Consider the following 230,686-nt stretch of genomic DNA (forward strand, 5'->3'; position numbering starts at 1 on the left):
TAATGGTGCACTACCTAATGGTGTGGAGAATCCGTACATCAAGTCAAGTGACTGGGGCTGGGCGATTGACCCAACTGGGCTGCGCTATACATTAAACCGTTTCTATGATCGCTATCAAATTCCGTTATTTATCGTTGAAAACGGATTTGGCGCAGTGGATACGGTTGAAGAAGACGGTTCTATTCATGACCCAGAAAGAATTCAATATTTAAAATCACATATTGAAGCAGTAGAACAAGCTGTAAATTACGATGGTGTTGATTTAATGGGCTATACGCCATGGGGAATCATTGATATTGTGTCGTTCACAACAGGCGAAATGAAAAAACGCTATGGCATGATCTATGTTGACCGTGATAATGAAGGAAATGGATCAATGAAGCGCTATAAGAAGGATTCTTTTAACTGGTATAAAAACGTAATTGAAACAAATGGTGAAGAATTATAATATAACCCCAAAACATAAGCGGCGAACTCCACATTGGTGATTTATCGCGACTAAAAACAACCTCATTGGGTCCTAAATCAGACCTAATGAGGTTGTTTTTTATTATTCTCTTAAAGCTTTTTCATAGAAATGGCTTTTCTGATTTTTTGTAAAGCAACTTGAGTTTCTTCTTTCCGTGCCTTCATAAAGTTTACAAACAGGGCATCGATAATCGTTAGCTGAGCTAAGCGCGAAGCAAGTGCTTCCGAACGATATTCTGTCTCCTCGGAAACTGTATAAAGCGGAATGTCAACCTGTTGTGATAATGGTGTTTTAGCGAAGCTAGTAATACCGATTGTTTTCGCGCCATTTTCCTTTGCAATTTCAAGAATATCGAGTATATCTTTATTTACTCCAGAATGAGAGATCAAGACAGCTACGTCTCCCTTTTTTAATTGGGAAGCAGCCATTATTTGAAAATGAGTATCTAAATATGCATTTGTTGTAACACCAGTGCGAACAAATTTATGGTACGCGTCTAGGGCAATCGTCCCAGATCCACCACTCCCATAAAAATCAATTCTCTTGGCCTCTTTCATAGCATTTACTGCATTTATCAGCTTGTCCTTGTCTAGAATCCTTAAAGTATCTTCTAAGGTTTTTATATTAAAACGAAAAACTTTCTGAACGACCTCGGCCTCATCATCAGATTCCTCAATCGCATCATAAAAATCATGTATGGTAGGATTTACTATTTCAGATGCAAGCGCAATTTTCATTGCCTGATATCCTTTGAAGCCTAATCTCTTACAAAAGCGAAAGACAGTTGCTTCAGCCACACTTAATTCCTCAGCGATTTGATAAATTGTCCCATGAACAACTTTGTTAGGATCATTGAGAATATAATCTGCAATTAATTTATCTTTCTCACTTAGGTCGTTATAAATAAATTTTATCGTAGATAAACAACTGTTTTGCTCTACCATTTTTAATTCCCCACTTTCTTCCCTTTATTATATAAGAATTGATATTACAAATTGTGTACAAATTGTGTAAACCGTTTCATTGAAAAATGTGAATAAATTGTGTATTGTATTTAAAAAGAAATATTTTTTGATATACTCCGTTTATGAAGAAATATTTTTTCATTGCGAAACTCTATGAAAAATTTTACCTTATAAAGGAGTGTTTCTGTACATTCAAATTTAAAAATCAATGGTCTTAAAAAGTGATCGTCAAGCTTTTCAGTAGCAAGTTTAAAGTATCTTATTATGATGGCAATTTTCAAGTTTACTTATGTAGTGCTCATATGCTGGTTTTACTAAATGACTTAGTTTATGAGTATGGGATGGGAAGTCCAAGCTATTTTTTATGATTTGGAGGAATGACGATGCCGTTAATCATTGTGGCAATTGGAATAATTGCACTTTTACTATTAATCATGGGTCTAAAACTCAATACGTTTATTTCACTCATTATCGTTTCGTTTGGCGTTGCTTTAGCACTGGGGATGCCATTAGAGGAAGTTGTTAAGACCATTGAAGCAGGACTAGGCGGAACGCTCGGACACTTAGCCTTAATCTTTGGACTTGGTGCGATGCTAGGAAAACTAATCGCTGATTCTGGCGGTGCACAACGAATTGCGATGACGCTAGTAAATAAATTCGGCGAGAAAAATATTCAATGGGCGGTTGTGGCTGCTTCATTCATTATTGGAATTGCTCTATTTTTTGAAGTAGGTCTAGTATTGTTGATTCCGATCGTATTTGCGATTTCAAAAGAATTAAAGATTTCAATTTTGTACCTTGGGATTCCGATGACAGCTGCCTTATCTGTCACACACGGCTTCTTACCGCCACACCCAGGACCAACGGTGATCGCTGGGGAGTATGGCGCAAACATTGGCGAAGTTTTACTTTATGGTTTCATTATTGCTGTTCCAACTGTTTTTCTAGCTGGGCCAGTCTTTACGAAGATCGCGAAAAAGCTTGTTCCTGCATCGTTTACCAAGACAGGCAGTATCGCTTCTTTAGGAGATCAAAAAACTTTCAAGCTTGAAGAAACTCCAGGCTTTGGAATCAGTGTTTTTACGGCATTACTTCCTGTTATTTTAATGTCGATTGCCACAATTATTACGTTGCTTCAAAAAACAATTGGGTTTGAAGATAATAGTTTCCTAGCTGTGATTCGATTTATCGGAGATGCGGGTACTTCGATGTTGATCTCCCTAATGGTTGCAGTCTATACCATGGGCTTGGCTAGAAAAATCCCAATCAAAACCGTGATGGAATCTTGTACAACGGCGATTACTCATATTGGGATGATGCTGCTAATCATTGGCGGCGGCGGTGCCTTCAAGCAAGTATTAATTAACGGCGGCGTTGGTGATTATGTCGCTGAATTATTCAAAGGAACGTCTTTATCACCGATCCTACTTGCTTGGATTATTGCAGCAATTCTACGTATTTCATTAGGGTCTGCCACTGTCGCAGCATTAACAACGGCTGGTTTGGTAATCCCAATGCTCGGCCATTCAGATGTTAACCTGGCTTTAGTGGTGCTCGCAACAGGTGCAGGAAGCTTAATTGCTTCACACGTAAATGATGCTGGTTTCTGGATGTTTAAAGAGTACTTTGGTTTATCGATGAAGGAAACCTTTGCGACATGGACCTTGCTTGAGACGATTATTTCTGTAGCTGGATTAGGGTTTATCTTATTACTAAGTTTGTTTGTATAGGTTTTCAGCTTCATCTAGTTAAAAAAAGCGGAATGGGTGGGAATTCTCACCTATTCCAAAACAAATAGGAAAGGGTGTTTGTGAATGTCTGAATCATTATACATGCTAGGAGTTGACATCGGGACAACAAGCACAAAGGCGGTACTATACAAGGAAACTGGAGAAGTTGTTACAACCTATACGGTAGGATATCCTTTGCATAGTCCAATTCCTTCAGTTGCAGAGCAGGACCCTGATCAAATTTTCAAATCAGTGATGACCGTTATTAAGGAAACAGTAAAAGCTGCTGCAATAGATCCAGTAAAGCTATCATTGGTTTCTTTTAGTTCAGCAATGCATAGTGTTATAGCTGTCGATCAAGAAGGAAAGCCCTTAACGAATTCAATCACTTGGGCGGATAGCAGAAGTAAGAAATGGGCTGATTTAATCAATAAGGAAATGAATGGGTTGGAGATCTACCAACGAACGGGTACTCCAATTCATCCAATGTCACCACTACCGAAAGTAATGTGGCTTCGCAACGAACAAAGTGAAATATTTTCGAAAACATATAAGTTTATTGGGATAAAGGAATATGTTTTTTATAAATTTTTCAATCGTTACGTGATTGATTATTCGATTGCATCTGCAACAGGTATGTTTAATTTAAATAATTTAGATTGGGATAAAGAGGCTTTGGAAGTTGCAGGTATTACACCTGATCAACTATCTGAAATCGTACCAACGACTTATTATTTAACGGACCTTAATGAAGCATTTGCAATGGAAATGAATATTCCACCATCAACGCCTTTTGTTGTTGGTGCTAGTGACGGTGTGTTGTCTAATTTAGGAGTAAATGCAATTGATCCTGGTGTTGTAGCCGTCACGATTGGCACCAGTGGAGCGATTCGAACCATTGCTGAAAAACCTGTAACAGATCCAAAGGGGAGGATATTTTGTTACGCCTTAACAGATAAGCATTGGGTGATTGGTGGTCCTGTTAATAATGGAGGAATGACATTTCGTTGGGTACGTGATGAGTTTGCGGCATCTGAGGTTGAGACGGCTGCAAGACTTGGTATCGATCCTTATGAAGTGCTAACGAAGATTGCAGACCGAGTTGCACCTGGCGCAGATGGATTGATTTTCCACCCGTATTTAGCGGGAGAACGCGCACCACTATGGAATTCTGATGCACGCGGTTCTTTCTTCGGTTTAGGTTTACATCATAAAAAAGAGCATATGATTCGGGCTGTTTTAGAAGGTGTCATTTTGAATCTATATACGGTTCAATTAGCACTTCAGGAATTAATCGGTACGCCTAAAAAAATTCAAGCTACTGGAGGATTCGCACGATCCCCATTATGGAGACAAATGATGGCTGATATTGTTGGTCAAGAAGTTGTTGTACCAGAAAGCTTTGAGAGCTCTTGTTTAGGAGCAGCAGTCCTTGGTTTGTATGCTTTAGGTAAGATTGATTCGTTTGATATTATGGAAAACCTTGTAGGCTCAACTCATCGCCACGTACCTATAAAAGAGAATGTTGATATTTATGAGGATTTAATTCCAATCTATATCCGCATTTCACGTGTATTAGAAAACGAATATCAGGCAATTGCAGAATTTCAAAGAAAACAATTAGGCTAACAATAGGGGAGATTATGATGGAAAACAGACTATCTACGATAAAGCCATATACTCGGGCAATTTTAAAGGCGCATCTTTGCTCTTGTGGAGTTCAATATAATCAAATGGGGAAACCAGTAATCGCCATTGCGAATTCTTGGAATGAAATTGTTCCAGGGCATGTTCATTTACGTCAGGTTGCCGATGCTGTGAAGGAAGGCGTCATTGAAGCTGGTGGCTTACCGTTAGAATTTAATACGATTGCTGTTTGTGACGGGATTGCTCAAGGCCATGATGGGATGAAGTACTCTTTACCAAGTCGAGAAACGATTGCCGACAGTGTAGAGGTTATGGTCAAGGCTCACGGAATTTTTGATGGGATGGTTGCTTTAAGCTCTTGCGACAAGATTGTTCCAGGAATGCTTATGGCTACAGCACGGTTAAATCTACCGAGTGTTGTCGTATTAGGTGGTGTGATGCCAAATCACATTAAGCCAAAGGAATCTAAGGAAGCTCGTAAGCAATTTCTAGCTGGAGAATTAGACGAAAAAGGGCTGGTTGAAATTTCAAATAAATATTATCCAAGTGCAGGGGCATGCCCGTTTTTAGGGACGGCTAATACGATGCAGGGCTTAACAGAATCACTAGGTATGGCGATTCCAAAAAGCTCGTGGATGCGTGCTTTATCTGATGAACAGCTTGAGGCTGCCAAAGAAGCGGGGCGCCGGGCAGTAGAGCTTGTTCGAAAAGGGATTACACCAAAAGACATTATGACCATTGATGCCTTTAAAAATGCAATCTCAGTCCTTTTAGCCATGGGTGGCTCGTTAAATGCTTGTCTCCACCTTCCGGCAATTGCCCATGAATTAGGTATCGATCTGCCGATGGATTTATTTGATGAAATTAGTCGTAAAGTTCCATTTCTTGCAGGAGTTACACCTAATAACAACGAGTATACAACGAATGACCTGCAACGTGCGGGTGGAATACCAGCATTAATGAAGGAACTAGCAGGTAATATTAACTTAAATGCATTAACCGTCACTGGTAAAACAGTTGGTGAAAATATAGCCGATGCGGTCGTTCTTGATCGAGAAATTATTTACCATTTAGATCAACCGATCGATCAGGAAGGTGGAATTGCTGTATTAAAAGGGAATCTTGCTACTCAGGGTGCACTAATCAAGCAATCAGCAGTTGCCGAAAGCCTTAAAAAGTTTAGAGGACCAGCTAAAGTATACAACTCTGAAGAGCTTTTTTTAGAGTCCTTTGAAGCTGGTGAAATTGAAGAAGGGGATGCGGTCGTGATTCGCTATGAAGGGCCAAAAGGTGGACCAGGTATGCGCGAACTACACCGTTGTACAGAAGTATTAGGGAAATATAACCGTATTGCTTTAATTACAGACGGACGGTTCTCAGGCGCATCAGCAGGATTATCAATAGGTTATTTAAGTCCTGAAGCAGCAGAAACGGGGAATATCGCTCTAGTTGAAAATGGAGATATGATCGAGATCGATATTTATGAGCGAAGACTTCAGCTAGAAGTACCAAATGTTGAATTAGAATTACGGCGTGAAAAGCTTGAGGCAGTAAAGCGTGAAGCTAGTAAATATTTAAGATTATATTCCATTAGTGCTTCATCTGCCGCAACAGGGGCTGTTCGAGTATTACCAGAATAATCGTTATACTTTTTAATAGAATAGGAGATTACGAGTATGAGCTTTCAAGAAATTAAAAATCGTGGTGTTGTAGCGGTCATTCGTGATGCAAAGGTGGATACAATCGTTCCAATTGCGAAGGCATTGCAGCAGGGTGGAGTAACAGCGTTGGAAATTACAATGGAAACGCCCAAGGCACTATCAATCATCGAAATATTAGCCGACCAAATGGATGATGACGTGTTAGTAGGTGCAGGGACAGTATTAGACCCTGAGACAGCTCGTGCTGCCATTATGTCAGGCGCAAAATTTGTTTTCTCACCAACTGTTAATATAGAAACAATTAAAATGACCAAGCGTTATGGGGTGATTAGTGTACCTGGTGCCTTTACCCCAACAGAAGTATTAACGGCTTATGAGCATGGTGCAGATTTAATTAAAGTATTTCCTGCAAACACTGGTGGACCGGGTCATTTAAAAGCAATCCGTGGACCATTACCACATATCCCACTTATGCCAACAGGAGGGATTGATCTAAACAATGTTGGTTCTTTTATTAAAGCAGGTGCCATTGCTGTAGGTGTAGGAAGCACGTTAGTGGATTGTAAAAAACCTTTTAATGACAAGTATTTACAGGATCTAATAGCTACCGCTAAAGCATTTGTTTCCGAGGTTGAGAAAGCAAGAAGCAAATCTTAATATACATGGTTAAACGTAATCAGGTTGAGGACAATATGTTCTTAACCTTTTTTTATGTCATCATAATACAAGTTTTTTTATGAGTACTAAGAAAATCTTAAGAATTGCATCAAGAGTTTGTTAAGATTTGATTGATATGATTCCCTTAAAAGTAATAATTAAGGGGTGATACATAGATTAAAACACAAAAATAGGAGTGGATGCTCATGAACATACTGGTTTGTGATGATGATAGTGCAATTGTCGATGCAATCGGAATCTATTTAGAAAATGAAGGCTATAAAATATTCAAAGCATTTAATGGAATGGAGGCATTAGAAGTAGTCGCAAATCATGAGATTCAACTTATTCTGATGGATATTATGATGCCCAAAATGGATGGGATACGGGCGACGGCAAAGATTAGAGAAGATTATAAGATTCCGTTAATCATGTTGTCGGCCAAATCGGAGGATACCGACAAAATTTTAGGGCTAAATTTAGGCGCAGATGACTATATCACGAAGCCTTTTAATCCCTTAGAGCTGATAGCAAGGGTGAAGTCTCAGTTGCGAAGATATACAACCTTCGGTGGTCTAGAAACAAAGTCGAATGTATTTAGAACGGGTGAACTGATTATCAACGATGAAACAAAAACGATTACGGTCGATGGAGATGAGGTCCATCTGACACTGGTACAGTATAAAATCTTAAAGCTCTTAACTGCAAATGCAGGAAGAGTATTTTCAATTGAGGAGATATACGAAAAAGTGTGGAATGAACCATCCTTTAATCCGGAAAATACCGTAACGGTTCATATTAGAAAAATCAGAGAAAAAATTGAAATTAATCCGAAGGAACCAAAATATTTAAAGGTGGTGTGGGGAGTTGGATACAAGGTGGAAAAACGATAGTTATAGTCACTCATTGATAATGAAAGTAGTTATTTTTATCATTATCATTCTTTGCTTTACTGGTGCTATTAAACAATTTGTTGAGATTGAAATCTTAAATGATGGTGATTTTGGGATTGTATTTGAAGAAGACTACTTCCATAGCGAGGCATATGTGCGAGAAATTGAAAGGATAACAAACAACCTAACAAGACTACTCAGTGAATATAAGAATGAAGAGCATATTTTAACGGGTGGAACAATTAGTGAAGACGAATTAAGAAGTGAAGAAGAAGAACTTTTTTCAGAGTATCAATATAATTCTAAAAGTTATAATCCACAGTTAAATGAAGGGGAAAACTATGAGAAATTTAAACAAGAATATGCAGATAAAATTGCCCAAGCTAAAGATCGATTAATTAAGGATGATTTAAAGGAATATCACTCCATATTGCAGGACTTAGAAGAATACAAGGACCCATTGTATTATGGAAGTGATGGAGTAAATACTTATGCGAATACTGACAAAATAGAGAAAAAGCAGTTTAAATTCAATCCATCTTATATGCTATTTGAGAATTATCAAAGTGAACTTTATCCTAAAGAAATAAACGAGAACGAAAACTTATTTCGAATTAACGAGGAATTTGATAAATTGGATCCCAAAAGCACAGTCGTGTATATTGCTTTTACGGACAATTTTTTAAATCAAAATATAAAGGAATGGCAGGAAAATAAAACAGAAGCAACAAAAAGTCTCTCTAGATTAGGAGGGTTTTTAGCTGGTTTTATTCTAGCTTTTATAATACTAATCTTTTTGGTTGGACGAAAATCGTTTAAGGATCAAGAAGTCCACTTAAACCCTTTCAATAAATTATATAATGACCTAAATATCGTAATGTGCTTAGGTGTAATAACGCTTTGGGTTGCAATGATAGAAGAATGGTTTGAGCAAATTGATATAGCACTCATTCCAATTACTGTTCCGTTTGCGTCAATTGGCTTTATTCTCATTTTCTCACTTGTAAAGCATTTCAAGAATAAAACACTGCTTAAGCATACGTTGATTTACCGATTAATGTTTATCTTTGTTCGCTTTATTGGTGATGTATATCGAAACGGAAATTTGGCAATCAAGACGGTATTAGTGGTAATCGGTTATCCGCTCTTGATAGCAATTACATTTTTCATGTTTCCAGTAACAATTGGCATTGCTGCTTGGTTTGCTTTTAAAAAAATCAAATCATTTAATGCCATTAAACAAGGGGTAGGGAGAATAAAGGATGGCGATATTCATCATCACATCACGATCGATGGTAAAGGTGAATTTGCAAATCTTGCTGCAGATATCAATAGCATCACCGACGGTTTGAAAAATGCTGTTGATAGTGAATTAAAAAGTGAGCGGCTTAAAACGGAGCTCATCACCAATGTGTCGCATGATATTAGAAACCCTTTGACTTCTATTATCACTTATGTGGATTTATTAAAACAAGAAGAGGACCCTGCAAAGGTCGCAGAGTATATTGATGTTTTAGAGCAAAAATCAAAACGATTGAAAATCTTAACAGATGATTTATTTGAGGCATCAAAGGCTTCGAGCGGAAGTATCCCAGTTCAATTAGAGCGAGTCGATATTGTTTCGTTAATTTCGCAGGGACTAGGAGAAGTGAATGAAAAAATTGAAGCATTAGATTTAGATTTCAAGCTAAATTATCCAAAGGATAAGGTATATGTAAATGCAGATGGAAAATTATTATGGAGATCAGTCGAGAATCTATTATCAAATATCTTCAAATATGCACAAAGACAATCCCGAGTTTATATCGATATTATAGATGAAGGACACGAAGTCTTAATCATCCTTAAAAATATTTCAGCATATGAGTTAAATATCTCATCAGACGAATTAATGGAACGTTTCAAACGAGGTGATGAATCGAGGTCTAGCCAAGGTAGTGGCTTAGGTCTATCAATTGCGAAAAGCTTAATTGAAATCCAAAGTGGGCGTTTTTCGATTCAAATAGATGGTGATTTATTTAAAGCGATGATATATTTACCGAAATATAAAATAGGAGGAAAATGATTCAAACAGTTGTGTATTTCAACTTCTACAAAAACATATTACCAAAAAGGTTGGAAAAGCTAGTAAAAAGGAGAGGCCTCTTTTTCGCTAGCAAATAACTCAATACAGTTAAATTAATGGTATGATACCTAATAGGTATACCAAGAAGGAGTTGAGTGTAAGTGATTAACATAACCATTCCAAAACCAAATGTAATCATAAACAAACAGGACAATCCGGAGCAAAGTAATATTTATGGATTTACTGATTTTCATCTTATCCCAAGAGATAAGGGTGGGATTTTCTTATTTTACAATCAGAATAATAAGTTATTGTTCGTAGGGAAGGCAAGAAAGCTAAGACCAAGAATAAAAAGACATTTTGAGGATAGTGTTTCCCGATAAAAAATCATCGTGATGAAGTCACGAAAATTGAAGTTTATGTAGTTGATGAACCAGTACATAGAGAAATCTACGAAACCTACATCATTAATGAACTAAAATCCATGTACAATATCGACAAGGTGTTTTTTAAGTAAAATACAAACAAGTATAACAGCAGTCAAGTTATCTAAAGGCAATAGGTACTGTCAACTAAGACCATATCTATTGCTTTTTATATTTGATGGATTAAAGGATGAGAACGAATTGGATAGGACAAACCATAAACAACCAATCTTTATCTATACATATGCTAGTTATGAAAATGAACGCTCCTTATGCGAATTAGAAATGCGCTCATTTTTCAGCCAGGATTCGCAAACAGGCATATTGGAAAGCTATCTAAAAATAGACCCAAGTCGAAGTCCGTTCATAAAAGAAAGAATGGCAGTCATTTTTACCGAAAAGAGCCTTGAAAATCTGATTAAAAAGGTAGAAACACTTTCTTTGCGTAACGGGGAAACCTTTAAGGTGAAATATGTTAAAACGAACGAACAAACTGAATTAGAGGGATTTGCTAGCCGTAGAGCAATTGAACGAGAAATCGGTTTACACATAAATGGCCAAGCTGACCTCGAGCAACCAAATCGAAAATTTGGCGTCATGCATTTAAAAGGAAATTGGATATTTGGTGACTATGTTAAAAGTGAGTCCGTTTGGTTTCGTCATCAACAGAAGCCCCATAGCTATTCGACTGCACTGAACACCCGTGTCGCTAGAGCAGTTGCCAATATCGCTATCCCAGACCCAGGTGGAATAAAAGCAATTGATCCTTGTTGTGGGATTGGAACTGTACTTGTTGAAGCCTTATCCATGGGGATTAATATCGTCGGTAGTGATAGAAACCCGCTGATTCTTAAGGGAACGAGAGAGAATATTGACCATTTTGGATATCGTTGTGAAGTCAAATTAGCAGATATTCGTGATATCACCGAGCATTATGATGTGGCGATTATTGATTTACCTTACAATTTATGTTCTGTTATTACAACGGAGGAGCAGCTCGAAATGCTCCAAAGTGCGCGTAAGTTTGCTAACAAAGTGGTTATCGTAACGGTTGAACCAATCGATGAAATCCTTGCTAATGCAGGGTTCGAAATAATCGATCGAGCTGCTGTAAAGAAAGGTTCTTTTACACGCGAAGTGATCGTATGTATATGAATGCTATTGAACTATATTATTTCCAGGGAAAGAATAGGAAAAAGCCCTAAGAGAAGGAGCTTGATCACTCTTCATTAGGGCTTTATTGTGAAATGCTAAAGTAGTGAATTAATCGCTTTCATTTGAAGAGACTTGAAAAATATCTTATACAAACAAACTTAGTAATAAGATAAACCCTAATCCAGCTACAGAAATAATCGTCTCAAGCAAGGTCCATGTCGCAAAGGTTTCCTTCATCGATAAACCAAAGTACTCTTTAAACATCCAGAAACCAGCATCATTTACGTGTGAAGCAATTAAGCTTCCTGCACCTGTTGCGAGCACCACTAAAGCCAGGTTAACATCTGAATGGCCGAGCATTGGGATTACCAAACCAGCCGTTGTTAATGCTGCGACAGTGGCAGACCCTAATGAAATACGTAGAATTGCTGCAATAATCCAAGCAAGTAGGATCGGTGATAAAGACGTTCCTTTGAATAATTCAGCGACATAATCACCAACGCCGCCGTTAATTAATACTTGCTTGAAGGCACCGCCGCCGCCAATGATTAGCAGCATCATCCCAATATGAGTAATCGCGGTTGTACAAGATTCCATTACGGTTTTGATTGGGATTTTTCTAGCCAAGCCCATGGTATAAACTGCAACCATTAGGGAGATTAACATCGAAGTACCCGCATCTCCGATAAATCGAATCATAGCTAGGAAACTATTATCTTCAAACCCGATTGTTTTTTGAAGCAACGTAATAATTGTGGCAATCGACATTAAAATAACAGGAAGTAATGCCGTAAAAACACTGATTCCAAAGCCTGGAGTGTCTTCAAGCTTGAAAGTTTTTTGTTCTCCCAAAGAAGCAATACTGCCTGTTTTAGTAAACGATGCAGGAACAAGCCTTTTCGCGATCTTCGTAAAGACTGGCCCAGCTAGAAAAACAGTTGGAACAGCAATAATGAAACCATAAAGTAAAACTTCGCCAATGTTTGCACCATACTCCCCGGCGATCACCGTTGGTCCTGGGTGTGGCGGTAAGAAGCCGTGTGTGACTGATAAGGCAGCTGTCATCGGAATCCCAAGGTACAAAATTGAAATCTTTAATTCTTTTGAAATCGCAAATACGATCGGAATCAACAAAACTAAACCGACTTCAAAAAATAGAGCAACGCCGATAATAAATGAAGCAGCCACAACCGCCCATTGAATATTCTTCTCGCCGAATTTATTCACAAGCGTCATCGCAATTCGTTGTGCACCGCCAGAATCAGCGATCAGTTTTCCTAACATCGCACCAAGACCAAAGATTAAGGCTAAGTGTCCGAGCGTTCCGCCGAGTCCTGCTTCAATGGTCTTAACAACTTCCTCTAATGGCATCCCCAGTGCTAAAGCAACGCCAAACGAAACGATAATGAGTGAAATAAACGTATTAAGTTTTAGACCCATGATTAATAGAAGTAATGCTAAAATCCCTATTGCTACTATAATTAATGGCATATTAATTCCCCCGTATAGCTTTCTAGTTGTGTTGGATTAAACTTCTTTGATAATTTGCTATCCTTGTATAATCATCTTCTAATAGTCTGGATAAGTTAATAAAAATTGGTAGCAGTTGCCTGTATTCCTTTGCTGCCTCTTCTATAGGTGTATGTTTAAAAGTGCTACCCACCATTTCCGAAACGATTTCAAACGAATCTATTTTTCCAGTTGCATATAAACCTAAAATACAAGCACCGAGGCAAGAACTTTCATAGCTTTCGGGTACAACAACTTCAGATTCAAATATATCCGCCATCATTTGGCGCCATACATTTGAACGTGCGAAGCCTCCAGTTGCTTGAATCCGGGTGACAGGACCATCCATGCATTCGGTTAGCGCCAAAAATACAGTGTATAAATTATAGATAACACCTTCAAGCGCTGCGCGTATCATATGTTCCTTCTTATGGGACATCGTTAGCCCAAAAAAGGAACCACGAACATTTGGATTCCATAAAGGGGCGCGTTCTCCTGCAAGGTATGGATGGAATAACAATCCATCAGACCCTGGTCTTACTCGTTCTGCAATCCTGGTTAAAACATCGTATGGGTCAATCCCTAACCTTTTCGCTGTTTCAACCTCCGACGAGGCAAGTTCATCACGAATCCAGCGTAGGACCATCCCGCCATTGTTTACAGGACCACCAATGACCCAATGCTTTTCTGTAAGTGCATAACAAAAGATTCTTTCTTTTTCGTCTGTCTGCGGCTTATCGATAATCGTTCGAATCGCCCCGCTAGTCCCGATTGTAACAGCAATTTCTCCTTTTCGAATCGCATTGACACCTAGGTTAGATAGGACCCCATCACTGGCACCAATCACGAATGGGGTAGTGGGATCGATTCCAATTTGGTTTGCTAATTCAGGCTGACAATGACTGAAAACCTTCGTAGTGGGGACAAGCTCGGACAATTGCTCTCGGAAGATGCCGGCAATCTTCAATGCCTCTTCATCCCAATCCAAGTTTTTAAGGTCCATCATGCCCATCGCAGAAGCGAGAGAATAATCGACAACATATTGATCAAAGAATTTTTTAAAAATGTATTCCTTAATCCCAATATACTTCTTCGCCTTGCTAGCAATTTCAGGCTGTTCATTGACAAGCCACGTGATTTTGCTTAAAGGTGACATCGGGTGAATCGGAGTGCCGGTTCGTTTATAAATCTCATGTCCATTAAGCTCAGTTTTTATTTTTTCAGACCATGCTTCACTTCGGTTATCGGCCCATGTAATACATGGTGTTAGTGGCTTGTCCTGTTCATCTATTGCAATTACACTGTGCATCGCACTGCTAAACGATATAAACGATAGTTTTTTTTCTGAATTTAGTTTCGTAATTTTTGAAATGGCTTTTAGGACTGCTTGAAATATCTCCTCTGGATTTTGTTCAGCTGTCGATATATCTGGTGTGTATAGTGGGTAACCGATATTTTCTGTTTGGATGACTTCGCCTGCTTCGCTAAATAAAACAGCCTTTGTACTCGTCGTACCAATATCGACCCCTAACATATAGCTATTCATTTTCCTGCTCGACTCCTTTAGACAGCAGCTGCTGTGACCTCCATAGGTCTTCTACTTTCCCTTGAACATCATCAAAGTTTTGATGTAACGACTGAATCATAAGAGTTCTATCTTTTGTTCGAATGGCTTCAATATATAACTCATGATTTTCCACAATTCGTGGAAAGTCATCATACTTTTCTTTAAAGCGAACCCGCATCGATAATAGAATGAAGCCTTCCATTACAGGTTTTAAATTATTCCAGATCATATGGATGTAAGAATGACCAATGGCCCGAATAATCGTTTCATGGAATAAAACATCTTGATAGGAAAATTCATCAGCATCGTGATATTTGATCGCGACTTTCATCATTTCTAATATTTTGCTAAGATCCTTTACTAGTTCTTTCGTATCGATTCCTACGAGACGTTCGAATACAAAGGTTTCAATGAGTAATCGGACATCATAGATTTCTTCGATTTCCTTTTCCGTTAATCCAATCACAACGGCACCCATTCGTTCTAATCGAATGATGTTTTCAGAAGCTAATATTTTTAATGCTTCTCGAATGGGAGAACGACTTACATTAAAATCGGCTGCTAATTTATTTTCAGAAAGGATGGCACCGCTTTCAATCATACCGGAAATAATTCTCATTCTAAGTTCATAGGTCACGCGGTCCCCTGCAGAAGCCTTTGCTAGCCACTTTTCAGGGTAGAGTAAATCCTTGGATTCTGACATACATTCACCCTCTTTCAAATATTCAAGTGTACTTGTATACAAGTATTATATCTGAAATTTGAATGAATGCAAGCGCTTTACATAAAAAAACCGCCTTCACTGAGAAGACGGTTTTTTTAATTCTATTTTAATGTTTTTACTTGTTCATTCACTTCATAAATAGCCTTTGCTACATCTTCTATTTCCTTAGTTTGAATTTCGATGCTGGCATCTAGCTCATTTACTTGATCTTTTATGTTCCATACCTCAGAGGAGATATCTTGACCATATTTTGCCTGTTCATTCGTTGCGATCATAATTTGTTTGACCATCTCTTTAATACTAGTAATATTACGCACGATCTCTACAGAGGTAGATGCTTGTTCCCTAGTTGCATTGGTTACTGAATAAGATTGTTTTGACACGTTTTCAACAGCTTCAACTATTGCGCGTCCCCCTTTGGTTTGTTCGTTTGTGGCAATGGAGATTTGCTGAACCATGTCTTTCGTTTCGATAATTCCCTTAACAATTTCTTCAGCTGTAATCGTTTGTTCTTTTGTTGAATGGGTCATTTGTAGTGATTGACTTGTCACATTTCCGACCGCTTTCGTGATTAGTTTACTATTCAACTGTTGATCTTCAGTTTCTTTCGCAATTTGATTCATTTCCTCAGTTACTTGTGTAATTCCCTCGGAAATTTTCTGAATGGCTTGCTTCGTTTTATCAGCTAATTGATTTCCAACCGTAACTTTGTTGGAACCTACATTAATCGATGTCACAGCAGTGGCTGTTTCCGCCTGAATACCCTTGATTAAAATAGCTATTTCCTTTGTCGCCTGAGCAGAGCGTTCAGCCAGTTTCCGAACCTCATCAGCTACAACAGAAAATCCTTTTCCGTGTTCACCTGCACGAGCAGCTTCAATTGCGGCGTTCAGTGCTAATAGATTAGTTTGGTCCGCAATTTCATCAATAACGGCAATAATACTACCAATTTCCTCTGCATTTTTGTCAAGGTTTTTCATCATAATACTTGCTTGATTAATTACTTGCGAAATATCCTGCATGCCGTTTAATGTTTCATTAAGGGAGAGTGTCCCTTCATATGCATCATTCATAACCGATTTGCTGAGCCCGTTAACTGTTTGAGCCCGTGCTGCAACCTGCTTGATTGAATCAATCATATCTGCAACGGTTTTGGCTGTTTCCTCAGCCGTTTCGGTTAAGCCGATTGCGTTGTTACTAACCCCTTTAATTGAATTGCTCATCTGCTCAATGGCTGCAGAAATCTGTTCTACACCTGAACTTGCATTATCTGCATTTTTAGCAACCTGCTCAATAGAAGCCATCATTTCCTGAATAGCAGAGGATGATTCTCCAGCCGAAGATGCAAGGGTATCTGCGCTGCTTGCAACTAAGGAGACAGAGGCACTCATTTCTTCTACCGCGGCAGAGATTTCATCTACTCCAGATGACGTGATACTAGCACTACCAGCCACTTGTTGGATGGATTCAACTAATTCACTAACAGAATCACTTGCTTTATTCATCGAGACATCTAATTGTTGTGAACTTAGTGCAGTTTTATCAATTGATTTTTTAATTTCATCAACTGATTTATTAGTTACATCGACATTTTGGGCAAACCTTTTAACAGTACGAGAAATAAGGCGTGTTGTAAAGAATGCGATAATAGTACTAAATATGGAGGCTGTAACGGATAGAATGAGAATCTCCCAGTTAAAGAAGTTTGCATCTTTAGTATTTTGCTTATGAGTATTTTGTGCATCAGCCTTTGCAGTCTTAGCAAGATCTTCAAGCGTATTATCCATTTCTTCATTAATTGAAGTTAACTTCTCAAGTTGTACATATAAAGGTGCATAGTCATTGCTGGTGGATACATCAAAGAATTGTGGGAGGAGTTGACCATATAAATTTGTACTCTTACTAAATTCATTGATTGTTTTCTTTGATTCTTGTGAAAATTTCAACTTTTCAAGCATCGTTATTTGGTCATGAACAGATTTCATTTCTGTTTCAATTTGTTTTTCAATTTCTATCTTTCGATCAATGTTTCGTTCAAAAGCATGCATAATTATCTTTTGATCAATATGCGTGATGCTTTCTTTTAGCTTCGCGACTGAATCAATTTTTGGTACATTTACTTCCCCAATATAGGCTGTTTGGTCTCGAAGGTGGTTAACATTATTATAAGAAGTATTGGTAATTACAATGAAGAATAAAATAATGATAATGTAACTGCCCATTTGTTTCACATTCATTGATACTTTACTAAACATATTTGCTGCACCTCTTCTAGATTGCCAAAATTATTTGCTAGGAATAGCAATGCTAAACTAATAATATAGGTAAATATAACCACTAGTTATGATAAAAATCACGCTTCTACAAAGGGGAAATCAATTTCAAGGAAAGTGACAAAGAATCATCATATTTTGTAAGAACAGAAAAATTGTTTTGAAAGATAAATAAAAAACACTTAAGATTCCTGTTTGGTTTGTACTGACTAACCTACAGAATATCTAAAAAGTGTTTATTTTGTGTTTCTATAAAATTTATTATTATCTATAAAATTATAATCAAATTTTACACCATATTCATTGAATTGATGGGGAAGCCTATTCTTACGAATAATTTTCCCGAAAAGTATAAGATTCTTATTATTAAGTACCATTCTAATTTTATAGACAGCAATATAATTTATCGGAAATTCAATTTTATGGACAAATCGCAGTCCACTTGCACTCATATCAAGGACAAACATATCAATTGCTTTTCTATAATTGAACTCTTGATTAAATGCTTCGGTTACCAGTTCAATTGTAGCCGGAATACCTCTATTAAAATATGTTCGATTATATTCGCGCCGCCGATTATAGGATTGGATCATCGTGTTCCTCCTACACTAGATATTTTGAAATATTATAGCATTGTATTTTTTCCTTTGCAGCTATTATCGTTTCTATAATTGATGCTTCTTAAAGAAAAGACGGATATAAAGAATTAAATTGTTACGAATTCGGAAAAATAAAACATAGGAGTGATAAGTCTATATATCCTTATCAAATATTTAGGTATAATAAATTAATTTGATAAATTTAAAAACTATATTATTTGAGGGGAAGGTTTAGGTGATTTTATTTAAAAGGCTAAAACCAAAAATAATGAACCAAGCTGGTCTAACACTAACAGAAATTTTGGTCTCCTTAGTACTCATATCAATTGTCCTGATTACGTTCTTTAGTTTTTTTAGTCAGACTACATTATTTTCCGGAAAAAATGAAGAAAGGCTAGTTGCGTTTCATTTAGCTACGAAAACATTAAATATCGTGGAAAGCAATTATAAAAATACATCCATCTCAAGTGATAATCTCTTATTAAGTTGTGGAAATTACCCCCTTGAATTAAAATCGGCTCTACAAGCCTCTACTTGTTATTATCATAATAACAATAAAAATTATTACCCAGAAATTGTCTTATCAAAACAATTGGATATGCCTACCTTATACGTAATTCAAATTAAAATTTACAATTCTCCCAATAGTACAGAACGAAAACTACTTTCGGAAACTTATGGGTATGTAAGGGTGAAGTAAGATGATCTTCAAAAATAACAAAGGTTTAACATTAGTTGAATTACTGCTAACGCTTGCGATATCCCTTAGTATTATGGTGCTTGTTTCCAGTATGTTATTTCAAAGCTTTCGAAGTAAAGAAATAAGTGATACTCATGTAAATCTCCGCCAAGAGGCTAATCTGATACTATCAATGTTTTCTAGTGCCCAAGTAAGTGGAGCAGGTACAACCTTTGATATTAGTTATCAGCGTATCAATGCGAAAGAATGGGAATTAAAAATAGGAAATCAGGAAATAGTCAATCCAAGCTATGATATTTCATTGGAGATGGTAGTGGGAAGCAATACTGCATCCATTATTATTGATCCAAGAACTATTCAGCAAATTAGTATGACAATCAATAAGAAACAAAAGCTAAACATAAAAAGCTTAACATTAATTGACAAAAAGGACACAAATAATAAGTTTGAGATTAGTAGTGTTATTAGCAGGTTGTAATGGAGGAAAAACTGGATGAAGGTCTCACGAAATGAACGTGGATATGTTTTAGTTATTGTCCTTATGCTAATCATGATCATTACCATTTTTGCCATGGTGCTTATTCCAAAAGCAATTAGTACGATGAAGCAGATTGGGATAAGCGAAGGTACGACCCAGACAAAACAAATGGCTGAAATGGGCGTTGAATACGCAGAAGCTTTTTTACAAAACCAAGTCAATCAAGCTATAGCAGATGTAAAAGAGATTACACAAACAAATAAGACGGTAAACCATGATACACTATACTGTGAAAAACTAACGGAACGTTTGAACGCAACCACGTTATTAAAAGACATCTCAATGAACGGCAATCAAAATTATTCTTTTCAAGTAAAATACGCAGGAGCACGTACAATTACATCTAAAGACAATGTATCCTGTACTGGTTTTACGAGTATGAAAGTTCCGGTTCAAAGCACAGGCAAGGTCGAAGGAAAAGGAACAAAGCAGTTAAATGCCAAATTTATCATTAATAATAAAGGTCAAATTCTATCTACTCAACCCATTTCGACTACGCCTGTCGACCCGAATATATTGGCAATGGATCCGGTATTTTCTATAGTCGACCTGTCAGGAAAAGATGTATCAGAGCTGTATCGGTCAGCCAAGTTTCTAAATAAAATTTTTATAAGAGGAAACGGACGGCTTTTAATTGGTGGAAATGCATGGTTAGCAGGAAATCCTGATTCAATTGAATTTAAAGGTAGTAACGGCATGCTTATTATTTCAGGTAATGCTTACTTTACGAATAAAGTGAAAATCAGCGGAAGTGGGGCAAACTATATATGTATTAAAGGAAATGCCTACCTTTATAACGCTGCAACGAATAAATGGGATCCCTATCCTGCTGTTAAAGAATCGGGTTCATGTCCGAATATCCCGGAAGTTCAAACGCGTGTTGAGTATTTCTATGATTACAATGAGTGGGAGATAGACGATAACCAACTTGATGTTCAATATTAAAATGACACCTCAAGCATGTTGAACAGGCTTGAGGTTTTTTATTTATGCATATGACCAGATAGAGAGCAATAGTTTTGCTTTCATAGCCTTAGTGAATCGAGTATAATACTATCTTAAAAAACATTTAGCCTCTTCCTATATGAGTACAAACATTATATAATTTAGATAAAAATCATCTAATATTGATATGGATAATTAAAGGGGTAAAACGATGGAGCTCAGGCAATTACGCTATTTTATTGAAGTAGCGAAACGCGAGCACGTTTCAGAAGCTGCTCAGCATATACATGTGGCCCAATCTGCAATAAGCCGACAAATAAGCAACTTAGAAGATGAGCTAGGGGTCCAATTATTTGAAAAAGAAGGACGGAATGTTAAACTTACACCAGTTGGGAAATTGTTTTTAGAGCATGCTGAAACTGCGCTAAAAGCAATTGAGTATGCAAAACAGCAAATTGATGACTACTTAAATCCGGAAAAAGGGATCATTAAAATTGGATTTCCTACTAGTTTGGCCAGCCATTTCATGCCGACGGTGATCTCAGCCTTTAAAGAGGAACATACAAATGTTGATTTTCAGCTTAGACAAGGCTCATATAAATTCTTGATTGAAGCGGTTAAAAATCGTGAAATCAATATTGCCTTTCTCGGTCCAGTCCCGCCTGAGGATGAAGATATAGAAAGCCATATTTTATTTTCAGAGAATATATCGGCGCTATTACCTGTGAATCATCCTTTAGCAGAGCGGAATAGTATCAGGTTGAATGATTTAAGGACGGATGAATTTGTGCTTTTTCCTGAAGGAATGATTTTGCATCGGATTGCGATTGATGCCTGCAGACAAGCTGGTTTTTCACCAAATGTCTCGACTGTTGGTGAGGATTTGGATGCGATAAAAGGACTTGTTGCGGCATCGATGGGAGTAACCCTTCTTCCAGAAAGCACATTTGATGAAACACCACCACGCTTTACGGTAAAAGTTCCACTTGAATATCCGCATGTGAGGAGAACGGTTGGCTTGATTATCCCGAAACGACGGGAGCTGGCTCCTTCTGAAAAAGCCTTTTATGGATTTGTCAAAGAGTTCTTTTTACGCTTAGAGCGGTATAAATAATCGTTAGGAAAGACAGTCACTTAAGACTGTCTTTTTTGTAATTATGAATATTTTTCTACTTTTCTCCAAAATCAGATAAAAATTGTAAGCGTTTTAGTATAATGGAATTTGTATGAAATATTAAATAAATTTAAAAATTAAAATAAAAATAGAGATGAGCATAATTCTAAGATTTGCAAAAGGTACGTTCATATCTCTGTCTATGGAGGGAATCAAAATGTATTGTTCCAATTGTGGAGTAGTAATTTCTGAAGCAGCCGAGATTTGTCCTAAATGTGGTGTAAGACCTTTTCGCACTAAGGATTTTTGCTATAGCTGTGGGGAACGGAATTATAATAAGTATCAGGTTGAGTGTATGCATTGCGGAACGGATTTAAACGCCAGGACTGTAAGCGCTTCAACGATGATAAATATGAACCAATCGTGGTTTGCTGCCATTCAATCCACTCTTCCAGATGGATTTAGGCAACTTATTGTTAAATTTAAAAGGGAATAATAACGATATAGAGGAAAAGGCCTAGAGATCAAATCTCTAGGCCTTTTTATTAATCAATGTAATGTCGCAATTTCGTCACAATATTAGCCATAAAGAGTCATATATTGTCATTTTTTGAAGTGCTATATTGAGGATGAGGTGTGGAACATGCTACCAAAAATGAAACTGGCAGGGATTCTGCTTTTGTTTATTACGATGATTGGATCAACCAAGGTGGCAGCGAGCAGTAACCTTCAAGTACTCATTGATCAAGCTAAAGCGGGTGAAACGGTTATCATCCCTAGTGGCACTTATACGGGCTCAATCTCCATTAAGAAACCATTAACGATTATTGGACAAGACAAGGTAAAGATAAAAGCGGATGGAGAAACCCCTGCAATCATCATTAAGAATAAAGGCGTAACGGTTAAGAATATAAACGTCGAGAATCGTACCTCTGACTATGCCATTTATGTAACAGGGTCACATCATTCTCTGCAAAATGTGACGGTTAAGACTGCACGCATTGGGATTCGGTTAAATGAAGCTAGTCATATCGAGATTAACGGAGCTAAAGTCACGGGTTTACCAGGGGCAGAGGAAGTTGGAAATGGAATTGACTTGTACCGTTCTAACCATAATGTAATCACAAACAACAAGGTGAATTACATCCGTGATGGAATCTATCTTGAGTATAGTACTGCAAATAAAATCATCGGAAATCAAATAACACATTCACGCTACGGGCTCCATTTTATGTACACCGAAGACAACATCGTACAGAACAATACATTAAGCGATAATCACACCGGAAGTATGATCATGGTTTCTTACAATGAATTATATGAGAATAACTATTTGCTGAAAAACAGGAAAAATGTAAACTCACAGGGTCTCTATTTATATGATGTACATGACTCAACTTTTAAAGACAATCACATCAATGACAATCGGATTGGGATCATGATTGATAATAGTTTTACAAATAAAATCCAACATAATGAATTCCAAGGGAATGCACTAGGCATTATTTTTAAACAATCAACCGATAATAGCATCCTTAACAATGATTTTAAAATAAATGTCACAACCATTCTCACCTATGGAGATGGCTCTAATCAAAATAAGTTATATGGAAACTATTGGGATAATCAACAAGGGCTAGACGTTAACGGGGATAGCTTTAGTGATTTAAAAGTGATTGCCGATCCATATTTTATCGAGATAACTGATAAGAATTCAGCCTTTCAGCTCCTCTTTCAATCACCAGGAATGATGTTGATGGAGAAGCTCTTTAAGAGTGAGGAGAATCAGTTAGTAAAGGATGTATCACCGGCAATGAAACCAAATAGGCAACAGGAACAAACAAAGACGCTTAATCAGGGTATTATGTATATTTCTATACTATTCATACTATCAAGCATTATTTTTTATTTAATGGGGAGGAAGAAGTTGCAATGAAAAAGAAATTGGGGTATTTCATGATGCTGTTGATTTTGGTGTTCGCGGTCGCTGGCTGCAACACAGAAAAGGCAGACAAGAACACAGAGAAGAAGGAAGATCCAAAGGTTGAGGAAAAAACAGTAGCGGCAAAGGCGATTGATGAGAAGGTCGACAAATGTGAAAACTGTAAAATGGCAGTAGCGGATAATGCGGATGCCACGGAAATTATTTTGAAAGATGGAAAAACACTTGTGTTTGATGACATTGGCTGTATGGTGAATAAATGGATTCGGGCAAATGGCGAAAAAGATATTGAAGCAGCATTTGTTCGCAGCCACCATGATAAAGAGTGGTTAGACTATGAAAAGGCTGTCTACGTTTTTGATCCAAAAATTACAACTGCGATGGGCTATGGTGTCATTGCTTTTAAAGATAAAGAAGGCGCACAAAACTTTATTGATAAAAACGGTATGGGTAAAATTATGACGAAAGCAGAGCTCGACAAGCATGATTGGCCACAGGATAAAAGCAATATGACCATGACAAAGCATAGCGATTCAATGGATGATGGAATGAACATGGAAAAATCATCTGAAGGAATGGATATGAGTAAATAATGAATGAGTAGGAATGAGGTTGATTTCGATCAGCCTCATTCTATTGCCTTGCTATACCTGTAGAAAGGAGGAACTTTTATGGATTCCTACGTGTTTTTTCGCCAAGAATGGAAAACATCGCTTAGGCAAACATCTTTTTATCTGTTTGCTGGATTGTTCCTAATTATCATGCTATTTATTTTCCTTATTCAAATAAATATTGATGGGCTTAGCAGCTTTACAAATATTACGGCAACTGCATTTAATGTCCTATTATATTCATTGCCGTTGATTGTGATGCTTCTAGGGGCTTTTTCTATTACGGAGGAACGAGAATCTGGTCGATTTGCGCTGTTATTAACCTATCCATTTAAAATGAAGTCATTTATTATTGGGAAATATTTAGGTCAGTTCGCCAGTCATATCATCGTTGTTACGTTTAGCTTTGGTATTTTTAGTGGCTTGAGCTTTGCTTTTAACGGTACGAGCTCAGTCAAGGGTATCCTGTTAATCTATCTTTTTGCCATTCTTATCACTGCTTCCTTTTTAGCGATTGGCATGTTGCTTGGAGTCCTTTCCTCAACACGCTGGCAGGCCATGATGATTTCAATAGCTTTATGGTTCATTTTGATTATGATTTGGCCGATGCTTTTGATCGGCAGTTTAAGCTTCCTTCACTATGATTATGTGAAACCAGTTTTATTAGTGGTTACCGTGCTTAATCCGGCGGAGCTATTACGGGTTTTCTTTGTGATTCAATTCAAAGGCGGGGCAATTTTTGGCCAGCAATATTATCAAATGATTGACTTTCTAAATGGGTCAGCAGCACTTATTTATTTAACCATCTATCTCCTTCTCTACGTAGCGGGAATGCTAATTATATCCACCTTTGTGATTGGAAGGAAGGTGCGAAAATGAGCCAGCCTATTTTGGAAATAAAAAATATCACGAAATCCTTTCAACGAAAAGTGGTGCTAGCACCCTTTTCCTTACAGCTTGATGAAGGGCAAATCGGTGTGCTAGTTGGTGGAAATGGCGCTGGAAAAAGCACGATTATAAAAATGATTGGTGGTATTTTTGAACCAACAACTGGTGAAATTACGGTTTCTGGTCTAACCTACAAGGACCGCAAAAACTATCCGAAAAATATAAGCTATATGCCGGATGATTATCATTTTCCTAATGGCCTAACCGTCAAGGAATGGCTTGATTTTTATTGTAGGTTGGCTCGGGCTCCGAAAGGGAAAAGTGAAAAGGCGTTAAAGCTAGTCGGCTTAGATACGAAGCAAAATGAACTGCTTAGTCATCTTTCAAAAGGAATGAGACAGCGTCTCTTATTCGCCCAAGCGTACATAAGGGATAGCAAGTTGCTCCTGCTGGATGAACCGACAAACGGCCTTGACCCTTATTGGGTGTCCACCTTTGCTGATATTTTGCTGCAATTGCGTGCTGAAGGGAAGACGATCCTGCTATCGACTCATCAACTTGATGTCGCCTCGGCAATTGCCGATGTCCTTGTATTTTTGCATCAGGGACAAATTTATCATGAAATAGAAGTGAATGAAATCGACCGGGATCAACTTCATAATAGGCTCTATCAAATCAATAAGGAAATCTATGGTTTTAAATAGGTCGGCGATGAGCGGATAGGAAGCTTCCTACTGCAAAGAAAAAACAGAGACTCGATTGATAAGTCTCTGTTTTTGTTTACGCTTCAATCCAGCCATTATCGATAGCAAAACGCGTAAGCTGAACCCGATTTTTGATATCTAGCTTTTTCGTAATATTTTTCATATGATTCTTCACCGTATATTCCGAGATAAAAATCATATTTGAAATCTCCTTATTCGTATAGCCCTTTGCTACTAATTTCAGTATTTCCATCTCTCTTTGGGACAGCGGATTACTTGCATGACTTGTCTGTTTTTTCGGATGACTGGAAATCGTCTGAATGACTTCATTCACAAACTCACAGGAAACCGGAATATGATCCGAAACGACCGATTTTAAATACGGATACCAATCCCCAGGGTTTACCTTTTTGATTAAAAAACCTTGAGCCCCTTGTTTTAACGCTTCAAATAAATGAGTGCTATCCTCTGACACCGTCAAGATGACAATGATGATCTGGGGTGCTTTTCCTTAATGAGCCTCGTTGTCTTTAAGCCGTCTAATCCAGGCATATTAATATCCATTAGGATGAGATCGGGCCCAAGCTCATCGGCTAAGAATATCGCTTCTTCCCCACTTGTCGCCTCACCAATAATCGTAAAATCCTCATACTCACTCAATTGCTCACGGATTGCCTCTCGAGCATGGGCATGGTCATCCACTACCAAAACCTTCGTAATCTTTGTCTCAATCATCGCCTATCCCCCTTTTACAATCGAAAGGACGGTTCCAGAATGATTGGATTCGATTCCAAGCAGCCAGCCTATCCTGCGGGCTCGTTCATTCATAATTTTTATCCCGTGGTGGCTTTGTCTGCTTTCTTGCGGGACATAGCCTACCCCATCATCCTTAATCGTACAAGTTAATTTGAAGTCCTTTTCCTGTGCAGAAATATAAAGATTGGAACAGTCGGAATGCTTACGGACATTCATTAGCGCCTCTTTCATAATCGACAAAAGCTCCTGTTTCTCTTTATATGTCAGTGCCCTCTCTGGAAAATCCCAATCAAGGTGAACTTGAATATTCGTTTCTGTTTTTATTTCCTTTAACAAGCTCTTTAATGATTGATATAAATAGATTTGCTCAATCTCCTGCGGCGGAGTCCGCAACGTTTGAATCGAGGTACGAATGTCTTCATAAATGTGCTGAACCGTTTGCTTAATTTTATTTACCTGCTCTAACTCATTTCCAGTTACATGCTTCTCTAGTTTATTGACTTTGACCGATAGTAAAAAGAGGGATTGTGAGATTCCGTCGTGCAAATCCTGGGAAATACTCTGACGTTCCTCCATCATCGCCTTGTTGGCACGTTCCTGGTTAAGCTCATCCTGCATTCTTTCCAGTTTTTTGAATAGTGGCGTAGAAAATCCTAATGTAAAAATAAAAACAAACAGCGGTGCGAGCCAGTTCCCTGCATCCATTGAAATATATGGGAGTAAAAATTCATGTCGCACATACTCCCACACTCCAACCATTAGCGCCGGTGAAAGTAATATCGACCATTTAATAAAAGAATAGGACATGTTAAACCCCTCGATAATTGATATTAATTCAGAATAGTTTGTTAGATTTTGTCGCTTTCAGTATATCATTAAAAGCTAAACGTCTCCATATGTATGATTTTTTGAAATATTATTTAAAAGCGGGCTATACTAGATTATAATGTGAACTAAAAAGTGAAAAAGAGGATTGTCTATGAGTCGAGACGTTTTTGATAAAATAAACCAGTATAAAGAAGAGCAAAAAAATCGTGGACGCTTGCTGATTAAATGTCCCGATCAACCAGGAATCGTCGCAGCGGTTTCCAAATTCCTATTTGATCATAACGCCAACATCATTGAATCGAGTCAATACTCGACAAATCCTGAAGGTGGACATTTCTTCTTTCGAATCGAGTTTGAATGCCCAGGCTTAAAGGCAAAAAAAGAGGAACTGACTAGTCAATTTGAGTTGATTGCAGAATCATTCAACATGGATTGGAAGCTTTCAATCGTTTCGGAGATCAAAAAAATTGCGATTTTTGTATCAAAGGAGCTTCACTGCTTACGTGAATTATTATGGGAGTGGCAAAGCGGTGATTTAATGACCGAGATTGCTCTTGTTGTCAGCAATCACGAGGATTCCCGGGAAATAACTGAAGGATTAGGCATCCCCTTCTATTATATTCCTGCTAGCAAAGAGAATCGGGCTGAGGTGGAACAGAAGCAGCTCCAGTTACTCGCCGAGTATGGGGTAGACGCGATTATTCTGGCGCGTTATATGCAAATTTTAACGCCTTCCTTTGTAGCAGCTAATCCATTCCGAATTATTAATATCCACCATTCCTTCTTACCGGCATTTGTGGGCGCACGCCCATATGATCGAGCTTATCAGCGTGGCGTGAAGCTGATAGGAGCAACCAGTCATTACGTCACCAATGATTTAGATGAAGGACCAATCATTGAGCAGGACATTATGCGGGTTGATCATCGTGATCAAATCGAGGATTTGAAAAAAATCGGTCGTTCCATTGAACGCAGCGTGCTAGCGCGTGCCGTGCGCTGGCATTTAGAAGACCGAATCATCGTCGATGGAAATAAAACGATTGTGTTTTAAACGAAATGAGATCAGGCTGACTCTGTTGGGAGTCAGCCTGTTTCCTTTTTGAAAATGGAAGTCCTAAGGCAGGTAACGGTTGTGACATTATCTACTTTGGCCGATAAATATCAAAATAAGGTCGGTAAATTATGAAATAAGGTCGATAAAATAAAAATAGGGCCGATAAATTTCGAAATAAGGCCGATAAACAAACTTCCATTCCTTTTTGATTCAGACGATACCAATTTATAATAGAAATCTAGATATTTTGCACATAACGTTCGTCTGGAACTTTGTTTAGCATCACATAGAGGCTAACAGGCTCAGTTCCGGTGTTCTTGAATGCCAAATCCTCATCCCCTGAGCTATGGACGACGTCATTCCTGGTCACTTCGGTATCTTCTCCGTTAATCGTAAACGTTCCGCTGCCACAAAGAACGAGCAAATAAACTTCTGTTCCCGGATGTTTATGGGTTGGTAAAGCCTGCCCTGGCCTAAAGTTCAGTACAAATGCCGTGCTCTCCCCTTTTTGAAACAAAATACGTTTTGTAAAGCGCTCATTGCTATATTCGATTGCATTTTCTACTGATTTTTTTTCCATAATAAAATCCCTCCAACTAGTGTTGTGTTTCACCTTATAGTTAAATGATAATCATTTTCACAGAAACAAACCTTGATTTACATCAAGTGCCATATTTTTGTTCGCCTCTATGGTGATATAGTGCACTATTTTTTTAACAAAAATCGGTTAAGATAGGAGAAAATGATTTTTTATGAGGTGAGTTGATGAACTGCCTTTGCCATACACCAAGCGGGTCGTGTGTCCGAAATGTCCCTATTTTTAAAGGATTAAATGATGAGGAAATATGCCAAATACACCAAGCTGTGGTCAGTCAAACCTTTCGTAAGGGCGAGTTTATTTTTCAGGAGGGCGAGCCGTCGGAATCGCTTTATATTGTTCATAAAGGGCTCGTTAAGGTATCGAAATTTTCTGATGATGGGAAGGAGCAGATTATTCGGCTTCTGTTCCCAGGTGACTTTTTCGGTCAATACGCCCTTCTGGAAAAGAAACAGCATTATGCTCATGCAGAAGTGTTGGAGGAATCTGCTGTTTGTATGATTCACAAGGAGGATTTCCGCGCCATTCTTGAACGGAGTCCAAATATTGCGATGAAGTATATGATGGTGTTAAGTGAAAGACTGAAGGCGGCGGATGAGTGGATTGGGGCAATCAGCTTGATGGAGGTGGAACGGCGCCTTGCGAAAGCACTGGTTTCTTTTTATGAAAAAGAGCAAGCAACCCAGTTTGAGCTTCCAGTATCCAAAAAGGATTTTGCCTCACTTATTGGCACGACGCCAGAAACACTCAGCCGGAAATTAGTTTCGTTGCAATCAATGAAAGTTTTGAAGCTTAAGGGTCGAAAAGGGATCGAGTTAGTTTCTATAGATAAATTAAGGGAAATTGCAGGTTATTAACCCGCAATTTCCCTTAATTCATTTTTAATGTTAACAGGCGGTAATGTCCTGGTCCAAGCTCGTTTATCACGCAATCGAGCCCTAACTGTTCGAACGCAGCAACGAGCGGCTGTCCTGGGTGTGGCAGGTGAATTTCAAACACGGTTCCTTTTGGTGCCTTCTGAACAGCATTGATAATTTCTTGACGCGGATGCAGCCCTTTTTTCACCATTTCACGAACATCTATGATCATTCGGATTCCTTCTTTTTGTATTTCCAGCATATAAATCAAACTCCTTTTATTAAAGAATGTTGTTGATTTTTAAGTACTCTATTCATTTGAGCACATCTCGCTGCAATCAACAGACCATTTTAACAGAGACTGTTATTTTATTTATATAATCATTCAAAATCTAAATCATTGATATAAATCAATTGCAGGTTTGAAAGATTTTTTGGAAAATCGCACATAAATGCCCTTTTAATGGAAAACAATAAGCTGACCAATTAAAAAGGAGGATGCAAAATGCGCAAATTTATGTGGAGTATGATGGTCACTCTACTCTTATCATCAACTTTATTTTCGGTAGCTTATGGACAAAAGACTGAAATGAATAAGCCAGCTCAGCCTGCACAGCCACAGGTTCAATTAACAGAACAGCAGAAAACAGAATTGGCTCAGCTACATAAAGACATTCTTGAGAAAAAGAAAGAAATGATTCAGAAGTACGTCGAATTCGGCGTAATTGAAGAGGAAAAAGGGCAAATGATGATTGCTCACTTTGAAAAGCATTATGAAATGATGGAGCAAAATGGGTTCATGATGCCACGCCATCCGATGAAAAGCCCTAAAGCGGAAAAGTCTGAATAAGGAAGAGCTCAGTCACGTTGACTGAGCTCTTTTCATATATGTAACAGCACGCACTTTTTCAGTTTGCTACCTGAATGAAATTCGCTATACTGTTAAATTGAAGGAAGGTGCGGAAATATGGCGCAGGCAAAAACAAATGCAATGCGAATCCTTGATTCACACAAGGTTAACTATCAACAATATCACTATGAAAATAAAGATGGAAAAATCGATGGCGTTTCTGTTGCCCAAAAAATAAACAAAGATGTCATGATGGTCTATAAAACGCTCGTCGCCAAAGGGGCTATTAAAAATATTTATGTGTTTGTGATTCCAGTTGAGAAAGAACTAGATTTGAAAAAGGCAGCAAAGGCTGCTGGAGAAAAAAGGTTGAAATGGTGGCAGTGAAAGATATTCAAGCCCTGACTGGATATATTCGTGGCGGGTGCTCTCCGATTGGGATGAAAAAGCAGTACCCAACCTACATCGAATCGAGTGCTCTCGAGCTAGAAACAATGATTGTCAGCGGTGGCAAAATCGGCATGCAAATTGAATTGGACGTTACGAGCCTACAACAGCTCACTTCCGCAGAGATGGTTGATTTAGTGAAATAAATAGTCAAAGATAAATGCTCCTCAATGTTGAGGGGTGTTTTTTGTTAAAGAATGGTGTTGATTTTTAAGAAATCTGTTGATTGGAGCGGCAGGCGAGCACCTGGAGCGAAAATCAACAGACAAATTTAAAAGCGTATTGTAAAAAAATCTGACAGTTTGGGCATTCACCTATGAAAAGTGGCTTGCATAAAGTAAAAAAGTGTAAGTACTTCTAACAATAAGGGAGTGTCGAAGTTGGCGGGTAAGATATTAAATTATTACGCAGGCGGCAATACAGCAAGAGGCTTTTATAGCTTGTACGAGTCAAATCTTCAGAATTTAAATAAGCTGTTCATATTAAAAGGCGGACCCGGAACGGGTAAATCAACATTGATGAAAGATGTCGGCAATGCCTTCACTGAAAAAGGCTATCATATCGAATATTTACATTGTTCTTCGGATAACAGCTCCATCGATGGGGTCATCATCCCAGCCATAAAAGCAGGAATCGTCGACGGCACGGCCCCCCATGTCATAGAACCAAAAGCACCTGGTGCAATTGAAGAGTATGTAAACCTAGGAGTTGCATGGGACACTGCAAAGCTTGCACCTCTTAAAGACCGCATTTTGGAGCTGACAAACAAAAGTAGTACTGCATTTCATACAGCATATAGTCTCTTTGGTGAAGCACTGAGGGTTCATGATGAGTGGGAAAAAATCTATATTGAAAACATGGATTTTGAAAAAGTAAATCAATTTACGATTGAGCTAACGAGCAAGCTTTTTGGAGAGGGAGGAGCGAGTGGTAGTAGTGTTGAGAAGGCGCCAGTCTGGCATCGCTTTTTAGGGGCTGCCACTCCAATCGGTGCGGTCGATTATGTCCAAAACTTAACCGAAGGGCTACCAAAGCGTTATTTTATTAAAGGTCGCCCAGGCTCAGGAAAATCGACCTTGCTGAAAAAGCTAGTTGCTCATGCTGAGCAAAATGGTCTAGAAGTCGAAGTATACCATTGCGGCTTTGATCCAAACAGTTTGGATATGGTGATTGTGCGTAAATTAGGTTTTGCAATTTTCGATAGTACGGCACCACATGAATATTTCCCAAGTCGTGATGGGGATGAAATTATCGATATGTATGATAGGTTTATAACCCCAGGGACTGATGAAAAATTCCACGTGGAAATTACGGAAATCTCCGCGCGCTACAAAGCGAAAATGGAAGAGGCTATTTCCTATTTAGCTCAAGCTAAAGCGTTTCATGATGAGCTAGAGGCCGTGTATCGCCCAGCGATGGACTTCGAAGAGATTTCCAGAATCACAGCCGAAATCAAGGCACAGCTGCTTAATATGATAGACTAATGAAAGGGACCTCATCCTTTTAAGAGTCTAGTGATCACGATCAGTCCAATTCCTACTCAGAATTGGACTTAAAATACATAATGAGATGGATTCATAACCAATTCAAAGATAACAATATTAAGCGCCCTGTTGATTGGTGCGGAAAGCGAGCACCTCTCGCAGCAATCAACAGACAAATTTAACAAAGCTATTAAAAAAGGAGTAAAACAAGATGGATATAGAATTTGTCGTAGATGTGTTTGAGAAACACCGTAATCAAGAATTGGCGAAACCGATGGAACAATATATGAAAAATCATTTTCCGTACCTTGGGATAAAATCTCCTGAACGCAGGGCTCTGACAAAAGAGGTTTTTCAGAAGCTCAACGTTGCAAAGGAACCATTTGATGAAATGTTCGTGTTAGACCTATGGAAATTACCGGAACGAGAATATCAATATATTGCTCTAGATTATCTTGTAAAAAAAGACAAGCAGCTGACGAAAGAACAACTGGTATTGTTAGAGAGGTTGATTTTGACCAAATCATGGTGGGATACGGTTGATGTGTTAGCACCAAAGCCAGTTGGAAGCATTGCGTTACGAGAAAAATCAGTTATTCAGGACTTTATTGGAGGCTGGGCTCACCATGAAAATATGTGGCTGCGTCGAGCGGCCATTCTGTTCCAGCTCAAGTATAAAAGCGCAACCGATGAAGCGCTCCTTTACCGCTTTATTTTAATCAATGCAACCAGCAAAGAATTTTTCATTCAAAAGGCGATTGGCTGGGCATTGCGGGAGTATTCAAAAACGAACCGCGAGTCAGTAAAGCAGTTTATATTGGAAAATCCGCTAATGCCGCTTAGTATGCGTGAAGGCTCAAAATACCTTACATAAGCTTTCTTCAGCAGTTCATGTTAAAATGGCTACGATACTAGACACTTAAAAATATACATCAAGACAAAGGAGCTAACACATATGATTAAATGCATCGCAAGTGATATGGACGGGACACTTTTGACTGGAAATGCAAACATCTCTGAGAAAAATATACAAGCGATCAAGCAAGCTCAAGAAAACGGCGTAGAATTTGTCGTAGCCACAGGACGCTCATTTCAGGAAGCGCAATTTGCCTTAGTGCAAGCCGGGATCAGCTGTCCGGTGATTTGCGTAAACGGAGCTGAAGTTCGGTCCGCAGATGGTGAGATTGTTGCCAGCCAACCTTTGCCACAGGAATTAGCAGTTCAGGCTGCAGAGATACTCGCGTATCATGATGTTTATTTTGAAGTATACACAGACAAAGGAGCATTCACGAATGACATAGACCAGGCTATTTCGGTGATGCTTGATGTGTTTACAAGTGCCAATCATCAGTTTTCTGAGGAAGAGGTCGAAGCATTCGCGAAGGAACGGGTCGATTCGGGCTTTGTTCATTTTTTAGAGGATTACCACGAAATTTTTGCAAGCAATCAAATATATAAATTACTTGCCTTTTCACCTGATTTAGCTGAGCTTTCGAATGCACGTGAAAGACTTAGTCAATTAACGGAACTAGCTGTAAGCTCCTCCAGGTGATGGAAATTTAGAAATCACCTCTCAGTCAGCCCAAAAAGGAATCGCATTAGAGCAATTTGTAAAACAAAAAGGCATTTCACTTAAAGAAACGATGGCAATTGGAGATAACGATAATGACTTATCCATGCTGAGCCGTGTTGGGCGCTCTGTTGCAATGGGAAATGCTGCAGAGCATGTAAAGGCCCAATGTGACTTTGTAACCTCACGAAACGATGAGGACGGAGTTGGAAAAGCGATCATAGAAGCATTAAGTTTGTAGAATTCCAACCAACTTGTTTCATGTGAAACAAGGTAGCGGTCTGCCCTCTAAAATAAACGCAGAAAAAAGGAGTAAAGACATCATCGTCTCTACTCCTTTTGTGCTAACCCATGCATAATAAATTGAATCGTTCGTTCAATCTCCAACTCATCATCCCATTCAAGCTCCAGGAAGAGTAAATAACGACCGATTAAAAAGCCAAAAATCGTTGAAGCAATTAGCCGTACGATTGTATAGGCTGGAACCTCGATGATCTCTCCTCGGGCTTGATAATGCTCAATTAGTATTTTAACTCGGTCATATACTTGTGGCAGAATATGCGTTTTAAATTGCGTCTGCAGCTCAGGCTGAAATGGGAGCTCTTGCAGCATGATTTTAAATAAGGAAAGGTTTTGCTGTAGAAAGTCGCGGCGATTTTCAATCATTGCCCGCAGGAAATCTTCATAGCATCCATAATTCGTATTTAAGACCTTGCTTATATCCTTAATGATAAATGGAGCCAGAAACTTTGCCATTGTTGGGGCAACAATCGCCAGCAGCAATTCCTTTTTCGTTTTATAATGGCGAAAAATCGTGCCTTCAGCAACTCCGGCTTTTTTGGCAATCTCACTGGTCGAAGTAGCCGCATACCCCTTTTCAGAAAAAGAATCGATGGCTGCGAGAAGGATTTGTTTTTGCTTTTCGGTTAAATCATCTGCATCCTCAAACCATTGCTTCAATAATAAATCTTGGTCTTCCATCACGCACTCCTTCAAAACCGGATATTTGTTTTATTTTAAAGATGCTATTGATTTGTGCTTAACCAACAGAGACTGTCTTTAAACCTTACGATACTTCCTTAGTGCTAAAATATTTAAGGTAATAAATAGGAGTGAAAAACCTGCCAATATCAGCAAATCAGGATAGATCATCTCAAAGCCTAGCCCGCGGACCATCACATCACGGAGTGCATTAGCCGCGTAATAAAGCGGTGTAACGACGCCAATCCAGCTTAGCCACTCAGTAATAGTCTCCAAATTAAACAAACCTGAGAAGAAGATTTGTGGGACAACAACCAGTGGAATAAACTGTATCATTTGCAGCTCATTATTAGCAAATGCCGAAAGCAAGGTTCCAAGCGTAAGAGCTGACATTGACAGCAGCAGGATAATCAGCAGCACGTACCAAAACGTCCCGACCATTTGCATGTCTAAAACATAGATCGCATACGCAGCGATGATCGTTGCTTGGAGCATCGTAAAGATTCCAAATCCAAGTACATAGCCAATAACGATTTCCCATTTTCTTAGTGGGCTAGAAAGCAACCGCTCGAGCGTTCCGCTTGTCCGCTCTCTAAGAAAGGAAACTCCGGCGATTAAAAAGACGAAAAAGAAAACAAAGAACCCAAGTAGAACAGGTCCAAAATAATCAAATTGCCCCATATCCTCGCCACCATGAAAATAAGTAACCTCAGGTTCTGCAGTTTGAGCTTGAGCTTGGGCTTGGAGCGGCTTGAAGGCTGCCTGCACCCATTTCATCACAGCACCGTTTACGGAAGGATCACTACCCTCAAGTGTAATGGCTGCAGCCCCCTGTTTCATTTCAATAAAACCATCAATATCGCGATTCTCTATCGCTTGTATTGCTTGTGTGGATGAATCGTATTCTGTAATGTCTGCATCATCGAGATTGAGCTGTTGTTGGATGGGCTCTGGTATATTTACGAGCCCCACTTTCGGAAGATAATCGTTGCCGTTAAAGACTAAGTTCATCATGGTTAAAATTAAGATAGGAGCCATTATCATTAAGGCCATCGTTCGCTTATCCCTGATAATTTGGCGCAGTATCCGAATGACTAACGCTTTTATTCTCATTAGTTTGCACCTCCGTAAGCAAGAAATGCCCCTTCGATTGAGGTTGTACCTGTGTTGCTCTTTAGTTCCTCTGCTGTTCCAACGGCAATTAATTGACCGTCGCGAATCATTCCGAGCCGATGACATTTCTCAGCTTCATCCATTACATGGGTTGTGATAATGATTGTTACGCCTGTTTTATTGAGCTCGTAAAAGCTATCCCAAATACTTTTACGTAACACAGGGTCAATCCCGACGGTTGGCTCATCTAGAATGAGGAGCTCAGGCTCATGGAGCAAAGCTGCGGCAAGGGAGAGTCGGCGTTTCATTCCCCCTGAATAATTGAAAACTAGTTTATTTATATCATCGTGCAAGTTGACGATTTGCATGACCTCTTTTATGCGAGCTTCCTGCTGTTTTCCTTTCATTCCATAAAGGGAGGAAAAAAATTGCAGGTTTTCTTTTGCTGACAGCTCACCATAAAGGGCATCAGATTGTGCCATATAGCCAATTCGTTCCATTAGCGCGAGCGAGGGCATTTTTTGATTAAACACATAATTCTCACCGCTTGTTGGCGTATCGAGCCCAGCCAATTCTTTTACTAGCGTTGTTTTTCCAGCACCCGATGGTCCAAGAAAGCCAAAAATTTCGCCCTTTTTGATGTCTAAGTTTATTTCTTTTAGTACTTGCTGTTTACCAAATGATTTGGACACGTTGGAAATCGAAACAATAGAATCTTGTTTACTCATTCGTTGTCACCTCGATTAGGTTAAGTTAGGTAATGAGTGATTACTCACTGTAATATTATTTGATTATATGTAATTTGTAAAGTGAGTAATCACTCACTTTGTAAATTTTGACAAAGATAGCCAATCAAACCAAAAAGGTCCCTCGCACTGAGCTAGAGACCTCAATAAACTATAAAATCACGATGTCCAAGGAGCTAACCTGGGAGACGAGGAGCTCTTCGTATTCCTTTTGAGATAGGAAGGAAATTTCCTGATCAGATACATTTGGATTTTCCTGTTTAACCTTTTCAGCAATATCCTTTTGGACCTTTTGTGTTAAAACGATGTATTGAGCATGGGTTTTTTGAAGCTGCCAAAAACGCTTCTCACCAAACTCGATTAGCATCGTTTTGGCAATGGCAGAGTTTTTGTACTTAGCGCGAGTTCTTTCCACCTCGCTGGTTATTTCCTCAGATGTTGCCTTATGGCCTTTTTCCTCAGCGAGCAGCGCCATAGAGCGGAGACGAATAACTTCGGTTAACAATTGATTTTCATTTTCGGTCTGCTCCTCCTGGGAATCCCAGTTGGCCATTCTCGACTCAAGCTCTGCACCCGAATAATTTTTCTGGTCGGCTTCACGGTTGATAGCTATTTGTAATTGGTTGTTAAAACGGAAAAAATCTAGCTCGTCAACGGTGATAGGCTTACCATTAATCGTGGCAACGCCTTCCACCTTTTCCACCTCTACTTCCATTATTTTTTCAACTGTATAACCTTCCTTTTTTAACGTAAATGTAACATTGTAACTTCCTGACATGGTGAATTCAGCCTTTGCGGTGTAGAGTCCATCTCCTACTTCTTCAAGGCGAAGATTGATACTGCCATGGTCCATCGATGTCATTTCAAACAAGGCTCGTGCGCTTACACCCGTAACCGGTTACCATCTTCCGTTATTTTGATTTCAATTGGGGTTTCTTGCCCTTTTTTATATTGGAGTGGCTTGGTGAAACCAACCTCCCAATTTCTCCGGTCCCGCCGCAGCCTGCAAGCAGAACGATTAAGCCTAGTAAAATAAAGCCAATCCATTTTTTTAACATCGTTATCCTCCTAACTCTTCAACTGTATAAATTGTTCTACGGTGTACTTTTCTAATTTGTTATTATCAATAAAAGCAACATGCGTACATACTTGCTTGATTTCATCGAGATGATGGGAGGAAAGCAGAATGGTTTTATCCTTCAAAGACTTTAATACTTCTAAAATTTCTTTGCGACCCATTGGATCAATTCCGCTAGTTGGTTCGTCTAAAATCAAGATGTCGCTGTCTTGGTATAAGGTGATGGCTAAGCCTAAACGCTGCAGCATCCCCTTTGAATAGCCTTTGACCGGTGCATGACGATCGTCCCATAGGCGTACGGACGTAAGCAGTTGTTCGATGCGCTTATGATCTATTTTCTTAGCTATCGCCTCTGCAAAAAAGTGCATGTTTTCAAGCCCAGTTAACGATGGATACAACATAAATTTTTCAGGCAGATAGCTTATTTCATTTTGCTTGAGCGATGTACCGCGCCCCTTTATTTTAATTATCCCTTTTTTACCGGGAGCAACCCGAGCAAGCTATTAATAAGCGTGGATTTCCCTGCGCCATTTCGGCCGACTAACGCACAAACCTCATTTTTTCCAATATGGAGATGAACGTCGTCTAATACGATTTTCTTTCCAAACGATTGAGAGAGATGCTGTACTTCGATCATTCTATCTCCTCCTTTCGATGGAAAATGACGGCTAATCCAAACGATATCATCATGAATAACGATGTATTAATCAGTAAAAATAACCCAGGCTTGATCCACATAAACGATTTTAACAGCTTTGACATGTGTTCAAACGAGTATACACCTAATGAGGATTCCAGGAATATTCTTGCTACTTGAATTGGATTTAAAAAGTAAAGACTCGAAAACCATTTCACATTTTCGTATGTAACATCGGAAAGTAAGGATAAAAGAATAAAGTCATGCAGAAAGAAAAAGTAAAACCAAATTGCGATCGTAAATCCAATAATCTGCATTTTGGAACTGCTGATGCTGCCAATAAAAATGCCAATTTGACTGAAGACGAGTAATAAACAAACTAGCGTAATTAAAAATGTCGAAAAGCTGATAAAATTTAGTTCAAAAATAAATTTAATAGGAACTAAGTATACCAAAAACCAAATGAAGATGGGGCCAATTAATACTGTATGAATCGCCAAGCTTTTTTTCAACAAGAAGCTTGGATAGCTATCCCGTTTCGTTAACAGCATGATTAATGTCTTTTGTTCTTTTTCTTGGAAAATAGCAAATGCTCCGAGAAAGAGGCAGAGAATCGGGATAAAATACACGAATGCATCAAATAGGTTAATCAATAGGACAAAGAAGCCATGCTCAAAGGAAAGCGTGGAAGAGGAAACCAACAGACTAATTGAAACGAGCACAATGATTGCTAAAGAGAACCAAAATCCTTTTCCTCTTATGCTTTCCTTCCATTCCTTCCAAATATAATGCATAGTGGAAATCTCCCTTTTAATAAAATAAAGCCTGCGGAAGCTGCGCCACCCAAAATAAACCAGAGCCAATGATTGGTTGGGCGCTCTTGGTCGACCAATGGGGCAGGGTCTTTAAACATCGTTTTGGATTGGTTGAAAAATTGATTGATTTTTTCGTAGACCGCTATTGCCAGGACTTTTTAAAAATAAATAGGTTAGTTCCTGGTTTTCGATCAGCTCATGCAGTGACGAATGATAGGTGACGGCTTCGTCCCCGACTCCATCCTGATTTAGGTCAAGCACAGGAAAAGCATCTCCCCAATTGTTCCCCTTATGGTTTGCACTCCAATGATTGTCACCCTGTCCACCTAGTGCAAACACGGGAATCGTATTGTCCTGAATTTTATTTAAAGTAAAGGTTTGTTTATTGGAGCTAGCCCAAAGCTCAACGCCAATTTGATTGTTTACAATTGTGTTGTTTTTAAATAAATTATTGGTTGATTGGTCTACGTATAAACCACGTTGATTGAGCTGAAAGGTATTACCTTCAATGACCGTTTCATTGGCTGAGAGTAGAAATAAACCGAATGATTTATGACCATAATTAAAAATAAACTGATTATCCATGAGCCGGTTGCCTGATGATTCCATAATCGCGGCACCGCCCGTATTAAAGGTAAAGGTATTTCGTTTAAAATGATTGTCATTAGAATACATAAAATGTAATCCGTAGCGCGTTTCGCTTAGGGTGTTATTAAAAATTTGGTTGTTGTTTGCATATTCAAAGTACATTCCATCTCGAGTGCCATTTACTTGATTATTTTTCAAAAGGTTGTCATTTGAATAATAAATATGAAGTCCGTTTCCTTGCTTTGCAATTTGACCGGAACCAAGTCCGGTGATTGTGCAGTTTTGAATCGTATTGTGATGGGACTGGCTTAAATAGATACCGTGAAAGGAATCGTTGATCGTAATGGAATCAACAATATTGCCATTTTCGTACAGCTTGATGGCTGCGTATTCCTCAGCAGAATTGCGATTCATCGAGCTGTTTGTCACAGTCAGGTTGCGCAGGGTGACGTTTGGAGCTTTCACCGAAATCACATTTCCAGGTGCCATCCCCTTTAATGACAGTATGTTTGGCCCCAACGATTTTAATTGATTTTTCGATGACGAGATTGCCTTCATACGTTTGATCGTCAAGCTGTAAAACCGCTCCCTCTTCAAGTGAGTCAATGATTGTCTGCAAATTTTCGGCTGCAGCTATTTTGTGAGGGATAGCGATAAAAATCAATGACACCATCAAGAATGTGAGCAGGGTTTGTTTCATTTGCGCCGTTCCTTCCATAACGGGATTAAGAGCAACAAAAAGGCGATGATGATCAAATACGAACCCAGTTGCAGTAGGCTATGTGTCGTAAAATTGGCAACGATATTCTTTCCGAGCATTGGTGGGATAAACGGCTCCATCTCGATTGGTGCTTTAGGGTCAAGCTCTGTTCCATAGCTTACGAGCCAGCGCCGCAAGTCCCAAACCCCCAGTGTCCCACCTATTACGAATAGGCCAATGACACTATATAAATAAGCCTTTTTGCGAATGAAAGCTGCACTTAGGACGAGAACAGCCAAGCCGCCAATAAGGTACGTTAAGTATTGAAGCTCGGGGAAGCTGGCTTCACTAAAGCCCTTCATCCCAATGTAGTGGTTCAAGGCATTAATATTATCAATTTGCCCTTCTAGCTTGTCTGGAAATACGACAATTGATAATCCTTCCAGGATATTGTGGTGCATAAAACTCCATCTTCCACCATGGGAAGAAGAGGGAGGAGCCAATTAGCAAAGCTGACACGACAATCATTGCACTGGAAAAAATAGAAATTTTTTTACCCTTCATAGGAAACACGCCTTTCACTCAACAGAACAGGAAAAAGAGACTGAATCAGATGAGAATTCACTCCGCAAAACACGTGCCACCTGTTTGTTAGTGGTGCACCATTTCTTGTTGAATAAACTCTTCATAGTGTTGAGCCAGCCTCTTTGCCTTATTCTTAATTTTTTGGTTTTACGAGAAGATATCCTGACATTTCTTGGTGTAATGCGGAACAGAAGTTTGTACAGTAAAGTGGGTACGTCCCTGCTTTATCCGCTGTAAACACCATCGTGTTCGTTTGTCCAGGCTGGACTTCCATATTTAGGTTATATTGGTTAATCCCGAAACCATGGGTGATATCCTGGTCAAGGTCGATATTCGTTAAGTGAATGTATACTTTATCCCCCTGGTTGACCTCAATCGAATCAGGTCGTTTGGCTTTTGCGTCAAAGACGAATTTAGAACGCATCGCAATTCCGTATACATGTACTTCGTTGCCTTTTCGTTCAATGCGCGTATCATCCTGTTTGTATACGGCAAGCTTGTTGCTTTCATCCTTTGGATAAATCGAAATCGTCTTGATTTTATCCGCCTTAATCATTTGCGCATAGTGTGGTTCTGGGTCAACTGGTGCCGATTGAATCACTTTCATCTTATTGCCTGTCAAATCAATGAGCTGCATCGATTCTGGATGGGATGGTCCGACAGATAAATACGAGTCCTTGGCAATTTTATTGAGCGACACAAGGTATTTCCCGTCTGGTGTAGCCGTATCTCCTTCAGCTGCTGATGAATGCCCAGGTGAATACTGAACCGGTACACGGTCTAATGTTTCGCCTGTAGTTGGATCCCATTTAACGACCTCTGAAGAGATAAACATCGTTGTATACGCCATGCCTTTTTCATCAAACTGGGTATGAAGTGGTCCAAGTGCATTTTCTGGATTCACTTCTCGTTCCATTACAGATTCATAGTTTAAAACTGGAATTCCATTGCGCTCCCCATCAAACTTCCCTTTTTCAATCGCTTTAAAGGCTTTTTCAAAAGAAAAGACGGTCATTGCTGGTGCGAGCTTTCCAGATGCAATAAAACGTTTTCCGTCTGGTGTAACATCGACGCCATGTGGTGATTTCGCAACTGGAATTAAATAGATTCCGCCTTTATGCTTCTCAGGGTAAATCATCTTTTGGCCGGTTACTTCATCGTATTCTCCGTTTTTAACCTTTTGCTCGAGCTCTTTCCAGTTAATCAGGACGATATAGTCACGGTCAGCCTGTGAAGCATTGATTTCTAGATTCGTTGTTGCTTCCTCAGTGTTGTAGGTTGTAATTACGGCCCAATCTCCAGGACATCTTTTTGCCGGCGTCGGATAAATCATAGGACCAAGGTGGAAGAGCAACCTGGTAGGCGATATTTAATTCTTCTTTTTCTCATCAAAGGTAACAGCCGACATGACGCCGCGATATTTTTCACTGTAATCATCTAAACTAGCATACTCACTTCCGATTGGAACGGCGAATCGTGTTGGTAAAAACATATATTCTGTGTTTTCCGTAACAAAAGCCGCACAGTGTGGACCACTTGTATTCGGAACATTGATAATATCCTTGGTTGTGAATGTTTCAAGGTTCACGACCGCTGCCCGGCTGTTGGCAACATCTGTCGCAAATAAATATTTCCCGTCATATTCACCATTCGTCTCAGAGATGGCTGGATGATGGAGGTCGCCCCATGTATAACCGCCAAGCATTTCCTTTGTATGCTCATCATAACCATAGCCAGTGGCAGGATCTGGAGTGAATACGGGAATCGTTCGAATTTTACGCATCGATGGTACGCCGTATACAAACATTTGACCAGAGTGGCCACCTGATGCCATCAAATAATATTCGTCCTTCTCACCGAATGGGACATAAACCTTCTCAGCATTCGACTTGTTGTTGGTTGCAACTGTTGCGTCTGTTTTTGATCCGGGTGAAAAGTCACCAAAAATCACGGTTGCAGCTAGAAGCCCAGCTACTAAACCGGTTGAAATTGGAATCCAATTCTTCATGAATAGAGCACCACCTTTAGTCGTTTAGTTTGTTTCCGCTGCTTTTTGTAGTAATTGTGTAAGCTTATTTATTTCCTCATCTGTTAACGGATTCCCACCAATCACACCTGACATGACGGCTGACGTCGGCTCTTTCAGGAATTCATTAAGTGGCTTTCCATGTTTTCCTTCTACGTTGTTAAATGCTTCCGATAAATCGGGTCCTGTTGCCCCACCGCTCAAATCTAGGGCAGAAATGGAATGACAACCAATACAGCCTTTTTCAGTAAAAATTTCCGTATCAGCTGAAACAGTGGTCGTTTTATCCGTAGCTTGTTCCTCTGTAGCAGTTTTTGTTGTCGATGTTGCATCATCTGTGCTTTTATCGACGCTTACCTTTTCCTCGGTTTGATTGTCCTTCCCCATGATGACATCAAACACTAGATAACCGATTCCAAGCCCAATTAAGGCGCTGATTAGAAAATAAATCCCGGCTTTTTTCAAGTTGCTTTCCCCCTTGTCATAGTTACATGACCATCTTAACTTGCATTGATTTGTGTCATTGTGACGTATTGCACGGTTTAGTGTTTCGTGTGTGACGTTTGTGTGTCTTTTTCCAAAAAAGGAGGAAACTGTCGAAAAATATTCGAGAATGTCGATGTGTAGAAATGTGCCGAACATCACTTAATTGTCACGATTTGTCCGTTAAAATAAGGAAATAGAATATGGGGGAAGGAATGAGATATATGAACGATGATTTAATTGACCCGCATTTATCGATTTATCAAAAAACTGTGGTGGAAGAGTTTTTAGGCAAAATTGAAGTGTTTAAGAATCTCCCAAAGAAATCGTTTCAACTTCTAGACAATCGGATTGTGATGAAGGGGTATCGTAAAGGCGAGCAAATCATTTCGGAATATGAAGAGGCAGAGGGTGTGTTTTTTGTTCATTCTGGAATCGTTAAGCTCACGAAACAGGATGAGCAAGGGAATGAAATCATTGTTTGTATTAAGAAAAGCGGAGAAATTTTTGCAGAAGCCTGTCTGTTTAATCAGGATGGCAGCTTGTATCCTGCAACAGCACGAATGGTTCAGGAAGGAGAGGTTTATTTCCTTAAAACAAGTGACTTAGAGGCCGAGCTAATCAAGTCGCCAGAAATGGCGGTACAAATGATCCGCTATATGAGTGACGCTTTAAGAGATATGACCTCGATTTTAAGAGATATTGCCCTTCTGGATGTTTACACGAAAACGATGAAAACGTTAGAGCGTCTCGCTGAAAAATTCGGTGCGAACCATTGTAACCGTATGCACATTGAAATCCCCCTAACTGTACAGGAATTTGCTTCTTTGCTCGGAACATCACGGGAAAGCGTCAGCCGCGTCTTCTCTAAGCTCAAAAAAGATGGAATTATCGATGTCCAAGGGAAGAAAATCATCATCCTCGACTGGTGCGGCTTTTGTAAGCTTACTCATAATAAGGGGTAAATGATGTGGATTGAACGGCAGGTGTTGGGTGGTAGAGGCGGGCGAACGGATAGACAGACGGACGGGGTCGAATCGTTTACGTAAACGGAGAAAATGGTAATACGTAAATACGTAAAATAAAACAAGCCTGCCACCAATAGTGACAGGCTTATACCCAACCTTATAGCTTACTAAAACTGATACGTCCAAAAGCGCTCATGCAGCATGCGTGCGATAATTTCTGGATCATTCTCGCGTAGCTTATCTGTCATATCGGCAGCCATCAATTGCGTTTGCGAAAGATGAGCCTTGATTGCATTTATTTTGATTTCGGCAACTGAGCTAACATTATTAATGATATCGGGCTCACCAATTTCCTGTTCACAGTTTTTTGAAAATGCAACACAGTGGAGCTTTGGTCTCGTCTCTGCCGGCATTTTCGCGACGGCACGAACAACCGCTGCTCCAGTGGCATCGTGGTCAGGATGAACGGAATAGCCCGGATAAAAAGAAATCACGAGGGATGGATTCACATCAGCAATTAACGAAGCCATCATATTCGTCAGCATCTCATCATCCTCAAACTCGATTGTTTTATCGCGCAAGCCCATCATTCTTAAATCATCAATGCCGAGCACATTGGCGGCATTTTTTAACTCTACTCTTCTTATGTTTGGAAGTGATTCACGAGTCGCAAAAGGAGGATTTCCCAGATTGCGTCCCATTTCACCTAATGTTAAGCAAGCATAAGTAATGGGGGTACCATTTTGACCGTGGAGAGCAATTGTCCCCGAAACGCCAAATGCTTCATCATCAGGGTGCGGAAAAATCACTAATAATTGACGCTCTTTTTCCATTTCGGAAAACTCCTTTCATTAAATAATTCCTATAGTGAACGTGGTAAAACGTTTCTTCGGTTACAAATTTTTGATTTGAACCATTGAGGTCTAAGTGCGTATTAGGATGTTCGTTATTGGTTCCTTTTTTTTGCGGTTTATTGTTCCGTTTTGCTGAAAAAGGTTTATTTTCACCTTAGTTTTACAGATTTTTCGCTCAAAATGAGGATAATTTTATTAAAAAACCTTTTTTCTTTTAAAAAGAACAAATTCCATCAAATTAAATGCACTTCTTTGATGCTTTATGCACGTTTCATTGTGTATATGATATAAGCTCAAAAAAATATGATACAACTTTTGAGAAATATGCACGACTTTTCAAATTTATGATACAACTTTTGGGAATTATGCACGTTTCCGTCTTGATATGCATGACTTTCCCGTGGTATGCACACGAAACCTATGTTATGCACGACTAACGCATGAAGATAAGCACATTACCTACTTGTACGCTCTATATACCAATCCCATTTATAGCAAATGACTCATTATTCAAATGGCGTCGGGCTAATCTCAAGAGCCACTGCGAGCTTGCCGTCATTGTCATGGCCAGCCAATAATAAGCGCCCTTCAGCATCTAGTTCAAAATGGGTTAAGCCTTCTGCGTAAACCCAGCCAATCGCAAGCTTCAATCCGACACGGTATGGACCGCTCCCAACAATTTTCCCGCTTACATAGGTAACCAAGGCATTGCGGATATAAGCACCGGCCGAAAAAAACGATTCATTGTGGTGGGATGCATAGGCACCATTTGTCGTTTCAAGATGAAGGTATACCTCCTGATCAGCTAAACGATCAATCGCTGCTTGAACCTTTTCAGCAACTATTTGCTCCATATTCTTCATCTCCCTTCTTGTTTGCATTAAGTCAAATAGATTACGAAATTCTAGACATAACTACATATTACTAAAAACAACATCGATTTGCGAAAAATCGGCATCATACAATCATAAATGTAGCCTGCCCCACTCTGCAACAAACCAAAAACAGGACCAAAATTTGATCCTGTTTAATGGTATTTTGAAATAAAAATTTAGAAAAACAAAAAAGAGCTTGGCACTGTTCAAAAAGTTTATTTGCTAAGCTGTTCGGACTCCAAGCGACCAGCGCCATAAATACGGTGGGCTTTATGCATTGTAGGACCAACATATTCATTTAGCTTAAAGCCGTGGCGAATGGCTTCAGTAATAAAGTCCTTCGCAACTTTAACCGCATCTTCAACGGAGTTTCCTTTAGCTAACTCTGCTGTAATGGCTGCTGAATAAGTACAGCCTGCACCGTGGATGTAAGTGGTGTCAATCCGCTCAGACTCTAACAACTGAAACTCTTTCCCGTCAAATAGCAGATCGACTGCAGACTTATGCTCGAGCTTACTACCACCCTTAATTAAAACGTACTTGGCTCCAAGCTCATGAATTTTGGTTGCCGCTTTCTTCATATCTTCAATTGTCCGAATCGGTCCAGACAGTTTCGCTAATTGCCAAGCCTCAAATAAGTTTGGTGTAACGACAGTTGCCCGAGGAACAAGTACTTCACGAAGGGCATCTGCTGTTTCCGGATGAAGCACTTCATCTTCGCCTTTACAAACCATCACTGGGTCAATAACGATGCGCGCGAGTTTATGCTCATCCATTTTTTTAGCTGCGAGCTCAATAATTTCAACTGAACCGAGCATTCCAGTTTTCACGGCGTCAATCCCAACGGAAAGAGCTGTTTCCAGTTGAGCTTCTAGTGTTTCAAGAGCAATTGGAAACACGTTGTGATGCCAGTGGTTTTTAGGATCCATTGTGACAATGGTAGTAAGGGCTGTCATTCCGTATACCCCTAGCTCCTGGAACGTCTTTAAATCTGCTTGAATACCTGCCCCCCCGCTAGTATCAGAGCCAGCTATTGTTAATACCTTTTTCATTGTCATTTGAAATTCCTCCTTCAAGCAATTGTTACCATTTTTATTATACCAATATTATGTCATGCATAAAAATCTCATTTACATCCATGCCTAAACAACTTTTTTATTAAAAATGTGAACAAATTGTCAACATTTTCGTCTGAGCGTGAGAAAAGTTACTGTGTTATTTAGGGGCAAAGATTAAGATTAGAGAGCAAGTAAATATCATTAATCTTATTAATTTCTTAGAAATGATTGTTAACATCGTAGTTCACAATATCTACGATAAAAAGTCACGAATTTGAAGTTATTTTGTCACAATGCAAACGTTACCAAATTAATATTGTGATGTACATTTAGTAGAGAGATTAGTTTTTTCTATTACTCTAGTGCTAATGGGAAAAGATAGAAAAAAGTGTGATAATTTTCACATCAACAGTTGTCACTAATCTCTATGATGGTAAAGGGTAAAATTCAACATATCCCATTCGGTTTTATGTGCCTAAAAGGGGTGAGGTTATGAACAGAAAAGGCTGTCCTGAAGAATATCCAATTTCATTGGTTGTAAATGGCTATGAGATCGCTGTATTTCAATTAACGAGCTTTGATTTAGTTGATTGGACATACGGTTATTTATATTCGGAGGGATTAATCGACAGCATTGATGATGTATCGGGAGTTACCGTCAATGAAGATATGGGAAGTATTCATGTTACGCTTCGTGATGGCTTTAATGAAGAGCTCTTTTTTCAAAAAAGAAGCATTATACAGCTGGTTGTGGCAGAGGCGTTACGTTTTTTTCGATGACAGATGTTAAAAGCTTTGACAAGGTAGATTCGCAAGATACCTATCAATTAAGCTATCTATTGAAAAAGCGAAGTCAATTTGCACAAGAGTCACCGATGTATCTTGAAGCAGGTGGCATGCATGGTGCCTGTATCGTTCATGAGGATGGCAGTATCGTTGTCCGAGAAGACATTGGTCGTCATAATGCAGTGGACAAAATCATTGGTTATGCACTTAGAAACCGCTTAAATCCGCAAAAATTAATCCTATTAACGACAGGCAGAGTCTCCTATGAAATGCTATCAAAGGCTGCAAAATATGGCTTTGCTGTTATTGGCTCGCGAACAGCGGCAACGAAACAAGCTGTTCAGCTAGCAAAATATTTAAATATAGAAGTAGTTGGTTATTTAAGAGGGAAAATGGCAATTTCTTATACTTCCTCTGGAAGAGTAATCAATGATCTGGAGCAAGTTAAAGTTGGGGGTTCTTCCTATTAATTTAGGGTTTATAGATATCTACAAAAGTAGTAGAGGGGGCTAGAAAGATGGATTTTACAAGAAGACAATTTTTGAAGTTGTCTGGTGCTACAGCTATTACGATGGCTGTTGTCGAGCTTGGCTTTGATGATAAAAAAGCTAAAGCCAGCACAAAGGATTTTAAGATTGCAGCGTTAAAGCCTACACCGACAATCTGTCCATTCTGTGGAGTGGGGTGTGGAATCCTAGTTTACGCTAACGAAAATGATGTGGTTTATACAGAGGGTGACCCTGATAATCCAATCAACGAAGGTACACTTTGTAGTAAGGGTACAACAGTCCGTCAAATTTATACTACAGAAAAGCGTGTAACAAAACCGATGTACCGCGCACCTAGAAGTGATAAATGGAAAGAAGTAGAGTGGGACTGGGCAATTGGAAAGATTGCTGAAAAGGTAAAAGAAACACGTGATCGTACATTTATCCAACAAGAAAATGGAATAACGGTTAACAAGGTTGAAGCCATTGCTAGTATGGGTGGAGCAGCTCTTGATAACGAGGAAGTATATCTTCTAAGTAAGCTAATGCGTGCCGGTTTAGGTGTAACCTATCTTGAGCACCAGGCTCGAATATGACACAGCTCAACGGTTGCCGGTCTGGCACCTACAGTTGGTCGTGGAGCAATGACAAATCACTGGATTGATTTGAAAAATACAGATTGTGCTTTAATCATGGGTGCAAACCCTGCGGAAAACCATCCAATCAGCTTTAGATGGTTAACGCAAGCAAAAGAAAAAGGCGCAAAAATTATTTCAGTTGACCCTAGATACACTAGAACATCAAGCCAAGCAGATATTTATGCACCGATTCGTTCTGGAGCAGATATCGCATTTTTAGGCGGGATGATTAACTATATCCTAGAAAATAAGCTTTACCATGAAGAATATGTTTTAAATTATACAAATGCATCCCTTATCGTGACAGATGATTATTCATTTGAAGATGGAATATTCAACAATTACGATGAAAAAACACGTAGCTATGATAAGACAAAATGGGCATTCAAGAAGGATGCACAAGACAAACTGATTAGAGATAATACCCTTCAAGACCCACGTTCTGTGTTCCAATTAATGAAGAAGCACTATTCAAGATATGATCTTGATACGGTGGTTGAAGTAACAGGAACACCGAAAGAAGATTATTTAAAGGTTGTTAAAGCATTTGCAGAAACAGGAAAACCTGGTAAAGCAGGTACTATCCTTTATGCAATGGGAACAACACAGCATACAGTTGGATCACAAAACGTTCGTTCATATGGTATTATCCAGCTTTTACTCGGTAACCTTGGTTTACAGGGCGGCGGAATTAACGCGATGCGTGGAGAATCCAACGTACAAGGTTCAACGGACTTTGGTTTACTTTATCACAACGTAAATGGCTATATGGAAACACCAACTTCAACACCTGAAGAAGCAACGTATAAAGGCTTCTTAGAAAAAGTTACGCCTAAAGCCGGTTACTGGATGAACAAACCAAAATTCTATACGAGCATGCTTAAAGCCTATTACGGTGATAATGCAACGGCAGCAAATGAATTTGGATATCAATTTTTACCGAAATTAACTCCGAAAAAAGATTATTCTCATATGAGAATTTTTGATGCCATCTATAAAAAAGAAATCGAAGGTCTATTCATGTTTGGAACAAATCCAGTAGTTGGTGGACCAAACTCGAATAAAGAACAACAAGCTCTTAGTAATCTTAAATGGTTGGTGGCTGTAGACCTTTGGGAAACAGAGTCCTCTGCATTCTGGCAAAAAGAAGCTGGTGGTACACCGGCAGACATTGAAACAGAAGTATTTTTCTTACCAGCATGTTCATCATTTGAAAAAGAAGGATCGATTTCAAACAGTGGACGTTGGATGCAATACCGTTGGCAAGCCATTGAGCCAAAGGGTGAATCACAGGGTGATTTAGAAATCATTCACCTACTAGCACTAAAGATGAAAGAACTCTATCAAAATGAGCAGACTCCAGCAGCCGCACAAATAAAGGCAATGACATGGAATTATGGTGAAGGTCACCATATTGATATCGATCTTGTAGCTCGTGAAATCAATGGTTATGAAACAGCTACGAAGAAACTTATCCCTGCTTTTGCTAAGCTTGCTGATGATGGTTCCACTGTAAGTGGTAACTGGATTTATTGTGGCTTCTACCCAGAAGAAGGCAAGAACCTGTCACAACGTCGCGATAACAAAGATACAGGTAATGGTAACTACTTAAACTGGTCATTTGCTTGGCCGGCAAACCGTCGTGTACTAGCGAATCGTTGTGCTGCAACTCCTGAGGGTAAACCGTGGTCAACAGAAAATAATAAAGCCGGAATTTGGTGGGATGCGGCACAAAATCTTTGGGTAGGAAATGATGTCCCTGACTTCCCGAAAGATCGAGCTCCTGAAGCACCAGGAGGCAAGGATGCATACTTCATGCTTCCAACAGGACTTGGCGGATTATTCGCTGTTATGAATGACGGTCCATTCCCAGAGCATTACGAGCCATATGAAAGCCCAGTATCAAATGGACTTTCAAGTGTGCAATTGAACCCTGCAACCAAATTTGGTGAGAAAGAGTTCATGACACAAGGGGATTCATCGAAATATCCAATTATCGCCACAACTTATCGTGTAGCGGAACATTGGCAATCTGGATCGATGACACGTAACCAACCGTGGTTAGCAGAGTTAGCTGCTCATATGTTTGTTGAAATCGGCGAAGAATTGGCAAAAGAAAAAGGCATTAAAAACAAGGATAAAATCATGATCTCATCTGCCCGTGGTGAAATCGAGGCATATGCCATGGTAACAAAACGGTTTAAGCCGTTTAAAATTAAGGGTAAAACCGTACACCAAGTAGGTATGCCTTGGAACTTTGGTTTCAAGGGAATCGCAACAGGTGGCATAGCAAACCGCTTAACACCGCATATTGGGGATGCCAATACGAACATTCCTGAATATAAAGCGTTCCTTTGCGATGTTAGGAGGGCAAAATAATGGCTAAAGAATACGTAAAATTAGTCGATGTTACGAAATGTGATGGCTGCCGCGCTTGTATGGTTGCTTGTAAAAACTGGAATGACCTTCCGGCTGAGCCAGAAGAATTCCAAGGTACAAATCAATCACATGCTAAAGTAACAGCCCATACATGGAATGTCCTTGAATTTATCGAGCACGAAAATTCAAAAGGAAATTTAGATTATTTATTCCGTCACTCTGCTTGTTTCCACTGTAAAGAAGCAGCATGTGAAAAGGTTTGTCCTGAGAATGCAATCAGCTATACAGAATTTGGAACAGTAGTGGTTGATCACGAGAAATGTGTAGGCTGTGGTTATTGTGTTCAAAACTGTCCGTTCGATGTGATTTCACTTGCAACTTATAAGGACAAACAAGGTAAGGAATATCGCAAAGCATCAAAATGTACAATGTGTACAGACCGAATCGAAGAAGGCTTACAGCCTGCCTGTGTGACAACTTGTCATCCAGGAGCGATGTCCTTTGGTGAAAAGGGAGAAATTATTGCGAAAGCAGAGCAACGTTTAAGTGAAGTAAAAGAACGTTATCCGAATGCAATGATTTACAACCCAGAAGGAGTTGGCGGCACACATACTATCTATGTGTTAGCTGAAAAACCTTCCGTATATGGACTTCCAGAAAAACCGAAAGTACCAACATCAGCTGTTCTTTGGAAGGACTATGCACAGCCACTAGGTAAAATGATGATCGGTGCAACAACAATGGGTGTTCTTGGACTGTTCGTGTCTTACAAATTATTTAACAAAGACAAAGAACATGAGGCTGGAGGTGATAGCCATGAGTAATCCAAAAGGACCTCAGGTTAGAGTAAGACGTTTTTCAATGGCGTTTGTTATTGCCCATGCTGTCAATTTCTTTTCGTTCTTAGCCTTGTATATTACGGCATTGCCAATGTACACAGAGGCCTTTGACTGGCTTTATCCTGTTCTTGGTGGACCAGCCAACGCACGATTGCTACACAGAATCTTTGCAGTAGCATTTATCTCACCAACAATTATCTGGTTTATTTGGGACCGTCAAGGCTTATTCCGTTGGTTCAAAGAAATTGTTACATGGAAAAAGCGCGATATTGACTGGTTCAAAGAATCAGGAAAAGAACTTACAGGATTCCAATTTAAACATGTTTCACAAACCTTCTTTAATGCAGGGGAAAAAATTAACTCTTGGATCCAGATTGTAACAGCAACCTTGATTATCGTTTCAGGATTCACCATTTGGTTCCCAGAGTACTTCCCGAAGTCAGTAACACAGTGGGGTTATTTGTTCCATAGTGCCAGCATGGGTCTTGCAGCTGCAGTAGTAGTAGGACATATTTATATGGCAGCAGTTCACAAGCACTCAGCTCCTGGATTTAAAGGAGTAATAAATGGTAAGGTTCCAGCTTGGTGGGCAAAGAGCCACTATGGTGACTGGTATGATGAAGAAGTAAGAAAAGGTAACTTCCCAGATATCGAAGACCCGCATAAAGACGAGCACAAAGGTGCTTAAATAAAAAGCGGAAACGCAGATAACAATATTCCTAATGGCTGTCTGTAAAAGGACAGCCATTCCCTTTAAAAACGAAAGAGGTGCAGCTCATGAAGACATCAGTAGTTTCAAAAGAATATCTAAATCTACAAAAAGAGATCATTAAGCTTCAAGAGCAATGGAAAACTGAAATAAACAGTGAGTCCATCCAGCAAAATATTGATCCGACCGCATTAGCATCGGGCGTACCAATCGTAGCCTTTACAAAGTTTCAATTTGACTATGCGCTATTTTCAAACTGGCTAAATCAATTAAAGGCTGTATTAGTAAAAAGTAACCCAAGATTAGAAGACCAATTTTCCATCCTGAATAACGTGTTAGATGAAAAAGTAGCGGAACGCTGGCTTGAAGAGGCGTTCATGATCAATCATCTTTACTTTCAAGAATTTGCAGCTCAAAATAAATTAGAAGAATGGCTTCCACAATTTCTTGCTGAAACCACTCTTCGTCCCTATTTACAAAAAGTAGCTGAAAAGGTTCAACCTAAACTGAATTCGTATGAAATAACAGCAGTTGCAGGCTGTGGTTGTCCTGTTTGTGGTGAACCAGCACGTCTTGGACAAATTGAAGGGAAAGGACAAAAGGTACTTCACTGTCCACGCTGTCTTGCTTATTGGTTGGATAAGAAAATTTCCTGTACCCATTGTGGAAATACAGATCATACAACCATTCAATTTTTAACAATTGAAGGAGATGCTTCCTCACAAATTCATGTTTGTGACAAGTGTAAGGGCTATACAAAAGTGATTGACACTAGACAGCATATTTCCAAACCATCCACACCATTGCTTGATTTAAATACCATCCACCTAGATTATATTGCTCAAGAGCAAGGCTATGGAGTAGCAGCCGACACTGAAGAAAAAACAAATTAATTACGGTGGCAATGTTTTTAGGTTATAGTTAGAAATACGAAAGTTTTATCATTCATTTTAAGTAGGTGCTGCTCATGAATGCATGTGGCATTATTTTATCCAGGTGGAAAGTCAAGTCGGATGGGTACAAACAAAGCACTCCTAAAAATTAACGAAATACCAAATGTTGAAAGGGTAAAACAGGAACTTCAATCGCTTGTTTCTGATCTTATACTCGTTTCCAATGATCCAGAGATCTATCAATTTTTAAAGTTGAAAACGGTCACAGACGATTACCCTGGTCAAGGTCCATTAGCAGGTATTCACGCTGGCTTACAGGCTTCAGCATTTGAGCTGAATTTGGTTGTCGCCTGTGATATGCCGTTTGTATCTAGTAAACTTGGCCAAAGGCTTTTAGAGCTTGCAGATCAGTATGATGCGGTCATACCCGTCATCAATGGAAAACAGCAACCGCTTTTTGCTGTATACCGAAAAGGAATATTTAAAGAAATAGAGAAATGTATAATGACAGGAAATCTGCGGATCAAACAATTATTGGCAGGACTTAACTGTTTATATGTAACGGAACAGGAGCTTTCAGCCTTTACAGAAGCAAGCTTAGATCAGATTTTCTTTAATATGAATCATCCTGAAGAATACGAACATGCAAAACATTGGGCAAACAAGGGAGAGTAACCTCTTTTCATCGTGAGAGAAAGGGTGTATGGGGTAAATGGAATTTTTCAAAGTGAAGACGGTTGAGGAAACGATTTCCTTAATAGACGAAAAGATTAACAAGATTGATTCAACAGTCATTCTTCCGCTTGAGCAAGCACTTCATTACGTGTTAGCGCAGCCGGTATTAGCGGCTGAAAATGTTCCCGGATTCGATCGTTCCACGGTTGATGGTTATGCTGTGCGCGCAAGAGATACTTTTGGTTCATCAGAGACAATGCCAGGATTTTTGAACATTGTCGGCGAGGTCAAAATGGGTGAGCAAGCTTCGAAGCAGGTTGAACGCGGACAAGCTATTTATGTCCCAACTGGCGGAATGATTCCACCAGGAAGTGACGGAGTGATCATGATTGAGCACTGCGAAGACATGGATGGGCTCCTCAATACATACAAACAACTAGCACCTGGAGAAAATATTATTACTGCAGGTGAAGATATTAAAACTGGTGAAATTCTATTAACCGAAGGAACAAAGCTTCGCCCACAGGAGCTAGGTGCACTTGCTTCGCTTGGGATTGCTGAGGTAGAGGTTTATCGAAAAGTCGTGATTGGCTATCTTTCCTCTGGCGATGAAATTGTTCCTTATCAAACTCAAAAACTAGAGCTGGGTCAAATTCGCGATATCAATTATTTAACGGTATTAGGATTGGCACAGAATTGGAATATAGATGTCAAATACGGTGGTATTGTAACCGATGATTATCAAACTTTTTCAACTAAGGCGCGGGAATTATATGATCAAGTGGACTGTTTAATTTTATCAGGGGGAAGCTCGGTCGGCGCCAAGGATTATACAACAGAAGTCATTCAGTCATTGGGCGACCCTGGTGTGTTTGTTCACGGCATTTCCATTAAGCCAGGCAAACCAACGATTCTTTCGGTCGCAAACGGCAAGCCGGTCATTGGCTTACCGGGACATCCAGCTTCAGCAATGATTATTTTTCAATTATTTGGTAGTCGGGTGCTCCGTAAGCTGAGAGGAGAAAAAATCGAACGCAAACCAGACCGTATTTTTGCAAAAATCACCAAAAATATTGCCTCAGCTGCAGGTCGAGCGGATTACATTCGTGTCCGACTAGTTGAAGTGGAAGGTGAGTGGTGGGCAGAACCAATCATCGGCAAATCCGGTTTAATTACGACCCTCGTCAAGAGTGATGGAATTGTCGAGATTGCTTCAAATAAAGAGGGAATTTTCCAGGGTGAATACGTGCCTGTCATACCAACGAGATAAGGGGGAGCGAGAAGTGGAAAGACAATCTTATAAACGTAAAATTTATTTAGAAGATAAACCACGGTCTGAAGCTGTTAAGGAGCTTTTAGAAGCCTTTGATTTACCCATACATACGGAACTGATTCCAACTTCAAATTCCCTTGGACGTGTGACGGCTGAGCCGATTTTTGCGGAAGTTTCTGTACCACATTATCATGCTTCGGCAATGGATGGGATCGCTGTTAAAGCGGAACAAACATATACTGCCCATGAGCAAAGACCAGTGCGCCTGACACTCGGCGAGCAATTTGTCTATGTGGATACAGGAAATGCAATTCCCGCGCAATTTGATGCGGTTATCATGATTGAGCACGTCGATATCATTGATGAAATGACAATAGAAATAATCGAGCCAGCTACACCATGGCAGCATATTCGACCGATTGGTGAAGATATTACGCAGGAGGAAATGCTATTTCCGCAAGGACATACGTTACGTCCGGCCGATTTAGGTGTGTTATTAGCGGCGAAGACGCTTGAAGTGCCGGTTACAAAAACCGGTTGTAACCATCATTCCGACTGGGAATGAGCTGGTTGAGGCCAATACTTCATTATCTCCAGGTCGAATTGTTGAATTTAATGGGACTGTTTTTTCAGGGTTTATTCAAGAATGGGGCGGTGAGCCGATCTTAAAAACGATTGTTCGCGACCAGCCTGAAAAAATTAAGGAAGCACTATTGGACGCTTGTGAAACCTCAGATATTATTGTAATTAACGCTGGTTCATCAGCAGGCTCAAAGGATTATACGGTTCATATTCTTGCGGAGCTTGGAACGGTGTTTACACACGGAGTCGCCACCAGACCAGGAAAGCCCGTTATACTTGGGAAAATTGGTAGCAAGGTCGTGGTCGGAGTTCCCGGCTATCCAGTATCCGCTTATTTAGCATTAGAATGGTTTGTCCGACCGTTAATTTGTCAATACCTGCAAATACCTGAGCCTAAACGGCAAACGGTAAAAGCAAAGCTGGGCCGTCGCATCGTTTCAACGATGGGAGCTGAGGATTTTATCCGAATGAATATCGGCTATGTGAATGGACATTTTGTCGCAAATCCGTTAACGCGGGCTGCGGGTGTAACCATGTCTCTAGTTCGCGCTGATGGCTTACTGATCGTAGGTCCAGATATCATTGGATACGAGCAAGGAGATGTAGTCGAAATCGAGCTCCTGAAGCCACTTGAGGAAATTAAGAATGCCTTGCTGTTCAGCGGCAGTCATGATTTGACGATTGATTTGCTTTCGTCTCACCTTAAAAAACAGCGCACCGACATGAAAATTGTATCTTCCCATATCGGAAGCATGGCTGGCCTCATGGCAATCCGCAAAGGGGAAGCCCATGTAGCGGGCATTCATTTATTAGATCCGGAAACAAAACAATACAATATTAGCTATGTCAAACGTATTTTAGCAGGTCATGATGTCGTCCTTTATCCATTTTTAAAAAGAACGCAGGGCTGGATGCTACCGCAGGGTAATCCAGATGGAGTCGAGAATGTAAGCGATGTTGCACTTAAGAAAATCCAATTTGTGAATCGGCAAAAAGGAGCTGGCACACGAATTTTGTTTGATTTACTGTTAGAGGAGGCTGCGGTGAGCCCGGATGACATCGTTGGTTATGATCGCGAAATGTTCTCGCATTTGGCTGTTGCCGCGGAGGTCAAAGGCGTAGAAAGCGCTGCAGGACTTGGTATATATCCTGCCGCAAAGGCAATGGGTCTAGACTTCATTCCAGTTGCGGACGAATCCTATCAACTACTGATGACACGAAGGTTCTTTGAAAGTGAACAAGGGCGTTGGCTCCTATCCGTAATTCAAAGCGAGAGCTTTAGAAATGAAGTAGAAAAAATCGGTGGCTATGCAGTCGAAATCAACCCAGAGCCAATCTTTTTTAATGAATAGTTATATTTATGGCCATTGTTGATTTTGCGTAACTTAGTTGATTGGAGCGGAAGGCACGAGACTCCTGCGGGAGTAGCGTGTCACGGGAGACCCCGCAGGCGCTTTAGCGCAGAGGGGACTCCCGGACCACCCCGCGGAAAGCGACTGCCTGGAGCGGAAATCAACGGTTTACTTAAATTACCATAGCTTAAAGTGATACAGCGAATATAGATGAGGTGAATTCTAGATGAATTTTTCAATATCAAAAGAACCAATCGATATTCAATCGATTATTGATAAAGTCGTACAACGAGATGCCGGAGCAATCACAACCTTTATCGGAACCGTTCGCGAGCTGACGAAGGACAAAAAAACGTTGTATCTCATATATGAAGCCTATGAACCGATGGCAGTAAAAAAACTAGCGCAAATCGGTACAGAAATCAGCGAGCGCTGGCCGGGCTCGCAAGTAGCGATTACCCACCGCGTTGGAAAATTGGAAATAACGGATGTTGCTGTAGTGATTGCAGTCTCTACACCGCATCGGGCTGACGCCTATGAAGCAAATCGATATGCAATTGAACGTATCAAAGAAATCGTTCCAATTTGGAAAAAAGAGCATTGGGAGGACGGCCAGGAATGGATTGGCAACCAGCTTGAAACCGTTGCTTACCCTTCTGGAAAACCAGAGGAGGAGGATTTGCATGAATAAAGTCATGTTTTTTGCCCACCTGCGTGATAGCGTTGGCGAAGACTTTGTAAGTTTAGAGCTGACCGGAAAAACAGTGGCAGAGGTCAAAGCATTGGTTGCTGAAAAATACCCTGTGTTGAAGCTTGAGAGCGTCATGACAGCAGTAAACGAAGAGTTTGCCGGAAATGATGAAGTGATTGGTGCTGGTGACGTGATTGCTTTTATCCCGCCTGTAAGTGGTGGATGATTGGAAGAATCGTTATATGCCACAAATAGGTGACTTATGATCAGAGGTTTGGGCCGTGGGAATGTCCCTCGGCCTTTTTGATTGCGGTTCGTTGGCTGAGCTCGTGATTAAAGTGTGTGTTTGAAAATGTAGGAGATTCAATGAATCCTCGATCGACAATCGCAAGGCGTGCATATCCGTATTAAAACGTGCATATCGATGGGAAGCCGTGCATAAATTTTCAAAGTTGTATCATAAAATCGAAAAGTCGTGCATATATCTCAAAAGTTGTATCATATATTTTTGAGTTTGTATCATATACACAACATAACGTGCATATAGCACTAAACACGTGCAAATATTTGCGGAAAAATTGCTGAGTTGATTCAAAAAAAGGAATTTTATCAGATATTCTACTTAAATCGAATAATAAATGATAAAAAAACACTTAAAATAATGAAAATTTATTGCGGTATGGCGCTTTTTCATGCAGTTTAACACAGGTAATACATGCCTTTTAAAAAAATAGTTCAAGCTTCATATAGAGGAGGTTTCATCTATGTCAGAACGGTATTCCAGGCAAACTCTTTTTCCGCAGATCGGTCATAGCGGACAAGCTAAGCTTCGTGAAAAGCATGTCCTGATCATTGGCGCAGGTGCACTTGGTTCTGGGAGCGCGGAAATGATGACGCGAGCCAGTGTTGGCCGCCTCACTATCATCGACCGCGATTATGTCGAGGAAAGCAACCTGCAGCGGCAGCAGCTCTATACGGAGGAAGATGTGCGTGAAAAGCTGCCAAAAGCGGCAGCAGCAAAAAAACGACTCCAAGCCATCAATTCCGATGTCGACATTCAAGCCCTTATTGCTGATGCTACTCCCGAGCTAATGGAGGAACTTGTCACAGCTGGCTCAAGCTCAAGCTTTGGGTCTGAGTCCCGTACCTCCACCATCGACCTCATTCTTGATGCAACTGATAATTTCGAAACAAGAATGATGATGAATGACATCTCACAAAAATATAATATTCCTTGGATTTACGGAGCCTGTGTTGGCAGCTACGGGATGAGCTTTACAATTGTTCCTGGGGTGACTCCGTGCTTAAACTGTCTGCTAAAGGCTATTCCGATTCAAGGGATGACCTGTGATACCGGTGGAATTATCGCTCCGGCAGTGGGAATGGTCATCGCTCATCAAGGAGCTGAGGCTCTAAAGATTCTCGTCGAGGATTGGGAGGCGTTACGTCCAGGGCTTTGTCAGCTTCGACCTTTGGCGAAACCAGTATTCATCGATGAAAATGTCAAAAGCAAAGGATGCGAGCTGCCTTTCCTGTGGTGATCAGCCAACCTACCCTTATCTTGACGTCGAAAATATGACAAAATCGACAGTGCTATGCGGTCGCGACACTGTCCAAATACGTCCACCGAAGCAAGAAGGTCTTAATCTAACGATTTTGTCAGAGCAGCTTACGACTTTAGGCTATGAAGTGAAAGCAAATCCGTATTTGCTATCTGTCGAATACGAAGGCACACGGATGGTTATTTTTAGCGACGGCCGTGCTCTTATTCACGGAACAAAGGATTTAAATCAAGCCAAATCCCTATATCAAAGACTATTAGGTTAAATATTAAACTCGTGTCCTCATCGGATACGGGTTTTTTCTTGTACCATGCAATGGCACAATTGCATCAGCACCACTTATAAAATTTCCCAAGCTAAGTATTGTGAAATAAAAAAACAAATCATGTAGAATAGAGTCAGCTAGATTTCGAGTTGAAGCGACGTGTTTCACGTGAAACTTACAAAATGAACGGACTACCTGAGAAGATGAGGTGAACAGAATGAGTATTACAATGCGTAAGCTATTGCAAAAAATGGACCAGGAACTTCAATCAGCAAAAAGTGCGAGCTCAGAAACGAAAATTAGAGAGCGAATTCAAGCGATCAAAACGTTATGCGAGCTTGTATTAGATGAGCCGGAGGCAACACAGCAGCTTCAACCTCAGAAGCCAATTCAAATCAGCAATACGAAGCCGATGACAACAACGTCTCCTGCACTTTCGTTTGCAAATACTGAGCCAACTAAAATCGATAATGGAGAGGCGAACGGCGAATCTTTATTTGATTTTTAGGGGGCGCATGGGCAGGCTGACTGCAAGTGCGGTAGGAAATGGACAGGCTTAATAATAAAAAGAAACCACACAACAAGTTTTATTTTTCAAGGATAAAGGGAGTAAGACCTGGAACTACCGGGTTGATTTTGATAGAAGAAGGATGGGGAGAAGTGTGAAGGTATTTATTATTTTAGGAGCAATCAATGCTTTTTTATCGGTGGCATTAGGGGCATTTGGTGCCCATGGCTTAAAGGGGAAGCTTGAGCCGTATTATTTGGATATTTGGAATACGGCGTGCCAATATCAAATGTATCATGCATTAGGGCTGTTGGTGGTTGGAATTTTAGTAGCGAAATTGCCGGGGAATTCATTGCTTACCTCCTCCGGTTGGTTGATGTTAGCGGGGATCGTGCTATTTTCAGGAAGCCTGTTTGTGTTGGCGTTAACGAAAATTAGTGTACTCGGGGCGATTACTCCACTTGGCGGAGTGGCTTTCTTGGCCGCATGGACATTAATCATCATTGCAGCGGTTAAATATCTTTAATAAAAAAAGACTCTGTCGTTGAAATCTGAACTGTGCCCCCGTTTACGGACAGTTTAAAAAAGCGCCTATGCAGCTAATAAGTGGCCCAGGTATTGTACCGGGGTCATTTTATTTAAGCCCCATTGATAACGGTGATGGTTATATTCTTCGATTACTCGATCTACTTCTCTCTTAACCTCTTTTAAATTATCTAAGGATTTATACTCTGCTAAATCCTTAAAATGTCCAAAGAAGCTTTCCATTGGTGCGTTATCCCAACAGTTTCCCTTTCGGGACATTGATTGAGTTATGCCAAGCTTTTTCACTTTGCTTTGGAATAGAGGATGCGTATAGTGGACACCTTGGTCAGAATGTAACATGGCTTCTGGGTGAAAATGATTGCTGACAGCTACTTTTAACTTTTTTAACGTCTTATAGACGATATCCATCTCTAAAGATGTGGACAAGTGGTACGCAATAATTTCCCTTGTAGCTCCATCCTTTACGCAAGATAAATATGCTTTTTGACCCTTTCCAAAATAGAGATAAGTAATGTCAGTAAGCAGGACTTTCCCTGGTTCTTCCTGATTGAATTCTCGGTTAAGAAGGTTAGGGCAGGTTCGATGTTCCTGGGTTGCCTTGGCCATCTTACGATAGGGATTGGCCTTCCTTACTTTGGTTACAAGATTATATTTTGCCATTAGACGCCTAATTTTTTTGTGATTCATTATGGCTGTATAATCATTCTCCATAATCATTTTAATCTGGAGGGCACCTACTTTTTCCTTTTTGCTAATGAAAATTTCTTGGATTAACTCTATATCCAATTCATCCTGCTCGTCACGTTGTGCACGTAAAGGTGCAGCCTTCAACCAATCATAGTAGCCACTACGGCTTACACCTGCCAGTTTACACAGGAAGGAAACAGCTTTCTTTAACTGATGTATTCTTAACGTTTTCTCGATTAGAGAAAACTTTTCAGCTGCCGTTAAAATCGTTTCTTCTTCAGCGCCTGCCTTTCTAACTCTTCCAGCTTTTTTAGGAAGTCATTCTCTGCCTCAAGGAATTTAATTCTTGCCTCAGCTTTTCGTAATTTCTCTTCCACGGAAAGATGCTTTGAAGAAGGGCGTCCTGTACTCCCTTTGCCTCTGCGTTCTGTAAGGAAACCATCCTCTCCAAACCTTTTATACGAATCCCTCCAACGCCTAAGACAACGTTTAGGTTGATCTTTACCGATCATGTTGAGGTCAAAGCCATGTTCAATAAAGATTTGTGATGGTGTTTTTCCACTTTTGTAATCCGTAACTGCTTTTACCTTAAATTCCGGACTATACGAGATTGACCTTTCAGAAACGCTCACAACATTAGGATTCTTCTCAAGCTCTTTAATTTGGAATTCATTATAAATATTCTTACTCATGATAATCCTCCGCCCATATTCATTAAATCTATTGAAACACAAAAAACCCCGGATAGGGGCACTTTTTTATCAGTGTCCGTTATCCAGGGTATAGTTCAATCAAACGAGCAGAGTCTTTTTTGTTTGCTATTTTGTCGTCGCTGAAAAGGAGATAATCCTTTTGTTTAAAGTAAAGAAAGCATTCAATTTTGATGGGTGTCCAGCTCCAGGCGCCATCGGCTCGAGGTCACAAGCCATCCATCCAAAAGGTCAAAGAACAACCTTTCGGCTGGCTCGTCTTGTGCTTGTCGCCTAAGGCTGTGCGCCTTACGCATTTCTTATTTACCGAGGAGGGTTGCTGACTAACGGTCCTGCCCCGAATGGATATTCATATTCGATTTCCTCATCAAATGTTACATAGTCGAGATAGACCATTGGCAGTAGTATACGCTGGCCGGTTTGCGGGTCAGAAAGGATGAGGTGATCCCGCCCTGCAGCTTCAATAATTCCTTTGAAAATCTTGGCATTCCATTGTGTGTTGTTTTCAAAGGTCGCATACACAGTAGCAAGCTTTCCTTTATTCAATCGTAAAATATTTTCAATATACGATTCCTCTATTGGCAGCTGGCCACCTGGACCAGGCGCCTGGGGAACCTGTTGCTGTTGAAACCCGGTTGGTGGCACAGGTGGCACACCACCACTGGTTGCCGGTGGGAATGCGCCTTGGGCACCAAAGCTTGGTGTGCTTGTTGGGTACCCGGTCATTTGACCTCCTGCCCCGCCATATGGTGAGTAGCCTTGAGGATATACTCTGTAATCCAAGTAAGGATTTGAATAACTCAATTAATTTCCCTCCTAAAAAGCCATTTTTAAAAATAAAACAAAATCACTAATTAAATAATATGAGGCAGTTGGAAAATTATGATTGAACCACTATTTTTCATTGGACTGGATGGAAAGGCAGTGTTAAACCATTAAGGTTAACTTTTTAATTTAATTATTGCCACAATTTTGATTTGTGTTATAATTAGCTTGTTTTTATTAATAACTATTTTTTACATAATCACTAGGGGATCCCTTGATAAGGGCTGAGAATAAAGTAGTTTACTTTTAAACCCTCAAAACCTGAACAGGTTCGGACCTGCGTAGGGAAGTGGCGCATACTTTTGTGCGTGTTTCTTTGACGTGCAACGGATATCAACCACTTTCCTATCGGGAGAGTGGTTTTTTTATTTTTTGGCTTTTAAATTTGTCTGTTGCTTTCCGCTCCAGGTGCTCCAATCAACAGAGTTCTCAAAAATCAACAGTGCTTTAACAAAGTCATTTTTTGAAATTTTTAGATAGGGAGGTGTTGGGGTGAAATGTATTGCTGTAACGGATGACCGGCATTCCGTGACCGAGCTTGTGAAGATAATTGTTCAAATACAGGACTATGTTGATTTTGTCCATATCCGTGAAAAGGGAAAATCAGCGTCTGAGCTAAGTGAGCTGCTTGACCGGTTAATAGAAATCGGAGTGACACCTGGAAAAAATCGTCTTAAATGACCGTTTGGATTTGGCGTTGCTGTTTAACATTCCAAACGTCCAGCTCCCAGGTCATGGGCTTCCAGTGGCGCTCGTTAAAAATATGTATCCACTTTTAACCGTCGGACGATCTGTTCATTCGTTTGAAGAAGCGAAACAGGCAGAAATCGATGGTGCAGATTACGTTGTTTATGGTCACTGCTTTGAAACGAATTGTAAGCGTGGTAAACCAGCCAATGGCTTAACGTTACTGGAGGAGATGGTCAAGAAGCTTTGTATTCCGGTTTATGGAATTGGCGGGATTACACCAGAGCGGGTTGGGCTAATGCAGAAAGCAGGTGCAGCGGGTGTGGCGATGATGTCTGGCATTTTTTCAAGCATTGCTCCAGCCGATACTGCACGACATTTATTTGAAAAAGTAAGGAGAGTTAGCGATGAAAACAAGTTTTGATGTAGCGGTAATTGGTGGTGGCATTATTGGAGCGTCCATCGCCTACCATCTTGCCAAGGAAAATATGGATGTAGCTGTATTTGAAGCTGATCGGATTGGCAGAAAGGCGACCGGAGCAGCAGCCGGAATGCTTGGCGCTCACTCTGAAGCGGATGATCTTGAGCTCTTCTACCCGTTTGCCCGAGAAAGCCAACTGGCCTATGCAAGTCTAGAGAAAGAGGTTCACGAGCTTTGTGGGCTTGATTTTGAGGTAAAAGAAGGCGGAATTTATAAATTAGCCTATTCTCAATTGGAAAAACAAGCGCTCAGTGGGGCTCTTTCACTGCCAACGGTGGATTGGGTTGATGCTGCCGAAGTACATAAAGCAATACCAGAGGTCAGTGAAACGATTATCGGGGCCGCCTACATTCAGGATGATGTTAATTTGATTCCTAATTCAGTTGCGCGCGGATTTTGCCGTAGTGTTCAAGTTCTGGGTGGTTCAATCTATGAGTATACGAAGGTCGAGGGGATCGAGCGTTGTGGCACCGGTTACGAGATTAGCACAACAAGAGGAAAGTTTCATACACAGTATGTCGTCGTCGCTAGTGGTGTATGGAGCAGCCCATTCTTTAAGCAGGCTGGATTTGATCATCAGCTTTACCCAATCAAGGGGGAGATTATCTCAGTTAAGAGTGATCAGCTGGCGCTTAAAGCGACGATTTTTCATAATGGCAGCTATATTGTACCGCGTCGTGATGGCACGTTTGTGATTGGGGCAACAATGGTAGCAAATGACTGGAGTGAGCAATGTACGATTGGTGGAATTGAGGCGCTTATCACCAAGGCTAAATTGATGCTGCCGGGTGTGACCGATATGCGCTTGCATGATTTTTGGGCAGGATTGCGTCCGCAGACCTTTGATACGTTGCCATTTATCGGCAAGCATCCAGACCATGACGGCTTGATTTTTGCAACAGGTCACTCTCGAAACGGTATCCTACTTGCTCCGGTTACGGGAATGATGGTCCGCGATTTACTGCTAGGCCGAGAGGTAAATCCAAAATGGGTCGAGGCGTTCAAGCTGGAACGCAGCGAATCTGTATACGCATAAAGGGGGAATGGGCTTCAATGGTGAATGAAACGGATTTAATCAAAAAGGTTCAGTTAAATGGAAAGATTGTCGAGCTGCCAGAACAGGTTACGACTGTTTGGGATTTACTAGCATTCTATCAGCTCGAAGATCGAATTGTTGTCGTCGAGTTAAACAAAGAGATTGCTGTAAAAGAAAACTATCGTATCACCCCAGTTGTTGCGGGCGATGTCATTGAAATCATCCATTTTGTAGGAGGCGGTTGAGTATGTTGAAAATTGGAAACCAAACGTTTAAATCGAGATTGCTGCTAGGAACAGGGAAATATCCATCCTTTGATATTCAGAAGGAAGCGGTCGAGGTATCAGAAGCAGAAATCCTGACCTTTGCCGTGCGTAGAATGAATATTTTTGAAGCTTCGCAGCCTAATTTTCTCGAAATGCTAGATTTACAGAAATATAAGCTATTACCGAATACGGCTGGGGCAAAAACAGCGGAGGAAGCTGTTCGAATCGCCAGACTAGCAAAAGCATCAGGACTGTGTGACATGATCAAGGTCGAGGTCATTGGCTGTGATAAGTCGCTCTTGCCAGACCCAGTTGAAACATTAAAAGCATCAGAAATGCTTTTGGCCGAGGGCTTCATCGTCCTCCCTTATACGTCGGATGACGTAGTCCTTGCGCGACGCTTAGAGGAGCTTGGCGTTCATGCGATTATGCCTGGGGCTTCACCCATTGGTTCTGGCCGTGGCATTATGAATCCGCTCAATCTGCAATTCATCATTGAGCAGTCCTCTGTTCCCGTGATTGTCGATGCCGGAATTGGCTCACCTAAGGATGCGGCCTTTGCGATGGAGCTTGGTGCAGATGGTGTTCTGTTAAACACAGCAGTATCAGGTGCAAACGATCCTGTGAAAATGGCGCTGGCGATGAAGCTTGCAATCGAGGCTGGCCGTCTTGGTTTTGAAGCAGGCCGTATTCCTGGAAAAAATTATGGAGTTGCGAGCAGCCCTTTGTCTGGGATGGTGACATCTTGAGCGACCGCTATAAAAAGCAAGCATTATTTATAGGTGGAACCGGTCAAGAGAAATTGCAACAGGCTCATGTATTGGTGATTGGTGCTGGCGCACTCGGTTCAGCGAGCTCCGAAATGCTCGCGCGAGCCGGAGTCGGACAGCTCACGATCGTTGACCGTGATTATGTGGAGCGGAGCAATTTGCAGAGGCAGCAATTGTATACAGAAAAGGATGCTGCTGAAAAATTACCAAAGGCAATTGCCGCGAAAAATCGATTGCAAGAGATAAATAGTGAGATTGAGATTGAAGCTATCGTAGCGGATGTGAATGCTCAAAACATCGAAGAGTTTTGCAGGGGTATATCGGTGATAGTCGATGGAACAGATAATTTTGAAACAAGGTTAATCGTCAATGATGCCGCGATCAAATACGAAATCCCGTTTGTGTTTGGGGCGTGTGTTGCAAGCTACGGGCTTACCTTCCCGATTATCCCAGGAAGAACTCCGTGCCTCCATTGCCTAATGGATCATTTGCCAGCCCAAGGGATGACATGTGACACGGTTGGGGTAATCAGCCCAATCGTCCAGCTCGTCGCCTCTTACCAAGTGACACATGTGTTTCGGCTTGTCACCGGTGCCGATTTTAGCCCGGTGTTACAGTCGTTCGATATTTGGAAGGGCGAAAGCTCACAAATCAAAATTGGAGCCTTAAAAAATAAAAATTGTCCAACCTGTAGTCTAGATGCGAATTTCCCGTATCTATCATTTGATAACCAACAGAAGACTGATGTTCTCTGTGGCCGAGATGCCGTTCAGCTGCGACCTGGGTGCTAAGCAGCAAGTACAAGAAATGGCTTTAGACAGTTTAGCAGAGAGCATTGCGGGTGTTGCTCGTGAGGTTGTCACCAATCCTTATCTGCTAGCATTCACCTTTGAAGGTCATCGAATCGTCTTCTTCCGCGATGGTCGGGCGATCGTTCACGGTACCAACGACCCAATTCGAGCTCGAGCGATTTATAATAAAATAATAAGCTGATGGATAAACTAACCAGCAAAAGAGCAGTGAGAATTTAATTCCACTGCTCTTTTGTTTTCTTAAAAAGGCAATATTAAAGAACTTTGTTGATTTTTGTGCATCAGTTGATTGGAGCGGAAGGTGCGAGACTCCCCTGCGGAAAGGGAACACCTGGAGCGGAAATCAACAGACTAATTAAACAAATCATTATGGTAATACTACCCTTTTTTGGCTCCATAAAGTTGTCATTATTTTTTTATAAAAATTAACTAGCAATAATTATATGTAACCGCTATAATTAAATTATGAAACACCGTTCCACGATGTGAAACAAAAACAGAAATGTAAACAATAGATATAAAGGAGTTGTAGATTATGGAAATAAGATATTCAACACATCCTGATCATGCCAAAACTTTTACAACAGACGAACTTCGCAAGCACTACCTTGTTGAAGAGCTGTTCGTACCAAATGAAATCAAATTAACCTATACCATGGAGGACCGTACGATTATCGGTGGCATTACTCCAACAGAAGAGGTCATCTCATTAAAAGGCTACGATGAAATAAAAGCAGATTACTTCTTAGAACGAAGAGAAGTTGGAATCTTTAACGTTGGCGGAACAGGGGTCATTACAGTAGATGGCGAGCAATATGTCATGGACAACAAGGATTGCTTGTATATCGGGTTAGGAAAAAAGGAATTACTTTTCGCAAGCGAGTCAGCTGAAAACCCAGCTAAATACTATTTGTACTCTGCGCTGGCTCATAAAGAGTATCCGACCCAACATGTTGCCTTTAAGGATATCGAGGGAGATCGTTTAGGTTCATTGGAAAATGCAAACGATCGTGTGATTCGTCGGATGATTCATCTTGAAGGAATTCAAAGCTGTCAGGTTGTAATGGGCATGACTCAACTAAATACAGGAAGTGTATGGAACTCAATGCCAACACATACACACAACCGCAGATCTGAAGTCTATCTTTATATCGACTTAGATGAAAATGCGAGAATGTTCCATTTTATGGGTGAGCCAACAGAAACTCGACATCTTGTGATGAAAAACGAACAAGCTGTCATTTCTCCACCATGGTCGATCCACTGTGGCAGCGCAACAAGCAATTATACTTTTATTTGGGCAATGGCAGGGGAAAACAAAACTTACACTGACATGGATGCTGCCCCAATGGATGTTTTAAGATAACAAACGGTCAAAGCTCGAAAGAAATAATTTTTAGCTTAAAAGCTGTGTTAAAGAACGTTTTTGATTTTTAAGCACTCTGTTGTTTGGAGCGGAAGGCGCGAGACTCCTGCGGGAGCAGCAGTTCACGGGAGACCCCACAGGCGCTAAGGCGCCGAGGAGGCTCCCGGACTGCCCGCGGAAAGCGAGTGCCTGGAGCGGAAATCAACAGACAAATTTAACAAAGCAAACTTACAAAAAATAACATAATGAGGTGCTAGCAAATGAGTTTACAAGATTTTAACCTAGATTATTTCAAACTAACAAACAAGGTTGCCATAGTGACAGGAGGGAATACTGGTCTTGGACAGGGTTACGCTGTTGCCCTTGCAAAGGCTGGTGCTGATTTATTCATCGTCTCTCATGATACTGTTTGGGATGAAACGAGAGAATTGATTGAAGAAGCAGGCAGAAAGGTTCATTTCTTCCAAGCTGACTTAACAGTAAGAGAAAATATTAAGAGTATTGTTGATGAGTGTCTAAGTGTTTACGGAAAAATTGATATCCTTGTCAACAACGCCGGAACAATTCGTCGTACTCCATTACTTGAATATAAAGCAGAAGACTGGGACGCAGTAATGGATATTAACCTAAACGCTGTATACTTCCTTAGCCAAGAGGTTGCCAAAGTAATGGCAAAGCAAGAAAGTGGAAAAATCATCAATATTGGTTCAATGCTATCATTCCAAGGTGGAAAATTTATTCCTCCATACACTGCAAGTAAGCATGGTGTAGCTGGAATTACAAAGGCATTTGCAAATGAATTAGGAATCCATAATATCCAGATTAATGCGATTGCACCAGGATATATTGCGACTGCAAATACGGCTCCAATTCGTGCAGATGAGCAACGTAATGCGGAGATTCTTTCCCGTATTCCTGCAGGAAGATGGGCAGATCCTTCTGACTTGATGGGTGTTGTTGTATTCCTATCTAGTAAAGCTTCTGATTATATGAATGGACATATACTAGCAGTTGACGGTGGCTGGTTAGCTCGTTAATGCCAAGGAAGGGCTGGTTCCAATGATCGTTGGTAGATTAGTAGACCTACTAGACAGTCAAGTTTTTACGGAAGAATTGCACGCAAAGCTACAATTGTTGAAAGACGTTGATTTTTCAAAGTATCCTGCTGGACGTCATGAATTAGATTCGGAATTATTCTTTTTCCTAAATGAATATGAAACAAAGGAAGCTGGTGAATGCTATTGGGAAGCTCACCGAAAATATCTAGATTTTCACTTTATTCTTGAAGGTAAAGAAAATATCGCGGTCGATCATATACAACATCAAAAGGTGAAGGAAGAATACAACGAAGAAAAAGATGCCATTTTTTTGACAGGTGATGTAAGCACTGTAATCACCATGAATCCAGGAGATGTTATGATCTGTTTCCCTGAAGATTCTCATATGGCTGGAGTTATTGCCAGCAAAAAGCAAAATGTAAGAAAAGTAGTGTTAAAAGTTAAAGCTTAAGAAACCAATGAGGGAATCCCCAGAAACTGGGGGGAACATTGGAAAAAAAGAAGAAGCGAAACAAAGGGTCGAAAATGAGTTAGAAGATGCAAGAAATGAAAACGCTTGTATTCGCAAAAATTACCAGTAAACGCATACGCACAGAATGAAAATGATGATCAATCTACCATGAAAAATTTTAAATTTACCCATTTTAAATCGAAAGGTAAGGTAGACAATATGAAAATTATGAAGACCATTGAAAAGATCCCTGGTGGCCTTATGCTAGTTCCCCTATTCCTAGGAGCGATTATCCATACATTTGCTCCAACATCCTGGAGAGTATTTCGGATCATTTACAAACGGATTGATGACTGGTACAGTTCCAATTTTAGCAGTATGGTTTTTCTGTATGGGTGCTGGCATCAATATTAAAGCGACAGGTACAGTATTAAGAAAGTCAGGAACACTTGTTTTAACAAAGATTGCTGTTGCATGGGGAGTTGCCCTAATTGCATCTCAGTTTATGCCAGAAAACGGAATCCAAACAGGCTTCTTTGCTGGATTCTCCGTTCTAGCATTAATTTCAGCAATGGATATGACAAATGGCGGTTTATATGCATCAATCATGCAACAATACGGTTCAAAAGAAGAAGCAGGGGCATTTGTCCTAATGTCACTTGAATCTGGTCCACTTGTTACAATGCTTATTCTGGGCTCTACAGGCTTAGCAGCTTTCCACCCACAAGCTTTTGTTGGTGCGGTCTTACCTTTCTTAGTTGGATTTATCCTTGGGAACTTAGACACTGATTTACGTGCATTCTTCAGTAAAGCAACACACACAATGATTCCGTTCTTTGGTTTTGCTTTAGGTAACTCAATTGATCTAGCAGTTATTGCGAAAACAGGTCTAGCTGGAGTTTTACTAGGAGTTCTAGTTATTATCGTTACAGGAATTCCATTAATGCTTGCTGATAAATATATCGGTAAAGGGAATGGTACTGCTGGGCTGGCTGCATCAAGTACAGCTGGTGCTGCGGTTGCGAATCCAATGATTATTGCAGAAATGAAACCAGAATTTCTTTCTGTTGCTCAAAGCGCGACAGCTTTAGTAGCTGCATGTGTTATTGTAACAGCTATATTAGTACCGATTTTGACAGCTTATTGGTCTCAATATATGAAAAAGAAAAACGGAGATTCTCTTGTGAAAACTGAGGAAGAAGCCACTGCTTGATAATTAAAACAAGAGAGACATATGCATGGTATGTCTCTCTTTCTATTAATAGGAGGATCGATATGAGTAGAATCATGACTGTGGGAGAACCGATGGCACTATTTGTAGCGGATCGAGAAGGTTCATTAGAAGAAATCGAACGTTTTGACCGTTATGTAGCCGGGGCAGAGGTTAACTTCTCAATCGGGATGTCGCGTTTAGGACATCAAGTTACGTATATTACCCAACTTGGGGCGGATCCATTTGGAAAATATATTGAAAAATTTCTTCAGCAAAATAATATTGATACAACCTTTTTAACATATGAGTCCAACTATTTAACAGGCATGATGTGGAAGCAAAAAGTAGTTAGTGGCGATCCAGAAGTATTTTCAGCCCGTAAGAATTCAGCTGCTTCCCATATGGGTTTGGATACAATTGCAGATTTGAACTGGGATGGTTTTGACCATATACATTTGACTGGGATTCCACCTGCATTGTCAGCTAGCTGTCGTGAGATGGTCTACAAACTAATGGAAGAAGCCCGCGCTAGAGGTGTTTTAATTTCTTATGATCCTAACTTGCGTCCAGGCTTGTGGGCTGACAAGCAGGAGATGGTTAGAGTAATTAATGATCTTGCGAGTCGTGCTGACATTGTTCTTCCGGGATCGAGGAAGGAAGGCTGTTAACGGGGAAACAAGAGGCAAGTGAAATTGCTGACTACTATCATTCATCAGGAGTGAAAACCGTAGTGATTAAGCTCGGAGCCAAAGGTGCCTTCACAAGCTCGGAAGGTATGCAATTCTACACCGAGGGTTTCCCTGTTGAGCGAGTTGTAGACACGGTTGGGGCTGGTGATGGATTTGCTGTTGGAGTAATCAGTGGGATTCTTGAAGGTCTACCATTGGAAGAGGCTGTAAAGCGAGGCGCTGCGATTGGAGCACTAGCCGTAATGTCACCGGGAGATAATGATGGCCTGCCTGATAAAAGCGGTTTAGAAGAATACATGCAGGGCAAACTAGTGAACCAGTAACAACTGATATTAGGAAGTGTCTGTGTTAAAGAACCCTGTTGATTGGAACGGAAATCAACAGACAAATTTAACAAAGCAAAAAAATAAAAAAGGTATTCTCTAATTAGAGAATACCTTCTATTATCAAGAACCAGTGTAGCCTAGATTCCTTGAGATGGCTATACTATACTCTTTTCCTTTTTCAATCAGTTTGTCGTCAATCAGGTCCATTGTTACGCGATTGCTTGGTCCCGAAATACTGAAGCTTGCGATGATTTTACCGGTATGATCATAGATTGGAGAGGCAATGCATCTTAATGCAGCTTCATTCTCGGAATTGTCTAGGGCAAAACCTTGTACTTTTACCTTTTCAATTTCATTAATAAAATCTTCTTTAGAAGTGATCGTTGTAGGAGTCTTCGGAATGAAGTCTATTTTTGAAACCATTTCATTAAAATCGTCTGGATTCTTACCTGAAAGTAAGACTTTTCCTACTGCAGTGCAATACATAGGTGCACGGCTACCTATGCGGGAATACATGCGGATGGTTTGATTGCTTTCGATTTTATCAATGTAGATAACTTCTCCGTTGTCCTCGATGCATAAATGCACGGTCTCATTAACTTCTTGACTTAGTTTTTCTAAGTATGGTTTTGCTATATTTACGATATTCGAGTTATTTAACAGATTTCTTGAAAGGAAGAGGACTTGTAAACCGAGTTTATACTTATCTGTTTCTTCATCTTTCACAACATAATTCATGTTCGCTAAAGTAGCTAATAATCTATGAATCGTACCTTTTGTTAATCCAACCTGCTCAGCAAGGCGTGAAATCTGAATGCCATCTGGATATTCAGAAAGTTTATTTAATATAGTTAGGGCTCGTTCGAGTGATTGAACATTAGACATTCGTATTCTACCTCTTTTGTTTTAGTTATTTTATGATAGTAGAGCCAATTTTAAAACGCCGTTCTATAGTATAACGGTATGTTAAATCTTTTGTAAAATCAAGTATAGAATTGTCAATAAAAGGTACAGTTAATTGAAAAGTGGAGGTCAATATGAAAAAAATAAAAATTTTATCAAAAATTGCAGAATGTGGTGTAGTAGCCGTAGTAAGGGCAGATTCAAAAAAAGAAGCTGTTGCGATATCTGATGCATGTGTAAAAGGCGGCATTAAAGGAATAGAAGTTACATTCACTGTTCAAGGTGCCGATGAAGTGATTAAAGAGCTAGCAACCTTTTACGCACAGACTGATGACGTCGTAATTGGGGCAGGTACAGTACTCGATGCAGCAACAGCAAGAATTGCTATTCTAGCAGGTGCGCAATTCGTTGTGAGTCCTGCATTTGATGAGGAGACAGCAAAGCTGTGTAACCTATATGGAATTCCCTACATGCCTGGCTGTATGACAATCACAGAAATGAAACGGGCATTAGAAGCGGGAGTCGACATCGTTAAGCTATTCCCTGGTAGCGCATTTGGTCCAGACTTTGTGAAGGGTGTGAAAGCACCACTTCCACAGGTGAACATCATGCCAACTGGTGGAGTCGATTTAGATAATATCGGTCAATGGATCAAAAATGGCTGTGTGGCTGTCGGTGTAGGTGGAAACTTAGTTGCTCCAGCGAAAACAGGTGATTATGACAAAATTACTGAATATGCAAAACAGTATATTTCAAAGGTTCAAGAGGCCAGAGCTTAACTCAAATAGTATTCAGAACAATGCCTTTACTGCCATCTTTGCAGCAGCAATAGCATAAGTTTAACTCAAATAGTCTTCAGAAGAATGGCCCTGTTGTGAAGCGGCATATCTCAAAAATAGGAGGATTAACATGATACCAACTAGTTTAAAAGATACAACTACATTACACAACGGTGTGAAAATGCCGTGGCTAGGATTAGGAGTATTTAAGGTTGCCGATGGTCAGGAGGTTGTCCAATCTGTTGCAGCCGCAATAAGAAATGGATATAAGAGCATCGATACGGCAGCTTTTTATCATAATGAAGAAGGTGTCGGTCAGGCTATAAGAGAATCTGGCGTTCCCCGTGAAGAATTATTTATTACAACGAAGCTTTGGAATGCCGATCAAGGATATGAATCCACTCTAGCGGCTTTCGAAAAAAGTCTTAACAAGCTAGGTCTAGATTATTTGGACCTCTATTTAATTCATTGGCCTGGTAAGGAGAAATACAAAGAGACATGGAAAGCATTTGAAAAGCTATACAAGGATGGCCGAGTGCGAGCAATTGGCGTAAGTAATTTCCTTGTTCATCATTTAGAAGATTTATTGAGTGAAGCAGAGATTAAGCCGATGGTTAACCAAGTTGAGTTCCATCCTCATTTGACACAAAAAGATCTGCTAGCATTTTGTAAAAAAGAGGGAATCCAAATGGAAGCTTGGTCGCCATTAAAACAAGGACAGCTCCTAAACGAGCCGCTTCTTGAAGAGCTTGCTGAAAAATATCAAAAATCTGTTGTTCAAATTATTCTGCGCTGGGATCTACAACATGGGGTCGTAACCATTCCAAAGTCTATTAAAGAATCACGCATTATTGATAACGCAAAAGTGTTCGATTTTGAATTATCTGCGGAGGACATGGAAAGAATCGACGGATTAAATCAAGACAGCCGCGCAGGCTCTCATCCGGAACACAATGAGCCTTGGCTTTTAATTGCAAGAAGGCTGCAATCCATTTAGGGTTGCAGCCTCCTTTGCATTATTTATGGGCTCGAGCTATTAATTTACGTGAAGAAATTTGCCTACTGCATCATCTTCTAAAATATTTCCGACGAAGAATGCACCAAATTCTCCATAACGTGCGCTCACTTCATCAAAACGCATTTCATATACGAGCTTTTTAAATTGAAGGACATCGTCAGCGAACAAGGTTACGCCCCACTCGTAATCATCGAAACCAACAGAGCCAGTGATGATTTGTTTAACTTTGCCTGCATATTTACGGCCAATCATACCGTGGCTGCGCATCATGCTGCGGCGGTCCTCCATCGGTAGCATGTACCAGTTATCATTGCCTTGGCGGCGTTTATCCATTGGATAGAAACAAACGTATTTATTTTTAGGTAAAATCGGATATAGTCGTGCAAGAACCTGTGGGTTTTGGTATGGATCCTCATCAGCAGGTAAATAATTGCTCAATTCGACCACCGATACATAAGAATGTGCTGGAATTGTGTATTCCGCCAATTTTGTTTTATTGAATTCGGTTTCAATTTCATTTAACTCTTCCATTGTTGGACGTAAAATCATCATCATGAAATCCGCCTTTTGCCCAACAATCGTATAAAGAGCATGGCTGCCTTCTTTGTTAGCCTGAGTCGTATTCCATTTTTCAACAAGCGCTAAAAATTCATGAATCGCAGTTTGGCGCTCATCACTTGATAACATTTTCCAGGTTGTCCAATCAACCGTACGGAAATCATGCAAACAATACCAACCATCAAGAGTTTGTGCTGCTTCACTCATTATTTATTCACTCCTAAAGCGTTTCTAAATTTTCTCAACAATACTATATCACAGTTTAGCCCGGACACATACGAATAAACACTATTGATTGTGGAAAATGTCACAGTTTGTCAGTTGAAGGGTGAATTTGGAATTGGAGAAGGATGGAAAATGGGTTGTTTTTATTATTCTTACAATTAAAAACGTTGTGAATAAAACAACTTTTTTAAAGTAAACGGTAGCATATTGAATTTAGAATTGGGAAGAGTATTCTTAAATAGAGAGTTTTTCTAGGAGGGTAATTTTTAATGGCAGATTTATTTACTGATTTAAAAGCAAAAGTCTCAGGCCGTGACCTGAAGATTGTGTTTCCAGAAGGTCTTGACGAACGAATTTTGAAGGCTGCAGGCCGATTGGGCGCTGAAAAGGTGTTAACACCTGTTTTAGTTGGTGATATTGAGCAAATTCAAGCAAAAGCAGCTGAACTTAATGTTTCATTAGAAGCTTGCGAAATTTATGATCCAAAAAATTACGCAGATATGGATGCATTAGTTGCGTCCTTCGTTGAACGCCGTAAAGGCAAAGCAACCGAAGAAGATGCTCGCAAAATTTTACTGGATGAAAACTACTTCGGTACAATGCTTGTACATACGAACAAAGCTGTTGGCCTAGTAAGTGGTGCAATCCACTCTACAGCTGACACAGTTCGCCCAGCACTTCAAATCATTAAAACAAAACAGGGCGTTTCAAAAACGTCTGGCGTATTCATCATGGTTCGTGAAGATGAGAAATACGTATTTGCTGATTGCGCGATTAACATCGCACCAGATAGCAATGATTTAGCTGAAATTGCGATTGAAAGTGCGAAAACAGCTGAGATGTTTGATATCGAGCCACGTGTAGCGATGTTAAGTTTCTCAACTAAGGGCTCTGCAAAATCACCTGGAAACAGAAAAGGTTGCGAACGCGCTTGTAGTGGCTAAAGAGCGTGCACCTCAATTAGTTATTGACGGTGAATTCCAATTTGACGCAGCGTTTGTTCCGTCAGTTGCGAAGGCAAAGGCTCCAGGCTCTGTGCTTCAAGGTGATGCGAATGTATTCGTGTTCCCTAGCCTAGAAGCAGGAAATATCGGCTATAAAATTGCGCAGCGTTTAGGTAACTTTGAGGCAGTTGGTCCAATTTTACAAGGATTAAATCGCCCAGTTAATGACCTATCTCGCGGCTGTAACGAAGAGGATGTTTACAAGCTCGCGTTGATTACAGCAGGACAAGCGTTAGATCAATAAGTAATGAGAGGAACCAGTTTTCGGACTGGTTCTTTTTTGTTGGGTGGGTGTTGAGGGGAAGCTATTGTGCAGCGAATGATTGGGTGAGTGACATTATCCACATTGACCGATAAAATTGGAAATGCGACCGATAAAAAGTTCGAAGCGACCGATAAATTTCCAAATGCGACCTGGTAAAATCAGAAAGGCGACCGGGTAAAATTGGGACGGACTAGATTCTAGGGTATGACATTATCCACTTTGGCCGGTAAGATCAAAAATAAGGTCGATAAACTATGAAATAAGGTCGATAAAATGAAATTAGGGCCGATAAATCCCCAAATAGGGCCGATAAATCTTTCTTGGCCAGTGCAGAATCTCCATGTTTGCCGATTAACGCTCCACTCACCCCATATTTTTAAGCCCCCACCTTATCTGTGGTATAATAACCACAAAAAAAGGAGCCAAAACATGCAACTATTGAACCAGCCCCAGTGGCGAATCATTGATCAGTCCGGATTAGGTCCGCAATTTGATGCATTACAGTCGTTTGCGATGGATGATACATTGTGTGCCTCGGTCGGAGCCGGAAAGTCGCCTGCGACGGCAAGAGCATGGGTTCACCATCAAACGGTCGTGCTTGGAATACAAGATACGAAGCTCCCTCACCTTGCAGAAGGACTACAATATTTAGAAGACCAAAACTATCATTATATTGTCCTGGAATTCAGGCGGCTTAGCCGTTGTACTCGATGAAGGTGTCCTGAACCTGACGCTTGTTTTCCCTGAAGCTGAAAAGGGAATCGATATCAATCGAGGCTATGAAACAATGTGGCTCTTAATCAAGAAAATGTTTGCTGATTTTCCGTCGCACGAGATTGAGGCCAGGGAGATTACGGAGTCTTATTGCCCAGGAAGCTTTGATTTGAGTATTAGTGGGAAGAAATTTGCGGGAATTTCGCAGCGTCGCCTACGTAATGGCGTCGCTGTTCAAATATACGTCTGTGTATCAGGAAGCGGAGCCAAGCGTGCAGAGCTCATTAAGAACTTTTATGAAAAAGCAAAACAGGAGGAGCCAACTAAGTTCACTTATCCAAATGTCAATCCGAACGTAATGGCATCCCTAACTGAATTATTCGGCGAAGAACTAACGGTCTCGGATGTAATGGTCCGATTTTTAAAAGCATTAAAAGAAACAGGTGGAGAAATATACTCTGGTCAGCTGAGCGAGGATGAAATCCCACCGTTTTCTGAGTATTATAAGCGAGTGGTCGAGCGCAACGAGAAAATGCTCGGGGAGGGCTAGTTATGGGGGTCTGACCTCAAGAACCCCAAAATTGCTGAAGTCGCCTCCACCTGGAAGCGACTTCGTTTAATAGATGCGTTGCCTTGTAACCTATCTCCCTTGAGCAAGCGCCTTCCGCTTTTCTACTTGTCTAGCTCCAGCGGCTAGAGGCTCGGGGTCATAAGCCAATCTGGCCAGAAGGTCAAAGAACGACCTTCCGTCCGGGCTCGTCTTATGCCTGTCGCCTCTGAGCAAGCCGCTTCCGCTTTTCTAGTTGTCTAGCTGCAGGCGCCAGCGTCTAGTGGACTTCGCCCATCTCCCTACGATAAGTCAACATCGAATCGCTCTCGCTCTTCGTGTTTCCTTTATCTCAGTCGATGTGCTCCAGTCCATACGCCGCTGAACGGCGCCTTCCGCTTTTCGTTTATTCCGCGAGTTTTTCGAGGTTTCCGTTTCGGTCCATTTTGAAGGTGGTTTGCGGGCGGTCTTCTTCCTCGAATAGGACGAGCTTGCGAGCTCTGTTCATAATTTTCATCAAGGTTTCATAGTCTTCTTGAATAGTTTCTGTATCTTGTTCTAGATGATTGATCTTACCATTAAGCTCTTGATTTTGTTTTCTTAAATCAGAGATTTCACGCTTTAATCTTTCATTCTCACTTTTTAATATATCAACCTGATAATTTGAATGATTTAAGCTTTGTAAATAAGCGATGACCATATCCATTGTGAGTGTTCTTGCTTGTGGAACCGGCGTTGCAACAGGGATCCTTTTTTCTGGTGTTTCAATGTCTAAGCTCTCATCACTACTAGTTTGTCCAGCTTGGTCAGTATCGAAAGAACCATTTAGGGCTGCTTTCTCTAAATTGGCAAACTCTAGTTCCATCTCATTGGCAAATTCTTCGATTCCACTGGAATGAATGATTTGTGGCTCGAAATCACTAACCTGTACGGCTGGTGGTGTGTATAGCAGCTTCTTCTTGCCACTTTGATCCTTACCAAGAACTCTTTGACGCTGTTTTCGTTGTTTTTTTGCTAAATCTAATGCTTTTTCGTATTGATGGCGGACAACTGCATTCCAGCGGAAGCCACATGCAGCCGAGGTGCGATTAAGCTTATCGCCAACCTCCTCAAAGGCATTGAGCTGGGTACTTCCCTCTCTAACATGCCTTAGCACTGTTTCTGCGAGTAACAAATCATTTTCATCCGTCCATGCATCTTGACGTATCTTCATATTCTCAACTCCAAACATAATAATAAAATAAAATTTTAAGATGATAATTATATGATTCCCTTTTTTTTCAAGTTCTATACAAAAGGAATGAAAGGATAGTAGATTTTTGCATATATTTATATATTGGTTTTAATAAGTGACCAATAAACTAGAAAGGACTTCGACTTGCATTAGCATAAAAGAAACTGTAAAATACATTTGAATTTGCTCATTGCATGGGAAAAATAATACAATCGATATAGTAATCGATTTAAATAATTTTTGAATGAAGAAAGGGTTGTCCTAAATGGCAAACGAATTTCGAGTTTGCGACGATTGTCAGGCAGTGAATATAAAAACGTTAATACCACGCTTGAAGCAACTTGACCCAGAAGCGAAAATTGAAGTCGGCTGTCAGTCGTACTGTGGTCCCTGCCGCAAAAAATCATTCGCATTTGTTAATAATCGTCCGCTAGCTGCAATAACAGAAGATGACTTAATCGAGAAAATCGAGAAAAAGTTAAAATAAAAAATCGAAACCAAGGCACCAACAATCGTTTCGAATAACATGCACTTCACCTTCGATGGAAATCTAAGGTGATTTTTATTTTTACTAAAAATTTGTCACTGAATCTTTAATGAATTGCTGGAAAAAAACGACTATAATAAAAGGAAGTTATTTACGAAAAGGGGTCAACAATGGAGTATGGTGCGGAGAAATTAAATGAGGAAAAGGTATTTAAGGATCCCGTTCACCGCTACGTTCACGTTCGGGACAGAGCGATTTGGGATTTGATTGGCACGAAGGAATTTCAACGATTACGAAGAATCAAACAGCTTGGAACCACGTATTTAACCTTCCATGGTGCCGAGCATAGCCGATTTAACCACTCTCTTGGCGTTTATGAAATCATTCGCAGAATAATTGATAATGTATTTGAGGGACGTCCGGAGTGGGATGAAAAGGAACGCTTGCTGTCCTTATGTGCAGCCCTGTTGCATGACTTAGGGCATGGTCCCTTCTCTCATTCGTTTGAAAAGGTGTTTGATTTTGACCATGAGGAATTTACTCAGGCAATTATTTTAGGCAATACGGAAGTGAATCAAGTATTGAAACGGGTTAGTCCTGATTTTCCAACGAAGGTCGCCGAGGTTATTGCCAAAACGTATTCTAGTAAGCTTGTTATTAGTTTAATTTCTAGTCAAATTGATGCGGATCGGATGGATTATCTGCAGCGGGATGCTTATTTTACAGGGGTAAGCTATGGCCATTTTGATATGGAGCGGATTTTGCGCGTCATGCGCCCGCGTGAGGATCAAGTGGTGATTAAGCATAGCGGGATGCATGCTGTTGAAGATTATATTATGAGCCGTTACCAAATGTACTGGCAAGTGTATTTCCACCCTGTCACCCGCAGCGCAGAAGTGATTTTAACGAAAATCCTGCACCTGGGCTAAGGAGCTCTATGAAAATCATTACAGCTTCCGCCATGAACCGGTCCACTTTATTTCATTTTTTCATAATCAAGTAACGTTAGAAGACTACTTAAAATTAGATGAATCAGTCATTCTGTTCTATTTCCAACTATGGCAGGATGAGGAGGATACGATTCTCAGTGATTTGGCACGCCGTTTCATGAATCGTAATTTATTTAAATATGTTGAGTTTGACCCAGCCAAGGAATATAAGAAGCTCTCTGCGCTATCGGATCTGTTTAAGAAAGCAGGCCTCGATCCTGACTATTATTTGGTCGTTGATTCTTCGTCCGATTTGCCTTATGATTTTTATCGGCCAGGGGAAGAAGAGGAGCGCTTGCCGATCCACCTTCTGATGAAAAACGGTGAACTTCGCGAGCTATCACGTGAATCAGAGATTGTCGATGCGATTTCTGGAAAAAGAAGAACGGACCACAAACTCTACTATCCAGCTGATTTACTCGATGATCTCACCACCAAGAAAAACATAAAAAAGCAAATCCGCGAATTGCTAGCACAGTAAAAGTATGATTTGTCTCGATTGATTTTATATACAAAGTTGATAGGAGCGGAAGGTGCTCGACTCCTGCGGGAGCAGCGGGAAAGGTGAGACCCCACAGGCGCAAAAGCGCCGAGGAGTAGGAAAAGCGGAAGCGGCTTGCCCAGGGGCGACAGGCATAAGACGAGCCGGCATGAAGGTTGTTCTTTGACCTTCTTGACGGATTGGCTTATGACCCCAAGCCCCTAGCCGCTGTAGCTAGACAGGCTCAGCGCCCGCCCCGCGGAAAGCGAGCACCTGGAGCGGAAATCAACCTTTGGTGTGCAAGAAAATAAACCCTCCATTAAGAACAATAGGAGCTGACTTGTTTTGTTAAAAGACCATGCCAAAATAATCCATGCTATTTCCGTTTCCGGGAAATTATCGGACGGAAAAAATTGCAAAAGATGATCTATATCGCGAAAAAAATCTCGTTTCCATTTCAAGAACGGTTTCAGTTCCATTTTTATGGTCCATACTCTGAGGAATTAACATTACGTGTCGAAGAGCTTTGCAATATGGGCTTTCTCAATGAAATCAAGGAGAAAAAGGGCGGCTACTATCAATACCGCTACCAGCTCACCGATTCCGGAAAAGAGTTTTTAAGTTTAAATGAAGTGGATATGCCAGCTTTGCCTGACTGTCTTGGCGATATGAACGAGCAAAATGCTAGATTTTTGGAGCTTGTTTCAACGGTTTTATATTTTAATAACCTTCCTAAAGAAGAGGTCCAAGAGAAGGTTTTTACGTTAAAAAGCAAACAGCGTTATACCATTGAAGAAGTGGATGAAGCCTATGCCTACATTGACGCACTGACAGAAAAAGCTAAGCACTAGGATGCTTAGCTTTTGTCATATAAAATAATGTGTGAGCGAGAGCTTAAACTTTAGCTGTTTTACTTATCGCTTAAGCGTGTACCTGCAACAGCATAATGATTTTTAGACATTTCTTCGATAAAAACAACGATGTTTTCCTTTGGTGCATTTACTGTTTCGCTTACAGCTGCTGTCACCTTTTCAACTAATGCCTTTTTTTGTTCTTCAGTACGACCTTCTAACATTTTCACTGTTACGTATGGCATTTGTACTCTCTCCTTTGTTTTGAAGTCCCGTGCAGTTTGGCCTGGAAGTAACGTCACCTAGCTTGGATATGTTACTTTATCGTATGTAGTTTTTCATATTTTCAGTCATTAAGCAAGAGTCTAACCAACATTTTTCACAATCAGTACCATTTCATGTATACTCAAACTATCTGAACAGGAAAGCTGTATGGAAGAAGGAGTTGAGAGCTTGGACCAATTAGCACGTTTTTTACAGTATCGGCTAGAGGAATTTCCCTATGTTATCGTTACACTAATCATCGCTTTTTCCGTGCATGAATTTGCGCATGCGCTTGTTGCTTATAAATTTGGTGATTCAACTGCGAAAAATCAGGGGAGATTAACGCTGAATCCTCTCAAGCATTTAGATCCGGTTGGCACGATTCTTATTTTTTTCGCAGGGTTCGGCTGGGCTCGACCCGTTCCCGTGAATCGCTTTTTCTTTAAAAACCCGCGTTTAGCAGGAATATTGGTTTCCGTTGCGGGTCCGCTCAGTAATTTGCTGCTTGCTGTTTTGGCTTATTTGGCTTGGTACAGCATGCTCGCATTTGGTATAGCTGAGAATATGCAACTGGGTCTCATGGATTTCTTTAATATTTTTATTCAATTAAACATGGTCTTGTTTGTATTCAATCTGCTGCCGTTTCCGCCTTTGGATGGTTACCGAATTATCGAGGATGTCGTTCCGAACCATATTCGTCCTCGCTTAACACAATATGAATCATACGGGGTGCTTATTTTTTTAATCCTGGTGGTAACACCGCTTTACCAATATACGATTTACCCAATCATGAACATTGTGATCCCGTTTTTCGCAAACGGATTAAATGACTTCTTTTCAGGATTGTTTTCATAGTTCAAGACGAGGATGATTGGAGCAAGCAATATTTACAATGCATAAGTTTAAGGGGGTAAAAGGGATGGAAGAAAAGAAAAAGAAGCCAATCGGCTTTAATATTATTAAAAACGATCCAACCGAAGGACATGGTGGTTATGGCGCGGGCACGCTCAGCCTTGATAATATTTCGCCTGTCATCATCGATGTTGACGCTGGTGAAGCTCAGGTCGATGTCGGCGCGATGCATGCTCGCAGTGTCGTTGAAAAGGGAATTAAATTCCTACCGAATAAGGATGAGGTGCCAAATGGCAAGCCGTATTGGCTCGTTTGGGTCACGATTGACCGCAAACAGGAAGGACCGTATTATGCAGGTGTAACAGCATGTGAAATGACAGTGGACCGCACAATTCGCCGCGGCTATAAATCATTGCCGGAGCATGTGAATCGTATGGATAAGTCATTAAAGCGCCATATCATCGTCGATCACATGGATGCCAAATCAAAGGAAATACTAGCAACATTTTTGCAAAATCATAATCAAGCAATGTGGGAAAACTCTTCCCAGCAACTAAAAGATGGTCTGGCTAAATAAGAATTTTTTTTGAACAAATATCTTGCCAGTTTTGGATAAAAATTGTAAAATAGTGACGAACGTTACGAGAAATGAAGCTAGGACACGAAAAACCCCGGATTTTATCCTGGGTTTTTTGTTGGGGAAAAGGTATGATGGCTAAATACCTAAAGCCCTAAAGCCTACGAGCCTAACAGTTTCTTATACCAAGGAGTGTCTTTTCCGCCATTTTCCTCAGGTGCTTCAACAGGAGATTGGTTATGCTTCGACTTCTTCTTCGGATTTTCAATATGGTCCGTACAATAGTCAGTCGGCTCCGTCCCTGCTTTAAAATACGTCATCCGTTTGACGGGGCAATCCTTTGTTGCTAATAAGCCGTTCTGGGGTCAATCTTCACCCCAACAACTCCTTTAGGTGCTTTGAATTTCTTCACGGGCGCATCCTTCAAGGCAGACTCCATAAACTGAATCCATATATTTTTTGCATACGATTTTTCGACGGTTAATTCAATTGGCTTCCCTTTATCATAGCCAGTCCAAACAGCGGAAACAAGCTGTGGTGTGTAACCGACCATCCAGCTATCCGATTCGGTTGTTCCGGATTTTCCAGCGTAGGTACGTGTCATTTTATTGGCAACTGTACTCCCTGTTACACGGGCATAGCCGTTTAATTTTTTATCAAACATGCCTGTCATCATATGAGTCATCACATAGGCGAGCTCAGGCTCAAGCACCTGCTCCTCCTCTTTTTCGTTTTCATATATGATATGACCATGCTGGTCGACTACCTTTTCAATAAAGACTGGATCAACCTGTTTCCCGCCATTTGCTAATAAGCTATAGGCATTCGCCATTTCGATCATTCGGACCCCTGATGTACCAAGCGCTGCAGACGGTACTTCTTCAATCGGCGAGGAAATGCCAAACCGCTTTGCTGTTTCTGTGAGCGTCGCTTCTCCTAAAAATAAATGAGTTTTGACGGCATATACATTATCTGATAAGGCAAGAGCTTGGGCCATCGTAATCTCTTTATCAGCATACTGGTTGTTAAAATTATGCGGTGTATATTCCGGCTGATTGTTCTCAAAGCGGAATGTCGTCTGCTCACTTTTCATCGTCGTTGACGGCGTAAAGCCATGCTCCAACGCCGCATAATAGACAAGTGGCTTAATCGTTGAACCAGGCTGGCGAACCGCTTGAACAGCGCGATTAAATGGGCTTTTTTCATAATCGCGACCTCCGACCATTGCTTTGACATGTCCATTGCGCGGGTCCATTGCTACAAGCCCTGTTTGAATATCTGACTCAGCCGAAATTAAATCGTGAACTGTTTTCTCGGCTACTTTCTGCTGTTTCAGATTAAGCGTCGTGTAGATTTTTAATCCACCAAGCTCGATTGTCCGGTCATCTAAATTTAATACGGATTTTAATGCCTGCCGAACCGTATCTTGAAAATAAGGAGCAATTCCCGTTTTTGTGTGCTGATGCTTGCCAACAAAGTGAAGCTTCTCATTTTTCGCGGCCTCTGCTTCCTTTTTTTCAATCAGATGGTTGGCTGCCATTGAATCAAGAATCAAGCCTTGACGCTGTTTCGCATTTTCCAGTGAAACAAGCGGTGAATAGACACCCGGACCCTTTGGAACGCCGGCTAGCATAGATGCCTCGGCAAGGGATAAATCAGAAGCGTCTTTGCCAAAATAATACTGGCTTGCAGCTTGAACTCCGTAAGCTCCATTGCCAAAATAAATCGTGTTTAAGTATCCTTCTAATATTTCATCCTTCGAATAGCTCATTTCAAGGCGAATCGAATAGAACGCTTCATTTAATTTTCTGCTCCACGTCTTGCCATGGTCCAAATATAAATTCCGCGAATACTGTTGGGTGATCGTACTGGCGCCTTGAACCATCGACATCGCTCGTATGTCAGCAAGTGCCGCTCCGGCAATTCGTTTATAGTCAAAGCCATGATGATTGTAGAAATTTTTATCTTCAATTGAAATTATTGCATCAACAAATGCTGGTGAAATCTCATCAAGCGGGAGCCAGTAACGCTTTTGTCCTGGAATTGCTTTCACCAATAACAGAGCCGTCATCAGCATAGTAAAGTGTCGATTGCGGGACAACGAGTGGCGGTGCTCCAAGGACTTTGGCATAGCCTAATACACATAAGAATAGAAGCAACGTTACGATGGTGCCTAACAAACTAATTATGAAAAGGGCTCTCAAATATTTGATTGTTTTTCGAAATCGCTGGTCTGTCATAAGCTCCATTTGAAGTCACCTCTCTTTTTTTATGGCTGTGTTAATTTTGTCTGTGATTTCCGCTGCAGGTACTCCCTTTCCGCGGGGAGTCCTGGGAGCCTCCTCGGCGCTTTGCGCCTGTGGGGTCTCCCCTGACACCTTCTCCCGCAGGAGTCTCGCACCTTCCGCTCCAATCACCAGAGTGTAAAAATCAACACCGTTCTTTAATACAGACTTTTTTATAAAACTACGGTAGGAAAATTTTAGTTAAAAATCAATATTAACAGTATGAGGAGTTAGGGTGGATTTTAAACACAAATAGGGAAAAAATGGGCGGTTTATTTTTCGAGAAAGCAGGGCTTGGAATAACAGGTTATCATGCTGAATTTCGACAAAAACGTTAAATTTTCTCTTGCAATTTTGCTGGATTCTACTATACTTTTCTAAGGTTTGTAATTACTTCGTTAGGGCAAGATAATTGGAAATGGTTAGGTGGGATTTCGAACGTGAATTTGGACTTCGTGTTGTGTTTGCGTGGTATGAGAACTACCTATTAGAGACCATTATGATTATTCATCTAATAAGGAGGAATTACATTGGGTCTTTGGTTTACGGAAAAGCAAACAGAAAACTTTGGGATTACCATGAAAGTGGAACGTACTTTACATACAGAACAAACAGAATTTCAAAAGCTTGAAATGGTCGAAACAGCTGAATGGGGTAATATGCTTTTACTAGATGGAATGGTGATGACCTCCGTTCGAGATGAGTTTGTTTACCATGAAATGGTGGCACACGTGCCATTATTTACGCACCCAAATCCAGAGAACTTATTAGTTGTCGGCGGTGGAGATGGGGGAGTAATCCGTGAAGTCCTAAAACACCCTAGTGTAAAGAAAGCAACGCTAGTAGATATCGATGGTAAAGTCATACAGTATTCAAAAAAATACTTACCTGAAATTGCCGGAATGCTCGATGACCCACGAGTGAATGTTCAGGTCGGCGATGGCTTTATGCATATCGCAGAAAGTGAAGACGCTTATGATGTCATTATGGTGGATTCTACTGAGCCTGTTGGTCCGGCCGTAAATCTATTTACGAAAGGCTTCTATGCTGGAATTGCAAAAGCTCTTAAAGAAGACGGTCTGTTTGTTGCCCAATCCGATAATCCGTGGTTTAAAGCTGACCTAATTCGCAACGTGCAAAAGGACGTTCGCGAAATTTTCCCGATTACCCGTTTATACATTGCCAACATCCCAACCTACCCAAGCGGGATGTGGGCGTTCACAGTCGGTTCAAAGAAGCACGATCCGCTTGCTGTAAGCGATGATCGCTTCCACGAAATCGAAACAAAATACTATACAAAAGAACTTCACAAAGCCGCCTTCGTCCTACCAAAATTCGTCGGCGATTTAATACAGTAAAGCAGTGGGGGACAGTCCCCCGCTGCTGTGCTGCGGTGAAGTGCTGGGGGACTGTCCCCAATTATAAGGAGGAACTGTTTTATGCGTTTTGATGAAGCTTATTCTGGTAACGTTTTTATTAAGAGCCATCCGAACTTTGAAGAAAGCCAGGCAGTATTATACGGAATGCCGATGGATTGGACCGTAAGCTATCGCCCCGGTTCGCGTTTCGGCCCAACAAGAATCCGCGAGGTATCGCCAGGTCTAGAAGAATACAGCCCGTATTTAGATCGCGAGCTTGAGGATGTTAAATACTTCGATGCAGGTGACATTCCCCTGCCATTCGGAAATCCACAGCGCAGTATCGATATGATTGAAGAGTTTGTGGATCAAATTCTTGCTGCTGATAAGTTCCCACTAGGCATGGGCGGTGAGCACCTCGTTAGCTGGCCGGCCTTTAAGGCTATGTACAAAAAATATCCTGATCTTGCTATTATTCATATGGATGCACATACAGATCTGCGTGAGAGTTATGAAGGCGAACCGCTTTCTCACTCCACACCAATTCGCAAAGCGGCTGAACTCATCGGTCCACGCAATGTCTATTCATTCGGTATTCGTTCCGGTATGAAGGAAGAGTTTGAATGGGCGAAGCAGGTGGGTATGCATATTTCAAAATTTGATGTACTTCAGCCATTGAAGGAAATTTTGCCTCAGCTAGCAGGTCGTCCGGTCTACGTAACAATTGATATCGATGTTCTAGATCCAGCTCATGCACCAGGTACGGGAACAGTCGACGCAGGCGGAATTACGTCGCGTGAGCTGCTCGCTTCAATTCATGAAATTGCTAATTCAGATGTTCGTGTGGTCGGCGCCGATTTAGTTGAAGTTGCACCAATCTACGACCATTCGGAGCAAACTGCGAACACTGCAAGCAAGTTAATCCGCGAAATGATTTTAGGCTGGGTAAAATAAGGATTATTTTTCGATTAGAGGACGGGGACTATTAGATGGTCTCCGTTTTTTTGTGTGGGGCAACGGTTCGGTTGGTGGAGTCGGTTGTATTATGAAAGTAACAAATAAACCTACAAAAATAGCAAGTATTTAAAAAATTAAGCAAGTAAACAAGAATTATAAGCAAGTAAATCGTTCAAACTGGCAAGTAAACTCGCACCACCCCATAAAAAATGAAAACAAACGTAAAAAATCATCCCTTCTTGCGCTTTCCAAACTCTAAACTTATACTAATAAGGTTATAATAAATGAAAAAAAGTACCTAAAAGTCAAACTCAAACAAAAAGCAAACAATAAAGGAAGTGTTGCCGTTGCCAGACGACCGTGCTGCACAAACACCTGTTAAAATATATATAAAAACCGTGATCCACCACCCGCAACAGCAGGTGACAGAGGACCAAGCAAACAAGTTCGAAAGTGAAAACCAGTACCGAGCCAATTCAGAGGAGTTCACATCGTCATCGTCACCAACAATGCCATCTCAAGCATCAACGCAACCTGAAACTTACGAACTCATCACATTCGGTCAATATCAGGAAACGCAAACAGCGGCGTATTTGCGGTATCAGGAGGTATTGGAGGTAGGCACGGTGAATACCACTGTGAAAATCACCAATGATGAAATGCTAATTTTACGGAGTGGTGCTTTAAATATGCGGATGGTGTTTCGCCCGGGAAGCCCGTGTCTGGAACCTACCATTCACCACACGGCTTTATGGAAATCGTAACGGAAGCGCAAAACTTCACACACCATCACAACCACAAATCAAACGAGGGGCATATTACCCTGAAATATGACTTATCTATGCAAGAAACTCTTGCAGGTACATATCATCTCGACATTAAATATGAGGAGGAACGCAAATGAACATAGCAGAACAGGTTCAAGCAAAGCTTAAAGAAGAAATTAAACAAGCAGTTATTCAATCAAATTTAGCGACAGAAGAAAACATTCCAGATGTTATTTTAGAAACTCCAAGAGATAAGGCACATGGGGATTATTCTTCAAATATGGCAATGCAGTTAGCTCGCATTGCGAAAAAGCCACCACGTGCGATTGCTGAAGAGTTGATTCAACACTTTGATCAATCCAAAGGCTCGATTGAAAAAATGGAAATTGCAGGGCCAGGCTTCATTAATTTTTACATGAATAATAGCTATTTAACTGAATTGATTCCATCCATTTTAAGCGCTGGAGAAAAATATGGAGAATCAACGGTTGGCAATCGTCAAAAGGTTCAGGTTGAATTCGTTTCGGCCAATCCAACGGGTGACCTCCATCTTGGTCATGCTCGCGGAGCTGCTGTAGGTGACTCACTCTGCAATATTTTAGACAAAGCAGGCTATGAGGTTTCACGAGAATACTACATTAATGACGCTGGAAACCAGATTAATAATCTAGCCCTATCCGTCGACGCACGTTATTTCCAAGCACTTGGAATCGATAAACCAATGCCAGAGGATGGCTATCATGGTGCTGATATTATCGGTATTGGTAAGCGCCTTGCTGAGGAGTATGGCGACAAATTCGTGGCATTAGACGATCAGGAGCGCTTTGATAAATTCCGTGAATACGGACTAAAGTACGAAATGGAAAAATTAAAGCAGGATCTCGAAAACTTCCGCGTCCGTTTTGATGTTTGGTATTCTGAAACATCGCTTTACCATAACGGAAAAATTGATGCAGCATTGAAAACGTTACGAGACAACGGCCATATTTTTGAAGAAGAGGGCGCAACTTGGCTTCGTACAACACCAATGGGCGACGATAAAGACCGCGTTCTAATCAAACAGGACGGTTCATATACGTATTTAACACCAGATATTGCTTACCATAAGGACAAGCTTGAGCGCGGCTTCGAAAAGCTGATTAACATTTGGGGTGCCGATCACCACGGTTATATTCCACGGATGAAGGCAGCAATTGAAGCGCTTGGCTATAACCGAGATGCGTTAGAGGTGGAAATTATTCAGCTTGTCCATCTTTATAAAAACGGTGAAAAAATGAAGATGAGTAAGCGTACCGGTAAAGCGGTAACGATGCGTGAACTAGTTGAAGAGGTTGGCTTAGATGCTGTTCGTTACTTCTTCGCGATGCGCAGCGCGGATACTCATTTAGATTTCGATTTAGATTTAGCAGTTTCTCAATCAAACGAAAACCCGGTTACTATGCTCAATATGCTCATGCGCGTATTTCAAGCATTATCCGTCAAGGTGAGGAGCAAGGCTTTAGCTTGAACGACAACGCTGACTTTAGTTTAATTGGAGCTGAAAAAGAAATAGAGCTATTGAAGGCACTTGGTGACTTCCCAGCAGCTGTTGCTGAAGCAGCACAAAAGCGTATGCCGCACCGCATCACTAATTACATCTACGATTTGGCATCCACTTTCCACAGCTTCTATAATGCGGAAAAAGTGTTAGATCAGGATAATCAAGAAAAGACAAAGGCTCGTCTAGCCTTAGTAAAATCAGTCCAAATTACTTTGCGCAACGCCCTCGCACTAATCGGCGTGTCCGCACCAGAAAAAATGTAATAATGAACGTAAGGCTGTCCCGGTTTTTAATGGGGCAGCCTTTTTGTTGCTGGGTATCGGAGATGAAATCGCGTAAAAGAGTACTATTGAATCCTTTTATTGTAATCCAGCCAAAACAAAACAACAAAAAGGTCACATAGATACTTCACTATGTGACCATTAATAAGCTACTAACTCTATAAAAACCTGGCAATCGGCTTTGCTACCCATTCTTTTACCTTTGTCATCATACTAACGTTCTCCAGGTCTGCTAATTGCAGCCTTTTAGACTTATCTAAATCCTTATCAATGACCGATTTAATCTCTGCAATCGAGGTCGGGTCAGTAATAAAACAATTAATTTCATAATTCAAGAAGATGCTACGCTGGTCAAAATTAGTCGTTCCAATATCAAAAATTTCGTCATCAAACAGTAATGCTTTTGCGTGATAAAAGCCATTCAAAAATTGATAAACCTCAACGCCAGCCTTAAGCAACTGTCGAAAATAATAATAAGATGCTTCCTGGACAAGAATATGATCCGCCATTTGCGGAACAAGAATCTTTATGTGAACCCCTCGTTTCGCTGCCACCAATAAGTCAAAAAGCAGGCGTTTACTCGGAATAAAATAAGGCGTACCGATGAATATCGACTTTTTTGCCTGGTGAATTCGGTGTGATAAAAGGTCCTCCATATGGATGCCCTCTGAGGCGACAGCTTGAATTTTCGTGGGTCTGCGATCATGCTTTTCTGGTGAACTCATATGATTCTGATGATTAGTGCCACTTTCGCTGGTAGTCTCGATATCATTAAATGCAAAATCCTCCCCGAACTCGGTTGCAAGCATTCCAGCTTGCATTTGAGACACAAGCCCAGTACTTCTCCCAGCACGATAATAAGGAAAATAATCATTCCGCGAAAGCACTTTGATTTCAGATTTTGTCGCCTTTTGCCAATCGGCAATAAATTGAGTTTGTAGGTCATGGACGATATCGCCGCGCAGGCGCATATGGTAATCGCGCCATGGTGATAGCTTTGGATCCTGGTCGACATATTCCTTGCCCACATTAAAGCCACCGAGATAGCCAGTGACCCCATCAATTACTGTGATTTTGCGGTGATTACGAACATTCGCCTTGTAAAATAAATAAGGGAATTTAGGCACATGCGCAAAGGCGAATTGAACATTGGCGGCCTCGAGCTCGGCAATAATCTGCTTTGAAAGCTTATGACTACCGACCCAATCCAGCAGCAGACGTACCTCAACCCCCTCCCGTGCCTTTTGCTCCAATAATGAATAAAATTTCTTGCTAAAATCATCATTTCTCGCAATATAAAATAAAACATGAATATGCTTGGTCGCCTTTTTAATTTCTTGGAATAGATCCTCAAACAACTCTGTTCCATGAATGAACAGGCGAAGCTCACAATTTCGAAGCGGAAATTCTTTTCTTGTGCTTGTAGCGACATGTTTTTTGCGCCCAAGAATATAATCAATATAGAGCAAGATGATTAGAATGAATAAAAGCGCGAATCCGATTAAGACAATATACACATCCATTCTCTCCTCAACTCATTTCCTCTTAGTTTGACCGAAACCAAACCTTCTATGATGTATTCCAAAAAATAATTCTGTTAAGATTTCAAAATGACTATTGACTGAACGCTCATTCACCATATAATAGAGTTAAGAGTAAATTCAGAATATTTAAAAATAATGTAATATTCTGTCGAAACATCGCTAAATAAGTCAAAGAAAGGGGAGTACTTTTGATGAACGGGTTGTTGTGGGCTAATTTAATTGCGTTTTTAGCAGTAACTGCATACGCAATTAGCTTATTTGTATACGTAGTGAAAACGCGAATCACGTATATAAAGCTCGGTAAAAAAGTAGAGTTTGATAACAACATCAAAGAACGACTAAACAAAATTTGGGTAAACGTCTTTGGACAGACGAAACTAATGAAGGATAAAAAAAGCGGAATTATGCATATTATGTTTTTTTATGGTTTCCTTCTTGTCCAACTAGGAGCGATTGATTTTATATGGAAGGGAATTAAACCAGGTGCACACTTGCCGCTTGGGCCATTATATCCCGCTTTTAACTTTTTTCAAGAAATCGTAACGCTTGTTATTTTAGTAGCAGTTGTCTGGGCGTTTTACCGCCGCTATATCGAAAAGCTTGTGCGCTTAAAGCGTGGTTTTAAAAATGGACTTGTCTTAATTTTTATCGGTGGCTTAATGCTATCAGTATTACTTGGGAATGGGATGGGCATGATTTGGCATGGACATGAAGCATCTTGGTCTGAACCGATTGCTTCATCGATTGCAACGATCTTCTCTGGTATCAGTGAAACCGTTGCCATTGTTGTGTTCTATGTAGCTTGGTGGATTCACTTGTTGTTCCTACTAACTTTCTTAGTTTATGTACCGCAGGGAAAACACATGCACTTGATTGCTGGACCTGCCAATGTTTATTTAAACCGTCTCGATAAGCCGGGTAAATTAAAGAAAATTAACTTTGAAGATGAATCACAAGAATCCTTCGGGGTTGGAAAAATTGAAGATTTTACACAGCTCCAGCTTGTCGACTTATATGCCTGTGTCGAATGCGGACGTTGTACCAATATGTGTCCGGCAACTGGAACAGGAAAAATGCTGTCGCCAATGGATTTAATTTTAAAATTACGCGACCACTTAACGAATCACGGTGCGGCTGTCACTTCGAAACAGCCATGGGTCCCATCATTTGCCTTCGCAAACACAAAGGGGAACCAATTAGCATTAGCGTCCTTAAGCCAAGGTGCGGAGGAAGCGGCAGCAACTCTTGCCTATTCACCAAGCTTGATTGGCGAAGTGATTACAGAGGAAGAAATTTGGGCATGTACAACTTGCCGTAACTGTGAAGACCAATGTCCAGTTATGAACGAGCATGTTGAAAAAATAATTGACCTTCGTCGCTATTTAACACTAACAGAAGGAAAACTAGACGCCGATGCACAACGAGCGATGACCAATATCGAGCGCCAAGGAAACCCTTGGGGATTAAACCGGAAAGAACGCGAAAAATGGCGCGATGTCCGTGAGGATGTCACTATTCCAACTGTTAAAGAAATGAAAAAAGCGGGCGAAGAATTTGAGTACCTGTTCTGGGTTGGCGCAATGGGCTCATACGATAACCGCAGCCAAAAAATTGCCCTTTCGTTCGCGAAGCTATTGAACGAAGCAGGCGTGAAATTTGCGATTTTAGGAAGCAAGGAAAAGAACTCTGGCGATACACCACGTCGTCTCGGAAATGAATTCCTATTCCAAGAATTAGCACAAAACAATATTGATGAGTTTGAAAAGAACGAAGTGAAGAAAATCGTAACGATTGATCCGCATGCCTATAATATTTTCAAAAACGAATATCCTGATTTCGGCTTACAAGCAGAGGTATTCCACCATACTGAAGTGCTTGCAGAGCTTGTCAAAGAAGGAAGACTCGTTCCGAAATTTGACGTGAACGAGACGATTACGTTCCACGATTCCTGTTACTTAGGGCGCTACAATGAGGTTTACGATCCGCCACGCGAAATTCTTAAAGCGATTCCTGGTGTGAAGCTTGTGGAAATGGAACGTAACCGCGAAACGGGAATGTGCTGTGGAGCAGGCGGCGGCTTAATGTGGATGGAGGAAGAAACCGGCCACCGCATCAATGTTGCCAGAACTGAGCAAGCATTAGCTGTCAATCCGTCCGTTATCAGCTCAGGTTGCCCTTATTGCCTAACCATGCTATCTGACGGAACAAAAGCAATAGAAGTAGAAGAAAATGTAAAAACGTATGACGTCGCCGAGCTCCTTGAAAAAGCTATCTGTGGTGACCAAAAGGAACTTGTTTCGTAATCATTTAATTCATGAATGTCATGTTTCGACAGAGCTCTTAATTTATAGAACAGTGTGAAAAGGTGCGTGAATATTGGGGTGGCCATCAACCAACCAGCTTGGTCGGAGCGAGCCTCCCCAAAATTCGCCAGAAACTGTAAATTAATGTCGGAAATTAAATATTTAGAATTTTTAGTAAAATAATTCAATTTTACTAATTACTGCAGTAGAATAGTAATGAAGGATCTCCAAAAATCGGCCATAGTTTTTTCGAAAATTGCGCAGGTTTATGCCTCGCAACCGAGCGAGCGTTCAGTCACTTTGAAGTAGTAACGTATTAACACATTGGTTTGTCATAAGAAAATGGATAGGTGAATTTGAATAAAGGAGTGGAACGATAGATGGGAAAAACAGTTATATTAAGCGGAATTCGTACACCATTTGGTAAGTTCGGCGGAGGTCTAAGCAGTTTAAAGGCAGTTGAGCTAGGAGGCATCGTCGTTAAAGGAGCGTTAGAAAAAGCTCACGTCGAACCTACTCAAGTAGGTGAAATCATCTTAGGGACTGTTCTTCAAGGAGGTCAAGGTCAAATCCCGTCTCGCCAAGCAGCATGCAACGCAGGTCTTCCTTGGGAAGTGAAAACAGAAACCATTAATAAGGTCTGTGCATCTGGAATGCGGAGTGTCACACTTGCCGATCAAATCATTCGTGCGGGTGATGAAGAGGTGATTGTTGCCGGTGGAATGGAATCGATGAGCAACGCACCCTACCTTCTACCGAAAGCTCGTTGGGGACTGAGAATGAACGATCATCCCGTCAAGGATTTGATGGTGCATGATGGGTTAACCTGCAGCTTTACCGGCGTTCACATGGGTACTTACGGAAACAGTACAGCTACTGAACTGGAGCTTAGCCGTGAGGAGCAGGACGAATGGGCTTATCGCAGTCATATGAGAGCGCTTAACGCCATAGACTCAGGCAAGCTTGCTGAAGAAATTATTCCTGTTGAGGTTCCCGGTCGCAAAGGTCAACCAACCATTATTGAACATGATGAATCACCGCGAAGAGATACGTCACTTGAACGACTAGCCAAGCTTGGTCCCGCATTTAACGGAATGGGAACGATTACAGCAGGGAATGCACCAGGTGTAAATGACGGTGCAGCTGCACTTGTACTAATGAGTGAAGAGCGCGCATTGAAGGAAGGTAGAACACCTGGAAGCGTATATCGTAGCTCATACGGCTATTGCGATGGAAGCAAAGGATTTCCCGAAAACACCAGGTGTAGTAATCAACGAATTGCTAAAGAAAACGGGCAAAACCGTTGATGAAATTGACTTGTTTGAAATTAATGAAGCGTTTGCTGCTGTTGCTCTAGCTAGCAAGCAAATTGCTGGGCTTGACCCAGAAAAGCTCAACGTGAATGGCGGGGCTGTTGCATTAGGGCATCCAATCGGTGCGAGCGGTGCTAGAATCATCATCACGCTCATGCACGAGCTTAAGCGACGCGGCGGCGGACTTGGAATCGCAGCGATATGCTCAGGTGGCGGCCAAGGGGATGCAATCATGATCGAAGTACCAAAGCAGTAACAACTAACAAGGCATTGAACTTACCTATTTTAATAAAAAAGATATAAGCGCCTAGTGCGCTCGCTATGAGGAGGATATACAGTAATGAACGTTCAAACAATTATGGTTATTGGGGCAGGACAAATGGGCTCGGGGATTGCTCAAGTTTGTGCCCAAGCAGGCTACAAAGTACTTCTAAATGATATTAAACAAGAATTTGTTGAGCGCGGTCTTGGCGGAATCAACAAAAACCTTTCACGTAATGTCGAGAAAAATCGCATCACAGCTGAAACTCGTGATTCAATTCTTGCGAATATTACACCATCAACAAGCCTGCAGGATGCTGAAGCTTGTGATCTTGTAATCGAAGCAGCGGTTGAGAACATGGAAATCAAAGCAAAAATCTTCGCTGAGTTGGATAAAATTACTCCAGCCCATACGATTTTAGCAAGTAACACATCTTCACTTCCAATTACGGAAATTGCAGCAGCAACATCAAGACCAGACAAAGTAATCGGCATGCACTTCATGAATCCAGTTCCAGTCATGAGGCTCGTTGAAATCATTCGCGGCCTAGCAACTGCTGATGAAGTGTATCAAACGATTGAAGATATTACGAAAAATCTAGAAAAAGTTCCGGTTGAAGTAAATGATGCACCTGGATTCATTTCAAACCGTATCCTTTTACCAATGATCAATGAAGCAATCTATGCACTTCATGAAGGCGTAGCGACAGTTGAAGCGATTGACGAAGTAATGAAGCTCGGAATGAACCATCCGATGGGACCGCTTACACTGGCTGATTTTATCGGCTTAGACACTTGTCTATACATTATGGAAACGCTACATGAAGGCTTTGGCGACGATAAATATCGCCCATGCCCACTTCTTCGTAAATATGTGAAAGCTGGCTGGCTTGGAAAGAAATCGGGCCGCGGTTTCTACGTATATGAGTAAGGCAACTCAGTTACTATATCAGGAGGGAATGGCAATGAACCTCAGGTTTACTGACGAGCAAGAAATGATGCGCAGCATGGTTCGTGATTTTGCCAAGAGTGAAGTAGCCCCATTCATTGAAAAAATGGAGCAAGGTCATTTTCCACGAGAAATATTAACGAAAATGGGAGAACTCGGCTTAATGGGGATTCCTGTTCCAGAAAACTATGGCGGTGCGGAAATGGACTTTGTTTCGTACATTATTGCCATAAATGAATTATCAAAAGTAAGCGCTACGATAGGAGTCATTCTATCTGTTCATACATCAGTTTGCACGAATCCAATCCTTTATTTTGGCATAGAAGCGCAAAAGCAAAAATATGTCCCTAAGCTAGCTTCAGGGGAATATATTGGCGCGTTTTGCTTGACGGAGCCACAGGCTGGATCGGACGCAAGCAATATTAAAACAAGAGCAGTTAAAGACGGAGACGAATACATCATCGACGGTTCCAAGATTTTCATCACCAATGGTGGCGAAGCGCAAGTTTACATCGTCTTTGCGGTCACCGACCCAGCTGCTGGTACGAAGGGCATCAGTGCTTTTATCGTCGAGAAAAATACACCGGGCTTTATTGTCGGCAAGGATGAAAAGAAAATGGGTCTGCACGGCTCAAGAACGGTCCAGCTGACATTTGAAAGCATGAGAGTTCCAGCTAGCAACTTGCTTGGTCAACTAGGCGAAGGCTTTAAGATTGCGATGGCTAATCTAGATGTCGGGCGAATTGGCATTGCAGCTCAAAGCTTAGGAATCGCCGAAGCCGCGTTAGAAGCGGCAACAGAATACGCAAAAACTCGTTATCAGTTCGGTAAGCCTATTGCCGCCCAGCAAGGGATCGGTTTTAAGCTCGCGGACATGGCCACCGCTGTTGAAGCAGCCAAACTATTAGTCTATCGCGCAGCCGATTTGCGGTCTAAAGGGCAAAATTGTTCGATGGAGGCATCAATGGCAAAGCTATTCGCTTCCAGAGCAGCAGTTGAAGTAGCAACAGATGCGATCCAAGTATTTGGAGGCTATGGTTATACCGAGGACTACCCAGTCGAGCGCTATTTCCGTGACGCAAAAATTACGGAAATTTATGAGGGCACGAGCGAAATCCAACGCATTGTCATCAACAAGCATTTAACAAAGTAAGGAAGCTAATCTACTAATCTGTAAAAAACAAACCAAACTACATAGATTAGACGGAGCACAAATCAAATTAAATTTTTGGAGGAAATAACAATGAATTTCAAATTAACTGAAGAACACGAAATGATTCGCAAAATGGTACGGGATTTTGCTCGAAATGAGGTTGCACCAAGCGCAGCTGAGCGCGATGAAAACGAGCGCTTTGACCGTGAGATTTTTGACAAAATGGCAGAGCTAGGCTTAACAGGGATTCCTTGGCCAGAAGAGTACGGCGGAATTGGCAGTGACTACTTAGCTTATTGTATCGCAGTAGAAGAGCTTTCTCGCGTATGTGCCTCTACAGGTGTTACGTTATCCGCTCATACTTCACTTGCAGGCTGGCCGATTTTTAAATTTGGTAACGAAGAACAAAAGCAAAAATATTTACGCCCAATGGCAGAAGGAAGAAGCATTGGTGGCTACGGCTTAACTGAAGCAGGCAGCGGTTCCGATGCTGGTGGGATGAGAACGACTGCTCGTCGTGAAGGGGACCACTACGTATTAAACGGTGCAAAAATCTTTATCACAAACGGCGGCGTTGCTGATATTTATGTAGTTTTTGCTTTAACTGATCCAGAAAACAAGCAAAAAGGAACAAGTGCATTTATCGTTGAAAGCAGCTTTGAAGGCTTCTCTGTAGGTAAGAAGGAAAAGAAATTAGGGATTCGTTCATCGCCTACAACTGAAATCATTTTCGAAGAGTGCCGCGTTCCAGTTGAAAACTTACTAGGTCAAGAAGGAGAAGGCTTCAAAATCGCGATGATGACACTTGATGGCGGCCGTAACGGAATTGCTGCTCAAGCTGTTGGAATCGCTCAAGGTGCACTCGATGCAGCGGTTGACTATGCAAAAGAGCGCGTCCAATTCGGTAAACCAATCGCACTTCAACAAGGGATTGGCTTTAAGCTAGCAGACATGGCAACAAGCGTTGAAGCTTCACGTCTATTAACTTACCAGGCTGCATGGTTAGAGTCAGAAGGCCTTCCATACGGTAAAGAATCTGCGATGTCGAAGCTATTTGCAGGCGACACAGCGATGAAGGTAACGACGGATGCGGTTCAAATTTTCGGCGGCTATGGCTATACGAAGGATTACCCAGTGGAACGCTTCATGCGCGATGCAAAAATCACACAAATTTACGAAGGAACACAAGAAATTCAACGATTAGTTATTTCCCGGATGGTTACAAAATAATTTTCAATGGCTGGGGGCTTAGGAAGAACGCCTAGGTCCCTTTTATTGACTAAAATATGTATTTAAGCCACGGCTTTGAACAAGAGAATGCTTTTTGTACACTGTGTTGATTAGAGCGGAAGGTGCGAGACTCCCACGCGGAAAGGGAGCACTTTGAGCGGAAATCAATAGACAATTTTAGCAGAGTCTAATCATTAATAATCCAGCAAGAAGGTGAAAAGGCGGTTGGAATCATGAAAAAGAGAGAAGTGCATGCATCCGTGAAGGATGAACGTCTTGTAAAAATAAGACGAAACCAGATGATCAAAAGCGCTATTGCTCTATTTAAACAAAAAGGGTTCCATCGCACCACTACAAGAGAGATTGCTAGGGAAGCTGGCTTCAGTATTGGAACCCTTTATGAATATATCAGGTCAAAAGAGGATATTTTGTATCTCGTTTGTGACAGCATTTATGATGAGGTGCAGGATCAGCTCGCGCAGGACTTAGCCTCACACCAGGGGACGCTTGAAAGCCTGCGCCACGGGATTGAAAATTTCTTTCGGATCATGGATAACGTCCAGGAGGAAGTTCTTGTCATGTACCAGGAAGCAAAATCACTCTCGAAGGATGCCCTCCCTTATGTACTAAAAAAGGAAATCGGGATGGTTTCGATGCTTGAGGATGTGATTCAGCTTGTCGTCGACAAAGGCGAACTGGATATGACGCCAAACGAAGTCAATCTGTTGGCTCATAATATCGTGGTCCAAGGCCAGATGTGGGGATTCCGCCGCTGGTCAATCCAAAAACAATATAATCTTGAAGATTATATTAAAATGCAAACGGATTGGATTTTTGAAGGATTAAAGGGATATATGATTAAACAACCGGAAGGGAGAAAATGAGTACAACCAAGGTCTATAAGCCGAAGCACCACATTCGATTTGTAACAGCATCCAGTTTATTTGATGGACATGATGCAACAATTAATATAATGCGCCGAATCCTTCAGTCGAGCGGTGCTGAAGTCATCCATCTAGGACATAATCGTTCCGTTGAAGAGATTGTAAATGCAGCGATTCAAGAGGATGCGCAAGGAATTGCCGTCTCCTCTTATCAAGGCGGACACGTTGAATATTTTAAATATATGTATGATCTTTTACAAGAAAAAGGCGCCTCACATATCCAGATTTTCGGCGGCGGTGGCGGAGTTATTATTCCTAAGGAAATCGATGAGCTTCATGATTATGGAATTGCACGACTCTTCTCCCCAGAAGATGGGCGGATTTTAGGTCTTCAAGGGATGATCAATCTCATGCTTGAAAAGACTGATTTTCCAACCGTTGGCGAAAATACAGCTGAAGATATTAAGAAGCTCAAAACAGGTGAAGTAAACGCGGTTGCAAAACTAATTACGCTTGCTGAGCAGCATGTTGAAATTGGAACAGAAGTCGCGGCGGCTGCAGAGTCTGTTTTAGCAGAAATCAAAACATTGCAAAGCACTGTACCCGGTTATCGGAATTACCTGGAACGGGTGGGGCAGGAAAAAGCTCGTTAACAGATGAATTAATTCGTCGTTTTCTCAACGAAATTCCAGAGAAGCGCGTTGCCATTCTTTCGGTTGATCCAACCAAACAAAAAACAGGCGGTGCGCTGCTTGGTGACCGAATCCGCATGAATGCTATCTTTGATTCGCGTGTTTACATGCGCAGCTTAGCAACAAGAAGTTCAAAAAGCGAGCTTTCGTTAGCGATCAAAGATGCGATTGCGGTCGCAAAAGCTGCAGGCTTTGACCTAATCGTCGTTGAAACAAGTGGAATTGGGCAAGGTGATGCTGAAATCGCTGAAATCTGTGATGTCGCGCTTTACGTCATGACCAGTGAGTTTGGTGCGCCTTCACAGCTTGAAAAAATCGACATGATTGACTACGCTGACTTAGTGGTTATCAATAAATTTGAACGCAAAGGCTCAGAGGATGCTCTTCGTCAGGTCCAAAAGCAATACCAACGCAGCCGTGAGCTATTCGATCGGGATTATACTGACATGCCGGTCTATGGTACGATTGCAAGCCAATTTAATGACCCGGGTACAAACGCATTGTTTGCTGCTTTAGTGGAAAAAATCAATGAAAAGGCTGGTACTAATTGGACGACGACCTTCTCAAAGAATGCCAAGGTAGAGAAACAAAATATCATCATTCCGAATGACCGACGCTATTATTTACGGGAGATTTCCGATACCGTTCGCAATTATCATAAAAAGGCTGAAGAGCAGGTTGCGCTTGCCCGTCGCTTATTCCAATTAGAAGGCGCGATTGAGGCAGTAAAAGAAAAGGAAACAAACTCCGAAGTCATTGCTTCACTAGAAGCATTAAAGCAAGACGTAGAAGCAAAGCTTTCTCCAGAATCAAAAAATATTTTGAACAACTGGGAAGCGACAAAAGCAAAATATGCGGCTGATAAATTTGTTACAAAGATTCGTGATAAAGAAATCGTCACGATTTTAAAAACGAAATCGCTTTCTGGAACAGACATTCCAAAGGTTGCTTTACCAAGATATAAAGAGTATGGCGAAATATTAAGCTGGGTTTACCGTGAAAACGTACCAGGCTTCTTCCCGTACACTGCCGGAGTATTTCCGTTTAAACGTGAGGGCGAAGATCCGAAGCGTCAATTCGCTGGGGAAGGAACACCAGAGCGGACGAACCGCCGTTTCCACTACCTGTCAAAGGATGATACTGCGAAGCGCTTAAGTACGGCGTTTGACTCTGTAACCCTTTACGGAGAAGACCCAGATCACCGTCCTGACATTTTTGGAAAAATCGGTGAAAGTGGCGTAAACGTTTGTACTTTAGATGATATGAAGAAGTTGTATGCAGGCTTTGATTTGTGCCATCCATCAACATCTGTATCAATGACGATCAATGGACCGGCGCCAATTATCCTAGCGATGTTCATGAATACAGCGATTCATCAGCAGGTCGAGAAAAACAAGCAGAGCTTGGCCGTGAGCTTACGGAAGCAGAAATTGTTGAGGTAAAAGAGCAAACCCTACAAGTGGTTCGAGGTACAGTTCAGGCTGATATCCTTAAAGAAGACCAAGGTCAAAATACATGTATCTTCTCAACAGAATTTGCACTGCGCATGATGGGTGATATCCAGCAGTATTTTATCGATCAAAAGGTGCGCAACTATTATTCTGTTTCGATTTCTGGCTATCATATCGCTGAGGCTGGGGCGAATCCAATTTCGCAGCTTGCGTTCACGCTTGCGAATGGGTTCACGTTCGTTGAGTACTACCTAAGTCGAGGCATGCATATTGATGACTTTGCACCGAATCTGTCTTACTTCTTCTCTAATGGTCTAGATCCTGAGTATACGGTGATCGGTCGCGTGGCACGCCGCATTTGGGCAACCGTAATGCGCGATAAATATGGTGCCAATGAGCGGAGCCAAAAGCTGAAGTACCATGTACAAACCTCTGGTCGTTCTCTGCACGCGCAGGAGATTGACTTTAACGATATTCGCACGACATTGCAAGCAATTATGGCCTTGCATGATAACTGTAATTCACTTCATACAAATGCTTATGATGAGGCGATTACTACGCCAACGGAGGAATCCGTTCGCCGAGCGATGGCTATTCAGATGATCATTACGAAAGAACATGGCTTAACGAAAAATGAGAATCCACTTCAGGGCTCGTTTATCGTTGAGGAATTAACCGATTTAGTTGAGGAAGCTGTTCTGAAGGAATTTGAGCGCATGGATGATCGCGGCGGTGTGCTTGGTTCAATGGAGACGCAATACCAACGTGGAAAGATCCAGGATGAATCGATGTACTATGAAATGAAGAAGCATTCTGGTGAATTGCCAATCATCGGTGTAAATACGTATTTGAATCCAAATCCACCTTCGACAGAAGAAATTAACAATATGGAAATTGCTCGAGCTTCCAACGAAGAGAAGGAATTACAAATCACGAACTTGAGAGCATTCCAAGCAAAGCACAGTGATCAAACCGCTGCAGCATTAGCTCGCCTTCAGCAAGTAGCAATGAGCGGTGGCAATGTGTTCGCTGAATTAATGGAAACTGTAAAGTATGCAAGTCTTGGCCAAATCACCCAAGCACTTTACAAAGTCGGCGGTCAATATCGTCGTAACATGTAAAGATCATTTTCTAATAGCAGAAATGGGTCTGACAGAAGCTTTTGTCAGACCTGTTTTTATTGCCGTTTTTTTTATATAATGAGAAATGTAGGTTGGAATCTGGACTTTTGCTGTTCCACCATTTTGTTACGACCATTTGTAAATACATAATTTGAGTTTGGATGTGAGTGCTTTGAAGCCAATCATATACATAATTTTAAGCGTAGTGGCAGCCGTTGGAACATATTATCTTTATTCACATCAGCTAGGTGCAATTTCGTTTTTTCTTCTTTCCTTTTTCCTTTTCTATCTTTCCTACCGGCAATTTAAAAAACTAAAAGAGACCCCAAAGCAAACCGATGATTCTCTTAAATAAGAAGAAAAAAATAACGGATTGATAGATAGAACTAGCATAAACGGTAGGATTTTGTTTATAATGAAGAATATGTATTTTGGGTGTTTATTCCCTTCAGGGGTTTTTAATAGTGAAAGGAAGTGCGGAGATTGAGTCTTGAACAATACTCAAAAGAGCAATTGCAAGAAATGTCTTTTATCGAAATAGCGTACGAATTTTTATCTGGAAAGAAACAAGCAGTTGCGTTTCCAGAGATCATTGATGAAATTAAGAAAACATTGAACATTACTGATGAAGAAGTAAAGCAGCGTATCGCTCAATTTTATACAGATTTGAACATAGATGGCCGCTTTTTAGCATTAGGCGACAATCGTTGGGGGATACGCACGTGGTATCCAGTTGACCAGGTTGAAGAAGAAATTGTGACACCTGTGAAACCGAAGAAGAAGAAGGCGAAGAAAGTTGTCGAAGATGATGACTTCGAAGACTTTGATGAAATCGAAGAAGACGACGATCTTGGTTTCGATGATGTCGATGAGCTTGATGACGATATTCTCGACGAAGACGATGATGACTTTGATGACGACTTAGATGATGACGATGATGATCTTCTCGAAGATGACGCTGAGCTAGAAGAAATCGACCTAGACGATGATGCAGATCTTGACGAAGATGATGATCTTGATGAAGATTTAGACGACGAAGACGAAAAATAATTGTGATGAGGCGCTGGACTTAGTTAAGTCTAGCGTTTTTTTGTGTGAAATCGGGGCTACATGGCCGCTTTCACTTTTCGAGTTGTCTAGCTGCAGGCGCCATCGGCTCGAGGTCATAAGCCAATCCGTCCAAAAGGTAAAGTACAACCTTTCGGCTGGCTCGTCTTATGCTTGTCGCCGATAAACGGGCGCCTTCCGCCTTTCGATATTTTCTTGACTTTTTCGACAGGCGCTTGTAGAATACTTTTTGGGCTCCTTAAAAAAGGACAACGATAAGTTTGATTCTTAGAACGCTCCCTTACCCAGGTGGTAGGCGGAGCGTTTTTTTATGTTTTATATAGGAATAATATTCATATCTTTCTACTCTTTCTTATTTGAAAAGAGGCTTTGTTAAAGCTCGTTGTTGATTGGAGCGGAAGGTGTGAGACTCCTGCGGGAGAAGGTGGCACGGGAGACCCCACAGGCGCAAAAGCGCCGAGGAGGCTCCCGGAACTCCCCGCGGAAAGGGAGCACCTGAAGCGGAAATCAACATTCAAATTTAACACAGGCTAAATATGGTAATTGGTATGGAATGGCTGCCTGTAGGGCGAGTGCCATAAACGTTTTTCCCCACTACGAATTTGCGATGTGAGTCTTTAAATAAAGGCTAAATTGTACAAACTGTTTAAGAGGAGGCAACTTTTATGACAAAGTATATTTTTGTTACGGGCGGTGTAGTTTCATCGTTAGGAAAAGGGATAACAGCAGCATCTTTAGGGCGACTGTTAAAAAACAGAGGGTTAAGTGTGACGATTCAAAAATTTGATCCATACATTAACGTGGACCCAGGAACTATGAGTCCATACCAGCATGGTGAAGTATTCGTAACCGATGATGGTGCGGAAACAGACTTGGATTTAGGCCATTATGAGCGTTTTATCGACATTAACCTAAACAAGTTCAGCAACGTAACAACTGGGAAAGTTTATTCTTCCGTATTGAAAAAAGAGCGCCGTGGTGATTATCTTGGCGGTACAGTACAGGTTATCCCACATATCACAAACGAATTAAAAGAGCGCGTTTTCCGTTCAGGCCATGAAACAAATGCTGACGTAGTAATCACGGAAATCGGAGGAACAGTCGGGGACATCGAGTCACTTCCATTCCTTGAAGCAATTCGTCAAATCAAGAGCGATATCGGTACTCATAACGTTATGTATATCCACTGTACGTTAGTTCCTTACATCAAGGCAGCTGGTGAAATGAAGACGAAGCCTACACAGCACAGCGTAAAAGAGCTTCGTAGCCTTGGAATTCAACCAAACGTGATTGTTGTTCGTACAGAAATGCCAATTTCACAAGATATGAAGGATAAGATTGCCTTATTCTGTGATATTGATAAAGATGCCGTAATCGAGTGTCAGGATGCGGATACACTGTATTCGATTCCATTAGCACTTCAAGAGCAAAATCTTGACCAAATCGTTTGTGACCACTTAAAGCTTGCCGTTCCAGAAGCGGACATGACCGAGTGGAAGCAGCTTGTCGACAAAGTTAGCAATCTTTCCCGCAAAACGAAAATTGCCCTTGTTGGGAAATATGTTGAGCTACAGGATGCCTACATTTCTATCGTTGAGGCATTAAAACATGCTGGGTATTCATTTGATGCCGATATCGAAATCAATTGGATCAATGCAGAGCATGTAAATGCAGAAAACGTAGCTCAATTACTTGAAGACGCAGACGGAATTTTAGTTCCTGGCGGCTTCGGCGATCGTGGTGTCGAAGGGAAAATTTTAGCAACACAATACGCTCGTGAGCAAAAGAGACCGTTCTTAGGCATTTGCTTAGGAATGCAATTAGCATCGATCGAATATGCACGCAACGTCCTGAGGATTAAAGGATGCACATTCATCTGAGCTAAACCCTGAAACAACAAATCCGGTCATTGACCTGTTACCAGAGCAAAAGGATATTGAGGATTTAGGCGGAACATTGCGCTTAGGCTTGTACCCTTGTAAGCTGACTGCAGGATCAAAAGCATTCGAAGCATACGGTGAGGAAGTCGTATACGAGCGCCACCGCCACCGTTACGAATTCAACAATCACTACCGCCAAGCAATGGAAGCAGAAGGCTTCGTGTTCTCCGGCACAAGCCCAGACGGCCGCCTAGTTGAGGTTATCGAATTAAACGATCACCCATGGTTCGTGGCATCTCAGTTCCACCCAGAGTTCAAATCAAGACCAACTCGCCCACAACCACTATTCCGTGACTTCATCAAAGCTTCATTGCAATATGGTGAAAAATAGAAATAGTATAGTGAAAATGGCCCTGCAGGTTTGCGGGGCTTGATAGAGATAGTATAGAAAAACCTCGCCTTTGGAGTGGGTGCCACCAAGCTTGTCTTGGTTGCATGTCCTGTCCGGCGAGGTTTTTTATTTTATTGAATCTGTAACCTTGTAATTGAAAAAATCGTAATCGTTCTAGTTTAGATCGCACTACTGAAATTAAAAAATTAAAAAAAGCGAACAATTTTAAAAAAAGGATTAAATTTTCCTGATTCCTACGCTGAAATGGTTAATTTTTTAATAAAGTGAGGGCTATTTTCTCCAAAAGGATATCTATTTTTAAAAAAATTTAAGTTTGAGCCCAAATATATGCACGCATTTTACTGCTTATGCACGTTTGAAGCTTGATATGATCCAACTAAAAAAATATATGCACGACTTTAAAAATTTATGATACAACTTTAGAAATTTATGATACAACTTTTTAAACTTATGCACGGGCTGCACGCGTTATGCACGGCTTTCCCTCGATATGCACAACTTCGAACTTGCGACCAATTTAACTTACCTACTCCACGTCCTCCATAATCTCATCCAACGTGAATTTCAATGCATAATAAACAAACAAACCAGCCATTGCCCCAGGATAGCCGATTCGATTACCTTCTTCTCCTGGCAGCAAGCCTTTGGCAAGCTTTAGATCAATCACGACATCCGCCAAATCGCCAAGGTTATTTTCAGTATCTACTACCGTACACACCGCAACAAACGCTAGGCCACGCTCATGCAGTTCGCGCCCGAGCTCGATAGCATCGGCATCATTCGAAAAGCGAGTGAACATCAACACGCGATCCGCACCCGTCACATCTCGGCAATCTAAATCGCTTTCCCACTTTTTCACATACGCCAATGGCTCCGCACCAAAAACAGCCTCAGCTTCGACCGCTTCCATTTCGCCAAAGCCACGAACATAGATACATCCATCACCAACAACAGCCTGAGCTAGAAGTCGGGCGCCGTCCTCGAGCTCAAATTCATTCTGCTCTTGGATTTTTTTAAACAAACCAGATAATTGCGTTGAAAACATTTTTAACATGAGTAAGCCTCCATAACAAATTTACTTCTTCAGATTATATTCTTTTTGCGAAAAACAGTAAAATCTGTCGAAACATTATTCTAGAAAAAAGGTCTTCATTCCATTGATAGGCAGGAAAACGCATCACAAAACTCGAAATATACCAATTGGGAATTAAAATCAGCGCTAATCCAATAAATAGTTAAAATTGTAAAAAATTATCATTAAAGCAACCTAGAATTATTTTTAAAAAAAGGGAAGCATTAAAAAAGAAGAGGTGGATTGTATGAAAGGAAAAGTTTTAATCGTAGACGATCAATTTGGGATTAGAATATTGCTCAATGAAGTATTACAAAAAGAGGGCTATCAAACATTCCAAGCGGCTAACGGTATTCAAGCGTTAGAAGTGGTTAATAAAAACACTCCAGACCTCGTTTTACTAGATATGAAAATTCCGGGATGGATGGAATTGAAATATTGAAGCGGATGAAGGTTGTGGAGCCTGATATTCGTGTCATCATTATGACAGCGTATGGAGAATTGGATATGATTCAAGAAGCTAAGGACCTTGGAGCTCTGACTCATTTTGCTAAACCATTTGATATTGACGATATTCGCGCAGCGGTTCGCAAGTATATTCCAGTATCTTCAAATTAAATTCTTAGGTAAATGCCCCGAAATAACTGCAGAAATTTATACATTTTTCGGGCTTTTTCTATATTTTTCAAAAAAAGCTGAGAAGAAAACGTTTGCTTTATGAACAAAGTGTAAATCGGTGTCGGAAGCATAGCATTTCTACTTTCTTTTTGGTATTATACTTATGGAGTTCGATAGGGTCGCTAGTTTCTTTTTTTTAAGAAGGATTCTTAAGAGTACATAATCATGTAAGTTGAAGGTTACCCTTTATAAAGAAATACTGCTAATGAAAAGCAACTGCGATCAACAAGAAGGAGGAAGTAATAATGCCTTTAGTTTCAATGACAGAAATGTTAAACAAAGCAAAAGCAGAAGGCTATGCTGTTGGACAATTTAATCTTAATAACCTTGAATTCACACAAGCAATCCTTCAAGCGGCAGAAGCAGAAAAATCACCAGTTATCCTAGGTGTTTCTGAAGGTGCAGCTCGTTACATGTCAGGCTTCAAGACAGTTGTGAAAATGGTAGAAGGTCTATTAGAAGATCTTAAGATTACCGTTCCTGTTGCGATTCACCTTGACCACGGTTCAAGCTTCGAAAAGTGTAAAGAAGCAATTGATGCTGGCTTTACATCTGTTATGATTGATGCCTCTCACCACCCATATGAGGAAAACATTGAAATCACAACTAAAGTGGTTGAATATGCACACGCTAAGGGTGTTTCTGTAGAAGCTGAATTAGGAACAGTTGGCGGACAAGAGGACGATGTTGTTGCTGAAGGTATCATTTACGCTGACCCACAAGAGTGCGTAGACCTTGTTAAACGTACTGGCATCGATTGCCTAGCACCAGCGCTTGGTTCTGTTCATGGACCATACAAAGGTGAACCAAACTTAGGTTTCAAAGAAATGGAAGAAATCGGTAACCTAACTGGAGTACCTTTAGTACTTCACGGTGGAACTGGAATCCCTACAAAGGATATCCAACAAGCTGTATCTTTAGGAACAGCTAAAATCAACGTTAATACAGAAAACCAAATTGCTTCTGCGAAAGCCGTTCGTGAAGTATTGGCTGCTAAGCCTGACGAGTACGATCCACGTAAATACTTAGGACCAGCTCGCGACGTAATCAAAGAAACTGTAATTGGCAAAATTCGTGAATTTGGTTCATCAAACAAAGCGTAATTTTGTTGAATAGATCATATTGAAACCGCCCCTAATTAGAGGGCGGTTTCAGTGCATTATTTAAAATAAAGCTCGTTGTAAATTTTGCTCCAATTGTTGATTGGAGCGGAAGGTACGAGACTCCTGCGGGAGTAGGTGGCACGGGAGACCCCACAGGCGCAAAAGCGCCGAGGAGGCTCCAGGACTCCCGCGGAAAGCGAGTGCCTGCAGCGGAAATCAACAGGCACGATCGAACAAAATAAAAAACAAAAATATAAACGGCCATGACAGGGGAAAAAGTAATGAAGTTTTTTATCGATACAGCAAATATTGACGAAATTCGTGAAGCACACGCACTTGGAATTCTAGCTGGTGTAACAACCAATCCATCTCTTGTAGCAAAAGAAAAAAACGTAGCCTTCCACGATCGTATTCGTGAAATTGCCGAATTAGTTCCGGGATCTGTCAGTGCTGAGGTTATTGCCCTTGATGCAGAAGGAATGATCAAAGAGGGAAAGAGCTTGCTGCAATCGCTCCAAACATTACAGTGAAACTTCCAATGACTCCAGATGGTTTGAAAGCTTGCTATGCTTTAACACAAGAAGGAATTACAACGAATGTAACGCTTATTTTCAATGCAAACCAAGCATTGTTAGCTGCTAGAGCAGGAGCTACATATGTTTCTCCATTCCTTGGTCGTTTAGATGATATTGGCCAAAATGGTCTTGATTTAATTTCTACTATTTCTGAAATTTTCAATGTGCACGGCATCGAATCGCAAATTATTGCAGCATCGATTCGCCATCCAATGCACGTAACCGAAGCAGCACTTCGCGGTGCACATATTGCTACGATTCCATTTAAAGTCATTGCGGAATTAACAAAACATCCGTTAACAGACAAAGGAATTGAGGCATTCATCAAAGACTGGAACAACCGATAAGTGAAAATTGATACTGGAGCCCATCGATTCTTTCGTTGAATTTCAGTATAAAATATAGATTTATTTGTGCAAAATGCTAGTATATTTTACTATGCCTTTTGCGAATGGAAAATGATACCTGTATAATAGGTTATGGATTTAGATTTACTATAATAATATGGGTGAAAGAAAGACAAGCCTTAAAGGTGCCTGAGCTTATTTTAGTACCTTTCAACAGGTTTTTGTAGCGATTATTCTTCACTTAAGGCTTAGAAGGGAGCTAGTAATGGAAAAGCTTAAAATTGCAGGCGGCTATCCTTTAAAAGGCACCGTGCGTATTAGTGGTGCTAAAAACAGTGCAGTTGCCTTAATTCCAGCAACAATTATGGCAGATTCTCCTGTTACGATAGAAGGATTACCTGATATTTCGGATGTTCAAATCTTAAAGGGGTTATTAGAAGAAATTGGTGGTACAGTTAATATTTCGAACAATGAAATGACAGTGGATCCGACCTCAATGATTTCCATGCCCTTGCCGAATGGAAAAGTGAAAAAGCTAAGAGCTTCCTACTATTTAATGGGAGCAATGCTTGGTCGATTCAAAAAGGCTGTCATTGGCTTACCAGGCGGCTGCCATCTCGGACCCCGTCCAATTGACCAACATATCAAAGGCTTTGAAGCTCTTGGGGCAAAAGTGACCAACGAGCAAGGAGCGATTTATTTGCGTGCGGACGAGCTTCGTGGTGCTCGAATTTATCTTGATGTGGTCAGTGTCGGTGCAACAATTAATATCATGCTTGCAGCTGTTCGCGCAAAAGGTCGGACCGTGATTGAAAATGCAGCAAAAGAGCCAGAAATCATTGATGTAGCAACACTTCTTACAAATATGGGTGCGAAGATTAAAGGTGCTGGTACCGATGTCATTCGTATTGATGGTGTTGATCAGCTTCACGGCTGTCGTCACACAATTATTCCAGACCGGATTGAAGCAGGAACCTATATGATATTAGGAGCAGCAGTTGGGGAAGGTCTGCTCATCGATAATGTCATTCCGGAACACCTCGAATCCTTGATTGCTAAGTTGAGAGAAATGGGCGTTGTAATTGAGGAAAGTGACGAACAAGTGTTTATCAATCCGACGAAAAAATTGAAAGCGGTTGATATTAAAACACTAGTTTATCCGGGCTTTCCAACCGATCTCCAGCAGCCATTTACTTCACTTTTAACAAGGGCTGAAGGATCTGCTGTTGTAACTGATACCATCTATGGGGCACGCTTCAAGCACATTGACGAGCTGCGCAGAATGAATGCCGGCATTAAGGTGGAAGGACGTTCAGCTATTATCAATGGACCTGTCCAGCTTCAAGGAGCAAAAGTGAAAGCAAGCGACCTCCGTGCTGGTGCCGCGTTAGTGATTGCCGGCCTAATGGCTGAGGGAATTACTGAGGTAACAGGGCTTGAGCATATCGACCGTGGCTACAGTCACATCGTTGAAAAGCTCCAAGGCCTAGGGGCAACAGTATGGCGCGAGGAGCTTACAAAAGAAGAAAAAGAACAATTAAAAAATACTTAACTAAAAGATAGACTTCTAGAGATAGCACCAATGCAATTGGGAGGCGGGAAACCGATGGAGAGAAGTTTAACATTAGAATTAGTCAGAGTAACAGAGGGGGCAGCACTTGCTTCTGCCCGATGGATGGGACTTGGTAAAAAGGACGAAGCGGATGATGCCGCTACAACTGCAATGAGAAATGAATTTAACTCAATACCAATGCAAGGTGTCGTCGTAATTGGTGAAGGTGAAATGGATGAAGCACCGATGCTCTATATTGGCGAAAAGCTTGGTACAGGCCATGGCCCTGGTGTGGACGTAGCCGTTGATCCTTTAGAAGGAACCAACATCGTCGCTGCAGGTGGCTGGAACGCTCTTGCTGTTATTGCGATTGCTGATCATGGTAATTTACTTCATGCACCTGATATGTACATGGATAAAATTGCTGTTGGCCCTGAAGCGGTTGGTAAAATCGACATTAATGCATCAGTTTTGGACAACCTTAAGGCTGTTGCCAAGGCAAAAAATAAAGATGTTTGTGACGTCGTTGCAACGGTGTTAAACCGCGAACGTCACCAACATATTATTGACCAAATACGTGAAGCAGGCGCGCGTATTAAATTGATTAATGATGGAGACGTTGCCGGAGCCATCAATACTGCCTTCGAGCACACCGGTGTTGATATTTTATTCGGAATCGGTGGCGCACCTGAGGGAGTAATCGCTGCCGTTGCTCTAAAATGTTTAGGCGGGGAACTTCAAGGAAAGCTAATCCCTTCCAATGAGGAAGAAATCTTACGCTGTCACAAAATGGGGATTGAAGTAAATAAAGTCCTTAGAATGGAAGACCTTGTTAAAGGTGACGACTGTATATTTGCTGCAACAGGTGTAACCGATGGTGAATTGCTTCGTGGCGTCCAATTTAAAGGTTCGCATGGAACAACACAATCCGTTGTTATGCGTGCGAAAACAGGTACTGTTCGTTTCATTGACGGTAAGCACTATTTAACTAAAAAGCCAAACCTTGTTCTTTAAAAAATTGTAAATAATAACTAGTTGGCTGACTCAGAATAGTGCCTTTTGCGCATCATGTCAGGCTTTGATCCCTTTATAGTAAAAGGGTCGAGCTTGAGTCTGTGTGGTTTAGGGATTGTTGTTTGAGTCAGCCTCTTTTCTATAAAGCCACATAATGTCCTACTATTAGTTCCTTTCTTGAAAATATTAGTTGATTATTTTTTACAAATAAGGGTAAAATATTAATTGTTTTTTCCCTTTTGTAAAAGTTATCTACGTATAATTTTTTACTCTTCTTATACTTCAAGAAATCTTCGAAATATAAATCTTACTATTTTTTCCATCCATATCATTATAATAATTATTTTTACCATTATATGGTGGAACATACGAATCTGTAAAAGTGTGGTGTAATCATGGAACTAACCATTTCAAGTTTAGAAAATATGAAACTGAAGGAACTGTACGAGCATGCGCGTCAGTTGAAAGTATCATATTACAGTAAATTAACGAAAAAAGAATTAATTTTTGCGATATTAAAAGCTCGTGCTGAACAGCAAGGCTACTTCTTTATGGAAGGTGTTCTCGAGATCATTCAATCCGAGGGCTTTGGCTTCTTGCGACCGATTAATTATTCACCGAGTTCAGAGGATATTTATATTTCTGCATCGCAAATTCGTCGTTTTGATTTAAGAAACGGTGACAAAGTTTCCGGAAAGGTTCGTCCTCCTAAAGAAAACGAACGTTATTTTGGCTTACTCCATGTTGAAGCCGTTAACGGTGATGACCCTGAGACAGCAAAAGAACGGGTCCATTTCCCAGCCTTAACACCATTATATCCAGACCGCTTAATGAAGCTTGAAACATCTCCAAGACATCTCTCAACACGAATTATGGATATCCTAGCCCCTGTAGGCTTTGGACAGCGTGGATTGATCGTTGCCCCGCCTAAAGCCGGTAAAACCATGCTTCTAAAAGAAATCGCCAATAGCATTACATCCAATCATCCCGATGCTGAGCTGATTGTTCTACTTATTGACGAACGTCCAGAAGAGGTAACCGACATCGAGCGTTCTGTCGCTGGTGATGTCGTCAGCTCAACCTTTGACGAGGTTCCTGAAAACCATATTAAAGTGGCAGAGCTCGTGCTTGAGCGGGCCATGCGCCTTGTTGAGCATAAGCGTGATGTTGTCATTTTAATGGATAGCATTACACGTCTAGCTCGTGCCTATAACTTAGTTATCCCACCAAGCGGTCGTACGCTCTCTGGGGGGATTGACCCAGCAGCTTTCCATCGTCCGAAGCGTTTCTTCGGGGCAGCCCGAAATATTGAAGAGGGCGGTAGCTTGACAATCTTGGCAACGGCGCTTGTTGATACAGGTTCACGTATGGACGACGTAATTTATGAAGAATTTAAAGGTACTGGAAACATGGAATTGCACCTTGACCGTAGCTTAGCTGAACGTCGAATCTTCCCAGCCTTGGATATTCGTCGCTCTGGTACTCGGAAGGAAGAGCTTCTTCTACCAAAGGATCAATTGGACAAACTATGGGCTATCCGCAAATCTATGACAGATTCACCAGATTTTGCCGAGAAGTTCCTGAAAAAACTACGTACAACCAAAACAAACGAAGACTTCTTCAACATGCTCGGAGACGAAATAAAAGCCAAACGCGGCTAAAGTCGTACTCCACCGCGGTGAAGTGGCGGGGGTCTGTCCCCCGTTGCTGTATTGCGGTGAAGTAGCGGGGGACAGCCCCCCGCTGCTGTAATGGGGTAAAGTGATTTTGATTCGGTAATATTATCCATGTGGATTTGTGAGGGGTTTTGCCACAATTCCTTTGTTGCAAATCACAGGTTAGCTTGTTATAATAATTTCAGTGTGTTTTTGAAGTTTTACGGAGTTAGAATTTGTTCTAACCTGTAATAGATAACTCTGTTTCGAAAGATTCAGGGCGGAAGGAGATGAAAAGAATGAAAGCAGGAATTCATCCAAATTACAAAACTGTATTGGTGAAATGTGCTTGTGGTAACGAGTTCGAAACTGGTTCAGTTAAACCAGAACTTAAAGTTGAAACTTGTTCTGAATGCCACCCATTCTATACAGGTCGTCAGAAGTTTGCTGAAGCAGGCGGACGAGTTGACCGTTTCAACAAAAAATACGGTATTAAGTAATTACCAAGTAAAATTGCATGAAAGCAGGCAAGCAGTTTCATACCTCCTTGCCTGTTTTTTGTTTTTTAAAACCGTATTATAAAAGAATCAATCAAGGGTAAAATCATTCAGACAATGATTTGGACCCTTTTTTCATAAAAAAATCACGATTTGTTTAAGTTAAGGATAGATCAATGGACGTGGAAGGAGAGGCCGTTCATGTACGTAATGAAACAAAGCGGTTGGGTCGAAGTAATCTGTGGAAGCATGTTTTCCGGGAAGTCAGAGGAGCTTATTCGCCGTGTAAAAAGAACGCAATTTGCTAAACAAAAAGTTGTCGTATTTAAGCCTAGAATTGATAATCGGTATAGCGAGGAAGCTGTTGTTTCCCACAATGGTGCATCATTTATCGCTCATCCAATCGCGGATTCAAGCGAAATTTTTCAATTTATTGATGATGAAGTAGATGTCATCGCAATCGACGAGGTTCAATTTTTCGATGAAGACATCGTCGCTGTCATCCAGCAGCTCGCTGATAGTGGCTATCGAGTGATAACTGCAGGCTTAGACCAAGATTTTCGCGGTGAGCCGTTCGGTCAAATGCCTGCGCTAATGGCAATTGCTGAACAAGTGACTAAGCTCCAGGCTGTGTGTGCTGAATGTGGTTCACCAGCAAGCCGTACTCAACGCTTAATCAATGGCCGGCCAGCCTCTTACCACGATCCCGTCATTTTGGTCGGAGCCTCCGAAGCTTATGAGCCAAGGTGCCGCCACCATCACGAAGTGCCGAAAACTAGTAGCGAAGATGAGAGTCAAGCGAAGGAGAATAACTCGGTAGGAAGCAGCAGTGAAAAATAGATAGGATAGGCTAAGCTAAGCGATTAAACTGATATACAAAGAAACCCGTTCCGACTCTTGTTAAGAGAGTTGGTTCGGGTTTTTTTATAGCTGTTAAATAGCTTCCAATTACTACCGCCAGCCTACCAACCAGTCAAAAACCACCATCCTAAAATCCCACAGCACTGGACATACTACCATTAGGAGGTATGTCAAAAATGAAAAAATTAAACTTAATGCCAATGACCTTATTTCTGCTCTTAATGATTGCCACTGTTACAACAACGCTAGCTGGTTGCTCCTCAAACGAGCAATACAGCGCAAATAAAGCGGACAGAGTCGACGATGATAATGCAATTAGGCCACTATCCAACAATAACAATACTAGGGCCGAAAATGCCCGTGGTCAGACGATGAGCGATCAAAACCCAAACCTGTTAAATACAAATGGTGGTGCTGATAACAGAGGGAAAGCAATAAACCAAGCTCGCGGTGTCGTGACCGGTCTAATGCCTTTCGCCCAGGTTCGATCTGGATTACCGCTGATGCCATGTATGTAAATGTTTATCCGAAACGAAATTTAACAAACAAGCAAGAAATAGCGGCTAGAGCCAAACTCCATTCACAATTAACCCAGTCATTGCCACGCTTCATTATTGAAGTACGTGTGGTAGATGATAAACAACGATAAGCTGTTGCACTACCTGCTTTTAATATAAAGCTGTGATGTTTAATTCAGAAATTTAGATGTTTGTAGTGAAAATAGACCGGTTTTGATAAATAAATAGCCATTTTAAGTTTAAAATACTAAATTTTACTCATTAAATTTGGTTTTTTTAAGAAATAAACCATTTTTTAATAAAAGTGAGTTAAATTCGGTAGTTTATATGCACACAAATTTGCACATATGCACGTTTAATTATGGATATGACGTAGTTTCAAAAAAATATGATACAACTTTTTAAATATATGCACGACTTTTAAAATATATGGTTCAACTTTTGAAATTTATGCACGTTTAGTTGTGGATATGCACACGCAATTAGATATTTGCACGGTTTACGGACTTTGCTCCGTCTAAAGCTCGCTTCCGCTCGCGTGAACCAAAAAGGACTAAAAAAGGACAACCGCACCTATGCGATTGTCCCTCTTTATTAAAACCAAAACGGCGGTTCAACTTCAATCATGGCATTAACCAATCAGAAGGTAAGCTAACGCAAACATGACACAGCTCTGTGCCCTCGTCAAATGAATGGAACGTTGACTTGCAGCGCTTGCACTTGCCAGGTAAAAACTTGATGGACCTCAACGGTGCGTGCTCCCAACCTTTCCGAAACGGAAATTGCTCCTTCAGGACAGGCATCGCTGCACAGCTTGCAATTAGTACATTTTTGATTATCGATTGAAAGCTCCGTTTCAGATTGATCAAAAACTCCTTGCTTACACAAAGTAAAGCAGCTCCCGCAAAATGAGCACTGATCAAGATCCAGCTCCACTTGGTAAAACTGGATGTCTTGATAATAATGGGGCAGGGACCAGGCATTTGGATTTTGCCGCCAGGCAGCAGGTGCTAATTCTTTAGCTAAGCTCTGACTCCTGGTGCGGGCAGTCGTAAAGAGCTCACGCCGCGTTAACGCTTGTTCCTTCACAGCTTCGGCTTTTACAAAAACCAGCGGCGTCATTTCCAACTTGGTCAAAACCTCATTCGTTTCCGCGATCACCTTTTCCCACTGCTCATCATTCCACTCACTCGGGATGGCGATTCCCTTCAGTCCTCTTTTTCGTAAAATGAGCAATTCTTTAAGTGTTGGACAGAAATGGGGCTCATAGTAGAGCTTCCCGTTCTTGATCGTCCTACTTGGGACCGTCCCGCTAATCGACGCTATTGGACAAGCAATAATGCATTCACCACATGAATCACATTTGTTCACATCGAGCTTGATTTTGTTCTCGACAAGCGTTAAAGCTTCCGTATCGCAATGCTCAATGCATGTGGTGCAGGTGGATTTTGGACTTACCTGCCGAGAACAACGATCTGTTATGGTTTGGTCAATTGAAAGGCTCTCGAGCCATTTTAAAATAAGTGACAAGGGTCTCACCTACCCAGAATGGATTATCTGCTAGAATACTTGATCGAAAAAGGGGCCTGTCTTTTGTTATTAAAAACCATCTTCCCAAATGGTTCAAAGTTATGCTCTGAAAAACACGGCCCAATTGTAAACTGCTTTATTTTCCTAAAAAAATCCTACAGTTTTGCGTCACGATGTGGAGTGATGACGAGATTTGGGTTAGTTATGCTAGCACTCGGCATGCCTTTGATTTGTGCAACCTCACCATACTTTTTACGAAGTTTCTCAATCTCGCCGAATTCGATTGCATTCATGACACAGGTTGTAACGCACACGGGATCCTCGCCTTTTTCCATAAGGTCGATACAAAGGTTACATTTGTTTGTTTTATTGATTTTCGCATTGAATTGAGGTGCGCCGTACGGACAGGCGATGATGCAAGCCTTCGCGCCGATGCAGACGTCCTGCTCAATGACAACAACGCCGTCTTCTGAGCGTTTTTTAATTGCACCTGTTGGGCAATTTTTCACACAGGCCGGATTATCACAGTGGTTACAGGCAATCGAAAACGTGTAAGCGGCAATTTGTGGTGAAAAGCCATTGCCGATTTGCGTATATACGCCTTCTTCATAGGAGTATACGCGGCGGAAGTTCATGCCGACATCTAGATTGTTTTTGTCCTTACAGGCGACCGTACAAGCCTTACAGCCAATACAAATGGCTTGATTTATATAAAATCCTAACTGCGTCAAGATTCTTCACTCCTTTAAAAATAAGGATATTTTTGTTTTTTGATAGAAGTAATATGGCAAACTATCAGTCTAGCAGATGTGGAACCAGCGACTAGAGCAGGCTTAAATTTTGTACGTGAACTTCCGTTAAAAGTTAAGCGTATATATGCAATGCTTATAGCCGCTGTCCACTTTCTGCATAAATTTATGATTAAGCTCGCTCAACCTGAACAAGGTTTGTTAACTGCGGGTTCGCTTTTGCCAATGGTGTAGGACGCTGTGATGTTAGAACATTGGCTGCTCCACGTTGGTCAATTCCTTTTTTGTTCGGGCTATACCAGCCGCCCTGTGGAATGGCGACAACTCCTGGAACGATTCGAACTGTCACTTTAACATCCATTTCGAGCTCACCGCGACCATTAAAGACTTTAACGCGATCGCCATCTTTAATCGAACGGGCCCAGGCATCAATTGGGTTCATCCACATTTCTTGCTTAGCTGCTTCTTCTAACCACTCGTTATTGTCGTGTGTGGAGTGACAACGGCGTTTGTAATGCCAGCTAATCATTTGCAGTGGATATGTTTTGATCAGTGGATCCTCTGGCCCTTCCCAAGATGAAACATATCGACCGATTGCTGGTATTTCTTCAGGGTTTTTCATATCATATAGTGCTTGAGAGAACAGTTCGATTTTTCCAGATGGAGTTTCGAACGGGTTATTAGCTAGGTCTTCGATTTGCGCTTTAAAAGCAATTTCAGGTTCATCGTATTGGTAATAGTGAACACCCTTTTTCTTGAATTCTTCATAGGTAGGGAATTCAGGGTCGATTTCTGCGCGTGTTTTTTCGATCGCTGTTTTAACCCAATCAAGCATCGTTTTGCCTTCGGTAAATTTTTCCTTCACACCCAATTTATCGGCAATTTCAGCAAACACTTCATATTCATTTCGGCACTCATATAGCGGATCAATTGTTTTATTTCCTAGGATGACGTAGTCACCATTTGACCAAGGTGTTCCGATATCATCACGTTCAAAGAAGGTTGTTCCTGGTAACAAAATATCAGCATACTTCGCGCTAGGGGTCATGAATATATCACTAGCAACAATGAATTCAACCTTGCTTTCATCCTGCAGGAGCGCTGTTGTTTTGTTAATATTGGCATGCTGGTTGACAAGCATGTTGCCGGCCATATTGAAAATCATTTTAATATTCGTTGGTAATTTATCTGCACCCTTTAAGCCGTCTGCGGCGGTCATTTCCGTGCCTCTTTCGACAGCATCTGTCCATAGGAAGCAAGGAATCGTCGCTTTAATCGGATTTTCGAAGCTAAAAGGGAAGACGATGCTTTTACGAGAATAATAGCCTGTTCCTGCAGCCCAGCCGCCAAGCTTCCCGACGTTACCGGTAATACATGCAAGCTGTGCACCAGCACGCATTACTTGCTCACCATAGGCCTGACGTTGTGGTCCCCAGCCTTGAATGAGAGCAGCGGGTTTCGTTGTTGCATATAGGCGGGCGATTTCACGAATTTTTTCTGCAGGTACACGGCAGATTTTTTCGGCCCATTCCGGCGTTTTCGCAATCCCATCCTTCTCGCCAAGTAAATAGCTCTTCACTGATTCATTTTTTGGTGCACCGGCTGGCATTGTTTTACTATCAAAGCCGACGCAATACTTGTCGAGGAATTCCTGGTCATGTAAATTCTCGGTTACAATTACATACGCCATTGCATCCATCAATGCGGTATCCGTTGTTGGTAAGATCGGAATCCACTCATCGGCATAGGTTACCGCAGTATCTGTATAACGTGGGTCAATGACGATGAATTTTGCGCCATTTTTCTTCGCTTGCATTAAGAAATCACGATAAGGAGTGGAGAAAATAATTTCTGCCGGATTTTGTCCCCAAAGAATGATTAATTTTGAATGAAGCAAGCTATCATAGCTGCTTCCTGTATTATTGATCCCATAGGTATAAGGTGTGGCAACATTACTACAGCCAGAGCTATAGTCATTGGTGTAACCTAGGAAACCACCTGTCATTGAAAGCAATCTACGCGCCGCGTTTCGGCCAGCTAAGATACCTTGGTTCCCGGATGCATAGTTTACATAGCGGGATTCAGGTCCATACTTATCGCCAATGCGCTTCATTTCAGAAGCAATTGTATCAACCGCTTCTTTCCAAGAGATACGCTCAAACTTTCCTTCGCCCCGCTTACCAACCCGCTTCATCGGATATTTTAAGCGGTCAGGATGATAAAGCATCGAACGGTAGCTTCGTCCACGCACACAAGCCTTCAGCGAAGGAGTTTTTAAATCTTTATTCGATGTATCTGTGGTCAAACGTACGACGACGCCATCTTTAACATGGGCTTTAATTAAACAACGTCCGCCGCAGTTATTTACACTACAGGTTGTAACAATAGTTTCTGGACTATCATCCTCTTTTGCTATACTACTTTTCTCTGCCTTGCGATCCACCAAAAGCTTCGTGCCAATTCCCCGGCAATAACGGGAACAGCAGCGGCTCCGGTCCATTTTAAAAACGTACGGCGCTTCATATTCGTTGAAATTAGTGGCTTTTTATCTGCCATGATGCAAATGCCTCCTTTATTTCGATTATAGATTCATAATCTGATTGCATAAAATCCAATAGTAGTAATGCTGCACCTTTATATAAGGAACTATCAGTATTTTTTAAGATTTTCTCGCAAAACGCAGGGATCCATTGCTGCATATGCTGTTCTAGGAAGTAAATTTGCTGCTCCAAAAGCTTTTCTAATTTTTCATCATTGGTTTGTGCTAAAGTCAAATCGTTTAAATAGAGTAGAAATTCCAGTTCAATTGCAATATGATCATCGGGCTCATTGTTTTCACCAACAAATTTTAAGCCATATTGATGATAAAGCTCGCGAACCTGGTAGGTCGTTTCTTCAAAAAGCAAACCTTCCTTACTGCGATAAACGGATTCCCATGGTGGAGCAAGAATCGTTTCTGGGCCAGTAAATAATCTGTGGAATTCTTCCTTTTGTACTAGAAGATCAGCGTCGGTGGCTTGGTCAAAAAACTGATAAAGGAGGGCACCGGCCTCATCTAACGCTTTTAGCTCTTCAAGATTCCCATTATCTTTAAGGTGTATAATCACATGTTTGGAGATGGGTTCGAAAAATAGTAATTGTAAAAACTGATAAAAATTTTGTCGGGCCTTAAAATAATCAAACAATTGCTGCATAAGACCAATCCTCTACGAAGTATTTTATATTGTGAAATAATTCACAATATATACGGCTAAATTACACCCAAAAACCAGGGTAGATGATTTTAGTCACATCAATCCCTTCATAATATCAGTATAATAAAAGATTTTTCGGTATTACTCTAATTGTAACGTATTGCCGTTTTACATTACTTCTGGTTCCAATGTTTTCACATATTTTTCAAAATGCTAAGACAAAATATGGACGAAATTGAAATTTTAATATTATTTTAAGAATTAAATGGAAGCATTTTTCTAATAGAAAGAAAACAGATTTCTAAAGAATCTTTTTGACTGAGATGACGGACTATACTATAATTAGAATGTTATGGGTTGAAAATTAAGTAGTCCAACAAGTTAACTCAACAGCGTGAAAACGCGTTTTTTTTATAAAAAATAACTATGTTAAGGCTGATTGTTGATTGGAGCGGAAGGTGCGAGACTCCTGCGGGAGAAGGTGTCACGGGAGACCCCACAGGCGCAAAAGCGCCGAGGAGGCTCCCGGACTCCCCGCGGAAAGGGAGGACCTGAAGCGGAAATCAACTAATAAATTAACAGAACAAAAAATAATTTCCGAAGAGGTGAAGAATTGTGTTTGATCGTCTTCAAGCAGTCGAAGATCGTTACGAAAAGCTGAATGAGCTTTTGAGCGATCCTGATATTGTCAATGATCCAAAAAAACTGCGCGATTTTTCAAAAGAGCAGGCTGATATAGCAGACACGGTGCAAACGTATCGTCAATACAAGGACGTCAAGGAACAGCTCCAGGATGCAAAAGCCATGCTCGAAGAAAAACTTGATGCAGAAATGCGCGACATGGTAAAAGAAGAAGTCTCGGACCTAGAGACACAAAAGGAAGAATTAGAAGGCCAGCTTAAATTCCTTCTCATTCCAAAGGACCCGAACGATGACAAGAACGTAATCTTTGAAATCCGCGGTGCTGCCGGCGGTGAAGAAGCAGCATTATTCGCCAACTCACTATACCGTATGTACAGCCGCTATGCTGAATCACAGGGCTGGAAAACCGAACTAATCGATGCCAACCCAACCGGACTTGGTGGCTTCAAAGAAATCAGCTTCATGATCACCGGAAAAGGAGCCTATTCAAAATTAAAATTTGAAAATGGTGCCCATCGCGTTCAGCGTGTACCGGAAACAGAATCCGGCGGTCGGATCCATACGTCCACCGCAACGGTTGCTTGCTTACCAGAAGCAGAAGATGTAGAAATCGAAATCCATGACAAAGACGTTCGCGTTGACACTTATTGCTCAAGCGGTGCCGGCGGACAATCCGTTAACACAACAGCATCAGCTATCCGCGTAACGCACATACCGACTGGGATCGTTGTAACCTGTCAGGACGAGAAATCTCAGCATAAAAATAAAGACAAAGCGATGAAAGTATTACGTGCGCGTGTCTATGATAAATTTTTGCAGGAAGCACAAGCAGAATATGATGAAGTCCGTAAATCTGCTGTCGGTACTGGGGACCGCTCCGAGCGCATCCGTACCTACAATTACCCGCAAAACCGCGTTACCGACCACCGCATCGGCTTAACGCTACAAAAGCTAGACCAAATCATTGAAGGCAAGCTCGATGAAATCATCGACGCCTTGATTTTGGAAGACCAATCAAGCCGATTGGAAGCAGCCTCAAATGAGTAAGATTTACGAAGCCCTCCATTGGGCTTCTTCTTTTTTAAAGGAGAAGAGTCGTGAGGAAAGTGCAGGAGAGCTGTTGTTACGCCATTTTGTGAGCATGTCGCGGACGGAAATGTTTACCCATTTTCATGATGAGATGGATCCTAAGGTAGAATCTCAGTTTCGTGCAGCAGTTGATGCGCATGCAGCAGGTCGCCCGGTTCAGTATATCATCGGCTTCGAGGAATTTTATGGACGCCGTTTTTTGGTCAATGAAGAGGTTTTGATTCCACGACCTGAAACCGAGGAACTTGTTTACGGAATGTTGGAGCGGATGCGGGATCTTTTTGGGAAAAATGGAGAAGTTTCAGTCGTCGATATCGGTACGGGGAGCGGAGCGATTGCGGTTACTTTGAAGCTGGAGCGGCCAGAGCTTATGGTAACAGCGAGCGATTTAGCTGAAGCCTCGTTAGAAGTGGCCCGCCGGAATGCTGCGACGCTAGGTGCGGACGTGGAATTTGTGCATGGCGACTTGCTACAGCCTTTTATTGCGGAAGGGCGTAAATTTGATGTCGTGATTTCCAACCCACCGTATATCCCGGTCGGTGATATTGCTGAGATGTCCGATATTGTAACGGAGCACGAACCTCACCGCGCCCTGTTTGCCGGTGAAGACGGACTTGATCTGTACCGTCGGTTTATGGAAGAGTTACCATTCGTTTTGAAGGAACGTGCACTTATCGGCTTTGAAGTAGGCGCTGGACAAAGCGAGGCTGTAGGAGCGATGCTGCGTGAGACGTTTCCAGGTGCTGAAGTCGAAATCGTCTTTGATATAAACGGCAAGGACCGAATGGTGTTCGCAAGGATAAAAAAATAGTTGATGGCCGTAGTACTTGTGGGTGAGTGCTGCGGTTTTTTTGTTTTTGTGTGCAAGCGGGTGTATTTACATTTAGGCGAATAAATAGTGGAATTAAGCGAATAAATGACCAGTTCAGGATAATAAATAGAAAATTAGGTGAACAAACGTCCGATTCAGGCGAATAAACAGTACATTTAGGCGAATAAACTCAGTTCCCCCTTTCCAATCAGCAAAACCTACTCATACCCCATCCTACTAAAAATTTTTCAATTTAATAGTTTAAGATTGTTCGCTCTTGTCCACAATGGCTAGTGAGGGGGCGAGGACGAAATGAAAAAACATATCATTACTGCTTATATATTATTATTATCATTCGCAACAATTTTTAGTTTATATATACCAAAAAGTGAAGTAGCTGCAACGGAGGAAACGGTCATACCGAACGAGGCGATCCGCCTACGAATTTTAGCAAACAGTGATTCAAATGAAGACCAAGCGCTAAAGCGCAAAGTCAGAGATGCCGTTAATGCAGAAATCACATTATGGGTACAGGATTTAACCTCATTAGAAGCGGCACGAACAACAATCAAAGCTGGACTTCCAGACATTCAAAAAATTGCTGAGCAAATTGTTGCGGAGGAAAACGCCAAACAAACAGTAAAAGTAGAGTTTGGTAAAGTAAATTTTCCGACCAAATTATATGGACAGTTCTTATATTCGGCTGGTGAATACGAAGCCATTCTTATCACATTGGGTGAGGGCAAAGGCGCCAACTGGTGGTGCGTATTATTCCCACCGTTATGCTTTCTTGATTTTTCTAACGGCGTGGCAGTAAGTGAGGGATTCGAAGGGGATAAGCCGAACAACGGCAATAATCAATCGACTGAAAAAATTGCAAAAGCAGAGGCACCAGTAAATACAAAAAATCAAAAAGACGAATTAGATACGGAACGACAGGAAGCTGAAGAGGAATCAACTCAAAGAGCAACTTACGAATCCGAAACAGAACAGACCCAATCAACAGAAACGCTTGCTGCACAAACAAAAGCAACAACTCAAAAAGAAAAAGTTACAGAGTCAAATTCAGAAGCAACTCAAGAACCACTACAATATGGCCAAAAAGTTAAAGCGGCGGCTCAAGTTTATAAAATGAAAGCAACAGAATACAACGATAATCACAATACAAATAACAAAGCAACCGAAAACAATACCGAAAAATCAGCAAAACCTCTAAAAACAGCTGCGAAATCAGCCAAAACGGAGAAACCTGTTTATACATCAGAAGATGAACAACAGGTTAAAGTGAAATTCTTCATCGCAGAAATCTGGACAAAAATCTTTTAATAAATCCAGTTTAGGCGTGAGACTAGCGGACTAAATACATAGGCCGAAATCGTAATATCCACACCGACTGTGAATAAGTGACTGAAATGCGCTCATCTCCAGCTCCATGCCGAGGAAATGGGGGCATTTTTTCATTAATATTGTCGATACTATTATAATTCCCGTTCTACTTTCTCTCTTTTTTCATATGGATATTAATAGAATTGAAAAAAGAGGTGATCGAAATGCAACCAAACATTCGGTTTGCTACTTTAGAAGATACGGAGAAAATCAAACATTATTTAGCACAAGCAAAGCTAGCCACAGAGGGGATTGAGGAATCAATTGATTATTTTTTAATAATGGAAAATGCACGCCAAGAAATCCTCGCAACTCTAGGAATTGAGCCGAACGGAAGCATCGGACTGTTGCGGTCGCTTGCGATGTCAGCCGAGCTACAAGAGGTGGACATCCTCCTTCTTTTTGATCAAATGATTGCTTTGGCAAAGGAAAAATCAATTTCCACATTATATTTGGCTACAAACAAACCGGCATCGGTGGGATTTTTTCAAATATTAGGGTTCAAGTTAGTAGCTTCTAATGACGTGCCAGAACCATTAACCCAATTTAGTCATGTCAAAAATATTTTTACTGTGGATAACTCACTATTTATGGAGCGAAAGCTGTAAATTGTGGATATATCCACAAAGTTATCCACGGAATGCCACTTTTTATACACAATTTGTGGATAAAACCTTGAATTCCCACCTGTCTTCTTTTATACTTTCAAAGGAAATATGGTCAAAGTATCGGTATATAGACCTATTTTTAAAGGTGGATGAAAATGAAAACTCATGTTTGGTCAGTGGATAATTTTGTGGATAAGCTTGAAAGTTACCCACAAATTACACAGGCAGCAACTCTTTTAAAAAATAATGAAGTCGTCGCATTTCCGACCGAAACGGTATATGGACTCGGTGGCAATGCTGAGAGCGATGAGGCCGTCGCGAAAATATTTGGTGCAAAAGGCCGTCCCGCAGACAATCCGTTAATTATTCACATAGCAGAAACCGCCCAATTAGAGGCATTCACAAGCGGCATCCCACAATCTGCAGCCATCTTAATGGAAACATTTTGGCCAGGTCCATTAACGATTGTTTTAAAAAAGAAGGAAGGCAAGCTGTCGGAACTGGCGACTGCTGGCTTATCAACGGTTGCCGTGCGCATGCCGGCACATCCGCTTGCACTCGCCTTAATTAAGCAATCTGGCTTGCCCATCGCAGCACCAAGTGCCAATGTTTCCGGCAAACCTAGCCCGACGTTGGCGCGCCATGTTGAAGAGGATTTAACCGGGAAAATCGCCGGTATCGTCGATGGTGGTCCAACCGGTGTCGGGCTCGAATCAACTGTAATTGATTGCACCGAAGTAGTACCGGTCATACTGCGTCCAGGTGGAATAACAAAGGAACAGATCGAAGAGGTAATCGGTAAAGTATCCGTTGACCCCGCTTTGAAAAATGCAGAAGCAACTCCGAAATCACCTGGGATGAAATACCGCCATTATGCACCAAACGCTCCGTTGTTTTTAGTAAATGGCAGCCATGCCTTTCTGCAAAAACTCGTTACTGAACAACAGGCTGAGGGCAAGAAGGTCGGGATTCTAACAACGGAAGAGGCCGTCCATGACTACCAGGCAGATCTAATTCTGGCCTGTGGGCAACGTAATAAGCTCGAGACTGTGGCAACTTCCCTTTATGATACGTTACGCTCATTCAATGATGCTGAAATAGACGTCATTTTTAGCGAAATCTTTCCAGAAGAAGGGGTCGGCCAAGCGATCATGAACCGTCTTAGCAAAGCTGCGGCAAATCAAGTAATTACAGAATAGGAAGCAGGGGTTGGTTCTGCACTTTCTTTTGGAAGCGCAAGAACCGGCCCCTTGCTGCAAAAAATTCCTTCTAAACGAATATGGACGTGCATATGTTGAATTAGTAAGTCCAAGGGGGCGAAGGAAGTGGCGGCAATCGTCGGGGAAATTTTCACATTATGTGTCATGGCATTTGCTTTGGGGATGGATGCATTTTCCGTCGGTCTCGGGATGGGCATGATTCGACTTAAGCTCGGACAGATTTTCAAAATTGGGATATTAATTGGTTTATTTCATGTGTGGATGCCAATGCTTGGCATGCTTGCCGGAAGATTTCTATCCGAACAATTCGGTCAATACGCGGCCTATGCCGGTGGGTTGCTGATGCTTATCCTTGGTGTGCAAATGATTTGGTCCAGCCTCAAAAGTGATGAAAGCCGTATGATCACGCCAGTAGGCTTTGGTTTAATCGTATTCGCCTTAAGTGTTAGCCTCGATAGCTTCTCGGTGGGGCTCACGCTTGGAATCTATAAAGCAAAGACAATCGCTGTTCTGATCTGCTTCGGGTTGGCGGCAACCATTCTTACCTGGGCCTGGGCTTTTAGTCGGTCGCAAAGTCCAAGGTTGGCTCGGAACCTACAGCGAAGCGCTGGGCGGAAGTATTCTTCTCGGATTTGGCTTAAAGCTGCTCTTGCCGATTTAGTTTGGAAAAAGAATAGGAAAGTGCAAAAACCTTAGTTACCGTAGAAGCTAAGGTTTTTTATGATGAAAAAAGTGTTATTTATATGAAACGAACCAGCCTTCTCCCTATATTAATGTCATGATTTTGCTTATAATAATATTGAAAAGGAGGCGCGGCTGAAATGCGAATACTATTTGTTTGTACCGGTAATACCTGTCGCAGTCCGATGGCAGAAGCTATTTTAAAAAGCAAAACAATTGATGGCGTAGAAGTCAAATCTGCTGGCGTCTTTGCAATGAACGGCAGCCCAGCATCGGCTCACGCCCGGACCGTCCTCGGCGAAAACAATATTCCAGAGGCGCACCGCTCGACGATGCTGACTGAAGCAGAGATGAGTTGGGCAACCTTTGTGTTTACCATGACAGAGGGGCACAAAGCCGCTGTTATCAGTCAATATCCTGATGCTTCTAATAAAACTTATACGCTAAAAGAATTTGCTGAGAACAATGCTGGAAGCAAAGATATCGTCGACCCTTACGGTGGTTCACTCGAGCTCTATCGCAAAACCTTTAATGATCTTCACAGCACGATTGAAAAGATCATTGCCCGTATCGAGTCTGAACACGGTTTTTACTAATTCACACCAGATTGGCGATTGAATTATCAGGCACAACGTGTCAAAATAATGATGGTTAAAGAATTAGTCCGAATAAGATTTTTCAACTAGGAGGAAGTAGGAATGAAAGTAGCAATTGCATCAGATCATGGCGGCCTCAACCTACGTGAAGAAATAAAAAATTTATTGGAAGAAATGGGTATCGAATTTCAAGATTTCGGCTGTGATTGCAATACATCTGTTGACTACCCTGATTACGCATTTCCAGTGGCCGAAAAAGTAGCGGCAGGTGAATTCGACCGCGGAATCCTTATTTGCGGAACAGGAATTGGAATGAGTATTGCGGCGAACAAAGTGAAGGGTATTCGCTGTGCGCTAGTTCATGACGTATTCAGCGCAATCGCGACTCGTCAGCACAACGACACCAATATGCTTGCAATGGGCGAACGCGTTATCGGTCCAGGACTTGCTCGCGAAATCGCCAAACATTGGTTAACAACGGAGTTCGAAGGTGGACGCCACGCGAACCGAATTAACAAAATTACGACTGTTGAAAACGGGCAATAATATTCAGAGCGAATCATGAGAAGAAGCTACCAGCTGTTATGGAAAATCCCAAAATAACCGCACTAGCTTCTTCTTTTTTAAAATCAGTGTTAATGGACCTTGGTTATTAATTACTCAATGTTGATTGGAAGGAAATTTGTCAAAGGCACGGAAAGGAGGAGGACCTCATGACTATACAAATATGGGAAACTGAATTAGATGAAATACTAGACCAGTTTTTTGGCCAAATCGAATTAAAATCAACTAGCTTGGTGATTGTCGGTTGCAGCACGAGCGAAGTAATTGGCCAGAAAATTGGCACAGCCGGTTCCGCTGATGTGGCTCAAATGATTTTTAAAATCTTAACAAAATATCAGGCGCAAATCGGTTTTGAACTCGCCTTCCAATGCTGTGAACATTTGAATCGAGCGTTGGTGGTCGAGCAGAAAACGGCGTCGCTACGGGCGCTTGAAGAGGTTTCCGTCATTCCGGTGAAATCTGCCGGTGGAGCAATGGCCACCTACGCCTTTGAACACATGGACAGCCCAGTGATGGTTGAGACTGTCCAAGCCGATGCCGGCATCGACATCGGTGAAACCATGATCGGTATGCACCTAAAGCGTGTCGCCGTTCCTGTCCGAACCGAGCAACGTACAGTGGGCAGTGCGCGCGTTACCCTCGCCAAAACTAGACCGAAACTAATCGGCGGGCAGCGTGCAGTTTACGAACGTAATACAGACAATACACAGTGTCATTAAACGGAAGATCAAGCCCAGTTTCAAAAAACGACAACAACAAAACTTAAGCATTCAAAGAGGTAAATCTAGCGACGCATCAGTGTCTGGATTTGCCTTTTTTATTTTTAGCTGTATTAAAGAACGACTTATTTTTTGAGCACTCTGTTAATTGAAGCGGAAGGTGCGCGACTCCCCCGCGCGGCGCTGAGCACCTGGAGCGGAAATCAACAGACAAATTTTAAAAAGTATTATTTTTCGGAATGAAACGGTAATTACTTCCAATTTAAACAGAGAAATCCGCTTGAAATCTATATTTTCAGCCTCCGAAAAAATGAATCCGTTTACTTTTCGTCGAAAAACTCTTTCTTTCTTTCTTTTTAGACAAAAACCGTGTAAAATGTAATAGAATTTTCAAATAATAGTTCGGAAATAGGTATGTTTTTTAATAAAAGGGGGATTAAAATGAAGAAATTGGCTCTTCAAGACGAACAAGTATACCAAGCAATCCAAAAAGAATTAGGCCGCCAGCGCAATAACATCGAATTAATTGCTTCTGAAAACTTTGTTAGTGAAGCGGTTATGGAAGCGCAAGGATCTGTACTTACAAACAAATATGCAGAAGGTTACCCTGGTAAACGTTACTATGGTGGCTGTGAATTCGTTGACGTAGCAGAAGATATCGCTCGCGATCGTGCGAAGCAAATCTTTGGCGCTGAACATGTTAACGTTCAACCACACTCAGGTGCACAAGCGAACATGGCAGTTTACTATGCTATCCTTCAGCATGGTGATACTGTTCTTGGTATGAACCTTTCAATGGGTGGTCACTTAACACATGGTAGCCCAGTTAACTTCAGTGGAATTCAATTTAACTTCATTGAGTACGGTGTAGACAAAGAAACTCACTATATCGACTATGAAGATGTTCGTGCAAAAGCTCTTGAGCACAAGCCAAAGCTAATTGTTGCTGGTGCGAGCGCGTACCCACGCGAAATTGATTTCGCGAAATTCCGTGAAATCGCTGATGAAGTGGGCGCTTACCTAATGGTGGACATGGCTCACATCGCTGGTCTTGTAGCAGCTGGCCTACACCCAAGCCCAGTACCATATGCAGAATTTGTTACAACAACTACTCACAAAACACTTCGTGGACCACGTGGTGGGATGATCCTTTGCCGTGAAGAATTTGCAAAAGCAATCGACAAAACGATCTTCCCTGGCGTTCAAGGCGGTCCGTTAATGCACGTAATCGCAGCAAAAGCTGTAGCATTCGGTGAAGCACTTCAAGATAGCTTCAAGGATTATGCGCAAAATATCATTGCCAACGCTGCTCGCTTAGCTGCTGGCTTACAAAAAGAAGGTATTAACCTAGTTTCTGGCGGAACTGATAACCACCTTTTACTAGTAGATTTACAGTCACTTGATTTAACAGGTAAAGTGGCCGAGCACGTTCTAGACGAAATCGGAATCACTGTTAACAAAAATACAATTCCTTATGATCCAAAAAGCCCATTCGTAACAAGCGGTATCCGTATTGGTACAGCTGCAGCGACATCACGTGGCTTTGGCTTAGAGGAAATGGACGAAATTGCTTCCATCATTGCCTTGGCATTGAAAAATCACGAAGATGAAGCAAAATTAGCGGAAGCAAAACAACGCGTTTCTGATCTAACAGCAAAATTCCCGCTTTACCCAGAATATTAAGATTACAATCGGGGTGGCCATGTGCCATCCCGATTTTTTTGACTAACCTAAAGTGGATTTTTCGAGCTTTATTCGCTTAGTCCAAGATTTATTCGCCAGCTCCCGGAGTTTATTCGCTTAGTCCAAGATTTATTCGCCAGCTCCCGGAGTTTATTCGCTTAGTCCAAAATTTATTCACCAGCTCCCGGAGTTTATTCGCCTTATCCCATAATTTATTCGCCGCAACGAGGAACAAGCGAATTACATGTGTTTTTTCCAATAGAGAGGTTATCCTAAAGATAATTTAATATTTCAAATACGTGATAAGTTTGGGAAGATTGTTGCCTGTCGAAGCTTTTTTCTGTAAAATAAATCGAAGTGTTGTGCGTGAGGTTACATAGTACGACAAATTTTGATAAGCGAAGGAGCGATAGTTTTGGCTAAAGTATACGTTTTCGACCATCCACTCATCCAGCATAAGCTTACATACATCCGCGAGAAATCAACAGGTACAAAGGAATTCCGCGAGTTAGTAGATGAAGTTGCTACCCTTATGGCGTTTGAAATCACTCGTGATTTACCGCTTGAGGACATCGAAATCGAAACACCAGTCAGCATGACAAAATCAAAAGTTTTATCTGGTAAAAAATTAGGTCTTGTGCCAATTTTACGTGCAGGAATTGGTATGGTAGATGGGATTTTAAAATTAATCCCAGCTGCAAAGGTTGGCCATATTGGTCTTTACCGTGATCCAGAAACCCTAAAGCCAGTTGAATATTACATCAAGCTCCCTAGCGATGTAGAAGAGCGCGATTTCATCGTTGTTGATCCAATGCTAGCAACAGGCGGTTCGGCAATTGAAGCAATCCACTCTCTGAAAAAACGCGGCGCAAAGCACATTAAATTCATGTGTCTAATTGCAGCTCCAGAAGGCGTTGACGCATTGAAGGAAGCTCATCCCGATGTTGACATTTTCATCGCAGCTCTTGATGAAAAGTTGAACGACCACGGCTACATCGTACCAGGACTAGGTGACGCAGGTGACCGTTTGTTCGGCACAAAATAATTTTATCAATATAAGAATTCAAAATAAAAGCGGAAGGTGCCCGTTTATCGGCGACAAGCACAAGACGAGCTGGCTAAAAGGTTGTTCTTTGACCTTTTGGACGGATTGGCTTGTGACCTCGAGCCGATGGCACCTGGAGCTAGACATCCATCAGAATTTTATACTTCCTTTACTTTTTATTAAAAGGCTGGCCAAATGTGGTCAGCCTTTGTTCGTTTTTTTGGTTGTGTGAAGCCCGATGTTGAATTTTAAGCAATATGTTGGATTATCGCGGAAATCAACAGAACAATTTTTAAAAGAGTAATGATTTATTGCCCCTTATTTTCCGCTTTTCAGGAAATTCTCCCTCATTTTTATTCCTGGAATAACGGAATTTTCCGCAATCTTGGAAGCCTCAAGGATGCAAAATCCCCCCTCTATTCATTCTTATTTTTAAAGTTAGGCATTGATAAGGTCATTGTTAATCCTCGTTTACGATGTGAGATAGGTTTATAATTAAATCAAATAAATGGTAATAATATGTAATTTTGGCATATAAATTGCATTTAAATAGTATACATAGGTAAAACAGAGAAAATTTCATCTAAACAAGACAATCATAGAAAAAACATAGAATTGCAGTCCAATAAAGCGAATAGGGGGCGTTGGAAGATGAGAGAAGTAGTGATTGTAAGTGCGGTCCGCACACCAATTGGGAGTTTTATGGGGACATTAAGCAACACACCTGCAACCGAGCTAGGAGCAATTGTAATTAAAGAAGCGATCAATCGCGCATGTTTACAAGGGAATCAAGTGGATGAAGTCATTATGGGGAACATACTCCAAGCCGGACTTGGACAAGGTCCTGCACGCCAAGCGGCCTTGAAAGCAGGCTTACCAATCGAAGTCACTTCAATGGCGATTAACAAACTGTGTGGTTCAGGATTAAAAGCTGTCCACCTCGCTGCACAAGCAATTCAAACGGGTGACGCTGAGATTGTGGTAGCCGGTGGAATGGAAAATATGAGTCTATCTCCATATTTGTTGCCAAAAGGACGGACAGGCTATCGCATGGGTGAAGGAAAAGTTCTCGACAGTATGATTGAGGATGGTCTGCAATGTGCGATCAATTCTTATCATATGGGCGTTACAGCCGAAAATATTGCACAACAATACGGAATTTCACGGAGTGAGCAGGATGAGTTTGCAGCGTGGAGCCAGCAAAAAGCGGATGCAGCAATAAAGGAAGGGAAATTTAAAGCTGAAATTGTCCCTGTCATGATTTCACAACGAAAAGGCGATCCGATTTGCTTCGATACGGATGAATTTCCGCGTGCAGGAGTGACTGCAACACAACTGGCCAAGCTTAAGCCTGCCTTTAAGAAGGATGGGACGGTTACAGCAGGAAATGCTTCGGGAATTAATGACGGGGCTGCGGCATTAGTACTCATGAGTCGAGAAAAAGCAAATGAATTGGGCATTCAACCAATGGCGGTACTACGTGGCAATGGTACAGCCGGAGTGGATCCATCGGTCATGGGAATTGGACCGATTCCTGCAACTAAAAAAGCATTGGCTAGAGCTGGTCTGTCGATTGGTGATATTGATTTGGTCGAGGCAAATGAGGCGTTTGCGGCCCAATCGATTGCAGTTGGTCGTGGCCTGGAAATTTCGAACGACAAGCTAAATGTTAATGGAGGCGCAATTGCTCTTGGTCATCCGATTGGTGCAAGTGGTGCTCGCGTGCTAGTTACGCTATTGCATGAAATGAAACGTCGTAATTCTAAGTACGGTCTAGCAACTCTCTGTATTGGCGGCGGTTTGGGAATTGCTAGTATTGTCGAGAACGAAAAATAGTGAAGCTAGCTTAGTGAATTCATTTCACAAGTTCGTTATAAAGTTTAATTTTCGGTTAGAGAGGGAGTCCCAATAGGGTTCCCTCTCTTTTTAGTAGGCACTGAAATACCATCGGGAATTAAGTATCTGTTATAATGAACGTATTAAAGTGTGTTGGGGTGAAAGAGGATGACCATCGGCATTGAAGAAATACCTAAAAAATGGCTCGAAGAAATGATCAATCAATTAGCTGAGCATATCGTAGTGGTCGATCGTGTAGGAATCATTCGATATATTAATTCGGCTTATTGTGAGTTTTTGGGAACGACTGTAAACCATGCCGTTGGCCAGCCTGTTCAAGAAATCATTGAAAATACACGACTTCACATCGTTTCACAAACAGGGAAGGCAGAGTTAGCTGCATTTCAACCAATCAACGGCAGCGAAATGATTGCGAATCGCTACCCGCTCATCATCGATGGTGAACTAGTAGGCGCAATTGGTACGGTAATGTTCCGCAACCCTGATGAATTAAGAATGTACAAGGACAAAATTGAACATCTCGTAGACGAGCTTAATTTTTATAAAACAAAGGTTGGCAAAGAACTCAAAAGTAAATATAATTTCGATGATTTAATCGGCAACAGCTTACTTTTTCAAATGGCGAAGAGTCTGGCAAAAAGAGTATCGCGCAGTAAGTCCTCAGTGCTACTGATTGGTGAATCGGGAACAGGAAAGGAATTATTTGCGCAAGCAATACATAACAATAGCTCCCGGGCATTCCATCCATTCGTGCCGATTAACTGTACATCGATTCCAGAGCATTTATTGGAGGCTGAGCTGTTTGGTTATGAGGACGGTTCGTTTACCTGTGCGAAAAAGGGTGGTAAGAAGGGAATATTCCAAATCGCTAATAACGGTACGATCTTCCTCGACGAAGTGGGCGATATGCCCCTTTCGATGCAAAGCAAGCTGTTACGAGCTTTGCAGGAAAAAGAAATCCGGCCTGTCGGTGGAAGAAAGGCTATCCCCATCGATGTTCGCATTATCGCCGCAACCCATCGGGACCTTGAAAAAATGGTTAAGGAAGGGAAGTTCCGGCAAGACCTGTATTACCGCTTGAACGTCATAAAAATCGATATTCCCCCACTGCGAAATCGAACGGAAGATATCGAGTTACTTTCGAAAAAACTAATCGAAAAGCTTGAAAAGAAGTTTTACCGCAAAGGAACTAGTCTATCTGATGAGGTATTGACCAAGCTTAAGCACCATTCGTGGCCAGGTAATATTCGTGAGCTCGAGAATGTCCTCGAGCGGGCGATTAATGTGTTGAATGGTGTGATAATCGAACCGATTCATTTGCCGCTTTATATTCGGGATTTGGAGCCGGAGATGGTGGATGAGTGCGAGGGGCAGCTCGAGCAAAGAGCTCCGCTGTTTCAAGAAATGCCATTCGAAGGCGAGCCCGTTAAGCCGTTAAAAGAAACACTGGCGCTCGTGGAAAAACAAGCAATCCTCCAGGCGCTCACGGCTGCAGCAGGAAATAAGCTCGAGGCCGCCAAACTATTGCAAATAGGCAAAACACGTTTCTATGAAAAATGCAAAATTTACGATATTAAATAGGGAAGGTAGTGAGGTCATGATGGCTTTGCTGCCTTTTTTGGCGTTTGACGTGGGACGAGTTGAGTCGAGTCGGGGTGTGACTTTGTGCACTTTGACCGATAAATTTCAAAATAAGGTCGATAAATTGAAAATAGGGCCGATAAAAGTACAAATAGGGCCGATAACCTCTAAAATAGGGCCGATAAAACTCTACCGCCATCAAAATGCCATACTTAAATCATGCAAAGTGCAGGATTTACCATCCTCTAAACCGAAATAATGGATAAATTTCATAAGGAGGTATCACTTTGAATGAAGTATTAGTACGTCAAATCCCGCAAATCGTCCATGAAATCGATGCAGTACTACGTAGAATGCACCCCTCTAACCCCAAACGCTCCATTTTAGAAGAACTAAGACGGAATTTCATGTCAGGTTACAACGGAGAGAAACAAATAGACTACTATCTAAAAAACCTAAAAAAGGAAAATTGTTTTATTTTTGCGGGAATCCGCCTCGAACTGGATGGCCAAGCTTTCCAAATTGACACTCTGATCGTTACTCCATTTTTTATCCTCATCATAGAATCCAAAAATATCGCCTGGAATCCTAACTTTTGAAAAAGATTCCACTCAAGTGACTAGAGAATTGAATGGGAACATTCAAGGATTTAAAAATCCAATCGTCCAAGTGGCGAGACAAAGAAGGCGTTTGTTAGCTTGGTTAAAGAAGTATAAATTTCCTCAAATTCCAATAATTGATCTGGTTGGAATAGCTGACAGACGAACTATTATAAAAACGACATCTGATAATCGACAGATCTTTAACAAACTAATCTATGCAGATGTACTAGAAGATAAATTTGAATATTTAGAGGCAATGTTTACCACCCAACAATTAACCACAAGACAGCAACACAAACTTAATAAACTCCTATTAGAGCAACATACCCCTGCACCACCAACGATCATTAAAACCTATGGCATTTCTGAGGATGAAATAATAAAAGGGGTCCAATGTCCAATCTGTAAACAATTCCACATGATCCGTCAGGTTAGGAGATGGTTTTGTTGTGGTTGTCGTTTCTATTCAAGAAATGCACATAGACAAACAATTATAGATTACTTCCTGATTCATTCAACTACGATTACAAACCAACAGTGCAGAGTGTTTTTACAAATTGACAATTGTAATATATCGAAAAAAATCTTAACAGGAATGAACCTCCCAACCTCCGGCTCCAACAAAACTCGCCTATACCACCGCCCAAAAGACCTTTTATATACCTAATTTCAATCAACCAGGTAAAGCATAACAAACAACTTTAGGAACATAACTAAGCCAGTTACAAGTAGCCCCCACACCTCACCAGCCCACATGAATCCAAGCCTCTGCATATTTCCCAACCTATCAGAAAACCCTAATATCAAAAAGGGGTATCTACTATGCGAAAACTTCTTTCTGTCCTTATCGTATTTATTTTCCTAATGAATTATTTCCCGGCAAATAAGGCACAAGCATACAGGCTAAGCCATCCTCCGCTGCCTGCTGAATCGTCACAAACGAAGAAAATCGCCATCGTTACTCTCGGCGGGCCGCATGAACCAAAGGACATTCTGGCAAAATTCCCTGAGCTTAAATTAAGATATGTTTTCAAGTATGCCTTAGTCGGTTTTTCCGTTGAAGGCCCAGCGCAGTCCCTACAGGCGTTAAGTAAACATGCTGATATTATCAACGTTTCACTAGTTAATAGTTATAAGGTTGAAGACGTGCCACTTCATACAATTCAACCAATTTCACCGATAAAAGAAATCAAAATTAACCCAGGTGAAAAATCTGACAAAAATGACGGAGCTGGGCAATCAGGTGACACCAATCAACCAAATAGTCCGGAACAACCCAGTGACTCCGACCAACCAAGTCAATCCAACACCACTCAACCAAGCGCTTCCACAAAAGAGTCACAATCTAGCGAGCCACCCCCAACGGATGCCAACCTTGAAATCATTGGGGCAGACAGGGCGCGGAGTCATTTTGATGCCAACAACGAGCGCTTAACTGGAAAGGGCGTGACTGTTGGGGTGATTGACACAGGCATCGATTATAGCCATCCGGATTTGAAAAGTAATTTTAAAGGGGGACATGATTTTGTCGACTCGGATAGGGATCCGATGGAAACGAAGGGGACAAATGGATTAGGCACCATTCATGGTACACATGTTGCTGGAATTATTGCTGCGAACGGGAAAATTAAAGGAGTGGCGCCCGAGGCAGAAATAATTGCCTATCGTGCACTTGGACCTGGAGGAAGCGGAACGACTGAGCAGGTGATTGCCGCAATCGATCAAGCGATTAAGGATAAAGTAGATATATTGAATCTTTCGCTTGGTAACAGTGTTAACGGCCCGGATCTGCCGATCAGTCTTGCGCTTAACAAAGCTGTTGAGCATGGAATCACGGCTGTAACCTCATCTGGGAATTCAGGACCGAATCGCTGGACAGTAGGGTCACCTGGGACAGCTGCTAAAGCCATTTCCGTTGGGGCATCAACGCCGCCGCAGCAAATACCGTATCTTCAGATCAACGGCAACGAAACGATTAGGATGGAACCGATGCAAGGGTCAGTTCGCTGGAATTCCGCTATAGCTGAAGAAATTATCTACGGCGGGCTTGGTCAACCTGGAACGAGTTACAGGCTGCCCATACTAAGGGGAAAATCGTACTTCTAGAGCGTGGGAAGCTAACGTTTACCCAAAAGGCGAAGAACGCCGCTAAAGCAGGTGCGAAAGCTGTCATTATTTTTAACAATACGAATGGAAGCTTCATTGGCAATCTAGAACAGCCTGTTCCAATTCCGGTCATGGGCATATCGAAACAGGATGGCTTGAAGTTGAAGAACATTAAGCAAATTAATGCGCGGACCATATTAATAGAAGAAAGTGATATATTAGCGGACTTTAGTTCTCGGGGACCCGTTACGGTTACATGGGATATTAAGCCTGATGTGGTCGCGCCGGGAGTGGCGATTAACAGCACGATTCCTGGCGGTTATCTCCAATTACAGGGGACGAGCATGGCTGCACCTCATGTGGCTGGAGCCTGTGCTCTTATAAAGCAGGCCCACCCAGATTGGAGCCCAGAACAAATCAAGGCCTCCTTGATGAATACAGCCAAACCGATCAAAAGTCATAATGGCACACCATATAAAACATATGAGCAGGGAGCAGGGAGAATTCAGCCAATCGAAGCAATAAAGGCTGAAACGCTCGTCATACCAAGTTCGCTACAGTTTGGAAAATTTAAACTAGCTGAACAGCACCATCAGCATAGAGCACTGATGACAATAAAAAATATAAGCACAAGCAAACGTGATTATTATTTTACAATACCAAAACGAATACACGGGATTGATTGGGAGCTCCCGCTTTCATTCAGTCTGAAACCAAATGAAGAAAAGCAATTAACAGTGAGGATGACAATTCAACCTGAGCATTTTAAGAATAAGATTCATGATGGGTACTTAGAGCTGAATGAAGGGGAGCATAAAATAAGAATTCCGTATTTATATGTGCTTGAGGAGCCAGATTATCCACGCGTGATGGGATTTGAGATGGGAATAGGTGATAAGGTGCAGACGTATCGCTATGAGGTTTATTTGCCAGGAGGAGCGGACGAATTTGGAATTGCTCTGTTCGAACCAGGATCCCACCATTTTGTTGGTTTCTTGGACTGGGAACGTAATGTCGGTAAGGGTACATTGGAAAAAGAAATAAGTGAGGATAAGCTGCCAGAGGCTGGTTTGTATATTGCAAAGGTGTTTGCTAAAAAAGGAGGAAAGGAGGATATGATCGAAGCGGTAGTGGAAATCATGTCGAAAAACCAAGATAAATCATAGCGCAAAAGGTTGTTTTTTCAGATAAATAAGAAAAGTCAAAAAGAAAAAGTCCTAGAAACCAACATTTCAGGGCTTTTTCTTTGTATAAAAACGTTAATTCAATCTGTTTTTAGAATAATTTAATTAATCTTAAAATATGAAAATTACAAATTTCTTGTCTAAAATGTGACTTATTTCCTTTTTTTCGATTGACATTGCTGGGGGGCTATTGTATGCTAACAAAGGGTATGGATGGTAGGGTTTACAAACAGAAAATATGGACATTTAATGTTCAATTTATTGTTATTTTGGGCAAAACTTTATACCAAACACCTAGAATTCAACAAAAACTGCACGAAATTTCAACAATTCCATCAATAATTTTCTACAAAAAAATCAGCAACCAGAGACTCCTTAGCATGTTTCTACAAGCAAATTACCATTCTCTTAAAGGGGAGATGTGTTTTATGAGTCAAAAAAACCGTCGCCCATTCCAAGCAATGGCATTAATGTCTGGGATACTTTCATCATTAGTCGGATCGATTCTAGTTGGAATATTTTCCGGGAGAGCCCTTGACAAGTGGGTAGGAACAGAGCCTTTGTTTCTCATTATTGGATTGATGCTCGGATTGGCTGCAGGGATTTATGCAATGCTCCGCCTCATCAATCAATTCTTCTCAGGAGATAACTAGCAATGTCAGAGATTAAATTAATGTTTATGCGTCAAAGGAAGTACATATTTTTTTTACTGGCATTATACAGTTTAGGCTGGGGTTTCACTACATATAAAGCTGTTTTTTTAGGCTTATTTCTTGGTACAAGCTTAAGCGTATTTAATTTGTGGTTAATGGTAAGAAAAACAGACAAGTTTGGTGACGCTGTTTTACAAGGGAAAAAGGTGCGCTCGCTCGGATCGTTTTCGCGAATGGCAACCGCAGCACTGGCTGTTATGATTGCTCTAGAATATCCTGATTCATTTCACCTTATTTCTGTAGTACTGGGACTAATGACATCCTATATTGTCATTATGATAGATTTTTTTCTTCAATCTGTTCATTCACATAAATAGCGCGGAAGAGAGGTGATACTGTTGCATCACGAAGCTCCTATAGTTGAATTTCTTGGTCTGAATTTTAATTTGGCCAACGTTTTGATGATTACGGTCGCGAGTGTGATAGTTTTTCTTATCGCTATCCTGTCAACTCGCAAATTGGCGATGAGACCGACCGGAATGCAAAATTTCTTTGAATGGGTAATGGATTTCGTTAAAAACATTATTGATAGCACAATGGATTGGAAAACCGGTGGTCGGTTCCACATCCTCGGCATCACAATTATGATGTATGTGTTTGTAGCCAATATGTTAGGACTTCCATTCTCAGTTGTTATTGACGGTACGCTTTGGTGGAAATCGCCAACAGCCGATCCTGGTTGTTACCTTGACATTGGCAACAATGGTTGTGGGATTATCTCACTTCTATGGCATTAAAATGCGAGGTACAGCGGCATACGGGAAAGAATTCCTTAAGCCGTTTGCATTTATGTTTCCAATTAAGATAATTGAAGAGTTCGCGAATACGTTAACTCTTGGTCTGCGTCTTTACGGGAATATATATGCGGGTGAAATTTTATTAAGCTTACTAGCTGGAAGTCTTGCGACTGGTGTGGGTGGCCACATCGCGGCAATTGTTCCAATGCTTGCATGGCAAGGATTCTCAATCTTTGTCGGCGCAATCCAAGCGTTTATCTTTACCATGTTAACGATGGTTTATCTTTCTCACAAAGTGAGTAGCGACCATTAATATATACGGTGTTCACACACATGGACATCTTAAAAATTCTATTTTTTCACATAATTGAAGGAGGAACTTAATAATGGGTCTTTTAGCAGCAGCAATCGCAATTGGTTTAGCAGCACTAGGTGCTGGTATCGGTAACGGTCTTATCGTATCTCGTACAGTAGAAGGTATCGCTCGTCAACCGGAAGCACGTGGTATGCTTCAAACTACAATGTTCATCGGGGTAGCGTTAGTTGAAGCGATTCCTATCATCGCGGTTGTTATCGCGTTCATGGTTCAAGGTCAATAATTTTTACGAAAAAAGACGTTCAATAATGGCGAAGCGATCATTCCATGAGAACCTTCGCCATTCTCTTATGTCCATTTGACTTGTCACGTAAGCTTTAGGGTGATCTCGTCTAAGTCAATCCTTCTGTCGGTCTAAATTTTAGTACCGAAAATGCTGGAGTGACATTGAATTGATTTATTTTTGACAATAATTCGGGATTCATATACATGAACCTTACAGTTGAAAGTGAAGACTCTGGAAGGGAGTGAATCGAGGGTGTTAACAAGCAGTTTAGTATTAGGAGCAGCTGAAAGTGCAGCTCATGGCGGATTTAATGGTGGAGACATCATTTTCCAATTATTGATGTTTATCATCTTGTTGGCATTATTGAAGAAGTACGCATGGGGTCCGTTAATGGGCATCATGAAACAACGTGAAGACCACGTAAATGGTCAGATTGATGCAGCTGAAAAAAGCCGTGTTGAAGCAAACAAAATTTTAGAAGAGCAAAGAGCACTTTTAAAAGAAGCACGTCAAGAAGCGCATGTATTAATCGAAAATGCGAAAAAACAAGGCGATGTACAACGTGAAGAAATTATCGCAGCAGCACGCGTAGAATCAGATCGTATTAAAGAAGCAGCGAAGCTTGAAATTGAAACACAAAAAGAAAAAGCTGTTACAGCTATTCGCGAGCAAGTGGCTTCATTATCCGTATTGATTGCGTCTAAGGTTATTGAAAAAGAATTAACCGCTCAAGATCAAGAGAAATTGATCAATGAATATATTCAAGAGGCAGGAGAAAAGCGATGAGCAACTCTGCAGTAGCAAAGCGCTATGCGTTAGCTCTTTTCCAGCTTTCTAAGGAACACCAGCTTCTTGACCAGATGGAAACAGAACTTCGTGTAGTGAAAGAAGTCGTCACTAACAATCCTGGGTTAACAGCACTATTAGTATCTCCTAAGCTTTCGAAGGCGAAAAAGAAGGAGATTCTAGCAGAAGCTTTTTCATCGGCTAGTCCTTTTGTTTTAAATACGTTAAAAATTATGATTGATCGCGGTCGTGCTGATAATCTTGCAGCACTAGTAGATCAGTTTGTCGAACTTGCGAACGAAGACAGAGGCGTTGCAAGTGCTGAAGTCTACTCAACTCGTACATTAACAGCTGATGAAAGCGCTGCTTTATCATCTGTTTTTGCAAGTAAGGTTGGAAAGAAATCTCTTACTATTAATAATATCGTTGATTCCAATTTGCTCGGCGGCGTTAAGCTACGAATTGGAAACCGGATTTTCGACGGCAGCCTGCGCGGGAAACTGGAACGATTAGAACGTACATTATTAGGCTAAGATTCGTAGATAGGGGTGAAACTCATGAGCATCAAAGCTGAAGAAATTAGTGCGCTGATAAAAAAGCAAATTGAAAACTATCAGTCGGAAATTCAAGTGAGTGATGTAGGTACGGTTATCTCTGTAGGTGACGGTATCGCTCGTGCTCATGGCCTCGACAATGTCATGGCTGGAGAACTTGTTGAATTTTCAAACGGCGTTATGGGTATGGCACAAAACCTTGAAGAAAATAACGTCGGTATTATCATCCTTGGACCTTTCACTGAAATCCGTGAAGGTGACGAGGTTCGTCGTACAGGCCGTATCATGGAGGTTCCAGTTGGTCCTGAGTTAATCGGACGTGTTGTGAACCCACTTGGACAACCTGTAGATGGTATGGGTCCAATTAATACTACTAAAACTCGTCCTATCGAGTATAATGCTCCAGGAGTAATGGCTCGTAAGTCCGTTCATGAACCACTTCAAACTGGTATCAAAGCGATTGACGCTCTTGTACCAATCGGACGTGGACAACGTGAGTTGATTATCGGTGACCGTCAAACTGGTAAAACATCTGTTGCAATCGATACAATCTTGAACCAAAAAGGTCAAGACATGATTTGTATCTATGTTGCAATTGGACAAAAAGAGTCAACTGTTCGTAACGCAGTTGAAACTCTTCGTAAGCATGGCGCATTAGATTACTCAATCGTCGTAACAGCGTCAGCTTCTCAACCAGCTCCATTACTATACCTAGCTCCTTATGCTGGTGTATCAATGGCTGAAGATTTCATGTATGATGGCAAGCACGTATTGGTTGTTTATGATGACCTTTCTAAGCAAGCTAGCGCATATCGTGAACTTTCATTATTATTACGTCGTCCTCCAGGTCGTGAAGCGTATCCAGGGGATGTATTCTACCTACACAGCCGTCTTTTAGAGCGTGCTGCTAAATTAAGTGATGCACTAGGTAAGGGTTCAATCACTGCCCTTCCATTCATCGAAACACAAGCTGGTGACGTTTCTGCGTACATTCCAACAAACGTTATCTCGATCACTGATGGACAAATCTTCTTACAATCAGACTTGTTCTTCTCAGGTGTTCGTCCAGCAATCAACGCTGGTCTTTCCGTATCTCGTGTAGGAGGATCTGCGCAAATTAAAGCAATGAAGAAGGTTTCTGGTACACTACGTCTTGACCTTGCGTCATACCGTGAACTAGAAGCATTCGCTCAGTTCGGTTCTGACCTTGATAAAGCGACTCAAGCGAAATTAAACCGCGGTGCTCGTACAGTTGAGGTATTAAAACAGGATCTAAACAAGCCACTACCTGTTGAGAAACAAGTAGCGATTCTTTATGCATTAACGAAAGGCTTCTTGGATGATATTCCATTACAAGATATCCGCCGCTTTGAAGCTGAATTCCATACTTGGTTAGACCATAACCGCAAAGAATTGTTAGATCATATCGTTCAAACAAAAGAACTTCCTGCTGATAGCGATATGGCTGCTGCGATCAACGAATTCAAGAAAACATTCGCAGTATCCGAGTAATTTAATTACGATTTAACAATATAAAGGCAAAAGCGTCTTTTCTAAAAAGGCGCTTCTAGCCTTGAAATCTTTGTAAAAGGGTGGTGAGAACCTGTGGCATCTTTACGTGATATAAAATCAAAGATTACTTCTACGAAAAAGACGAGTCAAATTACCAAAGCGATGGAAATGGTCTATTCAGCTAAATGGAATAAGGGCGTAGGGAATGCAAAAGCATTTGTTCCTTATATGGAGAAAATCCAAGAGGTAACAGCATCGATTGCGATCGGTAGCAAAGATGCAAACCATCCAATGCTCGTATCCCGTCCAGTTAAAAAGACAGGATATATTGTATTTACTTCAGACCGTGGCTTGTGTGGAGGCTATAACTCCAACGTGCTTCGTGCTGTATACCAAACCATCCAGGAACGTCATAAATCGACCGATGAATACGCCATCGTTGCAATCGGAAGAATGGGACGTGACTTTTTCGTAAAGCGCGGTATGCCAGTTATCCTTGATATTATAGGTGTATCTGACCTACCGACTTTTGAAGATATCAGAGACATTGCAAACAAATCAGTCGGAATGTACTCAGACGGTACATTTGATGAATTATATGTCTACTATACCCATTATCTAAGCGCAATTTCTCAAGAAGTAACGACTAAGAAGCTATTACCGTTAACGGATATTACAACTTCTTCCAAACTTGCTTCCTACGAATTTGAGCCATCAGCTGAAGAAATATTGGACGTTCTCTTGCCTCAATATGCTGAAAGCTTAATATATGGTTCGCTATTAGACAGTAAAGCTAGTGAATCTGCCGCAAGGATGACAGCGATGAAGAATGCGACTGATAATGCGAAAGAGCTTATCAACTCGTATACTCTTATCTTTAACCGTGCCCGTCAGGCTGCGATTACGCAAGAAATCACTGAAATCGTCGGCGGTGCAGCAGCACTAGAATAGAAACAATAGTCGTTTAGGCTACATTCTTTTTTTGAAAAAATAAAGACAGCCTAAGCATTTAAACTAAATTTTTCTGAGGGGCATGTGATGAGGCCCCTTATCCATAAAAGGCATGAGTCCAACTTGGCTCATTTTGTTTTAAGAGTATGTTAGGAGGGAAAACGATGAACAAAGGACGCGTTCTTCAAATTATGGGTCCGGTTGTTGACGTAAAGTTCGAAAGCGGTCAACTTCCTGAGATCTATAATGCGTTGACAATCAATAATCAAGCGCGTAGCGAATCTGAAGTTGCCATCAACTTAACCCTTGAAGTTGCCATCCATTTAGGTGATGATACAGTTCGTACAATCGCCATGTCTTCCACAGATGGTTTAACACGTGGTATTGAGGTAGTTGACACTGGTGCTCCAATCTCTGTACCAGTTGGGAATGTTACACTTGGACGTGTATTTAACGTTTTAGGTGAATCAATTGACTTGGCTGAGGGAATTCCAACAGAAGCTCGCCGCGATTCAATTCATAGAGAAGCTCCAACTTTTGAACAGCTTTCTACTGAAGTTGAAATCCTTGAAACTGGTATTAAAGTAGTAGACTTACTTGCTCCTTATATTAAGGGTGGTAAGATCGGTCTATTCGGTGGTGCCGGTGTAGGTAAAACGGTATTAATCCAGGAATTAATCAATAACATCGCACAAGAGCACAGTGGTATCTCTGTATTCGCTGGTGTTGGTGAGCGTACTCGTGAAGGAAATGACCTTTACCACGAGATGACTGATTCAGGCGTTATCAAGCAAACAGCGATGGTATTCGGACAAATGAACGAGCCACCAGGAGCACGTATGCGTGTTGCCCTTACTGGTTTGACAATGGCTGAATATTTCCGTGATGAGCAAGGACAAGACGTGTTGTTCTTCATGGATAACATCTTCCGTTTCACTCAAGCAGGTTCTGAGGTTTCTGCGCTATTAGGCCGTATGCCTTCTGCCGTTGGTTACCAACCAACTCTTGCAACTGAAATGGGTAAATTACAAGAACGTATCACTTCTACTAACGTAGGATCTGTTACTTCAATTCAAGCGATTTACGTACCAGCCGATGACTACACTGACCCGGCTTCGGCTACTACATTCGCTCACTTAGATGCAACAACAAACCTTGAGCGTAAGCTTTCTGAAATGGGTATCTACCCTGCGGTGGATCCACTTGCTTCAACTTCTCGTGCATTGTCACCTGAAATCGTTGGAGAAGAGCATTACGAAGTGGCTCGTCAAGTACAACAAACTTTACAGCGTTACCGTGAATTACAAGATATCATCGCCATCCTTGGTATGGACGAATTATCTGATGAGGATAAACTAGTTGTACTTCGTGCTCGTCGTGTTCAATTCTTCTTATCTCAAAACTTCCACGTGGCTGAACAGTTCACTGGACAAGCAGGTTCTTATGTTCCTGTTAAAGAAACGGTTAAAGGATTCAAGGAAATCCTAGAAGGTAAATATGACCACCTTCCAGAAGATGCATTCCGTCTTGTTGGCCGCATTGAAGAAGTCGTTGAGTCAGCTAAAAAGATGGGTGTAGAGGTCTAATTTCGGTCCAGGAGGGTAAAAAATGAAGACGATCAAAGTCAATGTTGTTACTCCTGATGGCCCGGTGTACGAAAAGGATGTTGAAATGGTTAGTTCAAAGGCGAAAGCCGGCGAACTAGGTATTTTACCAGGACATATTCCTATGGTTGCTCCGTTAGAAATTGCAGCCCTTCGTTTAAAAACAGAGGGTAAAACAGAATTTGTGGCCGTTAACGGTGGATTCCTAGAAGTGCGCCCAGACCAAGTAACTGTTCTAGCGCAGTCTGCGGAAAAAGCTGAAGACATCGATGTCGAACGTGCCCTTCGTGCAAAAGAACGTGCAGAGCAGCGTTTACGCGATCAGAAACAAGAATCAAATGATTTCCGTCGCGCTGAGCTTGCACTTAAGCGTGCCATCAACCGTATCACTGTTGCACAAGGTAAATTTTAAGAGTATTAAACCAAAACACTCCCCGAGCGAGCTCTCGAGGAGTGTTTTTTTGTGGGGTTAAATAAGTAATGTCCGCTAAGGTTAGTGGAGCGGACAAAAGCAGAGGGGGAAGCATCCGAAAAGTCCGCAAGAGCAGCTGTAGCGGACAAAATAGAAGAGAAAACAGCAAAAGTGTCCGCAAGAACAGCCAAACCTAGCTTCATCATACTAAAGCTAATCAAAAATTCCTTCTATTGAGAAATTTTGAATAAAAAGACCAAAAATGGTTAACAACTCCACAAAAAATGTTATGATGTACCATGAAAAGCAATTGTCAATTTTAGTTAGCGTTTAATCGACACAAAATTGTAACAGTGATATAATGTTATCGGTTACAAAAAAAGAAAAAAGTATGAAAATTTTATGACATAGGAGGTATGGACATGGATTTACTCAACTTGTATCAGAATAATTATCTGATTGTCTTTGTGTTTCTATGTCTAGGAGTGCTACTGCCAGTTGTGGCTTTGACAATTGGGAGATTCGTTCGCCCTTACAAGCCAAGTGCTGAAAAGTACACTACATATGAGAGTGGTCTAGACCCTTTCCATGACGCAAGGGTCCAATTTAATGTCCGCTATTATATTTTTGCATTAATGTTTGTGGTTTTCGACGTGGAAACTGTATTCTTGTATCCGTGGGCAGTAGCTTATGAAAAACTAGGGATTTTTGCACTAATTGAAATGATGATTTTTGTCATTATGCTTCTAATTGGCCTCATCTATGCGTGGAAAAAGAAGGTGCTCAAATGGATTTAAGTTTAAAAGACATCTCACCTCAAGAAATGGAAGAAATCAAACGGACTGTGTTTTTTACAACTCTCGAACAGGTCAAAGCTTGGGCAACGAGTAATTCGCTATGGCCAATGACATTTGGTCTGGCTTGTTGTGCCATCGAAATGATGGGAACTGGCTCTGCAGCCTATGACTTAGACCGATTTGGAACAATTTTTCGTGCATCACCGCGTCAGTCAGACTGTATGATCGTATCCGGAACTGTTACAAAGAAAATGGCGCCAATCCTGCGTCGACTTTATGATCAAATCCCTGAGCCAAAATGGGTGATTGCTATGGGATCCTGTGCAACTGCAGGGGGACCGTATGTGAAATCCTATTCTGTTGTTAAAGGTGTCGATCAAATTGTTCCAGTTGACGTGTATATTCCAGGATGCCCGCCAAATCCTGCGGCACTTATATATGGAATTAATAAATTAAAAGAGAAGATCCGCTACGAGGCTAAAACCGGGAAGAAGGTGCTGTAATCGATGAGCGGGGAAAAGATATAGAGACAATTAAAAAAGAAGCCGCCGCGAAAGCGAAAGCCGCCGCAGCAGCAAAGGCAAAAGCCGCTGCGCTAGCAAAGCAAAAGGCGACAGAACAAGCGTCCGAGCTGCAAGCTACTGAGTCCAAGGAAGCACTAGAGGCCGAAACGCCAGCAGCAAGCTCAGACGGGGCAGATGCGAAAGCCAAAGCCGCAGCCGCCGCCAAAGCGAAAGCCGCCGCAGCTGCGAAGGCGAAAGCCGCTGCACTAGCAAAGCAAAAAGCGGCAGAACAAGCGAGCGAGCCACAGCCTGAAGAAGTTGGCGCGTCTACAGATGATGCGAAAGCCAAAGCCAAAGCTGCTGCCGCCGCCAAGGCAAAAGCTGCCGCCGCTGCAAAAGCCAAGGCCGCAGCTGCAGCCAAAGCAAAGGCACAAGCCGCCGGAACCGATACAGGTGCAGCAACCGATGATGAAAAAGCGAAAGCTATTGCAGCCGCCAAGGCAAAAGCCGCAGCCGCCGCCAAAGCCAAGGCCGCAGCCGCTGCAAAGGCTGGAGGAGCAGGCGTTGCCGATGCCTCAGGAGACGATGAAAAGGCGAAAGCGATCGCCGCTGCCAAAGCGAAGGCAAAAGCTGCCGCTGCTGCAAAAGCGAAAGCCGCTGGAGCAACAGCCGGTGCTACAGCAGATGCAGCGCCAGCACAAGTAGAACAACCATCACCAAACCAACAGTATCTTGATAAATATGTACGTGTCATCGAAGAACACCTTGGTAATGAGGTTTTAGAAGATTCTTATATTAATAAGCTTTCCAAAGATGTACCGACATTAGTCGCTAAACGAGATACTTATTTTAAAGTAGCGCAGTTTCTGAAATACAACGAACAGCTTGGTTTCGATTATTTATCAGAACTGCATGGCACGGATTTTGAAACCCATATGGAAGTGTATGTCCATCTTTATTCATATAAAAACCGGCAATCAGTCGCTTTAAAAGTAAAGATCGACCGCGACCAGCCTGAGCTCGAGTCGCTTCAACCGCTTTGGGCAGGTGCAGACTGGCCTGAGTGTGAGGCATACGACCTATTAGGCATCAAATTCCTTGGGCATCCAAACCTCCATCGTATTTTTCTTGGCGAGGATTGGGTAGGGTACCCACTCCGCAAAGATTATGAACAATATGATGTGGAGGTATAAACAATGATACGTACTGAAGAAATGATGTTGAACATCGGTCCACAGCATCCAAGTACCCATGGTGTTTTTCGATTAGTCGTAAAAATTGACGGGGAAAAGATTACCGAGGCAATACCAGTCGTTGGATACTTACACCGTGGAACCGAAAAACTAGCTGAAAACCTACAATATACACAAATTATTCCGTATACGGACCGCATGGACTATTTGTCCGCCATGACGAATAACTATGTACTTGTTCATTCTGTAGAAACGATGATGGGATTAGAAATTCCGGAACGCGCAGAATACTTGCGGGTTATTGTAATGGAACTTAATCGGATTGCCAGTCACTTAGTTTGGTGGGGAACATTCCTGCTCGACCTAGGGGCAACAAGTCCATTCTTGTACGCCTTCCGTGAGCGGGAAATGATTATTAATATGCTAACAGAGCTGTCAGGAGCTCGCTTAACCTTTAACTATATGCGTGTTGGCGGGGTTAAATGGGACGCTCCAGAAGGTTGGATTGAAAAGGTAAAAGAATTCATTCCTTATATGCGCCAAGAGCTTTCCGGCTATAATGACCTTGTAACTGGGAACGAAATCTTCATTAACCGTGTAAAAGGAATCGGGAAGTATACGAAGGAAGACGCACTAAACTACTCCTTAAGCGGCATCAATCTACGCAGCACAGGCGTGAAGTGGGATCTTCGTAAAGATGAGCCGTACTCAATCTATGACCGCTTTGAATTCGACGTACCCGTTCGCACAGAAGGGGATTGCTTATCCCGTTACTTCCTGCGCCTAGAAGAAATCGAAGAATCTTTAAAAATTCTCGAGCAAGCTGTGGAACAATTCCCAGCTGAGGGTGAAATCCTTGCAAAAGTACCAAAGATCATTAAAGCACCAAAAGGAGAAGGATTTGTTAGAATCGAATCGCCACGTGGCGAAATCGGCTGCTATATTGCAAGTGATGGGAAAAAAGAACCGTACCGCTTAAAGTTCAGAAGACCATCATTCTATAATTTACAGATTCTACCAAAATTATTAAAAGGCGAGAACATCTCAAACTTAATTGCTATATTAGGTGCGATTGACATTGTCCTCGGGGAGGTGGACGGCTAATGGTCGAGGAACTTTTATATTCCAGTCCAGGTTGGCTGAATTTCGGTATCTTCTTCCTTTTAGCAACAATCTTACTTTTAGTTATTCTAGGGTTCGTAACCTACGCCATCCTAGCCGAACGGAAAGTAATGGGCTTCATGCAATTACGGAAAGGGCCAGACCAACTGGGTGGGCGCTTCGGTCTATTGCAAACGATAGCCGACGTATTAAAGCTATTAATTAAGGAAGATACAATCCCAAAGCTAGCAGATAAACCATTATTTATCGTGGCACCAGTCATCGCCTTTGCACCATCGTTTATGGTCGTTGCAACCATTCCCTTCACCGACAAACTTCAGTTTGCTGATATCGGAATAGGGCTACTCTACTACGTAGCAGTATCCGGCATGACCATCGTTGGGATTTTAACAGGGGGCTGGGCCTCCAACAATAAATACTCCTTATTAGGAGGAATGCGAGCTGCGGCTCAGATGATTTCATACGAAATTCCGCTCGTTATGTCTGTTCTAGGAGTGATTCTCCTTTCAGGAAGCTTAAACTTAAACGACATTATTGCCGCACAGCAAAATGGCTGGTACATCCTTTTACAGCCAGTGGCCTTCATTGTCTTCGTGATTGCTGCTGTCGCTGAGCTTAACCGGGTACCATTCGATCTTCCAGAGGCCGAAAACGAACTTGTAGCAGGTTATTTCACCGAGTACTCAGGCTTCCGTTGGGCATTCTTCATGCTCACAGAATATGTTTATATGTTTGCGATGTCAGGACTCATCACCGCTATATTCCTAGGCGGCTGGCTCCCATTGCCATTCCTGGGCTTTATTCCAGGTGCAGTATGGTTTGCGCTCAAATTCACATTCGTTGTCTTCTTCCTACTATGGATTCGCAGCACCTTCCCACGTGTCCGTGCTGACCAACTAATGGAATTCGGCTGGAAAGTCCTACTGCCAGTAGCACTAGCAAACATATTCCTAACAGCGTTATTTAAAGAATTAATTAAACTTTTTTAAAAATAAAGAAGTGTAGGGCATTAAATGAGTGAGCGCATCCAAAAATATGCTCGAACTTGAGCCCAGCCACATAATGTTGATTGGAGCGGAGGGTGCTCAACTCCTGCGGGAGCAGCGGGACAGGTGAGACCCCACAGGCGCAAAGCGCCGAGGAGGCTCACCGCCCGCCCCGCGGAAAGGGAGTATCCGGAGCGGAAATCAACATGTAAGTGTGCCAAATAATAAAGGGGTGAACATACATGCTTGGATTAGCGAAAGGCTTGAAATATACCCTAAAAAACCTGACGAGGGATAAGTTAACCTATGACTATCCAAACGAGCCATTGCCGCTCCCGGATCGATTTCGAGGCATTCAAAAATTTTATCCGGAAAAATGTATCGTATGTAATCAATGTGCCACGATTTGCCCGACAGACTGTATTCAGTTAACCTGGAAAAACACCCGGATCCAACGAAAAAAGGGAAAATCATTGACACATATGACATCAATTTTGAAATTTGCATTTTGTGTGATCTATGCACCGAGGTTTGCCCAACCGAGGCAATTATCATGACGAATAACTTTGAGCTAGCCGAATACAGTCGTGATGAACTATTCAAAAATCTTGAATACCTCGATGAAAACGATGAGAATGTTCGGAAGGTGAATAAACCATGACCGGAGAACTAGTAGCATTTATGGGCTTAGCACTCGTCGCGATAACCGGCAGGGTGCTACTTCTGAACCTAAAGAACGTCGTTCAAAGTGTTCTTGCCCTTGTATTAACCTTTATCAGTATTGCAGGAATCTATATTACATTATCTGCAGAATTTGTCGCGGGGGTCCAAGTCCTGATTTATTCAGGGGCCATCACGATTATCATGATGTTCGGAATCATGCTCACAAAGCATGACCACGTTGAAGAACCGAAACAAGGAGGCTTTCGCAAATTCTTACTATTCCTCGGAATCGTCGGCTTTGCGGCAGCGTTTTATTTCGGTATTTACAACCTGGAGTTCCCCGAATCGAATATTGCTCTGCACGACAGAAATACGGAGCAAATTGGTAAGGCGCTCTATTCTCGATTCGTGATTCCATTTGAAGTCACATCTGTCGTCCTTTTAGTCGCATTAATTGGCGCTATCGTCCTTGCTAAAAAAGACGACGAAAAGGAGGCGAACAAATAAATGGGCATTTCCGTTTATTTAACACTCGCATTAATTCTTTTCTGTATCGGCCTGTACGGTGCACTATCAAAGAGAAACACCGTTATCGTCCTTATCTCAATTGAACTCATGCTGAACGCCGTCAACGTCAATCTTGTCGCCTTCAGTAAATTTGGGGTCATCCCATCGATTGACGGACAAATTTTTGCTCTTTTCGCGATGGCCGTAGCTGCAGCTGAGGCTGCTCTTGGACTGGCAATTCTCATCGCACTCTATCACAATAAGAAAACCGTCAACATCGACGAAATGAACACGATGAAGAACTAAAAATCTTTTTCGCTAAAACCGCGAATTTTGTAATATAAAGTCCGCGACCTGCGGCAAGGCTCATGACCCGCACTTGGCGGGCCTCAATCAGACGCGTGGCGTAGCAAACATAAAGCCATATTAAACGCGTTTAAAAAAGGGGAATGTGATATTGATGGAGAATGCATGGATCATACCGCTTTTCCCGCTTTTATCGTTTATAATCCTACTTCTTATTGGCAAACGCCTGAAAGAAGCGAGTGCCTATATTGGAATTTTACTAACATTGGCCACGTTCATTTACTCTTTATTGGTGCTTATTGAACGCTTTACTGCACCAACATTTAAGAGCGAGGCCACCTGGCTTTCGTTCGGGGATACTCAGATAACAGCGGGTTTTGAAGTGAATCAATTAAATGCATTAATGCTAGTAATCGTATCGCTTGTCAGTTTACTAGTACATACGTACTCAAAAGGCTATATGCACGGAGATGACCGAATTTCGGTTTTCTACGCTTACCTAGGTTTGTTCACGTTTGCGATGCTTGGATTGGTTCTTTCGCCCAATTTATTACAAACGTATATTTTCTGGGAGCTCGTTGGTCTTGGTTCCTTCCTGTTAATCGGTTTTTATTTTTACAAGGAAGAGGCAAAGGCCGCAGCCAAAAAGGCATTTATCATGACCCGGATCGGGGACGTCGGCTTACTAATCGGAATGATTCTGTTATTCTGGCAGGTTGGCAGCTTCGAATACGATGAAATTTTTAAAGCAGTAGAAGAGGGTGTCGTTTCAAACGGAATGATAACGCTAACGGCGATTCTCATTTTTGTTGGAGCGGTCGGTAAATCCGGTCAATTCCCGCTTCACACTTGGTTACCAGATGCGATGGAAGGTCCGACACCTGTTTCAGCATTAATCCATGCCGCAACGATGGTTGCAGCTGGGGTTTATTTAGTGGCATCACTTTTCCCACTCTTTAATGCAAGCGAAACAGCGATGTTAACCGTTGCGACAATAGGGGCGATCACCGCCATTTTTGCCGCTAGCATCGGATTAGTACAAACAGATATCAAGCGAGTGCTCGCTTACTCAACCGTCAGCCAGCTCGGTTATATGATGCTCGCGCTCGGCTCGGCAGGCTATGTTGCCGGAGTCTTCCATTTGATGACCCACGCTTTCTTTAAAGCCTTGCTATTCTTAGCAGCCGGAAGCGTAATTCATGCTGTTCATACACAGGACATTGAAAAGATGGGCGGACTTTGGAAAAAGCTTAAGCTGACAGGTCCGTTATTCTTAATCGGAACACTGGCAATTAGTGGTGTGCCGTTATTTTCAGGATTTTTCAGTAAGGATGAAATATTAATTGCGGCTTGGGAAAGTGGAAATGTCGTACAGTTCTGGCTCGCAGTTATTGCTGCATTCTTTACTGCATTTTATATGTTCCGCTTGTTCTTCATGGTTTTTGCAGGGCAGGCACGCAGTGAACTGAAAAACGTTCATGAGTCACCGTCTGTTATGACGTTCCCGATGATCGTTCTTGGGGTGTTAGCCGTTATTGCTGGTTATGTGAACACACCATGGTTCGGAACCTTCCTTGGCGATTGGCTCACAGATGGAAACGAAGCTCTAGGCCACGGACATATTGAAGGTCCTGCTTGGATTATGCTTGTCGCAACTCTCGTTTCATTAGCGGGGATTTTCCTAGCGTGGATGATATATGGAAAACGCAGTCTGTCACGCGATTGGATAACAACTCGCATTCCTGTGATCTACAACATTTTATACAACAAATACTATATCGATGAACTGTATCAACTGACAGTCGTTTACGCGACAAAATGGATCAGTCAGCTCTTTAAAATCATTGAAATCTTCCTTGTAGAAGGAATCATCAATTTAGTGCTTGGCACAGTCCGAACGCTTGGTAAAACAGGAGCTAAGCTTCAATCGGGACAAATTCAAATGTACGGAACAGTGGCCTTTGTTGGCCTCGCGATACTAGTGGTCATCTTTGCTCTGACAGGGGGGTACTTATAATGAATATGGAAAATTTCTTATCCATCTTAGTATTCTCCCCGTTACTAGGTATTGCTATTTTGGCGCTCATCCCAAAACATAAGGAGGACACGATTAAGCTGATTGGCTTTCTCGCAACCCTACCTGCAGCTGTTTTTGCACTGGTTGCCTTTTTCCAATATCGTGCCGGGTCGAATCTTGCGCTATTGGCGGAAAAGGTGCATTGGGTCCAATTCGGTCGTTTTAAAGATGAGTTTATCTATAGCGTCGATTATGAATTGGGAGTCGATGAATTTTCATTAATCATGGTCGTGTTAACAGCAGTCGTTGCCAGCTTAGCTGCGCTAGCCTCTATTCATATTAAAAAAGAATGGAAAGGCTATTTTATGCTATTCCTATTGCTTGAAGTAGGGATGCTCGGTGTGTTTACGGCTCAAAACTTAATTTTGTTCTTCATTTTCTTTGAGATTACATTGGTACCAATGTTCTTCTTAATCGGAAAATGGGGTTATTTTGACAAAGAAAAAGCAGCGTACAGCTTCTTAGTGTATAACGGATTAGGCTCAGCCATCCTGTTAATCGTGATTATGATTCTGTTCGCTCGCACAGGTACATCCAATATCGAAGCATTAAAATATTTCATGAACAATGAAGGTGAGTTGATTGCACCGATTTCCGATGCAGCGAAGTTCGGAATGCTCATCGCCTTAGTTGTTGCGTTTGGGGTCAAGCTGCCAATCTTCCCGCTCCATACTTGGATGCTGAAGGTTCACGTGGAAGCACCGCCATCAATCGTTATGATTCACTCTGGTATTTTGTTAAAAATCGGAGCATTCGGTTTGATTCGCTTCGGGATGGGGATTTTCCCAGACCAATTCGAGGAAATTGCCGGTATTCTTGCCGTTCTCGGAGTCATTAACCTGTTATACGGCGCTTACTTAGCGTTTATCCAATCGGATTTCAAAATGGTACTAGCTTACTCGTCAATCTCCCACATGGGAATCGTGTTAATCGGTCTTGGTGCATTAAATGAGGCCGGTATCCAAGGCGCTATTTTTCAAGTGGTATCGCACGGGTTAATTTCAGCGCTGCTCTTCTTCCTTGTTGGGGTCATCTATGAAAGAACGCATACGACGACCATCAATAATTTAGGTGGACTAGCAAAGGGAATGCCAATTACGGCAGGATTTTTACTAGCAGGTGCTATGGCATCGCTTGGACTTCCTGGAATGTCAGGATTCGTTAGTGAATTTATGGCGTTCATGGGCTTGTTCAAGGAAATGCCAGTGCTAGCTGCAGTTGGTACGATTGGTATCATTATGACCGCGGTTTACTTGCTTCGCGCAGTGCTTGGCATGACTTTCGGAAAAGCAGAGCGAGAATTCGCGGGGATCACAGATTTACGTGCAGTTGAAATGATTCCAGTACTCACGTTAATGGGTCTGATTGTGCTGATCGGTGTGTATCCGTCACTGTTAAGCGAACCGCTCCAACATACAATAAAGACGATCATGCAAGGGATAGGGGGGTGATGAAGGATGGACTTAGATACTTTATTATCATTTGAATGGGGAATCATGGCTCCTGAATTCATCATCTTAGGTGTGGCCACAATCATGTCACTGCTTGATTTATTTATGCCAAAAAGCTTTGACCGCCGCAATATCGGCTGGTTTGGCGTTGCCGGTATCTTACTTGCAATGATTTCGTTAGCAGGTTTATTTGATAAAGAATTAACCTCGATTCTGTATGACACCTTCCGTCTTGATGGATTCGCAAAAGCGTTCAAGCTATTAATGCTTGGAGGCGCAGCACTTGTGCTGATTTTAGCGATTAGCGACAACACAAAAGAGGGACTTGAGGAATACAGAGGAGAATTTTATTACTTATTTTTAACGGCCTTATTAGGCGGGATGATCATGTCTTCAAGTGGCGACATCATCACGATGTTTGTTGGTCTTGAATTGCTATCAATCTCTTCCTATATTTTCGCCGGAATGAAGAAGAAAAATTTACAATCAAACGAATCAGCCATGAAATACATCATCAATGGTAGTATTTCCACGGCCATTACGTTATTTGGGTTAAGCTACGTCTATGGTTTAACTGGCTCAACCAACCTAATGGCAATCGCTGCTGCAACAGGCTCGGTTGCTGATACGCAAATCGTTTATTTACTTGGTTTATCGTTCTTTGTAGTATTCGTTGGACTGTCTTTTAAAATTGCATCTGCACCGTTCCATATGTGGGCACCAGATGTATACCAGGGGGCACCAACACCAGTTACGGCTTTCTTGAGTGTCGTTTCGAAAACAGCGGGCTTCGTTTTGCTGGCTCGGATGTTCTTAATGATTTTTGTCCGTATTCCAACTGAAGGGGCAGGCTCGATGCCGATCTTCTATCAGCTTCAGGATTACATTGCCTTCCTGGCTGCTACGACGATGATTATTGGAAACGTCGTGGCGCTCCGTCAACGCAATGTGAAGCGGATGCTGGCATACTCAAGTATCGCCCACGCGGGTTACCTATTAGTTACCTTTGTAACCTTGCAATTTATGTTCAACGCTATGTGGTTTTACTTGACTGCCTATTTATTCATGAATTTATGCGCCTTTGCTATTATTCAATTAGTGACTGCAGGCAAAGGGCATGAGGACATCAGCGCATTTGCAGGCTTATATCGTCGCTCACCGTTCTTGGCGGTAGCAATGGGAATCTCGATTCTGTCGCTCGCTGGTTTTCCGGGAACGGCAGGCTTTATCGGTAAATTAAACATCTTCATGGGCGCTTTAGTCGATCAGCCGGCACATTATGTTTTGGCTTCGATTATGATCGCTGCGACAGTTGTTTCATACGTTTACTATTTCGGTATCATGACGCAAATGTTCTTCCGCCCAGCCGAAGGCGGCGACGCGGCGCCGAAGATTCAGTGTGCCGGTCGGAGTTGGCGTTGTCATCGTTCTGTGTGTCATTGGCACACTGGTGCTAGGGGTGGCACCAGATACAGCCTACGATTTCATCGATGCTCAATTCAAGAACTTCGGAGATTTCTTCCAATAAGTTATTGGAATTTCGAGTTGTAAAAATGGAAATTATTAAGCAAATGGGTTAAGATTAGGATACGAACAAAGGAATTCTTGGGGTTTTGAAGATTTTACGGTAAACATAAAGGGGTTTTAGAAAGAAAGGGTGCGTACGGTTGCCCCTTTCTTTTTTGTGTTCTTGAGGAATCGATTTCTCAAGAAGACTGGCCATGGACAAAATGTTGTGTGACAATGTGCACTTTGGCCGATAAAATGCAAAATAAGGTCGATAAATCTCAAATAGGGCCGATAAAATACAGAATAGGGCCGATAAATCCTCAAATAGGGTCGATAACCTCAGTTCCCTTCCATTTCAAATCCTAAATAGCTCCCACATTCTTAGAAAATCACCATAAAATCCATACATAAAACTCGCCAACCTTCAAAAACTAGAACGGATTCGATAAAAAATCAGCAAAAAAGGGGAGTTAACAAAATGGACGCAAAAAGAGTAAAGCAAATCCTATCATCTTCGGCAGAAATTGATGTAAAATATAATGGGGTGTCCGTTTGGATAGATGGCCTTAACGAAGACGGCAGAACAGCGACCGTTCATTTACGAGACCCACAATTAGAAGAACGGACCATCGTAGAAATTCACGAGCTAGTAGAAGAACTATAAAAGCAAACACAGAGAACCACCTTACCCGCAGCAAGCGATCATAAGGTGGTTTTTAAATGCCTAACAAATCTGGTCATAACAATTAAGTTTCAACATACCATCTTAGAAGGATTTGAAACCTTTATCATAAGCAACTGGTCTAATAACACGGTGTAGGAACATGCAAGAGGGGGAAGTTAGAAAAATGGTAACGGAGTTTGGACAGCAAGCATTACTAAGTATTATTTCTCATTTGGTGTTTATCGGTGTGGCGTGGTGGGCGATTCAAGCGCTGTCAATCGAGAAAATCATCCGGAAAAATCACGTAATCCAAGCAAGAGTACTATACATAATATTATCAATTGTACTCGGTTCTATTGTAAGTAATTTTTTCCTGGATTACCTTTTATGGTCGCAGCAATTACCATTAATGTTTCAGTAAGGGGATGATGAGGATATCAAAAATGGCGAGAGGAACATCATCAACCGTCATGTTACATTGTTCACAAAATAGGCATGAAGGCTCATAGGCTCATAAAACGCGCCAAGACAGCATTTAGTGAAGATCTGACACTTTTGGAAAAAATATAGGTCTTCCTACATGTTCCCAAAAGGTTGAATTTTAAGTACAATTCTTTTTGGTGTTGTTTTTTATCTTACATAATGACGGAGTTAAGATTGGAAACGACATAGAGCTTGAAGACATAAGTGAGAGTTTAAATTTCAAACAAGAGTAATCCGCTGATCGATTGCGTACCATAATCTTTATTTTTCAAAATAATGGAAAATAAATGATGGTCGCACGGGTTAAAAAACACTCGAAAATGAACTTGTCAAAATGTGACGACAATTCCCTAGTATGCAAGCTTCTCTTCAGGTAACAATGTAAGTATGGAGAGGAGTTAGAGAGATGAAACACAATATAAATAAATTGGTAATTTTAACTATTATTTGTTTTATTCTTATGCAATTCGGGAATCGTCCAACTAGTGCGACCAATCCGCAGGAGACGAGTGATTTAATCAAGTTGGCGGATCGTTTGCAAGGCAAGGACATTGAAGTCGATGAATGGACTATACATGCAAGAGAAAAGCTGACTGACATAAAGCAGTCAAAGGATTTAGAAGAATATGTGAGCACCTTGAAGAAACAATTTCCAACATGGGTTTGGACGGAATCAAGTAATGAACAGCATTGGGAGGTAACTGCCCTTTCCCCAGACCAATCTACTCATCAAGAGAGCATCAAAATTGTTTCGACCCACACAAAGCAAAGCACCCAGGCGTATGCTATTTATGAAATCAAAGGAAAAAAATGGACAGAGCATACAGATGAATTCCTTAAATCTGGGTTATCTTCTACCTTTTCGAATATTTTTCGAGAAAAACCGATAATTTTCTCTTGTATAAAGGCGGAAATAGATGATAAGATGAGAACGACTTTGTCTGCTACTATGAACGGTTTATTGACAGCATTTGATGCGAAGGAAATTGAAGCGTTAAATGAAGACTCATTTATTTCCGTTTCGGCTCGTTCATCATTATTTTCCGAATCGCTAGAAGGTAATGAAGACAGCATGAACATTCAATTAGCCCTACGTACACAAGGAATGGGCGCAAAGACAACACTAGTAGTTGGCACACCAATCATAACCATTGAATATTAATATAGAGAAAATGGACGCGGAGGGGAATACACTTTGGAAAAAATCATCGTCCGCGGCGGAAATAGGCTTAGCGGTATCGTTAAAGTTGAAGGGGCAAAAAATGCCGTTTTGCCTGTGCTCGCTGCAACATTATTAGCAAGTGACGGAAAAAGCATTATTCGTGATGTACCTGCTCTCTCCGATGTATATACAATCAACGAGGTACTACGTTTCTTAAACGCCAGGAGTAGAGTTTAACAATAATCAAGTCATTGTAGATGCGTCAAATACATTAAAAGAAGAAGCACCATTCGAATACGTTCGAAAAATGCGTGCGTCAGTATTAGTTATGGGCTCATTGTTGGCTCGAAATGGCCGTGCTCGGGTTGCCCTACCGGGAGGATGCGCAATTGGATCTCGTCCGATTGACCAGCATTTAAAAGGCTTCGAAGCAATGGGAGCAAAAGTTAAGGTTGGAAACGGCTTTATTGAAGCCGAAGTGAGAGATCGCTTAAAAGGTGCAAAAATATATCTTGATTTTCCAAGCGTTGGTGCAACGGAAAACATCATGATGGCAGCCACTCTTGCAAAGGGAACCTCTGTCATCGAAAACGCAGCAAAGGAACCGGAAATCGTTGACCTTGCTAATTTCCTAAATGCAATGGGTGCGAAGGTTCGAGGTGCTGGTACAGGAACAATCCGAATCGAAGGTGTTGACGTCTTATTTGGTGCCGACCACACAATCATACCTGACCGCGTTGAGGCAGGCACGTTCATGGTCGCAGCTGCCATTACCGGTGGAGATGTCCTCGTTCAAAATGCAGTACCTGAGCATTTAACTTCCTTGATTGCCAAAATGGAAGAAATGGGTATTGATGTGATTGAAGAGGCAGAAGGAATCCGTGTAATTGGTCCTGATGTATTGAAGCCAGTCGACATCAAAACGATGCCACACCCAGGTTTCCCAACTGATATGCAGTCACAAATGATGGCATTGCTATTACGTGCTCGCGGTACGAGCATGATCACTGAAACGGTATTTGAAAATCGCTTCATGCATGTGGAAGAATTCCGTCGCATGAATGCCGATATAAAGATTGAGGGTCGTTCTGTTATTATGAATGGTCCATCCGATCTTCAAGGTGCCGAGGTTGCTGCAACTGATTTACGTGCAGCTGCATCATTAATTTTAACAGGTCTTGTTGCAGAAGGTGTGACACGCGTGACCGAGTTGAAACACCTTGACCGTGGTTATGTGAACTTCCATGAAAAACTTGCATTGCTTGGCGCAGACATCGAGCGTGTGGTTGAGGAAGAGCACAGCATTGTTACAGAAACGATCGTTTCTGATTTGAACGCTTAATTTATTTATGTTGGGAAAATGAGCTATTTTCCTTGTTATTAACAAACAAAGTCGCCCTACCGCCGAAGCTGGATTGATCAGCTTCGGTTTTTTGTGTTGGGTTGGTGTGGTACAGGCGAGTGGTAGTCTGTGCTTCGCTGAAGTGCATTGTAGCGCCTTAACTATGGCCAGGTTGTGACATTGTCCACTTTGGCCGATAAAACATGAAATAAGGTCGATAAAATCCAAATAGGGCCGATAAATCTCGAAATAAGGTCGATAAACTAAGAAATAGAGCCGATAAACATTCAACGGCGCCAACGCACCACTTCACACTCCTCCAAATTTCGTCGCATCTTCGTAACTTTTTCTGTCATAAAAGCCTGTCCAACACCATAAAAATGAAAAGAAACGTGGCGGACCTCACCAATGAGGGGACAGTCCCCCACTGCTGTGCTTCGCTACCGTGCTGGGGGACTGTCCCCCGCTATTGCACTGTGTTAAAGCGTAGGAGTACAGCCATTTTAAGAGTGAGAGGAGCCACCGCTTGCGTTTACTTTTCATATGGAGGCTTCGTACATGACAAAGGTCAAAGTTTACATCGTAGGAACCGCATTGCTTATTGCTATAACACTTCTAGTACCGACTTTACTAGTGCTTCCGTTTAAAGGGGATGAGGCGAGCGGAATGCTTGGCGAGAAGCTCACAAAGGGGAAAACGGAAACACCAACACAACAAGCAACAAGCCAACCGCAACAACCAACGACCGACCTTGGTGTTGAAGTTGCCGTCTACCGCACCGCGTCTCAAGCAATGGAGAAGCTACCACTCGAGGACTATGTTGTTGGGGTTGTTGCCGCGGAAATGCCTGCTGACTTTGAAATGGAGGCACTAAAAGCACAGGCCTTAACCGCTCGAACATACATCGTTAAGCAAATGGTCAGCCAAAACCACGTTGGTCTCCCAGAAGGGGCGGACACAGCCGACACCGAGCTCCACCAGGTGTACAAAAACGAAACCGAGCTGAGGAGCCTTTGGAAAACGGATTATAGCTGGAAAATTAAAAAAATCAAAGAAGCGGTCCAGCAAACAGCGGGACAAATCCTAACCTTTAATGGCGAACCAATCACCGCAACATTTTTTTCCACTAGCAATGGCTACACCGAAAACTCTGAGGATTACTGGTCTAATTCCTTTCCTTACTTAAGAAGCGTGGAAAGCCCTTGGGATAAGAATTCTCCAAAATATTCCGATCAAAAAATCTTTACGATTCAAGACTTTGAAAACAAGCTTGGTGTAAAATTAGCGAGCCAAAAGTCAGTTGGTACAATCACGAAACGCACCGCCGGTCAACGTGTAGCCAAGGTGAACATCAACGGCAAGGTGCTAACGGGGAAAGAAATCCGAGAAAAGCTTGGCTTAAAATCGTCAGACTTCACCTGGACCGTCAAGGGCAACAATGTTGTTATTACCACGAAAGGCTATGGGCACGGCGTCGGCATGAGCCAGTACGGCGCTAACGGTATGGCCCAAAGTGGCAAAAACTATCAGGATATCGTCAAACATTACTACAAAGGCGTCGAGGTCGTGGCTTCCGACACGATGCTCGCACAGATCACGGCGAAGAAGTAATGGATAGTCAGTCTAGTAGCAAGAAAGGGGCTATCCACCCTGAATCAGAAAAAAGGCACCCTCACGTTGGATGTAAACCCAACGCAAGGGTGCCCTTCGTTTTTTCAGGATTAAACAGCCTCTTTCGAAAAATAACCCTGAAACCTCTTAAACAATTTCCCAACACGAGCAAACCGCACTCCGCGAAAAAAACCTTGGCGCACAATATACCAGCTTACCGATACGCCGATCCAGTCTTTGACCAAATCAATGATCGTCGCGGAGCGATACGGGTAAAACGATTGATGAATCTCATCCGACACCCCGTACGCAGCAGCCACCAGTGCACAGATAAGACTTGCCCGCTCTGTCAATCGGCCCGTCGTCAAACAGGCTACGACAAGCAACCAATACAAAATCCCGAACTCAATTAAATGAAGCGATTCCTTAATAAAGTGGTCGACGCTCAAGGCCGGCAGCTCCACCAGCGCATTGCTCGGCATACTCGACATCACCCAAATCGCCACCATATAACCAACCAGGTAAAATACGTAATAACCATTTCCACAAAACCATCTGAAGCCTCCAAATTATTGTTCATTTTTACGGGCGAAGGGATATAGGAAAAATAATACCATAAACGAACAAAAATTTTATAAAATCCTATGCATAAAACAATCGATGTTGTCGAAAAATAAGCAGAAAAAAATTTTTTACGCTCATGTATATTATTCTCGCAATCGGTTCACAATGATTGCAGAGGTGATGAAAATGAGAGAGGACGAAAAGAAAATTTCTTCTCGGGAGTCTAGTATAAAGCGCTTTTTCAAAAAGCGTTGGGTAATTCCAGCAATCTATATTGCAAGTGCTGCTATTATTTTAACTGGAGTCCTTTGGTATCAAAGCAGTAAAGAATCTGACAAACTGGATTATAATGCATCAGACATTTCTGGCAACAAATTTAACGAGGAGCCAGCAATCGAAGTAAACCGCGCAATGGAGAACTTCGTCATGCCTGTCAGCAGTCCAGAAACAGCCGTCATTCAAAAACCATTCTATGAATATGATGGCAAAAAAGAGGAACAGGTCGCAGCACTAGTAGAGTACAATAATTCGTACCATCCAAACAAAGGAATCGACATTAAGATGAAGGATGGAAAAAGCTTTGATGTTGTAGCATCCATTAGTGGAACGGTTACAGAGGTCAAAGAAGATTCCTTACTTGGAAACGTGATTGTGATCGAACATGACAAAGGAATTGTCTCACAATATCAATCTGTTACGGACATTGTAGTTGAAGCCGGTGACGAAGTTGAGCAAGGTCAACCAATTGCAAAAGCTGGAAAAAGTTTATATAACGAAGAAGCAGGCACACACTTGCACTTCGAGATCCGCAAGGACAACATTGCTGTAAACCCAAGCGAATTTTTCAATAAACCACTAAGCGCGCTTCAAGAAGCGAAAGTGGAAGAGAATAAGGCAGCAACAGGTGACAGCCCAGTATCAGAAGATGAAAAAGCTACTGATAACAAAAAAGTATCAGAAGATGAGAAGACTACCCCATCTAGTGATGAAAAATCAGTAGATGACAGCGGTAAATCTCAAGACGACAACTCTAAATCAACTGATTCCGAGGAAGGCTCTAAATCAGGTGACAACACTGAAGACAGCCATTCCAAAGAATCTAGCATGAATTCTTAATTCATGTGCAAACCAGCATCTACGGACACTGTCCCGGGTGCTGGTTTTTATTTTAGCGGGAGTGCTCTGTTTATTTGGATTCTTTTATTTCGCATAACGCATTTTTACCGAAAGATACAATTTTCATCACAACTAAACTTTAGTGAATTTTACACTTTCTAAATACGACCAAATTTTACCATCAAACAATTTTTCCCACTAACCACTTTTTTCGAGATTAATATTTTAAGGATAAACAGTATGGCTGTCTCATAAAAATAATAAAGCGTAATTCTTATTTATTTTTCCAAAAATCTCCCCGAAAATACACTCCAATTGCTTGGCGATGGGCAAAATTACTCGTAATATCCTAATTTTATCAGAAAAATCCGAAAAAATACCTAAAAACCTTGTCCTGTTTGTGCAATTCGTGCATATTCCCGTCCGCTAGCTAATAAACTGTTACAAACCTTACAAAGGAAGTGTTTGAGGTGAGGAGTCGTTTGCAGGCAGCGATTTTAGTTGGAGATATGATTATTTTTCGTAATAACAGAAAGTAAACGCTTTCTGCCGCATAGAAAATGATCAATTACCAGTTCAGGATAAATACATGTAGTATCACGTGCGGAATGGCAGCATCAGGGCTTTTGTAAAGCGGATCTCATTTCACGCTTCTCATCTTCAAATTTAGGGAGGGCGAGTGGTGTGCACGATTACATCAAAGAGAGAACTATCAAGATTGGAAAGTATATCGTGGAAACGAGGAAAACAGTTCGCGTCATTGCGAAGGAGTTTGGCGTATCCAAAAGTACAGTCCATAAAGACCTGACAGAGAGACTTCCAGAGATAAACCCCGATCTGGCAAACGAAGTGAAAGAAATCTTAGATTATCATAAATCGATTCGGCACCTCCGCGGTGGCGAGGCAACTAAGCTCAAATACCTGGAAGGAGGAGTTTGAAGAAGAACCGGTTCAATAGCTGGGCAACATGCAACCACACGCAAGATTCAGCAATGTTAAAGTCCAGGATAATCCCTCCTGCAAAATAGGGAAAGTAACATAACGGAGATGACGGAAAATACTTAGCCAAACCAGCCTCTTTTAGGAGAAGTTGGTTTTTTTCTTGTGGGTTGTGGAAGGGTGCACGGAAGTAAAAAACTACGGATGGCAAGTAAAACGAGGGTTTTGGCAAGTAAATTCTGTAATTTGGTAAGTAAACTCCGCGCTCTGGTAAGTAAAACAGGTAAACCCGCAAGTAAACTTCGAATCCCCTAAATAAAGTCCCCAAACCAACAGGAGTTGCGCTATTCACAAGCAAAAAACACAACAGAATCATGTCAATGAATATTTTTCAACTAATTATGACAAATAACCTCAAAAATAATACTAATATTGACAATTTTATTATTGATTTTGGAGAAAATATGTTAAAATATAAAATTAGGACAGACTGTGCTCGTAGAAAAAGCAGTGAAGGCAACTGTTGAAGAAGCTCGAACTGGCCAATTGTTTCAAGGAGGAACGAAAAGGAATGTTTGCTAGGGATATTGGGATCGACTTAGGTACGGCAAACGTGTTAATCCATGTTAAAGGCCGTGGAATTGTATTGAATGAACCGTCTGTGGTGGCGATTGATAGAAACTCAAATAAAGTTTTAGCTGTTGGTGAAGAAGCTCGCCGAATGGTTGGCCGTACACTGGGAACATCGTGGCGATTCGTCCATTAAAAGACGGAGTTATCGCTGATTTTGATGTAACTGAAGCAATGCTGAAGCATTTTATTAACAAACTTAATGTAAAAGGCTTTTTATCAAAGCCTCGCATTCTTATCTGCTGCCCAACGAACATCACAAGCGTTGAGCAAAAAGCAATTAAGGAAGCGGCTGAAAAAAGCGGCGGGAAAAAGGTTTATCTTGAAGAAGAACCAAAAGTGGCAGCAATTGGTGCTGGCATGGATATTTTCCAACCGAGCGGAAACATGGTTGTTGACATCGGTGGCGGAACGACGGATGTTGCGGTTCTGTCAATGGGTGACATCGTAACCTCTTCTTCAATCAAGATGGCCGGCGACAAGTTCGACATGGAAATCCTTCAATATATTAAACGTGAATACAAACTACTAATCGGGGAACGTACCGCTGAAGATATTAAAATCAATATTGCGACGGTTTTCCCAGGCTCTCGTGACGAGGAAATGGAAATTCGTGGCCGTGACATGGTTTCAGGCTTACCGCGCACCATCACTGTTCGCTCAGCTGAAATTGAGTCAGCTCTTCGCGAATCTGTTGCTGTTATCGTGCAAGCGGCTAAGAGTGTGCTAGAGCGCACGCCACCTGAATTATCTGCTGATATCATCGATCGTGGCGTCATTCTAACTGGCGGTGGAGCACTGTTACACGGCATCGACATGCTCCTTGCCGAAGAACTGAAGGTACCGATACTCGTTGCCGAAAACCCAATGGATTGCGTTGCCATTGGTACAGGGATCATGTTAGATAACATCGACAAAATCCCATCAAGACGGTTCGGATAAACAAGACAATAGTCCGGTGTTTTTTTGGAAATAAACCAGAAAATACCGGGCTTTTTATTCAATTTGTGCCCTATTTTAAAAAATACCTGATGTTTCTTCCGTAAAATTTTCTTATAATAGAATAAAATAAAGATAAGAAAATTGGAATTTTCCCAAAAGGAGTTTAAATAAATGGTAGTAACCGACTTAAAAAAGGAAACGGCCAACGCCAGCAGCCAAGCTCCAGAGCAGCATAATGGAAATGCGGAGCCAGAACAGGTTTCTGTGCAGCAGGCAGGGGCAGATGGTAAAGCGGAGCTTGGACTGGCAGGGGAACATGGTGTCGGGGTGCAAGAACAAGCCTCCGGGCAGCAGGGGAATCCTAGTACGAATGTGTTGGCTGATCAAGGTTCTGCGCCCCAGCCATCAGCAGTAGAAGCCACTCAGTCCAACGGAGAAGCAGGAGCAGCACCAACGCCGAATCAGAACGGAACAGCTGAAGCATCCTCAAACCAACAGACAAACGGAAATGCATCCTCGGCTCAAGTAGCGCCGCAATCTCGTGAGCAACTTAAGAAAGAACGAGCACATGGCCATGCTGGAGCGGGAGCTGAGCAGCCGGAATCTGAAACAGAAACTAAAAGTAGCAAGCGTATGCGGATCCGCCTTATTCCAATCTGGCTTAGAATTATTATTTTATTCCTAGCTATGGTTTTTAGTTTAGTTATTGGCGCCATGGTAGGATACGGAACAATCGGTGGCGGCAATGCTTGGGATGTCCTAAAACAATCGACCTGGACACATATTGTGGACATCATCAATAAAGAGTAACTTTGGAAGGGGAAACTCTTCCTTTTTTTAATATTGGCCACTCATTTTAGCCGTTCTGAGCGTTTTTATTCTTATTTCTAGGAGAATTTTTAAAAAATACCTCTTTTTAGAGTAAAAAGAATAACTGTCCCCAATATAAATGCACATCTTCAGAGCGATATGCTCATTAATATTCGTTTATGGTACAAGTTTAAAAATATATGCACGACTTAGGAAAATTTATGATACAACTTTTCAAATTTATGATACAACTTTTGAAACTTATGCACGTGTTAAACCTGATATGCACGCCATTCTTCCGATATGCACACTGCTTATTTTCGACTTCATTCACCTCTCCAAAAAACAAAGTTGTTTTTCGCTCCTTTTTTAGTACAATATAAATAAGTACCAAATATTAAGAGGAGGTCACAAAATGTTAGATATTGATCAAATCAAACAAATTATCCCACACAGATATCCATTTTTACTTGTAGATAAAATCTTGGAAGTGGAAGAAGGCCAAAAAGCTGTTGGTATCAAAAACGTTACAGCTAACGAAGAATTTTTCAACGGGCATTTTCCAGACTTTCCAGTTATGCCTGGCGTTTTAATCGTTGAAGCTTTAGCACAAGTTGGTGCTGTTGCCATGCTTAAAAAAGAAGAAAACCGCGGTCGTATAGCGTTCTTCGGTGGCATTGATAACTGTCGCTTTAAGCGCCAAGTGCGTCCAGGAGACCAACTCCGCCTTGAAGTTGAAATGACCCGTGTTCGCGGCTCAATCGGCAAAGGCAAGGGAATCGCCACTGTTGACGGTGAAGTCGCTTGCGAACTGGAAATGACCTTCGCACTCGGACCAAAACAAGAATAGTTGAAATGCGTAAATATGTTAATTTGAGCACCAATCAAAAACGTAATTTACGGGCATCTATATGATGCCCGTTTTTGTTATAAAAATCTGTGATAAATCCACTCAATTACCTCATAAACACAAGCCTCCCCAAAAATCACATCCTGTAATTCATTTGGAAAAAATACGATGTAACTTTATTCTCCACTTTGGGCAATATAACTGCAGACCCGTGATTTTAGGTCAATTTTAAAAAAAGGAAAGGGGTAAAAAATCCATGAAGAACAAGTTATTTGCTTTAATCGGAGGATCAATCCTGTCTGCGTTTCTATTGGTAGGTTGTGCGGATGACGATAATCCACCGCCAGAGGATAACAATGTAGATGTTAAATCTGTTGATGAGTACGACGATGATCGTAACGGTGACATGGATTTAAATGATAATGATGGTATTAACGATGGGAATCGAATTCTGAACGATAATAATGATAACGACCGCACCGACCGCGATGGTATCCTAGATCGAGACAACGATAACAATGGCATACTTAACGACAACGACAACGACAACGACAACGACAACGACAACGACAACGACAATGACAACGACGGCATACTTAACGACAACGACAATGACAATGACAACGGTATGTTTAACAACAACAATAACAACAACATTAATCGAAATAACGGTAATGGCGAAGATTTAATTGAAGATAGACGTGACGTTAAGGATAAAGACAACAAAGACGAATAATAAAAGCGGGCTGAACCTTTTTGAGAAAAAAGGCAGCCCGTTTCTCAGTATGAAGGAAAAGCAGCTCTGTAAACCGCACTTATATGTACCCGTTTTCAAAATTTTAATTAGAAGAAGTGGATTTTGAAGGGGTTAAATAAGGCTTGTTTTTCATTTTTTCCTTGAATTCGAGCAGCAGTGTGTCGCCGTGCAGACCCTGATCCAGTAAGTCCTTAAGCAGTATTTCTGAATAATTTTTCCGGGATGTTCGTTTTAAAGTTCCATGGAGCATGATGCTAACATTTTTGTCTAACTTTTTGACAGAACGTGTTTTGATTTGGAAGGAGACGGGGTCATTGTCTTTATTGGAGATGACGACACGGATGATTTGGTCTTGTTGACTTTGCAGTGCTTTTTCAAAAAAATCGGTCTGATTTGGCTTAGTATAAACCTCAATAAGCCAAGAATTGTTTTCATCTTCCTTGTTAATAATCAGCCCGTCTACCAATTCGATAGGCTTGAACGTATCGTTTTCAAGCACCTCTAACGAAATGAGTTTAAATGTTTTCATTTTTAACCCTCCCCTCGTATTTTGCCCAAATTATAACATATCCCAGTTGAAAGCCCAAATACGGATTTGTCGAAAAATATGTAAAATAAAGCAAAAATTCGAATTTTCAAACTCAATCCTTCGTTGAAATGGGAGGTATCTCCACTCAAAGTAGAGGTTTGAGCGTGTTTTTAACAGCCAAACTTTATTTTTAACCATTTTACGAATCAGGCAAAAAATAGGTAAAATGAACGCATCAAACAAGAGAGGAGATGAAAAATGATAAATCAGGTCACGCTGGTGGGCAGGCTAACGAAGGATCCAGAATTGCGAATGACAACAGACGGGATTCCCGTCACTCATATTACCCTTGCAGTCAGTCGTCAATTTAAAAATCAAAGCGGCCAAATCGAATCCGACTTCGTCCAGTGCACCCTGTGGCGAAGAACAGCAGCCAATACCGCACTCTATTGCAAAAAAGGAGCAGTTGTCGGTATCACCGGCCGAATCCAAACCCGCCACTATGATAACAACGAAGGCCGTCGTGTCTACGTCACCGAAGTCATTGCTGAAAGCGTCCAATTCCTTAGTAAAAAATCAACCAGTACCGTTCAAACCACAGCCCAGTCGCCAGATCCATCTAGATCCGTTCCAACCCTTGAATCGTCGACAGAAGCAAGTGCTAGCAATGGTGCGCCTATTGTGGCAGGTTCATTGAACGGGACGAGTTCCGTGTCTTCGAATGAGCCAACGAGTGGAACCGATTTTTTACATGTTACAGCCGCAGGTTCCGCGCATAGCTCTAATTCCACGCCCGTGTCTGAACAAATACACGGCACAGGAACAGTGAGCGCCATTGGTCAAAGCGCTTCAAACTCAGAGCCAATACCGAACGCCGCTTCCAGTACGATGGGAACAGGCAAAAATGTAATCTCCACATCAGCTTCAGCGCAAGCGGGGTTGATGTAAATCCACCCCAAAGTAGGTAGATAATGTTTTTGGTCCAGCCTCGGTCCACGAAACATTTTTCAGAGGAGGCATGATCGCTTGAAATTCGAAGATTCTCGCGAACTGAATCCAAAGGTAGAAAACATGATTGAAAGCTTAATCATCATGATTGGTCGATCAAATCGAAGGTTGGACGATATATCCAATCGCATTCGCCAGTTAGAGCAATCGTTAATCGAAGCAGCTCCAGCAGCGTTCCCCCTTCAAGAAGAGAGCTATTCCTTTATTGCTCGAGAACAGAATCCAGCACGGAAAGCTTAATTGAACTCACACAGAAATCCCTTTTATTCTCGCTAATTTCTTTCACAAAAGAACCATTCCATTGGCGAATCTATTCATCAACTGGCTATGCTCGCGCTCGCAAGCTGGTAGTTTAGCTTTACTTCACAATACGAGTACAGTACATTCTAAGGCCTATGAAATTTCCTAATTTCCATCAGTACAGAAAATCAATGATTCCCCCATTCAACCTCACAATCCAAAGCCTGAGCCAACGGAAACAAACCGTCGGCCAGGCCTTTTTTTCGCAAACAAACTTAACCACTTTAAAGTGATGGGGGACTGTCCCCCACTACGGCAAAGCTTCACAGCGGCGGGGGACAGTCCCTCATTGCTTTACTGTGCCAAAGGACAGGGAATCTCGCCAGTAGAGGGTACGGTATTTATGAGGGGTTTTGTTTTACCTTTGCGACGCCAATAGCTAAGTTGTCCCATAGAATTCTTTCCACCAGTTCCGCTTTACTGTCTTTACAATCGACGATCAAAATAACTTCCGAATATTTCCCTCGTAGCTCTCGTCTTTTCTTGCGCGTCTCCTTTAAAATGAAGAGCTTAATAAAAAATCCTATTAAAAATCCCAAAAAGACCCCAATCAAACCCCAATAAATGGGTCCCCATTTGAGTTTAAAACCGATGCTTGCGCCAATGACAGAAAACGCTGTTGATAACGCCATCGCAATATCAATGGTGGAGATCCCATCCGCGTGGTGAAGGGTGTCAAAAAGTTTTCTTTCTTCCACACGGTTATCTAATGGAACAGCATAAATGTAGTCTTTTTGTATTCCTCTTAACTCCAGCTCCGAAATGGCTAGTTCCAAAAAATTAGAGTGTTCAAATGTTGAGAAAATCTGCATATGTCAATTCACCTTTGTTCCTTTAATGATGGTAAAATTGGAACTTTGATAATTGGCTTTTAAATAATTCTTTTGTTCACTACCAAATAATTTATTGTTTTCAACAGTATTAATATACGAATCGTATATAGAAAATCCATAGATAGAGGGTAAGAATAGAAGCCATTCACTATTTAAAACAGCAGTAGCATCTTGAATTTTCCCTAAAAAAAGCAAATTGACGGCTTCAAGTGCATGGGAATTATAGTAAAAAATAACAGCCCAAATGATAACAAAAAAAGCGGTTATGATTCTATGTATATAAAGCTCTCCTAAACCTGGAACACATAGTGACCAAAATACAGACAATATAGGTTTGCGCTTATCTAAATAATTAATTTCCATTGATCCAATGCTAAATGAATTGAACTGATGATTTTCCCGTTCCGCTAAAAGAGACACTTTATTCAAATCAACGGTTGTTCTGTAACTATCCCAAATCGCAAAAAGATAAACCGGAATATAAATTAAGAGCCATCTTGTATCTAATACATCCTTGGCCATGCCAATTTTACCTTGAAAGGAATAGATCATTGCTAAGTTCACATGCGATTTAATGTTGATAATAACTTCCCACATAAATAAAACAAAACCTCGAAGATACTTAGACATTAGCAAATGGCCAAACCCAGGAAAGGCAGCAGACCACCAAGCGATAATATACGGATTTCGAAGATGAATCTGCGTACTTCCAAAAGTACTCAAGTAAGCCCGATATCTCCGAGCCGAATTATCATTCGTATAAGTATTCATTCAAACAAGCCCCTAAAATAAGAATAAGTAAACAAACTTAATATTTACCAAAAAACCAAACCATATCCAAAACCGAAACAGTCACCCCACACATCACCGCGGAGAAGCGACGGGGGACAGTCCCCCGCCACAGCACCGCGGAGAAGCAGCGGGGGACTGTCCCCCATTACTGCACCGTAATAAAGAAACCCTCTGGGTATCCAGAGGGTAAGTTCAATCTATTTTAGGGGGGAGGGTAAGAATGACTGAAACGTTAATTTAGGTTAAGCCGCGTTTTTGGCACCAAGCTCGTGATTTTTGAACAGCGCTTTGCGAATAAATGGGATCACCCAGCGGTCTAAACCGAATTTTCCTGCGTTAAAGCCAGCAAATAAGATGATGAATCCGAAGAAAATATCTGTTGGATTGTGAGATACAGTACCAGCTAAGAAGAAGCTGAAGTTCATCACAAGCCCGAAGAACATTGCTGCTGTTGTTAAGCAACCAAGAATTAAACCAAGTCCAATCAAGAACTCACCAATCGGTACGATGGTGTTAAACACATCAATATTTGGAATCGCAAAGTTTTCAAGGAAATGTACATACCAGGTATAAACCATGTGGCCGTCTGGACCTTTAACCGGATTCGCTACCGCATTTTTCAAAAATCCAGAAGCATCAAAGCCTCCGCTTGATAATTTGCCCCAACCTGCAGTCAACCAGCTATATCCAAGCCATAAACGAATCACTGTCAAAATGCCTGCTGCAATCGTATTTTCTCGTAAAAACTTGACCATTTAAAACCACTCCTTTGTTCTTTTTTTAAATAAGTTGTTTACACTGCTAATATAACAAATACAAGCCTTCAAAAGGTGATTAATGTCACAAATTCACAATTCCGTAAAAGTATTATGAACAATTTGTTACATCGCCATAGTGGAAACACCAAACCCTCTTAAAACAACAAAAACAAGGGTCCGATCCCGCACCCCACACACTTCCACACCGTACCACCAACTCATATTCAGCCAAATAACAATCTTTATTTTTAAAAAATAAAGCAATCTGTCGCAATCATTATGCAACGATAGCATAATAGAGAAATCGCCTCACTGCGTTCAAGAAAAATCGCCCATGCAGGTTTTAACTAAAACCAAACGTGGCAACGATAGGGATATAAAAATGCGAAGATATGGGTCATCCGCCCATAAGGATTTCGAGTTTGCTAAAGTCAACCACACTTACGAAGGAAAACCGAATCGTCACAATAACAACTTAGAGCCTTCTAGAGTAATATAGAAATGATAGAGAACATCTTCGCCCACAAAAAAACAAACAGTGAGGAATGAGATATGAAAAAAGCATGGTGGAAAGAAGCAGTCGCCTATCAAATTTATCCGCGCAGCTTTATGGATTCTAACGGGGATGGAATTGGGGATATCCCTGGCATCATTTCAAAACTGGATTATTTAAAAGAGCTTGGCATCGACGTCATCTGGATTTCCCCGATGTACGACTCGCCAAACGACGACAACGGTTATGACATTAGTGATTATCAGGAGATAATGGCTGAATTCGGGACGATGGCCGACTTCGACGTGCTGCTCGAGGAAACCCATCGCCGCGGCATGAAGCTTATTCTCGACCTCGTCATTAACCACACAAGTGACGAGCATCCGTGGTTCATTGAATCGCGCTCTGGCCTCGACTCACCAAAGCGGGACTGGTACATTTGGCGCGACGGCAAGCCGCTTGACGAAGAAAATCAAAGCCCAGGACAACGGGCATGAACATAACGAAGCACAAGCTCAAGGCAACAAAACCGCTCCCCCAACAACTGGGAAAGCATCTTCGGAGGCCCAGCCTGGGAATACGACGAGCACACCGGTCAGTACTATCTTCATATTTTTAGCACCAAACAGCCAGACCTTAATTGGGAAAATAAAGAAGTTCGGGCCGCGCTCTTTGATATGGTTAATTGGTGGCTCGATAAAGGGATTGACGGCTTCCGCGTCGACGCCATCAGTCATATTAAAAAAGAAGAAGGCCTGCACGACATGCCGAATCCGCACAGCTTAAAGACGGTACCGTGTTTTCCAAAAATGATGAACGTTGACGGGATTCATCCGCTCCTCCAAGAGCTCAAGGAAGCAACCTTTGACAAATACGACATCATGACTGTCGGTGAAGCAAATGGCGTAAGTGTCAACCATTCCGACGATCTTGACAATTGGGTCGGGGCGGAACGTGGAAAATTTAACATGGTGTTTCAATTTGAGCACATGGCCCTCTGGGATGTGGAAGAGAAGAAAGAACTCAATATTATCGAACTCAAGGAAGTGCTGACACGCTGGCAAAAGGGACTTGAGAACAAAGGCTGGAACGCGCTGTTCATCGAAAATCACGACAAACCGCGGATCGTCTCCACCTGGGGAAATGACGGGGAATATTGGCGGGAAAGCGCCACAGCCTTTGCCGCGATGTACTTCCTGATGCAGGGCACACCGTTCATTTATCAGGGCCAGGAAATCGGCATGACCAACGTCAAGTTCGAGGACATTGAAGACTACAATGACGTTGCCGCCCGCAATCTGTACAACAATAAGCTTGGGGATGGTGTTCCCCACGAGGAAATTATGGCGATTCTTTGGGCCTCGAGCCGCGACAACTCTCGCACCCCGATACAATGGTCCGGGACGAGAATGCCGGCTTCACAACAGGCCAGCCTTGGTTAAAGATAAACGAGAATTATTGTCGGATTAATGTGGAGTCTCAATTAGCTGATTCAGGCTCGATACTTAATTTCTATCAGACTATGATTGGGCTTAGAAAATCGAACCCTGTCTACACCTACGGCCGTTACGACCTCATTGACAGAGAACACCCGCAAATCTATGCCTATACGCGTACTTTGTTAAGAGAGGCAGAGCATTCTAACACAGAAGATAACTTGGTGGAGGACAAAGTCATCGTGATCACGAACCTCTCCACCGAACAGGCAACGTTCCACGGAGCAGAGGGGATAACCTTCGCACATGATCAATTGCTGCTCAACAACTACGAAGTTTCACCACACGAACCGCTCACACATCTTGACCTCCAACCATACGAGGCCAGAGTATACAGACTAAAATAACAAACACAAAAGCAGGAGGCCACCCATGTCCTCCTGCTTTAACAATAATCCCTATATAGCCAACCACCGCGTTAAAGCAATGGGGGACAGTCCCCCATAACAGCAACGCGGTGAAGTGTCGGGGGACAGTCCCCCGCTACGTTAATGCGCTAAACTGCTTGCTCTCTTTCTATTTATAGGTGCACACTGTATTGGCCATAGTTTAAAGCTTTCCCCGCATCATCGGCGAGAACAACGCCGGAATGAAATATGCCTTGTTATTCGCCAACTTATTCAAGCAATGATGACAAACAGCCCCAATCCCAAAGAATGGCTCCCCGTACTTGCTAATAATCTGTTGAATAAATGGATCCTTGCTATCCGTATAAACCAGTTCAAACCCTCGTCGAATAACCCTCCTTGTATCGGCTGAACAAACAAGACACGCTTTAACCACTCCGCATTGCCCCTTTTCTACTAATTATATGAAGGGAAAAAATACATATTCTAAAGAATCCTCATGTTTACAAAATATCCATCCAAATTTTCCCTGCAGTTGCAAAAATCAATAGTGCTAACACGACCTGTAATACTTTTGTGTTGACCTTTTTCCCCGCAATAGCTCCGAGCGGGGATGCAATGATACTGGCAACGACCATGATGAAAGCAGGGAAATAGTCGACTTGGCCGGTCGTTACCTTGCCAATAGTAGCCCCAATCGAGGAAATAAACGTAATCGCCAGCGATGAGGCAATCGTCATTCTGGTTGGAATCTTCAATACAACCAACATGATCGGCACTAACAAAAAGGCTCCTGCAGCACCGACTATTCCCGCGCCAACTCCCACAATTAACGAAAGACCAGCGGCAAGCCATTTATTAAATGTCACCTGGTCAAGCGGAATATCATCAATTCCTTTTTTCGGAATAAACATCATAATCGCCGCAATCAGTGCCAAAATGCCATAGATGAGATTGATGCCACCTTCGCTCATGAGCTTAGATCCATAACCACCAATAAAGCTGCCGATTAAGATACTTCCGCCCATATAGATAATCAACTTTTTATTCAAATAACCACCTTTACGGTACGCCCAAACCCCGGCAATTGTCGCAAAAAACACTTGAACGGCACTAATCCCCGATACTTCATGAGCACTAAATGCCGCAACTCCCAATAAAGGTGGGATGTAAAGCAGCATCGGATATTTAATAATCGAGCCGCCAATACCTAACATTCCTGAAATATACGATCCGATAAAACCAATAAGGAAAATGGTAATAATATATCCTAAATCCACAATTTAACCCCCATTAAGTGTAGGGAACCAAGCTTGGTTCCCTCACAAAGTCCCCCAAAAAATTAATGTGAATGATGCACCGCACAACGGTTTGGCCCAATTTCTAGTTCCTGCTGTTCTTCTACTGTTGCCACCGTTTCCCCTCTGTTAATCCCAACAATCGCTTCAAAGTTAGGCGGTGTTTCGGTAGAAGCCGACGCCGCTACATGATCGACGAACTCCTCCACCGTTTTACCAGCCATGACATCATTCATTTTTCGAATATTCCCTAAGGAGTTCCCAATATAGCCCATCTCATTAATTTCGCCATGGAAATCTGCATAGTGTCCTGGCAACACAATCACATCATCGGCAATGTTCGCTACTTTGCTATAAATAGAATCATATAAATCTACCGCCCATTCACGAGCTTTCCCACCTAGATCAGGACGCCCTAATCCAGATACAAAAATCGTGTCACCAGAGAACAATAGTTTATGATTAACAAAGAATGAGACACTACCAGGAGTGTGCCCAGTGTTTTCACGGCCAACACTTCTAATTTGATGTTGGCAAACTCAATCTTATCGTGCTGCTCAAGGTGCTGGAATTCGAATACCGCCCCTTCTGATTTCATGAGGTAATATTTCGCACCTGTTTTGTCCGCCAATTCACGTCCACCGGTAATATGGTCTGCGTGTAAATGCGAATCGACAATATGAGTAATTTTAACTCCCTGTGCAGCAGCAAAATCCATATACGTGTCGACAAATCGAGATGGGTCGACGATTAATGCCTCTTCCCCAGAGGTCACGATATAAGATAGGCAGCCTTTTCCTACGCGAATAAACTGATGAACGGTAATATCTTCATCTTCATACACTTTCGTTGGATATAAATATTCACTCCACGTTTTCATGCCGCCTTGTAAATACGAAACCTCAAGCCCTTTTTCGGTCAACATCTCCGCAATCATCATCGAAGAACCCTCTTTTGCACATACAACAATGATCGGTTTGTCAGTTGGGATTTGCTCTAAGATTGGCTCAACTCCATCAATCAAATCGAAATATGGCACATTAAAATACTCGATGTTCTCCCCTTCAATTTTCCAATCGTTAAAATCCGCTCCATTACGAACATCAAGCATGAATACTGGTTGCTTTTCAACAATCAATTGATTAATTTCCTTAGCAGAAATAGCGTTCATCTATACCCCTCCGTATACCTGTGCAGGTATTATTTTTAATAAAAAAATTTGCTAGATCAAATTGTCCCTTGTTCAGTTAAATTATTAAGACCAACCGTTTTACCTGTCCATTGACTCATTCCAGGGATGACATTTATGACGTTCGTAAATCCGTTTTCTGTTAGGAGCTGTGCTGCAAAATCACTTCGGTTCCCCGTGCGACAAATGACATAAACGGCATCTCCTTTTTTAGTTCGTTCAAGCGTTCTTGTAAATCACCTAGCGGAATGGAAATGGCGTTTGGAATATGATCAAATGCATATTCTGCTGCTTCTCTAACATCGAGAACAACCATGCTCTCTCTCTTTTCAATCTTCTGAGCAAGTTCTTCGTTATTAATGACATCGGGATGTTTTTTTTCGACTACCTCATCATTTGCAGCCTTTCTAATGTAATGGGTAATGACCCGGCTTCTTCAAGCAGACCTAAATATTGATGGCCTGCGTTTTTTGACCATGCCTTTAAATCCGCTTTCGATCCTTTATCTGTTGACTGAATTTCTAGGACTTGACCTTCTGTTAATCCATCCATCGCCCGTTTTGTTTTTACAACTGGCATTGGGCAAGCTAACCCTTTAGCATCTAAAACGAAATCTGTTTTAATTGATGACATTTGCATCCTCCTGAATAATTACCCTATAGGGTATATTTTTAGTGAAAAAAAATTTATTGATTAAAAATGGTTAAACAACTTTACCTGTCCAAGCTAACATTCCGCCCTTCATGTTGCTAACATAATAGCCTTGGCTCTCAAGAAATTGTGTTGCTCGGCCGCTGCGAGCACCAGAACGGCACACTAGGATGTACTCTTTCGATTGGTCCAGCTCATTTAATTGATCAGCAATTAAACTTAAAGGGATGTTTACTGCGCCTGGAATCATGCCTGTTGCCACTTCATCCACTTCACGAACATCAATAAGATTTAACCTTTTTCCTTCTTTTAAAAATAATTCAATTTCCTTTGTAGTAAATTCCTTCATTACGATCCCCCGTGTTCAAATATTTAATACCCTTAGGGGTATATTACTAGCAATTATTAATCTTGTCAACTAGTTAATTAATATTTATTTTTTCTTCCGTCGCTAGGGACTTGCAGTTATTTACATATCAGTGTACCAATATCTCTAGCTAAAAGCTTTGGCACCCTTTGGTGGATGTGGCTTATTCCACTTTGACCGATAAAAGTCTAAATAGGGCCGATAAATTCAAAATAGGGCCGATAAAAGTCCGAATAGGGTCGATAAACTAAAAAATAGGGCCGATAACCCGATCGGCTCGGGTCCCTAACCAAAAATAAGCCAACGCAAAAAATCCCCCGAGGCGAATGTAAGGCAGGAAGGGGAGGGGACCATCCTTACATTATCACCAAGAGGGATTTTAACTATTGAAATCGCGACAAACCCGCGAATTTACGCTACTTTATGTCCGCCAGCACTAACACTAGCACCTTTTTTGAAAACAGTTTTGCGGATGAATGGAATTACCCAACGGTCTAAACCGAATTTTCCAGCGTTAAAGCCAGCAAATAAGATAATGAAACCGATGAAAATATCAGTTGGGTTGTGAGATACAGTACCAGCTAAGAAGAAGCTGAAGTTCATCACTAGACCAAAGAACATTGCTGCAGTAGTTAAGCAACCAAGAATCAATCCAAGACCGATTAAGAACTCGCCAATCGGTACGATTGTGTTAAAGATATCAACATTTGGAATCGCAAAATTTTCAAGGAAATGAACATACCAGCTATAAACGACACTGCCATCAGGACCTTTAACCGGATTGGCTACAGCGTACTTTAAAAATCCAGAAGCATCAAAGCCACCGCTTGATAATTTGCCCCATCCAGCTGTAATCCAGCTATATCCAAGCCACAAACGAATTACTGTTAGAATCCCTGCAGCAATTGTATTTTCCCGTAAAAATTTAACCATTTCTACCATCTCCTGTGTGTATATGTTTAAATATTTTCTACACTGTAAATATAACAAATCAACTCGTCCTTAGGGGAAGTTTGCTCACTAATTCACAATTTCGTAAAAACATTTTGAACGAATTGTTACATACTGACAGTAGAAACCGTTAAAACTCAGGCGAATCTATGAAAAACTCAGCATAATCCCATCCCCCCTTTAATATCTTAAGATATTGAAAAAAGGAGGACGAAAACTAAATGGAAATTACTAAGCACGGCTTGCTGTACCAAATCTCCTTCATCCCATATGCTTTTCCAGGTCAATTGCTATTTAATAGAAGAAGAGGAGGGACTAACCCTAATCGACGCGGCATTGCCCTATAGCGCACAAGCAATCCTTAGGACCGCACAAAAGATTGGCAAGCCAATTACTAAAATCCTTTTAACTCATGCTCATGAGGACCACGTCTGGTCGCTCGACAAAATTAAAGAGGTAATCCCCAACATGCCCGTTTACATTTCCCAGCGCGACAATCGAATCATGAACGGCGATTACAGCCTTGACCCAAATGAAGACCAAGCCCCGATCAAAGGCGGTATTCCGAAAAAATGAAAACACGAGCGGACGAAATACTAGTAGACGGCGATCACATCGGCTCCCTAAAAGCAATTGAAACTCCTGGGCACACCCCTGGCTCCATGTCCTTCATCGACACCCGAACCGGGGCACTTATTAGCGGTGATGCGTTTCAAACAAAAGGTGGCATCGCTGTCGCCGGAGACGTTAAGCCGCTCTTCCCATTTCCCGCCTGGGGTACCTGGAGCAAGCCCACCGCCCTTGCCAGCGCTAAAAAACTCCTAACCTATCACCCTGACCTACTCGCCACCGGCCACGGCGCACTCCTAGAAAACCCAAAACCCGCCATGGAACAAGCCATCACAACCTTCGAACAAAAACTAAAACCCAAAACCAAAAGCACAAAACTTTAACACACCACCGCAATGGGGGACAGTCCCCCGCCGCATCACCGCAGCAAAGCACCGGGGACAGTCCCCCGCCGCATCACCGCAGCAAAGCACCGGGGACTGTCCCCGGTGCTTTAAAGTATAAAAGCGATGGAGTCTAGGTCCATCGCTTGTTTGTAGTTTAGTTGTATTTTGCGAAGTAGTGTGAAAACAGAAAGTCGATTTGCTTTTCGATAGGTAGAGGGTTCCAAATCAGGTGTATGTTTTTCTTTAAGCTGATCAGGGTTGGGAATATGGTAGCCGCGGTAATTTGCATCAACATCATCGTAATTAACTCAGGGTCTTCCTCACCCGTTATTTCAGCAATTGTCGCTTTAATTTTTGTGAGCCCTAGCGTTTTCATATAGTTTTTATAGACAAATTCCTCTTCAAATAGCATATTGCCTTTCCCAAAAACTTCACGAAAAAGATCAGGGTGCTCCATAAGTGACCGTGTATATTGAAGAAGGAAAGCCTTCAGTCTATCGGAGGGGGATTTCGATTCATCCTCTAACAAAAGAAAAGCTGCACGGAAGCTTGAAAGCCTAACCTTCAATACTTCATTAATCAATTTTTCCTTCGATCCAAAATAATAATTAATTAAAGCGAGATTGACATCGGCCAATGAAGCAATCTTGCGCAAGGTTACTTTTTCGAGACCCTCTTTTTTAATTAGTTCCAGTGTGGCATTCAGGATGCAATCCTTCGTTTTTATGTCTTTTTCGGAACCCTTGGTCATCCACATACTCTCCTATCAAAATTATTGCGATTTATCCCGCCTTAACGGGCAGTAAGACCCCCACCTAAAGATTCAGTGTAAACCAAGAAGATAGGTGGGGGATCAACTGCACGTAAAGGTCCGATTAATTCAACTAACAATCAGTGGGGGATAAAGAAAACCCCACTGATGGAAGTCTCAATTTATCATTATACCGTCCATTAGAATGTAAAATTTAAACTTAGTTTAATATTAACATAATCGCTCTGCCTTTGGGTATCAAGTCAAGCTCTTTCACGCCGTCCCAGGAAAAGGATCAGCAATCCTATAGTATTTTCCTTGACACAGAGACAAAAAGGAGATAAATTTTGTTTAAACGGTGTTTTAAACATCGTTTAATTTTTTTGTGGTGTTGAAAGTACCAACAAATTTTTCTTAGACAATAAAAACAGAAAGTTGCGTGAAAGCATGTCAAATTCAACTGTGGAGCCGAGTTTCATAGAATCACAGGAGTTCTCGATCAAATCCATTATCGCTCCACTCTTAGCCGTCATCGTTGGCATGATTATGGTTATTCTGGATAGCACGGTTGTCAATGTCGCCATTCCGAAATTGGTTGACTATTTTAATACAGACCTGAAAACCGTTCAATGGACGGTAACAGGATACACCTTGGCACTATCAGCGGTTATCCCACTTGCCGGTTGGATGACCGATAAATTCGGTTCAAAGAAAATCTTTTTACTCACCATCGCATTTTTTACATTCGGCTCTGTATTATGTGCGCTCGCCCAATCGCCGTTGCAACTGATTATCTTCCGGGTCATTCAAGGTCTAGGCGGGGGAATGGTCGCTCCTATTGGAATGGCCATGGTTTTTAAGCTTGCTCCACCGCATAAACGGGGATCAATCATGGGGGTACTTGGAATTCCGATGCTGATGGCTCCGGCACTTGGACCTGTGTTATCAGGTTGGCTTGTAGATTCTGTAAGCTGGCACTGGATTTTTATGATTAATCTGCCAATCGGAATCATTGCCTTGATTCTAGGTATGAAGTTCCTTCCGAAAGGTGAACCGCATGAAGCACCTCATCTCGATAAAATTGGTATGGTCATGGGTCCATTAGCCTTTGCAATGCTGACATACGGTGTGAGTGAGGGCGGTTCGAGCTGGACATCGACAAATACGATTGTCGGTTTAAGTGTCGGTTTCGGGGCCTTGCTTATCTTTATCGTTGTCGAGCTTATGCAAAAACAACCATTACTTGAATTGCGTGTGTTCCGTTCATCACATTTTACTCGCGGAATCATTCTTGCTTGGATGGCACAGGTTGCCTTGTTTGGCTCGATGATATTGACCCCACTGTATTTGCAACAGCTTCGTGGATATACCGCATTTGAGACCGGATTAATTTTATTACCGCAAGCATTGGCCTCAGCAATCTTTATGCCAATCAGCGGTCGGTTGTTTGATAAAATCGGGGCCAGACCATTGGCATTTACTGGTCTTGGCATCATTTCAACAGGACTTTTCCTGTTTTCCCGAATTACTGTCGATACTAATCTTGAGATGATCCTGCTCTCTTTATTTTTAATTGGAAGCGGGATGGGATTGACGATGATGCCGGTCAACACACATGTGTTGAATTCGGCTCCGCGCAAGTTAGTCAGCAGGGTCACACCACTTACAACCGCTGCCCAGCAGGTTGTCGTTTCATTTGCCGTAGCGGGACTAACTGGTTATTTAACATCCCAGATTGATGAAAATATGAAGGAAGTTGTGAAAGGGGTCAGCCCGGTAGAAGCCGCGACAAACGGATTTGCGGATACGTATTTCTTAGCTGCTTGTCTGGCTATTGGAGGATTCGTGTTTAGCTTATTCCTGCGGAAGCCGAAAAGCCAACCAGAAGAACCGGGTCAACAAGACAAACCAGATCCAGGAATGATGGCTGGCCACTAAATGATTTATCACATTAAAGCATTGGGGGACAGTCCCACTAGTCTTGCATCAAAGTATATAAATTGAATTTATTCAAAAAATTTACAATGCGATTTAGATGTCTAATGAAAAAAAGGTGATCAGGGATTAAATAGACCTTGTTCCCTTTTTTTTCCTATTTTAGTTTTCTTTCTTTTTTCCTGCCTTTTTCACCACAGCGACGTTTCCAAACAACGGTTTTTCTTTCACTAAAGGTTTAGGGACTTTTTGTCTCCCCTTTGATTTTTTCCTTTTTCTGTTTAATTCTTTTAACATTCTTCTGCCGGGTAAATACAAATACGTTCGAAGAACCCGAAAGAATTCCCAAGGTGTTTTTTTCGACTTAGTTTGAAGTTTTATGATGAGTGAAACACCTAACGCAATAAGGGCTAAGAACATTTGATTCCAAATTCCTTGTGGTTTTGTACTCCAGACCTTTGTTAGTTTTAGGTGTCCCTTAATCCACTTGAAAAAAAGTTCGATAAGCCAGCGGCTCTTGTAGATTTCTAGGATCTGTTGATCAGTTAAATCAAAGCGTGTCGTTAAAATTCGGTAGGTTCTCCCTTTTTCATCCCAAAATTCTATGTACCGAACCGGTACATTTGAAATCCCAAAATTCACTTTTTCATCTCTTTTTACCGATGGATGAGTCGGTTCATATTCTTCTAACGTATTAGTTACCAGATTCTTGCTTATTCGGACTACAAATGAAATATTCCTCTCGAGCCAATCCATTAAATTCTTTTTGGAAGGATAACCTCTGTCCATTACATAGGTGGCATCAAAATCTTCAATGATGAAATCGGAGCTTTCAAAATCACTCACAGTACCAGTGGAAGGAACAATTTTATCTGGATAGGCGATATCTTTAGAAACCACAACGAGTCTAGTATGCATTTTGACCGCATTGTGGCCTTTGGAGATAAAAGCCCAATCACAAAGATTTTCTGGTAAGCTAATTTCCGTTGAATCTACTATATTTAATCGACCGATGTCCTTTGATAATCCTTCTAAACCTTGGGTTAACTCATGAATTTTCTTAACTACTTTTACAAACATTTTTTGAACCATTTCTGTTGGAAGGTCGTTAATCCGTCGGCTTAATTGAGAGCCACTAATACTTTTAATACCAATTTCTTTCCTGAGAGTAGGAAAAGCCCTTAACTTTTCTTCCATATGACTGTACGAGCACCATTGATCTAGCTGAGCTGCAACAAAAATTTTTAATAAAGCCTTTGTAGAAAGCCTCTTTCCATAATCAATCAGTGGACAATCAAAATCCTCTGTTGGAAGTAGAGATAAGCATTGACACATCAAGATTTCTTGGCCTATACTTTTATTATTCAAATGTGAAAACTCCTTTGTAGAAGACTTGTTTGTTTTAGGGAACATAACAAGGTCAACAACTTCTACAATAGGAGTTTTTTTTTATTTCGTAAAGAAGTTAAATTACTTTTATTTCATTTTTAGTAACTTTTTTCAAGACGTGCAAGGCTAGTGGGACAGTCCCCCAATGCTTTAATGCTGTAATACAACGGGGGACAGTCCCCCACTACACTAAAGTACTATCTGGTCCTTAACCTCTATCGAATATTTTTCCACTGTCCCAATAGGCAGTTCTAAAACCTTCTCAGCGCCACGAATCGGAAAGATCATCATATTGGGTTTCACATTCTTCCGAACAACGACGACGACATCATTTCGGTCAAGAAACACAACATCAATCGGGAAAAACATGAAAAACATATGAATCGAATTGCAGGGTACAAGCAAAATCCCTTCATCTACAAGAGGTTTCCTTCTAAACATAAGGCCCCTGAAGCGCGGCCAGAACCGATCGCAAACCTTAATCAAAATCGGCACATCTATGTCATGATTTTGTCTAAAAATTTTCACAAATTCGCCCTTCCTTTCGTCTCCCTATATAGTGAATTTTACCTATTCGGATGATATATTTAAATAGCAAACAAACGAAAAGGCAAACCCTGAGAAATCTTGGGACGCAAAGCTATAGGGACTTACGTGAAAGCCGAAGTCAGCCAGTTACCGAATCTGTAGACAGCTAACGGAGAAATGCCGAAGTCAGCCAGATACCAAATTTGAAGAAGGTCTACGAGGAATACCAAGCCAGTCCATCACCAAATCTGTAAAAGATACATCACAATAATGTTTTGGGCAAACAAAAACAGAAACTGTAGAAGGTGCTTTTGGACAAGAGTCAAATTCACTAAAAACAGTATTCTGAACTATTGGTTCGTTGCGCCGAAAACCGAAGCCACCAAAACACAGAATCTGCAGCGGCCCTTTGATCAAAAAATCCGAAGGCGCCACCTCAGAGTCTGCGAAAGGCCTTCCTACCACCGACGCCACATAACAGCCTAGTAAAATATCAAACACCAAAACATCAATTCTACAGATGGACACTTAGTAATACCGAAAGTCTACCATTATATCGAATTTGCACAATCAGCTTACATCGAATACCGAAGTCAGCCATTTGCCGAGTCTGTAAAAGAGCTTAAAGGCCAAACCGAAGTCAGCCAGTTACCGAATCTGTAGTGATACTTATCGTTGTTTGCCAAAAAATAGACGAGGTGAACAATCATGATGGAGAAAATCAAAGGCCTTTTCTCAGAAGAGAAGGGGCAAGGCATGACTGAGTACGGCTTAATTTTAGGACTAATCGCTCTTGCAGTTGTGGTAATTTTAACAACATTTGGCGAAACACTAACAACCAAGTTTACGGAAATTAAAGATGAGCTATTGAACGCAGGTTCAACAACGACAACGACTCCTTCTGGGTCATAAACACTTAAATCCAATCCCTACTTTCGTGCGGCTAGCGAAGGTGGGGATTTTTTGCAGTGATTGAATATATTACCATATGGATAGCTCGCCGTAACACTATCAAGTAAAAAGCCGGCAAGCATTCCAACAACCAGGCGCCACGGGCAAAGTCCTAGCAAAAGCGTCTATTTAAGCATGTCTATGAGGTGAAAAATGCTACTAAATCTATCATTAATACTCATTCTGATAATCTCATTCATTACTGATCTCAAAAACAGACGAATACTAAATATATTAACCTTTCCAACTATGCTGATTGGATTAACATACCATGCGATATCTGCTGGCCTCGACGGTCTCATTTTCAGCGGACTTGGATTATTGCTAGGCCTCGGCCTACTTTTTATACCATACCTAATGGACGGAATGGGCGCGGGCGACGTCAAGCTCCTCGCGGCAATCGGAGCACTAAAAGGCACAGCCTTCGTCTTAGGCGCATTCCTATTCACCGCCATCATCGGCGGTCTGATTGCTACCATCATCCTAATCTCAAAAAAAGAGCTACTTCTTACTATAAAACGACTTCTTTTTTTACAAAAATAGGGAAGTTGCCGAGGCTCGACCAAAGTGAGTATCATCAAGCCTTTCCTTACGGTGTGGCGATTGTCCTCGGAACTGCCTTACAGCTCGGAGTATCGTTCCAATGATTCGCTCGCAAAAAGGCCAAGCAACAGTCGAACTAGCACTTTGCCTTGTGATTCTCTTGCTAATCGTCTTTGGCATTATCGACTTTGGAAGAATTTTTCAAGCCTATCTAACGACCAATCATGCCAGTCGCGAAGGGGCACGCTTAGCGACACTAGGCGCGGCCGATACAGAAATCATCAACGCGACGAAGAGCGCAGCGCAAAGCTTGGGCACAGAAGAACTTACGGTCACCATTACACCACAAAAGGAATTACGGAAAAGAGGCGTATATGTAACGGTTTTTACCACCTATCCTGTGACCATTTCCGTCCCACTGATGGAAAAAATGCTGCCTAACCCTTTTATAGTAAAAAGCAAAACCGTGATGAGGGTCGAATGAATGACAAAATCAAAATTTGAAGATTGAAAGATGCAAATGTTCCCATCTATATGGGAGAAGAAACTTCATCCCTTAAAGAATGTAACAATCAAAATAAACCTGTAATGAGGAAGGAATAAATGAACAGATTCATCAACAATCAAAACGGTGCAGTCGCTGTTATCATTGCGCTCTTGATGTCTGTTTTTCTGGGCATCTCCGCTCTTGTCATCGACGGCGGGATGCTCTACATGGAAAAGCAGAAATTGCGTAATGTTGCGGATGCAGCCGCTCTGGCCGGGGCACAGGAATTGCCCACCACACCAGACCGGGCAGTATCAAAAGCAATCGAAGCGATCAATCTTAATGAGGAAGATCCTAATGAATTCACCATTACTTTTAGTAAAAATAATCACCGAATAACCGTCCGCGCCGAGAAAAGCGTCGATCTAGTGTTTGCCAAAGTCCTTGGCTTTGCTGAGGCTAAAGTAGATGCTGTCTCCCATAGTGAAATCGGGACACTTACATCAGGCAGAGGGGCGGTCCCAGTCGGAGTCGAGTATACAAGCCCATTAATCTTCGGCGAAATCAAACGACTCAAAGTAGAAGACGCAACAGTCGGTAACTTCGGTGCACTTGCCATACAAGGACCGGGTGCCAATATTTACGAAGAAGATTTCAAAATGGGCTATGACCAAGAGCTTCGCATCAATCAAATCGTCAACACACAAACAGGGAACTTAGCTGGCCCAACAGTCAGAGCGGTCAACTACCGAATCTCAGCCTGTCCAACGTCAACGTATTTGGACTTTCCTGAAGACTGCCCAAGAGTCGTGCTCGTCCCAGTTTTCCAATCAGTCGTTACCGAACAAAATCAAGTAAAGGCTGTAAAGATCGTCGGTTTTGCTGAATTCTTTATCGAAAATGTAACATCCAGCGGAACATCTGCTGAAATAGTCGGCCGCTTTATCGAAGAAACTGCTTCAGGTGAAATTGCCTACGACTCATCAAACTATGGGGCATATGGCTACAAGTTAACAAGATAACGCCAGCTCGCGCACCAGTCAAAAAAGCATGAAAACAATACCCGAACCTCGCACCAAAAGCGGAGTTCGGGTTTCAAAAATCCATATCAAACAGCAGGTGAGCAGATGAATACGAAAAAAATCTGGATGCTGTCGATGATCATCGCATCCATTTTTACCATAACTTTTTATTTTTATTTAAGCAGCGGAGTCAACCGAAAAGAACAAACAGCTTCAACCCAAGCTAACAACGTCGCATCTGCCAAAAAGGAAAAAACAACAGGCGAAAACGCAACCCAATCAGCCAAAACCAAAGAAATGCTAAAAATAAGCCCTAACAAACGCGCTATTTCGATTGCCGTTGACCACGTTAAAGGAGTATCCGGCCTGATTCGCCCAGGAAATATTGTCGATGTCATCGCCTATATCCCGGAAAATGCGGAGGGAGTCTCAAAAACCGAAATCCTCCTACAGGAGATAAAGGTACTTGCAGTAGGTAGCAAAACAACCGCCGATATTGACCCGACTGTTGAACTCACCTACCCAAGCGTGACCGTTGAAGTCACACCTGAGCAGGCCATCGCCGTCGCGACCGTATCCGTCAAAGGCTCGCTCACCTTCATGCTGCGCAAAACCCCTGATCAGGAAAGCAGCAAAGCAAAAACAAATACGAAATCCCAAAAAGGAGAAATGACCAATGCTAATTAACTACCTAGTCCTAAGCTCAAAAGTCTCCTTTGCTAATAAAATAGCCGAAATGATACAAACCAAGCACCACATCACCAAAACACTCACGATCGAAACCGACCTAAAAAAAGAACTCGAAACAACCAGTGCGCCGTCCATCATCATCATCGGCCAGTTTCAACAACAAAACCCATACGAGATTGCCCGCGAATTTGCGCTCAAATACCATCACACGGCCGTACTGCTCATGTTGCCGCCCGACCAAATCGACCTCAAGCAAGCACTGCACGCAGGAGTCGCAGACATCCTGCCACTGTCGAGTTCAAAGGAAGACCTCCTTCTTTCTTTTGGGAAAATAGAGCAGACACTTGCGCTTAAGTTTGATAGCGCGCCTATTCAGCAACCGGTCGTCCAACAAAAGGACGGCAAAATCATCGTCTTTCTAAGCACAAAGGGAGGAGTTGGCAAAACGACGCTTGCCGTCAACGCGGCCACAGCACTCGCCAAAAAGAATCTAGCCGTTGCCATCATCGACCTCGATCTGCAGTTCGGCGACGTGCCATTGCTGCTCGATAAAGAACCGAAAGCGACCATCTACGACTGGGTCAAAGAATCACTCGACGAAAAGGACGGCCAGGTCGAGTCCTATATGATTAAGCACCACTCCGGTGTCGAATTCATCGCTGCACCCCCGCTGCCGGAGTTCGCTGAGCTTATCACTGGTGATCATGTGTCACGCCTAATTGAGGAGCTGAAGAAACGCTACGATGTCGTCATCATCGACACACCGCCGAGCCTGGTCGAAACGAATCTTGTTGCCCTCGACCATGCCGATGATATCCTGCTAATCACGTCCTTTGACCTGCCAGCTCTAAAGAATGGCAAACTGGCTCTCGACACAATGGCCCTACTCGGCTTTACTGAAAAAATAAAAATTGTCCTAAATCGAGACGCCGAAATGAAAGGCATGAGCTTTGAATCAATCGAAGGTGTACTAGGGAAAAAAGTATTCGCCAGAATCCCAAGCGACTATTTGACTGTAATCGCCTCAATCAACAAAGGCATCCCATTCGTCACCGCCGCCCCGCGCACAGCTGTTGCTAAAACAACAATGAAATTCGCTGAGGGCCTAGTTACGAATTCAACCATCAAACTAACCGAAAAGCCAAAAAAATCGCGCAGCGTCACTGCAAAATTTTTCAAGAAAAGAACTTTATAAAATAAGAAAGTTTCTAAACACCAAAGGAGGGAATCTGCCCAGATGTCCTTACTCAAACGTTTAAACGAAAAAAATCTCGTCTCTCCGAAAGTACAATCAGACGTTGAACAAATAATTGAAAAAAAAGAAACCAACAAAAAAACAAAGGACTATGGCCTGCGCAACCTGCTGCACAAGCACCTAATCACCGAAATAAAAAAGCAGTTCATCGAAGCCACCGATGACGAAATGGAAAAATTCATCGAGCAGGAAGCGATGAAATTCCTCAGTGAAGAAGGGGAGCGCCTCACCTTCGAAGCCAAAAAGGACCTCGTCACCTCCGTGATGAACGAACTCATCGGCTTCGGCCCCATCACGCCGCTCCTAAACGACACCACTGTGTCCGAAATCATGGTCAACGGCCCAAACCAAATCTATGTCGAACAAAACGGTAAGCTGCAACTCAGCGACTACACCTTCAGAGATGACGAACATGTCCTGCAGGTGATTGAAAAGATCGTTGCGCCGCTCGGCCGCCGCATTGATGAAAGTAGCCCAATGGTCGATGCCAGACTGCCCGATGGATCCCGCGTCAATGCCATCATTGCGCCACTTTCACTCGATGGCCCGACAATTACAATAAGAAAATTTCCAAGCAAGCGGCTCCAAATCGAAGACTTAACAAACTTTGGCACCCTAACACCCGAAATGGCGCAATTTCTTGACACCTGCGTCAAAGCGCGGCTTAACATCTTCATCAGCGGTGGTACAGGCTCAGGTAAAACAACCTTGCTCAACGTCCTATCGAGCTTCATTCCGCATGACGAACGAATCGTCACAATCGAAGATGCTGCTGAACTTCAACTCTCGCAGGAACATGTTATCAGACTCGAAACGAAACCACCCAACATCGAAGGGAAAGGGGCAATTTCGATCCGAGAACTCGTCAAAAACTCGCTTCGCATGCGGCCCGACCGAATTGTCATAGGCGAAATCCGTAGTGGCGAAGCTCTCGACATGCTCCAGGCGATGAACACCGGTCACGACGGCTCACTAGCGACCGGACATTCGAACTCGCCGCGCGACATGCTCGCCCGTCTCGAAACAATGGTGCTGATGGCCGGGCTTGATTTTCCAATAAGAGCGATTCGCTCCCAGGTCGCCAGCGCCATTGATCTCATCGTCCAACAATCACGGCTTAAGGACGGATCACGTAAAATCACCCATATCACCGAAGTCGTTGGCATGGAGGGCGATACGATCACCCTGCAGGACATCTTTGTTTATAAACAAGACAACATTAACAAGGATGGCAATGTCGTCGGCCGCTTCACACCGACCAGGCATCCGCCCGATGTGTGCCGGCCGAATCGAAAATCACGGAATCAATTTACCAAGTGAATGGTTCGAAGAGAGGTGGTAAAACAATCATGCTATGGCTACTATTTATCGCACTAACTAGCCTGTTTGGGTCACTAGGAATGCTTTTCAAACCGAAAGGCAGTTTAGTCGACCGTCTGCACAAATTTTTCCCTATAGAAATCCAAGAAGAACAGGAAGAGGATGAGCAAACCGAAAAACGTCGACGCCTTAAATTTGACCTAACTGAACTCAAAACCCTGCTCGCCAAACTATCAGGAAAATTTTTAACAAAGAAAAACTCTTCTAAATGGGAGCAAAAACTTGAAGCCGCCAATCTCCCGCTCAAAACAGAAGAATTCACAGCAGTCAGAATTATGTCAGGTCTAGGTCTAGCTACAGCAACCACCATTCTAAAGCTGCCGCTAGCCATCATTTTCGTCGGTGCTATGCTAGGAAACCACCTGCCAGCAGTATACGTCAACCAAAAAATCAAAAAACGCCGCGCACGCTGCATGACTCAGCTGCCGCAGGCACTCGGTACAATGGCAACATCAATGAAATCCGGGTACAGCTTCCTCCAGGCCATGCAAGTCATCGCCCAAGAAGTACCCGACCCAATCGGGACCGAATTCAAAAAAACACTGCGAGAAATCAATCTTGGTGTACCGCTCGAGGAAGCATTCGAAAACCTAATCACCCGTCTCCCGACCGACGACATTAAAATTGTTGCTAATGCAATCGTCATTCAACGGTCAACAGGTGGCAACCTAACGCAAATTTTGGACACAATCCAAGAAACCATTACCGACCGTGTCCGCATCAAAGAAGAACTCCGAGCCCTAACGGCACAAGGAAAAATGTCCGCCTGGATCATCTCCTTGCTCCCCGTCATCCTCGGTGTCATCCTAAATTTGATGAACCCGGAATACTTCCAGCCTATGCTCACCCACCCGCTCGGCTGGACCTTCCTCGGCTTTGGCACCATCTCAGGCATCATCGGCTGGTTCGTCATCCAAAAAATCGTCAACATCGAGGTGTAACCAATGCTCTTATTTTTAAGTATCTTACTATTCGGCTTCACCACACTCATCATCTTTCTTATTTTTATAAAAATAGGGGAGGATAACCGCACCATCCAAAGAAGACTGAAGAACATCGGGCGTGAGCACCACCACCTTGTCGAACAAGAAATCGACGAAACAAAACAAAAAAAACCGCTCAAAGAGAGACTAATAGTCCCTCTCATCTCGTATATGCGCGGAGTCGTCAACAAACAAATGGGCAAGCAAAAACAAGCGGTTCTCGAAAAGAAGTTACACGAAGCAGGCACACCCTTCGGCCTTAAACCCGTCGATTTCCAACTGCTACAAATCGCTATGGCTTCCATCACATTTATAGCTTTCCTATTACTTTCTTCCATCGGCGGGAAAGAAACACTAAAAGGCGTAATGTTCGCCCTAATTGCAGGTCTATTTGCTTTAGTCTATCCATCAATGTACTTAACCGCAAAAAAGAAAAAACGAATCAAAACAATCGAAAGGGAAATGCCCGACTTCTTCGACATGGTCAACGTCTCCATTGAAGCGGGCATGGGACTAGACGGAGCACTGAAACGAGTCTGCACCCAAATTCACGGTCCGCTAGCGGCAGAATTCAAACTAGCACTAGAAGATATGAAGCTAGGCAAATCACGAAAAAACGCATTTGAAGAACTCCGCGACCGCATTCCCTCCGAGTTCTTCAAGAGCGTCATCAATTCCATCATCCAAGCCGATCAAATGGGAATCGGCATGACTAAGGTCCTCCGGGCCCAAACTGAACGTATGCGAGAACAAAAAAAACAAGCCGTCAAAGAACAAGCCATGAAAGCACCCGTCAAAATGCTCATCCCCATGGTCCTGTTCATCTTCCCAACCCTATTCATCATTCTACTCGGCCCTGTTGTCATCAACCTCATCACCAAATGGATGTAAGAAGCGGGGGTGGGACTATAAATGTTCCTTGAATCCATATATAATAAACATGCTGACTAACTTGTTATTTTTACAGTGGAGGGAACCCAATTGAACTGGATGTCAAAAATGAATAAAAAACCGATAATACTCGCCATCATCATCATTTTCATCATCGCCGCACTACTCGACCTAAAATACGAAGGACTACTCTATCAACTACTACGTTAACACAAATATAGAACACACTTCATCACAGTAAAGCAGTGGGGGACTGTCCCCCGCTGCTTTACTGCGTTAAAGCCCATCCTCACTTAACAAAAAATGATTAAATTTCCATATTATACATATTTATTTTTCCGCTATCCATAATAAACGTTAGAGTACTGAATTTAGGAGATTAGGGATGCGCAAAAGGATGAGGAAGCCAATTACGCTTCAATCATTAATAAACAAATCAAGAAATGAACAACAGCAAAGCAGGCAAGCTCAACAGCAGAGTGGGCAAACCCAGCAGCAAAGCAGCCAAACCGAGCAACACCAAAACACTCAATCCGAGCAACACCATAACGCCGAAACCCAGCAAAAGCAAAGCAATCCTGGGATCCAACCCACAAACGAAACCGAAAAACTTTCAAAAGATTTAAATCAAAACTTATCAAACCTAAAGTCGATTTATGAAAATTGTTCAGATATTGTGTTTCGTTGTTTTCAAACAAAAGGGTTCGGTCAGGCAGCATTGATCTTTTTTGAAGGTTTATCCAACATTGAGGAGATTAATAACCAAGTCCTTGCCAAACTAATGAATGCTGCAGGTGAACAGGGGTCATCAAATCAAATGACCTCCGCTTCCGATTGGAACCACCAAGCGCAAAACGGCACCCAAGAATTAAGCCAAAGTCCGGGTCGAAGCAGCACAGACGATCACAACCAAAGCGCAAACAAAGCACAATCACGATCACAATCGTATGCACAAACAAAATCACAACCACCCTTCAATCCTGAAAAAATACTATCGATATCGAGCATTAGCAACGTCAACACTTTAACCGACGTAATCGACCAGGTCTCTACCGGAAATCCAGTCCTCCTGATTGAGCAACAGGACGTAGGATATGGCCTCGGCTTAGCCAAATGGGAAAAAAGACCGATTGAGGAACCGACAGCAGAAACTGTGATTCGTGGGCCGCGGGAAGGATTTATCGAATCGAGCGCCACAAACACCGCCTTGCTGCGGCGAAAAATAAGAAGTCCGCAATTTAAAACAAAAAAGCTGGAGGTTGGTCGCCTAACCAAAACCGAAATTATCATCTCTTATATTGAAGGCGTTGCGGACCCAACCCTCATCACGGAGGTCGAAAACAGAATCAGCCGCATCGACACGGATGGCATCTTGGAAAGCGGCTATCTCGAGGATTATATTGAAGACGATCCCTATTCACCCTTTCCGCAAGTATTAAATACAGAACGGACCGATGTGGTGACATCCTACTTAATGGAGGGGCATGTGGCAATCATTACGGATGGGACGCCCTTTGCGTTGGTGGTGCCGACAACGTTTTATTCGCTGATGCAGTCGGCAGAGGATTACTATCAACGTCCAATTTTAAGTACAATGATTCGTTGGCTCCGCTTTTTATTTATAGTTATTTCGTTAATGCTTCCATCCCTGTATGTTGCTGTTTTAACCTACCATCATGAAATGGTCCCGACTTCATTGCTCATAAGCATGGCGGCATCAAGGGAACCGATTCCGTTTCCCGCAATAATCGAGGCGCTGTCGATGGAGATTATGTTTGAAATTTTGCGGGAAGCAGGGATTCGTTTGCCGAAGCAGGTAGGTTCAGCGGTTAGTATTGTCGGAGCACTGGTCATTGGACAAGCGGCCGTTGAAGCCGGAATTGTTTCAGCACCGATGGTCATGGTCGTCGCCGTCACCGGAATTGCATCGTTTGCGATACCAAGATATAACGCGGGCTTTGCGTTACGAATGCTGAGATTTCCAATGCTTTTACTTGCTGGATTTTTAGGATTCTTGGGAATCATGCTTGGGGTGATTGTCATCGTTATTCACTTATGCACCTTGCGATCGTTCGGCGTACCATACTTGTCACCCATCGCTCCAATGAAAGGCAGCGAAATGAAGGACGTATTTATGCGACTGCCAAGATGGGCACAGGATGCTCGACCACATTTAACCAGGTGCGTACAATAAATATCGCCAAGCGCCAAATCAGCAACCTCAACCTTCAAAAGGTGGTGATTAACATGATCGAAAGAGGAAGAATCTCATCGTTTCAATTGGCGGTCATGATGAACCCAACGATTATCGCCACAGCACTACTGATTATCCCGTCCATCACAGCGGCAAAAGCCGAACGGGATATGTGGCTATCCCAGGTTTGGGGCTCACTCATGGGCCATCTCGCCGTATTGTTGGCCATTCTCTTACATAAACACTATCCGAATCTGACTGTCATCGAATACGCCCAGCAAATTGTCGGCAAGATTCCAGGTAAGCTCATCGGCATTGGCTATATCTTTACCTACCTCCACGTAAATGGAATTATTTTACGAGAATATGGAGAATTTATCGCAGGGAGTTTTTTGTTTAAAACACCTATGACGGTGATTCTTGGCAGCATGGCTCTCGTCTGTGCCTTTTCCGTTCGCGGTGGGCTCGAGACGATTGCAAGGACTGCCCAGCATTTTGTGCCAATGGTCATCACCCTTTGGCTCATCATTGTGATTTTTCTGCTTGGAGATTTAAAGGTTGAAAACATGTTTCCGATGTTTGAAAACGGGATTACGCCTTCGATGATGGGGGCAACCACTCCGGGTGCTTGGTTCAGCGAATATTTTCTGATCGCCTTCATCCTGCCGTATATCAATGACCGGGAAAAGGCAACGAAATGGGCGAACATTTCCGTCATCAGCGTCCTATTTATTCTAGTCTTAACCAACTTAGTCGCCTTACTAGTTTTCGGAGAAATCACCTCCGATCTGATGTATCCCGTGATGAACGCAGCACGATACGTCAGCATTGCTGAATTTTTCCAGCATCTAGAATCAGTGGTCATGGCGATTTGGATTTTAGGAACCTTTATCAAAATATCCGTCTTTTATTACGTATTGGCTCTAGGATTCGCCCAGCTCCTCAACCTGTCCGAATACAAAACAATGGTCCTGCCACTGGGCTTCCTATTAGTCTGTGTAGCAATGTGGTCAGCTCCGAATCTAACAGCCTTAAAGGAATTCCTAGGAACAGCCCTAGTATTTTATTTAATTTTCATGCACATTGTCCTCCCAGGCATCCTATTACTCATCACCTTGATCCGCAAAAAAATAAACCGCAAACTACAGGGGTCAAAAGATGAACAGCCTTCTTTTTAATAAAATAGGGAAGAGATTCGCTCTGATTATGGTGTGGGTGGTTCCCATTCTGTTAACAGGCTGTTGGGACCGAAGAGAAATCAACGATGTAGCCATTGTTTTAAGCACCGGAATTGATTACATCAACGAGAATGAAATCGAGCTTTCCGCTGAAATCGTGATCCCGGAAGCTTTTTCTGCCTTCAGAAAAGAAGGGGGAATCCGGGTGCGAGAGCAACATTCGTTGAAACAGCAACCGGAGAAACAATCGCTGCAGCTAGGACAAAAATGCAGGAAAAAATCGCTAGAACCCTGTTCTGGGGCCATGCCGACGCCACCGTATTTGGCGAAAAGATGGCCAAAAAAGGCATCAGAGAACATCTGGATTTTTTTGCCCGTACACTGGATGCTCGGTTAAGAAACAAGGTGTTCGTTTGTGAAGGCGAGGCAAAGGATTTTCTCCCGAGCGTCCCGCACTTGGAGGACAGCGCGTCCGATACGCTCAATGAGCTATCACAATTTCAAATCAGCATGGATGTGACGATGAGCCAGTTAATGCAAATGATGTCCAATGAAACAGGAGGGGCACTCTTGCCATACGTGAAGACAGAAACTTCAAAGGGAAAAGGAAAAATGAAGGGGAAAACGCAATTAGCACTAAACGGTGTCGCCGTTTTTGAGGAAGACAAAATGATCGAAAGGCTGGATGATTCGCTTACGAGAGGGATACTCTGGGTTCGAGATGAAGTAGACTTCGCCACAATAACCGCTGATGTCGATGACGAAAACGGAAAGATCACATCATTCTTGATTCGTTCCCATACAAAGCTCATCCCAAACATCAAGAATGGAAAATGGAGCATCACAATCCAATGCAAAACGGAAGATGACCTCGTTCAAAATGCCAGTACGTTAGACATTCGCAAATCTGAGACGATTCAAATGATTGAAAAAAAATTAGAAGAAAGGCTGGAAACCCGGATCAAACAAACCGTCGAAAGGGTCCAACAGGATTTGCAAGTCGACGTCTTAAAATTTAACCGAGCCTTTCAGCGCAAGTATCCAAAAGCGTGGAAGCAAGCAAAGGCAGACTGGAAGGACATATATCCCGATATCGAAGTGAGCTATGACATTACGGTAAAAGTATTAAGACCTGGACTATCAACAGAACCAACAGCAGTTCCAGACAAAGAGGTGAAAGGAAAATGAAAGTAGGCTTCATTCTCCTGGTAACAATCATCATATTGTGTATGTTTCTTTACGAATGGCCCAAAATGCAACGGAAGCAGGGCAAGGAGAAAAAAATCTTCTTACTTTTGCTCATCACTGGCTGGATTCTAGCCACCATTCTCCTCTTCTTCCCAACCATTCCAGGCCCAACCCAACTAGTAGCTTATCTATTCAAGCCATGGTCCAAATACTTGAGTTAGCAGGAGTAGGGGGAGGGTTCTTCGGAAGCAGAAGAACCGCCCTTTGCACCTAACTTAATCCGTTTTTTTTAATATCGTTTTACGGATAAATGGAACGACCCAGTAGTCTAAGCCATATTTCCCTGCATTAAACCCAGCGAACAGGATGATGAACCCTAAGAAAATATCGGTTGGGTTGTGGGATACGGTTCCAGCTAAGAAAAATGAAAAGTTCATGACTAATCCAAAGAGCATGGCTGCAGTTGTTAAGCAACCAAGAATTAAACCAAGTCCAATTAAGAATTCCCCTAATGGAACAATCGTGTTAAAGAAATCAACATGTGGGAGAGCAACATTTTCTAAGAAATGGACATACCAGCTATAAACCACATGGCCGTCCGGTCCTTTGACTGGATTAGCGATAGCGTTCTTCAAATATCCTGTTGCATCGAAGCCTCCTCCAGTTAACTTTTCCCAGCCTGCTGTTAACCAGGAGTAACCAAGATAAAGTCGAAGCAATGTTAAAAGCACAGCAGCAATTTTATTCTCTCGTAAAAAGCCAACTACCAAATCAAACATCTCCCTTTAAAATAAATAAAATTCGGTTGTAATTATTCAGCAACCAATTAATTCACACTGTAGTATATAAAAAAATTAAAATAACGTGATGAGATATTCCGTATATTTCCAAATTTTAACGCATTAAAGCGCTGGGGGACTGTCCCCCAGCGCTTTACTGCGTTAAACACCACTAGCTCCTTAACCTCATTCCGCATAAACAATCGCATCAAAGCCAGCTGCTCTTGCTTTAGCAGCAAGGGAATCCGCATTTTCTTTCGAAGAGAACGCGCCGATTTGAACCTTGTATAGGCCATCTCTTAGTAGAACAACGGCATCAAATCCTTTTGCCTTGGCTTCTGTTGCAAGGTTGTCCGCATTCGCTTTAACACTAAAAGCCCCGATTTGAACCTTATACAGAACAGTTGGCTTTTTCGTTAAATTGAAAGCTCGTGCTAATCCATTCGCGTGACCTCTAGCAATTGTCGTTAAGAAAGCACCTGATTTTAATTTGCTAGCATCAGTGCTATTATCAATAAATCCATTTTCAGTTAACATGGCTGGCATATTTGATTCTCGTAACACGTGGAAGTCTGCTGTTTTTTTACCTCGGTTTGCAAAATCTACTACCTTAACAATTTCATCGTGGATGATCGTTTGATAGGTGGTCGTCGGGGCTCCAACTCCCGGGTAAATATAGCTTTCAAAGCCTGTCCCTCCACCAGAATTAATATGGATGGACATATAAAAGTCTGCTCCCCAATTGTTGGCTGCAGTCGTTCTTTCACTTAAACTAACAGTCTGATCGCCTGTCCGACTCATGAGGAGTGATACGCCATCATATTCATTTAATAGAATATTTTGTAGAGTAGTGGCAATTTGTAACGTAAGATTTTTCTCCTGCAATCCATTTCCGATTGCGCCAGGATCTGACCCGCCATGCCCAGGATCAATAAAAATTTTCACCATTTTCATTCATCACCTCCCATATTAAACTATGAGAAATCGGCGCTAATTGATTGGACAAAAGAGAAAATATTTACCGCGTTAATGTACACAGTGTGATTGGGGCAATCTCTATAAAAATAACCCTAACTTTGTAGAAATCAGAGGGGAAGCGGAGCTGCTCTCTCCTTGTGACAAAATCAACATTGACCGATAAATTTGCAAAACCGACCGATAAATCCAGAATGACGGCCGATAAAAACCAAAATGCGACCGATAAAAATCTAATAACCACCGATAAAACCGTCCCTAGCCTCGCCCCCTTGAAAATTACCTTTTTTATGAACCCCCTAACCTGGAATCTCCTTGTGACATATTCCACTTTGACCGATAAACTGTGAAATAAGGTCGATAAATTCAAAATAGGGCCGATAAACGGTGAAATAGGGCCGATAAATCAGCAAATAAGGTCGATAAACTCGCTCCGCTTCAACCACCAAAAATATGAAATTAAGTCCCTAACAAACCTAAGTCAGAGAAAAAATGTTATAGTAACATACAAACAGGTAGTTTCTTAGGTAAGCACAGTTTAAAAGCAATCGGTAGTAAATAAAATTTTCATCAACCGTTAGATAAAATAGATCAGACTTTTTTTAAAAAAATTATGAACAGGTAGGGAGAACAAAATGGGACAGCCAGAACGAACAAATGAACCAATAAGTGATTCATTGCAAGAAAAAAACAAGACATCTTTCTTAAAAGATTTTACCAGCCAAAATGTATCAGCTGGACTTATTTCTTTTACGTTGATCATGACAGGCCCAGCATTAATTATTTTACAAGCAGCGAAGGCAGGACAGTTCACTGGTGAGCAAACGATCAATTGGATTTTTGCCGTATACTTCTTTGGCGGGTTATTTGGGATCGTTTTGCCACTCTTATTTAGAGTTCCGATTACGGGAGGCCACTCGATTTCAGGGGTCGCCTTTTTAGCCACCATGACAGCACAGTTTACGTATCCACAGCTAATTGGTGGATATGTGATGTCTGGGTTATTCATTTTACTTATCGGCTTAACGGGTCTTTTTACAAAAATGATGAAATGGGTTCCAATTGAAGTCATTTCTGCGATGTTAGCAGGTCTTGTGGCCAATTATGTGGTGAAGATTGTTCAAGACGTAAAGGATTTACCGATTATTGGTGCTGCAACCTTAATTAGCTTTTTAATCAGTATGAAATTCTCAAGACGGATTCCAGCCGTCATGATATCGGTCGTTGTTGCCTTTATTACATTGCTGTTAACCCAAGATTTCACGATCTCTTCCAGCGGGTTTTCTTTTGCTATCCCTACTCTACAAATGCCGGAATTTACGTGGATGGGGTTCGTAACACTGGCGTTGCCGCTCGCGATGCTGATTTTAAGTAATGATGTGGCAGCCAGGAATTGGAGCGCTTGAAAGCTCAAAATTTCAACCGCCGATTCAAAAAATTGTAACCTTTAGTGGAATCTTTTCGATTATAGCGAGCTTCTTGGGAGGGCAAAGTGCCAATATCGCAGGCATGATGACCGCGATATGCTCTAATTCAGAAGCGGGGGTCGTACAGAAGCGGTACATCGCTTCAGTCGTATCAGGAATCCTAACCGTTTTGTTTGGGGTGTTTGCTTGGAAAATTGTTCCCTTTATCCAATCGTTACCACAAGCCTTTGTGTCGATGTTCAGCCGGCATTTCCTTAATTGGAGTTCTGCTTTCTAGCTTGCAGAGAGGCTTCTCAGGCGAAAAATACCGCATGAGTGCATTGTTTGCATTCGTCATTGCTTTATCCAATCTATCGTTTTTCCACATCAGCGCACCCGTATGGGGATTGCTCGTTGGCGCAGTCATCGCGAAAACAGTGGAGAAGTAAGGTGCCTTTATCCATCTTGAGGTGGCGGACATCAGATCTGTTATTTCCACAAAAAGTGTTGTTTTGATCGACGCGTCGAAACGTATGTTCGTATTTGATATAATACATTTAGAAGCTAGAGCATCCAAAGCAACCTAGCAAACATCAGGTTCAAAAATCATCCCATGCTGTTATAATAGAACAAAGCACAGGAGGATTTGTGATGGAAAAAATATTAAACCAGCTATTATCCGAAATGAAAGAAATGCGAACAGACATGAAAGAGATGAAGTCCGACATGAAGGAATTGCAGACCGACGTGAAGGGTGTGCAAATGGACATCATCAATCTTAAAGATGGCCAAGTTCGTTTAGAAGGTAAAGTGGATCATACGAATGAAAAGGTCGACCACCTCAAGGAATCGTTAATCCAAGGTTTAGCTCCTTACTTCGATAACCTCGAAAAACATATCGATAACAACAATGATAAGGTAATGGTCAAACTACAGAAGCAACAAGATGCAATTGATGTACTATCATCCCGTTCGATTCAACAAGAAGGCGATATAAAGGCAATCAACCGAATAGTAAGAAACCAATGACCGATTTTTCGGTCTATTTTTTTTGTATCTGTGGGGACTGTCCCCAGGTACTGTGCTGCGTTAAACACCCAAATAAAGTCGAAAACCTCGCCACGATCCAACGACCAACCCACCTAAAAACCGTAATTATGCTCCTAACCCAACTCAGCCAGAACACAGATGCAATCCTTAAAATTTCCTGTTTTTAAAGGCTACAACCCTTCATGGAAGTGGGATGGAGGTGAATCTCCTTGTGACATATTCCACATTGACCGATAAATTTGCAAAAGCGACCGATAAAAATCTAAAAGCGACCGATAAAAATCCGAATACGACCGATAAATTTGCCAAAGCGACCGATAAAATGTCATCCACCCCATCCACCCCTAAAAATTACCTATTTTAAGAAAGAGCCAACCCCAAAAACCACAAAAAAGGCGCTCCAGCAACTCAATCACCTGCCAGAAACGCCTAACAAATTTATATTTCACTACGGAACAGGGAAGCGGGGCAATGCTAGGACTTCCGCTAACTAAGCTCTCGCAGCCCCGCAGGTTTCACCTCATTGAATAAGCTGTCACCCAAGCGCCAACAACTCCTCCAACTCAGCTCCACTCAACTCCGTAATCCAGCTCTCACTCTGAATAATTTGATCATTCAGCGACTGCTTCTTCTCGAGCATCGCATCAATCTTCTCCTCAAGCGTCCCCGTACTAATCAACTTATGAACATGCACGAATCGATCCTGCCCAATCCAGGTACGCCAGGTCCGTCGCCTGATTCTCCACCGCCGGATTCCACCAACGGTCGTAGTGAATTACATGATTCGCCGCAGTCAAATTCAGCCCCGTCCCGCCAGCCTTCAAACTCAGCAAGAACACGGAAACTCTCGCGCCTGGAACCGCTCAATCATCACATCACGCTGCTGCTTCGGCACCGAACCATTCAAAAACGGCACCTCCACACCAAACTTCGCCCGCAACAACCCGCGAATCATCTCGCCCATCTCAATATATTGCGTAAAAATCAAACAACTCTCATCGGCCGAAAGCACCGCGTCCACCAACTCAACCAGCTTCTCCATCTTCGTCGACCGCTCCAACACCCCGCGCGGCCGCTCCTCCTTCAAATACAACGCCGGATGATTACACAACTGCTTCAACCGACCCAACATCTGCAAAATTAGGCCCTTCCGCTCAAACCCGCTCAAACTCTCAATCTGACCGAACGTATCCTTCACCAGCTGCTCATACAGCGACGCCTGCTCCGCCGTCAACGCACAATACTCCTTCTGCTCCAGCTTATCCGGCAAATTCAGCGCCACATCCTGATCCCGCTTCGTCCGCCGCAACAAGAACGGCCGAATCAACGCCTGCAGCCGCTCAACTGCCGCATTATCGCCATCCTTCTCAATCGGCCCCACAAACCGCTTCTGGAACTGACCCTGACTCCCCAAATACCCATGATTCACAAAATCAAAAATCGACCACAACTCACTCAACCGATTCTCCATTGGCGTCCCCGACAGCGCAATATGATGACCACCCGAAAGCTTCCGCACCGCACGAGACTGCTTCGTCCCCGCATTCTTAATATTCTGCGCCTCATCAATCGCAATCGAACTCCACGACAACGCCTCAAAATCCTCAAAATCCAAATGCGTCAAACCGTAGGACGTCAGCACGATATCCACCGACTCCGCGCGCGCCCGAAACTCGTCGCCCTTCAACCGCCCAGACCCATAATGCAAATACACCGAAACACCTGGCGCAAACCGCTCAATCTCCTTCTGCCAATTCCCCAGCACCGACGTCGGACAAACAATCAAAGCCGGCCCAGCCGCAGCCGAACCTTCGCCGCTTTCTTCTTTTACTAAAAGTAAATAAGACAACAGCTGCACCGTTTTTCCGAGTCCCATATCGTCGGCCAATACCGCACCGAACCCAGCCTGACGCAAAAACCACAGCCAGCTCATCCCAAACTGTTGGTAAGGCCAGAGCACACCCGCAAAACTACTAGGTACCGGCACCTCCGGAATCTCATTCGTCTCAGACAACAGGCGCACCATCTGCTTCCACTGCCGATTGAGCTCAATCTGAATTCGCGCAAATGCCTTCGGATTCTCTAACTCATCCTCATCGCCCGCTTCATCAGCCAGCAGCTCCTGCTCCAACAAGTCGCGCACATGCAGCCCTTGCTTATCTGCCTTCTTCATTAAATCTTGAATCTGCCGAATAAACTGCGGATCGAGCTTAATCCAACGCCCACGCACAAATACCAGCCGTCGCTTTTCTTCTACCATCTGCTGGAACTCCGCCTCAGACAGCTCCACGCCATTCATCGAGAAGCGCCAATCATAATCCAACAGCTGCTGCAGCCCGACAAACGAAGGCCCGCGACTCGACGTACCCTTTACGCGCGCCTTGACCTTCAAGCTCGCATTTTTCATCGCCTGCCACCATGCCAGGAGCAGAATCTCCACCCCTAAGGCAACCAACGTCTCGCTTGCCTCGGTCAAAAACTCCCACGCCTCAAACTCCGTCAGCACCTTCGTCAAGCGCCCACGCTTGCCACCAAGCCAAGGAAACAGCCCAATCCAACGTGCTTCTTCAGCTTCAATTCGCTCCACAAACGGCAACCACGATTTCGGAACAGACCCACCATCAATATCCCCAAGCGTATACAGCTCCACCTGCTCCGTGCCATTTTTCCCGCGCAGAAACACATTCAAGCTCCACTCTTGGTCGACTTCAGCCGGCTCCTCGAGCTGGAGCCCAACCGTAAACGGTGTCGGATCGTCCTTCAGCCCAATCCACTGTAACCAGCTTTCCTCATCGAAATAATGCGCCAGCGCTGCAGACGGTAGCCCTTGCTCACGCAAATGCTCCAGCTTCTCGCCAAACAGCTCCTTCATCGCCACATCCTGCTCCAAATATGCATCAAGCGCTGCATTAAACCAATTCTCGATGATACGCTTCAAAGGAAGGACTACTTCGTCGGAAACCGCGATCTCCCCAGATTCACTAGCAAAATCAACAATATTTGCTTCCCCGCTAGCACCCACGAAATTATCCTCGCCAAGCCCGACACGTTCAGTCGCAGCAACTCCATCAAGCCCGCCACGCAAAGCCTCACCATCACCCTCATCCACAACCACACTCAACCCAGCACCGAACACAACCTGCTGCTCCCAAAAACTATCGCCAAACTCATCCAACACACGCTCTGGCACAGCCCAGCGGAACACATCACCCTGCTCCCAAGCCGCAAAATCCGGCAGCCAATCGCGCTCCTCAACTGACTCCAACAGCGCCGGCGCCGCCGCCATAAACACATGCGCCAAATCATCCCAGTCCCAATCAATAAACCGATTGAACGGCTCCTTTGCTAGCAACGTCGCTAGCTGCCAGCCATCAATCACCACACCATACTGGCCTTCCAGCTCCTTAATCTCCACCATCGTTCCGTAATAGCTCTCTTCATGATGGAAAAATAAAGAATTCTTCCAAGTCGCCACATCGAGCGGCGCTACATCATCTTCCTCCACCGCCCGCAAGAAATAGCGCCCGCCTTCAATCGGATGGAGACAAACCTTAACATACCTCGACTTAAGCATCTATGGAACACCCGCTTTCCTGATAGCAATTAGGCAAGAGGGAAAGCTCGATGTTTCCTGTCCTAAACCTGCAACTAGCACTTGCCACCATGAATCTCCATCTAAGCATGCACCAATTTCCCCCTCACACATTCCTCTTGGAACGCCCGCAATCGCTTCGTCTGGACCTGAAGCAGCTCAAAGAACCGCTCCCAATCATCCAATCGCCCAAGCTTCTTGTACATTGTCCGCACCTTCTTCAAAAGCCGCACCGCCTGGCGGTAACCTGTGCGATTTTTCAAATCAATACTTGCCTGAATCGCCTGATGATAAAGGGGGAGGAGGGCAGCCGGCTCGAGCTTCAGCACATCCTTCAAACGTTCACTATCCAAATACTCCAGCTCCACCCCGATATATGCCTGTAGCTCAACCCATTTCACTAACTCTTTTTCCTTATATAAAAAAGAATCATAGACACGATAGCTGTACGGCAAACTCTGAATCATCGTCCGCTCCAGCAACTCACCGCGCCCAGCTGCCTCGCAATACGGAAACACCAAATCAAGCGCCATTCCCGTAAAATCTACACAAGCATCATATTCGCCAATATCATTCAAATAAGGATTAAGCCGCCCGACAAATAAATCCACAAACGGTCCGACGCGGCGCCAATCATTCTGCTCACTCAAGTACTCGACCCAATACAGCAAATAAGGAACCATTCGCGTCGACAACTCGCCCAGCATCCGAAGTGCAGCTTCATCCTGGCGCGCCAACACCTGCATGTGCACCAAGCCCATCGTCACCGCAAAATCACCAGCAGCCTTCGTATACAACCCTTCAAGCCACTCTCGCTCCGCACTGCGCCAGCCCGACTTCTTCAACAAACTCGTCCACAGCGCCCAGGTACAACTGAATGCCCTCATACTCGACGACCTTATTGACCACAAGCAGCGCCCGCGCCACATCCTTTATTTTTTCAATAAACAAATCAAACGCAAACGGCATCGACGAAATTGACATCCGTACAATCGCTTCCTCAACATCCTCAATCAACTCATGGAATAAATGCCGATAATAGCGATCGACCATGTAAGCCGTGTGCCCATACTCCTCACTCAGCTCCGCCAGTTTCAGGAACGACTCCACGCTGAACACCAAATCATACAAATAGCGCCATTCCTGCTCAACTGGAGCATCCGCCTTAATCCGGCGCTTATACACCATATACAAATCCGGCACCACGTACGGATTCGGCCGCCCCTGCCCATACATAATCGACTGGAAGCTTTCATGAAACGTATCCGTCCAATCCTCATAACTCGCCTCAGCCGTCATCCGCTTCTGCGACTTCAGCAAATCCCGAGCCGTCTTCAACCCCGCAAGTGTCGCCGCCGATTTCTCCGCGGTCTGCGCCTTCAGTGGCCCGCGCCAATCCTCAACCCAACTCGAAACACTGCCACCCGCTGATAACGCCTGAAAAAACACAGCCATCTTATGTCGGCAAAATCCATCAAACGGGCAAGAACACGTACTCGCCACCATATCATCTAAGGAGAGCCGCACCGACACCGGCGTCACATCCTGCACCTGCGCTGTTACAAAATCGCCCTCAAACCTCAGTTGGTACACAAGACGCTGCCGGAACAACATCAGCCCCTTCTGTACCAGCTTCGAATGCTCCTCAACCTCTGGGCGCAACAGCCCCTTCAAATCCCGAGCCGCTTGATTCAACAGCTCCGCCGTATATTCATCAATGGTCGCCACAACAACCAACCCCTTTAACAAAAGTGAAACCTCCAACAGTGGGGGCATTTTCCCGCTGATGGCTAGTTGAACTTATCGAGCCTTTAGACAAAAAGACAATATTTCTAATTATAACAAAAATAAAGAAGAAAATCCCCGCACCGAGGAGAGAGGAAATCATAATCCCCCAACGAAACCGCTTTTTTCTTAAAAATAGGTAATTGAAAAGGTTTTTTGTCCTAATCGAGGCATGGTTAGAGGCTTAATGACGAGATTTTTGGAGAGTTTGGTGGGGCGGCGGCGGGTCTGTTTCTGCTCCAGTGCTGTTTATCGGCCCTATTTTGGGATTTATCGACCTTATTTGGTTATTTATCGGCCCTATTTTGGATTTATCGACCTTATTTCCCATTTTATCGGTCAAAGTAGACAATGTCACAACTCTGTCCCAAAAAAACAGTGTTAAACCACACCAAAAAACCCGCCAAGATCTCAACTAATCCCGGCGGGCTACGCTATATCGTTCGAACATAATCAAACGCTTACACACCCATACTACAACAAATAAAACTCATCTTCCTCCTGCTGCTTATATCTAAACACAATTGAAAAAACAAAAATAATAGCAGTCATCACCCAAGTAAACAAGAAAGCCACTCCAAGCTCTGTACTCTTACTATACCAAGGACGAGCAAGCTCTCCATACACCGTCGATAACACCGGATACGCCATCAAAAAAAAGCTAACCAAAAAGATGAAAAACTTCGTCATCGTCTTTCGGACAACCTTCGAATACACCAACAAAAAACTAAAGAAGAGCAAGAGCAACGACAATACCGCAATCAAAATTAAAATATGCAAAATAGCCTCTCCCTTCCTTCATCATCTCCATTACTATTTCGCTAAAACAATCCAAAATCCTCCTAAATAGTTAGAAAATTTTAAATTATTTCAAACGAAATAAACGTGACTATAGAGTAAAGGGGGATCCAACTGTAAAATTTGCTGTTGTTGTTGTGAATAGCACCCTCTATTGACCACAATGCCCGAGGACGAGCCAGGATATGGTCAATAGAGCCTTTCTATTGACCACATTGCCCGAGGACGAATCAGGATTTGGTTAATAGAGCCTTTCTATTGACCACATTGCCCAAGGACGAACCAGGATTTTGTCAATAGAGCCTTTCTATTGACCACATTGCCCGAGGACGAGCCAGGATTTGGTCAATAGAGCCCTTCTATTGACCACTTTGTCAGAGCTCGAGCCAGGTTTTGGTCAATAGTGCCGTAATGCTAGTTGCCTTTTCTGCAATGCCCACGATTATTCGTCTCAAATTTCTCAAAATCTTTTTTGTAAAATAGGGCAGTTAAAAGCCACGCCCCACACGAACGACAACAAAAATGACAGGAAGCCATACGCCTCCTGCCATAACCCCACCAAAAAGGGGATAGCGCGCCCCACCACATCGCCCCGCACACTCACGGGTACAGCGCCACAAAAATTGTTCCGCCTGCAAACACATTCGGCGCTCCGCGCTCCACCGCACACTCACGGGTTCAGCGCCACAAAAATCGTTCCGCTTGCAAACACATTCGGCGCTCCGCACTCCATCGCACACTCACGGGTTCAGCGCCACAAAAAACATCCCGCCCGCAAACACATTCGGTGCCTCACACTCCACCTGCATACCATTCTTCAAATAGTAATTCTTATTCTCCGGAAACTCGAGCGTCTCACTCGCTTTCTTCGCCACAAAAGCCGGATTCGACGTCAGTCGTCCCTGCAGCTCGACCGAATATCCTTTTCCGGCAAAATACTCTTGTGCTGCCACATACTCTATTGCGCCACCAGCTGCAGTCCCGCCGCCACCACTCGGCGCACCACTACCAGCCCCCGCGCCACCACTACCACCATTTCCACCGACTTCACCATTCAACCCAACCCCTAAGCTTCTCGCAATCACATGTGCAACCTCTGTGTTCTCAATCAGCCCACTCGGCTTGCCTGGTCCGTACGCATACAGGAACACATCCTCACCGGTATGCCCATGCGTCGTGAACCCAAGCTTGGCCCGCATACTTAACAGCCGCGCAAGCTCCGCCTCAACATCCTTCGTGCGTTTCAACTCACGCCACTCATCGCGTGACAAATCCTTCAACCCGTAGCGGGCCGCCACCTCATCTAAATTGGAGCGATTCGGCATCATCGTCGCCATCGCACCCTCTAATGTCATTCCGGCCTTCTTCAACGGTTTCACGAACAAGTCTGCTGGCGACTTCATATAAGTATGATCGGTCGCACTGCTCCCAATCGACAGTCCGCTGTTTCCGTGATCGGCTACTGCAATCACCATCGTGTTGCCATCTTTGCGCGCGAACTCCAGCGCCTTTCCAACCGCTTCATCAAAACCGAGCACTTCGCTTACAATTCCAACAGGATCATTCTTATGTGCAGCCCAATCAACCTTACTACCCTCGACAAACAAGAAAAATCCCTTATCGTTCTTCCGAGCCAAAACGTCAATTGCCGCTTCGGTCATCTCAGCAAGACTCGGCTGCTCAGGTGTCAACGACTCCAGGTCAAAGTGGTTGCTCAATGCATTCTCGGCAAAGCTGCCCCACACCTTATCGGCCTTGCCTTGTTGCACCGCCGCATTCAAGCCAGACTTTGTTTCCACAAACTTATAGCCAAACCGTTTAATTTCCGATAGTAAATCCTCTTGGTCGGCACGATTCTTCGCCAGCAGCGAACTTTTTCCACCACCCAATACCACATCAAGCTTCTGGTACACCTGCTGCTCAGCGATATCATGGTAATTGCCGCGCCCAGTGCTATGTGCCGAATAGGACGCTGGTGTCGCATGCTGAATTTCTGATGTCGATACAATTCCAGTCGCTAACCCAGCTTGTTTCGCCGCCTCAGTTAAGTTCACGGCCAGGAACAAGGCTTTTATTGTCCATCCCTGGCACCATGCCAACAACATCATCAAGAGTCTTATGACCAGTCGCAAGCGCCGTCCCGGCAGCTGGTGAATCGGTAATCGCCGAGGCCAACGAGGCCGTTTTCACACCACCAACTAAGATTCCATCAAGCGCGAGCGGCCCACCCTTGTACAGGCGCGCCAATGTTACTGCATTCGAGCTCGTCCCATCCATCACCATCATAATCACATTTTTGCCAGTCCAGGCTGCCGCAACGCCACCCCGATTTGGAAAAATCAATGCCATCACCAACACCAAAACAAGCCCCAGCTTCGGTTTCATAAAAAAACAAGCCTCCTTGAAAAAACGTTTAAATTACTTTTAATTTTCTCAACAAAAGGAAAAATTATGTAAGGAGAGGAGAGCCGGTATCAAAGCCACTTAAGGCTCTGTATGATTCATTGATGATTTTCGCGTAGGTATGAGAATGTATAAGCGGAGAATTTCTTTTAAATGTAGATAGGAGCAGTTTAAGAATCAAAAATAAGGGGAGAATTTCAGGTTGTTGAGAAAATGGTTTTATTCAACTCAACCTGACTGTTCCAGGAAGAACAGATTCGGTCTAGATTTATGAAATTAGTAAAAAAGGAGAAATTCCCCATCTTAGATTGCTTGGCAAGGTGCCTAGCAATCTTCTTAAGGTTCTGTGCCACTGCCGTCATGAGTGCTTGTTCCTGGGTTTTCTCTTTTCCAGAACCGGCAACGGCGAAGCCCATGGAGTGTTTTAGCATCCGCGAAGCTTCGCTCTATAGTTTGGCAACGTAATTGGTATATGTCATTCCCTATCTGACTTTGGCGATTTTGGACTACCCTTTCCTTGTACGTTTCCCATATATGGCGTTGAATAATTCTTTGCTTATTCGCACTTGAGGTACATTGTTTTAGGAATGGGCATTCCTTGCATACATCCGAATCTGACGGGTACTCTTTATACCCCTGACGGTTTGTGGTGCCATAGTTTAAGGTTTTGCCCGCTGGGCAAATATAAACATCGAGTTCAGTGTCGTAAGTGAATTGGGATTTAGAAAATTTGCCATCTGTGTTTGGTGCTTTACGCTCTGCAATAACAGGGAAAAGGTTCATATCCAGTGTCTTTTTACAAATGTATGCCGTGAAGTATCCCGAGTCCAAAGCTAATGCTTCTAAGGTCTTTGTAAAACCAAATCTTTCAATCTGACTTTTCAGTCTTTCCAAATAAACGGTTGCGTCGTTGACGTTACCAGGGGTCACGAATACATCTGTAATAATGTTAAATTTGTGATCAACCGTACAATGATCCAAAAAGAAAAAACCTTCTGGCTTTCCCTTACGGTTCATAAATCCGCATTCAGGATCCGTGGTACTTTTTTTCAGTTTCTTTTCTGTTGTAACCTCCCGGCTGGAGGTAAGGGCTTTTTTCCGTGTGCTTCACGATCCTCGTTCACTGCCTTTTCGAGTTCTACCAAATACTCGTGCGGTTGGTCTGTCACCACCTGCATGGTATAAGCATTCTTGTTAGCATTTGCCTGAATATGGGTGGAGTCGGAAATGAGGAGACGCCCAGCCACCATATGATGATGAATCGCTAAATGTACTACTTCATCAAAAATATCCTGAAAGGCGGTTGTACCTTTAAATCGGTTATTTCGATTCCAACTGATCGTTGAATGATCAGGCACAGAATCTGAAAAACTCAATCCTAAAAACCATCTATACGCAGCATTAGGAATGATTTCTTGCTCTATCTGTCTTTCAGAGCGGATGCCATAAAGATATCCAATTAGCATCATTTTGAACAGAACGACCGGATCAAGCGAAGGCCTTCCTTTGGTTTCACTGTAAAAAGGACGCACCTTTCCTCTGATGAAGGAAAAGTCTACGTGTTCATTAATTAACCGAAGGAGGTGGTTCTCGGGAACCAATAATTCTATATCTACAAGTTCAAGTTGGCTTGTTTTAGATTGATTTGAATTCGTACGATTTAGCAAGATAGTCACGCCTTCCAAGTTTTTTCTATATCTAAATTATACCAAATTAACGCGTTAATTCGGTGAAAAAACGTGACTTTCTCAACAGCCTGAGAATTTCCACTTAATCTATATAGAGCTGCTAAAGAATCAGAAATAAGGGTATAATTTCCCGTTAACTGCTCTAAATCAGACGAAATCCAAGGATTTATATCATATAAAGGGAAAAACTCCCTCTATTTTCAAGGAAATCGGGGTATTTTCCAAAATAAGAGGAATTTTTCAGGCTGTTGAGAAAGTCACGTTTTTTCACCGAATTAACGCGTTAATTTGGTATAATTTAGATATAGAAAAAACTTGGAAGGCGTGACTATCTTGCTAAATCGTACGAATTCAAATCAATCTAAAACAAGCCAACTTGAACTTGTAGATATAGAATTATTGGTTCCCGAGAACCACCTCCTTCGGTTAATTAATGAACACGTAGACTTTTCCTTCATCAGAGGAAAGGTGCGTCCTTTTTACAGTGAAACCAAAGGAAGGCCTTCGCTTGATCCGGTTGTTCTGTTCAAAATGATGCTAATTGGATATCTTTATGGCATCCGCTCTGAAAGACAGATAGAGCAAGAAATCATTCCTAATGCTGCGTATAGATGGTTTTTAGGATTGAGTTTTTCAGATTCTGTGCCTGATCATTCAACGATCAGTTGGAATCGAAATAACCGATTTAAAGGTACAACCGCCTTTCAGGATATTTTTGATGAAGTAGTACATTTAGCGATTCATCATCATATGGTGGCTGGGCGTCTCCTCATTTCCGACTCCACCCATATTCAGGCAAATGCTAACAAGAATGCTTATACCATGCAGGTGGTGACAGACCAACCGCACGAGTATTTGGTAGAACTCGAAAAGGCAGTGAACGAGGATCGTGAAGCACACGGAAAAAAGCCCTTACCTCCAGCCAGGAGGTTACAACAGAAAAGAAACTGAAAAAAAGTACCACGGATCCTGAATGCGGATTTATGAACCGTAAGGGAAAGCCAGAAGGTTTTTTCTTTTTGGATCATTGTACGGTTGATCACAAATTTAACATTATTACAGATGTATTCGTGACCCCAGGTAACGTCAACGACGCAACCGTTTATTTGGAAAGACTGAAAAGTCAGATTGAAAGATTTGGTTTTACAAAGACCTTAGAAGCATTAGCTTTGGACTCGGGATACTTCACGGCATACATTTGTAAAAAGACACTGGATATGAACCTTTTCCCTGTTATTGCAGAGCGTAAAGCACCAAACACAGATGGCAAATTTTCTAAATCCCAATTCACTTACGACACTGAACTCGATGTTTATATTTGCCCAGCGGGCAAAACCTTAAACTATGGCACCACAAACCGTCAGGGGTATAAAGAGTACCAGTCAGATTCGGATGTATGCAAGGAATGCCCATTCCTAAAACAATGTACCTCAAGTGCGAATAAGCAAAGAATTATTCAACGCCATATATGGGAAACGTACAAGGAAAGGGTAGTCCAAAATCGCCAAAGTCAGATAGGGAATGACATATACCAATTACGTTGCCAAACTATAGAGCGAAGCTTCGCGGATGCTAAAACACTCCATGGGCTTCGCCGTTGCCGGTTCCAGGGAAAGAGAAAACCCAGGAACAAGCACTCATGACGGCAGTGGCACAGAACCTTAAGAAGATTGCTAGGCACCTTGCCAAGCAATCTAAGATGGGGAATTTCTCCTTTTTACTAATTTCATAAATCTAGACCGAATCTGTTCTTCCTGGAACAGTCAGGTTGAGTTGAATAAAACCATTTTCTCAACAACCTGAATTTTTCCGTTTATTTTCAAACACAGTGAAATCCAACATTTTCAGTTATATATAACCTTACTTAAAAACAGAAATCCAGAGTCAAACCTTCCCCCTCACATCAGAACCGCAGTCGCGCAGTCGCCACCAACCGACATCAGATTCCCTTGTAACAGATTCGCCTCATTTCCCGAAATAGTACCTATTTTCCTATAGAAGATAATCGTCAGAAAGTTCAAAAACGTGTACATTAAAAAGTAAGAAGAGGGTGCCGAACACGCCGTCATCAGCACAGCCGAAGTCAAGCAAAACCCAGGTGGTTGAGGTACAGGAAACGAAGGAGGAATCTAAGTTGAAAAGAAAGCTAAGGGGAACCGATGTATTGATGCTGTGTATCCTCATCCTTTTGTTGATCAGCGCCATCCCTGGAGTGAGTTCATTTGCTACAAATACAAGCTATGAGATTACAAATCAATATGGAGACAGCGTGAGGATTTACGGCAACGGAATTTATGCGCACGATTCTTATAATAAGGCGACGATTGCAATAGGCACGGATTTCACGATGCTAATTTTAGTTGTGCCAATGTTCATTTACGCCATCGTCTCAGAGATGAAAAACAGGACAGTCAAGTCTAAGCTGTTTCTAATCTCGGTACTGGCAACTGTGCTTTACTATGCAGCCAGTTTGTCATTCGGGGTGACCTACAATTCGTTACATTTGATCTATATTGAGCTGTTCTCTAGCGCGTTGTTTGGTTTGATTTTATTGTTTAGGAGAATTGGGCTAGTAAAGCTTCGAACGAAACAAGCGTGGGAGCTGCCTTCGACAGGAGTCACCATTTTTTAATACTCTCGGGAATATCTTTGCTTGTGGCTTGGTTGCCGGATATTATTCCATCGTTATGGAATGGAACGTCGTTATCGTTGATTGAGGTATATACGACGGAAATCACCTATGTGTTGGATATGGGAGTCATCAGTCCGCTCATGTTTATTTGTCTCTATTTGCTAAAACTGAAGGATGGGATGGGGGATGTCCTCCTTGGCATCATCCTAAAGGCGTGTAGCATCATCGGTATTATGGTGATCGTACAAACAGTAGTCCAGTACTTGGCAGGTATTGTCTGGCCGCTGCCTGTTATCATTACAAAAGTCGGAATCTTTGTCGTCCTCGCCGGCTTTGCTGCCTTTTTCGACATCAAGCTTTATAAAAATCTAGAAGTCTAGCAAACGCAAAAATGACGCGTAGTCATCACCACGCGTCATTTTTTAATGCTATTAAAATGCAATTTAATAGCTTAAAAATTAATATAATCGCTTATACCCATCAAAATGGGCTTTGTAATAGCTATTATTAATATCCGTAATCCGCACACCGCTTGAGTCAGCGTGGATAAATTGGTTGTTTCCGATATAAATACCAAGGTGCGAGATTCCGGTTTTATATGTATTCTCGAAAAATAGCAAATCACCTGGTTGTGGACTAGATACATAGTAGGAACGACTATAATAGCCTTCTGCACTAGTGCGTGGAAGCTGCTGGCCTGCCTGATTATACAAATAGTAAATAAAGCCGCTACAATCAAAACCAGCAGTGGTTGCACCTCCCCATACATAAGGGGTGCCGATTAATGCTTTAGCCTTGTTAATTAGCACAGTAACATCAGCTTGGCCTGGTGTAGTTGTCACTGAACCAGAACTAGCGCTCCCAGCTTCAGAACTAACACTTGTTTCAGTGGCAGAATTAGGCACAGTGCTGCTCCCAGATCCAGTTATAGAAGTCACCTTTAATGTTTGGCCAACATAAATTAAATCAGAGCCAAGATTATTTAACGTTTTAAGGGTACTAACAGTTGTTCCATATTGAATAGCAATATGGCTTAGCGTGTCACCGCTTTTTACTGTATAGGTAATGGTAGACGTACTAGTAGTAGAACTACTCGGTGTCGTATTCACTGATGATGTTGTGGTACCAGCGACAGTACCACTCGCCTCAGGGTTCGAAACCTTCAGAACGCCACCAGGATAAATTAAGTGGCTTGTAAGGTTGTTCCATGATTTGAGGTCAGATAAGGAAATCCCATGCTGATTGGCTATTTTGCTTAGCGTATCGCCGCTGACAATCGTGTAGGTTTTAACGGCCTGAACACTTGTAGCTTGGCCAGTATTCGTGCTAACACCCGACGAACTGGCACTAACACTAGACCCACTTGTAGGACTTGACACAGGATTAACCTCACTTACAATGAGCTTTTGATTGATGTAGATAAGGTCAGAGTTTAAATTATTGAGGTGTTTCAGCTCGCTGATGCTAGTTTGATATTTTCGTGCAATATGCGTGAGAGTATCACCTTTTTGGACTATGTAAGAATCTGCCGAAACACTGCTGGCAAATGCTGTAGAAAGGACAGCTAAAGAAGCAGCTGTTACAATTTTTTTCTTCAAAAATTTCACCACCCTAATAATTTTCGACTGTAATTAAAAGCTTAACACAGCTAGAGTAGGTGCTTCTATGACAAAGATTGTCGTATCTTGAAATAGTTATTTAGATTCATACATTGTTAGAAAATTGTCATGATTTGTAAATGGAAATCGATTTACATCATATGGAGAAATTTGTAAAATGAATACTATGATAAATGGGAGGAAGTACCGTATGGAGCACAATATACAAGAAACACAGTGGAACCAGGTTATTTTTCAAGAATTAATGAAACGAGCATATGAGCGTGGAGTGACAGAAGAAGGCATTACGGTAGGAAAACTACTAGAAGAAATAATGTTGGATTTGCAAAATTTGATCTCAAAAAAATGAAGCGATACGTAATCAAAATCAGTCCAGAAGACTGATTTTCTTACGAGGGAATTTGAATCTTTTCTTATACATAAAACCGTACTAAATGAATTTGGTTAATTATTTGCAAAAAATAGAAAATAATTCCAATTAACTAGTAAATGTGGTTTAATAATAGAGTTCAATCGAAACTGGATTGGAACTGCTAATAATTTGTTACAGGGGACCGACCGAGCAACAAAATCGTTCTCTACTAATCTCCTCTTGTCATCTCATCTATTTGGTGAGGTGACCTTTTTTGTTCATTGTTCTATTAAGATAACATGGTTATAATATAGAGCGCTCTCAAATATTTTTTGTCGACAAGTTTCGATTGGTTTTAAAATAGTATTACAGGATTTTTTTAAAGCGTTGTTATGGAATGAACACTTCACAAAAAAACGTTTGCTTTCCCTATAACAAGACCCATTCATCCGAATATTTCTACATAAAAGGTGTTTCAGTACAGCAATATTATTATAAGATAGCAAAAACGTTTAAATTCTTTGTAAAAGGTAAAAGGGAAATTTCCCCAACCTAAAAAATTCCCTTTTAATTTCCTGTGAAATGTTATTAAATTAATTATGTTGATAAACGATGAAACAACAAATACCACAAAAATTTGACAAAAAATATGATATAATACATATTGCTTTGTAAAAAATTCGCGCTTCGGAGGATGAGATGGAAGAAACAATTAGCTTAAAGGAATTATTTCAAACGTTGCGTAAACGACTAAGATTAATTGCAGTCATTACGATAACAGCTGTTCTAATCAGTGGGATTGTCAGTTATTTTTTCTTAACTCCAATCTATCAATCATCAACACAGCTGCTTGTCAATCAAGCGAAAACAGATCAAACCTATTATAATTCAAATGAGCTTCAAACAAATCTCCAATTAATTAACACATATAATGTTATTTTGAAAAGCCCAGCGATCCTAGAGCTCGTAATCAAGGATCTCAACTTAAAGATGACGCCAACCGAATTAAATGAAAAAATCACGGTAGGCAGTGAAAAGGATTCACAGGTGTTTAATATTACGGTTCAGGATCCAAATGCAGCGAAAGCCGCGAAGATAGCTAATAAAGTGGCCGAAGTCTTTCAAACGGAAATCGTTAAAATCATGAGTGTCAATAACGTTAGTATTCTAGCAAAAGCAGATGTACCGGAAAATCCAGCACCTGTTAAGCCGAACCCAAAACTAAATATTGCGATTGCGCTTGTCATCGGGTTAATGGCAGGAGTAGGTATAGCATTTTTATTAGAATACTTGGATAATACGGTAAAAACTGAACAGGATATTGAAAAAATATTAGATTTGCCTGTCTTAGGTGTTATTACTGAGATACAAGAAAGTGACATAAAAACCAATAGTCACACGGTGAAGCGGAACTCAAAGGTAAGGGGTGAGACAGTTGGTTTTTAAAAGAAAAGCAAAAGCAAAGCCGAGCGTAATGAATAGACGTAGTCTTATTACAAAGGTAAATCCAAAATCACCGATTTCGGAGCAATATCGGACAATTCGAACGAATATTCAATTCTCCTCGGTAGATGAAAAGGTTAAATCGATTATGGTTACTTCGGCAGAACCGGGTGATGGTAAATCGACAACGGCAGCCAATTTAGCAATTACGTTTGCACAGCAAGGAAAAAGGGTGCTCATGGTAGATGCGGATATGCGAAAGCCAACGGTTCATTATACATTTCAGGTGCAAAATATTTATGGATTAACGAACGTGTTAACCAAAACAGTGCCATTTGAACATGCGATTTGTGTAAGCGACGTTGAAAATCTTGAAATATTGACGAGCGGACCGATTCCGCCAAATCCAGCTGAATTACTCGCTTCGAAGGCGATGTTGGACTTTATAACCACCATTGAACGACAATATGATATGGTTATTTTCGATTCGCCACCTGTCTTAGCCGTTGCAGATGCACAAATTCTAGCGAATCTTTGTGAAGGAATTATCATGGTTGTTTCGAGTGGAAAGACAGAAATAGATGCAGCTGCAAAAGCCAAGGAAATGCTTGCAGGTGCAAAAGGAAAGGTGTTAGGAGCAGTTCTCAATAACAAAAAACTGGAAAAGTCGAATTACTACTACTATTACGGAATTAAATAAAGACAAGGTTCGACAAAATCCAACTCTTTACCAACTGTTTAGATGGTGTTACCATGATTAAGTTGTAGTTTTTGGTTGGAAATTAAGGAGGTGGGAAGCAATGATTGATATACATTGTCATATATTGCCTGGTATAGATGATGGTGCTAAAGACCTGGTTGAAAGTTTAAATATGGCTCGTGAGGCTGTGAAACAGGGAGTGACAGCGATCATTGCCACCCCGCACCATAAAAATAATCAATATGAAAATCCTAAACCTCAAATTCTTACAAAGATAGCGGAACTTAATAATGCAATTGACGCAGCAGAGATCCCACTCACCATTCTCTCCAGGTCAAGAGATTCGTATTAGCGGTGAATTTCTGGAAGACTATCAGAAGCAAGAAATACTTACATTGGCCACCTCCAATTATTTTCTAATTGAGCTACCATCTGGTCATGTTCCACGGTATACCGAAAAATTACTATATGATCTCCAACTAGAGGGTTTCGTTCCGATCATTGCGCATCCCGAACGAAACCAAGAGTTGATCAAAAATCCGGAACTACTCTATCAATTTGTCGAGAAAGGTGCCTTAACACAGGTTACTGCAGCTAGTGTTTGCGGTGCGTTTGGTAAACAGATACGTGATTATTCACACCAATTGATTGAGGCAAACCTGACACACTTCATCGCTTCAGATGCTCATAATCTAGTGAATCGAAGCTTCAAACTTAATGAGGCATTTCAGATTATCCAATTAAAATACGGTAATGACATGGAATACTTGTTTCGTGAGAATGCTGAATTATTGGCGACGGGCAATCGTGTTATGAAAGAAATGCCCGTTCGAGTTAAAAGGAAGAAATTATTTGGGATTTTCTAAAAGTACATCAACATGCTAATCAACCGACATTATTATCAGATATTATTGCTGATCGGCGAGGCTTTCTGTCCGTTATCCACGGAAGCACTCGACCATGCTGTGGGACACGAAGAAAAGTGATCCTTAGACGTTCGTCGTCGATAGTATGGTGTGAGGGTGGGTTCGATGCCCATTTTTAAATATTGAAAAAACTGAAGACAAAAAGGATCGATGTTAAATTTGCGGTTTTAGCGATAAATATCTAATGATAGTACGTGTTGAAGACATGGGTTATCATTAGATATTTATTTTTTTCTGGTTGGTATCATGTGAAAAAACACACAGCTTATATTGTTTATATAATTCTTAACAATCCTCCTGTTTTTGGGGGTTAGGTTATTGTCTAATTAAAATATTAATAAATTTAAAAGATAAATAAATCAATATTTCATTTGGGGGGCTACATAGTGAAGAAGGTAAGAAAAGCGATTATTCCCGCTGCAGGACTAGGGACAAGATTTCTTCCTGCAACAAAAGCAATGCCGAAAGAAATGCTTCCGATTGTAGATAAACCAACGATCCAATATATCGTTGAAGAAGCCATTGCTTCGGGAATTGAAGATATTATTATCGTCACAGGAAAAGGAAAAAGAGCGATAGAAGACCATTTTGATTTTGCACCTGAGCTTGAGCAAAATCTACTAGAAAAAGGGAAATTAGATATTCTTGAGAAAGTTCAATACTCCACCAACTTAGTAGATATCCATTATATTCGCCAAAAAGAGCCAAAGGGACTTGGACATGCTGTATGGTGTGCACGAAATTTTATTGGTGATGAGCCGTTTGCTGTTTTACTGGGTGATGATATTGTACAAAGTGATACGCCTTGCTTGCGCCAGTTGATTGATCAATATGAAGAAACGTATTCATCGGTTATCGGTGTTCAATCAGTATCAAATGAAGATACTCAACGTTATGGAATTGTCGATCCCTCATTACAGGAAGGACGCAGATATCAAGTCAACAATTTTGTCGAGAAGCCAAAATTGGGAACAGCACCATCTAATTTAGCGATCATGGGCCGTTATGTGTTAACACCGGAAATCTTTATGTTCTTGGAACGTCAAGAGACAGGAACTGGTGGGGAGATCCAGTTAACCGATGCGATTCAGCAATTGAATCAAATACAGCGAGTGTTTGCTTATGATTTTGAAGGCACACGTTATGATGTTGGAGAGAAGTTTGGATTTGTGAAGACAACGATTGAATTTGCATTGCAACATGAGGATCTCCAAGGAGAAATGATTGAGTACTTGAAAGACCTTGTTCAAACTTTTGAGATAGAAAAAGTTATGAAGTAGAGAAGGAAGGGGTTCCCAATCTATTTATGTGGATTTCTGGGAATAGAAAGGAAGTGTTTGTGTTGGCCTATCGAACGAGGGTGGGGATTCTAGTTCTACTTGATTCAATCATTGTTCTTACAGCTATTTATGTAAGTTTTTTAACGCTTCACCCAAATCTATCAATCTTCAAGATGCCTACACTGTGGATTACATCGATTACACTATTACTTAGCCATCATGTTTTTGCATTTATTTATAAGTTATATAAAAAGGCTTGGGAATACGCGAGTGTCGGTGAGGTTAAGTCAATCGTTAAAGCCGTGACATTAACGATTGGAACGACGTTGGTGGTGCAATTAATTGCCTTTGGAGATGCCTATTTGCGAGCGTTGCTGATTGCCTGGATGCTCCATGTCATTCTCATTGGTGGTTCTCGTTTTTCGTGGCGAATCGTGCGCGATCGTTACATAAAGACAGAAAAGAAAATGAAACGGACATTAATTATTGGGGCTGGTTCAGCAGGAACAATGGTTGTGCGTCAGTTGTTAAATAATCATGATACGGAGCTAAAACCAGTAGCATTTATCGATGATGATCCGAAAAAGTATAAATTAGAAGTACTAGGATTATCTGTTGTGGGTAATGTCGATCATATTGCAAAAACGGTTGAAACGCTACAAATCGATAAGATTGTAATTGCGATTCCATCCTTAGGCAGAAAAGAATTGAAACGGATTTATGATGAATGTTCAAAGACTAAGGCAAAGACACAAATTATGCCGATGATTGAGGATATTATGCTTGGGAAGGTTTCGGTCAATCATTTCCGTGATGTACAAGTGGAGGATTTGTTGGGGCGTGAGCCGGTAGAATTGGATATTGCGGGAATTTCGGATTATGTAGGTGGCAAGACGGTTCTTGTGACTGGTGCTGGCGGCTCGATTGGATCGGAAATTTGTCGTCAGATTTGTAAATTCGGTCCAAAAAAGCTAGTGCTCTTGGGGCATGGCGAGAATAGTATTTACGGGATTGATATGGAACTTCGTAATCAATTTAAGGATGAAATTGAATTGGTACCAGTTATAGGTGATGTGCAGGACCGAGAAAGAATGTTTGAAGTGATGGACATACATCGTCCATATGTTGTGTATCATGCAGCGGCACATAAGCACGTACCTTTAATGGAATACAATCCGCGTGAGGCTGTAAAGAATAATGTTTTTGGGACGAAGAATGTAGCAGACGCAGCTGATACATATGGCGTTAGTACATTCGTAATGATTTCAACGGATAAGGCTGTTAATCCGACAAATGTGATGGGTTCGACGAAGCGAATTGCTGAGATGGTTATTCAGCAGTTAGATCGTGAAAGTGGGACGAAATTTGTTGCGGTTCGGTTTGGGAATGTGTTGGGGAGTCGTGGTAGTGTGATTCCGTTGTTTAAGAAGCAGATTCAAGAAGGCGGACCGGTGACGGTTACGCATGAGGATATGACGAGGTATTTTATGACGATTCCAGAGGCATCCCGTCTAGTTATTCAAGCTGGATCTCTTGCGCGTGGTGGGGAGATTTTTGTGTTGGATATGGGTGAACCAGTTAAGATTGTTGATTTAGCTCGGAACTTAATCACACTATCCAGGATATTCGATAGATGAGATTGGAATAGAGTTTTCGGGATTGCGACCAGGAGAGAAAATGTACGAAGAACTTCTGAATGAGAAAGAAATTCATCCTGAGCCAGTGTTTCCGAAGATTTTTATTGGGAGAGCTGTGTTGGAGCAGGAGGATGAAATTGATTATTTGTTGGAAAAGTTTGATGAGTTTACTTCGAATGAGGTTAGTGAGTTTGTTGTGAATTTGGCTAATCGGCGGGAAAATAAGATTCTCCATAAAGTTTCATTGGCAGGTAATCAATAGAATGGTATTTGGTTTTTAAAGCTATTTAAAAATTTAAATAGTGATTTTAGAGTATAGGCTCCTTTTCATGTGGTGAATTATCATATGAAAAGGGGTTGTATTAATAGAGTAATTAATTAAATTTAGTGGATTAGTAGTTAGTTGAGTATTTCGGAAGATATTTTTCACAATTAAGTACTAATTTACTAACAATGGAAGGAAGACTAAGTCATGGGAGATAGAATTTTCCTCTCTTCGCCACATATGAGTGATGAGGGGTATGAACAACAATATGTTAAAGAGGCTTTTGACACGAACTGGATTGCGCCACTTGGGGAGAATGTAAATGGGTTTGAAAAAGAACTAGCTGCATATGTGGGTTCCAAATCAGCGGCTGCGTTATCCTCTGGAACAGCTGCAATTCACTTAGCTCTAAAAGCAGCTGGAGTTGGAGAAGGGGATATTGTATTTTGTCCTACACTTACTTTTTCAGCAACGGCTAACCCTGTCATCTATCAAAATGCTACACCAGTTTTTATTGATAGTGATTATGAAACTTGGAATATGTGTCCTAATGCATTAGAGGAAGCATTTGAAAAGTATCCTAATGTAAAGGCAGTTATAGTAGTCCACCTTTATGGATTGTCTGCCGATATGGATAAGATTGTTGACCTGTGTAAGAAACATAATGTTGTTTTAATAGAGGATGCTGCGGAAAGTTTAGGTGCTTACTATAAAGGAAAGCATACAGGGACATTTGGTGATTACGGAATCTTTTCATTTAATGGAAACAAGATCATCACAACTTCTGGTGGAGGGATGCTGGTTTCCGATAATGAAGAAGGTATTGCTAAAGCGAGATTCTGGGCTACTCAATCTAGAGATCAAGCTAGACACTATCAACACAGTGAATTGGGTTTTAATTACCGGATGAGTAATGTTGTTGCAGGGATTGGCAGAGGACAGCTTAAGGTATTAGAACAGAGAGTAGAGAAAAAGAAATATATATTTGAGTTTTATAAGAGAGAATTAGGTGAGCTTGAGGGTGTTGAATTCATGCCGGATAATGATTGGAATGAACCGAACTATTGGTTGAGTGCTATTACATTGTCTGGAAAAGTTAGACCGATCGATATTATGGAAGCACTTGAAAAAGAGAATATTGAGTCTAGGCCAATTTGGAAGCCGATGCATATGCAGCCATATTTTGAGAAGTATGATTATTTTGGGACAGATGTTTCAGAGCAACTATTTGAGAATGGGGTTTGTTTACCTTCTGATACAAAGATGACGGATGGGGATTTGGGAAGAGTAGTGGCGATTTTAAAAGGCTTGTGGAAAAGGTAATGGGAATTACTAACAATGGTATTTATAGGAAGTTTTTTAAAAGACCTTTGGATTTCATATTATCTTTAATTGCCATTATTGTTCTTAGTCCTGTTTTTTTACTAGTTGCGTTACTTGTAAGAACTAAATTGGGGAGTCCGGTTCTTTTTAAGCAACAACGTCCTGGGATGAATGAAGAGATTTTTATGATGTATAAGTTTCGGACGATGACGGACGAGAGAAATGAGAATGGAGAGTTGTTACCTGATAGTGTTAGGTTGACGCAGTTTGGAAGATTTCTTCGATCAACATCATTAGATGAACTGCCGGAACTCTTTAATATTTTAAAGGGGGATATGTCTGTTGTTGGGCCTAGACCCTTATTAGTACAATATTTGCCACTTTATAATGAATGTCAAAAACGACGACACGAAGTAAGACCTGGTTTATCTGGATTGGCGCAGGTAAGTGGAAGGAATGCTATTAGTTGGGAAGATAAGTTTAATCTCGATGTGGAATATGTAGATAATATAAATTTCATTGAGGATTGGAAGATAATTATTTTAACTATTAAAAAGGTATTTGTTAGAGAAGGTATAAGCTCAGAAACTGCTGCTACGATGGACCCTTTTAAGGGAACTAAAAAGGAAAGAATGGAACTATGAAAAATAAACTTCTTATATTAGGTGCCAGTGGACATGGTAAAGTAGTCGCCGATATTGCATTAAAAATGAATAAATGGCAGAGAATAGCTTTTTTAGATGATAAAAAAAAAATTAAATCATCAATGGGTCTAGAGGTTATTGGCACTATAGATGATGTTTTTACACATATAGATGAGTACGAAATATTTGTAGGTATAGGTAATAATGCTACGAGACAAAGGATTTATGGCAAGCTGGAGACAGTTGGTGCAAGTATTCCTGTTTTAATTCATCCTAATGCGGTAGTTGGAGAACAAGTAGAGATAGGAATTGGGACAGCGGTCATGGCAGGAGTAGTAATTAACTGCTGCACTAAAATAGGTAATGGTTGCATTATAAATACTGGATCTACAATAGATCATGATAATTATATTGAAGATTTTGTTCATATATCGCCAGGAGCTCATTTAGCAGGGACGGTTAAAGTCGGACAAGGGTCATGGTTAGGGATTGGTAGTGTAGTAAGTAATAATGTAAATATCGCTAATGGATGCAAAGTAGGTGCTGGTTCTGTTGTCGTTAAGGATATAAATGAGACTGGAACTTATTTGGGCGTTCCAGCTAGGAGAGTATAAGATATGAAGAAGAATATTTGGATATGGAATCATTATGCTACAAATATGTATATAGATCAAGCAGGTAGACATTATTGGCTGGCAGAAAATTTAATTAAACAAGGTTATAACCCTACTATTTTTTGTGCGTCTACAGTCCACAATTCAAATGAAAATATTGACACCTGGTAATAAAAAGTTTACTTTGGATAAGGCGAATGGAATCCCCTTTGTTTTTGTGGAAACACCTGAATATCTAGGGAACGGACGACAACGGATTAAAAACATGTTTGCCTTTTATAAAAATCTTTTTCCTGTAGCAAAAGAGTATGTAGAACAATATGGTAAACCTGGATGTAATACTAGCTTCAAGTGTGCATCCTCTTACCTTAGTTGC

The 230,686-nt window shown here is 41.9% G+C and carries 200 protein-coding genes, 39 pseudogenes and 2 riboswitches (2 of these 241 running past the window's edge); of the genes and pseudogenes, 172 read left to right on the forward strand and 67 right to left on the reverse strand.

Annotated elements, in window-relative coordinates:
* Positions 1-448, forward strand: the 3' portion of a protein-coding gene (bglA, locus tag RGF10_RS01270) for a 6-phospho-beta-glucosidase BglA (RefSeq protein ID WP_318506570.1). It extends 992 nt beyond the left edge of the window; 448 of the gene's 1,440 nt are visible here — the last part of the coding sequence; its start codon lies beyond the left edge, outside the window; the stop codon is at positions 446-448.
* Between the two features lie 110 nt (positions 449-558).
* Here the strand turns inward: bglA and RGF10_RS01275 are convergent, their stop codons facing one another.
* The gene (locus RGF10_RS01275; protein ID WP_318506572.1) at positions 559-1,413 is read right to left on the reverse strand and encodes a MurR/RpiR family transcriptional regulator; all 855 of its coding nucleotides are present in this window, start codon (positions 1,411-1,413) and stop codon (positions 559-561) included.
* Positions 1,414-1,817: 404 nt separating this feature from the next.
* Here RGF10_RS01275 and RGF10_RS01280 point away from each other — a divergent pair, with 404 nt between their 5' ends.
* The 8 genes and pseudogenes from RGF10_RS01280 (at position 1,818) to RGF10_RS01315 (ending at position 11,667) form a co-directional block, all read left to right on the forward strand.
* Positions 1,818-3,164 (forward strand): GntP family permease, encoded by a 1,347-nt coding sequence (locus RGF10_RS01280; protein ID WP_318506574.1) that lies wholly within the window; start codon positions 1,818-1,820, stop codon positions 3,162-3,164.
* 84 nt (positions 3,165-3,248) lie between these two features.
* A complete protein-coding gene (gene gntK, locus RGF10_RS01285) occupies positions 3,249-4,793 on the forward strand; it encodes a gluconokinase (RefSeq protein WP_318506577.1) in 1,545 nt (514 codons plus the stop codon).
* Between the two features lie 14 nt (positions 4,794-4,807).
* Positions 4,808-6,451, forward strand: coding sequence for a dihydroxy-acid dehydratase (ilvD, locus tag RGF10_RS01290; protein WP_318506579.1), 1,644 nt, complete (start codon positions 4,808-4,810; stop codon positions 6,449-6,451).
* 36 nt (positions 6,452-6,487) lie between these two features.
* Positions 6,488-7,129 carry a bifunctional 4-hydroxy-2-oxoglutarate aldolase/2-dehydro-3-deoxy-phosphogluconate aldolase gene (locus RGF10_RS01295; protein WP_318506581.1) on the forward strand — a complete coding sequence of 214 codons (642 nt, stop codon included), beginning with the start codon at positions 6,488-6,490 and terminating at the stop codon, positions 7,127-7,129.
* 206 nt (positions 7,130-7,335) lie between these two features.
* Positions 7,336-8,022 carry a response regulator transcription factor gene (locus RGF10_RS01300; protein ID WP_318506583.1) on the forward strand — a complete coding sequence of 229 codons (687 nt, stop codon included), beginning with the start codon at positions 7,336-7,338 and terminating at the stop codon, positions 8,020-8,022.
* Positions 7,997-10,087, forward strand: a complete 2,091-nt coding sequence (locus tag RGF10_RS01305; RefSeq protein ID WP_318506584.1) for a HAMP domain-containing sensor histidine kinase — start codon at positions 7,997-7,999, stop codon at positions 10,085-10,087. Before RGF10_RS01300 ends, RGF10_RS01305 begins: the two co-directional genes overlap by 26 nt.
* Positions 10,088-10,248: 161 nt before the next feature.
* Positions 10,249-10,604, forward strand: a pseudogene (locus RGF10_RS01310) (nucleotide excision repair endonuclease).
* 109 nt (positions 10,605-10,713) lie between these two features.
* Positions 10,714-11,667 (forward strand): TRM11 family SAM-dependent methyltransferase, encoded by a 954-nt coding sequence (locus RGF10_RS01315; protein ID WP_412176664.1) that lies wholly within the window; start codon positions 10,714-10,716, stop codon positions 11,665-11,667.
* Positions 11,668-11,811: 144 nt separating this feature from the next.
* Here RGF10_RS01315 and RGF10_RS01320 read toward each other — a convergent pair whose 3' ends face one another.
* From RGF10_RS01320 to RGF10_RS01340, 5 genes are all read right to left on the reverse strand, one after another.
* Positions 11,812-13,158, reverse strand: a complete 1,347-nt coding sequence (locus RGF10_RS01320; RefSeq protein ID WP_318506586.1) for a GntP family permease — start codon at positions 13,156-13,158, stop codon at positions 11,812-11,814.
* 22 nt (positions 13,159-13,180) lie between these two features.
* Positions 13,181-14,722: a gluconokinase gene (gntK, locus tag RGF10_RS01325; RefSeq protein WP_318506588.1), complete on the reverse strand. Its 1,542-nt coding sequence runs from the start codon at positions 14,720-14,722 to the stop codon at positions 13,181-13,183.
* Complete coding sequence (locus tag RGF10_RS01330) at positions 14,715-15,446, reverse strand: GntR family transcriptional regulator (protein ID WP_318506590.1); 732 nt, start codon at positions 15,444-15,446, stop codon at positions 14,715-14,717. Before RGF10_RS01330 ends, gntK (RGF10_RS01325) begins: the two co-directional genes overlap by 8 nt.
* Before the next feature lie 122 nt (positions 15,447-15,568).
* On the reverse strand, positions 15,569-17,722 hold the full coding sequence (locus tag RGF10_RS01335; RefSeq protein ID WP_318506592.1) for a HAMP domain-containing methyl-accepting chemotaxis protein: 2,154 nt from the start codon (positions 17,720-17,722) through the stop codon (positions 15,569-15,571).
* A 254-nt stretch (positions 17,723-17,976) separates the two neighbouring features.
* Positions 17,977-18,333 carry a PilZ domain-containing protein gene (locus RGF10_RS01340; RefSeq protein ID WP_318506594.1) on the reverse strand — a complete coding sequence of 119 codons (357 nt, stop codon included), beginning with the start codon at positions 18,331-18,333 and terminating at the stop codon, positions 17,977-17,979.
* A gap of 241 nt (positions 18,334-18,574) precedes the next feature.
* Between RGF10_RS01340 and RGF10_RS01345 the strand changes: the two genes are divergently transcribed.
* The 9 genes from RGF10_RS01345 to RGF10_RS01385 all read left to right on the forward strand — a co-directional run bounded on the left by RGF10_RS01345 (position 18,575) and on the right by RGF10_RS01385 (position 25,781).
* Positions 18,575-19,039 carry a type IV pilus modification PilV family protein gene (locus RGF10_RS01345; protein ID WP_318506596.1) on the forward strand — a complete coding sequence of 155 codons (465 nt, stop codon included), beginning with the start codon at positions 18,575-18,577 and terminating at the stop codon, positions 19,037-19,039.
* A 1-nt stretch (position 19,040) separates the two neighbouring features.
* The gene (locus RGF10_RS01350; protein ID WP_318506599.1) at positions 19,041-19,517 is read left to right on the forward strand and encodes a prepilin-type N-terminal cleavage/methylation domain-containing protein; all 477 of its coding nucleotides are present in this window, start codon (positions 19,041-19,043) and stop codon (positions 19,515-19,517) included.
* Between the two features lie 15 nt (positions 19,518-19,532).
* Positions 19,533-20,522 (forward strand): pilus assembly PilX family protein, encoded by a 990-nt coding sequence (locus RGF10_RS01355; RefSeq protein ID WP_318506601.1) that lies wholly within the window; start codon positions 19,533-19,535, stop codon positions 20,520-20,522.
* Positions 20,523-20,733: 211 nt separating this feature from the next.
* Complete coding sequence (locus tag RGF10_RS01360) at positions 20,734-21,636, forward strand: glutamate biosynthesis transcriptional regulator GltC (protein WP_318506604.1); 903 nt, start codon at positions 20,734-20,736, stop codon at positions 21,634-21,636.
* Positions 21,637-21,853: 217 nt separating this feature from the next.
* Positions 21,854-22,132 (forward strand): zinc ribbon domain-containing protein, encoded by a 279-nt coding sequence (locus tag RGF10_RS01365; RefSeq protein WP_318506606.1) that lies wholly within the window; start codon positions 21,854-21,856, stop codon positions 22,130-22,132.
* A gap of 147 nt (positions 22,133-22,279) precedes the next feature.
* Positions 22,280-23,572 (forward strand): right-handed parallel beta-helix repeat-containing protein, encoded by a 1,293-nt coding sequence (locus RGF10_RS01370; RefSeq protein ID WP_318506609.1) that lies wholly within the window; start codon positions 22,280-22,282, stop codon positions 23,570-23,572.
* Positions 23,569-24,171 (forward strand): nitrous oxide reductase accessory protein NosL, encoded by a 603-nt coding sequence (locus RGF10_RS01375; RefSeq protein WP_318506611.1) that lies wholly within the window; start codon positions 23,569-23,571, stop codon positions 24,169-24,171. The genes RGF10_RS01370 and RGF10_RS01375 overlap by 4 nt, the downstream gene beginning before the upstream one ends.
* Positions 24,172-24,249: 78 nt before the next feature.
* Positions 24,250-25,068, forward strand: coding sequence for an ABC transporter permease (locus tag RGF10_RS01380; RefSeq protein ID WP_318506612.1), 819 nt, complete (start codon positions 24,250-24,252; stop codon positions 25,066-25,068).
* Positions 25,065-25,781, forward strand: coding sequence for an ABC transporter ATP-binding protein (locus RGF10_RS01385; RefSeq protein ID WP_318506615.1), 717 nt, complete (start codon positions 25,065-25,067; stop codon positions 25,779-25,781). The genes RGF10_RS01380 and RGF10_RS01385 overlap by 4 nt, the downstream gene beginning before the upstream one ends.
* A gap of 76 nt (positions 25,782-25,857) precedes the next feature.
* Here the strand turns inward: RGF10_RS01385 and RGF10_RS01390 are convergent, their stop codons facing one another.
* From RGF10_RS01390 to RGF10_RS01400, 3 genes are read right to left on the reverse strand one after another with little or no spacing between them, the layout of a single operon-like run.
* Positions 25,858-26,256, reverse strand: a complete 399-nt coding sequence (locus RGF10_RS01390; RefSeq protein ID WP_318506617.1) for a response regulator transcription factor — start codon at positions 26,254-26,256, stop codon at positions 25,858-25,860.
* Positions 26,257-26,258: 2 nt separating this feature from the next.
* Complete coding sequence (locus tag RGF10_RS01395; RefSeq protein WP_318506619.1) at positions 26,259-26,516, reverse strand: response regulator; 258 nt, start codon at positions 26,514-26,516, stop codon at positions 26,259-26,261.
* 3 nt (positions 26,517-26,519) lie between these two features.
* A complete protein-coding gene (locus RGF10_RS01400) occupies positions 26,520-27,344 on the reverse strand; it encodes a sensor histidine kinase (RefSeq protein ID WP_318506620.1) in 825 nt (274 codons plus the stop codon).
* 172 nt (positions 27,345-27,516) lie between these two features.
* Between RGF10_RS01400 and purU the strand changes: the two genes are divergently transcribed.
* Positions 27,517-28,416 carry a formyltetrahydrofolate deformylase gene (gene purU, locus RGF10_RS01405; RefSeq protein WP_318506621.1) on the forward strand — a complete coding sequence of 300 codons (900 nt, stop codon included), beginning with the start codon at positions 27,517-27,519 and terminating at the stop codon, positions 28,414-28,416.
* 241 nt (positions 28,417-28,657) lie between these two features.
* Here the strand turns inward: purU and RGF10_RS01410 are convergent, their stop codons facing one another.
* Complete coding sequence (locus tag RGF10_RS01410; protein ID WP_318506623.1) at positions 28,658-28,999, reverse strand: cupin domain-containing protein; 342 nt, start codon at positions 28,997-28,999, stop codon at positions 28,658-28,660.
* Positions 29,000-29,184: 185 nt separating this feature from the next.
* Between RGF10_RS01410 and RGF10_RS01415 the strand changes: the two genes are divergently transcribed.
* Positions 29,185-29,874 carry a Crp/Fnr family transcriptional regulator gene (locus tag RGF10_RS01415; protein ID WP_318506625.1) on the forward strand — a complete coding sequence of 230 codons (690 nt, stop codon included), beginning with the start codon at positions 29,185-29,187 and terminating at the stop codon, positions 29,872-29,874.
* A 13-nt stretch (positions 29,875-29,887) separates the two neighbouring features.
* On the opposite strand, the gene RGF10_RS01420 is transcribed toward RGF10_RS01415, so the two are convergent.
* The gene (locus RGF10_RS01420) at positions 29,888-30,136 is read right to left on the reverse strand and encodes an amino acid decarboxylase (RefSeq protein ID WP_318506627.1); all 249 of its coding nucleotides are present in this window, start codon (positions 30,134-30,136) and stop codon (positions 29,888-29,890) included.
* Between the two features lie 243 nt (positions 30,137-30,379).
* Between RGF10_RS01420 and RGF10_RS01425 the strand changes: the two genes are divergently transcribed.
* The 6 genes and pseudogenes from RGF10_RS01425 to RGF10_RS01450 all read left to right on the forward strand — a co-directional run bounded on the left by RGF10_RS01425 (position 30,380) and on the right by RGF10_RS01450 (position 34,466).
* Positions 30,380-30,724: a YckD family protein gene (locus RGF10_RS01425; RefSeq protein WP_318506629.1), complete on the forward strand. Its 345-nt coding sequence runs from the start codon at positions 30,380-30,382 to the stop codon at positions 30,722-30,724.
* 117 nt (positions 30,725-30,841) lie between these two features.
* Positions 30,842-31,317: pseudogene (gene ybaK, locus RGF10_RS01430) on the forward strand (Cys-tRNA(Pro) deacylase).
* A gap of 234 nt (positions 31,318-31,551) precedes the next feature.
* Positions 31,552-32,655 (forward strand): PRK06851 family protein, encoded by a 1,104-nt coding sequence (locus RGF10_RS01435; RefSeq protein ID WP_318506632.1) that lies wholly within the window; start codon positions 31,552-31,554, stop codon positions 32,653-32,655.
* 211 nt (positions 32,656-32,866) lie between these two features.
* Positions 32,867-33,529, forward strand: a complete 663-nt coding sequence (locus tag RGF10_RS01440; RefSeq protein WP_318506634.1) for a DNA alkylation repair protein — start codon at positions 32,867-32,869, stop codon at positions 33,527-33,529.
* An 81-nt stretch (positions 33,530-33,610) separates the two neighbouring features.
* Positions 33,611-34,207, forward strand: a complete 597-nt coding sequence (locus RGF10_RS01445) for an HAD family hydrolase (RefSeq protein ID WP_318506636.1) — start codon at positions 33,611-33,613, stop codon at positions 34,205-34,207.
* A 40-nt stretch (positions 34,208-34,247) separates the two neighbouring features.
* Complete coding sequence (locus tag RGF10_RS01450; RefSeq protein ID WP_318509290.1) at positions 34,248-34,466, forward strand: HAD family hydrolase; 219 nt, start codon at positions 34,248-34,250, stop codon at positions 34,464-34,466.
* A gap of 89 nt (positions 34,467-34,555) precedes the next feature.
* Here RGF10_RS01450 and RGF10_RS01455 read toward each other — a convergent pair whose 3' ends face one another.
* The 13 genes and pseudogenes from RGF10_RS01455 to RGF10_RS01515 all read right to left on the reverse strand — a co-directional run bounded on the left by RGF10_RS01455 (position 34,556) and on the right by RGF10_RS01515 (position 43,959).
* On the reverse strand, positions 34,556-35,206 hold the full coding sequence (locus tag RGF10_RS01455; RefSeq protein ID WP_318506638.1) for a TetR/AcrR family transcriptional regulator: 651 nt from the start codon (positions 35,204-35,206) through the stop codon (positions 34,556-34,558).
* A gap of 78 nt (positions 35,207-35,284) precedes the next feature.
* Positions 35,285-36,319, reverse strand: coding sequence for an ABC transporter permease (locus RGF10_RS01460; protein WP_318506641.1), 1,035 nt, complete (start codon positions 36,317-36,319; stop codon positions 35,285-35,287).
* Positions 36,319-37,047, reverse strand: a complete 729-nt coding sequence (locus RGF10_RS01465) for an ABC transporter ATP-binding protein (RefSeq protein WP_318506643.1) — start codon at positions 37,045-37,047, stop codon at positions 36,319-36,321. Before RGF10_RS01465 ends, RGF10_RS01460 begins: the two co-directional genes overlap by 1 nt.
* A 169-nt stretch (positions 37,048-37,216) precedes the next feature.
* The gene (locus RGF10_RS01470) at positions 37,217-37,927 is read right to left on the reverse strand and encodes a hypothetical protein (protein ID WP_412176665.1); all 711 of its coding nucleotides are present in this window, start codon (positions 37,925-37,927) and stop codon (positions 37,217-37,219) included.
* A 49-nt stretch (positions 37,928-37,976) separates the two neighbouring features.
* Positions 37,977-38,123, reverse strand: coding sequence for a hypothetical protein (locus tag RGF10_RS01475; protein ID WP_318506649.1), 147 nt, complete (start codon positions 38,121-38,123; stop codon positions 37,977-37,979).
* A gap of 10 nt (positions 38,124-38,133) precedes the next feature.
* Complete coding sequence (locus RGF10_RS23685; protein ID WP_412176709.1) at positions 38,134-38,391, reverse strand: AAA family ATPase; 258 nt, start codon at positions 38,389-38,391, stop codon at positions 38,134-38,136.
* Positions 38,377-38,780: pseudogene (locus RGF10_RS23690) on the reverse strand (ATP-binding cassette domain-containing protein); the annotation flags it as partial. The pseudogene RGF10_RS23690 and the gene RGF10_RS23685, both read right to left, overlap by 15 nt.
* Positions 38,777-39,574, reverse strand: coding sequence for an ABC transporter permease (locus RGF10_RS01490; RefSeq protein ID WP_318506654.1), 798 nt, complete (start codon positions 39,572-39,574; stop codon positions 38,777-38,779). The pseudogene RGF10_RS23690 and the gene RGF10_RS01490, both read right to left, overlap by 4 nt.
* 111 nt (positions 39,575-39,685) lie before the next feature.
* A complete protein-coding gene (locus RGF10_RS01495; protein ID WP_318506656.1) occupies positions 39,686-40,597 on the reverse strand; it encodes a NosD domain-containing protein in 912 nt (303 codons plus the stop codon).
* A complete protein-coding gene (locus tag RGF10_RS01500) occupies positions 40,578-40,883 on the reverse strand; it encodes a hypothetical protein (protein ID WP_318506658.1) in 306 nt (101 codons plus the stop codon). The genes RGF10_RS01495 and RGF10_RS01500 overlap by 20 nt, the downstream gene beginning before the upstream one ends.
* Positions 40,880-41,344 carry a hypothetical protein gene (locus RGF10_RS01505; RefSeq protein ID WP_318506660.1) on the reverse strand — a complete coding sequence of 155 codons (465 nt, stop codon included), beginning with the start codon at positions 41,342-41,344 and terminating at the stop codon, positions 40,880-40,882. Before RGF10_RS01505 ends, RGF10_RS01500 begins: the two co-directional genes overlap by 4 nt.
* Before the next feature lie 257 nt (positions 41,345-41,601).
* Positions 41,602-43,476, reverse strand: a pseudogene (gene nosZ / locus RGF10_RS01510) (Sec-dependent nitrous-oxide reductase).
* A 24-nt stretch (positions 43,477-43,500) separates the two neighbouring features.
* Positions 43,501-43,959, reverse strand: a complete 459-nt coding sequence (locus RGF10_RS01515) for a cytochrome C (protein ID WP_318506662.1) — start codon at positions 43,957-43,959, stop codon at positions 43,501-43,503.
* Between the two features lie 233 nt (positions 43,960-44,192).
* Here RGF10_RS01515 and RGF10_RS01520 point away from each other — a divergent pair, with 233 nt between their 5' ends.
* Entirely contained in the window at positions 44,193-44,942 is a 750-nt protein-coding gene (locus RGF10_RS01520) for a Crp/Fnr family transcriptional regulator (protein ID WP_318506664.1), read from the forward strand.
* 170 nt (positions 44,943-45,112) lie between these two features.
* Here RGF10_RS01520 and bshB2 read toward each other — a convergent pair whose 3' ends face one another.
* The 3 genes from bshB2 to pdxK form a co-directional block, all read right to left on the reverse strand.
* Positions 45,113-45,778, reverse strand: coding sequence for a bacillithiol biosynthesis deacetylase BshB2 (gene bshB2 / locus RGF10_RS01525; protein ID WP_318506667.1), 666 nt, complete (start codon positions 45,776-45,778; stop codon positions 45,113-45,115).
* A gap of 527 nt (positions 45,779-46,305) precedes the next feature.
* Positions 46,306-46,653: a YojF family protein gene (locus RGF10_RS01530; RefSeq protein WP_318506670.1), complete on the reverse strand. Its 348-nt coding sequence runs from the start codon at positions 46,651-46,653 to the stop codon at positions 46,306-46,308.
* Between the two features lie 236 nt (positions 46,654-46,889).
* Positions 46,890-47,732 (reverse strand): pyridoxine/pyridoxal/pyridoxamine kinase, encoded by an 843-nt coding sequence (pdxK, locus tag RGF10_RS01535; RefSeq protein ID WP_318506673.1) that lies wholly within the window; start codon positions 47,730-47,732, stop codon positions 46,890-46,892.
* A gap of 492 nt (positions 47,733-48,224) precedes the next feature.
* Between pdxK and RGF10_RS01540 the strand changes: the two genes are divergently transcribed.
* The 15 genes and pseudogenes from RGF10_RS01540 to RGF10_RS01610 all read left to right on the forward strand — a co-directional run bounded on the left by RGF10_RS01540 (position 48,225) and on the right by RGF10_RS01610 (position 61,898).
* Positions 48,225-48,512: a formate dehydrogenase accessory sulfurtransferase FdhD gene (locus RGF10_RS01540; protein ID WP_318506675.1), complete on the forward strand. Its 288-nt coding sequence runs from the start codon at positions 48,225-48,227 to the stop codon at positions 48,510-48,512.
* The gene (locus tag RGF10_RS01545) at positions 48,509-48,988 is read left to right on the forward strand and encodes a formate dehydrogenase accessory sulfurtransferase FdhD (RefSeq protein ID WP_318506677.1); all 480 of its coding nucleotides are present in this window, start codon (positions 48,509-48,511) and stop codon (positions 48,986-48,988) included. Before RGF10_RS01540 ends, RGF10_RS01545 begins: the two co-directional genes overlap by 4 nt.
* Before the next feature lie 47 nt (positions 48,989-49,035).
* Positions 49,036-52,023: a formate dehydrogenase-N subunit alpha gene (fdnG, locus tag RGF10_RS01550; protein ID WP_318506679.1), complete on the forward strand. Its 2,988-nt coding sequence runs from the start codon at positions 49,036-49,038 to the stop codon at positions 52,021-52,023.
* Complete coding sequence (locus tag RGF10_RS01555) at positions 52,023-52,847, forward strand: 4Fe-4S dicluster domain-containing protein (RefSeq protein WP_318506681.1); 825 nt, start codon at positions 52,023-52,025, stop codon at positions 52,845-52,847. Before fdnG ends, RGF10_RS01555 begins: the two co-directional genes overlap by 1 nt.
* On the forward strand, positions 52,840-53,550 hold the full coding sequence (locus RGF10_RS01560; RefSeq protein WP_318506683.1) for a formate dehydrogenase subunit gamma: 711 nt from the start codon (positions 52,840-52,842) through the stop codon (positions 53,548-53,550). The genes RGF10_RS01555 and RGF10_RS01560 overlap by 8 nt, the downstream gene beginning before the upstream one ends.
* Positions 53,551-53,639: 89 nt before the next feature.
* Positions 53,640-54,464: a formate dehydrogenase accessory protein FdhE gene (locus RGF10_RS01565; protein WP_318506685.1), complete on the forward strand. Its 825-nt coding sequence runs from the start codon at positions 53,640-53,642 to the stop codon at positions 54,462-54,464.
* A gap of 78 nt (positions 54,465-54,542) precedes the next feature.
* Positions 54,543-55,139, forward strand: coding sequence for a molybdenum cofactor guanylyltransferase (locus RGF10_RS01570; RefSeq protein ID WP_318506687.1), 597 nt, complete (start codon positions 54,543-54,545; stop codon positions 55,137-55,139).
* 37 nt (positions 55,140-55,176) lie between these two features.
* Positions 55,177-56,409 carry a molybdopterin molybdotransferase MoeA gene (locus tag RGF10_RS01575; RefSeq protein ID WP_318506689.1) on the forward strand — a complete coding sequence of 411 codons (1,233 nt, stop codon included), beginning with the start codon at positions 55,177-55,179 and terminating at the stop codon, positions 56,407-56,409.
* A gap of 13 nt (positions 56,410-56,422) precedes the next feature.
* Positions 56,423-56,977 carry a hypothetical protein gene (locus RGF10_RS01580; protein WP_318506691.1) on the forward strand — a complete coding sequence of 185 codons (555 nt, stop codon included), beginning with the start codon at positions 56,423-56,425 and terminating at the stop codon, positions 56,975-56,977.
* Positions 56,925-58,346 (forward strand): substrate-binding domain-containing protein, encoded by a 1,422-nt coding sequence (locus RGF10_RS01585; RefSeq protein ID WP_318506693.1) that lies wholly within the window; start codon positions 56,925-56,927, stop codon positions 58,344-58,346. The genes RGF10_RS01580 and RGF10_RS01585 overlap by 53 nt, the downstream gene beginning before the upstream one ends.
* Before the next feature lie 226 nt (positions 58,347-58,572).
* The gene (locus RGF10_RS01590) at positions 58,573-59,037 is read left to right on the forward strand and encodes a molybdenum cofactor biosynthesis protein MoaE (RefSeq protein ID WP_318506695.1); all 465 of its coding nucleotides are present in this window, start codon (positions 58,573-58,575) and stop codon (positions 59,035-59,037) included.
* Positions 59,030-59,263: a molybdopterin converting factor subunit 1 gene (gene moaD, locus RGF10_RS01595; RefSeq protein WP_318506697.1), complete on the forward strand. Its 234-nt coding sequence runs from the start codon at positions 59,030-59,032 to the stop codon at positions 59,261-59,263. The genes RGF10_RS01590 and moaD overlap by 8 nt, the downstream gene beginning before the upstream one ends.
* A gap of 538 nt (positions 59,264-59,801) precedes the next feature.
* Positions 59,802-60,864 (forward strand): annotated as a pseudogene (locus tag RGF10_RS01600) (MoeB/ThiF family adenylyltransferase).
* A gap of 217 nt (positions 60,865-61,081) precedes the next feature.
* Positions 61,082-61,372: a YwdI family protein gene (locus tag RGF10_RS01605; protein WP_318506699.1), complete on the forward strand. Its 291-nt coding sequence runs from the start codon at positions 61,082-61,084 to the stop codon at positions 61,370-61,372.
* Between the two features lie 154 nt (positions 61,373-61,526).
* Complete coding sequence (locus RGF10_RS01610; protein WP_318506700.1) at positions 61,527-61,898, forward strand: DUF423 domain-containing protein; 372 nt, start codon at positions 61,527-61,529, stop codon at positions 61,896-61,898.
* 65 nt (positions 61,899-61,963) lie between these two features.
* Here RGF10_RS01610 and RGF10_RS01615 read toward each other — a convergent pair.
* Together RGF10_RS01615 and gerQ are read right to left on the reverse strand one after the other, a co-directional pair.
* A protein-coding gene (locus RGF10_RS01615) for an IS3 family transposase (RefSeq protein ID WP_318506702.1) occupies positions 61,964-63,297 on the reverse strand; the annotation gives its coding sequence in 2 pieces (ribosomal slippage) (positions 61,964-62,925 and positions 62,925-63,297; 1,335 coding nt in all).
* 321 nt (positions 63,298-63,618) lie between these two features.
* Positions 63,619-64,119, reverse strand: coding sequence for a spore coat protein GerQ (gene gerQ / locus RGF10_RS01620; protein WP_318506704.1), 501 nt, complete (start codon positions 64,117-64,119; stop codon positions 63,619-63,621).
* A 215-nt stretch (positions 64,120-64,334) separates the two neighbouring features.
* A riboswitch (TPP riboswitch) is annotated at positions 64,335-64,445 on the forward strand.
* Between the two features lie 187 nt (positions 64,446-64,632).
* Between gerQ and RGF10_RS01625 the strand changes: the two genes are divergently transcribed.
* The 12 genes and pseudogenes from RGF10_RS01625 (at position 64,633) to RGF10_RS01680 (ending at position 73,292) form a co-directional block, all read left to right on the forward strand.
* Positions 64,633-64,821 (forward strand): beta/alpha barrel domain-containing protein, encoded by a 189-nt coding sequence (locus tag RGF10_RS01625; RefSeq protein ID WP_318506707.1) that lies wholly within the window; start codon positions 64,633-64,635, stop codon positions 64,819-64,821.
* 16 nt (positions 64,822-64,837) lie between these two features.
* Entirely contained in the window at positions 64,838-65,251 is a 414-nt protein-coding gene (locus tag RGF10_RS01630) for a thiamine phosphate synthase (RefSeq protein WP_318506710.1), read from the forward strand.
* Positions 65,235-66,344, forward strand: a complete 1,110-nt coding sequence (thiO, locus tag RGF10_RS01635) for a glycine oxidase ThiO (RefSeq protein WP_318506711.1) — start codon at positions 65,235-65,237, stop codon at positions 66,342-66,344. Before RGF10_RS01630 ends, thiO begins: the two co-directional genes overlap by 17 nt.
* Before the next feature lie 17 nt (positions 66,345-66,361).
* Positions 66,362-66,589: a sulfur carrier protein ThiS gene (thiS, locus tag RGF10_RS01640; RefSeq protein ID WP_318506714.1), complete on the forward strand. Its 228-nt coding sequence runs from the start codon at positions 66,362-66,364 to the stop codon at positions 66,587-66,589.
* Positions 66,586-67,359, forward strand: coding sequence for a thiazole synthase (locus RGF10_RS01645; protein WP_318506716.1), 774 nt, complete (start codon positions 66,586-66,588; stop codon positions 67,357-67,359). Before thiS ends, RGF10_RS01645 begins: the two co-directional genes overlap by 4 nt.
* A pseudogene (locus RGF10_RS01650) lies at positions 67,356-68,373 on the forward strand (ThiF family adenylyltransferase). The gene RGF10_RS01645 and the pseudogene RGF10_RS01650 overlap by 4 nt, the downstream one beginning before the upstream one ends.
* Before the next feature lie 354 nt (positions 68,374-68,727).
* Positions 68,728-69,558 (forward strand): 5-dehydro-4-deoxy-D-glucuronate isomerase, encoded by an 831-nt coding sequence (gene kduI / locus RGF10_RS01655; RefSeq protein ID WP_318506719.1) that lies wholly within the window; start codon positions 68,728-68,730, stop codon positions 69,556-69,558.
* A 260-nt stretch (positions 69,559-69,818) separates the two neighbouring features.
* Positions 69,819-70,595 carry a 2-dehydro-3-deoxy-D-gluconate 5-dehydrogenase KduD gene (gene kduD, locus RGF10_RS01660; protein ID WP_318506722.1) on the forward strand — a complete coding sequence of 259 codons (777 nt, stop codon included), beginning with the start codon at positions 69,819-69,821 and terminating at the stop codon, positions 70,593-70,595.
* Positions 70,596-70,617: 22 nt separating this feature from the next.
* Positions 70,618-71,067 carry a NanQ anomerase/TabA/YiaL family protein gene (locus RGF10_RS01665; protein ID WP_318506726.1) on the forward strand — a complete coding sequence of 150 codons (450 nt, stop codon included), beginning with the start codon at positions 70,618-70,620 and terminating at the stop codon, positions 71,065-71,067.
* 219 nt (positions 71,068-71,286) lie between these two features.
* A pseudogene (gene kdgT / locus RGF10_RS01670) lies at positions 71,287-72,280 on the forward strand (2-keto-3-deoxygluconate transporter).
* 62 nt (positions 72,281-72,342) lie between these two features.
* Positions 72,343-72,948: a sugar kinase gene (locus RGF10_RS01675; protein ID WP_318506728.1), complete on the forward strand. Its 606-nt coding sequence runs from the start codon at positions 72,343-72,345 to the stop codon at positions 72,946-72,948.
* Between the two features lie 23 nt (positions 72,949-72,971).
* On the forward strand, positions 72,972-73,292 hold the full coding sequence (locus RGF10_RS01680; protein ID WP_318509293.1) for a carbohydrate kinase family protein: 321 nt from the start codon (positions 72,972-72,974) through the stop codon (positions 73,290-73,292).
* 123 nt (positions 73,293-73,415) lie between these two features.
* Here RGF10_RS01680 and RGF10_RS01685 read toward each other — a convergent pair whose 3' ends face one another.
* Positions 73,416-74,180 (reverse strand): IclR family transcriptional regulator, encoded by a 765-nt coding sequence (locus RGF10_RS01685; protein WP_318506730.1) that lies wholly within the window; start codon positions 74,178-74,180, stop codon positions 73,416-73,418.
* 152 nt (positions 74,181-74,332) lie between these two features.
* Between RGF10_RS01685 and RGF10_RS01690 the strand changes: the two genes are divergently transcribed.
* Both RGF10_RS01690 and RGF10_RS01695 read left to right on the forward strand, forming a co-directional pair.
* Positions 74,333-74,977 (forward strand): bifunctional 4-hydroxy-2-oxoglutarate aldolase/2-dehydro-3-deoxy-phosphogluconate aldolase, encoded by a 645-nt coding sequence (locus RGF10_RS01690; protein WP_318506732.1) that lies wholly within the window; start codon positions 74,333-74,335, stop codon positions 74,975-74,977.
* Positions 74,978-75,110: 133 nt separating this feature from the next.
* Positions 75,111-75,974 carry an aldo/keto reductase gene (locus RGF10_RS01695; protein WP_318509295.1) on the forward strand — a complete coding sequence of 288 codons (864 nt, stop codon included), beginning with the start codon at positions 75,111-75,113 and terminating at the stop codon, positions 75,972-75,974.
* Positions 75,975-76,013: 39 nt separating this feature from the next.
* Here the strand turns inward: RGF10_RS01695 and hemQ are convergent, their stop codons facing one another.
* The gene (hemQ, locus tag RGF10_RS01700) at positions 76,014-76,760 is read right to left on the reverse strand and encodes a hydrogen peroxide-dependent heme synthase (protein ID WP_318506734.1); all 747 of its coding nucleotides are present in this window, start codon (positions 76,758-76,760) and stop codon (positions 76,014-76,016) included.
* Between the two features lie 287 nt (positions 76,761-77,047).
* Here hemQ and pta point away from each other — a divergent pair.
* Together pta and RGF10_RS01710 are read left to right on the forward strand one after the other, a co-directional pair.
* Positions 77,048-78,026, forward strand: a pseudogene (gene pta / locus RGF10_RS01705) (phosphate acetyltransferase).
* Positions 78,027-78,476: 450 nt separating this feature from the next.
* A pseudogene (locus RGF10_RS01710) lies at positions 78,477-79,311 on the forward strand (biotin/lipoate A/B protein ligase family protein).
* Positions 79,312-79,714: 403 nt separating this feature from the next.
* Here RGF10_RS01710 and RGF10_RS01715 read toward each other — a convergent pair.
* Positions 79,715-80,521, reverse strand: a complete 807-nt coding sequence (locus RGF10_RS01715; protein ID WP_318506736.1) for an RsfA family transcriptional regulator — start codon at positions 80,519-80,521, stop codon at positions 79,715-79,717.
* 286 nt (positions 80,522-80,807) lie between these two features.
* Between RGF10_RS01715 and RGF10_RS01720 the strand changes: the two genes are divergently transcribed.
* The 3 genes and pseudogenes from RGF10_RS01720 (at position 80,808) to RGF10_RS01735 (ending at position 83,350) form a co-directional block, all read left to right on the forward strand.
* Positions 80,808-81,029 carry a YuzB family protein gene (locus tag RGF10_RS01720; RefSeq protein WP_318506737.1) on the forward strand — a complete coding sequence of 74 codons (222 nt, stop codon included), beginning with the start codon at positions 80,808-80,810 and terminating at the stop codon, positions 81,027-81,029.
* A 170-nt stretch (positions 81,030-81,199) separates the two neighbouring features.
* Positions 81,200-82,499, forward strand: a pseudogene (locus RGF10_RS01725) (HD domain-containing protein).
* Between the two features lie 345 nt (positions 82,500-82,844).
* Positions 82,845-83,350, forward strand: a pseudogene (locus RGF10_RS01735) (YwgA family protein).
* Between the two features lie 59 nt (positions 83,351-83,409).
* On the opposite strand, the gene RGF10_RS01740 reads toward RGF10_RS01735, so the two are convergent.
* Positions 83,410-83,595, reverse strand: coding sequence for a 2-hydroxymuconate tautomerase (locus RGF10_RS01740; RefSeq protein ID WP_318506738.1), 186 nt, complete (start codon positions 83,593-83,595; stop codon positions 83,410-83,412).
* A gap of 187 nt (positions 83,596-83,782) precedes the next feature.
* On the opposite strand from RGF10_RS01740, the gene RGF10_RS01745 reads away from it, so the two are divergent.
* Positions 83,783-84,469, forward strand: a complete 687-nt coding sequence (locus RGF10_RS01745; protein ID WP_318506740.1) for a site-2 protease family protein — start codon at positions 83,783-83,785, stop codon at positions 84,467-84,469.
* 64 nt (positions 84,470-84,533) lie between these two features.
* Entirely contained in the window at positions 84,534-85,043 is a 510-nt protein-coding gene (locus RGF10_RS01750; RefSeq protein ID WP_318506741.1) for a YwhD family protein, read from the forward strand.
* Between the two features lie 161 nt (positions 85,044-85,204).
* Here the strand turns inward: RGF10_RS01750 and RGF10_RS01755 are convergent.
* A pseudogene (locus RGF10_RS01755) lies at positions 85,205-87,292 on the reverse strand (transglycosylase domain-containing protein).
* Between the two features lie 566 nt (positions 87,293-87,858).
* Between RGF10_RS01755 and speE the strand changes: the two are divergent.
* The 4 genes and pseudogenes from speE to argS all read left to right on the forward strand — a co-directional run bounded on the left by speE (position 87,859) and on the right by argS (position 92,213).
* Positions 87,859-88,686, forward strand: coding sequence for a spermidine synthase (gene speE, locus RGF10_RS01760; protein ID WP_318506743.1), 828 nt, complete (start codon positions 87,859-87,861; stop codon positions 88,684-88,686).
* Positions 88,687-88,767: 81 nt separating this feature from the next.
* Entirely contained in the window at positions 88,768-89,640 is an 873-nt protein-coding gene (speB, locus tag RGF10_RS01765) for an agmatinase (protein WP_318506745.1), read from the forward strand.
* A gap of 512 nt (positions 89,641-90,152) precedes the next feature.
* Positions 90,153-90,547: pseudogene (locus RGF10_RS23695) on the forward strand (DUF1934 domain-containing protein).
* Positions 90,544-92,213, forward strand: a pseudogene (argS, locus tag RGF10_RS01775) (arginine--tRNA ligase). Before RGF10_RS23695 ends, argS begins: the two co-directional pseudogenes overlap by 4 nt.
* Positions 92,214-92,389: 176 nt before the next feature.
* On the opposite strand, the gene RGF10_RS01780 reads toward argS, so the two are convergent.
* A complete protein-coding gene (locus RGF10_RS01780) occupies positions 92,390-93,748 on the reverse strand; it encodes a phospholipase D-like domain-containing protein (RefSeq protein WP_318506749.1) in 1,359 nt (452 codons plus the stop codon).
* A gap of 218 nt (positions 93,749-93,966) precedes the next feature.
* Between RGF10_RS01780 and RGF10_RS01785 the strand changes: the two genes are divergently transcribed.
* The 9 genes and pseudogenes from RGF10_RS01785 to RGF10_RS01825 all read left to right on the forward strand — a co-directional run bounded on the left by RGF10_RS01785 (position 93,967) and on the right by RGF10_RS01825 (position 108,471).
* Positions 93,967-96,078: a heterodisulfide reductase-related iron-sulfur binding cluster gene (locus RGF10_RS01785; protein WP_318506751.1), complete on the forward strand. Its 2,112-nt coding sequence runs from the start codon at positions 93,967-93,969 to the stop codon at positions 96,076-96,078.
* 380 nt (positions 96,079-96,458) lie between these two features.
* A pseudogene (locus RGF10_RS01790) lies at positions 96,459-97,647 on the forward strand (acetyl-CoA C-acetyltransferase).
* Positions 97,648-97,731: 84 nt separating this feature from the next.
* Positions 97,732-98,583 carry a 3-hydroxybutyryl-CoA dehydrogenase gene (locus RGF10_RS01795; protein ID WP_318506753.1) on the forward strand — a complete coding sequence of 284 codons (852 nt, stop codon included), beginning with the start codon at positions 97,732-97,734 and terminating at the stop codon, positions 98,581-98,583.
* Positions 98,584-98,617: 34 nt separating this feature from the next.
* Positions 98,618-99,754 (forward strand): acyl-CoA dehydrogenase, encoded by a 1,137-nt coding sequence (locus tag RGF10_RS01800; RefSeq protein WP_318506755.1) that lies wholly within the window; start codon positions 98,618-98,620, stop codon positions 99,752-99,754.
* A gap of 90 nt (positions 99,755-99,844) precedes the next feature.
* Positions 99,845-100,984 carry an acyl-CoA dehydrogenase gene (locus RGF10_RS01805; RefSeq protein ID WP_318506757.1) on the forward strand — a complete coding sequence of 380 codons (1,140 nt, stop codon included), beginning with the start codon at positions 99,845-99,847 and terminating at the stop codon, positions 100,982-100,984.
* 233 nt (positions 100,985-101,217) lie between these two features.
* On the forward strand, positions 101,218-101,868 hold the full coding sequence (locus RGF10_RS01810) for a TetR/AcrR family transcriptional regulator (protein ID WP_318506758.1): 651 nt from the start codon (positions 101,218-101,220) through the stop codon (positions 101,866-101,868).
* Positions 101,865-105,132: pseudogene (gene icmF, locus RGF10_RS01815) on the forward strand (fused isobutyryl-CoA mutase/GTPase IcmF). The gene RGF10_RS01810 and the pseudogene icmF overlap by 4 nt, the downstream one beginning before the upstream one ends.
* Before the next feature lie 483 nt (positions 105,133-105,615).
* Positions 105,616-106,182 (forward strand): DNA-directed RNA polymerase subunit delta, encoded by a 567-nt coding sequence (gene rpoE / locus RGF10_RS01820; RefSeq protein ID WP_318509297.1) that lies wholly within the window; start codon positions 105,616-105,618, stop codon positions 106,180-106,182.
* Positions 106,183-106,865: 683 nt separating this feature from the next.
* Positions 106,866-108,471: pseudogene (locus RGF10_RS01825) on the forward strand (CTP synthase).
* Positions 108,472-109,018: 547 nt separating this feature from the next.
* On the opposite strand, the gene RGF10_RS01830 reads toward RGF10_RS01825, so the two are convergent.
* Positions 109,019-109,537 (reverse strand): DUF2529 domain-containing protein, encoded by a 519-nt coding sequence (locus tag RGF10_RS01830; protein WP_318506760.1) that lies wholly within the window; start codon positions 109,535-109,537, stop codon positions 109,019-109,021.
* A 274-nt stretch (positions 109,538-109,811) separates the two neighbouring features.
* Between RGF10_RS01830 and RGF10_RS01835 the strand changes: the two are divergent.
* From RGF10_RS01835 to RGF10_RS01875, 9 genes and pseudogenes are all read left to right on the forward strand, one after another.
* Positions 109,812-110,182: pseudogene (locus RGF10_RS01835) on the forward strand (response regulator).
* A 305-nt stretch (positions 110,183-110,487) separates the two neighbouring features.
* Positions 110,488-111,345 carry a class II fructose-bisphosphate aldolase gene (locus tag RGF10_RS01840; protein WP_318506762.1) on the forward strand — a complete coding sequence of 286 codons (858 nt, stop codon included), beginning with the start codon at positions 110,488-110,490 and terminating at the stop codon, positions 111,343-111,345.
* Between the two features lie 281 nt (positions 111,346-111,626).
* Positions 111,627-112,267: pseudogene (gene fsa, locus RGF10_RS01845) on the forward strand (fructose-6-phosphate aldolase).
* A gap of 265 nt (positions 112,268-112,532) precedes the next feature.
* Positions 112,533-113,819: a UDP-N-acetylglucosamine 1-carboxyvinyltransferase gene (locus tag RGF10_RS01850; RefSeq protein WP_318506764.1), complete on the forward strand. Its 1,287-nt coding sequence runs from the start codon at positions 112,533-112,535 to the stop codon at positions 113,817-113,819.
* Positions 113,820-113,873: 54 nt separating this feature from the next.
* Positions 113,874-114,833 (forward strand): class II fructose-bisphosphatase, encoded by a 960-nt coding sequence (gene glpX, locus RGF10_RS01855; protein ID WP_318506766.1) that lies wholly within the window; start codon positions 113,874-113,876, stop codon positions 114,831-114,833.
* Positions 114,834-115,228: 395 nt separating this feature from the next.
* Positions 115,229-116,494: a transcription termination factor Rho gene (gene rho, locus RGF10_RS01860; protein ID WP_412176666.1), complete on the forward strand. Its 1,266-nt coding sequence runs from the start codon at positions 115,229-115,231 to the stop codon at positions 116,492-116,494.
* A gap of 293 nt (positions 116,495-116,787) precedes the next feature.
* Positions 116,788-116,988, forward strand: a complete 201-nt coding sequence (gene rpmE / locus RGF10_RS01865; RefSeq protein ID WP_318506768.1) for a 50S ribosomal protein L31 — start codon at positions 116,788-116,790, stop codon at positions 116,986-116,988.
* Positions 116,989-117,186: 198 nt separating this feature from the next.
* A complete protein-coding gene (locus RGF10_RS01870) occupies positions 117,187-117,825 on the forward strand; it encodes a thymidine kinase (RefSeq protein ID WP_318506770.1) in 639 nt (212 codons plus the stop codon).
* 197 nt (positions 117,826-118,022) lie between these two features.
* A complete protein-coding gene (locus RGF10_RS01875; RefSeq protein ID WP_318506772.1) occupies positions 118,023-118,364 on the forward strand; it encodes a hypothetical protein in 342 nt (113 codons plus the stop codon).
* 684 nt (positions 118,365-119,048) lie between these two features.
* Here RGF10_RS01875 and RGF10_RS01880 read toward each other — a convergent pair.
* From RGF10_RS01880 to RGF10_RS01900, 5 genes are all read right to left on the reverse strand, one after another.
* Complete coding sequence (locus tag RGF10_RS01880; RefSeq protein ID WP_318506774.1) at positions 119,049-119,894, reverse strand: 4Fe-4S binding protein; 846 nt, start codon at positions 119,892-119,894, stop codon at positions 119,049-119,051.
* Between the two features lie 155 nt (positions 119,895-120,049).
* The gene (locus RGF10_RS01885) at positions 120,050-120,625 is read right to left on the reverse strand and encodes a DMSO/selenate family reductase complex B subunit (RefSeq protein ID WP_318506776.1); all 576 of its coding nucleotides are present in this window, start codon (positions 120,623-120,625) and stop codon (positions 120,050-120,052) included.
* A gap of 190 nt (positions 120,626-120,815) precedes the next feature.
* Positions 120,816-123,086, reverse strand: a complete 2,271-nt coding sequence (locus tag RGF10_RS01890; protein ID WP_318506779.1) for a DMSO/selenate family reductase complex A subunit — start codon at positions 123,084-123,086, stop codon at positions 120,816-120,818.
* A complete protein-coding gene (locus RGF10_RS01895) occupies positions 123,056-123,199 on the reverse strand; it encodes a twin-arginine translocation signal domain-containing protein (protein WP_318506781.1) in 144 nt (47 codons plus the stop codon). Before RGF10_RS01895 ends, RGF10_RS01890 begins: the two co-directional genes overlap by 31 nt.
* Entirely contained in the window at positions 123,178-123,837 is a 660-nt protein-coding gene (locus RGF10_RS01900) for a TorD/DmsD family molecular chaperone (protein ID WP_318506784.1), read from the reverse strand. The genes RGF10_RS01895 and RGF10_RS01900 overlap by 22 nt, the downstream gene beginning before the upstream one ends.
* A 615-nt stretch (positions 123,838-124,452) precedes the next feature.
* Here RGF10_RS01900 and prfA point away from each other — a divergent pair.
* The 44 genes and pseudogenes from prfA (at position 124,453) to spoIID (ending at position 166,458) form a co-directional block, all read left to right on the forward strand.
* Positions 124,453-125,526, forward strand: a complete 1,074-nt coding sequence (gene prfA, locus RGF10_RS01905) for a peptide chain release factor 1 (protein WP_318506788.1) — start codon at positions 124,453-124,455, stop codon at positions 125,524-125,526.
* Complete coding sequence (gene prmC / locus RGF10_RS01910; RefSeq protein WP_318506790.1) at positions 125,519-126,379, forward strand: peptide chain release factor N(5)-glutamine methyltransferase; 861 nt, start codon at positions 125,519-125,521, stop codon at positions 126,377-126,379. The genes prfA and prmC overlap by 8 nt, the downstream gene beginning before the upstream one ends.
* Positions 126,380-126,691: 312 nt before the next feature.
* A complete protein-coding gene (gene spoIIR / locus RGF10_RS01915) occupies positions 126,692-127,705 on the forward strand; it encodes a stage II sporulation protein R (protein WP_318506792.1) in 1,014 nt (337 codons plus the stop codon).
* Positions 127,706-127,929: 224 nt separating this feature from the next.
* Positions 127,930-128,373 carry a GNAT family N-acetyltransferase gene (locus RGF10_RS01920; protein ID WP_318506795.1) on the forward strand — a complete coding sequence of 148 codons (444 nt, stop codon included), beginning with the start codon at positions 127,930-127,932 and terminating at the stop codon, positions 128,371-128,373.
* 155 nt (positions 128,374-128,528) lie between these two features.
* The gene (locus RGF10_RS01925; RefSeq protein WP_318506797.1) at positions 128,529-129,572 is read left to right on the forward strand and encodes an L-threonylcarbamoyladenylate synthase; all 1,044 of its coding nucleotides are present in this window, start codon (positions 128,529-128,531) and stop codon (positions 129,570-129,572) included.
* 165 nt (positions 129,573-129,737) lie between these two features.
* Positions 129,738-130,254: pseudogene (locus RGF10_RS01930) on the forward strand (manganese efflux pump MntP family protein).
* A gap of 160 nt (positions 130,255-130,414) precedes the next feature.
* Positions 130,415-130,870, forward strand: coding sequence for a low molecular weight protein arginine phosphatase (locus RGF10_RS01935; RefSeq protein WP_318506799.1), 456 nt, complete (start codon positions 130,415-130,417; stop codon positions 130,868-130,870).
* 102 nt (positions 130,871-130,972) lie between these two features.
* On the forward strand, positions 130,973-131,416 hold the full coding sequence (rpiB, locus tag RGF10_RS01940) for a ribose 5-phosphate isomerase B (protein WP_318506801.1): 444 nt from the start codon (positions 130,973-130,975) through the stop codon (positions 131,414-131,416).
* 167 nt (positions 131,417-131,583) lie between these two features.
* Positions 131,584-132,153: a TIGR01440 family protein gene (locus RGF10_RS01945; protein ID WP_318506802.1), complete on the forward strand. Its 570-nt coding sequence runs from the start codon at positions 131,584-131,586 to the stop codon at positions 132,151-132,153.
* A gap of 441 nt (positions 132,154-132,594) precedes the next feature.
* Positions 132,595-133,836 (forward strand): serine hydroxymethyltransferase, encoded by a 1,242-nt coding sequence (gene glyA, locus RGF10_RS01950; RefSeq protein ID WP_318506804.1) that lies wholly within the window; start codon positions 132,595-132,597, stop codon positions 133,834-133,836.
* Positions 133,837-134,251: 415 nt separating this feature from the next.
* Complete coding sequence (gene upp, locus RGF10_RS01955) at positions 134,252-134,881, forward strand: uracil phosphoribosyltransferase (RefSeq protein ID WP_318506806.1); 630 nt, start codon at positions 134,252-134,254, stop codon at positions 134,879-134,881.
* A 651-nt stretch (positions 134,882-135,532) separates the two neighbouring features.
* A complete protein-coding gene (locus RGF10_RS01960; protein WP_318506808.1) occupies positions 135,533-136,717 on the forward strand; it encodes an acetyl-CoA C-acetyltransferase in 1,185 nt (394 codons plus the stop codon).
* Between the two features lie 168 nt (positions 136,718-136,885).
* On the forward strand, positions 136,886-138,319 hold the full coding sequence (locus RGF10_RS01965) for a sigma-54 interaction domain-containing protein (RefSeq protein ID WP_318506811.1): 1,434 nt from the start codon (positions 136,886-136,888) through the stop codon (positions 138,317-138,319).
* A 287-nt stretch (positions 138,320-138,606) separates the two neighbouring features.
* The gene (locus RGF10_RS01970) at positions 138,607-138,918 is read left to right on the forward strand and encodes a nuclease-related domain-containing protein (protein ID WP_318506813.1); all 312 of its coding nucleotides are present in this window, start codon (positions 138,607-138,609) and stop codon (positions 138,916-138,918) included.
* Between the two features lie 28 nt (positions 138,919-138,946).
* Positions 138,947-139,588 carry a hypothetical protein gene (locus RGF10_RS01975; RefSeq protein ID WP_318506816.1) on the forward strand — a complete coding sequence of 214 codons (642 nt, stop codon included), beginning with the start codon at positions 138,947-138,949 and terminating at the stop codon, positions 139,586-139,588.
* 155 nt (positions 139,589-139,743) lie between these two features.
* The gene (locus tag RGF10_RS23700; RefSeq protein ID WP_412176667.1) at positions 139,744-141,027 is read left to right on the forward strand and encodes a S8 family peptidase; all 1,284 of its coding nucleotides are present in this window, start codon (positions 139,744-139,746) and stop codon (positions 141,025-141,027) included.
* A pseudogene (locus RGF10_RS23705) lies at positions 141,015-141,131 on the forward strand (PA domain-containing protein); the annotation flags it as partial. The gene RGF10_RS23700 and the pseudogene RGF10_RS23705, both read left to right, overlap by 13 nt.
* 57 nt (positions 141,132-141,188) lie before the next feature.
* The gene (locus RGF10_RS23710) at positions 141,189-142,193 is read left to right on the forward strand and encodes a S8 family serine peptidase (protein ID WP_412176668.1); all 1,005 of its coding nucleotides are present in this window, start codon (positions 141,189-141,191) and stop codon (positions 142,191-142,193) included.
* A gap of 446 nt (positions 142,194-142,639) precedes the next feature.
* Complete coding sequence (locus tag RGF10_RS01985) at positions 142,640-142,864, forward strand: AtpZ/AtpI family protein (RefSeq protein ID WP_318506817.1); 225 nt, start codon at positions 142,640-142,642, stop codon at positions 142,862-142,864.
* A 2-nt stretch (positions 142,865-142,866) separates the two neighbouring features.
* Positions 142,867-143,241, forward strand: coding sequence for an ATP synthase subunit I (locus RGF10_RS01990; RefSeq protein WP_318506819.1), 375 nt, complete (start codon positions 142,867-142,869; stop codon positions 143,239-143,241).
* A gap of 21 nt (positions 143,242-143,262) precedes the next feature.
* Positions 143,263-143,974: pseudogene (atpB, locus tag RGF10_RS01995) on the forward strand (F0F1 ATP synthase subunit A).
* Positions 143,975-144,047: 73 nt separating this feature from the next.
* The gene (gene atpE / locus RGF10_RS02000) at positions 144,048-144,260 is read left to right on the forward strand and encodes a F0F1 ATP synthase subunit C (RefSeq protein WP_006838507.1); all 213 of its coding nucleotides are present in this window, start codon (positions 144,048-144,050) and stop codon (positions 144,258-144,260) included.
* 255 nt (positions 144,261-144,515) lie between these two features.
* On the forward strand, positions 144,516-145,049 hold the full coding sequence (locus tag RGF10_RS02005) for a F0F1 ATP synthase subunit B (protein WP_318506831.1): 534 nt from the start codon (positions 144,516-144,518) through the stop codon (positions 145,047-145,049).
* Complete coding sequence (locus RGF10_RS02010; protein ID WP_318506834.1) at positions 145,046-145,582, forward strand: F0F1 ATP synthase subunit delta; 537 nt, start codon at positions 145,046-145,048, stop codon at positions 145,580-145,582. The genes RGF10_RS02005 and RGF10_RS02010 overlap by 4 nt, the downstream gene beginning before the upstream one ends.
* Positions 145,583-145,606: 24 nt before the next feature.
* Positions 145,607-147,115 (forward strand): F0F1 ATP synthase subunit alpha, encoded by a 1,509-nt coding sequence (gene atpA / locus RGF10_RS02015; RefSeq protein WP_318506836.1) that lies wholly within the window; start codon positions 145,607-145,609, stop codon positions 147,113-147,115.
* 93 nt (positions 147,116-147,208) lie between these two features.
* Positions 147,209-148,066, forward strand: a complete 858-nt coding sequence (gene atpG / locus RGF10_RS02020; protein ID WP_318506838.1) for an ATP synthase F1 subunit gamma — start codon at positions 147,209-147,211, stop codon at positions 148,064-148,066.
* Positions 148,067-148,230: 164 nt separating this feature from the next.
* The gene (gene atpD / locus RGF10_RS02025; RefSeq protein WP_318506840.1) at positions 148,231-149,652 is read left to right on the forward strand and encodes a F0F1 ATP synthase subunit beta; all 1,422 of its coding nucleotides are present in this window, start codon (positions 148,231-148,233) and stop codon (positions 149,650-149,652) included.
* 22 nt (positions 149,653-149,674) lie between these two features.
* On the forward strand, positions 149,675-150,082 hold the full coding sequence (locus tag RGF10_RS02030; RefSeq protein ID WP_318506843.1) for a F0F1 ATP synthase subunit epsilon: 408 nt from the start codon (positions 149,675-149,677) through the stop codon (positions 150,080-150,082).
* 422 nt (positions 150,083-150,504) lie between these two features.
* The gene (locus RGF10_RS02035; protein WP_318506845.1) at positions 150,505-150,879 is read left to right on the forward strand and encodes an NADH-quinone oxidoreductase subunit A; all 375 of its coding nucleotides are present in this window, start codon (positions 150,505-150,507) and stop codon (positions 150,877-150,879) included.
* On the forward strand, positions 150,870-151,382 hold the full coding sequence (locus tag RGF10_RS02040; RefSeq protein ID WP_318506847.1) for a NuoB/complex I 20 kDa subunit family protein: 513 nt from the start codon (positions 150,870-150,872) through the stop codon (positions 151,380-151,382). Before RGF10_RS02035 ends, RGF10_RS02040 begins: the two co-directional genes overlap by 10 nt.
* A complete protein-coding gene (locus RGF10_RS02045; RefSeq protein ID WP_318509301.1) occupies positions 151,382-152,575 on the forward strand; it encodes an NADH-quinone oxidoreductase subunit C in 1,194 nt (397 codons plus the stop codon). Before RGF10_RS02040 ends, RGF10_RS02045 begins: the two co-directional genes overlap by 1 nt.
* A gap of 3 nt (positions 152,576-152,578) precedes the next feature.
* The gene (locus tag RGF10_RS02050) at positions 152,579-153,679 is read left to right on the forward strand and encodes an NADH-quinone oxidoreductase subunit D (protein ID WP_318506849.1); all 1,101 of its coding nucleotides are present in this window, start codon (positions 152,579-152,581) and stop codon (positions 153,677-153,679) included.
* The gene (gene nuoH / locus RGF10_RS02055) at positions 153,679-154,686 is read left to right on the forward strand and encodes an NADH-quinone oxidoreductase subunit NuoH (protein WP_318506851.1); all 1,008 of its coding nucleotides are present in this window, start codon (positions 153,679-153,681) and stop codon (positions 154,684-154,686) included. Before RGF10_RS02050 ends, nuoH begins: the two co-directional genes overlap by 1 nt.
* A 239-nt stretch (positions 154,687-154,925) precedes the next feature.
* Positions 154,926-155,344, forward strand: a pseudogene (gene nuoI, locus RGF10_RS02060) (NADH-quinone oxidoreductase subunit NuoI).
* Entirely contained in the window at positions 155,341-155,853 is a 513-nt protein-coding gene (locus RGF10_RS02065) for an NADH-quinone oxidoreductase subunit J (RefSeq protein ID WP_318506853.1), read from the forward strand. The pseudogene nuoI and the gene RGF10_RS02065 overlap by 4 nt, the downstream one beginning before the upstream one ends.
* Positions 155,854-156,159, forward strand: a complete 306-nt coding sequence (gene nuoK / locus RGF10_RS02070; RefSeq protein WP_318506855.1) for an NADH-quinone oxidoreductase subunit NuoK — start codon at positions 155,854-155,856, stop codon at positions 156,157-156,159. It begins immediately after the preceding gene.
* Positions 156,160-156,310: 151 nt separating this feature from the next.
* Positions 156,311-158,176 carry an NADH-quinone oxidoreductase subunit L gene (nuoL, locus tag RGF10_RS02075; protein ID WP_318506857.1) on the forward strand — a complete coding sequence of 622 codons (1,866 nt, stop codon included), beginning with the start codon at positions 156,311-156,313 and terminating at the stop codon, positions 158,174-158,176.
* On the forward strand, positions 158,176-159,687 hold the full coding sequence (locus tag RGF10_RS02080) for an NADH-quinone oxidoreductase subunit M (RefSeq protein WP_318506859.1): 1,512 nt from the start codon (positions 158,176-158,178) through the stop codon (positions 159,685-159,687). Before nuoL ends, RGF10_RS02080 begins: the two co-directional genes overlap by 1 nt.
* A gap of 6 nt (positions 159,688-159,693) precedes the next feature.
* A pseudogene (gene nuoN / locus RGF10_RS02085) lies at positions 159,694-161,215 on the forward strand (NADH-quinone oxidoreductase subunit NuoN).
* 459 nt (positions 161,216-161,674) lie between these two features.
* Positions 161,675-161,860, forward strand: coding sequence for an H-type small acid-soluble spore protein (locus tag RGF10_RS02090; RefSeq protein WP_318506861.1), 186 nt, complete (start codon positions 161,675-161,677; stop codon positions 161,858-161,860).
* Positions 161,861-162,044: 184 nt separating this feature from the next.
* Entirely contained in the window at positions 162,045-162,281 is a 237-nt protein-coding gene (locus RGF10_RS02095; RefSeq protein ID WP_318506863.1) for a DUF1146 family protein, read from the forward strand.
* Between the two features lie 468 nt (positions 162,282-162,749).
* Complete coding sequence (locus RGF10_RS02100) at positions 162,750-163,505, forward strand: YwmB family TATA-box binding protein (RefSeq protein ID WP_318506865.1); 756 nt, start codon at positions 162,750-162,752, stop codon at positions 163,503-163,505.
* 33 nt (positions 163,506-163,538) lie between these two features.
* A pseudogene (murA, locus tag RGF10_RS02105) lies at positions 163,539-164,847 on the forward strand (UDP-N-acetylglucosamine 1-carboxyvinyltransferase).
* A gap of 558 nt (positions 164,848-165,405) precedes the next feature.
* Positions 165,406-166,458, forward strand: a complete 1,053-nt coding sequence (gene spoIID / locus RGF10_RS02110) for a stage II sporulation protein D (RefSeq protein ID WP_318506867.1) — start codon at positions 165,406-165,408, stop codon at positions 166,456-166,458.
* 110 nt (positions 166,459-166,568) lie between these two features.
* Here the strand turns inward: spoIID and RGF10_RS02115 are convergent, their stop codons facing one another.
* Positions 166,569-166,940 (reverse strand): VanZ family protein, encoded by a 372-nt coding sequence (locus RGF10_RS02115; protein WP_318506869.1) that lies wholly within the window; start codon positions 166,938-166,940, stop codon positions 166,569-166,571.
* A complete protein-coding gene (locus tag RGF10_RS02120) occupies positions 166,885-167,013 on the reverse strand; it encodes a hypothetical protein (RefSeq protein WP_318506871.1) in 129 nt (42 codons plus the stop codon). The genes RGF10_RS02115 and RGF10_RS02120 overlap by 56 nt, the downstream gene beginning before the upstream one ends.
* A 195-nt stretch (positions 167,014-167,208) precedes the next feature.
* Between RGF10_RS02120 and RGF10_RS02125 the strand changes: the two genes are divergently transcribed.
* The 6 genes and pseudogenes from RGF10_RS02125 (at position 167,209) to RGF10_RS02150 (ending at position 173,045) form a co-directional block, all read left to right on the forward strand.
* Positions 167,209-168,138, forward strand: a complete 930-nt coding sequence (locus tag RGF10_RS02125; RefSeq protein WP_318506872.1) for a stage II sporulation protein SpoIIQ — start codon at positions 167,209-167,211, stop codon at positions 168,136-168,138.
* Positions 168,139-168,822: 684 nt separating this feature from the next.
* A pseudogene (gene spoIIID, locus RGF10_RS02130) lies at positions 168,823-169,096 on the forward strand (sporulation transcriptional regulator SpoIIID).
* A gap of 552 nt (positions 169,097-169,648) precedes the next feature.
* Positions 169,649-170,649, forward strand: a pseudogene (locus tag RGF10_RS02135) (rod shape-determining protein).
* 171 nt (positions 170,650-170,820) lie between these two features.
* Positions 170,821-171,459, forward strand: a complete 639-nt coding sequence (locus RGF10_RS02140; RefSeq protein WP_318506876.1) for a DNA-directed RNA polymerase subunit beta — start codon at positions 170,821-170,823, stop codon at positions 171,457-171,459.
* A gap of 415 nt (positions 171,460-171,874) precedes the next feature.
* Positions 171,875-172,309 carry a 3-hydroxyacyl-ACP dehydratase FabZ gene (fabZ, locus tag RGF10_RS02145; protein WP_318506878.1) on the forward strand — a complete coding sequence of 145 codons (435 nt, stop codon included), beginning with the start codon at positions 171,875-171,877 and terminating at the stop codon, positions 172,307-172,309.
* 256 nt (positions 172,310-172,565) lie between these two features.
* Positions 172,566-173,045 carry a hypothetical protein gene (locus RGF10_RS02150; protein WP_318506879.1) on the forward strand — a complete coding sequence of 160 codons (480 nt, stop codon included), beginning with the start codon at positions 172,566-172,568 and terminating at the stop codon, positions 173,043-173,045.
* 103 nt (positions 173,046-173,148) lie between these two features.
* On the opposite strand, the gene RGF10_RS02155 is transcribed toward RGF10_RS02150, so the two are convergent.
* Positions 173,149-173,595, reverse strand: coding sequence for a YwpF family protein (locus tag RGF10_RS02155; protein ID WP_318506881.1), 447 nt, complete (start codon positions 173,593-173,595; stop codon positions 173,149-173,151).
* 258 nt (positions 173,596-173,853) lie between these two features.
* Here RGF10_RS02155 and ssb point away from each other — a divergent pair.
* Positions 173,854-174,180 (forward strand): annotated as a pseudogene (ssb, locus tag RGF10_RS23715) (single-stranded DNA-binding protein); the annotation flags it as partial.
* Between the two features lie 441 nt (positions 174,181-174,621).
* Positions 174,622-174,843 (forward strand): hypothetical protein, encoded by a 222-nt coding sequence (locus RGF10_RS02165; RefSeq protein ID WP_318506884.1) that lies wholly within the window; start codon positions 174,622-174,624, stop codon positions 174,841-174,843.
* Positions 174,844-175,244: 401 nt separating this feature from the next.
* On the opposite strand, the gene RGF10_RS02170 is transcribed toward RGF10_RS02165, so the two are convergent.
* The 3 genes from RGF10_RS02170 to RGF10_RS02180 all read right to left on the reverse strand — a co-directional run bounded on the left by RGF10_RS02170 (position 175,245) and on the right by RGF10_RS02180 (position 177,283).
* Positions 175,245-175,715: an inorganic phosphate transporter gene (locus RGF10_RS02170; protein WP_318506886.1), complete on the reverse strand. Its 471-nt coding sequence runs from the start codon at positions 175,713-175,715 to the stop codon at positions 175,245-175,247.
* Between the two features lie 3 nt (positions 175,716-175,718).
* Positions 175,719-176,507 (reverse strand): hypothetical protein, encoded by a 789-nt coding sequence (locus tag RGF10_RS02175; RefSeq protein ID WP_318506888.1) that lies wholly within the window; start codon positions 176,505-176,507, stop codon positions 175,719-175,721.
* A 263-nt stretch (positions 176,508-176,770) separates the two neighbouring features.
* Positions 176,771-177,283: a DoxX family protein gene (locus RGF10_RS02180; RefSeq protein ID WP_318506889.1), complete on the reverse strand. Its 513-nt coding sequence runs from the start codon at positions 177,281-177,283 to the stop codon at positions 176,771-176,773.
* A gap of 555 nt (positions 177,284-177,838) precedes the next feature.
* Here RGF10_RS02180 and RGF10_RS02185 point away from each other — a divergent pair.
* Both RGF10_RS02185 and RGF10_RS23720 read left to right on the forward strand, forming a co-directional pair.
* Positions 177,839-179,221 (forward strand): annotated as a pseudogene (locus RGF10_RS02185) (alpha-glucosidase).
* Between the two features lie 218 nt (positions 179,222-179,439).
* On the forward strand, positions 179,440-179,622 hold the full coding sequence (locus tag RGF10_RS23720; protein ID WP_412176669.1) for a hypothetical protein: 183 nt from the start codon (positions 179,440-179,442) through the stop codon (positions 179,620-179,622).
* 202 nt (positions 179,623-179,824) lie between these two features.
* Here RGF10_RS23720 and RGF10_RS02190 read toward each other — a convergent pair whose 3' ends face one another.
* The 6 genes and pseudogenes from RGF10_RS02190 to RGF10_RS02215 all read right to left on the reverse strand — a co-directional run bounded on the left by RGF10_RS02190 (position 179,825) and on the right by RGF10_RS02215 (position 184,060).
* The gene (locus RGF10_RS02190) at positions 179,825-180,058 is read right to left on the reverse strand and encodes a hypothetical protein (RefSeq protein WP_318506891.1); all 234 of its coding nucleotides are present in this window, start codon (positions 180,056-180,058) and stop codon (positions 179,825-179,827) included.
* A 67-nt stretch (positions 180,059-180,125) separates the two neighbouring features.
* A complete protein-coding gene (locus tag RGF10_RS02195) occupies positions 180,126-180,902 on the reverse strand; it encodes a sulfite exporter TauE/SafE family protein (protein ID WP_318506893.1) in 777 nt (258 codons plus the stop codon).
* A 62-nt stretch (positions 180,903-180,964) separates the two neighbouring features.
* A pseudogene (locus RGF10_RS02200) lies at positions 180,965-182,091 on the reverse strand (MBL fold metallo-hydrolase).
* Between the two features lie 56 nt (positions 182,092-182,147).
* A pseudogene (locus RGF10_RS02205) lies at positions 182,148-182,742 on the reverse strand (sulfurtransferase TusA family protein).
* 70 nt (positions 182,743-182,812) lie between these two features.
* Positions 182,813-183,109, reverse strand: coding sequence for a rhodanese-like domain-containing protein (locus RGF10_RS02210; protein ID WP_318506895.1), 297 nt, complete (start codon positions 183,107-183,109; stop codon positions 182,813-182,815).
* A 429-nt stretch (positions 183,110-183,538) separates the two neighbouring features.
* Positions 183,539-184,060: a DoxX family protein gene (locus RGF10_RS02215; RefSeq protein WP_318506897.1), complete on the reverse strand. Its 522-nt coding sequence runs from the start codon at positions 184,058-184,060 to the stop codon at positions 183,539-183,541.
* A gap of 239 nt (positions 184,061-184,299) precedes the next feature.
* Here RGF10_RS02215 and RGF10_RS02220 point away from each other — a divergent pair.
* Positions 184,300-185,031 (forward strand): annotated as a pseudogene (locus RGF10_RS02220) (MBL fold metallo-hydrolase).
* A 157-nt stretch (positions 185,032-185,188) separates the two neighbouring features.
* On the opposite strand, the gene RGF10_RS02225 reads toward RGF10_RS02220, so the two are convergent.
* The gene (locus RGF10_RS02225; RefSeq protein WP_318506899.1) at positions 185,189-185,785 is read right to left on the reverse strand and encodes a TetR/AcrR family transcriptional regulator; all 597 of its coding nucleotides are present in this window, start codon (positions 185,783-185,785) and stop codon (positions 185,189-185,191) included.
* Between the two features lie 447 nt (positions 185,786-186,232).
* On the opposite strand from RGF10_RS02225, the gene RGF10_RS02230 reads away from it, so the two are divergent.
* Positions 186,233-187,723, forward strand: a complete 1,491-nt coding sequence (locus RGF10_RS02230) for an MDR family MFS transporter (protein ID WP_318506900.1) — start codon at positions 186,233-186,235, stop codon at positions 187,721-187,723.
* A gap of 159 nt (positions 187,724-187,882) precedes the next feature.
* On the opposite strand, the gene RGF10_RS02235 is transcribed toward RGF10_RS02230, so the two are convergent.
* Together RGF10_RS02235 and RGF10_RS02240 are read right to left on the reverse strand one after the other, a co-directional pair.
* On the reverse strand, positions 187,883-189,088 hold the full coding sequence (locus tag RGF10_RS02235) for an IS4 family transposase (RefSeq protein ID WP_318506902.1): 1,206 nt from the start codon (positions 189,086-189,088) through the stop codon (positions 187,883-187,885).
* Between the two features lie 210 nt (positions 189,089-189,298).
* Positions 189,299-189,637 carry a DUF192 domain-containing protein gene (locus tag RGF10_RS02240; RefSeq protein ID WP_318506904.1) on the reverse strand — a complete coding sequence of 113 codons (339 nt, stop codon included), beginning with the start codon at positions 189,635-189,637 and terminating at the stop codon, positions 189,299-189,301.
* 71 nt (positions 189,638-189,708) lie between these two features.
* A riboswitch (cyclic di-GMP riboswitch) is annotated at positions 189,709-189,792 on the forward strand.
* Between the two features lie 553 nt (positions 189,793-190,345).
* Between RGF10_RS02240 and RGF10_RS02245 the strand changes: the two genes are divergently transcribed.
* From RGF10_RS02245 to RGF10_RS02305, 13 genes and pseudogenes are all read left to right on the forward strand, one after another.
* Positions 190,346-190,549 carry a Flp family type IVb pilin gene (locus RGF10_RS02245; RefSeq protein WP_318506906.1) on the forward strand — a complete coding sequence of 68 codons (204 nt, stop codon included), beginning with the start codon at positions 190,346-190,348 and terminating at the stop codon, positions 190,547-190,549.
* Between the two features lie 192 nt (positions 190,550-190,741).
* Entirely contained in the window at positions 190,742-191,131 is a 390-nt protein-coding gene (locus RGF10_RS02250) for an A24 family peptidase (RefSeq protein WP_318506908.1), read from the forward strand.
* Between the two features lie 100 nt (positions 191,132-191,231).
* Entirely contained in the window at positions 191,232-191,615 is a 384-nt protein-coding gene (locus RGF10_RS02255; protein WP_318506910.1) for a TadE family protein, read from the forward strand.
* Positions 191,616-191,734: 119 nt separating this feature from the next.
* Positions 191,735-192,640 carry a pilus assembly protein TadG-related protein gene (locus RGF10_RS02260; protein ID WP_318506912.1) on the forward strand — a complete coding sequence of 302 codons (906 nt, stop codon included), beginning with the start codon at positions 191,735-191,737 and terminating at the stop codon, positions 192,638-192,640.
* A 105-nt stretch (positions 192,641-192,745) separates the two neighbouring features.
* Complete coding sequence (gene cpaB / locus RGF10_RS02265) at positions 192,746-193,327, forward strand: Flp pilus assembly protein CpaB (protein WP_318506914.1); 582 nt, start codon at positions 192,746-192,748, stop codon at positions 193,325-193,327.
* Positions 193,317-194,525 (forward strand): CpaE/TadZ family protein, encoded by a 1,209-nt coding sequence (locus RGF10_RS02270; protein ID WP_318506916.1) that lies wholly within the window; start codon positions 193,317-193,319, stop codon positions 194,523-194,525. The genes cpaB and RGF10_RS02270 overlap by 11 nt, the downstream gene beginning before the upstream one ends.
* Positions 194,526-194,567: 42 nt before the next feature.
* Positions 194,568-195,927, forward strand: a pseudogene (locus RGF10_RS02275) (CpaF family protein).
* A gap of 7 nt (positions 195,928-195,934) precedes the next feature.
* A complete protein-coding gene (locus RGF10_RS02280; RefSeq protein WP_318506918.1) occupies positions 195,935-196,906 on the forward strand; it encodes a type II secretion system F family protein in 972 nt (323 codons plus the stop codon).
* Between the two features lie 3 nt (positions 196,907-196,909).
* Entirely contained in the window at positions 196,910-197,839 is a 930-nt protein-coding gene (locus RGF10_RS02285; protein ID WP_318506920.1) for a type II secretion system F family protein, read from the forward strand.
* 583 nt (positions 197,840-198,422) lie between these two features.
* A pseudogene (locus RGF10_RS02290) lies at positions 198,423-200,085 on the forward strand (spore germination protein).
* Between the two features lies 1 nt (position 200,086).
* On the forward strand, positions 200,087-201,211 hold the full coding sequence (locus RGF10_RS02295) for a GerAB/ArcD/ProY family transporter (RefSeq protein ID WP_318506922.1): 1,125 nt from the start codon (positions 200,087-200,089) through the stop codon (positions 201,209-201,211).
* A 246-nt stretch (positions 201,212-201,457) separates the two neighbouring features.
* Positions 201,458-202,399 carry a Ger(x)C family spore germination protein gene (locus RGF10_RS02300; RefSeq protein WP_318509303.1) on the forward strand — a complete coding sequence of 314 codons (942 nt, stop codon included), beginning with the start codon at positions 201,458-201,460 and terminating at the stop codon, positions 202,397-202,399.
* On the forward strand, positions 202,396-202,620 hold the full coding sequence (locus tag RGF10_RS02305; protein WP_318506924.1) for a hypothetical protein: 225 nt from the start codon (positions 202,396-202,398) through the stop codon (positions 202,618-202,620). Before RGF10_RS02300 ends, RGF10_RS02305 begins: the two co-directional genes overlap by 4 nt.
* Before the next feature lie 54 nt (positions 202,621-202,674).
* Here the strand turns inward: RGF10_RS02305 and RGF10_RS02310 are convergent, their stop codons facing one another.
* Positions 202,675-203,169 (reverse strand): DoxX family membrane protein, encoded by a 495-nt coding sequence (locus RGF10_RS02310; RefSeq protein ID WP_318506926.1) that lies wholly within the window; start codon positions 203,167-203,169, stop codon positions 202,675-202,677.
* Between the two features lie 195 nt (positions 203,170-203,364).
* Positions 203,365-204,126, reverse strand: a complete 762-nt coding sequence (locus tag RGF10_RS02315) for an N-acetylmuramoyl-L-alanine amidase (RefSeq protein ID WP_318509305.1) — start codon at positions 204,124-204,126, stop codon at positions 203,365-203,367.
* 662 nt (positions 204,127-204,788) lie between these two features.
* On the opposite strand from RGF10_RS02315, the gene RGF10_RS02320 reads away from it, so the two are divergent.
* The 4 genes from RGF10_RS02320 to RGF10_RS02335 all read left to right on the forward strand — a co-directional run bounded on the left by RGF10_RS02320 (position 204,789) and on the right by RGF10_RS02335 (position 206,588).
* A complete protein-coding gene (locus tag RGF10_RS02320; RefSeq protein ID WP_318506928.1) occupies positions 204,789-205,559 on the forward strand; it encodes a benzoate/H(+) symporter BenE family transporter in 771 nt (256 codons plus the stop codon).
* Positions 205,528-205,857 carry a benzoate/H(+) symporter BenE family transporter gene (locus RGF10_RS02325; RefSeq protein WP_318506930.1) on the forward strand — a complete coding sequence of 110 codons (330 nt, stop codon included), beginning with the start codon at positions 205,528-205,530 and terminating at the stop codon, positions 205,855-205,857. Before RGF10_RS02320 ends, RGF10_RS02325 begins: the two co-directional genes overlap by 32 nt.
* A complete protein-coding gene (locus RGF10_RS02330) occupies positions 205,808-206,008 on the forward strand; it encodes a benzoate/H(+) symporter BenE family transporter (RefSeq protein ID WP_318506933.1) in 201 nt (66 codons plus the stop codon). Before RGF10_RS02325 ends, RGF10_RS02330 begins: the two co-directional genes overlap by 50 nt.
* 202 nt (positions 206,009-206,210) lie before the next feature.
* The gene (locus tag RGF10_RS02335) at positions 206,211-206,588 is read left to right on the forward strand and encodes a hypothetical protein (RefSeq protein ID WP_318506935.1); all 378 of its coding nucleotides are present in this window, start codon (positions 206,211-206,213) and stop codon (positions 206,586-206,588) included.
* Between the two features lie 201 nt (positions 206,589-206,789).
* On the opposite strand, the gene RGF10_RS02340 is transcribed toward RGF10_RS02335, so the two are convergent.
* The 8 genes and pseudogenes from RGF10_RS02340 to RGF10_RS02375 form a co-directional block, all read right to left on the reverse strand.
* Entirely contained in the window at positions 206,790-206,942 is a 153-nt protein-coding gene (locus RGF10_RS02340; protein ID WP_318506938.1) for a hypothetical protein, read from the reverse strand.
* A gap of 202 nt (positions 206,943-207,144) precedes the next feature.
* Positions 207,145-210,183 (reverse strand): annotated as a pseudogene (locus RGF10_RS02345) (DEAD/DEAH box helicase).
* 101 nt (positions 210,184-210,284) lie between these two features.
* A complete protein-coding gene (locus RGF10_RS02350; RefSeq protein WP_318506940.1) occupies positions 210,285-211,046 on the reverse strand; it encodes a hypothetical protein in 762 nt (253 codons plus the stop codon).
* The gene (locus RGF10_RS02355; RefSeq protein ID WP_318506943.1) at positions 211,003-211,950 is read right to left on the reverse strand and encodes an SWIM zinc finger family protein; all 948 of its coding nucleotides are present in this window, start codon (positions 211,948-211,950) and stop codon (positions 211,003-211,005) included. The genes RGF10_RS02350 and RGF10_RS02355 overlap by 44 nt, the downstream gene beginning before the upstream one ends.
* 510 nt (positions 211,951-212,460) lie before the next feature.
* Positions 212,461-212,766 carry a hypothetical protein gene (locus RGF10_RS02360; RefSeq protein ID WP_318506945.1) on the reverse strand — a complete coding sequence of 102 codons (306 nt, stop codon included), beginning with the start codon at positions 212,764-212,766 and terminating at the stop codon, positions 212,461-212,463.
* Between the two features lie 758 nt (positions 212,767-213,524).
* Positions 213,525-214,850 carry an alkaline phosphatase gene (locus RGF10_RS02365; protein WP_318506947.1) on the reverse strand — a complete coding sequence of 442 codons (1,326 nt, stop codon included), beginning with the start codon at positions 214,848-214,850 and terminating at the stop codon, positions 213,525-213,527.
* The gene (locus RGF10_RS02370) at positions 214,825-215,169 is read right to left on the reverse strand and encodes an alkaline phosphatase (RefSeq protein WP_318506949.1); all 345 of its coding nucleotides are present in this window, start codon (positions 215,167-215,169) and stop codon (positions 214,825-214,827) included. The genes RGF10_RS02365 and RGF10_RS02370 overlap by 26 nt, the downstream gene beginning before the upstream one ends.
* 326 nt (positions 215,170-215,495) lie before the next feature.
* Positions 215,496-216,854 (reverse strand): annotated as a pseudogene (locus RGF10_RS02375) (IS1182 family transposase); the annotation flags it as partial.
* Between the two features lie 354 nt (positions 216,855-217,208).
* Between RGF10_RS02375 and RGF10_RS02380 the strand changes: the two are divergent.
* The 3 genes and pseudogenes from RGF10_RS02380 to RGF10_RS02390 all read left to right on the forward strand — a co-directional run bounded on the left by RGF10_RS02380 (position 217,209) and on the right by RGF10_RS02390 (position 219,887).
* Positions 217,209-218,607 (forward strand): annotated as a pseudogene (locus tag RGF10_RS02380) (IS1182 family transposase).
* A 402-nt stretch (positions 218,608-219,009) separates the two neighbouring features.
* Positions 219,010-219,507: a hypothetical protein gene (locus RGF10_RS02385; RefSeq protein ID WP_318506951.1), complete on the forward strand. Its 498-nt coding sequence runs from the start codon at positions 219,010-219,012 to the stop codon at positions 219,505-219,507.
* 23 nt (positions 219,508-219,530) lie between these two features.
* Positions 219,531-219,887: a hypothetical protein gene (locus RGF10_RS02390; RefSeq protein WP_318506953.1), complete on the forward strand. Its 357-nt coding sequence runs from the start codon at positions 219,531-219,533 to the stop codon at positions 219,885-219,887.
* A 78-nt stretch (positions 219,888-219,965) separates the two neighbouring features.
* Here the strand turns inward: RGF10_RS02390 and RGF10_RS02395 are convergent, their stop codons facing one another.
* Positions 219,966-221,105, reverse strand: a complete 1,140-nt coding sequence (locus RGF10_RS02395; RefSeq protein WP_318506955.1) for a C40 family peptidase — start codon at positions 221,103-221,105, stop codon at positions 219,966-219,968.
* A gap of 211 nt (positions 221,106-221,316) precedes the next feature.
* Here RGF10_RS02395 and RGF10_RS02400 point away from each other — a divergent pair, with 211 nt between their 5' ends.
* The 11 genes and pseudogenes from RGF10_RS02400 to RGF10_RS02450 all read left to right on the forward strand — a co-directional run.
* Entirely contained in the window at positions 221,317-221,475 is a 159-nt protein-coding gene (locus RGF10_RS02400; RefSeq protein ID WP_318506957.1) for a YwzD family small protein, read from the forward strand.
* 702 nt (positions 221,476-222,177) lie between these two features.
* A complete protein-coding gene (locus RGF10_RS02405) occupies positions 222,178-222,924 on the forward strand; it encodes a YveK family protein (protein ID WP_318506959.1) in 747 nt (248 codons plus the stop codon).
* Positions 222,914-223,621 carry a CpsD/CapB family tyrosine-protein kinase gene (locus RGF10_RS02410; protein ID WP_412176670.1) on the forward strand — a complete coding sequence of 236 codons (708 nt, stop codon included), beginning with the start codon at positions 222,914-222,916 and terminating at the stop codon, positions 223,619-223,621. Before RGF10_RS02405 ends, RGF10_RS02410 begins: the two co-directional genes overlap by 11 nt.
* A 100-nt stretch (positions 223,622-223,721) precedes the next feature.
* A pseudogene (locus RGF10_RS02415) lies at positions 223,722-224,487 on the forward strand (tyrosine-protein phosphatase).
* A 446-nt stretch (positions 224,488-224,933) separates the two neighbouring features.
* Positions 224,934-225,827, forward strand: a complete 894-nt coding sequence (galU, locus tag RGF10_RS02420) for a UTP--glucose-1-phosphate uridylyltransferase GalU (protein WP_318506961.1) — start codon at positions 224,934-224,936, stop codon at positions 225,825-225,827.
* A gap of 62 nt (positions 225,828-225,889) precedes the next feature.
* Positions 225,890-227,726, forward strand: a pseudogene (locus tag RGF10_RS02425) (polysaccharide biosynthesis protein).
* 210 nt (positions 227,727-227,936) lie between these two features.
* Positions 227,937-229,052 (forward strand): DegT/DnrJ/EryC1/StrS family aminotransferase, encoded by a 1,116-nt coding sequence (locus RGF10_RS02430; protein ID WP_318506962.1) that lies wholly within the window; start codon positions 227,937-227,939, stop codon positions 229,050-229,052.
* Entirely contained in the window at positions 229,052-229,696 is a 645-nt protein-coding gene (locus RGF10_RS02435) for a sugar transferase (RefSeq protein WP_318506965.1), read from the forward strand. Before RGF10_RS02430 ends, RGF10_RS02435 begins: the two co-directional genes overlap by 1 nt.
* Positions 229,693-230,310 carry an acetyltransferase gene (locus tag RGF10_RS02440; RefSeq protein WP_318506967.1) on the forward strand — a complete coding sequence of 206 codons (618 nt, stop codon included), beginning with the start codon at positions 229,693-229,695 and terminating at the stop codon, positions 230,308-230,310. The genes RGF10_RS02435 and RGF10_RS02440 overlap by 4 nt, the downstream gene beginning before the upstream one ends.
* Before the next feature lie 3 nt (positions 230,311-230,313).
* Positions 230,314-230,481: a hypothetical protein gene (locus RGF10_RS02445; protein WP_318506969.1), complete on the forward strand. Its 168-nt coding sequence runs from the start codon at positions 230,314-230,316 to the stop codon at positions 230,479-230,481.
* Positions 230,482-230,630: 149 nt separating this feature from the next.
* Positions 230,631-230,686 carry the 5' portion of a glycosyltransferase family 4 protein gene (locus RGF10_RS02450; protein WP_318506971.1) on the forward strand. Its footprint extends 922 nt past the window's final position, so the window shows 56 of its 978 coding nt (coding positions 1-56); the start codon lies at positions 230,631-230,633; the stop codon falls past the right edge of the window.

Source organism: Bacillus sp. T3, from assembly GCF_033449965.1.
In the GTDB taxonomy this organism is placed as follows: domain Bacteria; phylum Bacillota; class Bacilli; order Bacillales; family Cytobacillaceae; genus Bacillus_BU.

Excerpts from the sequence above, each read along its gene's own strand:
- RGF10_RS01275 (WP_318506572.1), bottom strand. The coding sequence starts at position 1,413 with ATGGTAGAGCAAAACAGTTGTTTATCTACGATAAAATTTATTTATAAC.
- RGF10_RS01280 (WP_318506574.1), top strand. The coding sequence starts at position 1,818 with ATGCCGTTAATCATTGTGGCAATTGGAATAATTGCACTTTTACTATTA.
- gntK (WP_318506577.1), top strand. The coding sequence starts at position 3,249 with ATGTCTGAATCATTATACATGCTAGGAGTTGACATCGGGACAACAAGC.
- ilvD (WP_318506579.1), top strand. The coding sequence starts at position 4,808 with ATGATGGAAAACAGACTATCTACGATAAAGCCATATACTCGGGCAATT.
- RGF10_RS01295 (WP_318506581.1), top strand. The coding sequence starts at position 6,488 with ATGAGCTTTCAAGAAATTAAAAATCGTGGTGTTGTAGCGGTCATTCGT.
- RGF10_RS01300 (WP_318506583.1), top strand. The coding sequence starts at position 7,336 with ATGAACATACTGGTTTGTGATGATGATAGTGCAATTGTCGATGCAATC.
- RGF10_RS01320 (WP_318506586.1), bottom strand. The coding sequence starts at position 13,158 with ATGCCATTAATTATAGTAGCAATAGGGATTTTAGCATTACTTCTATTA.
- gntK (WP_318506588.1), bottom strand. The coding sequence starts at position 14,722 with ATGAATAGCTATATGTTAGGGGTCGATATTGGTACGACGAGTACAAAG.
- RGF10_RS01330 (WP_318506590.1), bottom strand. The coding sequence starts at position 15,446 with ATGTCAGAATCCAAGGATTTACTCTACCCTGAAAAGTGGCTAGCAAAG.
- RGF10_RS01335 (WP_318506592.1), bottom strand. The coding sequence starts at position 17,722 with ATGTTTAGTAAAGTATCAATGAATGTGAAACAAATGGGCAGTTACATT.
- RGF10_RS01340 (WP_318506594.1), bottom strand. The coding sequence starts at position 18,333 with ATGATCCAATCCTATAATCGGCGGCGCGAATATAATCGAACATATTTT.
- RGF10_RS01350 (WP_318506599.1), top strand. The coding sequence starts at position 19,041 with ATGATCTTCAAAAATAACAAAGGTTTAACATTAGTTGAATTACTGCTA.
- RGF10_RS01355 (WP_318506601.1), top strand. The coding sequence starts at position 19,533 with ATGAAGGTCTCACGAAATGAACGTGGATATGTTTTAGTTATTGTCCTT.
- RGF10_RS01360 (WP_318506604.1), top strand. The coding sequence starts at position 20,734 with ATGGAGCTCAGGCAATTACGCTATTTTATTGAAGTAGCGAAACGCGAG.
- RGF10_RS01365 (WP_318506606.1), top strand. The coding sequence starts at position 21,854 with ATGTATTGTTCCAATTGTGGAGTAGTAATTTCTGAAGCAGCCGAGATT.
- RGF10_RS01370 (WP_318506609.1), top strand. The coding sequence starts at position 22,280 with ATGCTACCAAAAATGAAACTGGCAGGGATTCTGCTTTTGTTTATTACG.
- RGF10_RS01375 (WP_318506611.1), top strand. The coding sequence starts at position 23,569 with ATGAAAAAGAAATTGGGGTATTTCATGATGCTGTTGATTTTGGTGTTC.
- RGF10_RS01380 (WP_318506612.1), top strand. The coding sequence starts at position 24,250 with ATGGATTCCTACGTGTTTTTTCGCCAAGAATGGAAAACATCGCTTAGG.
- RGF10_RS01385 (WP_318506615.1), top strand. The coding sequence starts at position 25,065 with ATGAGCCAGCCTATTTTGGAAATAAAAAATATCACGAAATCCTTTCAA.
- RGF10_RS01395 (WP_318506619.1), bottom strand. The coding sequence starts at position 26,516 with ATGATTGAGACAAAGATTACGAAGGTTTTGGTAGTGGATGACCATGCC.
- RGF10_RS01400 (WP_318506620.1), bottom strand. The coding sequence starts at position 27,344 with ATGTCCTATTCTTTTATTAAATGGTCGATATTACTTTCACCGGCGCTA.
- purU (WP_318506621.1), top strand. The coding sequence starts at position 27,517 with ATGAGTCGAGACGTTTTTGATAAAATAAACCAGTATAAAGAAGAGCAA.
- RGF10_RS01410 (WP_318506623.1), bottom strand. The coding sequence starts at position 28,999 with ATGGAAAAAAAATCAGTAGAAAATGCAATCGAATATAGCAATGAGCGC.
- RGF10_RS01415 (WP_318506625.1), top strand. The coding sequence starts at position 29,185 with ATGAACTGCCTTTGCCATACACCAAGCGGGTCGTGTGTCCGAAATGTC.
- RGF10_RS01420 (WP_318506627.1), bottom strand. The coding sequence starts at position 30,136 with ATGCTGGAAATACAAAAAGAAGGAATCCGAATGATCATAGATGTTCGT.
- RGF10_RS01425 (WP_318506629.1), top strand. The coding sequence starts at position 30,380 with ATGCGCAAATTTATGTGGAGTATGATGGTCACTCTACTCTTATCATCA.
- RGF10_RS01440 (WP_318506634.1), top strand. The coding sequence starts at position 32,867 with ATGGATATAGAATTTGTCGTAGATGTGTTTGAGAAACACCGTAATCAA.
- RGF10_RS01445 (WP_318506636.1), top strand. The coding sequence starts at position 33,611 with ATGATTAAATGCATCGCAAGTGATATGGACGGGACACTTTTGACTGGA.
- RGF10_RS01455 (WP_318506638.1), bottom strand. The coding sequence starts at position 35,206 with ATGGAAGACCAAGATTTATTATTGAAGCAATGGTTTGAGGATGCAGAT.
- RGF10_RS01460 (WP_318506641.1), bottom strand. The coding sequence starts at position 36,319 with ATGAGAATAAAAGCGTTAGTCATTCGGATACTGCGCCAAATTATCAGG.
- RGF10_RS01465 (WP_318506643.1), bottom strand. The coding sequence starts at position 37,047 with ATGAGTAAACAAGATTCTATTGTTTCGATTTCCAACGTGTCCAAATCA.
- RGF10_RS01470 (WP_412176665.1), bottom strand. The coding sequence starts at position 37,927 with ATGACATCGATGGACCATGGCAGTATCAATCTTCGCCTTGAAGAAGTA.
- RGF10_RS01475 (WP_318506649.1), bottom strand. The coding sequence starts at position 38,123 with ATGTTAAAAAAATGGATTGGCTTTATTTTACTAGGCTTAATCGTTCTG.
- RGF10_RS23685 (WP_412176709.1), bottom strand. The coding sequence starts at position 38,391 with ATGCTGCAGCGTTTAGGCTTAGCCATCACCTTATACCAAGACAGCGAC.
- RGF10_RS01490 (WP_318506654.1), bottom strand. The coding sequence starts at position 39,574 with ATGCATTATATTTGGAAGGAATGGAAGGAAAGCATAAGAGGAAAAGGA.
- RGF10_RS01495 (WP_318506656.1), bottom strand. The coding sequence starts at position 40,597 with ATGAATCGCAATTCTGCTGAGGAATACGCAGCCATCAAGCTGTACGAA.
- RGF10_RS01500 (WP_318506658.1), bottom strand. The coding sequence starts at position 40,883 with ATGAAACAAACCCTGCTCACATTCTTGATGGTGTCATTGATTTTTATC.
- RGF10_RS01505 (WP_318506660.1), bottom strand. The coding sequence starts at position 41,344 with ATGCACCACAATATCCTGGAAGGATTATCAATTGTCGTATTTCCAGAC.
- RGF10_RS01520 (WP_318506664.1), top strand. The coding sequence starts at position 44,193 with ATGAGATATATGAACGATGATTTAATTGACCCGCATTTATCGATTTAT.
- bshB2 (WP_318506667.1), bottom strand. The coding sequence starts at position 45,778 with ATGGAAAAAGAGCGTCAATTATTAGTGATTTTTCCGCACCCTGATGAT.
- RGF10_RS01530 (WP_318506670.1), bottom strand. The coding sequence starts at position 46,653 with ATGGAGCAAATAGTTGCTGAAAAGGTTCAAGCAGCGATTGATCGTTTA.
- pdxK (WP_318506673.1), bottom strand. The coding sequence starts at position 47,732 with ATGACAATGAAAAAGGTATTAACAATAGCTGGCTCTGATACTAGCGGG.
- RGF10_RS01540 (WP_318506675.1), top strand. The coding sequence starts at position 48,225 with ATGAACAGAAAAGGCTGTCCTGAAGAATATCCAATTTCATTGGTTGTA.
- RGF10_RS01545 (WP_318506677.1), top strand. The coding sequence starts at position 48,509 with ATGACAGATGTTAAAAGCTTTGACAAGGTAGATTCGCAAGATACCTAT.
- RGF10_RS01555 (WP_318506681.1), top strand. The coding sequence starts at position 52,023 with ATGGCTAAAGAATACGTAAAATTAGTCGATGTTACGAAATGTGATGGC.
- RGF10_RS01560 (WP_318506683.1), top strand. The coding sequence starts at position 52,840 with ATGAGTAATCCAAAAGGACCTCAGGTTAGAGTAAGACGTTTTTCAATG.
- RGF10_RS01565 (WP_318506685.1), top strand. The coding sequence starts at position 53,640 with ATGAAGACATCAGTAGTTTCAAAAGAATATCTAAATCTACAAAAAGAG.
- RGF10_RS01570 (WP_318506687.1), top strand. The coding sequence starts at position 54,543 with ATGCATGTGGCATTATTTTATCCAGGTGGAAAGTCAAGTCGGATGGGT.
- RGF10_RS01575 (WP_318506689.1), top strand. The coding sequence starts at position 55,177 with ATGGAATTTTTCAAAGTGAAGACGGTTGAGGAAACGATTTCCTTAATA.
- RGF10_RS01590 (WP_318506695.1), top strand. The coding sequence starts at position 58,573 with ATGAATTTTTCAATATCAAAAGAACCAATCGATATTCAATCGATTATT.
- moaD (WP_318506697.1), top strand. The coding sequence starts at position 59,030 with ATGAATAAAGTCATGTTTTTTGCCCACCTGCGTGATAGCGTTGGCGAA.
- RGF10_RS01605 (WP_318506699.1), top strand. The coding sequence starts at position 61,082 with ATGAGTATTACAATGCGTAAGCTATTGCAAAAAATGGACCAGGAACTT.
- thiO (WP_318506711.1), top strand. The coding sequence starts at position 65,235 with ATGAAAACAAGTTTTGATGTAGCGGTAATTGGTGGTGGCATTATTGGA.
- thiS (WP_318506714.1), top strand. The coding sequence starts at position 66,362 with ATGGTGAATGAAACGGATTTAATCAAAAAGGTTCAGTTAAATGGAAAG.
- kduI (WP_318506719.1), top strand. The coding sequence starts at position 68,728 with ATGGAAATAAGATATTCAACACATCCTGATCATGCCAAAACTTTTACA.
- kduD (WP_318506722.1), top strand. The coding sequence starts at position 69,819 with ATGAGTTTACAAGATTTTAACCTAGATTATTTCAAACTAACAAACAAG.
- RGF10_RS01665 (WP_318506726.1), top strand. The coding sequence starts at position 70,618 with ATGATCGTTGGTAGATTAGTAGACCTACTAGACAGTCAAGTTTTTACG.
- RGF10_RS01675 (WP_318506728.1), top strand. The coding sequence starts at position 72,343 with ATGAGTAGAATCATGACTGTGGGAGAACCGATGGCACTATTTGTAGCG.
- RGF10_RS01685 (WP_318506730.1), bottom strand. The coding sequence starts at position 74,180 with ATGTCTAATGTTCAATCACTCGAACGAGCCCTAACTATATTAAATAAA.
- RGF10_RS01690 (WP_318506732.1), top strand. The coding sequence starts at position 74,333 with ATGAAAAAAATAAAAATTTTATCAAAAATTGCAGAATGTGGTGTAGTA.
- hemQ (WP_318506734.1), bottom strand. The coding sequence starts at position 76,760 with ATGAGTGAAGCAGCACAAACTCTTGATGGTTGGTATTGTTTGCATGAT.
- RGF10_RS01715 (WP_318506736.1), bottom strand. The coding sequence starts at position 80,521 with ATGAAGATACGTCAAGATGCATGGACGGATGAAAATGATTTGTTACTC.
- RGF10_RS01720 (WP_318506737.1), top strand. The coding sequence starts at position 80,808 with ATGGCAAACGAATTTCGAGTTTGCGACGATTGTCAGGCAGTGAATATA.
- RGF10_RS01740 (WP_318506738.1), bottom strand. The coding sequence starts at position 83,595 with ATGCCATACGTAACAGTGAAAATGTTAGAAGGTCGTACTGAAGAACAA.
- RGF10_RS01745 (WP_318506740.1), top strand. The coding sequence starts at position 83,783 with ATGGAAGAAGGAGTTGAGAGCTTGGACCAATTAGCACGTTTTTTACAG.
- RGF10_RS01750 (WP_318506741.1), top strand. The coding sequence starts at position 84,534 with ATGGAAGAAAAGAAAAAGAAGCCAATCGGCTTTAATATTATTAAAAAC.
- speB (WP_318506745.1), top strand. The coding sequence starts at position 88,768 with ATGCGTTTTGATGAAGCTTATTCTGGTAACGTTTTTATTAAGAGCCAT.
- RGF10_RS01785 (WP_318506751.1), top strand. The coding sequence starts at position 93,967 with ATGAACGGGTTGTTGTGGGCTAATTTAATTGCGTTTTTAGCAGTAACT.
- RGF10_RS01795 (WP_318506753.1), top strand. The coding sequence starts at position 97,732 with ATGAACGTTCAAACAATTATGGTTATTGGGGCAGGACAAATGGGCTCG.
- RGF10_RS01800 (WP_318506755.1), top strand. The coding sequence starts at position 98,618 with ATGAACCTCAGGTTTACTGACGAGCAAGAAATGATGCGCAGCATGGTT.
- RGF10_RS01805 (WP_318506757.1), top strand. The coding sequence starts at position 99,845 with ATGAATTTCAAATTAACTGAAGAACACGAAATGATTCGCAAAATGGTA.
- RGF10_RS01810 (WP_318506758.1), top strand. The coding sequence starts at position 101,218 with ATGAAAAAGAGAGAAGTGCATGCATCCGTGAAGGATGAACGTCTTGTA.
- RGF10_RS01830 (WP_318506760.1), bottom strand. The coding sequence starts at position 109,537 with ATGTTTTCAACGCAATTATCTGGTTTGTTTAAAAAAATCCAAGAGCAG.
- RGF10_RS01840 (WP_318506762.1), top strand. The coding sequence starts at position 110,488 with ATGCCTTTAGTTTCAATGACAGAAATGTTAAACAAAGCAAAAGCAGAA.
- RGF10_RS01850 (WP_318506764.1), top strand. The coding sequence starts at position 112,533 with ATGGAAAAGCTTAAAATTGCAGGCGGCTATCCTTTAAAAGGCACCGTG.
- glpX (WP_318506766.1), top strand. The coding sequence starts at position 113,874 with ATGGAGAGAAGTTTAACATTAGAATTAGTCAGAGTAACAGAGGGGGCA.
- rho (WP_412176666.1), top strand. The coding sequence starts at position 115,229 with ATGGAACTAACCATTTCAAGTTTAGAAAATATGAAACTGAAGGAACTG.
- rpmE (WP_318506768.1), top strand. The coding sequence starts at position 116,788 with ATGAAAGCAGGAATTCATCCAAATTACAAAACTGTATTGGTGAAATGT.
- RGF10_RS01870 (WP_318506770.1), top strand. The coding sequence starts at position 117,187 with ATGTACGTAATGAAACAAAGCGGTTGGGTCGAAGTAATCTGTGGAAGC.
- RGF10_RS01875 (WP_318506772.1), top strand. The coding sequence starts at position 118,023 with ATGAAAAAATTAAACTTAATGCCAATGACCTTATTTCTGCTCTTAATG.
- RGF10_RS01895 (WP_318506781.1), bottom strand. The coding sequence starts at position 123,199 with ATGGCAGATAAAAAGCCACTAATTTCAACGAATATGAAGCGCCGTACG.
- RGF10_RS01900 (WP_318506784.1), bottom strand. The coding sequence starts at position 123,837 with ATGCAGCAATTGTTTGATTATTTTAAGGCCCGACAAAATTTTTATCAG.
- prmC (WP_318506790.1), top strand. The coding sequence starts at position 125,519 with ATGAGTAAGATTTACGAAGCCCTCCATTGGGCTTCTTCTTTTTTAAAG.
- spoIIR (WP_318506792.1), top strand. The coding sequence starts at position 126,692 with ATGAAAAAACATATCATTACTGCTTATATATTATTATTATCATTCGCA.
- RGF10_RS01920 (WP_318506795.1), top strand. The coding sequence starts at position 127,930 with ATGCAACCAAACATTCGGTTTGCTACTTTAGAAGATACGGAGAAAATC.
- RGF10_RS01925 (WP_318506797.1), top strand. The coding sequence starts at position 128,529 with ATGAAAACTCATGTTTGGTCAGTGGATAATTTTGTGGATAAGCTTGAA.
- RGF10_RS01935 (WP_318506799.1), top strand. The coding sequence starts at position 130,415 with ATGCGAATACTATTTGTTTGTACCGGTAATACCTGTCGCAGTCCGATG.
- rpiB (WP_318506801.1), top strand. The coding sequence starts at position 130,973 with ATGAAAGTAGCAATTGCATCAGATCATGGCGGCCTCAACCTACGTGAA.
- RGF10_RS01945 (WP_318506802.1), top strand. The coding sequence starts at position 131,584 with ATGACTATACAAATATGGGAAACTGAATTAGATGAAATACTAGACCAG.
- glyA (WP_318506804.1), top strand. The coding sequence starts at position 132,595 with ATGAAGAAATTGGCTCTTCAAGACGAACAAGTATACCAAGCAATCCAA.
- RGF10_RS01960 (WP_318506808.1), top strand. The coding sequence starts at position 135,533 with ATGAGAGAAGTAGTGATTGTAAGTGCGGTCCGCACACCAATTGGGAGT.
- RGF10_RS01965 (WP_318506811.1), top strand. The coding sequence starts at position 136,886 with ATGACCATCGGCATTGAAGAAATACCTAAAAAATGGCTCGAAGAAATG.
- RGF10_RS23700 (WP_412176667.1), top strand. The coding sequence starts at position 139,744 with ATGCGAAAACTTCTTTCTGTCCTTATCGTATTTATTTTCCTAATGAAT.
- RGF10_RS01985 (WP_318506817.1), top strand. The coding sequence starts at position 142,640 with ATGAGTCAAAAAAACCGTCGCCCATTCCAAGCAATGGCATTAATGTCT.
- RGF10_RS01990 (WP_318506819.1), top strand. The coding sequence starts at position 142,867 with ATGTCAGAGATTAAATTAATGTTTATGCGTCAAAGGAAGTACATATTT.
- atpE (WP_006838507.1), top strand. The coding sequence starts at position 144,048 with ATGGGTCTTTTAGCAGCAGCAATCGCAATTGGTTTAGCAGCACTAGGT.
- RGF10_RS02010 (WP_318506834.1), top strand. The coding sequence starts at position 145,046 with ATGAGCAACTCTGCAGTAGCAAAGCGCTATGCGTTAGCTCTTTTCCAG.
- atpA (WP_318506836.1), top strand. The coding sequence starts at position 145,607 with ATGAGCATCAAAGCTGAAGAAATTAGTGCGCTGATAAAAAAGCAAATT.
- atpD (WP_318506840.1), top strand. The coding sequence starts at position 148,231 with ATGAACAAAGGACGCGTTCTTCAAATTATGGGTCCGGTTGTTGACGTA.
- RGF10_RS02030 (WP_318506843.1), top strand. The coding sequence starts at position 149,675 with ATGAAGACGATCAAAGTCAATGTTGTTACTCCTGATGGCCCGGTGTAC.
- RGF10_RS02035 (WP_318506845.1), top strand. The coding sequence starts at position 150,505 with ATGGATTTACTCAACTTGTATCAGAATAATTATCTGATTGTCTTTGTG.
- RGF10_RS02040 (WP_318506847.1), top strand. The coding sequence starts at position 150,870 with ATGGATTTAAGTTTAAAAGACATCTCACCTCAAGAAATGGAAGAAATC.
- RGF10_RS02050 (WP_318506849.1), top strand. The coding sequence starts at position 152,579 with ATGATACGTACTGAAGAAATGATGTTGAACATCGGTCCACAGCATCCA.
- nuoH (WP_318506851.1), top strand. The coding sequence starts at position 153,679 with ATGGTCGAGGAACTTTTATATTCCAGTCCAGGTTGGCTGAATTTCGGT.
- RGF10_RS02065 (WP_318506853.1), top strand. The coding sequence starts at position 155,341 with ATGACCGGAGAACTAGTAGCATTTATGGGCTTAGCACTCGTCGCGATA.
- nuoK (WP_318506855.1), top strand. The coding sequence starts at position 155,854 with ATGGGCATTTCCGTTTATTTAACACTCGCATTAATTCTTTTCTGTATC.
- RGF10_RS02080 (WP_318506859.1), top strand. The coding sequence starts at position 158,176 with ATGAATATGGAAAATTTCTTATCCATCTTAGTATTCTCCCCGTTACTA.
- RGF10_RS02090 (WP_318506861.1), top strand. The coding sequence starts at position 161,675 with ATGGACGCAAAAAGAGTAAAGCAAATCCTATCATCTTCGGCAGAAATT.
- RGF10_RS02095 (WP_318506863.1), top strand. The coding sequence starts at position 162,045 with ATGGTAACGGAGTTTGGACAGCAAGCATTACTAAGTATTATTTCTCAT.
- RGF10_RS02100 (WP_318506865.1), top strand. The coding sequence starts at position 162,750 with ATGAAACACAATATAAATAAATTGGTAATTTTAACTATTATTTGTTTT.
- spoIID (WP_318506867.1), top strand. The coding sequence starts at position 165,406 with ATGACAAAGGTCAAAGTTTACATCGTAGGAACCGCATTGCTTATTGCT.
- RGF10_RS02115 (WP_318506869.1), bottom strand. The coding sequence starts at position 166,940 with ATGCCGAGCAATGCGCTGGTGGAGCTGCCGGCCTTGAGCGTCGACCAC.
- RGF10_RS02120 (WP_318506871.1), bottom strand. The coding sequence starts at position 167,013 with ATGGTTTTGTGGAAATGGTTATTACGTATTTTACCTGGTTGGTTATAT.
- RGF10_RS02125 (WP_318506872.1), top strand. The coding sequence starts at position 167,209 with ATGAGAGAGGACGAAAAGAAAATTTCTTCTCGGGAGTCTAGTATAAAG.
- RGF10_RS02140 (WP_318506876.1), top strand. The coding sequence starts at position 170,821 with ATGGTAGTAACCGACTTAAAAAAGGAAACGGCCAACGCCAGCAGCCAA.
- fabZ (WP_318506878.1), top strand. The coding sequence starts at position 171,875 with ATGTTAGATATTGATCAAATCAAACAAATTATCCCACACAGATATCCA.
- RGF10_RS02150 (WP_318506879.1), top strand. The coding sequence starts at position 172,566 with ATGAAGAACAAGTTATTTGCTTTAATCGGAGGATCAATCCTGTCTGCG.
- RGF10_RS02155 (WP_318506881.1), bottom strand. The coding sequence starts at position 173,595 with ATGAAAACATTTAAACTCATTTCGTTAGAGGTGCTTGAAAACGATACG.
- RGF10_RS02170 (WP_318506886.1), bottom strand. The coding sequence starts at position 175,715 with ATGCAGATTTTCTCAACATTTGAACACTCTAATTTTTTGGAACTAGCC.
- RGF10_RS02175 (WP_318506888.1), bottom strand. The coding sequence starts at position 176,507 with ATGAATACTTATACGAATGATAATTCGGCTCGGAGATATCGGGCTTAC.
- RGF10_RS02180 (WP_318506889.1), bottom strand. The coding sequence starts at position 177,283 with ATGGTCAAGTTTTTACGAGAAAATACGATTGCAGCAGGCATTTTGACA.
- RGF10_RS02210 (WP_318506895.1), bottom strand. The coding sequence starts at position 183,109 with ATGAAGGAATTTACTACAAAGGAAATTGAATTATTTTTAAAAGAAGGA.
- RGF10_RS02215 (WP_318506897.1), bottom strand. The coding sequence starts at position 184,060 with ATGGTTAAATTTTTACGGGAAAATACAATTGCTGCAGGGATTCTAACA.
- RGF10_RS02225 (WP_318506899.1), bottom strand. The coding sequence starts at position 185,785 with ATGACCAAGGGTTCCGAAAAAGACATAAAAACGAAGGATTGCATCCTG.
- RGF10_RS02230 (WP_318506900.1), top strand. The coding sequence starts at position 186,233 with ATGTCAAATTCAACTGTGGAGCCGAGTTTCATAGAATCACAGGAGTTC.
- RGF10_RS02245 (WP_318506906.1), top strand. The coding sequence starts at position 190,346 with ATGATGGAGAAAATCAAAGGCCTTTTCTCAGAAGAGAAGGGGCAAGGC.
- RGF10_RS02250 (WP_318506908.1), top strand. The coding sequence starts at position 190,742 with ATGCTACTAAATCTATCATTAATACTCATTCTGATAATCTCATTCATT.
- RGF10_RS02255 (WP_318506910.1), top strand. The coding sequence starts at position 191,232 with ATGATTCGCTCGCAAAAAGGCCAAGCAACAGTCGAACTAGCACTTTGC.
- RGF10_RS02260 (WP_318506912.1), top strand. The coding sequence starts at position 191,735 with ATGAACAGATTCATCAACAATCAAAACGGTGCAGTCGCTGTTATCATT.
- cpaB (WP_318506914.1), top strand. The coding sequence starts at position 192,746 with ATGAATACGAAAAAAATCTGGATGCTGTCGATGATCATCGCATCCATT.
- RGF10_RS02270 (WP_318506916.1), top strand. The coding sequence starts at position 193,317 with ATGCTAATTAACTACCTAGTCCTAAGCTCAAAAGTCTCCTTTGCTAAT.
- RGF10_RS02280 (WP_318506918.1), top strand. The coding sequence starts at position 195,935 with ATGCTATGGCTACTATTTATCGCACTAACTAGCCTGTTTGGGTCACTA.
- RGF10_RS02285 (WP_318506920.1), top strand. The coding sequence starts at position 196,910 with ATGCTCTTATTTTTAAGTATCTTACTATTCGGCTTCACCACACTCATC.
- RGF10_RS02295 (WP_318506922.1), top strand. The coding sequence starts at position 200,087 with ATGATCGAAAGAGGAAGAATCTCATCGTTTCAATTGGCGGTCATGATG.
- RGF10_RS02305 (WP_318506924.1), top strand. The coding sequence starts at position 202,396 with ATGAAAGTAGGCTTCATTCTCCTGGTAACAATCATCATATTGTGTATG.
- RGF10_RS02315 (WP_318509305.1), bottom strand. The coding sequence starts at position 204,126 with ATGGTGAAAATTTTTATTGATCCTGGGCATGGCGGGTCAGATCCTGGC.
- RGF10_RS02320 (WP_318506928.1), top strand. The coding sequence starts at position 204,789 with ATGGGACAGCCAGAACGAACAAATGAACCAATAAGTGATTCATTGCAA.
- RGF10_RS02325 (WP_318506930.1), top strand. The coding sequence starts at position 205,528 with ATGATGTGGCAGCCAGGAATTGGAGCGCTTGAAAGCTCAAAATTTCAA.
- RGF10_RS02335 (WP_318506935.1), top strand. The coding sequence starts at position 206,211 with ATGGAAAAAATATTAAACCAGCTATTATCCGAAATGAAAGAAATGCGA.
- RGF10_RS02370 (WP_318506949.1), bottom strand. The coding sequence starts at position 215,169 with ATGAAACCGAAGCTGGGGCTTGTTTTGGTGTTGGTGATGGCATTGATT.
- RGF10_RS02400 (WP_318506957.1), top strand. The coding sequence starts at position 221,317 with ATGGAGCACAATATACAAGAAACACAGTGGAACCAGGTTATTTTTCAA.
- RGF10_RS02405 (WP_318506959.1), top strand. The coding sequence starts at position 222,178 with ATGGAAGAAACAATTAGCTTAAAGGAATTATTTCAAACGTTGCGTAAA.
- RGF10_RS02430 (WP_318506962.1), top strand. The coding sequence starts at position 227,937 with ATGGGAGATAGAATTTTCCTCTCTTCGCCACATATGAGTGATGAGGGG.
- RGF10_RS02435 (WP_318506965.1), top strand. The coding sequence starts at position 229,052 with ATGGGAATTACTAACAATGGTATTTATAGGAAGTTTTTTAAAAGACCT.
- RGF10_RS02440 (WP_318506967.1), top strand. The coding sequence starts at position 229,693 with ATGAAAAATAAACTTCTTATATTAGGTGCCAGTGGACATGGTAAAGTA.
- RGF10_RS02445 (WP_318506969.1), top strand. The coding sequence starts at position 230,314 with ATGAAGAAGAATATTTGGATATGGAATCATTATGCTACAAATATGTAT.